Here is a 226921-nt window from a genome sequence, read left to right as displayed (position 1 = left end):
CGCCTTCGGCCTCGAAAAGACTTCCCGTCTCGGCTGCCAGATCGTCATGACCGACGCGCTGGACGGCCTCGTCGTGCGCTTGCCGCACACGGCCTGAGCGCGGAAAACCCGGTCTCCCATGCGTATCCTCGTCGCCATGTCCGGAGGGGTGGACAGTTCCGTCGTTGCCGGGCTGCTCAAGGACGAGGGGCATGAGGTCATCGGCGCGACCCTGCAACTTTACGATCACGGGCAGGCCACGAAGACAGGATCATGCTGCGCCGGGCGCGATATCATGGACGCGCGCGCCGTCGCGGATCGTCTGGGCATTCCGCATTATGTGATCGATGCGGAGGAGCGGTTTCGCCGCAGCGTCATCGACCGTTTCGCGGAAAGTTATGCCCGCGGGGAGACGCCCGTTCCCTGCGTCGCGTGCAATCAGGGTGTCAAGTTCTCCGACCTCCTCGGCATGGCGCGCGACCTGGGGTGCGAGGCGATGGCGACCGGGCATTATGTCCGGCGCCATGCGGGCGCGGAGGGGGTCGAAATGCATCGGCCGGTCGATCTCGACCGGGACCAGAGTTGGTTTCTCTTCGCCACCACGAGCGCGCAACTCGATTTCCTCCGTTTTCCGCTCGGCGAGATGCCTGACAAGGAGGCGGTGCGCGCGGTGGCGATGAAGATGGGGCTCCCTGTCGCGTCGAAGCCGGATAGTCAGGATATCTGCTTCGTCCCGCAAGGGTCCTATGTGGATCTGGTCGAAACATTGCGTCCCGAGACGCTTGAGGCCGGCGATATCGTCGATGCGACGGGGCGCGTGCTCGGGCGGCATGACGGGATTGCGCGCTATACGATCGGGCAGAGCAAACGTCTGGGCGATATCAATACGAAGTCTGCCGGCGGGGTGCGCCAGATGGTGACGCGGATCGACGCCCCGGCGCGGCGCATCGTGGTTGGACCGCGCGACGCATCGGGACGCACAGAATTTCGGCTGCGCGATATGAACTGGCTCGTAGGCAATGGGCAGGCGGGCGAAGCACGGCGGACTCTGCGCTGCGGCGTGCAGTTGCGTGCGCGGGAAGCCGTGAGACAGGCCTGGGTCATGGAAAGCGACGATGGTCAGGCCGTCGTCAGGCTCGATGAGCCCGCATGGCCCGCGCCGGGGCAGGCCTGCGTCTTGTACGCGGACACGCGCGTGCTCGGCGGGGGATTTATCCGTCTGGATGCCGCTTAGGCGGAGGCGGTTCAACGGGAGTGGGTCATGAGTGAGAGTCAGGCAAACCGTCTTGTGATCGGAACTCGACGCTATTCCTCCTGGTCTCTGCGAGGGTGGCTTGCCGTGCGGATCGCCGGGCTTGATGTCGTCGATGTCGTCATTCCGTTGCGCGGCGGCGGTCAGACAACGGAAATCCATGCCATCTCGCCCAATGGGCTTGTTCCCTATCTCGAACATGACGGCGCCAGAGTGTGGGAAAGTCTGGCCATCTGCGAATATTGCGCTGAATTCGCTCCGTCTCTCTGGCCGGCGGGACGGATCGAACGTGCTCATGCGCGAAGCATGGCGAGCGAGATGCATGGCGGCTTTCGCGCCTTGCGTCAGGCTTTGCCGATGAATCTGGGACGCATTGCGCGCGCGCGGGCGGCGCTGGACGATGAAACGCTGAAGGATATTCGCAGGGTTGACGATATGTGGCGGACAGCGCGTCAGGCATTCGGCGGGAGTGGCCCATACCTCTTTGGAGCTGAATTTACCGTGCCGGACATCATGTTCGCGCCGGTCGTGACCCGGTTTGACAGCTATGCCGTCTCATTGTCGCCGGAAGCGGCTGAATATGCGGCGGCTGTGCTCGACCATCCGCTCCTGCGCGAGTGGCAAAGTCTGGCGGCGGCCGAGCCGACGGCGTGGCGTCTTGCACATTATGAGTCTCTGGAATGACGATATCGGAATGGCTATTTCAGGACGTCATTTATGGATTGATAGGGCCACGGGTCGCGTCGTGGTGAGTGAAAGATAGGTGCCTGTCGGGCTGTAGGCGTTTTTCTCGCTCGGCGGCGGGGGGCGGGTCAAAAGCGCGAGAAAACTGTCCTGCGCCGCGATGGCCTGGCGCAAGAGCATGCCGTTGCGCCTTGTGAGGTCTGCAAGTCGTGCGAGCGCGTCCTTGCAGCCTATGTCGGGCTCCCAATCATTCGCTGCGATGTCTTCCAACCGCTTTGACGCTTCGCGCTTGGCGGGCAGGAGGGCGGCGACTTCCGCGAAATCCGCTTTTTCCAGCGCGGTATTTTCGCATGTCAGCACGGTGCATATCGCCTCGATCGCGGCAAGACTCTGTTTCATTTCTTCTCCTGCAGCGCGAGCATCTGGCGATAGATGGCCGGGGCGAGTCCCAGACCGCCGGTCTGTTCCATCGTCTTCGCCATTTCGTTGATCAGCATGGGACGAAACTGCTTTTCCCCGATGCCGCCTCCGAACAAGCCGTTGTCATCCGGTTCCGCGGCTGCGAACATCGGTTGAAGCATCTCGTTGATCGTCATTGCTTCGAAATCCTGTGCGGCTTTCCAGGTCTTGGCCTGGGTCTGTGGGTCAGGAGCGCTCGCGTTCGCCGGCGAAGCATGGGAGGCGACGGAAGGAATCGTGGTCATCAACGCATCTCCAGATCGGCTTGCAGGGCGCCGTCGGCCTTGATCGCCTGAAGGATACTGATCATGTCGCGCGGGCTGACGCCCAGCGAGTTGAGGCCGGCGACCAGATCGCGGAGCGTCGCGCCGCTCGGCATCATCGCCAGGTGATGGTCCTTGTCGATGCTGGCGTTGATGCTGGTGCGCGGAACGACCGCCGTCGTGCCGTTCGAGAAGGGGCCGGGCTGGGACACGAGCGGCGTTTCCGTCACCTGCACCGTCAGATTGCCCTGCGCGACCGCGACGGTGCTGATCCGGACATCCGCGCCCATGATGATGGTGCCGCTCGCCTCGTCCACGACGACTTTGGCGGGGCTATCCGGTTGCACCGTGAGATCGCCTATGCGGGAGAGCGTCGTCACGGGATCGCGCCCGACGAGATTGATCAGGATGGTGCGCGGGTCCAGGACGGTCGTGATGGGGCCGAAAACGTGATTGATCGCCGCCGCGATGCGGGACGCCGTCGTCAGGTCCGGATTGCGGAGACTCATATGGATGTGGGTTTTGGCGCCCAGATCATAGGGCACCTCCCGCTCGACGATCGCACCGTTGCCGATGTGGCCGCTGGTCGGAACGTTGCGCACCATCGTCGCCGCCGCGCCGCGCACGGAGAAGGCGTTGGTGGCGAGCGATCCCTGCGCCACGGCATAGACTTCGCCATCCGCAGCCATGAGCGGCGTGACGAGCAGCGTTCCTCCCGTGAGAGAGGAGGCGTCGCCCGTCGCCGAGACGGTCACGTCGATGCGGTTGCCGCCATGCGCGAAGGGCGGAAGATCGGCCGTGACCATCACGGCCGCCACGTCATGCGTCTGAAGCTGGGTCTCCCGATCACGGATGTTCACGCCGAGTCGGTTCAACATGCTGATAAGCGTCTCGCGCGTGAAGAGGGAGTTGGTCAGGCGGTCTCCCGTGCCGTTCAGCCCCACGACCAGCCCGTACCCGATCAGCTGATTGGCGCGCACGCCCTCCGTGTCGGTGATGTCCTTGATGCGGACGGTCGCGCCCCGCGCGGTTGCGCTCCACTCCACCGCGAAGCAGAGCAGCAGGAGGCAAGTCGCAAGGCGCGGAACAGGCAGCGAACGGATCATGATAGGCCCGGAGATCTCCATCAGGCGGCGGCATGGCGGAAAGATGCGCCTGAAAGAGTGAACAGAGTGCTAACGGTTCGCGATGTCGCGGAAAAAGATGACGGTCCGGCGAAATGCATCGCGCAAAGTCTTGGCGTTATGCGCGCCCGACGCTATAAGCCGCGCGTTCCGGTCGCGCCCGGGGCGTCACTGAATGCAGCCTTCGCTGTCGCATCATATGAGGACAGTCGTGTATGCTCACGCTTCCCCCCGATTACAAACCCTCTGAATCCGAAGAGTTCATGAATCCGCTGCAGGTGGAATATTTCCGCCAGAAGCTCCTTCGTTGGCGCGCGGATTTGCTCAAGGAAGCGGACGAGACGTTGGCCAGCCTGTCGGAAGGCGGCATTCACGAGGCTGATATCACCGACCGCGCCAGTGTGGAGACGGACCGGGCCCTTGAGCTACGTACTCGGGACCGGGCGCGCAAGTTGATCGTGAAGATCAATCTCGCGCTTCAGCGAGTCGAGAACGGCACCTACGGATTCTGCGAGGAGACGGGTGATCCGATCGGGCTCAAACGGCTCGAAGCGCGTCCCATCGCGACCTTGTCGATCGAAGCGCAGGAGCGTCACGAGCGGATGGAAAAGATTCATCGCGACGATTGACTGTCTGCGTGAATGAAGATCGGCGCCAAAAATATTTGGCGCTCGACTTGCATGGGAGGGCTTGCGGCTCCGCCCATGAAAAGCTAGGAAGCGCGCACCGCGTTGCTGCTGTAGCTCAGTGGTAGAGCACTCCCTTGGTAAGGGAGAGGTCGACAGTTCAATCCTGTCCAGCAGCACCAGGATTTTCCGGCAGGTTCTGTTAGAGTCCAGGAAAATTCCCCGGGCCTCAGGCCTTCGCCGCAAAACGCGTGGTTGTCGTTTATTTCAACCGATGGCCTGGAATTCAGCATCGATCTTCTTCAGGGCCTCTTCAGTAATGAGGCCGCCCGAATATTTGGCGACGGTCTTGAGTGACATGCTCTTCGCGAGGCCGAGCTGGGGATGCTTTGAAAAGCCGGGAAGAATCTTTTCGACGGCAGCCTTGGCCTGATCGTCAGCCAGAATATCGCGGATCTTCGACTCGATAGAAAACGACATGGACTCTTCCTCTGTCTGAGGCCATATGGGCCGGATTGAGACGGGCGCGCAGGGAGCGCGACCGCTGACGCAGCGTAGCAGAGATCGGGAAAATCACTCGAACAAATGTTTGAAAGAGTCGTCTGGAAACTGAGGCGCCCCGGTCAGGCCGAAGAAACCCTGGAGAAGATTTGATGAAATTTGCCCGGACGTTCGAAGCTCTCGTCCTTGCCGCCGCTCTGCACGCTTTGCCTGCGATGGCACAGACGGGGCTGCCCGCCCAGTGCGATAACGGGAAATTCCTGCGCGATCGGCTGGAGCTGCAACAGAGTGGCCCGACCGGCATCGACCTTCCCGAACATGTTTGTGGCATAGTCGCACATGTCACATGGCGTGCGCGTCACAGTCATAGCGGTGTTCATGGATATTTCGATCTGACGATCGGGCAGGGGCAAACCATTCGGATCGTCTCGGATCTCGATCGCATGAACGCTCCCGCCTGGCCGTGGGTTCAGGTGGGGGACAAGGTCGAGGTCGCCGGACGCTACTATTATGATTCCAACCGCAGCCAAGGCATCGACTGGACCCACCATGGCACTGGCCGCAAATGGGGGATGCCGGGTTACGTCATCGTCAATGGGGCTACATATCAGTGAAACGAACGGCAGGGGAATTGCTTCCCCTGCCTGAGCGTCGACTCACTTCCGTCTTTATTTACCGGTCGCTCGCTGCTTCCGGGCGGCGCTCGTCGCTGTCTTCATCGCCATTCTGGCTCTGCGCTCCCATTTCGATAAAATCGAAATCCAGCGCATTGTTCTTCAGCCCGATCTTTACCGCGCCGCCACTGGCGAGCCTGCCGAACAACAGCTCCTCCGCGAGCGGTTTCTTGATGTGCTCCTGAATGACGCGGCCCAGCGGGCGCGCGCCATAGAGCCGGTCATATCCTTTCTCCGCCAGCCATTCCTTCGCTGCCGAGGAAATCTCGATGGTGACGTGGCGGTCGGCCAGTTGCGCCTCGAGCTGGAGAATGAATTTCTCCACCACCTGACCGACGATTTCCGGCGTGAGATTGGCGAAGGGGATGATCGCGTCCAGCCGGTTGCGGAATTCCGGCGTGAAAAGACGCTTGATGGCGTCCTCGTCGTCTCCCGAACGCACCGTGCGCCCGAATCCGACCGCTTCCTTGCTCAGATCGGCGGCGCCGGCATTGGTCGTCATGATAAGAATGACGTTGCGGAAATCCACCGTCTTGCCGTTATGGTCCGTCAGACGTCCGTGATCCATGACCTGCAACAGGACATTATAAAGATCGGGATGCGCCTTCTCGACCTCGTCGAGCAGCAGGACCGCGTGCGGATGCTGGTCGATGGCGTCGGTCAGCAGACCGCCCTGGTCGAAGCCGACATAACCCGGCGGCGCGCCGATCAGCCGGGAGATGGAGTGGCGCTCCATATATTCGGACATGTCGAAGCGGATCAGCTCGATCCCCAGGGAGGCGGCGAGTTGCTTGGCGACTTCCGTCTTGCCGACGCCCGTCGGGCCGGAAAAGAGGTAGTTGCCGATCGGCTTCTCGGGATCGCGCAGACCCGCGCGGGCCAGCTTGATCGCCGCGGTGAGCGCCTCGATGGCCTGGTCCTGGCCGAACACCATGTTCCTGAGGTCGCGAGCGAGGGTCCTGAGGGTCTCCTTGTCGTCAGTGGAAACGCTCTTGGGCGGTATGCGCGCGATCTTGGCAACGATATCCTCGACGTCCTTCAACGTCACGGTCTTGCGTCGTCTGTTCTCCGGTTGCAGCATCCGCGACGCGCCGACCTCGTCGATGATGTCAATGGCCTTGTCCGGCAGCTTACGGTCGTGAATGTATTTGGCCGAAAGTTCGACCGCACCGCGCAGCGCCTCCTCCGTGTAGCGCACCTTGTGATGACGCTCGTAATTCACCTTGAGTCCGCGCAGAATCTTGATCGTGTCTTCCAGTGAAGGCTCCGGCACGTCGATCTTCTGGAAGCGGCGCACGAGCGCCCGATCCTTTTCGAAATGCTGCCGGAATTCCTTGTAGGTGGTCGAGCCAATGCAGCGAAGCGTTCCAGCGGCGAGGGCCGGCTTGAGGAGATTGGAGGCGTCCATCGCGCCGCCCGAGGTCGCGCCCGCGCCGATCACGGTGTGAATCTCGTCGATGAAGAGAATCCCGCCCGGCGTCTGGTCGAGCTCGGTGACGATCGCCTTGAGGCGTTCCTCGAAATCGCCCCGGTAGCGGGTTCCGGCCAGCAGGGACCCCATGTCGAGCGCATAGATCGTGCTCTTGAGCAGCACTTCCGGCACGTCGCCTTCGACGATCCGTTTCGCAAGCCCTTCCGCGATTGCCGTCTTGCCGACGCCCGGATCGCCGACATAGAGCGGATTGTTCTTGGTGCGGCGGCAGAGAATCTGGATGGTGCGTTCGATCTCGGCATCGCGGCCGATAAGGGGATCGATCTTCCCTTCCTCGGCGCGTGTGTTGAGATTGACGCAATACGTGGCCAGCGCTTCCTGGGTCTTGCCGCCCTTGCTCTTTTCCTCCCGTTCCGTATCGCCGCTTTCGCGCGAGGCGGCCGCCGTCGGACGGCGGCTGGTGCGGTCCGGCGCTTTCGCGATTCCGTGAGAAATGAAGTTCACAGCATCCAGCCGGGTCATGTCCTGGAGCTGGAGATAATAGACGGCGTGACTCTCGCGCTCGGCGAAGAGCGCCACAAGGACGTTCGCCCCCGTCACCTCGTCCCGACCGGTGGACTGGACATGGATGGCCGCGCGCTGAATCACGCGCTGGAAAGCGGCTGTCGGCTTCGGCTCGTTGGGACGATCGGCGGCGAGTCCCGCGAGATCCTTGTCGAGAAATTCGGTGAGATCCGCCCGGAGCTTGTCAAGATCGATGCCGCAGGCCTTGAAGACCGTGACGGTGTCGTTGTCCTCGGTCAGGGCCAGCAGGAGATGTTCGAGCGTCGCGTATTCGTGGCGGCGCTCACCTGCCAGTGTCAGAGCGCGGTGGAGCGTTTGTTCGAGCGTGCGAGACAACATGATATGCGCTCCTCTCAGGCCGCCCGGCCATTCCCGAAGGGAAAGAGACGGTAGGGGGCCAATTTCCCGATAGCGTCATCTTGTCGCGTGGCGCACGGATGCGCCAGCGCAAAAAAGTAAAAACGCAGAGGGAACAAGGTGGGGATGGATGAGGACGAATGAAAGAGGCTTGTGAAAGTGGCCGGGATGCGTGGCCGCTCAGGCTTTCTCGATCGTACACTGAAGCGGGTGCTGGTTCTGGCGCGCCAGATCCATCACCTGCGTGACCTTGCTTTCCGCCACCTCGTAGGTGAACACGCCGCAGACGCCGACGCCGCGCTTATGCACATGCAGCATGATGTTGGTCGCCTCCTCCCTTGACTTGTGGAAGAACCGCTCCAGCACATGGACGACGAATTCCATCGGCGTGTAATCGTCGTTGAGCATCAAAACCTTGTACATGGCGGGCCGCCGCGTGCGGGGGCGCGGCTTGACGACGACGTTGGTGTTGATCTGCCCGTCATTTCCGTCGTCGTCTCCCGCGGAGCCGGGAGGTATGGCCTGCGCAGCCCGAATGCCGTCCGCATCATGGCTGCGCATGGGCGAAACGGCGTCGATCTCTGGAAATCTGTGCGGAGTGACGAGCATGACGGGCATCATATAGGATGGGGAGGAGACGAAAAAAGGGGCTTCACGACTCGATTATGGGGCGCGCATACGATCTGTTAACATAGTTCTGCCATAACTCTATGGACGATATGAATTTCTCCTGTTTATGATGGCGGGACGAGAGTTGAAAGGTCATTGCACTGATGCATCGTCCGTTCCGTGAACGCGTCGCGTCCGGCCAGAGTGTGATCCCGGTTCGCCGCATCGCCTTTGTCATGGCGGCGGGAAGTCTGATAAGCGGGATGGTTGCGGCGACGTCGGCGCATGCCCAGTATGTCGGTCATCTCAGCAGTCTCGTGATGGACGTCAATTCCGGCGCGGTGCTTTCGCAGAACGATGCGGATCTTCAGCGCTATCCCGCGTCCCTGACGAAACTGATGACGCTCTATATCGCGTTCAAGGCCCTGCGCGCCGGGCAGATCACGATGGATTCGGTGGTTCCGGTGTCCATTCATGCGGCGACGATGGCCCCTTCCAAGCTCGGGCTCGTTCCCGGCACGCATTTCACGGTCGAGCAGGCCGTTCTCGCGCTGGTGACGAAGTCCGCCAACGATGCGGCGTGCGCGTTGGGGGAATTCCTCGGGGGCGGGGACGAGGTCCGTTTCGCCAATATCATGACGGCACAGGCCAGGGCGCTGGGGATGGCGAACACGACGTTCCGCAATGCGTCCGGCCTGCCCGATCCCGATCAGGTCACGACGGCGCGGGATCTCGCCGTGCTGGCCCGTCACCTGATCACGGAGTTTCCGGAATATTATCACTATTTCGGCGTGCCGTATTTCAGGTTTCATGGCCGGATGGTTCCGAATCATGATCCGATGCTCAAGACCTATGCCGGCGCGGACGGGCTGAAGACGGGCTATACCGACCTCGCGGGGCATAATCTCGTGACGTCGGCGATGCATGACAATGTGCGGCTGATTGGCGTGGTTCTGGGCGCCAGATCGAATCCCCAACGCAGCCAGGTCATGACGGCCTTGATGGATCAGGGCTTTTCCGATGAAGGTATCGCTCCGATGGCGCCGCTCATGGTCGCCGGCGGCAGTCGCCATCATCGGCACGGCGCCGGCGCGATCGTGCTTGCCCGCGTGAAGAGCAATGGTCGCCGTCATGCTCATGGCCGCACGGTTCTGGTTGCGTCATCCGGCAAAATATCGGCCAGCGCCCCGGTTGAGGTCGCCGAGGCTCCATCCGGGCCCCGGCGATATGCGGCGGTCGCCCATGGGACGCGGCATGTGATCCCGGTGGTGGCGCTTCATCGGACCAAGGCGCGGTTCCTCGCGGTCGGACACAGCTCCCGGAAAAAGACCTCGCGTCATCCCGGCTAAGTTCTTTGGCGGCGGATTGCAGGGATAAGAGACTTGCTCCCTGACGGGGGAGGGCTCATTTTCGCTTGCATATTCTTCCCCGCCGAGCGGGAGCGAGTGTGAGAAAGGTATGCGGTATGGATGCGGAGACGGGTGAGAACGGCATCGTTCTCTACACCCCAGAAGATTTTTCTGGTCTGAAATCGGCGGGACAGCTTGCGGCTGAAACGCTCGACATGATCACGCCTTATGTTCGGCCCGGCGTGACGACTGGGGAACTCGACCGTCTCATTCATGAATACACGCTCGGGAAAGGAGCCGTTCCGGCCCCGCTCGGGTATCGGGGATATCCGAAAGCCTGTTGTATTTCCGTCAATCATGTCGTTTGCCACGGTATTCCCGGCGATCGGAAGCTGGCCGAGGGCGACATCGTCAATATCGACGTCACCTCGATCCTCGATGGCTGGTATGGTGATACCTCCCGCATGTTTCTGGTGGGAGAGGTGGCGCGCAAGGCGCGGTTGCTGGTGGAGGCGACATACGAGTCGCTGATGATCGGGATCAACCAGGTCAAGCCCGGTCGCACCCTGGGCGATGTCGGCCATGCGATCGAGACGTTCGCCGAGTCGCGCCGCCTCTCCGTGGTGAGGGATTTCTGTGGTCACGGGATCGGACGCAGCTTCCATGCCGCGCCGAATGTCCTCCATTACGGTACGCCCGGCCATGGCGTGGTGCTGCGGGAAGGGATGGTGTTCACGATCGAGCCGATGCTGAATCTGGGACGTCCCGACGTGAAGATACTGGATGACGGCTGGACCGCGGTGACGCGCGATCGTTCACTTTCGGCGCAGTTCGAACATATGATCGGCGTGACGAAGGAAGGATGCGAGATTTTTACCTTGTCGCCCGCCGGATATGACCAGCCTCCCTATGGTGTTGTCTGAGATGCTCAAACCATGCCTCGTGGGGATTGTTCTTTCCGCCGCCGTTCTCGCTTTTCCGTCCGCCCATGCCGCTCCGGCGCTGAGCAGCGCCCATGATCCGCTGGCTTTCGGCGCGTCCGTTACGCATTTGCAGCCGCTGCCCCCAGCCATGGGTCGGCACGGCATGGTGGCGACGGCCCAGCATCTGGCGACGGATGTCGGGGTGCGCGTCATGCAGGAAGGCGGCAACGCCGTGGATGCCGCCGTCGCCGTCGCCTATGCGTTGGCGGTTGTCTACCCGGCGGCGGGCAATCTCGGGGGTGGGGGGTTCATGACCCTCCGCATGCCGAATGGCGAGAGCGCGTTCATCGATTTCCGCGAACATGCTCCGCTTGCCGCCACGCCAACCATGTACCAGGATGCGCAGGGCAATGTCATTCCCCGCCTCTCGATCAAGGGCTGGAAGGCGGTCGCGGTGCCGGGAACGGTCGCCGGGATGGAGTTGATTCATGCCCGCTGGGGCAAACTTTCGCGCGAGAAAGTCATGGCACCCGCGATCGCGTTGGCGCGCGACGGTTTCGTGGTGAACGAGGCGGATGTCGAACTGCTTCATACCAGCACCAGCGCGTTCGCTCAGGACCCGTATGCCCGGAAGATCTTTCTTCACCCTGATGGTACGCCGTTTCAGGCCGGCGAAAGGCTGGTGCAGACGGATCTCGCCCATACTCTGGAGCTGATTGCAGCGAACGGAGCAAGGGCTTTCTATGACGGGCCGATCGCCCGTGCCGTCGTCGCCGCAAGCCGGCAGGGGGGCGGGATTCTCCAGATGGCGGATTTCGCGGCATATAAGACGCGGCAGTTGAAGCCGCTTCAGTGCGTCTATCGCGGCTATCTGGTCGAAACGGCTCCTCCGCCCAGCGGAGGTGGTGTCGCATTGTGCGAGATGCTCAATATTCTCTCGGGGTATGATCTCGAACATCTCGGTCTGCGGAGCGTTGCGGGCGCGCATGACCAGATCGAGGCGATGCGTCATGCCTATTCGGACCGGCGGGGCCTGGGCGATCCCGCCTTCGTCCATGACCCGGTCGAGCTTCTGGTAAATCCAGGCTATGCGGCCGCGATCCGCGCCGCCATTCCTGCCGACAGGGCCATCCCTTCCGATGCGCTCGTCCTGGATCAGGCGGCGCCGCATTACGGGGATGCGCAGCCATCCGCCGGAGAGCCCGAGAAGCACGAGACGACACAGTTTTCCGTCATGGACGGAAAGGGCATGGCGGTTTCCGTCACCTATACGCTCAATGGCTGGTTCGGGGCGGGGGTCATGGGCGGTCCGACCGGCTTCTTCCTGAATGACGAGATGGATGATTTTTCCACCAAGCCGGGCGTGCCGAACATGTTCGGCATCGTGGGCTCGAAAGCCAACGCCGTCGCGCCGGGCAAGACGCCGCTTTCATCGATGACGCCGACCATTCTGTCCCGCGATGGCCGGACGGTGATGGTGATCGGCAGCCCGGGCGGATCGCGTATTCCGACCATCACACTGGCTGTGATTCTTGGCGTCGTCGACGGAGGCATGAATATTCAGCAGGCCATCGACCTGCCGCGAATCCATGAGCAATGGAAGCCCGCGCCGGTGGAAGCGGAACTCGGCGCGCTGGATGACACGGTGACTGCCGGCCTCCAGCGGGAAGGGTATCAGATCACGCTTCACAAGCCCTGGGGCAGTGCGGAAGGGATTTTCGCAGTGCGCCCCGATCGGCGCTCCAGCCCTTCCGCGCCTCTGACCGAGGTGTTGTATGGCGGGTTCGATCGGCGTCATGGCGGCGGTTCGGCGCGAGGGTTCTGAGCGGGAAAATGCATCTCCCCTCTTGCGTGAGGGCGGGGGAATGGTGTTAAGCATCCGGCGGGAGATCGGCCTTGGACGGGCGTCTTGCGAATCCGGTCAGGTCCGGAAGGAAGCAGCCGCAGTGAGTTTTGCCCGGGTCATGTGTTCGGTCTCCCACCTCCCGAAAATCTGCTTTTATCATCCCGTTAGATGAGCGGTCGGATGGATGATACGGAAGACGACCACGAGATGCCGCTCCCGCTCGCGGAGGGCGGCGGATTCTTCGACGAGGCTCCCGTCACGCCGGTGGTGGAGGCAAAGCCCTATCGCGTTCTTGCGCGCAAATATCGACCGACACGCCTGGATGATCTGATCGGCCAGGAGGCGACGGTCCGGATTTTGCGTCGTGCGTTCGAGCTTGGACGCGTGGCGCACGCATTCATGCTGACAGGCGTGCGCGGCGTGGGCAAGACGACCACGGCTCGAATCATCGCGCGCGCGCTCAACTGCGTCGGAGTGGACGGAAAAGGCGGCCCGACCGCCGATCCCTGTGGCGTCTGCCCGAACTGCGTGGCCATTCTCGCCGATCGTCATCCGGACGTGCTGGAAATGGACGCGGCCTCCCGCACCGGCGTTGACGACGTTCGGGAAATCATCGAAGCCACGCGTTTTCGCCCCATGCAGGCGCGGATGAAGGTCTTCATCATCGATGAAGTCCATATGTTGTCCCGCAACGCGTTCAACGCATTGCTCAAGACGCTGGAAGAGCCACCCGCTCAGGTGACGTTCATTTTCGCGACCACGGAACTTCGCAAGGTGCCGGTCACGGTCCTCTCGCGCTGCCAGCGGTTCGATCTGCGTCGGATCCCGCAGGATCTACTGGCCCGTCATTTCGGACGGATCGCGGAACAGGAAGGCGTGCGCTTCACCGAGGACGCGCTGACCCTGATCGCGCGGGCCGCGGACGGATCGGTGCGTGACGGGCTCTCTTTGCTGGATCAGGCCATTGCACAAGGGGAAGGCACGGAAAGCGTCGGGGCGGATCTTGTCTCCGACATGCTGGGGCTGGCCGATCGCGGCATGGTCTTCGACCTGTTCGAAGCGATAATGGGAGGTCAGCCGGGCCGAGCGCTGGAGATCAGCGGGGAGGCGCATGAGCGCGGCGCCGATCTCGGCCTGCTCCTGACGGACCTGCTGGAGTTGCTGCACACGGTGTCGCGCCTGAAGGCGTTGCCCGCGTTGCGGGAAAGTCGGGACTTGCCGGAATCCGAACGCAGGCGCGGCGCGCAGTTCGCGGACCGGCTGCCGGTGGCGGCTCTCGGGCGGGCCTGGCAGATATTGCTGAAAGGGGTCGGCGAAATCGAGAGCGCGCCCGACCGGCGCGGCGCGGCTGAAATGGTGCTGTTGCGCTTGTGTCATGCAAGCGTTCTGCCGACGCCGGACGAGATCATTCGCGAAATCCGTCAGGGCGGCGCGGGTGGCGGCGTGAGCGATGGAACCGCGCGCGGCGGCGAGGGGGCGCTCGTGTCCGCGCATCTTTCGCTGCCGACGGGGCATTCCGATTCCGATGACCGCCCGCGAGCGGCGCTGAAGCTCGTCGCCAATGGTGGAATGGTGCTTCCTGACGCCATTCCGCAGATCGCGCCCCTGCCGGAACTGGCGCCGCCTTTGCGCGCACCGGCCGGCGAAACCGATGAGACGCCAGTCCCGCCGCGTTCGTGGCGTGAAATGGTGGCGTTCGTGAAATCCGTGCGCGAACCCATGTTGCATGGGCATTTGCGGCATTCGGTGCATCTGGTCCGTTTCGCGCCGCCGGAGGTGGAAATCAGGGTCGGGCCCGGTGCGCCGCAGCGTCTGGAAATCCGGTTGCAGGCTCTGCTGGAGCGGCATTTTCCCGGCCATTTTCATATCACTCCCTCTCAGGCGGCGGGCGAGCCGACTCTGGACGAACAAGGGGCGGAAGTGATCGAGTTGCGGCGTGAGGAAATTCGCCGTCATCCGCTGGTTCGCGCCTTGCTCGCCGCGTTTCCCGACGCCAGGCTGGGAGAGATACAGGATCAGTCGCTGGACGATTATGGATTGCCGCCCGAAGCCTTGGTTCTTGCGCGGTCGGCGGAAGATGACGGTGTGACCCGTTTCGGCGGAGGCGACGAAGCCCCTGATCTGGAGTTTGCGCCGTTGGATGCGGATTTTGCCGACGAGTCGGATATGGAAGCTGACAAATTACATTAAGATATGTAATTATCTGCTTGATTGTGAAGGACTTTATATCATGAAAAATCTGGCTGGGCTCATGAAGCAGGCGTCGCAAATGCAGGCGCGCATGGAAGAGGTGCAACGCAAGCTCGAATCATTGACGGTCGAAGGCGTCTCCGGCGCCGGGCTGGTCAAGGTGACGTTGACGGGGAAAGGCGAGATGAAGGCCATCGTCATCGATCCCAAGCTGGCTGACCCGTCTGAAACAGAAATGCTGCAAGATCTGATCATTGCGGCATTTTCCGACGCCCGGATCAAGGCGGAGGCCGCAACGTCCGAGGAAATGCGCGCGGTGACGGGCGGGCTCGATCTGCCGCCGGGGCTCAAGCTTCCGTTCTGAGTGGAGCCACGGGGCGATGGGGGGCGGAGATGTCGAACGTCTGATCCAGATGCTGGCGCGATTGCCCGGCCTGGGACCACGCTCCGCGCGGCGCGCGGCGCTGGCCTTGCTGAGCCAGCCGGAAACGCGCCTGCTTCCTCTGGCCCGCGCCATGGAAACAGCGGCGCGCAACGTGCGGACCTGCTCGGTGTGCGGCACGTTGGACAGCAGCGATCCATGCGGCATTTGCAGCGATCCGGCGCGCGATCATGGCGTCGTCTGTGTCGTGGAGACGGTAGGCGATCTCTGGGCGCTGGAACGTTCCGGCGTGCATCGCGGCGTCTATCAGGTGCTTGGAGGTACGCTCTCCGCGCTTGCGGGACGAGGCCCGGAAGATCTCAATATCACCTCACTGCTGGATCGCGTGCGGGCGGGAACGGTGAGGGAGGTGATTCTCGCGCTCGGCGCGACGGTGGAAGGTGCGACGACCGCTCATTGGCTGCATGACAGGTTGGCGGAGGTGGGGCCAGTCATGGCCACCCGCGTCGGGCATGGCATGCCGATCGGCGGTTCGCTGGACATGCTGGATGACGGCACGTTGGTGGCTGCCTTGACGGCCCGGCGGCCCGCTTGAACATGGTGCCGTCAGCCCGCATGCCCCGCGTGGCGCTGGTCACGGGGGGCGGCAGGCGCATCGGTGCGGCGTTGGTGCGGATGCTGGCGGCGCAGGGCTTCGCCGTGGCGATTCATTGTCGCGGCAGCGTGGAAGATGCGGAAGCGCTCCTGACTGAAATCGGCGGTCATGGTTGCGTCCTTCAGGCGGATCTGGCGCGTGAGGACGAGGTGGCGCCGCTGATCGAGCAAGTGGTCGCCCGGCTGGGGCCCGTCGGGGTGCTGGTGAATAACGCCTCCGTCTTCGAGCGTGACGACTGGCATGACGCGACGCGCGAGTCATGGGATCGGCATCTCGAACCGAATCTGCGAGCGCCTTTCGTGCTGATGCAGTGCTTTGCCCGGCAGATGCCTGCGGATTCGGAAGGCATGGTGCTCAATCTGCTCGACCAGCGTGTCTGGAATCTCACGCCGTTTTTCACCAGCTACACGGTCTCCAAGGCCGCGCTCTGGACGCTCACCCAGACGATGGCGCTCGCTCTCGCCCCGCGGATCAGGGTCAATGCGATCGGTCCCGGCCCGGTTCTGCCCGCGACAGGGCAAAGTGAGGCGGAATTCGCGGCGATGTGCGCGCGGACGCCTCTTGGCATCGGCGCTTCGCCCGACGAGGTGGCGCGGGCGGCGCTTGCGCTGCTCCTCCTGCCGTCCGTCACCGGTCAGATGCTCGCATTGGACGGCGGTCAGCACCTCAACTGGCGTTCCGCCTGAATCCTCTCAGCGGAGCGCGGCGCGGAGGTAGTTTTCCTCGACCAGCGCGATCGGCTCCCCGTCAACGCTCCGCAGCAGCACCGCGCGGTTGCGGAGGACGATTCCGGGCGGAAGACCGGTGGTCTCGCTGGAGACCGTCTGCCGGTGGAAGTGCAGACTCGCGACGGCCTTGCCGAACGGTGTCCTCGTGCTGTCCAGCGCGGCGTTCATGGCCGGTGTGAGACGGGAGGGCACGTACCAGTTCCAGGCATCGGAGAGGATCGTGACGCCGCAGCGAAGGCTGACGTGACGCAGGGAGATGGCGGTCTCGTCCTGCAAATGGAGGATCGCGCGAATGTCGGGCGGAGTGGGCGCGTCGCTCGTGGACTGCGTCCAGGCGCGAATCGGCATGTCGCCGCCCGTGATCCGGTCGCAATGGTGCTGGAGCACGGCCGTGGCGCTGGGCTGTGCGGCAAGCTCCGTCTGAAGAGTCACCGGCGAGATCGCGCTGGCGCAGGCTGAAGGCGCCAGCAGCGCCAGGAATGAAAACGGCCGCCCCGAACGGAACGGGCGGAAGCGGCCGTTAGCGCCGGCTTCAGTTGTCGTGCTCGTCGCCATCCGTATCGACTTCGATGTCGCCCGCCAGATCGTCGTCATCGTCGTCGAGATCGGAGGTGTCCTCCAGCACGCCGTCATCGGTGTCGGCGTCCGCGTCGAGATCCACGTCATCGTCATTCTCGTCGGTCTGGGACGGCTTCGTCTGATCGACCGGAACGTCAACGCCGCGCTTCGGACGCGGCAGGTCGGAGGGCTGCTCGGCCCCGCATTTCGGACAGATCGCCGGGTTGTTGTTCAGATCATAGAAGCGCGCGCCGCAGGAGACGCAGATGCGTTTCAAGCCGAGTTCTGGTTGAGCCATGAATATCGCCTGTGATGTCGTCGTCCGGCGTGAACCGGGTCCGGCGTGAACCGGGAAGGGAAGGGAGGCGGTTGACAACGCCGCGAAGGACGCGCCCTTGCCAGCTTGCAGCCTCGCTGTCAAACGTCAAGATGCGCGGGCTATCAGGGAGAGAAGCCCCAGTCGCTCCCCAATCGCCATTGACAGCTTTGCCCGGGGGCGGAATGAACTGACCCACCATGGAACGACTCGCCGAAACCGCTGCCCGCCCCCTGACCGTCTCCGCCGCCGCCCGCCCGCTGGGCGGCGAAATCGCCGTGCCTGGAGACAAATCCATCAGCCACCGCGCCCTGATGTTCGCGGCGCTGGCCAGAGGCGTGACCCGGATTTCCGGCCTGCTGGAAGGGGAGGACGTGTTGCGCACCGCGGCTGCCATGCGGGCGCTGGGGGCGGATATTCGCCGTGAGGGCACGGAATGGGTGGTGGAGAGCGCCGGCGTGCAAGGTTTTTCCGAACCGTCGGATGTGCTCGACATGGGCAATTCCGGCACGGCGGCGCGGCTGCTTTCGGGAATCCTGTCCGGCCTGCCCTTCACCTGCTTCATGACGGGCGACGCCTCCCTGCGCGGCCGTCCGATGCGGCGCGTGACGACGCCTCTTTCCGCGAATGGCGCGGTGTTCGTCACGCGCGCGGACGAAAAACTGCCGATGGCGATCGTCGGCAACGGCTCGCCGGCGCCGATCGTCTATCGCATGCCTGTCGCGTCGGCGCAGGTGAAATCGGCGATCCTGCTGGCGGGGCTCAACGCGACGGGCGCCACGCGCGTCGAGGAGCCGGTCGCCACGCGCGATCATACGGAGAACATGCTGCGTCATTTCGGCGTGCCGGTGACGATCGAGGCGGATACGCGGGGCGGGAGGGTGATCACGCTGGATGGTCCGGCGCGGCTGACGGCGCGGGACGTGATCGTGCCGGGCGATCCGTCATCCGCCGCCTTTCCGATCGTCGCGGCCCTGCTCGTGCCGGGGTCGGAGATCGTCATTTCCAATGTCGGCCTGAATGCGCTTCGGACGGGGCTCTTCGTCACACTGCGAGAGATGGGAGCCGATCTGACGGTCGTCGGCGAGCGCGTGGAGGGAGGAGAGCCCGTCGGCGATCTGCGGGTGCGCGCGGGCGTCCTGCGCGGCGTCGACGTTCCGCCGGAGCGGGCGCCATCGATGATTGACGAATACCCTGTTCTGGCCGTGGCGTGCGCCTTTGCCGAAGGGCCGTCGCGCCTGCGCGGTCTCGCGGAATTGCGGGTCAAGGAGAGTGACCGTCTGGCGGCCACCGTGGCCCTGCTGACCGCCAATGGCGCGGCGGTGCATGTGGAAGGGGATGACATGATCGTCGAAGGTCGCCAATCGGGACGGCCTCTCGGAGGCGGAACGGTGGAAACGCGGATGGACCATCGTCTGGCGATGAGCGCCATCGTCATGGGGCTCGCGGCATCAAGGCCGGTGACCATCGACGATACGGCCTTCATCGAGACGAGCTTTCCGGGCTTCGTGACGCTGATGAACGCGCTCGGCGCGGGGATCGGCGCGTGAGCGTGCTGATCGTCGCCGTGGACGGGCCCGCCGCAGCGGGGAAGGGAACGTTGGCGAAGGCCTTGGCGGATGTTCTGGGGTTGCCGCATCTCGATACCGGCCTGCTCTATCGTGCGGTGGCGCGGCGGATGATTCTGGAGGGGCTCGATCCGCAGCGCGATGACGGTGAGGCGCTGGCCCGTCGGCTGGATCAGGCCGATCTCGCGCGGGCCGACCTGCGCGTGCCGGAGATCGACCGGGGGGCGAGCGGCGTTGCGACCCAGCCGGGCGTGCGGGCGGCGTTGCTGCAACGTCAGCGGGATTTCGCCCGGGCGTCCGGCGGGGTGATCGACGGTCGGGACATCGGAACGGTCGTCTTTCCGGATGCGTCGGTCAAGCTGTTCGTCACCGCCTCTCCCCGCACGCGCGCCCTGCGGCGCTTCCGCCAGTTGCATGGAGACGCGCCGTTATCGGATGCGGGATTGACGGCCCTGACCGATGACATCGCCGCGCGGGATCGTCAGGACGAGACTCGGCCGGTCTCGCCTCTGAAGCGCGCCGAGGATGCGGTTGTCATCGAGACGGATGCGCTCGACAGCGCCGCCGTTCTCGCCCGGGCGCTGGAGATCGTCCGCGCGTCGCAGGACGAGACGCGCTGAAAAGAGTCGAAAAACGGGCCGAACACGTGGCGGCGCGCGGTATTTAGTTGACAGCGGAGCGCGGCAGGTGTCTTTGCGCAACGGGCGCGAGGCAACTCGTCCGCGCGGCGTCTCTTGACGCCTCGACATCCCATGAAGGGCCGGGCGCGCAGCTCGGCAAGCCGTGCGGCAAGGGCATCTTGCCGGGCGCAAGCAATCGAGACCGGGGCGGCGCGATCGCCTCGGAACAGGATCACAGGACCACATGGCTTCAGCCACCATCACCGATACCCACGGCGTCGAAGATTTTGCCGCCCTCCTTGACGAAACCCTTGGCCAGGACAGCGGCTTCGAGGGTTCCGTCGTCACCGGCCGCGTCCTGCGCCTGACCGACGAGTTCGTGATCGTCGATGTCGGCCTGAAGAGCGAGGGCCGCGTTTCGCTCAAGGAGTTCGGCCCGCCGGGTGTGGCTCCGGACGTGAAGCCTGGCGATACGTTCGAGCTTTATGTCGAGCGGTATGAGGATCGCGACGGGCTGATCGTGCTGTCGCGCGAAAAGGCGCGGCGCGAAGAGGCCTGGACGGCGCTGGAGCGCGCGTTCGCCAACAACCAGCGCGTCAACGGCACGATCTACGGTCGCGTCAAAGGCGGTTTCACGGTCGATCTGGGCGGCGCCATGGCGTTCCTGCCGGGCAGTCAGGTGGATATCCGTCCGGTGCGCGACGTCGCTCCGCTGATGGGTCATCCGCAGCCCTTCCAGATCCTGAAGATGGATCGCGTGCGCGGCAACATCGTCGTCTCGCGCCGCGCCGTGCTGGAAGAGACCCGCGCCGAGCAGCGTTCGGAGCTGATCCAGGGCCTCAAGGAAGGCATGATCCTCGACGGCGTGGTGAAGAACATCACCGATTACGGCGCCTTCGTCGATCTGGGCGGCGTGGACGGCCTGCTGCATGTCACGGACATCGCCTGGAAGCGCATCAACCACCCGTCCGAGGCCTTGCAGATCGGGCAGCCGGTCCGCGTGCAGGTCATCCGCTTCAACTCCGACACGCAGCGCATCTCGCTGGGCATGAAGCAGCTCGAGGCCGACCCGTGGGAGAACGTGGCGATCAAGTATCCGCCGGGCGCGCGCTACACGGGACGCGTCACGAACATCACCGATTACGGCGCGTTCGTGGAACTGGAGCCGGGCGTCGAAGGCCTCGTCCACGTTTCCGAAATGTCCTGGACCAAGAAGAACGTCCATCCGGGCAAGATCGTCGCGACCTCGCAGGAGGTGGACGTCATGGTGCTCGATGTGGACAGTGCCAAGCGCCGTATCTCGCTCGGCATCAAGCAGGTCCAGCGCAATCCCTGGGAGCAGTTCGCCGAAGAGCACAAGGTCGGCTCCCTGATCGAGGGCGAGATCCGCAATATCACCGAATTCGGCCTGTTCATCGGCCTTTCGGCGGATATCGACGGCATGGTCCACATGTCCGACCTCTCCTGGGACGAGCCGGGCGAAGCTGCCATGGCGAAATACGAGAAGGGGCAGGTCGTTCAGGCCAAGGTGCTGGACGTCGATGCGGAGAAGGAGCGCATCTCGCTCGGCATCAAGCAGCTTCATGAAGATCCCGCGGCTGACACGCTCTCCAAGGTGCAGAAGGGCGCGATCGTGACCTGCGTGGTCACGGCGGTGCAGAGCAACGGCATCGAAGTGAAGGTCGACGAAGTGCTCAGCGGCTTCATCCGCCGCGCCGAGCTGGCGCGGGACAAGGCCGAGCAGCGTCCGGAGCGTTTCGCGGTCGGCGAGAAGGTGGACGCCAAGGTCGTGTCCGTCGATCGCGCCTCGCGCAAGCTGGCCCTGACGATTCGCGGCCGCGAGGTCGAGGAGGACAAGCAGGCGATCAGCGAATACGGCTCGTCCGACAGCGGCGCGTCGCTGGGCGATATCCTCGGGGCGGCGATTCGTCGCCGCAACACCGAGGTCTGATGGACCTCTGACCGTTGTCATCGGGGAAAGGGGCGCTTCGGCGCCCCTTTTTTTGTGCTTGCCCGGTCAGGATGGGCGCTCACCGCGTCCGGCGGTCTTTTTTTTAACTCGTTTTCTTGGGATAAACGTTTTCAGGCTCGTCGCTTTCCGTCTGGAACGGTGCCGGGAGGGTTGTCTCGGGGGATGGCATGGCGGTCATTTACAACACGAATTATACGCATAATCCGAATTCGTATCTGACACTGGGCATCGAACGGGCCGCTCGACGCATCTTCGGCGCCGACCAGATCGTGGTCGCCGATAATATGACGCTGGCGGCGATTGCCGCCTCCGGCGAACACAACACGTTGATCTGTATTGACGGGCAGAGACTCAAGACGCAGTTGATGCGGCGGATTCGACCTGCCTTCCGGACAATGATTCTCTGGACGTTCGAAGATCCGTTCATGCGGGATTTCAATGTCGACAACTCGTCCCTTTTCGATTTTGTCTTTACGAACGATCCATCCTGCGCCGAATACTACAAGGGGAAGGGCTTTTATCTTCCGCTCGCCGCCAGCCGTTCGATCCACGAGCGGAAGATCAAGGCGACGGACGATCTCGATTATGATATTTTCTTTGCGGGCACGATGTGGCCGAACCGTGTCCGGACGTTGCGGCATGTCATCGCCGCCTTTCCCGAGGCGCGCCTCAAACTGATCTGTCCCGGCAACGACTATCTTCCTCCGCTCCCGGCCGATCTCGCCGCGCTGGCGATCCAGCGCCCGGTAAGCCACGAAGCCTTCATCGATTTTGCAAATGCCAGCGCGGTCACGCTGACGATGTTCCGCGACTATGCGAGCCACGGCGATGTCAGCCAGGCGACCGCGCCCGGCCCGCGTTTCTACGAGCTTGCTCTCGCCGGGACCGCGCAGGTCGTGGAAGCGCCTGAAACCATGGCGGCGACGTTTTTCGAGGACGTGACCGGCGCCGTTCTCACCCGTGATATCGACGGCGTCGTGGAGGCGATCGGCCGCTTCCTCTCCGACAGGACGGCCCGACGCAAGGCCGCCCAGTCGGCGCAGAAAGCGGTGCTCGACCGGCATCTCTATGAAAATCGCCTGAAGCAGATGGCGGAGGTGACCGGCGCCGATTTCGGCCGTCACGTGCCCGGCACGGCGATCGCGCCGCGTCGGCGCCGGCTGCGGGTGCTCATGTGCACGCATTCCACGATTCATGAGCAGGCCTGGGGCGGGGTCGAAGTCTATCAGCAGACGTTATGTACGCTGCTTGGCCGCGACATCGAGTTTTTCTACTGGTTGCGTCGTGGCACGCATTGTCGCCTGACGACGGCCGGCGGGCAGGAGCTGGAACGGTACGATGTGCCGGAAATCGGCTGGATGGACGCCATGTGTGACGATGCGGAGGAGATGGCCTTTTCCAACGCCATTTCTCTGTATGCGATCGACATCGTTCATATTCAACATCTTGGCCATCACGCGCTGTCGCTGCCCATCATCGCCAAGGCCTGCGGAACGGGCGTGATGTTTTCCGCCCATGATTTCTGGCTCGTCTCCGCGCGCTACAACCTGCTCAACCATGAACTCCGCTATGTCGAGGAGGACGTGAAATGGGTGCTGAGTTCGGATGTCGTCCTGCGCGCGGCGGAGAATGCGGATTACGGCAGCGAGCAGACGCGACGCGCCTTTATCGCCAGGATGCTGCGTTCGGTCGATACGATCCTTTTCGGCACGCGACATTCACAGGCCCTGATTCATGAAATCTATCCGGGTCTTGAGTCCCGGCGCAGTCTCGTGCTCGGCATTCCCTCGCCGGAAAACACCGTGCCTGTCATTCCCAAACCCTATGTGCCTCTGGGAGAGCAGCCCTTGCGCGTGGCGATCGTGGGGAATTTCCTGCGGACCAAGGGCGCCGACACGGTTCTCAGCCTGATCGACCTTGCGCATCCCGATCATTTCGAGTTCCACATCTTCGGCTACGTGCATCCCGAATACGATCCGGTGCTCAGCGCGCAGCAACGGTCGAACGTGAAGGTTTATGGCCGCTATACCGCAGGGGACATCGAGACGCTCAAGATCGCCGATGTCGCGCTCAATCTGTCGATCTGGCCCGAGACCTATTGCATTTCCCTTTCCGAGGCCTGGCAGAACGGGCTGATTCCCATCGTCTCCGATATCGGGGCGCTGGGGGATCGAGTGACCGACGGCGTCGACGGGTTCAAGGTTCCGGTCGGATCGCCCGCCGCAGTGCTGGAGCGGCTGGAACTGCTGCGCGCGTCCGAAACCATGCGTGCGCGGATGATGGCGAATATCGGGCCGCATCTCTGGTGCGATGCAAAGATGTATGGAGCGGCGCTTCAGGACGCCTATCGCGCGATCGCGCCCGTCCGGGAGCTTGGCGTCGCGGAAATGTCCATCGATGCGGGTCAGGTGCATCTGCTTCCTCACGCGACATGGCGTCATCAGGCTCCGCCCAGACATATTTTCGATCCTCCCACGACCCGCGACCTGGCGGTGGAAATGCCTGAGCCGGTACAGAACTGGGTCTCGATCCAGGGAGGGGAATGCTACATCGACGAGGTCAGCGGCTTCGTCCTCAGCGCCGATTCCGTTGACAAGGATTTCGTGGCCAGCCCGTCGCTGCGGCTGCGCGGCTGGTTTTTCGTGCCCGGCGTCACGACGTCGGGCAGCTTGTATGTCGTGCTGATCGGAGCGGCGGAGGCGTCGCCGGTCTTCATCGAGGCGGTGCGGGAATCGCGTCCGGATATTTGCAGCATCTTCCCGGATGCGCCGCGGCGGGCCGGTTTCAGCGTGGAGGTGGCGCTGCGGGGCAAGTGGAGCGAGGGGGCGTATCGGATCGGCCTCGTGAACGTCGTCAATGCCGCCGGGGCCTTCACGCTGACGCCCGTGTCGATTTCCGTCGATGGCGGGCAGATCGTCGCCGTTGCGCGCAGAGGGGCGAGCAACGGTCAGATCCTGGCCGATTTCAATCGTATCGCGCATGAAGACGGCGTGTTGCGCGGTGTGAAACTCTCCGGCTTCCCGCAGGCGGAGAGCCTGAGACTGAAGGATGCGCAGGCCGCGGCGTATTTCATCGACGATCTGGGCAGGCCGGCAGGCGAGGACGAGGCGGGCGATCCGGGTGCTTTGTATATACGCGGATGGTTCTTTCTCCCCGGAGCCGATGCGGCGGGGACGATGTATGCCGTGCTGGTCAGCGAGACGGGTGAAGAGGCGGTCGTGTTCGGCCTCCACCGCGACATTCGCGAGGACGTGGCGAAGACGCAGGCGGGCGCGCCGCTGATGGGCGGATTCAGCGGCTGGCTGATGTTGCGACAGGGCTTTGCGCGCCCGCTCGACGGAGTTTATCGCATCTGCCTGGCGAATATCATCGGGCAGGACGTGGCGCTTCGGGCGCTGAACAACACGGTCGAGATCGCGGACGGGCTTCTGCGCGCCATCCATTTCTCCGACGACGCCGCTGCCTTGGGATGCGCGGAAGCGAACGCAGTCCGGCATCTCGTTCCCGAAATCGTGCCCGCATGAACGAGGAGGATCGTCCCGCGCCGGGAACGGATCTTGCCACGCCCGCGCCGCCCGCACGCGAGCCAATCTGGGCGCGTTTTGACTCGGAATGGTATCTTCGACGCTATCCCGACGTGGAAGCCCGTCTCGCCGGGGAGGGGTTTGACTCGGCGGAAGCGTTCTATCATGACATCGGGCAGCGTTACGGGCACTCGCCGAACCGATTTTTCGACGAGGAATGGTATCTCCGGGCTCATCCGGACGTCTATCGAGCGGTCTGCCTGGACGAATTTCCGTCCGGCTTCGCACATTATCGCCAACAGGGATATCGGTCGTACGCGCCGCACTGGCTGTTCGACGAGGCGTTCTATCGCCGCGCCTGTCCCGGCGGGCTCGCGCGGGAAGACGGCGGGCACGACTATCTCAACGGGTATGACCATTTCCTCGGAGAGGGCGACGCCGCGGGTTTCTCGGGTCATCCCTTCTACGATCCGGCGCTGGGAGCCGAAGTGCTGGCGGCGCTCGGCGTGGACATGCGCGAGGGAGGGGTGTTCGCGACATGGCTGGACCTTCCGGCTCCCTCCGCGGATTCCGGCCGCCTCTCCTGGTATTTCGATCCTGCCTGGTATCTCGCGCATTACCCTGCCGTGGCGAAGGAGATCGCCGAGGGACGTTACCAGTCCGCGCTCCATCATTATCTCGCCAATGAGACGCCGCGCCAGTTCGACCCCCAGCACTGGTTCAGTGAGGAGCAATATTGCGCGCTTCATCCCGATCTGCCGCCCAATATCGAGGCGGGGCTCTTTCGCAACGCGTATGACCATTTCGTAAAATTCGGCGCGAAGGAGGGCAGGGCGCCGCGAGCGGATATTTCCCTGGCGGCCTATATGCGCAAGCCTCTCGTCGCGGCGGATTTGCGCAGCGGCGTGTTTCCCGACCCCTACGCCCATTTTGTCGCGGCGGAATGTCGGGGTCGGCGGGACTGGTATGAGGCGGAGATGCCGGATGAGGGCCGGACGCGGGCGCTCTTCCGGCATGAGGCGGAGGTCGCCTTGCCGATGCTCCGCAGGCAGAAGCTGGATTTCAGCACTGACGGGGCGCCGGAATTCAGCGTCATCCTCGTCGCGCACGACCAGATCGCGATGACGATGCAGACGCTCGCCTCGCTGCGCGCGAATTATGCCGGGGCCATCGAACTCATCGTGGTCGATTCCGGGTCGCGCGACGATGTCAGTCGGATCGAGGCGTTCGTGACGGGCGCACGCATCCTGCATTTCAGGACCAATATCGGCTATCTGGACGCATGCAACAGCGCGCTCGCCGTCGTATCCGGCCCTGCCGTGCTGTATCTGAACAACGATGTCCGGCTTTATCCCAACGCGGTGAGGAATGCCCTGGCGCGGCTGTCAGCGGAACCCGATGTCGGGGCGGTCGGCGCGAAGATCGTGCGGACGAATTTCCGTTTGCAGGAAGCGGGCTCGGTCGTCTGGCGCGACGGCGCGACACATGGCTATCGCCGGGAGGACGACCCGAACATCGCGGAGGCGAATTTCGTCCGCGATGTGGATTTCTGCTCCGCCGCGTTTCTGATGCTGCGCGCCTCCCTGCTGAAATCCCTCGGCGGGTACGACGAGCGGTTCCGCCCGGCCTACTTCGAGGATGTGGATCTCTGCCTGCGGATCGCGGCGGCCGGTCGGCGCGTCGTCTACGATCCGGGCATCTGCATCGAGCATCTCGAATACGGTTCGTCCGGCCCGTCGCGTTCGAACGACATGATCCAGGCCAATCACCGGCTTTTCGCGCTCATCCATCAGGACAGGCTGCGCCAGCATCCGCCGCGTCATGTACGGAACGCGATCTTCGCGCGGGAGCAGTCGCGGGAGCGCAAACGGATTCTTTTCCTGGAAGATCGGCTGCCGCTGCCCGCGCTCGGCTCCGGCTATGTCCGTTCGAACCACATGGTCCATGCCCTGGTGGCGCTCGGCTATCATGTGACGGTCTTCGCCATCCTGCAACGCAGGACGGATGTGCTTTCCCTGGTCGAAGCCTTCCCCGAGACGGTCGAACTCATGTACGACGCCGATCTCGGCAGTTTCGCCGAGTTCATCGAGGAGCGCGCCGGGTATTACGATGCGCTCTGGATCGGCCGGACCCATAATCTCGCCCGGCTGCTGCCGATCCTGAGCGAATCCGCGCGCCATCTCGGCGCGGCGGGAACGATTCTGGATACAGAGGTCGTCGCCACGTCCCGCAGTTACGAGCGTGCCCGGGTGTTGGGCGCACCTCTGCCGGCGGCCGAATTCATCGCACGATTGACCGATGAACTGGATTGCGCCCATTTCTGCCAACGCATCGTGGCCGTGACCGAAGCCGATGCCCGCCTCATCCGCAGTGTCGGCTACGGGAATGTTTCCGTTCTCGGCCACGCGCTCGAGGTGCGTCCCACCATGACGCCGTTCGCGGAGCGGCGGGACATCCTGGCGCTCGGGGCGATTCATGACGAGGGCTCGCCCAACCATGACGGGCTGATGTGGCTGATCGAGAAAGTGGCGCCGTTTCTGGACGCGCTTCTGCCGGAAGAGGTGCGGATCACCGTGGCGGGCTATGTGGGCCCGGATGTCGATCTCTCGCCGATCCTCGCTTCGTCCCGCTTCCGCTGGATCGGGCCGTCCGACGATCTCGCGTCTCTCTATGAACGCCATCGCGTGTTCGTCGCGCCGACGCGCTTCGCGGGCGGTCTTCCCTACAAGGTGCATGAGGCCGCGTCCTTCGGCCTGCCCGTCGTCACCACGACGCTGATCGCCGGTCAGGTCGGCTGGAGGTCGGGCGAGGCGCTTCTGGCCGCGGAATCGGACGATCCGGAAGGGTTTGCCCGGGCGCTGGCCCGATTGTACCACGATGAGGCACTATGGCAGGCCGTGCGCGACAGCGCTCTGGAGCACGTGCGCGAGGAATGCGACCCGGCGACGTTCAATCGGACGCTGGACGGGATCGTGAAGGAGTGCATGGCATGAGCCGACGGACACGCGCGGGAAAGCCGTCCGGACGCAGCGCGGATTTTACCGGGGATGACGCGTCGGTGACACAGGAGGAGGCGGGTCTGCATATGTTGGATACTCTCGACGCGACGGCGGTCTCGCCCTCGGCGGAGGCCGCGCCCTTCGGCGCCCAGCGGGTGCTCGTCTGTAGCGGCGGCCGGTATGAATCCCAGGCCAACCGGCAGATTCGCGAAGCCATCATGGATGGCTGGGCGGAATGCCTCGGCGAGGAGAACGTCCATGCCGTGCATATCAGCGGCGCGGCCGCCTCGATCTCCCGACTGCGCCCGACCATCGTCTTCGCGATCGGGTCCTATCTGCCGGAAAGCACGTATTTCGGCGAGGTTTGTCGCGAGGCGAAGAAGATCGGCGCGGTGACGGCGTTCTGGGCGACGGAAGACCCTTACGAGCAGGACGCGAATTACCGGATCGCGGATGATTTCGACGTCATCTTCTCCTGCGATCGCTGGGGGCATAATTTCTATCAGCGCGACCAGGTCTTTCACCTCCCGCTCGCGGCCAGCCGGAAGCTGCATTACGCGGAGATCGACGAGACGGTCGAGAAGAGCATCGACGTGCTGTTCTGCGGCGTGGCCTTCACCAGCCGGAAGGACATCGTGCGCAATCTCATGCCGACCCTGCGTACGCTCAATATCCGGATCGTCGGGCCCGGCTGGGGGGAGATGGGGATCGGCTTCTCGGACGCGCGGATCGAGAAGGCGCAACTCATCGAGCTGTATCGCCGCGCCAAGCTGGTGCTGAATCTCGGACGATCGCTGCATTTCGAGAACAAGCGTTTCATGATCGCCCCATCCACGCCCGGCCCCCGGACGTTCGAGGCGGCGGCGGCCGGCGCGTTCCAGCTCTTTCATGAGGACACGTATGAGCTGCGTCGGTACTTCAAGGCCGACGAGATTCCGACCTTTTCCAACAAGAAGGATTTCGACCGGCTTGTCGAGCGCTTCCTGAACGCGCCGGAACTGCGGCTCGATCATGCGCGCCGCGCGCAGGCCCGCACGTTGCGGGACCACACCTATGGCGATCGCATTCGCGATGTCATGACGATTTTGCGGCGGGAGAAGCTGCTGGCGTGACGGTCGGGCGCGGGGTCAGAGGACGCGCGTGAGGAAGGCGGCGATCTCGTCATGGAGGCCGCGCAGGAAGGCCGGGCGGTCGAAACCGGGCGGGTCTTGCGAGGCCGGGATCTCAGGCGTGGTGCGGGAGGGCGGGAACGGGCTCATGAAGGAGAAATGTCCCGCTCCCGGCGCGACCGCGTCATCCAGCGGGCGTGGCGAGGAGACGCCCTGACGGATGACCTGCGAGGCGCTGTCGGGGGTGATGGCGTCATATTGGCCGGTGCGCAGGAAGATGGGGGCCGTAACGCCCGTCAGCCGGTCGGGCGTCGGGAACCAGAACGGGGCGGGGGCCAGCAGGACCAGCGCCTGCACGGCGCGGTGCGGCACGGGGAAGGGACGGAACGGGCCGTCCGGCGTCTCCCGTCGCGTCGTCACCGGCTCGCCGCCCGCGAGGGCTAGGGCGGTATACGCGCCGAGGGAGTGCCCTGCGAGGGCGATCCGCTCCGGTGTGAGGACAGGGCCGAGAAGGGGATCGGCGAGGAGTCCGTCGATCACCAGATCCATGTGGCGGGGACGCGCCTCGACGATGGCGAGCGTATTGGCGAGACCGTTATCCCCGGTGCTGTTGCCCGGATGCCGGATCAGGGCCGCGACCATGCCCGCCTCAGCCAGCCGCAGGGCCAGGTCACGATGCGCCTGCGGAAAGCCGCCATTGCCGTGGGAGACCACCACGAGAGGCAGGGTCTCGCCCCTGACCGGCGCATTGAGCGCGGCCGCTATGGGATAGGCGCCGAAGCGCAGTGCTTCCGCCGTTCCGGAAGCGGGATAAAAGAGCGCCGTTTCGATCGCGGCGTCCTGGACGGGGTCGGGGAAAGTGATCTGGCGAAATCCTGCCGTCACCTCGAAGCTCCTTTGCGTTTTTCCTTCCGCTCCTATGGCGGCTGAGTGCGTGGTGCAAGCAGGCGTGATGCAACGATCGCCGCCTAAAGATCGTTTTGCCCGTCTGTCGTCATGGAATGAGGATCGGCATGAATACCGTTACGCCCCTGTCTCAGGCAGCACCGTATGCGATCGGACCGGCGGCCGCCGTCACCCTGGTGATCGATGTCGGCGGCACGCATGTGAAAGCGCGGATCGGCCGGGAGGAGAACGAGGTCAAGTTCGTCTCGGGCGCGGCCATGACCCCGCAGGAGATGGTCGGAACGCTGAAGGAGCAACTCGCCGGCCGGAGTTTCCAGCGCGTGTCCATGGGGGTGCCGATGCCGGTCAGGGGCGGGCGTATCGTCGCCGAGCCGCATCATCTGGGCACCGGATGGCTGGGTTTCGACTTCGCCCAGGCGTTTGCCTGCCCGGTGCGGATCATCAATGACGCCGCCATGCAGGCGCTGGGCAGTTACCGGAGCGGGACGATGCTCTTTCTCGGCCTCGGCACCGGGCTGGGATCGGCGCTCATCACGGATGGGCGTGTCGTTCCGCTGGAACTCGGTCATTTGCCGTATCGCAAGAACAATTTCGAGTATTATGTCAGCGACGAGCGGCGGAAGAAAAACAAGAAGGCCTGGCCCGGGACGGTGCTGGAGGTCGTCGAGATGCTCAGGGCTGCTTTTCTGCCCGATTACATCGTGCTGGGCGGCGGCAATGCGAAAAAGATCGGCGCATTGCCCGCGGGTGTCGAACTCGGTGACAACAGCAACGCTTTGGAAGGGGGGCTGCGCCTCTGGGCGCTCTCCTGAGCGGGCGGTGAGGGGTGCGGCGGAGGGGTGCGGCGTGTCGCAGACATTCCGCGCCGATGCTTATCGGTCATGTCGATGACTGAGAGAGGATAATTCGGTTTAACCGAAATGATTGCCCTTCGCTATGGTGACTCCACGTTCCTGGAAACCGGCCGGCCTGCATCGGCTCGTCGGACACTCTCCAGGATGTTGTTTTGAGAGCATCTTCGCCGGCTCGAATGAGTCCGTTTGAACCGGAGAGGCTTTGATGGAGGATCAGCATGAGCACGACATTCATCACGACGACCGCCGGCGCTCCGTGGCCGAGCAATGAGGACAGCAAGAGCGCCGGACCGCGCGGGCCGCTGCTGCTGGAGAACTACCAGCTTCTCGAAAAACTGGCGCATCAGAACCGCGAGCGCATTCCCGAGCGCACGGTTCATGCCAAGGGCTCCGGCGCGTACGGCACGTTCACCGTGACCCGCGATATCACGGAATATAGCTGCGCCTCGGTCTTCGCTGAAATCGGCAAGGCGACCCCGATGCTGGCGCGCTTCTCCACCGTGGCGGGCGAGCGCGGCGCGGCGGATGCGGAACGCGACGTGCGCGGCTTCGCGCTGAAATTCTATACGGATGACGGCAACTGGGATCTCGTGGGTAACAACACGCCGGTCTTCTTCGTGCGAGATCCGATGAAATTTCCCGATTTCATCCATACGCAGAAGCGCCACCCGCGCACCAACATGCGCTCGGCCGCCGCGATGTGGGATTTCTGGTCCCTGAGTCCGGAAAGCCTTCATCAGGTGACGATCCTGTTCTCTGATCGCGGCCTGCCGCAAGGGTTCCGCTTCATGAACGGGTACGGTAGCCACACCTATTCGCTCTGGAATGCGCGGCGCGAGCGATTCTGGGTAAAGTTCCATTTCAAGACGCAGCAGGGCCACAGATTCTGGACGAATGACGAGGCGAAGGAGATCGTCGGCCGGAGCCGCGAAACCTCACAGGAAGATTTGTTCACCGCCATCGAGGGCGGCGATTTTCCGCGCTGGACGGTGTGCATCCAGGTGATGGCCGAGCATGAGGCCGAGCAGGTGGGTTTCAACCCGTTCGACGTCACGAAAGTCTGGCCGCACAAGGATTATCCGCTGATCGAAGTCGGTGTGATGGAACTGAACCACAATCCGGAGAATTACTTCGCCGAGATCGAGCAGGCCTCCTTCTCTCCGTCCAATATCGTTCCCGGCATCGGCTTCTCGCCCGACAAGATGTTGCAGGGGAGGATTTTCGCCTATGCGGATGCCCATCGCTATCGGGTCGGCACGCATTACGAGGCGTTGCCCGTGAATCGGCCGCGCGTCGCGGTGCGGAATTACCACATGGACGGACCGATGCGTTTCGACGCGCCGAAAGCGACGGACGCGTATTATGAGCCGAATTCGGTCCATGGCCCGGTGGATGCGCCTTTCGCGATCGAGCCGCCGCTGCGCGTCTCGGGCGAGGCGACCTATTACGAACACCGTGGCGACGGCGACGACTTCGCCCAGCCACGCGCGCTCTACGCCCTGTTCGACGATGCGCAGAAGGAGCGCTTCCACGGCAATGTGGCGGCGGCCATGGACGGGGTGCCGGAGCACATCATCGAGCGTCAGCTCGGGCTGTTCGCCAAGGTCGATCCCGCGATCGCAAAGGGCATCCGCGGGAAGCTGGCCATGCCCGAGCCGGTTGGACCGGCCACCGCGACAGCCGCCGGATAACGAACTGGCGGATGCGCGATCATTTCCCGACCGGGGAAACCGGCGCGGCGTGTCAGTTTTCCTCCTGCGCCGCCGGACGGTCCATCGGCGCGGCCAGCGCGGGAGCGTTTTGCCGGTTGTTGAGCGAGGTCGCGCAGAGATACCCTGCGGTGACGGCTCCCAGACCGAAGAGGAGGGACAGGGCCACGTTCATGAAGGCGCGGCCCGGCGCGCCGTTCCGGAGCAGGTCGAGCGTTTGCAGGCTGAAAGAGGAAAAGGTCGTATAGCCTCCGCAAATGCCGACCATGAAAATCAGACGCATCTCGTTTGAAACCGGAAAGCGCGCGCCGGTGACCGTCAGGATGCCGAAAAAGGCGATGGCGAAGGAGCCGGTCGTGTTGATGAAGATGGTCGCCCAGGGAAGCCTCTGGCTCCATCCCATCATCAGAAGCCCGGTATAATAACGGAGCAACGTTCCGATCGCGCCCCCCACGGCGATCGACAGGGGGGTCAGGAAGGTCATCTGCATGGTGCAACCTCTGGCAGTGCGAAAAGCGGATCGCAAAACAATAAATCAGGGCAATATCGGGGAACCGGCGGGGCGGATATGGCTCTAATGGTGCGTCAGGATGGGGAGCGTGGTGCGGGTGAACATATCCTGTGTCGGGGGACCGAACAGCCACTCGAGAAAATGCCGACGCGGATAGGAGCCCATGATCAGAAGATCGGCATTCGCGGCCAGGGCGTGCTCCCGGATCTGTTCGCCGAGCTGTCCGCTCTCGACCTGAAACCGCGTGACGGCGACGGCGACACCTTTCGCCTCCAGCGTCCGGGCGAAATCGGGAAGCGCCGTTTCCTCGTGGCTTTCGTCGCCGATGAGAAACGTCACATGGTCCGCCGTTTCCAGCAGCTTCATGGCCGCGGCGATCGTCTTGTCGAGGGCGGCGGACGGACGCCATCCGATGACGGGCCTGCGGCCGACGATCGGAAAATCCTGTAGCGGAGCGATCAAAAGCGTCGCTTCCGCATCGTAGAGAATGGCGCCGAACGCATCCGAGACATAATCCGGATCTTCCACGCGGGGCCTGCCATGCACCACGATGTCGGCAAGCATGGCCTCATGGGTGACGATCGTGCGGATGTCGCCTTCCACCTCCACCCACTGCCCGTCGACAGGGCTCGGCCCCGAGGAGGGGAGGTGGCTGATCCAGGCGGTCGCGATGCGCCGGAGCGCGTCGGCTCGCTGCACGACGTCCCGCACGAAATGCTGTGTTTCCTCGATACTCGGAAGACCCTCGTCGGGGGAGAGATAGGCGGGATCACGTGCCATGCGCGGGTGAAGAAGGCGGATCTCCTCGAAAGGCAGCCGGCTGGCCAGACCTTCCGCGGTCTTCAGGGTAAAGGGGGCGGTATCCGGACGATCCAGAACGACAAGAAGACGCATGATCCAGCCTCGCTTCAACACTGTGCGGCATTCTGGCGATGCGGAAGGGGCGATCTGGACGGACTCCTCCCCATGCCATGTTGCCGGGATAGGAATCATCAGCTTTTCCGGGAGGTCATCCCGAGGAAAGCGGTTCGGCCAATCGGAACCGGCCAGGCAGAGTCCATTGCCATCATGACTATGACATGCGAAGCGTCCATTCTGTCAAGCCGTTGTTCCGCCCGGTGCGGGATGGGATTCTTGACCGCCAGGGAGGCGGATGCGCCGTTCATGACTCTGCGGCAGTATCGAGATTGCAAATATGTTCTGGCTGAGTGTCTGCGCGCGCTGCCGTGGCGTGCGGAGACGGTCGTGCGGAACCGCCTGCTTTTCGAGCGGCTGGCCATGGATCGTTTCAACATCGCGGTCGTGGGCCGGTACAGCCGGGGAAAATCCACCCTGCTGAACGCGATGACGGGGCTGGACCGGCTGCCAATGGGCGCCGAGCCGCTCACATCCGTCATCACGAGCCTCGCTTATGGCAGCGAGGAAAAGGTCGTGCTGCATTTCAGGGGCACATCCCTGATAGAAGACGTCCCTCTGGCGCAACTGGCCGATTACGTGACGGAACGCGGGAATCCCGGCAATGTCCGCAGGGTGGAGGAGGCGGAAATCCTGCTGCCCTCCTCCATCCTTCGGGCGGGTTTCCGCTTTATCGATACGCCCGGCCTAGGGTCGATCATCCGGGCCAATACGGAGACCACACTGGCGTTTCTCGAACAGATCGACGCCTTCATTCTCGTTTCCGCCTTCGACGACCTTCTCGGCCCCGACGAGGAGGGCCTGCTGCGCGACATCGGCTCGACCGGCAAGCCGCTCTTTCCCGTCGTCAACAAAATCGATCTGGCAACGGATGACGAGGCGGTCCGCGCGACGGTGGAGCGCTTCCGCCACGGGCTGGTGGAGGCGGGCCTGCCGCCGGATGTCGTCATTTTTCCCCTGAGCGCGCGGAACGCCCTGTCGGCGCGGCTGGAACGCGGGGACGATGCGTTGCGTCGCTCCGGACTGCCCGCCCTGGAGACGGCTGTCACCGAGTTTCTCCTCTCACGACGCCAACAGGTTTTCCTGCGCGGCATGTGCGATCGCATCGCAGCGGCTCTGAAGGAGGACGGGCGGGAGACTCCTGCGTTGCTTGCGCGGCTCGATGCTGTCCGGTCCATCAGCGTGATCGGGGCATCCGACGCTGAAGACGGGGATATGACGGCGGCATGGTCGGGAGATATTCCCCCCTGTCCCGTCTGCGTCCGGGTCGAACGAGCGGTGTTCGACCATCTGACAGCCTTGCAACATGATCTGCGGTGCCGGGAAGAGGCGCGGAGGACGTTCCGGAGCGAAAATGGCCTTTGTTCCGGCCATTCCCGTCTCTTCGCGCGCCTTGCCGCGCCGTGCGAGATCGCCACAGCCTTTGCACCGCTGCTGCGCGACGAGTCGCGCCGCCTGAGCTTGCGCGCCATGGAAGCCGACCGGCGCGATCCGCCGGTTTCCGTTTCCGGGATGGCGGAAACGCGATGCGCCGCCTGTGCGGCGGCCGAGAGAGGCGCGGTGGAGGCGATCGGTCGTCTTGCCGCTGCGATGGAGCGCGATCCTGAAGCATCGGCTGGGGGAAAGTCCGATCAGGGGCTTGGGCTGTGCCGTCGCCATTTCGAACAGGTGCTGGACCGGGTCGGGACGAGCGCCGTTCGCGCGTTTCTGCTGAAGCGTCAGGCCGCCCTCTTCGAAAGGCGGGCCGACGATATGGCCCGCTTCGCGCTGAAGCAGGACGCGGCCCGGCGGGACGCCATGACCCCCGCGGAAAAGGTCGCGCCGCGCGCGGGTCTGACTCAGTGGGCCGGGCCGGAGCCGGGCGGGTTGTGACCGGATCGCGATCAGTGCGTTCCCGCCGTGGCGCTCCAGAGCGGAAACGGGTCCGGCAGTCGGGCAGTAACCATCCGGCGAGAGACGCGGGCGTGACCGCTCGATGAAGCGCGCGAAGGCCTCCGGACGGAAGGGGCGGCGGGCGCGATAGACGAAGCTGCCGATACCGTATTCCTGCGTTTCCGGAATGTGGTCGGCATGCCCGTGGAGTTCCTTGAACCAGAGCGGGTGCTCATGCACGCTTTCGAAATCGAAGCGGTTCGTGGCGAGCACGCGGGCGAGATCGACATGGCTTCGGCTGGTCTCGACGCGGTCAGCGTCCGGGTTGAGGGAGCGGATGATCTTGCTGGCCGCCGCGATCTGTTCGGGCGTGGCGGTGTCGATCTTGTTGAGAACCACCACATCGGCGAACTCGATCTGCTCCACAAGGAGATCGACGAGGGCGCGCTCGTCGCCATCGCCCGCCGTCTCGCCGCGATCGCGCAGGAAATCGGCGGAGGCGTAGTCCTTCAGCAGGCTCACCGCGTCCACCACCGTGACCATCGTGTCCAGCCGGGCAAGATCGCTCAGGCTCCGCCCTTCCTCGTCGCGGAACTCGACAGTCGCGGCGACGGGGAGAGGGTTCCGCGATGCCGGTGGATTCGATCAGCAGGTATCGACGAGGCGGCGACGGGCGATGTCGTCCTGCTGAAGGGAAAGCACGCGCCGGGCTGGCGAAAGGAGGGGGCTGTCCTGCATCGTTCTCCGCCGCTTTCCGCATGTCCTGAAGGCGAGCGGACGAGGCCGCCGACGCCTGCGGCATGTCGGCGGAAGCGCCGGTCGTGATCGCGGCCTGAATGCTGGCCATCGAGACATGGCCGGACCCTTCGCGGGGAAACGCGCCGCGTGTGCGCGCCGCCGCCGATCCCGCCATCCTGCTCGATCTGGCCGAGACTGCGCTCGACATGCTCGTCTGGGGGCGGCGCGTCCCGCTCGTCTGGCAGGAGGAGCTGGAGCGATGCGATCCTTTGCCCTGTGACGGGTTCAGCCTTGAGGGTACGCTCGACGCGGTGACGGCCGGGCTGCGCGACGCGGCGCGGACTCTCCACTATCCGGCCTTTCTGATGGAGGATGTCGAGCAGACCGTCGCGCTCGTGGCGGCTCTGGCCTTCTCGAACCGGCTAAGCCTGTGCGTGCGATCGGTTCCGCCGGAAGGGATGGAATTGCCGGGCGATGTGACGGCGCTGCGGCTTGCGTGCTGCTATGGCGGCGTGCTGGATTGGGTATCGGGCCGGGCGCTTCATGCGGCATGGCGAGCCCGCGAACGGATTGACGGTAGGCGCCGCCTGAAACCGGGGCGCCTGACGACGGCGTTGAGGTGTCCGCCGGTGTTCAGCAGGGCAGGGCGTCCGGCGCGGCCTGCCTGATCTTGCGCACGATCGACGTCGTCGAACGGCCGGAGACGAGATCGGCCAGGACGACCGCGCCGCCATAGGACTGCACGAACGCGCCGCCGACCACCTCGTCCTCCCGATAATCCGCGCCCTTGACGATCACGTCGGGGCGCAGGGCCATGATGGTTTCGAGCGGCGTGTCCTCATCGAAAATGACGACGAGATCGACGTCGCGGAGGGCGCCGATGACGGTGGCGCGCGCCTGCGCGTCCTGGAGCGGACGCTCCGCACCCTTGAGCCGCTTCACCGACGCATCGCTGTTGAGGGCGACGATCAGCTTGTCGCCCTGCCGCGCCGCCGCGCGGAGGAGAGCGATATGGCCGGGATGCAGCAGGTCGAAGCAGCCGTTGGTGAAGGCGATACGTGCGCCGTGCTGGCGCCAGTCATTGACGATGCTCCGGGCGCGGTCGAGCGGCACGGTCGTCGCGGTCTCCTTCATCTTCGACAGAAGCGCCGCGCCCAGCTCGTGGCGGGAGACGGTCGTGGTGCCGAGCTTGCCGACGACGATCGACGCCGCCGTGGTGGCGATGACGACGGCCGTTTCGAGATCCTGCCCGGCGGAAAGCATGGCCGCGACGGTCGCGACAACCGTATCGCCGGCTCCGGAGACGTCATAGACTTCGGATTTATGCGCGCGGGCATGCGTCACATGGCCGTCGCGCCGATACAGCGTCATGCCTTCTTCCGAGCGCGTGACGAGGACGTTGCCGCCGCATTGCTCCGACGCCGCGTGGGCGGCGGCCTCGGCCTCCGCGTCGTTGCGCACGGGAAGCCCGGTGGCGACGGCGATTTCGCTGCGATTGGGCGTGACGAGAAACGCGCCGCGATAGGCGGAGAATTCCGGCCGCTTGGGATCGACGATCACGGGAACGCCCCGGGCCCGCGCCGCGTCCATGATGGCGGCCAGGACATCGTCGGAGAGGACGCCCTTCGCGTAGTCCGAGCAGATGACGATGTCCGCGGCGTCGATCGCGGCGCGCGCGGCGGAGATCAGGTGGGCGCGCGTCGCCGCGGGTGGCGTCTCGATCCGTTCCTCGTCGATCCGGACGATCTGCTGGCGTCCGCTGAGCACGCGCGTCTTGGTGATGGTCGTCCAGGCCGGATCGGCGACGAGGCCGGAAAGCTCGATTCCCGGCGCGCGGGCGAGGGCGGTCTTCAACGTCGCGGCCGACTCGTCCTCGCCGACGAGCCCGACGAGCAGGACAGTCGCGCCGAGCGTTGCCGCGTTCATCGCCACATTGGCCGCTCCGCCGGGCACCGCGCTGTGATGGGCGCGCAGGAGCACCGGCACGGGCGCTTCCGGCGAGATGCGGCCGACCGAGCCGTTGATGTAGCAGTCGAGCAGCAAATCGCCGATGACGGCCACCCTGCCGAAGGTGAAATCGTCGATCATCGCGGCACTCCGTGGCCCGTCATCCTGATCGGGGCCCTTGACGTTCGGAAAGTAAAGCACCCCGCTCGCGTCCCGCAAGATGCGGGCGGGGCGAAGGCCCGTCAGGCCGAAACGAGGCCCTCGATGAACGCGGCGAGGGCATGCGGGTAGAGTCGGTGCTCCTCCTCCAGCACGCGCGCGGCGAGGATCTCCGGCGTGTCGCCGGGCAGGACCGGGACGCGCGCCTGACCCAGGATCGGGCCCTCATCGACTCCTTCCGTCACCAGATGCACGGTGCAGCCGTGCTCCGCGACGCCGGACTCGATGGCGCGGGCATGGGTGTGCAGGCCGGGAAAGGCGGGGAGGAGGCTCGGATGGATATTCAGCATCCGTCCGGACCATGCGCCCACGAGAAAGGGCGTCAGAACCCGCATATATCCCGCGAGGCAGACGATCTCGGTTCCCGCCGCGCGGAGGGCGTCATCGATCGCGCGTTCATGCGCCTCGCGGTCGCGGCCGAAGGGTTTCGACGGGATGCAGACCGTGTGCAGCCCGGCCTCTTCCGCTGTCCGCAGCCCAGGGGCGTCCTCGCGATTGCTGAGGACGGCGACGATCCGGGCAGGAAAGCGGGGATCGGCGCAGGCTGCGATCAGCGCGCGCATGTTGCTGCCGCGGCCGCTGATGAGGACGGCGATCGGGCGTTTCACGGGGGAGAGTCCGGCGGTCATGTCAGTTCGTGAAATCCGGCGTGCCGCTCAGGACGAATGGCTCCACGCCGCGCGCGACGTGCCCGATGCGATGGCCTGTCTCGCCGCGGGCCGAGAGCGCCGCCATCACGCGGTCCGGCTCGGGCGTGACCAGCACCATGCCGATCCCGCAATTGAACACCTTGAGCATTTCCTCGGGCGCGACGTTCCCGGTGCGCGCCAGCCAGGCGAAGACCGGCGGGACAGGCCACGATCCGGCGTCGACAATCGCCGTCAGCCCCTCCGGCAGGACGCGCGGCAGGTTGCCCGGCAGGCCGCCGCCGGTGATATGGGCGCATCCATGCAGCAATCCTTCGTGATGCAGGGCCAGTACGGTCCTGACATAAAGGCGGGTCGGGCGGAGCAGGGCCGTCGCCAGCGTCTCGCCCGGTGCGAAGGGCGCGGGCGCGTCCCAGCCGAGGCCGCTGCGTGCCGCGATGGCGCGGACGAGGGAATAGCCGTTGGAATGCACGCCGCTGGAGGGCAGGGCGATCAGCGTGTCGCCCTCGCTCACCTTCGCGGGCAGCAGGGCGGAGCGTTCCGCCGCCCCCACGCTGAACCCGGCGAGGTCGTAATGTCCCGGCGCATACATGCCCGGCATTTCCGCCGTCTCTCCGCCGACGAGCGCGCAGCCGCTTTCCCGGCAGGCGGCGGCGATGCCCCGGATCACGCGGGCGGCATCCTCCACCGCGAGCCTGCCGGTGGCGAGATAGTCGAGGAAGAAGAGCGGCTGCGCACCCTGCACGACGAGATCGTTGACGCACATGGCGACGAGATCGACGCCGACCGTATCGTGCTGGCCGGTTTCGATGGCCAGCATCAGCTTGGTGCCGACGCCGTCCGTGCAGCTCACGAGAACCGGATCGGTGAATCCCGCGGCTTTCAGGTCGAAGAGCGCGCCGAAGCCGCCGAGGCCGCCCATCGTGCCGGGACGGTCGGTCGCGCGGGCGGCGGGCTTGATGGCCTCGACCAGCGCGTCTCCGGCCTCGATATCGACTCCGGCCTCGCGATAGCTTGCTCCGGACAGGTCTGGGGAATCGGGCATGGTCATGCTGTCGTCTCGCTTGGCGTCGAATCGTCGTGTAATCGGCATTCTCTTAACGGGACGAGTCGTGCAAGGCAAAGCGTCCGGCGCGTCGGGAGCGGGAAATGGCGGGAAAAGACGAGGGGGGCGAAACGCGAAAGGACGGGCAGTTCGCCCTGCCGCTCGCCTTGCGCCGGGACTATGCGGCGTCACGCTTCGTCGCCTCGGCCAGCAATGCCGAGGCGCGTCTCTGGCTGGCGCAGGGCGAGTGGCCGGAGCGCCGCCTCTGGCTCTGGGGCGAGGCGGGATGCGGCAAGACGCATCTGCTGAGCATCTGGGCGGAGCGCCGGGGCGCGCTCCATGTCCAGGCCGGGCTTCTGTCGCCGGAGCTGTTCCTGACGGAACTCCCGCCCGGCGGCGTCGCGGTCGACGGACTCGACAGCCCGTTCCGCGAGGATGTCCTGCTCCATCTCCTGAATCATGCGCGCGAGCAGCGGCGGCCGCTGCTGCTGGCCGGGCGCGCGCCGCCCGCGCGCAGGGCGGTGAATCTGCCCGATCTCGCCAGCCGCCTGCGGGCCACGACCGCCATCGGGATTCGCGCCCCGGATGACGCGTTGCGGGCGAACCTGCTGCTGCGTCTGCTCGCGGAACGTCAGATCGTGGTTTCGCAACCCGTCATGGATTGGCTCCTGCGCCATCTTCCGCGCACGGCGGACGCCGTGCTCGACGCGGTGGAGCGGCTGGACGGCGCGGCCCTGGCGCGCGGGCAGGCCGTCACGCGCGCGCTGGCCCGCGAGGTTCTGGGCGACCGGCTTCATCCTGACGGCCGGGAAGAAATATGAGAGACTCTTTCGGAAGAGGGGTTTGACAGACAGAAGGGCGCCCAAGGATGGTGTGGCGTGATGTGCGCGCGGTGAAGTGAGGAGCGACAGAGAGAGTGACGAGAACGCCGGGAAAGAGGACGATCAGAGGCGCGGGCAGAAACGCGGAGAGCGCCGCGGCGCGTGCTGAAGAGGTGGTGGCGAAGCGAGATCCGACGCGCGCCCGGCGGCGTCAGGCGGCGAACTGGATCGGCCCGGCGGACGAGGTGATGCACTCCCCGCATCGATTCCTCAATCGCGAAATGTCATGGCTCGACTTCAACCGTCGCGTCATCGAGGAGGCGGAGAACCGCCGTAATCCTTTGCTCGAACGGCTGAGGTTCCTGTCCATCAGCGCGAGCAATCTCGACGAGTTCTATTCCGTCCGCGTCGCCGGTCTGGTCGGGCAGGTGCGCGAACGTCTGGTCGCGCCCGCCGCGGACGGGCTGACCCCCGCGCAGCAACTGGCGGAGGTCCGGGCCGGTCTGGCGCAAATCCTGCAGGAACAGCAGCGGATCTGGCGCGGCCTGCGGGCCGAGCTGGCCGAGGCGGGGCTCATGCTCCTCGCGCCGGGGACGCTGGACGAGTCGGACCGGCAGGAGATCGACCGGATTTTCGAGGAGCACATCTTTCCGGTCCTCACCCCGCTCGCCGTCGATCCGTCGCACCCGATGCCGTTCATTCCGAATCTCGGCCTCGCCCTGGCGTTGAGACTTGGCCGCCCCGGCATTCCTACCTTCAGCATGAACGCGTTGATTCTTCTGCCCAGCCAGATCAACCGCTTCGTCCGGCTCCGTCATCGTCCGGCGGACGCGCCGGGAACGACGCGCTTCGTCCTGCTGGAGGATATCATCCGCATGTCGGTCGGGCGTCTCTTCCCAGGCATGGAGGTGATCGAGGGCGGCGTGCTGCGCGTCATCCGGGATTCCGACGTCGAGTTCGAGGATGAGGCGGAAGATCTCGTCCGTTCCTATGAGACGGCCCTCAAGCAGCGCCGCAGGGGAGTCGGCATCCATCTCGCCATGGATGCGGCGCTGCCCGTCGCGCTGGGGCGCGATTTCGCGGAAGAGCTCGACGTGTCGGAGGAGGACATGTTCGTCCAGACCGACATGGTCGGGGTGGTCGATCTGCGGCAGATGATCGTCTCGGACCGTCCGGATCTCGTCTTCCCGCCCTATACGCCGCGCTTTCCCCAGCGGATTCTCGATTTCGACGGGGATTGCTTCGCCGCTATCCGCGCCAAGGACATCGTCGTTCACCATCCCTTCGAGAGTTTCGACGTGGTGGTGCAGTTTCTCAAACAGGCGGCGCAAGACCCGAATGTCGTGGCGATCAAGCAGACGCTCTACCGGACCTCGCGGGACAGCCCGATCGTCCGCGCGCTGATCGAGGCGGCGGAGGCGGGGAAATCCGTCACCGCGATGGTCGAATTGCGCGCGCGCTTCGACGAGGAGGCGAATATCCGCCTCGCCCGCGCCCTGGAGGCCGCCGGCGTGCAGGTTGTGTTCGGGTTCGTCAATCTCAAGACCCACGCCAAGATGAGCCTGGTGGTGCGGCGCGAAGGCGGCTCCATGCGCTCCTATGCGCATTTCGGCACGGGAAACTATCACCCGATCACCGCGCGGATCTACACGGATCTCTCCTTCTTCACCTGCGATCCGCGCCTGACGCGGGATTCGGCGCGGCTGTTCAACTACATGACCGGTTATGCCGCGCCGGAGACGATGGAGGGGCTGGCCTTCGCGCCGATCACCTTGCGCCCGACATTGCTGAAGCTGATCGCCGACGAGATCGACCATGTGAAAGCGGGGCGGCCGGGGCGGATCTGGCTCAAGATGAACAGTCTCGTCGATCCGGAACTGATCGACGCGCTGTACGCGGCCTCGCGCGCCGGGGTGAAGATCGTGGCGATCGTGCGCGGCATCTGCTGTCTGCGTCCCGGCGTGGCGGGGCTCTCGGAGAATATCGAGATACGGTCCATCGTCGGGCGTTTTCTCGAACATGCGCGCATCTTCGCCTTCGGCAACGGCCATCGCCTGCCGTCGCGCGAGGCGAAGCTCTTCATCGCCTCGGCGGACTGGATGGTCCGCAACATGGACTGGCGCGTGGAGTGCATGGTGCCGATCTACAACCCGACGGTTCACGCCCAGATTCTCGGCCAGATCATGACCATGAATCTCAAGGACACGCTCCAGAGCTGGACGCTTCATGCGGACGGCGCCTGGCGGCGCGTGCAGCCGGGGGCGAAACCGTTCTCGACGCATGAATATTTCATGAACAATCCCTCGCTTTCCGGTCGGGGATCGTCGGCTCGCGACAAAGGCGTCGGGCAGGCCATGACGCACAAGGTCCGGCAGGACCGTATCCTGGAGGACTGACGCGGGCATGGCTCCGAAAGACATCTCGAAGACCGCCGCGACGGCCGGCGAGCACCAGCGCGCGGCGATCGTCGATCTTGGCTCCAATTCGGTTCGCCTCGTCGTCTTCGAGGGAGTCACACGCAATCCGATTCCCATTTTCAACGAGAAGGCCATTCTCCGTCTCGGCAAAGGGCTTCAGAGCACTGGCCGCCTCAACGAGGAGGGGGTGGCGCTGGCCATGGACGTGATGAGCCGTTTCCATGCGATCGCCAGATCCATGCAGGCCGATCCGTTCGAGGTCATCGCCACGGCCGCCGTGCGGGATGCGGCGAACGGGCCGGATTTCGTGGCCGCCTTGCGGGAACGGATGCCGGACGTTCCGGTCCGCGTGATCTCCGGGGAGGAAGAGGCGGATTATTCCGCGACCGGCGTGCTGTGCAGCATTCCCGAAGCGGACGGCCTGGTGGCGGATATCGGCGGCGGCTCGCTCGAACTGATCCGGGTGCAGGGCGGGCGCTATCACGAGGCGTGCACGCTGAAGCTCGGGGTGATCCGCCTCGCCGATCGCGCGGAGGGCGACCAGACCACCGCCGCGAGGCTGGCGAGGGAGGATCTCGCCGGGGTGGAGTGGCTGTCCTCCGTGCGCGGCAAACCCCTCTATCTCGTCGGCGGGGCGTTCCGCGCCATGGCGCGCTTGCAGATCATGCGCACCCATTATCCGTTGAACATCGTTCACCTCTTTTCCATGACCGCGCCCGAGGCGTGGGAGATGACGAACTGGCTGCTGAAGAGCGGGCGGCGCACGCAGGAGCGATTGTCCGGCGTATCGCGCAAGCGGCTGGAGGACGTGCCGTATTCCGCGACCGTTCTCGAGGCCCTGCTGAAGAGCGCCGATCCGGGGCGCGTCGTCTTCAGCGTCGACGGGCTGCGCGAGGGTTGGTACATGCGGAAGATCGGCGCCTCCATCGCGGCGCAGGACCCGTGCACGGCGCTGGCCGAGGAGATGGCGGGACGGCTGAGCCGGAGTCAGCGCCTTCCGGCCGATCTGATCGCCTGGACCGCGCCGCTCTTCCATGGCGAGACGGCGGAGATGGAAAAGCTGCGCGTGCTGGCCTGTGTCATGTCGGATATCGGGGCGTACGACCACCCGGAATATCGCGCCGTGCAGACCTATCTGCGCGTCCTGCGCATGCATGGCGTCGGCTTCGACCATGTCGCCCGCGCCTTCATCGCGCTGACGCTCGCCATACGTTACGAGGCGGATGCCGACGACCCGCAATTCGAGCCCTCGCGCTATCTGCTGGACCGTTCGCTCCTCGTTTCGGCCTTGCGCCTCGGCCTCGCCCTGCGTCTGGCCTATACGTTGTGCGGCGGCACGACGGCGCTGCTGAAGGGCACAGGGCTGAAGATACAGGACGGCGTGCTCACCCTCGTCCTGACTCCGGAGGACCGGCGTGTCGCGGGCGGCGTGGTGCAGCGGCGGCTGGAGCGGGTGGGGGCTGCCTTTGGCATGCAGGTCGCGATGGTGGAGGCATGAGCCGCCGGCGGCGCTGGCCGCTCTTCGGCATGGGCGTTGCTCTTTGCGCCGCCGTGGTCGTGCTCAGCCTCGGTCTGGGATGGCGCACGCGCGGGCATGATCCCGATGCGTTGTGGAAGATCGTGCATGGGCGCTGCGCGTCCGGAGGGCGGCCCTGCGCTGTTTATGACGCGAAGGACGGCTACGCCCTTCTGCACAGCATTGAGGGGAAGGGACAATATCTGCTGATTCCGACGGCGAAGGTCACGGGCATCGAAAGTCCGGCCGTGCTGACGCCCGATGCGCCGAATTATTTCGCGGAGGCCTGGGCCGCGCGCGGGCTGGTTTCGAAAGCCTATGGCGCGGCGGTGCCGGATCGCGGCCTGTCGCTGGCGATCAATTCCGAAGAGGGGCGATCGCAGAACCAGCTTCACATCCATATCGATTGTCTGCGTCCGGGCGTGCGCGAGGCGCTCGACGCGATGGCGCCGTCGGTCGGCACTCATTGGTCGTCCTTGCCTCAGCCTCTGCTGGGACACGCCTATCGCGCGATCCTGCTGCCCGATCTGCACGACTCGCCCTTTCTCGTGCTGGCGGATGGCGCCAGCGAGACGCCGGCGGAGATGGGGCTGCACACGCTGGTCGTCGTCACCGTGCCGGGAGGGTTCCTGCTGCTTGACGACAAGGCGCAGGGGCTCGATCGGGCGTCCGGCGAGGAAGTGCAGGATCACACCTGTCGCGGCTTTCTCCCCAGGGCCGTCCAGCGCGAGAATTCGAGATAAAGCCCGGCCGCCACCGCCAGCCCGACGAACCAGGACAGATGGCCGATCCAGACGGCGCGCGGCCAGACCAGGCCGAGATTGGCGCAGAAGCCGCCGAGGAGGAAGGCTGCGATGGCGGCGGGATTCCAGCCGTTCGACGCCGCGTAGCATCCGTCGCGCCGATAGAGATCGGGCACGTCGAGATGCCGGGCGCGGAGGATAAAATAATCCGCGAGCATGATCCCGGTCACGGGGCCGAGCAGGCCGCTGATGATGTCCAGCACGCGGTAGATGCTTTCCGCCTCGCTGAACCAGAGCCACGGCGCGAAGAGCAGCCCGATGCCGAGCACCAGGAAGCTGGCGCGGTGGAAATTCAGCTTCTCCGGGGAGAGATTGATGAGGTCGTAACAGGCGGGCATGATGTTCGCCACGACATTGACCGAGAGCGTGGCCAGCACGATCACGCCGCCGCCCAGCACGGTCACGAGCGGTTTGTCGAGCGTCAGCAGCAGATCGACCGGATTCCAGATCGCCCGTCCGAAGAGCAGCACGGTGGCTGAGGTGGTGATGATCGCCATCGGGGTGAACACCAGCGCCGTCACCGGGAGGCCGATCGCCTGGCCGATGACCTGATCGCGCTGCGAACGCACGAAGCGCGAGAGATCGGGGATATTGACGGCGAAGGTGGCCCACATGCCGATCATGCCGGTCACGCCCCCGGCGAAGGCGAGGGCGAAGTTCCAGCCATGCAGCCGCCCCGGCACGGCGAAAAGCGGCCCCGGCCCGTGCCCGACCTTCAGTGCCCAGACCGTCGCGAGCGCGCCGATGACGATGACCAGCGGCCCGGCGATCAGTTCGAAATTGCGGATTCGGGTGACGCCGTGATTCATGATCCACGCATGGAGCAGCCAGACGACGACCAGCGCGCCCCACCGATGCAGCGGCATGCCGAGGACGCCCGCCGCCGCCGTCTTCCAGACGGGCCAGATCGTGCCGGCAATGGCGTCGACCGCCTGGGTGGCCGCGTAGGCCTGGACCGAGAACCAGAAAATCGCGCAGAATCCGCGTAATATGACCGGAAGCTGAGCCCCGGACGGGCCGAAGGCCGACCGGATCAGCACGCAGAACGGAATGCCGTACCGCGTGCCCGCCCGCGCGTTCAGCCCCATCGCGAGGAACAGCACGACATAGGCGACGGCCACGATTTCGAGACATTGCCATGCGGAGAAGCCGATGGCCATCAGCCCCGCCGCCGCCTCGTACACGACGATATTATGCACCATGCCCATCCAGACGGTGGCCATGTTCAGCCATGTCCAGTCGCGCTTTTCCTGAGGAATCGGCGCCAGATCCTCGTTATAAAGCGAGGGGTCGGGAAGGAAGGGCTGCGTCGTCATCCCCGCCAGACTGACATGATCTCGTTACGGGGTGAAGTCGAAACGATGGAGAAACGCGTTCATGAGGGCGGCTGCCTGTGCGGGCATGTCCGCTATCGGATAGAGGGAGAGGAGACTCTTGCCGGGAGCTACTGTCACTGCACCATGTGCCGCAGGGCGACCGGCGGGGAATACGAGGCATTCGTCGATGTGAAGAAGACCGATCTGGACTGGGTGGGGGTTGCTCCGCCCTCGGTCTATCGGTCGTCCGCCGCAGCGACGCGGGGCTTCTGCGGCCGGTGCGGGTCGCCGCTCTTTTTTGCCTATGATGCCGGGAAAGGCATTTCCCTCACCGTCGGCACGCTGGACGACCCGACGGTGTTCCGCCCCATCCGGCATGACGGGGTGGAAAGCCGCCTCCCATGGGTCCGTTGCGGGCCGGGACTGCCGGAAGAGGAGACGTGACCGCCGACCCGGCTGCGCTCTCGTCCCGACTGCGTTCGGAGCCGGGTTGCGTTCAGGGCACCTCGCGGATCAGTTCCGCCAGCGTCTCGACGATCCGGTCGATCTCCGCCTTTTCCACGATCAGCGGCGGGGAGAAGGCGATGGTGTCGCCGGTGTAGCGGACGAGAACGCCCTTGTGGAAGGCGCGGTCGAACACCTCATAGGCGCGGGAGGTCGGCGCGTTGCGGGGTTCGAGTTCGACGGCGGCGACGAGGCCCTCGTTGCGGATGTCCGTCACATGGGGCAGGCCACGCAGTCCGTGGACCGCCTCCTCCAGATAGGGGGCGAGAATGGCGGCGCGCTCGAAGAGATGCTCATCCGCATAGGTGTCCAGCGTCGCGATGGCGGCGGCGCAGGCGATCGGATGGGCGGAGTAGGTGTAGCCGTGCGGCAGGTCGATGGCTTCGGGCGGCCCCTGCATGAAGGCGTCGAATACCGTGTCCGAGACGATCGCGGCGCCCATCGGGACCGTGCCGTTGGTGATGCCCTTGGCGACGGTCATGATGTCCGGCACCACGCCATATTTCTCGGCGGCGAAGGAGGCGCCAAGGCGGCCGAACCCGGTGATGACCTCGTCGAAGATCAGCAGGATGCCATGGGCCGTGCAGATGTCGCGCAGGCGCTGGAGATAGCCCTTCGGCGCGGGCAGGACGCCGGTCGACCCCGCCAGCGGTTCGACGATGACGGCGGCGATGGTGGAGGCGTCGTGGAGCGCCACGATCCGTTCGAGCGCGTCGGCCAGTTCGGCGCCATGCTCCGGCTGGCCGCGCGAGAAGGCGTTGCGCGCGGGGTCATGCGTGTGCGGCAGGTGATCGACATTGCCCAGCAAGTTGCCGTAAAGTTTTCTGTTCCCGGCGATGCCGCCCACGGACATGCCGCCGAATCCGACGCCGTGATAGCCGCGTTCGCGGCCGATCAGCTTCGTGCGGGCGGCGTCGCCGCGCTGGCGATGATAGGCCAGCGCGATCTTCAGCGCTGAATCTCCGGCTTCGGAGCCGGAGTTGCAGAAGAACACATGGTTGAGGTTGCCGGGCGCGAGTCTCGCCACGCGGTTGGCGGCCTCGAAGGCCAGCGGATGCCCCATCTGGAAGGACGGGGCGAAATCGAGCGTCGCGACGGCCTTCTGCACGGCCTCGACGATTCTGGGCCGTGCATGGCCCGCATTGACGCACCAGAGACCGGCGCAGGCGTCCAGCACCTGATGGCCCTGATCGTCGGTATAATACATGCCTTTGGCGGAGACGAGCATGCGGGGCGCCGCGCGGAACTGCCGGTTGGCGGTGAAGGGCAGCCAGAGGGCATCGAGATTGGTAGGGGCGTCCATCGTGGTCTTTCGGCTCCGGGGTTGCGCGGATGTCGGGCGAAGTCTGGCATGGCGGCCGGGAGCAAAACAATCGCCATCGCGCGGGGAAAGGGTGAAAAGGGGTCAGGAATGAAAAAGAAGAATGTGCCGAACTGGGCGCTGCTTTCCCTCGCGGCAGGAGCCTTTGCGATCGGGGTGACGGAATTCGCCCCGATGGGGCTGCTCCCGGTCATCGCGTCCGGGCTGTCCGTCAGCGTGCCGGAGGCCGGCGGTCTCGTCAGCGCCTATGCGTTCGGCGTCATGGGCGGCGCGCCGGTCATCACGCTCCTGTTGGCATCGTGGCCGCGCAAGCGGGCGCTCGTGGCGCTGATGGGCGTGTTCCTTGCGGGAAATGTCGCCGCGGCGTTGTCGAATTCCTATCTGGAGCTTCTGATGGCGCGCGTGCTGACCAGCATGTGCCACGGAGCGTTCTTCGGCCTCGGCGCGGTCGAGGCGGCCGCACTCGTCCCGGCGCATCGCCGGGCCCGCGCGGTGGCGGCCATGCTCATGGGGCTGACCATAGCGAATGTTCTCGGCGTGCCGGCGGCGACATGGCTGGGCCATGCCATGGGCTGGCGGGAGGCGTTTCTGGCGACGGCGGTGCTGGGCCTCGTCGCGGCCGCAGCCATGCTGCTGGCCTTGCCGCGGGTGACGGAAGTCGGCCCGCCGCCGGACGCCGCTGCGGAGTTGCGCGTCCTGCTGCGCGGGAACGTGCTGATGGCGCTGGCCGCCACGGTCATCGGCGCTGCGGCGATGTTCGAACTCTATACCTATATCGCGCCCATGCTCGAACATATCACCCATGCCGGTCCCAGGATGGTGACGGTCGCGCTCATGCTGATCGGCGTCGGCTTCAGCATCGGGAACGCCCTGGGAGGCCGCGCGGCGGATCGTTCCCTCGACGGAACGCTGCTGGTGGGCTTCCCCATTCTCGGCCTCGTCATGCTTGCCTTTCCCTTCGTCGCCGTCACGCCCGCCGGCGCGCTGATCGGGGTGCTGCTCTGGGGAACGGCGAGTTTCTCCCTCATGCCCGCCCTTCAGATTCGCGCCATGCAGGCGGCGCATGAGGCGCCCGGGCTTGCCTCATCGGTCAATATCGGCGCGTTCAATCTCGGCAATGCGCTCGGCGCGGCACTCGGCGGCGGCGTTCTCGCCTCGGGCTACGGTTATCCGGTCGTTTCCGGGCTGGGATTGGGGATTGCGCTGATCGGCGTCGCGCTGGTGCTGCTGTCCCGCCGGATGCGCGATCGGACCCGTCTGGAGGAGGCGTGCTGCGGCGGCTGAGAGAAGGTGATAGGCTCGGGCCATGTCTCATGCCGATTTCATCCATCTTCGCAATCACTCCGCCTATTCGCTGAGCCAGGGGGCGATCCGGGTGCCGGATCTGGCGGCTCTCGCCGTCGAGCACGCCATGCCCGCCGTGGCGATCACCGATACCGGCAATCTCTTCGGGGCGCTCGAATTCTCGCAATATTGCTCGAACAAGGGCGTGCAGCCGATCATCGGATGCCAGATCGGGCTGCCCCCCCGCGGGGACAAGCCGGGTCTGCCGTCCGAGCCCCTCGCGCTTCTGGCGATGAATGACGCCGGTCTCGCCAATGTGCAGTTTCTCTCGTCGGAAGGCTTCCTGAGGAGCGATCCGGCCGATCCAATGGTGACGCTCGACTGTCTTTGCGCTCATGCGGAAGGGGTGTTCCTGATGACGGGCGGCACGCGTGGCCCGCTGTTCCGGATGCTCGCGGACGGGCAGGAGGACGAGGCGCGCGCCCTGCTTCGTTGCCTCCAGACGGCGTTCGGCGATCGGATGGCGGTCGAGCTGCACCGCCACGGTCTGCCTGAAGAGGACGCGATCGAGCCCGGCATGATCGCGCTTGCGGATCGCTTCGGCATCCCGCTGGTGGCGACGAACGAGTGTTTCTTTCCAATGCCCGCCATGTATGAGGCGCATGACGCGCTGCTCTGCATCGCGCAGGGCCGAACGATGGCGGAAGAGGAGCGCTGGCGTGTCACGCCGGAGCACTGGTTCAAGCCGCCGGCCCTGATGCGCGAGATCTTCGCCGATCTGCCGGAAGCCTGCGACAATACGCTGATGATCGCCCGCCGGTGCGCCGTGACGGTCTCGACCCGCAAGCCGCTTCTGCCCGTTTGCCCGAAAGTGCGCGAAGGGACGACGGAGGAAGAGACTCTCCGCGCCATGGCCCAGGAAGGGCTGGACGCGCGGCTGGCGAAGATGCGGCCCGACGCGGCGACGCGGACGCGCTATGCCGAGCGGCTGGAAATGGAGCTGGAGATCATCGTCCGGATGGGGTTCCCCGGCTATTTCCTCATCGTCGCCGACTTCATTCAATGGGCGAAGCAGCACGACATTCCGGTCGGGCCGGGACGCGGATCGGGCGCGGGTTCCCTGGTCGCCTGGGCGCTGACGATCACCGATATCGACCCGCTGCCGTTCAACCTGCTTTTCGAGCGCTTCCTGAATCCCGAGCGCGTCTCGATGCCGGATTTCGATATCGATTTCTGCCAGGACCGGCGTGACGAGGTGATCCAGTACGTGCGCCGCGAATATGGCGGCGATCGCGTGGCGCAGATCATCACCTTCGGCAAGTTGCAGGCGCGCGCGGCGGTGCGCGACGTGGGGCGCGTGCTGGGCCTGCCCTTCGGCCTGGTCAACCGTGTCGCCGAACTCATCCCGAACAATCCCGCCAAGCCGGTGACGCTCAAGCAGGCCATCGACGGTGAAACCCGGTTGCAGGAGATGCGCGACGGCGACGAGGCGGTGCGCCGCCTGCTGGAAATCGCGAACCAGCTCGAAGGCCTGTATCGTCACGCCTCGACCCATGCGGCCGGCGTCGTGATCGGCGACCGCAGGCTCGTCGAACTCGTACCGCTCTATCGCGACCCGAAGAGCGACATGCTGGTCACGCAATACAATATGAAGTTCGTCGAACAGGCCGGGCTGGTGAAGTTCGACTTTCTCGGCCTGACCACGCTCACCATCCTCAAGCGCGGCATAGATTTCATTCAACAGCAAGGCATTACGGCCGATCTCTCAGATCTTCCGCTGGATGACAAGGCCACGTATGACATGCTGGCGCGTGGCGATGCGGGCGGCGTCTTCCAGTTCGAAGGCGCGGGCATGCGCGATGTGCTCAAGCAGATGCGCGTCACACGGCTGGAAGATCTCATCGCAGCCGTGGCGCTCTACCGTCCCGGTCCGATGGCCAACATCCCGGATTATTGCCGCCGCAAGCACGGCGAGAAATGGGAGCCGCCGCACGAGGAGCTTCGTGACATCCTGGAAGAGACCTACGGTATCATGGTCTATCAGGAACAGGTCATGCAGATCGCCCAGAAGATGGCCGGGTATAGTCTCGGCGGAGCGGATCTGTTGCGGCGGGCCATGGGCAAGAAGATCCGCGCCGAGATGGACCAGCAGCGGGAACTGTTCGTCTCTGGGGCGACGAAGCGCGGCATCGATCCGGACAAGGCCATCGAAGTTTTTGATATTATGGCAAAATTTGCCGATTATGGGTTCAACAAATCCCATGCGGCGGCCTATGCTCTGGTCTCCTACCAGACGGCCTGGATGAAGGCCAATCATCCGGTTGCGTTCATTGCCGGGTGCATGTCGCTGGCCCGGGAAAAGACGGAGAAGCTGGCGGCGCTGTGCCAGGAGGCGCAGCGCATGGGGATTGCGGTCCTTCCGGTGGATATCAATCGTTCGGGCGCGGATTTCACATTGGAACGTCTTGAGGACGGGCGCTGGGCCATTCGCTACGCTCTGGCGGCGGTCAAGCGTGTCGGCTTTGGTGCCATGGAAGCGATCGTCGCGGCGCGCGGCGCGCGGCCTTTCCGCGATCTGACCGATTTCGCCGAACGCTGCGATGCGCGGCAACTCAACAAGATGCAGATTGAAAATCTTGCAAAAGCAGGCGCGTTCGACTCTCTTTTAACGGAGCGTCATAATGTTTTCGCCAGCGCGGAGGCGATCCTGCGTCGGGCGCACGCTCAGGCCGAGGAGGTGGCATCGGGTCAGATCGGGCTGTTTTCCGGCGGAGGAAGCGCAAGCGAGTCATTGCGTGTGCCGGAGACGACGCCGTGGCCTGCTTTCGATCGCCTCGCGTTCGAGGCCGAAGCCATCGGTTTTTATATGACCGAGCATCCCATCGACGCGTACAAGCCCGTGCTCAAGCGTCTGGGGGCGGTGACGTCGCTGCAATTGCAGGCGGCGGCGGACGCGGGAAGCATGCGGGTGAAGATCGCCGGTTGCGTGGTGGACAAGAAGGAGCGGCCGACGCGCAGCGGCAGCAAGATGGCGTGGGTGCGGCTGTCGGATGCGGGTGGAGGATGCGAGGTGACACTCTTCTCCGAGGTCTTGTCGCGGAGTCGCGATCTGCTGGTGGCGGGACGGGCGGTCCTCGTCCATGCCGAACTCAGGCAGGAGGGTGAGGCCTTGCGCATCACCGCGCAGGACGTGCTCGATCTGGAGGAGGCGGCCGCACGGGAGGAAGCTGAGCTGCGCGTCTGGGTCAGGCAGGCAGAGGCGGCCGAGGCCATTCGGGCGCTTCTGGCGGGGCAGCGGGGCGGCAAGGGCAAGATCGTGCTGGTCCCTGTGATCGATGACGATACGGCGGTGGAACTGACTCTTCCCGGTCGTTACGCCGTGACGCCCCGACTCGGCGAGAAATTGGGCGCTCTGGGCGGCGTGTCGCGGGTTCGGCAATTTTAACAAAGCATTAAGGTTGAAGCGTTATAGTCAGAGACTTGTCTGGTTCGTCGTGTTCCTTTCCAGAGCGGCGCGGCGGTCCGGCGGCGTCTTGAACGGAGAATCGGCAATGTCGCTTGTTGACGGGGTGAATACCGCATCGGTTGCTTTTGCTTCCGCAGCGAAGGGCGTCAGCACGTCCGGCACCGGCCCAGAGAGCGGGCGCGTTTCATCCGGCCCCTCCCGGGTTCTCGACACGGCTGCCGCCGGTGAGGAGAAGGCCAATCCGTATCGATACATCGATCCCGCGCTAAATATGGTGGTTACCCAGTTCCTTTCTCCCGGCGGAGTCGTCATGGCGCAGTTTCCGTCGGAAAAGGCGCTCGAGCAGTATCGTCTTTTCGGAGCGGCTTCCGCCGGTGCGTGATATCCGGCCCGTGGCACGCCTGTCCGCTGGGCGGCGTCTCGAACGGCTTGCTTTTTTGTGTGGAACGCGCGATATGCGCGCCTGCGTCTCCTGAAATTCAGGGGCGCATAATCCGCACGCATGGCTACAGTCACTCTGGTGTCCCGCACGGGGCAGCGTCATGCGGAGGTCCAACCAGATGAACAGGATTCTGCATCATGGCGATGCCTGATTTCACCATGCGCCAGCTTCTCGAAGCCGGTGTGCATTTCGGTCACAACACCCGTCGCTGGAATCCGGCGATGGCACCCTATCTCTTCGGCGTGCGCAATCAGGTCCATATCATCGACCTGCAACAGACCGTCCCGATGCTGGATCGCGCCCTGAAGGCTGTTCGAGACACCGTGGCGGGCGGCGGGCGCGTGCTCTTCGTCGGCACGAAGCGCGCCGCGGCCGAGCATGTCGCCGAGGCGGCGCAGCGCTGCGGCCAGTATTACGTCAATCATCGCTGGCTCGGCGGCATGCTGACGAACTGGAAGACCATCACAGGCTCGATCAAGCGTCTGCGCCAGATCGAGGATATGCTCTCGGGCGACACGCATGGTCTGACCAAGAAGGAAGTTCTCGATCTGACCCGCGACAGGGAAAAGCTCGAGCGGTCCCTGGGCGGCATCAAGGAGATGGGCGGGCTTCCGGACATTCTCTTCATCATCGACACCAACAAGGAGAAGCTGGCTGTCGAGGAAGCCAACAAGCTCGGCATTCCGGTGGTCGCGGTGCTCGACTCCAATTCCGATCCGGCGGGTGTGACCTATCCGATCCCGGGCAATGACGATGCGATCCGCGCGATCACCCTGTATTGCGACCTCGTCGCGGGCGCGGTGCTGGACGGCATCTCCACCCAGCTCGGCGCTTCGGGGATCGATATCGGCGCTTCGGAAGACCTTCCGGTTGAAGCCATCGCCGACGCCGTCGTCGAGGACGCCGCTCCGGTTGAAGCCGGGGCCTGAGGCTCGGCCCGCTCTTTTTCAGAGCGGGAAAGCCTCGTCAGGACACACGTCATGGCGTGCCGGGCCCGAAAGCCGGGCGCGCCGTTTTATTATCATAAGGAAGCTGCATATGGCAGAAATCACCGCCGCGCTCGTGCGGGAGCTTCGCGAGAAGACCGGCGCCGGGATGATGGATTGCAAGAAGGCCCTGACGGAAGCCGCGGGCGACATGGAAGCCGCCATCGACTGGCTGCGGACCAAAGGTCTGTCCCAGGCGGCCAAGAAGTCCGGCCGCGTGACGGCCGAGGGCCTGATCGCCGTGGCCTCCGCGCCGAACAAGGCCGCGATGGTCGAGGTGAACGCCGAGACCGATTTCGTGGGCCGCAACGAGCATTTCCAGGCTTTTGCCGAGGCCGTCGCTCATGTGGCGCTGGAGGTCGGCGAGAATCTGGACGCGATCAAGGCGGCGACGCTGGCCAGCGGTCGCACGGTCGAGGCGGAACTGACCCATCTGATCGCCACGATCGGGGAGAACATGTCGCTGCGCCGCGTGCGCGTGCTGACCGTGCCCTCCGGTACGGTCGCAAGCTATGTGCACTCCGCCCTGCGTCCGGGAATCGGCAAGATCGGCGTGCTGGTTGCGCTGGAAGCGCCGAACGAGACCGACGCCCTCGTGGGGCTGGGCCGTCAGATCGGGATGCATGTCGCCGCGACGCGCCCCGCGGCGTTGGAAGTCGCTAGCGTGGACCCGCAATCGCTCGAGCGCGAGCGGGCCGTGCTTGTCGAGCAGGCGCGTGAATCCGGCAAGCCGGAAGCGATCATCGACAAGATGGTCGAGGGCCGTATCCGCAAGTTCTATGAGGAAGTCGTCCTGCTCGAACAGATCTGGGTGCATGACGGCGAGAGCCGTGTCGCCAAGATCGTGGAGAAGGCAGGTGCGAAGCTTGTCGCCTTCGAGCGTTATCAGCTCGGCGAAGGCATCGAGAAGGAAGAGAACGACTTCGCCGCCGAAGTGGCCAAGGCTGCCGGCCAGTAACGCGGGTCCAATAACACGGCCGGGCGGAAGGGAGACGCGGAGGAGCTTGCCATGGAATGGGACGCTCCCGCCGTCGTGCTCTCCGTTCGCCCGTATGGAGAAGCGGATGCGATCATCCGCCTCTTCAGCGAGGAGCACGGCGTCGTGGCCGGCCTCGCGCGCGGCGGGGCCTCCCGCCGCCAGGTCGCCTTGTGGCAGCCGGGCAACATCGTGCTGGCCCGTCATCGGGCGCGTCTGCCGGGTCAACTCGGCAGCGTCACGGCGGAGCCTGTTCAGGACGTGGCGGTTCGCCTCCTTGACCATCCGCTTTCTCTGACGCTTCTCGCATCCATCGCCGAACTGGCCGACGGGGCGCTTCCCGATCACGAAGCGTATCCCGCCCTGTTCGCGGCGCTGGTGCGGCTGCTGATCGCGATCGCCGTGCTGCCGGACGACCCGCCGGTCGCCATGGCCGTGCGCTGGGAATGCATGCTTCTCGCGGCTTTGGGATATGGTTTGCGGCTGGACTCCTGTGCCGTGAGCGGTGTGACGGACGACCTCATCTATGTCTCGCCGCGCTCGGGTCATGCCGTGTCGCGCGCGGCGGCGGGTGAATGGGCGGAACGGCTCCTGCCTCTGCCGGCCTTCCTGCGCGATGCGGCGCAAGACGGCACGGCGGAGGAGTGGGTCGCCGGGCTGCGGATGACCGGCTATTTCCTCGGCCGCCATCTCTTCGGCGTCCGGCATCTGCCGCTGCCACAGGCGCGCGAACGTCTGGTGAGCCAGCTTCAGTTCCAGCCGGGCTCGCGCACATAGCCGGGCTCCAGATGGGTGATGGCGGCGGGGTCCGCGCTTCTGGCCCATACGCTCCAGTCCCACCCGGGATGCTGATTGTTGTCCGCGACCATGGCGTTCCGTGCGTCCCGCGTCTCGGGGCGATGGGCGAGATACTGGCGATAGGCTCTCTGGTCGCCGAAATAGACACATCCGCATGCCTTCGGATCGGCATAAAGCATGATCGGCCCGGCGGTGCTCGGCCGGTAGGTGAGCATTTCCGGCGGCAGAAGGTTCATCATCTCCTGCCGGGCCGTGGTGTCGGCCGGATGGGCGATGAAGCCCGCGAGCGCGAGATCGTTCCCGGCTTTCAACGGGGCGGAATAGGGATTGCAGGCGGCGAGTGACGCCAGCAGGACGAGACCGCAGGCGAGGCGACTGGACAGGAGGGCGGCGCGCGCCCTATCTCCGGGGGAATTGAGGGAGCGTTCATGAGCCGAGATCTCGCCGGACATATCGAAGACACCCGACTCGCCGATGCGCTGAGCGAGCGGTACCTCGCCTATGCGATGTCGACCATCATGTCGCGCTCCCTGCCTGACGTGCGGGATGGGTTGAAACCTGTTCATCGACGACTCCTCTATGCGATGCAGCAACTCCGCCTTGATCCCACATCGGGGTTTAAAAAGTGTGCACGTGTCGTCGGCGATGTGATCGGCAAGTTCCATCCGCATGGCGACACGGCGGTCTATGATGCGCTGGTGCGGCTGGCGCAGGATTTCGCCGTGCGATATCCGCTGGTCGAGGGGCAGGGAAATTTCGGCTCGATCGACGGCGATGGCGCGGCGGCGATGCGTTACACCGAGTCGCGCCTGACCGCCGTCGCCGTGGCGCTGATGGACGGGCTGGAGGATGACGCGGTCGATTTCCAGCCGACCTATGACAATCAGGAGGAGGAGCCGGTCGTCCTGCCCGGGGCTTTCCCCAACCTTCTGGCCAACGGCGCCACGGGAATCGCGGTGGGCATGGCCACCAGCATTCCCCCCCATAACGCGGCGGAAATCTGCCGTGCGGCGCGGCTGCTCGTGGACAGGCCGGAGGCCGCCACCGCCGAGCTGCTCGCCCTGATGCCGGGGCCGGATTTTCCGACCGGGGGCATACTGGTCGAGGATCGCGACGCCATCGAGACCGCCTACGAGACGGGGCGTGGAAGTTTTCGCATCCGCGCGAAATGGGCGGTCGAGCCGGGGCGCTTCGGCACCTGGACGGTCGTCGTGACGGAAATTCCCTATCAGGTGCAGAAATCGCGGCTGATCGAGCAGATCGCCGAGTTGATGGAGCAGAAGAAACTGCCGCTGCTCGCCGATATCCGCGACGAGAGCACGATGGATATCCGTCTGGTCCTGGAGCCGCGCAGCAAGGGCACCGAGCCAGAGGTGCTGATGGAGACGCTGTTCCGCGCCACGCCGCTGGAGAGCCGCTTCAGCCTGAACATGAATGTGCTGGACCGGGACCGCGTGCCGAGCGTCATGGGCCTGCGCGCGGTGCTCCGGGCCTGGCTGGATCATCGCCACGAGGTTCTGGTCCGGCGCACGACTCACCGCCTCGGGACGGTGGGAAAGCGGCTGGAGATCCTCGACGGTTTTCTGGCCGTCTATCTCAATCTCGACGAGGTCATCCGCATCATCCGCGAGAGCGACGAGCCGAAACCCGCCCTGATGGACGCTTTCGGGCTCACCGAGGTGCAGGCCGACGCGGTGCTGAACATGCGGCTGCGCTCCCTCCGAAGGCTGGAGGAAATCGAGATCCGCAAGGAGCGTGACGCGCTGATGGCGGAAAAGGAGTCGCTGGACGCTCTTCTGGCGAGCGACCGCAAACGCTGGGCGAAGATCGGCAGGGAACTGGAGTCGACGGCGAAGCAGTTCGGCACGGGTGCGCTCGGCGCTCGACGCACGGAGATCGCCGCGCCGCCGCGTCCGGTCGATCTCTCCACCGCGCTGGAGGTGGAGCGCGAACCGCTGACCGTGTTGCTGTCCCGCGAGGGCTGGATTCGCGGCGTGCGCGGGCATGGGGTGGAGATCGAGGCGCAGAAATTCAAGGAAGGGGATGCGCCCCTCTTCGCCACCGAATGCCAGAGCACGGATCGGCTGTGCCTGTTCACCAGCGGGGGCCGCGCGTTCACCTTGAAGGCCGGCGATCTGCCGCGCGGCCGCGGTTTCGGCCAGCCGGTGCGCGTGATGGTCGATCTGCCGCAGGATGAAACCGTCATCGCCCTGTTCACCGCCGATCCCGAGGGCAGGCGGCTGCTCGCAACCGCCAGGGGCAAGGGCCTGGTGGTGCGCGAGGCCGATCTCATGGCTGAAAAGCGCACCGGCAAGCAGGTGCTGACGCTGCGTGACGGCGATGTCGCGGCGGCCTGCGTCGTTGCGAAGGGGACGCATGTGCTCGCGCTGGGCGAGAACCGCAAGCTGGTCATCTTCCCGCTCGATCAGGTGCCGGACATGGCGCGCGGCATGGGCGTCACGTTGCAGAAATACGCCGACGGGCGGATGCGCGAGATCCGCGTCTTCGATCTTGCGGCGGGGCTGGAGTGGCAACCAGACGCCAAGTCGCGTTCGGCGGCCGAGCTGGAGCCGTGGCTGGGCAAGCGGGCGGATGCGGGCCGCACTGCGCCGCTCTGGATGACGCGCAAGGCGGGTTGAGGTCAGTCCGGGCTGGGGGCCGGGCTGGGCGGGAGCGCGCGCCATTCGCCGAGGCGCATGATTTCAGCGGGGCGGAAGCGCGATTTGTAGCTCATCTTCGGGCTCTCGCGGACCCAGTAGCCCAGATAGAGATAGGGGAGGCCACGGCGTCGCGCCTCGCCGATCAGCCGCAGGACGGAGGCCGTGCCCAACGAGGCGCGGGGATCTCGGGTGTCGAAGAAGGTATAGACCGCCGACAGCCCGTCGCCGAGCCGATCGACCAGCGAAACACAGAGGAGCGCGCCGGCCTCGTTGCGGAATTCGAACAGGCTGGTATCGACCGGGCTGTCCTCGACCATCGCGCGATAGTCCTGCTCCCCCATCTGCGCCATCTCGCCGCTGGCGTGTCGCCCGCGCTGATAGGCGCTGAAGAGGGCGAACTGCTCCTCGGTCGCGCGTGCGGGCCGCTCAGTCATTTCAAGGGCTGACGCGCGGCGGCCGATGCGGCGTTGCGTGCGATCGGGGACGAAGCGTTCGACCGGAATGCGAATGGGGATGCAGGAACTGCATCCGGCGCAGACTGGCGCATAGGCGATGCTGTGGCTGCGGCGGAACCCGGCGCGGGAGAGGCGGTCATGCAGCGCCGAAATATCCGGCCCGGCGAGCTCGGTGATGACCTTGCGCTCAAGGCGGCCGGGCAGATAGGGGCAGGGCGCGGGCGAGGTCGTGTAGAACAGGCGTGGCGTCGTCGCGGCTACCGTCATACGTGACCTCCTCCGTCCCTTACAGTGAACCTCACCCCAAATTACGCATTCCCGCGCCGGATTGCATCCTTTCATCTCAGGGCCAGATCGGTTCAGCCCTTCAAACGATAGCGAAACGGTCTCCTGTCATATCGGATCACGGCTTGTTGCGCTAACGTCGCGGATCATGCCGCTCCAGCTTTCCCTGTCGGACCTTCTTCTCGACGCGCTGCGTCTGGCGATCGTTCTTGCGGTCGTGGTGCATGTCCTGCGCACCAAGCGCGACACGGCGGCGGCGACCGGGTGGATCGGCATGATGATCCTCATGCCGTTTGCCGGTCTGGTGCTCTACCTGATGTTCGGCGTGAATCGCGTGCAGCGGCGCGCGCGGCGTCTCGCGCATAAACATGGCTGGAGCGGGCGCGGCGCGCTGACCGGCGAGCGCTTCAGGGTGGAGGGAGAGTTCGCACCGCTCGCGCGGATGGTCGGCCGGTTGACGGAATGGCCGCTTCTGCGCGGGAACGCCGTCGATGTGCTGCATGACGGTGACGAAGCCTATCCCGCCATGCTCGACGCCATCGCAGGCGCGGCTCATTCGGTGCTGCTCTGCTCCTATATCTTCCGCGCCGACGAGGTCGGCATGCGCTTCGTCACCGCGCTTGCGGCTGCGCGGCAACGGGGCGTCGAGGTGCGTGTGCTGGTGGATGGCATTGGCAGCGGCTATCTGTATTCCCCAGTCGCGCAGCAGTTGCGACGGCAGGGCGTGGCGTACGCGCGCTTCATGCATTCCGTCTGGCCATGGCGGATGCCGTTCATCAATCTTCGGAATCATCGCAAGATATTGACCGTCGACGGACGCATCGGCTTCGTCGGCGGCCTCAATATCGGCCAGGAGAATCTCCTGCGCCGAAGGTCGAGGCGGACGGTCGCGGACACGCATTTCCGGTTGCGTGGACCTGTCGTGCATCAGTTGAACGAGGCCTTCGCGCGGGACTGGTCCTTCACCTGCGGCGAGGAACTGGACGGGCCGCTCTATTTCCCGGCGCCGGACTCGGCGGGGGAGGTTCCCGCGCGCGTCGTCGCTTCGGGGCCGGATAACGATCTGGAAAAGATCGAATTCACCATGTTGCAGGCCGTGGCGCTCGCGCGCCGCCGCATCACCGTGATGACGCCCTATTTCCTGCCGGACGAGCGGCTCGTCAGCGCATTGTGTCTGGCGGCCATGCGCGGCGTGGAAATCGATATCGTGGCGCCGGAGACGAGCAATCACCGGCTGATCGACTGGGCGCGGGACGCGCATCTCCAGCCGTTTCTGGATGCCGGATGCCGGATCTGGCTGGGGCGGCGGCCGTTCAACCATTCCAAACTGCTCGTGGTGGACGGCGTGTGGTCCTTCATCGGCAGCGCGAATATCGACCTGCGCAGCCTGCGGCTGAATTTCGAGATCAATATGGAAATCTATGACACCGCTCTGGCGACGACGCTCGATACGCTCATCCGCTCGTGGCCGTCCACCCGGTTGACACATCACGCGCTGGACAAGCGGTCTCTTCCCATCAAACTGCGGAATGCGGCGATCAGGCTCTTTCTGCCCTATCTCTGACTGCCCTGTCCCCGGCGGCCTTCTCCCTGACGGCGAGGGCGAAGCGTTCGCGCCAGGACGGCGCGCGCAGCGTATTGGTGATGCGCAGGGTCACGGCGATCGGGTGATGATCCGAACTCTGGTTGGGCAGCACGGTGGCGTCCAGCGACGTCATGCCGCGCGTCAGGCACCGGTCGATGCGGATGGGAACCAGGTCCGCCATGCGATGCGTGGGCATGCGTGGGCCGACATCCTGAAATCCCGGCAGGAGCGGCGGCCCGACAAGGTTGAAATCGCCCATGATGAGACCTCTCCGCCGCAGAAGGCCGGCAACGGTGCGAAGCTGGCGGCGATTGAGCACCTGTCCATGGGAAAGATGGACATTCGCGACGGAAAATGTTCCAAAATCAATGATCTGGGCGGTTCTCTGCACGATCAGCCCGGAGGGGAGGGTGTGCGGCGTCGGGGGATGGGTAAAGGGAAAACGGCTCCAGCAGGCGGTCCCGTGGATGCGCCCCGGAAGCGGAAAGCGCGCGTAATGGCCCGGCAGGACCTCGGGGAGCCTGTCGATCTCCGCGGTCGCCTCCTGCATCAGGAAGATGTCCGGTTTGACGCGGTGGGCGAGTTCGAGAACCTCGTGCAGCGGCGCTCCGGTGCGACGAAGAAGATTCCAGCTCAATATATGGAAACTCTGACCGATTCTCGGCGCGGATGCCGGATGAAGGACGGTATCGTGCGACATTATTCTGGTGGTTCCCCCACGGGATCGCGGAAAATGGGCCGCGGCTGCGCGCCGGCGAATTCGACGGTTAGGGTATAGCCGACGCCGAGCAGGACCGGCCCGAGGAAAATCCCGAGTCCGCCCAGCGCGAGCACGCCGCCGAGCACGCCGAGCACGGTCAGCAGGTAGGGAAGCTGCGCGCCGCGCGCGATGAAGGCAGGCCGGATGATGTGGTCGGCTCCCGAAATGACGATGACGCCATACAGGCCGAGGAAGATTCCCGCGCCGAGCCGGTGCTCGATCACCAGCCAGAGGGCGGCGGGAATCCAGACGAGCGGCGCGCCGATGGGAAACACCGCGAAAAACGCGGCCAGGCCGCCGAACAGGACCGGGTCCGGCACGCCGGTCAGGGTCAGGCCGAGCGCGGTCAGCACGCCCTGAATGATGGCCGTTCCCAACACGCCATAGACCGTGCCCCGGATCACCCGCCCCGTGATTGTGACGAATCGCTGCGCGTGGACACCCGTGATGCGGACGAGCAGGGCATTGATGATGCGGCCCAGCGTATCGCCGTTGATCCAGAAGAACAGCGCGACGAACAGCGCCATCACGAGTTCGGCGATTCCGCTCGCCAGCAGCATGAGGGCCGAAAGCGCATAGCCCGCGATCTGCCCGGCATAAGGCTGCATCAGCCGCCCGACGGTGCTGAGATCATGCGTCCAGCCCATATAGGCGGCGGCGAGTTGCGGACCGACGCCTGGAAGATGCGTCATCCATGCGGGAGGGGGCCCGGAACTCGCCAGCCGCGCCATGAGGCGGTTCAGCGCGCCAACGACGCCGGGGATGTCGGAAATTCCCGTCGTCGTCAGGAGACCCAGCGGCAGGAGAATGACGACGGCGCTGCCGATCATCATCAGCACGGCGGCGATGGCGGGACGCATGCGACGGCGCAGGCGCACATAGAGCGGCCAGGTGGTGAAGGTCAGAATGGCCGCCCAGAGAATCGCCGAGAGGAAGGGCCAGAGAATGATCCCGCATCCATAGGCGAGGCCAAGGAGAAGCAGCGTCAGAATCGTCCGTTCGATCGTCACCTGAGTTGATCTTCTGCCCCGTTATCCGTCTTCCTCCGCCCAGGCTCTGACATGGCCGAAAAGCGGGGAGGGCCGGTGTGGTTGACCGCGGCGCGGAAACGCTCTGCAATTGCCGCACGCGCGATCCTGCGCGGGAGAAAATGATCATGCAAGGGCTCAACGCTTCCCTGTCCTCCCTGATCACGCCGGATGCCGCCCTTGCGGCGAAGACCGCGCGGTTTCTCGATGCGACCGCCCTGCTTCCGGGCCAGCCCGGCGATCCTGACGGCGATTTCGCCCGCGAGCGTCTGCCGGGCGCTGTACGCTTCGACATCGAGGCGTTTTCCGATCCGGCGAACGCGCTGCCGCATATGGTTCCCACGCAGGCTCAATTCGCGAGCGGCATGGCGGCCCTGGGCCTGACGCGGGACACGCCGCTCATCTTCTATGACCGCAAGGGAAGCATCGGCGCGTGCCGGGCGTGGTGGCTTGCGAAACTCTTCGGTCATGAAAGCGCCTTTGTGCTCGATGGGGGCTTGGAGGCATTCCGGCGCGCTGGCGGGGCCATCGAAACGGGAGACGCGGCGCAACTCGTCGTCAGCGAGGGGTATCGTCCGCGCCCGCGTTTCGACTTCCTCGCCGGGACCGGCGACGTGTTGGCCGCGCTCGGCGATCCCGCCGTCCTGATCCTCGATGCGCGCGCCGAGGCCCGTTTTCTCGCCGAGGCGCCCGAACCGCGCCCCGGCGTGCGAGGAGGCCACATGCCGGGCGCGGTCAGCCTGCCCTTCGGGAAGGTGATCGACGGGGAGGGGCGTTTTCTTTCGCCAGAGGCGTTGCGCGCGAATTTCGCGTCCTGCGGGCTGGAGGGGCAAACCGTCATCACCAGTTGCGGCTCCGGCCTGACCGCGGCCACGCTGACCGTGGCGCTGGTGGCGGCGGGGCTGCCGCAAGGCAGGCTCTATGATGGCTCTTGGGCCGAATGGGGGGCGGATCCATCGCTTCCAGTCGCGACGTTCTAGAGATCGTCCGGCTCGAAATGACGCGTTCGAGCCGGTGAAGATGCCCCGAAACAACGATGGGGAGACAGTCCGGCGCGCAAGCCTTCGCCGGTACGCCTCCAAGGGAGAATGCCGGTGAATCAGGATGAGGAGCGCGTCTCGGCGGGTTGGGCGAAGCTGGGCTCGCTGCTGGTGCAGGGCGGACGGCCGGAGGAGAGTCCGGAGGAGGGCGTGTTCGTCAACGCGCCCGTCACACGCGGTTCGACCGTGCTCTATCCCGATGTCGCGGCCCTGCGGAACAACGGGTCGCGCAGCTACGACCACGAACTCGTTTATGGCGCGATGGGGTCGCCGGTTCAGCACATGCTGGAGCGGCTTCTGGCGCGGATCGAGGGGGGAGGGGATTGCCAGGTCGTCTCCTCGGGGCTCGCCGCCTGCACCACGCCGCTGCTCGCCTTCATGGCGGCGGGAGAGCATCTGCTCCTGCCCGATTCGGTCTATTTTCCGACGCGCCGCTTCGCCGATACGATGCTGGCGCGCATGGGAATCAGCACGACCTATTATCCGCCCATGGCGGGCGAGGCGGACATCACGGCGCTGATGCGTCCGGAAACCAGCGTGCTCTTCGCCGAAAGTCCCGGTAGCCATACGTTCGAGGTGCAGGACGTGCCGATGCTCGCCCGGATCGCCCACGCTCACGGCACGCGGCTGATGCTTGACAATACCTGGGGGATCGGGGTGTTCCAGCCCTTCCTCCATGGCGTGGACGTGTCCATTCAGGCGCTCACGAAATATCCGGCGGGACATTCCGACGCGATTCTCGGCGCCGTGACGGTGGCGAACGGAGCGGACTGGAAAATCCTGCGTGACGCCGCCATTCAGCTCGGCCAGCTCGCCGGGCCCGACGAATGCTGGCTGACCCTGCGCGGGTTGCGGACCATGGGGGTCAGGCTGGAACGGCAGTCGCGCTCGGCGCTCGCCCTGGCGCACTGGCTGCGCGAGCGTCCCGAAGTGGCGCGCGTGCTCCATCCCGCGCTGGAAGACTGCCCCGGCCATCAGTTCTGGCGGCGGGATTTCACCGGAGCGAGCGCGTTGTTCGGCGTCGAGTTGCGGGCCGAATATCCGGTTTCCGCCATGGAGGACATGATCGACGCTCTGGCGCTGTTCGGGCGCGGCGCGTCCTGGGGCGGGTATGAAAGCCTCGTCCTGCCCACGACGGGCGGAATCCGGCGCGTCCACGCCGACGGGTATCCGCGCGGTCCCACCTTCCGCCTGCATATCGGCCTGGAGAACGTGGCGGATCTCAAGGCCGATCTGGCCGGCGGATTCGAGGTGTTGCGCGTTTCGACCGAAGGGTAGCGCCGCCTGCTCCGGCACGGTCATCGGCGGCGGAAGCTCAACGCCTCGGCCATGTGGAGGCGCGTGATCGAGTCGCCGGCGGCCATGTCCGCGATGGTGCGGGCCACGCGAAGCAGGCGTGTCAGCCCGCGCGCGGAGAGCCTCAGACGTGTCCCCGCTTGTTCCGCCATCTCGCGTGCCGTTTCGTCGATCGCGAAGCCGCTCGGATCAGCCCGCGCGTTGCTGTGTCCCTGTCGTCCGATCTGCCGCGCCCTTGCCGCCTCCACCCGCGCGCGGACGGCGGCGCTCGACTCGCCCGCCACCGCGCGACTGATGGCAATCGGTGAAACGGGCTGGATTTCAGCGAAGAGGTCGATGCGGTCGAGCATGGGGCCGGAGAGGCGCGCCGTATACTCCTCGCCGCAACGGGGGGCTTTGCGGCAGGCGCGTTCGAGATCGCCGAGATGGCCGCAGCGACAGGGGTTCATCGCGGCGACAAGCTGGAACTGTGCCGGATACTGGGTGATCTGCGCCGCCCGGGCGACGCTGATCTGTCCGGTTTCGATCGGCTGACGCAGCGCTTCGAGCGCCTGACGCGAGAATTCCGGGAATTCATCAAGAAACAGCACGCCATTATGCGCCAGGCTGACCTCTCCGGGTCGCGATTTCGGCCCGCCACCCACCAGCGCGGCGAGGCTCGCGGAGTGATGGGGATCGCGATAGGGCGGCCGGGTGATCGGGCGACCGCCGTGCAAGTGTCCGCAGGCGCCGTGAATGCGTGTGGTTTCGAGCATCTGCTCGCGCGTGAGGTCCGGGAGCACTCCGGGCAGACGCGCGGCGAGCATGGATTTTCCTGCACCCGGCGGGCCGGAGAAAAGCAGGTTATGGCCGCCCGCCGCGGCGATTTCCAACGCGCGCCGTCCCAGCGCCATCTCCCTGACATCTGACAGATCGAGCGATGCCTTCTCGAACGGCGGCTCCGTCTCCGGACCCTCATCGAGCGGCGCTTCCCCGCGCAGATGCGTGATCAGGCTTCTCAAATCCGGCGCGGCGAGCACCGAAAGGTCCGGACCCGCCCAGCGCGCCTCGCCGCCCTGCGCGCGCGGGCAGATCAGCCCGGTTTGCACCCTGAAAGCTCCGAGAGCCGCCGAGAGGACGCCCGCGACCGGGTTGAGCCGTCCATCCAGCGAAAGCTCGCCCATGGCCGCGTAGCGTTCGCCCGTCTCCGGCGGAATCAGCCCCATGCCGATCAGAATGGCAAGGGCGATCGGCAGGTCGAAATGTGAACCTTCTTTCGGAAGATCTGCAGGGACCAGATTGATGAGAATCCGCTTCGGGGGCAGGACGATTCCGAGCGCTCCCAGCGCGGCGCGCACGCGTTCCCGCGCCTCGGCCACCGCCTTGTCGGCCAGGCCGACGACGAGCAGCGCCGGAAGGCCGCTCGAAATCTGGACCTCGACCGTGACCGGCACGGCGTCGATCCCGGCGAAGGCGAAACTTTGGACGCGGGCGAGGGCCGGTCCGGAGGGGAGGGCATGCGACATGCCCCCATTAACCGCGCTTGAAGTTAAGGCGCGGTTAACGCCGGACGATCATGAACGGCGATAGAGCAGCCGGGCGCGCACGGTGCCGTCCAGCGTGCGCAACTCCTCCAGCAGGCGGGTGTCGAGATCATGGTCGGGAGCGGCGTCCGTCTCCACCACCACGTAACCGACCTCGCCGTCCGTCTGAAGAAACTGAGCCACGATGTTGCAGCCCTCGCGCGAGAAAATCTCGTTCACCTGCCGCAAGATACCGGGGCGATTGTGATGGACATGCATGAAGCGCGTCCCGTGCGGGCGCTCCGGCAACTGGACGGCGGGGAAATTCACCGCGCCGAGCGTCGATCCGACATCCGAATATTCGACCAGCTTGCGGGCCACCTCGACGCCGATGCGCTCCTGCGCCTCCATCGTCGATCCGCCGATATGCGGGGTGAGGATGACGTTCGGCAGCCCCTGAAGCGGCGATTCGAATCGGTCGCCATTGCCTTTGGGCTCGACGGGGAAGACGTCGATTCCCGCGCCCATCAGATGCCCGTCCTTCAGGGCGGCGGCGAGGGCGGCGAGATCCACCACCGATCCCCGCGCGTTGTTGAGGAGAATGGAATTCGGCTTCATGGCGCGGATTTCCGCCTCGCCGATCAGGCTGCGCGTCTGTTTCGTCTGCGGCACATGCAGGCTCACCACATCGGACTGCGCGAGCAGCGCCTGAAGACTGGCGACCGGGCGCGCATTGCCGTGCGGAAGCTTGTCCTGCACGTCGTAATAGAGCACCGTCATGCCCATGGCTTCGGCCAGCACGGAAAGCTGGGAGCCGATCGAGCCGTAGCCGACGATTCCGAGCGTCTTGCCGCGCACTTCCCAGGCATTGTCGGCGGATTTGTCCCAGCCGCCCTTGTGGCAGGCCTCGGAACGCGACGGAATCCGCCGCATCAGCATGACGATTTCGGCGATCGAGAGTTCGGCCACCGAGCGGGTATTGCTGAACGGAGCGTTGAACACGGGAATACCTGCGATGCGGGCCGCCTTCAGATCGACCTGATTCGTTCCGATGCAGAAACATCCGATCGCCATCAGCCGGTCGGCCGCCTCGATGACCGGCGCGGTGAGCTGCGTGCGCGACCGGATGCCGACCATATGGACGCCGTTGAGAGCTTCCCGCAACGCGTCGCCTTCCAGCGCGGTCTTGAGGCGCGTGATCTGCCCGTAGCCCTGCGCGTTGAGATAGGCCACGGCGCTTTCATGGATACCTTCGAGAAGAAGAATCCGGATCTTGTCCTTGGGAAGGGAAAGGGTCACGTCCATGGGGCGGAAACTCCGAAGCGACTCTGAAGACCAGAAGGGCGTTTGCCTAGCCGATTGTCTCGGTCGGGGAAAGAGCCCGGACAGCCGCGTGAAGCATGGCAGGGTCGCCGCAGGCAAGAACCGTCCCGTCGCTGTCGAGGCGCAGGGGGTCGCCCGCCCAGTCCGTGATGACTCCTCCCGCGCCCGTGACGACAGGCACCAGCGCCGCCCAGTCCCACGGCTTCATGGAACATTCCGCGATGAGGTCGATCTGTCCCAATGCCAGCAGGCCATATGCATAGGCGTCGCCACCCCAGCTCGTCCGCCGCGCGGCATGTTTCAGTCCGCTGAAGCGCCGGTCGCTGGGCGGGGCGAGCATGTCGGGCGAGGTGCAGGACAGCTCCGCCTCCGCGAGATCGGGGCAGGGGCGCGTGCGCACCACAGGGGCGGGAAGAGGCAGGCAGCCCGCTTCGTAGCGCGTGGCCTCGCCCTCCACGCCGATCCAGCGTTCGCCAGTGACGGGCTGGTCGATCACGCCGAGCACCGGGCGGCCCTCGTGCAGCAGGGCGATCAGCGTGGTGAAGCTGGGGCGGCCGGTGATGAACGACCGTGTGCCGTCGATCGGATCGACAACCCAGCACCATTCGCCCTCCGTCATCCCTGAACGACCGAATTCCTCCCCCAACACGCCGTGACGGGGATGGCGGGTGGAGAGAATGTCGCGAATGGCCTGTTCGGCGGACCGATCGGCGAGGGTGACGGGGCTCTCGTCGCTCTTGTCGTCCACCGTGACGCCGCGTCGGAAATGCGGCAGGACGGCGGCTCGCGCGACATCCGCGCAGGCGCGGGCGGTCGCAAGTGCATCGGGGGGAAGCGGCATCGGAACTCCTCGGAGGATCTGGTCCCCGACCATTGACGCGCCCTTGGGACTGGGGCAAGAGTCCCGACCCTTTCAGCCCCGGTCTAGCCGATTGTCCAGCCGAATTTTCTCATGAATCCGATCATCGTCATCCCGACCCGCATGGCATCGACCCGGCTTCCGGGCAAGCCGCTTGCCGGGATCGGCGGCGAGCCGATGATCCGCCGCGTCGTGCGCCGGGCGCTGGCGGCGGAACTCGGGCCGGTCGTCGTCGCCGCCGCCGAGACCGAGATCGCGGAGGCCGTGGCCCAGCCGGGGGTGCGGGTGGTGCTGACGGACCCGGCTTTGCCCAGCGGCTCGGACCGGGTGCATGCGGCGGTCGAGGCGGTCGACGCGGCGGGCCTTCACGATGTCGTCGTCAATCTTCAGGGCGATCTGCCGCTTTTCCCGCCGGACGATCTGCGGCGCGTGTTGCTGCCTCTGGAACGCGGGGAATACGATCTCGCTACACTGGTCGCGCGCGTCACGGAGGAGCGGGAAATCGCCGCCTCGTCCGTCGTCAAGGCGGCGTGCGCCTTCACGGAAGGCGACGACGTGGCGCGGGCGCTCTATTTCTCCCGCATCGCGGTGCCGTGGGGCGAGGGGCCGCTCTGGCATCATATCGGCGTCTATGGCTGGCGGCGGGCGGCGCTCCGGCGCTTCGTCTCGTTGCCGCCTTCGCCGCTGGAGCTGCGGGAATCGCTGGAGCAGTTGCGGGCGCTCGAAGCCGGCATGGCGGTGGGATGCGCGGCGATCGCCCGCGCGCCTCTGGGGGTCGATACGCCCGAGGATCTGGAGCGCGTGCGCGCTGTCGTCGCCCTGACGGAAAAGGACGTGCCGTAATGCCTGTCATCGCCTTTCAGGGGCGGCCCGGCGCCTATTCCGATCAGGCGTGCCGGGCGTCGCGTCCCGGCTGGACGACTTTGCCATGCACCACCTTCGCCGGGGCCATCGCGGCCGTGCATGACGGGCAGGCGGATGCCGCCATGCTGGCCTGCGAGAATTCGCTGGTCGGGCGCGTGCCGGAAATTCATCTGCTCCTCCCGCAGGCCGGGCTGCATATCGTCGGCGAGCATTTCCAGCGGGTCGAGCATTGCCTGATGGCGCTGCCCGGCACGAAGATCGAGACGATCCGCCGTGTCCATACCCATCCCGTCGCGCTCGGCCAGATCACGAAGCTTCTGGCGGAGCTGGACGTGCCGGGCGTCGCCGCTTTCGACACGGCGGGCGCGGCGGAGCTGGTGCGCGAATGGGGCAATCCGGAGGATGCGGCGGTGGCGTCCCGCCTGGCCGCCGAGTTGAACGGGCTCGAAATACTGCGCGCCAATGTCGAGGACGCCGCCCATAACACCACGCGTTTCTATATCGTCTCGCGCGAGGTCATCTGGGCGGAGCGGGATACGCCCGACGTGATGACGACGCTGCTCTTCCGCGTCAGGAACGCGCCGGGCACGTTGTATGAGGCGCTTGGTGGCTTCGCCCGGGCGGGCGTCAACATGACGCGGCTGGAGAGCTACATGCTCGGCGGTTCTTTCGCCGCGACGCAGTTTCTGCTCGATGTCGAAGGCCACCCCGCGGACGATCGCCTCGGCGCGGCGCTGGAAGTCCTGCCCGCTTCGTGTGATGAGTGGAGCATTCTCGGGGTTTATCCGGCCACCCGGCCGCACCATGTCAGACAGGCCGGGCAAGGGGCATTTGCGGGGCAAGGCAGCCATGACTGAACATGTTTTCTTCACGGGGTCGCTGACGGCGATCATCACGCCGATGCGGGAGGACGGAGAACTGGATCTTCCGGCGCTTTCCCGTTTCGTCGATTTCCAGATCGCCAATGGCACCTCCGCCCTCGTGCCGGCGGGGACGACGGGGGAGAGCCCGACGCTCTCGCATGACGAGCACGCGAAGGTCGTGGCCCATACGGTCGAGGCGGCGGCGGGGCGGGTCCGCGTCATGGCCGGGGCGGGGTCGAATTCGACACAGGAAGCCGTCGGCATGGCGCGGCATGCGAAATCGGTCGGCGCCGATGCGGTGCTGGTCGTCGCGCCCTATTACAACAGGCCGACTCAGGAAGGACTCTATCGCCATTACATGGCGGTCGCCGATGCGACGGACCTGCCGCTCTATATCTATAATGTGCCTGGCCGCTCCGCCGTCGAAGTCCTGCCCGAGACGATCGGCCGCCTGTCGCGTCATCCCAATATCGTCGGCGTGAAGGATGCGACCGCCAATCTGGTGCGGCCGCTTCAGGTGCGGCGCTGTGTCGAGAAGCCGTTCAACCAGCTTTCCGGCGAGGACGGCACTGCGGTGGCGTTTCTCGCGGCGGGTGGCGACGGCTGCATCAGCGTGACGGCGAACATCGCGCCCGCGCTTTGCGCCCAAGTCCAGGCGGCATGGCAGAATGGCGATGTTGGGGGAGCCATCGCGCTGCAAGACCAGTTGATGCCGCTGCACGACGCGATGTTCTGCGAGAGCAATCCCGGCCCGGTGAAATACGCCGCCGCCAGACTCGGCCTGTGCGCCGCCACGATCCGTCTGCCTCTCGTGCCGCCTCAACCCAATGCGTGCGCCGTTGTGGACGCGGCGCTGCGGGCGACGGGACTTCTGGACTGATCAGTGGCAGAAAAACGCAAGAGCGGCATGATCACGCATGGGATCGCCGCACAGAATCGCAAGGCGCGCTTCGACTACAAGATACTTGAAACCGCCGAAGCTGGACTCGTGCTCAAGGGGCCGGAGGTCAAGAGCCTCCGTCTCGGCCGCGCGACCATCACCGAGGCCTATGCCGCGGAGCGGGATGGCGAGCTCTGGCTGTTCAACGCCTATATTCCGGAATATCAGGGCGGCGTGCTCTCACGCTTCGAGCCGCGCGCGGCGCGCAAACTCCTGCTTCATCGCCGTCAGATCGCGCAATTTCTCGGCGCGGTGGCGCGCGACGGCGCGACGCTCGTCCCACTGGACATCCATTTCAATGCGCGCGGTGTCGCCAAGCTGACGCTTGGTCTCGCCGAAGGTCGCAAGAAGGCGGACAAGCGGCAGGCGATCGCGGAGCGGGATTGGCAGCGCGACAAGGCGCGCCTGCTTCGCAGCAAAGGCCGCGATTACTGAAAGAGTATTTCATGTGTTCCGCTGCCGACGACTGTCTTTCGCGGAACATCTGAAACAGTTTCCGACAAAAAACCGCCCGATTTTACCTGGGCGGCTTTTTATCTCGGACTTTTACAGTGTCAGGCGAGCGAAATGCCGGCGGCTTCCGGACCCTTCTGGCCCTGAACGACCTTCACATCCACCGACTGGCCCTCATTCAACGCGCTGAGGCCCGAACGCTCAAGCGCTGAGGCATGGATGAAGATATCCTTGCCACCGCTCTCCGGCGTGATGAAGCCGAAGCCCTTGGTGGCGTTGTACCACTTCACCGTGCCGCGCATGTCCTGCGCGCGGGAAAGGTCGGGAGCCGGACGGGACGGACGCGGGCTGCCGAAACCGCTCGGCGCGCGCGGCGCACCGAAGGCAGCGCGGGGACGGGGGGCTTCCGCCGTGCTCTCGTCAACCGAGACGACCTCGGCGACCTGACGGCCCTTCGGACCCTGGCCGATGCGGACGCCCAGCGTGGTGCCGGGGTTCACATTGGTATGGCCCGTCGGCGTCAGCGCGTTGACGTGCAGGAACACGTCACCTGACCCGTCGGCGAGTTCGACGAAGCCGAAGCCCTTCTCGCTGTTGAACCACTTGACGCTGGCGCTGATTTCAGGTCCGGAAGCGACCACTTGCGGGCCACTTGCGCTGCCGCCGGCGGGGCGGCGGAACGGAGCAGGCGCACGGTCGCCATAGGACGGAGGCGACATGAAGTCGTCGTCAAATCCGCCGCGGCGCGGGGAACGGGAGCTGCGGTCGGTTCTGTTGCTTCTCAACGGTTTAATCCCGGGATAAAAAATGCGGTCAATAGTCTTTGCGTTGAACCGCGATTGCAATATGTCGAAATGACACGGGCCGGTCTGGCGTCAATGAGACGGGACACCCCGTCCGTGCGATTTCTGCCGAACCTTAACATGGTTCTTCCTGCGCCTGCCACATCAAATCGACTTCAGCGTGAAAATCTCCCGTCGCGGCCCATTGTGTCCCGAACGCCACGCAACGTCGCCATGATGCCGAGGGAGCGAGCCATGGTTTTGCTTTTTGGTTGTGGCGATGACATACAGGGAGAAAGACAAAGCGCAACGGAATGCGGGAGAAGCTGCTGGTGACGAATGGAGCGTTCGGACGATGGTCCATTCTGGGGGCGGCCTTTGCCGTTGGTGCCGTTCTCTCTCCTTCCGCTCATGCGACGCCGCTACAGGACCCCTACGGCACCTGGACGCTTCAGGGAGAGAACGACGCGGTCTCCACACTCAAGGGCACGTCCGACCAGTATTACACCTCCGGCCTGCGGTTCAACTGGACGTCGGGAACGGACAACCTGCCGCAGCCGCTGCATGATCTGAACGCAGCGCTCCTCGGGCCGGGTGTGCAGAGGATCAGCCTGGGCATCGAGCAGCTTATCTACACCCCCGCGACCCAGCACACGCAGCTCGTCAATCCGCCGTCGAATGACCGGCCCTATGCCGGTGTGCTGCTGGGAACGGTGAATCTCATCAACGATACCGATCTTTCGCGCAGTGTCGTCGGCATTCAGGTCGGCGTCCTTGGGCCCGCGAGTCTGGGACGGCAGGTGCAGAACGGATTTCACAATCTGATCAGCGACACGCCGAACAAGGGATGGGCGCACCAACTCGCCAATCAGCCGGTCTTCCAGGTTCAGGCCGGGCGCATCTGGCGTCTGCCGGTGGTCAATGTCGGCAGCGTCGGCATGGACGTGCTGCCCGCCCTGTCCGGCGCCGCCGGCGATTACCGCACCTATGGCGACGTCGCGGCCACGGTGCGAATCGGGCAGGGCCTGCAAAGTGATTTCGGCACGGCGACGATCGGCCCGGGTCTCGACGGGACGGACGCGTTCGTGCAGGCGCGGCCGATCTCCTGGTATATGTTCGCCGGAGTTGAAGGACAGGCGGTCGCCTATGATTCGACGTTGCAGGGCAACACGGTGCGCAACAACTCGCCGCATGTCAGCAAGGTCTGGGATGTGGGCGAGATTCACGCGGGTCTCGCGGTGATGTGGCATGGCGTCCGCATGTCCTACAGCCAGGTCTGGCAGACGCCGACCTTCACGGCCTCGCGCAGCGGGTTGTTCAACTACGGCTCGGTCAAGCTGTCGGTGAAGTTCTGAACGAAGACGTGGGACGCGGGCGGGTCTTCAGAGACTCAGCGCGGTGAGGGAGGCGTATTCCGCCACGGGGCTGCCCAGCAGGTAGCCCTGGATTTCGTCGCAGCCATATGCTTCCAGGAAGGCGCGTTCCCGCTCCGTCTCGACGCCCTTGGCGCAGCAACTGACCGATAGGGTCAGGGCGAATTGCAGCAGGCTGCGCAAGACGTCCGCCATGCGTGGATTTTCGTTCAGCCGGCTCAGAAAGCAGCGGTCGAGCTTGATCTGGTCGATCGGCAGGGTGCCCAGCCGTTCCAGCGAGCCCATCCCGGCGCCGAAATCATCAAGCGCGACTCGGACGCCCAGCGCCCGGAGGCGGGAGATCTCCCGGAAGGCCAGCGTCCTGGCGCCGAAGGAGCGGCGGTCGGACAGTTCGATCTGAAGCCGGCCGGGCGCGAGTCCCGTCTCGGACAGAACCTCGGAAACCAGAGGCGCCAACTGACCGTTGGACAGCCAGAGCGGCGATATATTGACGGAGACGCGGAGCGGATCGCTCCAGCGCGCCGCGACCGCGCAGGCCTCCCGCAGCACCCAGCCGTCGATCTGTTCGATGATGCCCGCTTCTTCCGCGCAGAGAATCATCTCCTCGGCCGGAACCGGGCCATGTCCCGGCCGGTGCCAGCGCAGGAGCGCTTCAAGGCTGACCACGTTCTGGGATTCGACGCTGACGATGGGCATCCAGTGCAGCGTGAACGCGTCCTGCGCCAGCGCCTGAAGCAGATCCGTCTCCAGTCCCGCCGCGCTGCCGAACCGATCGACGATCTCGCGGGTCGCGCGTTCCGCGTGACCGTCGCCGTGCCGTTTCGCCTCGGCCAGCGCCGCCTGGGCCGCGAGATCGAGACGCGCGGCGTCATCGCCGTCCTGCGGATAGATGGCCCAGCCGATCGACACGGAAATGACCCGCTCGCCATCCGGCACGTTCATCGGGCGATGCATTGCCTCCAGAATCGTGGTGACGAGGGAGCGGGTGAAAACCTGGCTCGTTCCCGGAGCGGTCATCACGGCGATGGCGCCGCCCCCGCAATACGTCACCGTCGCCCCCTGGGGGAGGAGTTCGAGAACCCGCGTGATCATCTCGTCGATCAGCAGGTCCGTCAGATCCCAGCCATAGAGCGCGTTGAGCTGGACGACCGAGTCGAGCGCGACGCGCATGAAGCCGAAGCTGCGCGCCCGCCCTGTCTGGCCGATCGCCTGGATCGCCTCGGAGATCGAGGACAGCAGGCTGTTGCGCGCCCGCAGGCGCGACCGCGGGGACACGACGGGCACGGAGGGGGAGTCGACATTGGACGGCAGATGCGGGCGAACGAGCCGGGCGACGTCTTCCAGCGGCGCGAGATAGGCCGTCTCCAGTGGATCGCCCGGATCGCAGGCCACGAGGAGGAAGTCATGACAGACCGTTTTCGTCGCGCGCTCCTCGGGCAGGGCGAGGGACACGCCGCCGAGGGTCCAGCCCGAACGCGTCCTGTGCTCCATGGCGACGGGCTTGGGACTCGTGGCGATCCGCCGGAGATCGGCGGCCTGAAACTCATGCGTCGGCGCCTCGCCGATCACGGCGAGAACCTTTGTCGTGCCATCAGGATAAAGCCGCCCGAACGCCGCGAACCGGCAACTGCTGAGATGCTGGACGGTACGTAGCGCCGCAAGCAATGTCGCATGGGCATTCTTGACGACGGTCATTTCCTGCCTCGTCTCATTGGCTGCAACATGAAAGGCGAGGCTGCAACACTGGCGGGAACAGCATAAGCCATTTGACGAAAAATTAACGTAGTATATTGCAAAGAATTATGGTCTTGTAAAGGGTAAAGGCACGCGATGGTTCCGCCCTCATTCAGGATAGCCTTATCCTGACGCGATCACGCGTTCGATGGAACCCCGGTCGAACAGGGTCAGAAGAAGATCTTTCGCGTCAAATCGTGTTTTCAGGGGACCATCGGCGTTTTCGATCAGCCGTGTGGCATCCTGCATCATGGCGGTTAGGAAAAGTTCGGCGCGGCTGCCGTTCGCCATGCGGAATCCGGGCAGGCCGGATTGTCTGCTTCCCGCGATGTCGCCCCCGCCGCGCGTGCGGAAATCCTCATCGGCGATCAGAAACCCGTCCTCGGTTTCGCGCAGGAGCGTCAGCCGCCGCCGGGCGGTCGCCGAGGCATGGTCGTCATAGAGCAGCAGGCAGAAAGACCGCGCCGCGCCGCGTCCCACGCGCCCGCGCAACTGATGCAATTGCGCGAGCCCGAACCGCTCGGCATGTTCGACGACCATCACCGAGGCGGAGGGAATGTCCACGCCCACCTCGATCACCGTGGTCGCGACGAGAATGCGCGTCTCGCCCGCGCGGAAACGGTCGAGCGCCGCCTGACGGGCCGCGTGATCCTGCCGCCCGTGGGCCAGGCCGACGATCGGACCAAAGCGGGCGGCAAGGGCGGCGAAACGCGCCTCGGCGGCGGCGAGATCGCTCGCCTCGCTTTCCTCCACCAGCGGACAGACCCAGTAGACCTGCACACCGCGCCCCACGGTCCGGCCCACCCCGTCGATCACCGCCTCCAGCGTCGGGAGCGGGTGCAGGGAGGTCACGACCGGCAGGCGGCCCGGCGGCTTCTCGTCCAGCCGGCTGACCTGCATCTCGCCCCAGCGAGTCAACAGCAGCGTGCGCGGAATGGGAGTCGCGGTCATGACCAGAACGTCCGTGGCCTCGCCCTTCGCGCCCAGCTTCACGCGCTGCTCGACGCCGAAGCGATGTTGCTCGTCGATCACGGCGAGGCCCAGATCGTGAAACGTCACCTGCTCCTGAAACAGCGCGTGCGTGCCGATCACGATCGGCGCGGCGCCGTTCGCGATGGCCTCCAGTGCGGCCTTGCGCGCCCGGCCCTTGACCGAGCCGGAGAGGAAGACGCAGGGCACGGGGCAAAGCCGCTCCAGCACGGCCTGATGCTGCCGGGCCAGAAGCTCGGTCGGCGCCATCAGGGCCGCCTGAGCCCCGGATTCGGCCGCCCGCAACATCGCCAGCGCCGCGACGATGGTCTTTCCCGCGCCGACATCGCCTTGCAGCAGGCGGGTCATGGGACGTGGCGCGGCCAGATCGCCGTCGATTTCCTCAAGCGCGCGGCGCTGCGCCCCGGTGAGCGCGTGTCCGAAGCGCCGAAGGGCTTCCGCGCGCAGGACTCCGTCGCCCGTCAGCGCCCGGCCAGGCCGGGAGCGCGCGCTCTGCCTGGCGAGGGCGAGGCAGAGCTGATCCGCCAGCAGTTCGTCGCAGGCCAGGCGCGTCCGCGCCCGTTCCACCCGCGCCTCCCATTCCGCGCGATCGAGGTCGCCCGGGGCGTGCAGGGTCCGGAGCGCCTCGGTGAAACTCGGGAATTTCCGTTGCGCCACCAATGGCCCGTCGAGCCATTCCGGCAGATCGGGCGGCAACAGCGCCAGCGCCGCGCGCATGGCCTTGCGCATCGCCGACGGGAAAAGCCCGGCCGTCAACGGCCAGACAGGCTCGATCGCCGGAAGCTCCGACGCGCGCGAAAGGGGCAGGAGATAATCCGGGTGCGCCATGCTCAGGCGCAGGCCGAACTGGTCGAACCGCCCGGAAATAAGCACACGTTCTGATTGGGGCCCTGTCTGGGGCAGGGCGCGGAAAAACGGCGCGTGGAAGAAGACGAGATCGATCTCGTCCGTCCCGTCCCCCGCGCGGAGACGATAGGGCTGGCGCGGCCGGGCAGGGGGCTCGAGGCCGAGAATATCCACCTCGGCGGTCAGGATGCTCCCCGGCGAGAGGAGCCGCCGCGCCTCGGCGAGAGTCAGCCGCGCGCCGCGGTCGATGAAGCTTTCCGGGAGGGTGAAGAGCAGATCGATCACGCGCGGGCCGCCCGTCACCTTGCGCAGCAACGCCGCCTGCTTCGCCCCGATCCCCGGCAACGTCGCGAGCGGGGCGAGCAGCGGCGCGATGAGGCTCTCCTCCGTCATCGACAGGGGGGATTGCAGGGCTGACAGGACATGGCTCCGAGGCTATAGGACATCGCCGGCCGGGAACAAAACGAAACCATGAGCGCCCCGGCCGCATCTTGTCCATACTGTGTCCGCGTCAGGGCGGATGCGGCCATCCCGAGTCCCGGATCAAGCCATGAGCGACGCCGTCCACGCCCCTGCCGTCCACGCTTCCGTCATTCCCGGTCCCACCATCTGGGGCGTGCCCGAATCCTACATGGCGTTCCTGCTGCGGCGGCGTCTGGGCGAGCATGACGGCCCGCTCCTGCATGTGGCGCGGGATGACGCGGCGGTCGCCTCGCTGATCGACATGCTGGGCTACATGATGCCCGAGGTCGAGGTGCTGCGCTTTCCCGCCTGGGACTGCCTGCCCTATGACCGCGTCTCGCCCAATCCGGTGATCGTCGCCGAGCGGGCGGGGACGCTCGCAAGGCTGGTGGAGAAACCCGCTGCGCGGCGGATCATTCTGACGACCGTTCACGCATTGGTGCAGCGCGTGCCGCCGCGCGCCGCTTTCGCCGGACAATCGCTCTCCGTGCGGACCGGCGAGACGCTGGATTCCGCCATGCTGAGCGAAATGCTGGTGGCCAGCGGCTACACCCGCACGGATACGGTGCGCGAACCGGGCGAATTCGCCACGCGGGGCGGCATCTTCGATCTCTTTCCCGCCGCCGAATCCGAGCCGGTGCGGCTCGATCTCTTCGGCGACGAGGTGGAGAACATCCGCCGCTTCGATGTCGGATCGCAGCGTTCGACGGCGGCGCTGGAGCATTTCGAGCTGCGTCCCGTTTCGGAATACGCCCTCGCGCCCGAGGCCATCAGCCGCTTCCGCAGCGCGTGGCGCGACCAGTTCGGCCCCTCGGCGGCGGCGGACATGATCTATCAGAACGTCTCGGACGGGCGCCGCTATCCGGGGCTGGAGCATTATCTGCCGCTTTTCCATGAAACGATGGAAACGCTGATCGACTATCTTCCCGGCGTTTCGGCGAGTTTCGATCATCAGGCGGGCGATATTCTCGCCGCGCGGCTGGAGATGATCGCCGATCATTACGAGGCGCGGCGCGCTCCCGCGCGCGAGGGCGAGTCTCCCTATCGCGCGCTGCCGTCGCACCGGCTGTATCTCGATCTCGAAGGCTGGCGGGCGATGCTGTCCCGCGCTGCCTGCGCGACACTCAACCCGTTTCTCAAGCCGGATGTCGCAACGGGGATCGACGCGGGCGGCCGCCCCGGTCCGCTCTTCGCGCGCGGCAAGGACGGGAGCAGGGAGGGAGTGTTCGACGCCTTTCGCGCTCAGGTCGAAATCTGGCGCGGCGAGGGGCGGCGGAGCTACGTCACGGCGTGGTCGCGCGGCTCGCGCGAGAGGATCGCGGCCCTGCTGCGCGAACACGGGATCGCCGCCGAGCAGCATGAAAGCTGGGCCACGGCGGCGGGAATCGAACGCGGCGTGGTCGGGCTCATCACGCTCGGCGTCGAGCGTGGTTTCGTGGCGGACCGTCTGGCGCTGGTCTCCGAACAGGATCTGCTGGGCGAGCGCATCGCCCGGCCGCCGCGTCGCAAGCGCCGGGCCGAGCAGTTCATCTCCGAGGCGTCGGAACTGACGGCGGGCGATCTCGTCGTTCATGCCGATTACGGAATCGGGCGATATGACGGGCTGGAGACGGTCAGCGACGGCGTGGCGCCGCATGACTGTCTGCGCCTGATGTATGACGGCGAGCAGAAGCTGTTCCTGCCCGTCGAGAATATCGAGCTTCTCAGCCGCTTCGGCTCCGATCAGGCCGGAGTGGCGCTGGACAGGCTGGGCGGTCAGGCCTGGCAGGCGCGCAAGGCGAAGATGAAGTCGCGCATCCGCGACATGGCGGCCGAACTGATCCGGACCGCCGCCGCGCGCGAGATGAAGGAGGCGCCCAGCCTGGCGCCCGCGGAAGGACTCTGGGACGAGTTCTGCGCGCGTTTCCCCTTCGTGGAGACGGAGGATCAGTCCCGCGCCATCGCCGACGTGCTGGAGGACATGAGCGCAGGGCGCCCGATGGATCGTCTGGTCTGCGGGGATGTCGGCTTCGGCAAGACGGAGGTGGCGCTCCGGGCCGCCTTTGTCGCCGCCATGTCCGGCGTCCAGGTTGCCGTGGTGGTGCCGACGACGCTGCTGTCGCGCCAGCATTTCCGCAGTTTCTCGACGCGTTTCGAGGGGTTTCCGATCCGTGTGCGCCAGTTGTCCCGCCTCGTGACGGCGAAGGAAGCGGCGGAGACGCGGCAGGGCCTGACCGACGGGACGGTCGAGATCATCGTCGGCACCCATGCGCTACTGGCCAAGAGCATCGCATTCGCCAATCTCGGCCTGCTCATCATCGACGAGGAACAGCATTTCGGCGTCAAGCACAAGGAGCGACTCAAAGCCCTGCGCGAGGACGTGCATGTGCTCACCCTCTCCGCCACGCCGCTGCCGCGCACGCTGCAACTCTCGCTCTCCGGCGTGCGCGAGATGAGTCTGATCGCCACCCCGCCGACCGATCGTCTCGCCGTCCGGACGTTCATCACGCCTTTCGACAGCGTGATGATCCGCGAGGCCATCCAGCGCGAGCGGTTCCGGGGCGGGCAGATCTTCTGCGTCGTGCCGCGCATCGAGGATATGGACCGGATGGCGGAGCGTCTCCGCGAGATCGTGCCGGATGCGAAGACGGTGCAGGCGCATGGACGTCTGGCGCCCGCCGAGCTGGAGCGGGTCATGACCGAATTTTCGGACGGCAAATACGACATCCTGCTGTCGACCAACATCGTCGAAAGCGGTCTGGACATGCCCGCCGTCAACACGCTGATCATCCATCGCGCCGACATGTTCGGCCTGGGGCAGCTCTACCAGCTTCGCGGGCGCGTCGGGCGCGGGAAGCAGCGCGGCTATGCCTATCTGACCTGGCCGCAGACGCATCCGCTCTCCGCGTCCTCCCAGAAGCGGCTGGAGATCATGCAGACGCTGGACACGCTCGGCGCGGGCTTCACCCTCGCTTCGCACGATCTCGACCTGCGCGGCGCGGGCAATCTGCTGGGCGAGGAGCAGTCCGGCCACATCAAGGAGGTCGGCATCGAGCTTTACCAGCAGATGCTCGAGGACACGGTCGCGGATCTGCGCGCGGAGAAGGGGCGCAGCCGCCGCGAGGATGATAGCTGGACGCCGAACATCATCCTCGGCCTCCCCGTGCTGATCCCGGAAAAATACGTGCCCGATCTCCCCGTGCGACTCGGACTCTATCGCCGCATCGCCGGACTCGAGAACGAGGCCGAAATCGATGCGATGCGCGCGGAGCTGGTCGATCGCTTCGGCGCCATGCCGCCGGAAGTGGAAAACCTGCTGGATGTCGTCATGCTCAAGCGACTCTGCCGCGCCGCCGGGGTGGAGCGTCTGGAAGCCGGGCCCAAGGGCATGGTGCTTCAGTTCCGCAACCGGCAGTTCCGCAACCCGGCGGGTCTCATTGGCTGGGTCGAGCGCCATCGCGATCAGGGCGTCAAGCTGCGCCCCGACCACAAGCTGGCGGTGGTGCGCGAGATGACCAACGCCCAGCGCATCACCATGGCGCGCAAGGTCGCCGGCGCGCTGAAGAAACTGGCGGAGAAGGGAGAAAACGCCGCCTGAGGGCGGACGGCGCTACATCCCTGACGGGTAGTTCGGGCCGCCGCCGCCTTCGGGCGCGCACCAGTCGATATTCTGCGTCGGGTCCTTGATGTCGCAGGTCTTGCAGTGGACGCAGTTCTGCGCGTTGATCCGCAACGCCATGTCGTTGCCTTCTTCCACCGCCTCATAGACCCCTGCCGGGCAATAACGGCTCTCCGGGGCGCGGAACACGTCCCAGTTGACGGTCTTCCAGAGTGACGGATTGCGCAGGCGCAGATGCACCGGCTGGTCTTCCTCGTGATTCGTGTTCGAAAGAAAGACGGAGGAGGGGAGATCGAAGGTCAGAACGCCGTCGGGCTTCGGATAGTCGATCTTCGGGCTGACAGAGGCGGGTTCCAGCGTCTCGTTGTCGCCGTGCGAGAAATGCAGCGTCCAGGGCGCGCGGCCCTTGAGGACCATAGCGTCGAACCCGGCATAGAGCGCGCCGAGGCGATTGCCCCATTTCGCGAAGGCGGGGCGGATGTTACGCACGCCGCGCAACTCTTCGTACAGCCAGGAGGCGCGCACCATCTCCGTATAACGCGCGGCCTCCCGCGTGTTCTCGGACAGCGCCGCCGCCACCGCCTCGGCGGCGAGCATCCCGGATTTCATCGCCGTATGCGTGCCTTTGATCTTCGGCACGTTGAGAAATCCCGCCGAGTCGCCCGCCAGCACGCCGCCGGGGAAGGAGAGGCGCGGAATGGACTGGAACCCGCCTTCGGAGAGGGCGCGCGCGCCGTAGATCAGCCGCCGTCCGCCCTCGAAATGCGGCGCGAAAGCCGGGTGCGTCTTGACCCGCTGCATCTCCTGAAACGGCGAAAGCCAGGGATTGCGGTAATCGAGCCCGGTGACGAAACCGTAGGAGACGAGATTCCTGCCGAAATGATAGAGCCACGCCCCGCCATAGGTGTGATCGTCCAGCGGCCAGCCGAAGCTGTGCTGAACGAGGCCGGGACGATGATTTTCGGCCGGAATCTCCCAGACTTCCTTGATTCCCAGCCCGAAGCTCTGCGGATCGACGCCCTCGCGCAGGCCGAAGAGGGAGAAGAGCTTCTTCGTCAGCGAACCGCGCGCGCCTTCCGCGAAGATCGTCTGCCGTGCGCGCAGGATCATGCCGGGGGCGAAGTTCGGTCCGTGTTCGCCGGATTTCCCGACCCCCATGTCGCCGGTCACGATCCCGGCGACGCGGCCCTCCTCGATGAACGGATCCGCCCCCGCGAAGCCGGGATAGATGTCCACGCCCAGAGCCTCCGCCTGCGCGCCGAGCCAGCGGCAAAGCTCGCCCAGGGAAATCACGTAATTCCCGTGGTTGCGCATATGCGGCATCACGCGGTCGAGATAGGGAATGGTGAAGGACTTCGTCTCGGTGAGGAAGAGCATCGACTCCTCCGTCACGCCGGTCGTCAGCGGCGCGCCGCGCTCCTGCCAATCGGGCAGAAGCTCGGTGAGCGAGCGAGGCTCGATCACCGCGCCGGAGACGATATGCGCGCCGATCTCACTGCCTTTTTCGACGAGGCAGACCGTCGCGTCGGGCAGAAGCTGGCGCAGGCGGATCGCGGCGGCCAGCCCGGCCGGGCCGCCGCCGACCACCACCACGTCGAATTCCATCTCCTCACGCTCGATCGCGGTCATCTCGTCCTCATCAGTCGTTCTTCACGAATGTCCAGTAAAACGGTGTGCGCCCCTCACGCACCGCTTTCGCCTCATAACGCGTGGGCGACCAGCCCGGCGGGCGGATGCCGCGCGCCGGCTCGGCCGGGGCGAAGAGCGTCTGGGCGGCCATCACTTCCGTCACCCAGCCCTGGTAGGTCGGGTGATCGCTCGCGATCCGCCAGACGCCGCCGGGCCGCAGCACGCGCGCCACCTCGCGGATGTTCTCCGGATGGACGAAACGCCGCTTGGCATGGCGCGCCTTGGGCCACGGGTCCGGGAACATGAGATAGACGCGCCCGAGGCTGGAATCGGGCAGGGCTTTCAGCAGGAGCCGCGCGTCGTCCGGCCAGAGACGCAGGCGGGAGGGCGGTGCGACGGTCGCTTCCTCGCCTTCCGGCACGAGCCGCGTCAGCAGGGAGCACAAGCCGTTCTCGAACACTTCCGCGGCGATATAGCCGACCGAGGGGTTTTCCGCCGACTGCGCCAGGGCGTGCTCGCCGCCGCCGAAACCGATTTCCAGCCACACATCCTCGACCGGCGTCGAAAACGCCGCGCGCGGATCATGCGCCTGTTCCGGCTGGAGACGCAGCCGGGGCAGGGACTCGGTCAGCAGCTTCTGCTGACGGGCGCGGAGCGGATGGCCCCGCTGGCGGCCATAGAGTCGCTCCGGCTGCGGCTTGAGCGTCCCCGGGGCCCCTGTCTCCGGAGGGACGCCGGTCTCAGCGGTTGAAGGCGCCACGCAGGACGTCCACCAGATCCGTGTTCTCCCAGGTGAAATTGTCCTTCGCCGGGTCGGGCACGCGGCCGAAATGACCGTAGGAGGAGGTCGGCACGTAGATCGGGCGGTTCAGGCGCAGATGCTTGCGGATGCCGCGCGGGGAGAGATCCATGATTTCGTTGAGCATGCGGCCCAGCTTCCCCTCGTCGATATCCTTGCCGGTGCCGTCGAGGTCCACATAGACCGAGAGCGGCCGGGAGACGCCGATGGCATAGGAGAGCTGGATGGTGCAACGATCCGCGAGGCCGGAGGCGACGACGTTCTTGGCCAGATAGCGCGCCGCGTAGGCCGCCGAGCGGTCCACCTTGGTCGGGTCCTTGCCGGAGAACGCGCCGCCGCCATGCGGGGCCGCGCCGCCATAGGTGTCCACGATGATCTTGCGGCCGGTGAGACCGGCGTCGCCGTCCGGGCCGCCGATCACGAAGATGCCGGTGGGATTCACGTAGAACTCGTCTTCGGGGACCGTCCAGCCCGCGGGCAGGACGTCCGTCACGATGCCGCGCAACTGCTCGCGAATCCGCGCCTGGGTCAGATCCGCTTCATGCTGGGTGGAGATGACGACCGAGGTGACGCCAACGGGCTTGCCGTCGACATAACGCAGCGTCACCTGGCTCTTCGCGTCGGGCAGGAGCCCCGCGCCGCGCGGATCGCCGCTCTTGCGATAGTCGCGGACCTTTTCGAGGATCGTCTGCGCATAATAGAGCGGCGCGGGCATCAGGTTCTTCGTCTCGCGCGTGGCGAAGCCGAACATGATGCCCTGATCGCCCGCGCCCTCGTCCTTCTCGCCCGCGCTGTCGACGCCGACGGCGATATGGGCGGACTGAGCGTGGAGATAGGAGGTGATGTCCGCCGTCTTCCAGGAGAATCCCTCCTGATCGTAGCCGATATCCCTGATCGCCTCACGCGCGCGGTCGATCAGAAGCTCCGTGGTGACGGAAGCCGGGCCGCGCACCTCACCGGCGAGGATGACGCGATTCGTGGTGCAGAGGGTCTCGCACGCAACGCGCGATTCGGGATCGGCCTCCAGATAGGCGTCCAGCACCGTATCGCTGATGCGATCCGCGACCTTGTCCGGATGACCTTCGGAAACCGATTCTGATGTGAAAAGGAAATCGCCATTGTTACGCATTTGATCGTCCCGTGACCTCTCAGCATGCGGGGTAGCGGCGCGAAGGCCGCAGGGAGACCGGCGGGGGCTTTATCGCCCTGTGCCGTAAGGCGCCCCGCTTTGACGGAAGCGGCCCCCCGGGTCAAGTGAAATTCGGCGAACCGCTGATCGGGAGGGCCAATAGGAATAGCACGTAAAGGAGTGTAGCCTCAGGGAAGAGCAGCCTCAGGCGCCGCGGGTGAGGCCGAGCACGTCCCGCATGCCGTAGAGGCCGGGTTGTCGTCCCGCCAGCCAGCAGGCCGCCTGCACGGCGCCGTCAGCGAAGACTCTCCGGTCGAAGGCGCGATGGGACAGCGTGATCTGTTCCGTGGCGGAGGTGAGGATCAGACTATGCTCGCCGACGATCTGCCCCGCGCGGAGCGACGCGAAGCCGATTTCGCCGTCCTGACGCCGCCCCGTGCGATCCACGCGTTTCACGTCGGCCAGCGATACGCCGCGCCCTTCGCTCACGGCCGCGCCGATGGCCAGCGCCGTGCCGGAGGGCGCGTCCAGCTTCTGGCGATGATGCGTCTCGACGATCTCCGCGTCATAGGCGCCCGCCGGAAGGGCCGCGCCGAGCTGACGGGCGAGGTCGAGCAGCATCGTGAGCCCCGGCGCGAAATTGGCCGCCTGAAGCACCGGGATCGTCGTGGCGACCGCCAGCACCGCCGTCTGCGCCATGTCGTCCAGCCCGGTCGTGCCCAACACCCAGCCGCATCCGGCTTCGGCGAAGACACGCGCGTGATGCGCGATCGCGTCCGGATGGCTGACGTCGATCACCACGTCGCATCCGCGCGCCAGCGCCGCCGCATCGTCGGTGATCCGCCGCGCCGGGTCGGCGGTGCGAGACAATCCGCCGGTCAGGACCAGTCCCCGCGCCTCGATCTCTTCCGCGCAAAGCCGCCCCAGGCGACCGTTGATTCCGGCAATTCCGATACGCAGCGCAGTCATGGCTTTTCCAGCGTCAGGGATGAAGGAGACATGCTGGATAGCGCGGGCACAGGACGCGGAAAACCACCCTCGCGCCGCCATCCGGTCCGATCGGTTATCTTGAAGGGCGCGGGAGCCTTCCGGCCGGCCTCGGGATCGGGTAGAGTCTTCTTGCGAGACAAGGGCTTGTGCCGCCATTTCGCCAAATTTCCGCCACGGATAGGCAGTTGCCTTGAGGCGTTGTTTCGGGCAAGGCAGCATCTATGGATCAGACCGACCTCATTTTTGAAAGTCGTCAGCTTGGGCGTCCGACTCTCTTTCGCCGTCCGTCTCCCTTGATCGCGGCGTTGCGGCGGCGAGCGCCTTTTCTTGTCATCGTCATCCTGCCGACGTTGCTCGCCTCCCTCTATTATGCATTTTTCGCCACGCCCCAATATATTTCCGAGGCGCAATTCGTCGTGCGCGGGCAGAACAACCAGTCGAGTTCCGCGCTCGCGGGGCTGATGGCCATCACCGGCGGGGCCAACAGTTCGAGCGAAGACACCTATGCGGTCCAGGGCTTCATGATGTCGCGCGATGCGGCGCAGGACATGTTGAAGACTGAGAAGCTGGCGGCTGTCTACGATACGCCGGTCGCGGATTTTCTCGCGCGGTTCCCGAATTTCTACAGCGGGCGGACGTTCGAGGATTTCTTCGCGTACTACAAGCGGCATGTCATCGCCGAGCTTGACTCGACCACGGGGATTTCGACGCTCAGGGTGCGCAGTTTTTCCGCCGCTGATTCGCAGCGGGTGGCGCGCGCCCTCATCGTGGCGGCCGAGGCGCTCGTCAACAGGATGAACGAGCGGCAGCGCGAAAACATGATCGCGAGCGCGAAACGCGAGCGTCAGGAGGTTCTCGACCATCTCAACCAGTTGACCGCGCAGATCGACAGCTACCGCAACAAGGTCGCCATGATCGATCCGAACAAGCAGTCCCAGCCTTTGCTCAAGGACATCGCGAGCTTGCAGTCCATGGTGCTGACGACGCAACTGCAACTTGAGCAGCTTCGCGCGACGGCGCCCGGCAGCCCGCTCATCGTCGTCTACCAGCAGCGGATCGGCGCGCTGACGGATCAGATCGCCGCCGCGGCGAAGCACGTCACGGGCGATGACGCCTCTCTGGTGCCGAAGATCAGCGCCTATGACGACCTGCTGCTGAAGCGGGAACTCACGATCAAGGAACTCGTGGCCACGACGGAACGTCTGGACGCGGCCCGGGTGCAGGCCGACCGGCAGCAACTTTACCTCGATGAGGTCACTCAGCCCAATTTCGCGGATTATCCGGAATATCCGCGAAGCCTGCGCGATATCGTCATCATCTTCGTGACGATGCTGGGTCTGTACTGGATGGGCGGCCTGATCGTCGCGGGCGCGCGCGAACACAATCTCCACTGAGAGCGGTGCGCGCCAAGCGGAAAGGAGTTCACGCCCTGCTCGAATGCATCGACATCGTCAAGGACTACAAGGGCCATACCGGCACGCGCCGGGTCCTCAATCACGTGAATCTTCGTCTGGAACGGGGGCAGAAGCTCGGAATCCTCGGGCGTAACGGCGCCGGCAAGTCCACGCTCATGCGAATCATCGGCGGCGTTGAACCGATGACCGGCGGCCGGATCGAGCAGGACATGTCGATTTCATGGCCCATCGCCTTCGGAGGGGCGTTTCAGGGCAGCCTGAGCGGGCTGGACAATCTTCGCTTCATAGCGCGCATTTACGGGCTGGACTATACGACCACCCGCGCCTTTGTCGATGACTTCGCCGAGCTCGGCAAGCAACTCGCGGAGCCGGTCAAGACCTATTCGTCAGGGATGCGTGCCCGTCTGGCCTTCGCCTTGTCGATCGTGATCGAGTTCGACTGCTATCTCATCGATGAGGTGATCATGGTCGGCGACGCGCGGTTCCATCAGCGCTGCCATGATGAACTGTTCGGCAAGCGCTCCGACCGCGCGCTGATCATCGTCTCCCACAGCATGGACTTCGTGCGCGACGTGTGTGAGCGCGGCTCCGTCCTCCATAACGGGCATCTGCGTCATTATGATGATGTGAATGACGCAATCGCCGAATATGAGACGCTGTGACCGGAACGCGGGGTCAGAGACCGCTTCAGGCGTTCCGGAACACGTTCCTACCTTGCGATCCAGGCCGCCGAATAGGCATATCCCGAAAATGAACTGATCAACTGCGTGAACTTGTAGAAGCGGTTGGTCTTCGCATTGGCGATGTAGATGAGATCCTTGTTCTTCATCGGCAGTTTCTGCGCCAGGAAGTAACTGTTCGGGTTCATCATATCGAGCTTGTACAGCACCGGAACCCAGTCGCCGATGGCGGGGGTGGTGATGCCCATCTTCCGCGCGGCCGGAATGTCTTCGAAGCGGAACAGGAAGACGGCGTTGGGGTCCGCCCGCGAGTCCGCCGGGCCTCCGGCGCGGGCGACAGCCTCCGCCAGCGTCAGGTCGGGAGATTTGAAGGGCGTTTCCTGCACCTTTTCGCTCGCGCCGAACACCGTATAGCTGCGCGGCCGATAGATCACGTGAATCCGGTCGCCCGGCCGCGCCCGGATGTCCTGCGCCGGATGGGATTGGAGCGTGCCGAGATCGGTGCCGCCGGTCTGCTCGCCGCGGAGCAACTCTACATAGGTGTCCTCCGGCGGATAGATCGCGCCGCCCGCGATGGCGATCAGATCGGAGAGGCGTTCGCGTGCGCTCGACAGCAGTTCGCGGCCCGGCCTGTGAACCTCGCCGGAAACGATCACCGTGTTTCCGATATCCGTGGCGATGTGAACCATCACCTCGGGGTCCTGTGATTTTCCCTTGAGTTTCTGGCGAATGGTTTCCGCCAGCATTTCCGGCGTCAACCCGGCGGCCCGAATCCGGCCGACATACGGGATCAGGATCAGGCCATCCTGCTCGACCGCGGTGAGCGGAAGCGTCGTATTCGTGACGCCTGTGGAGGGGCCGGGCGCGCTGGCCGTGCCGCCGGTTGCCGTGCTCAGCGAACCCGGGGAGGCCGAGAACAGGCCGCTTCCCAGTTCGAAGATCGTGATCGCCAGCATGTCGCCCGCGCCGATGCGGTCATTGTTGCCTCCCGTCCCCTGGGCGGTGTCCAGCGAGGAAATCAACGGGGGATGCTCGCTCGAAAGCACCGCGATGACCTCCGGCGTGACCGGCATGATCTGATAGTGGAGCGGGTTGTCCTTGCGCGCGCTGTCCAGCACGTGCGATTCGCTCGGGCCGCTATCGGGCAACGCGCTGCATCCGGCAACGGACAGTACCCCCGGCAATGCGCCGCTGGCCAGGAGGGTCCAGGTCGCGGCCTTGCGGCCCGAAGAGGCGAGGAAAGTCATTATGAGCCTTCTTGTTGGCGGAGCTGAAGGGGTGAATCGGAAACGGGATGCCGGTTTTGCATAAGACGATGATACATATGAGCCAAGCGCTCCTGATAGCGCGCCATGCTGAAAAATTCCGCCCCGATGGCGCCTTCCCGGCGCAGACGCGCGGCCAGCGCGTCATCGCGGTCGAGTGTCTCCAGACCCTGCGTGATGCTGGAGACGTCATGGGCGTCGATGAGGATCGCGGCCTCTCCGGTGATATCCGGCAGGGATGCTTCCCGTGAGGTGATCACGGGCGTTCCCATTGCCATGGCCTCCAGAACCGGGAGCCCGGACCCTTCCATGACGAAGGGCAAGACCACGCCGCAGGCATGGCGGATGAGGGCGAACAGGCTCTGCTGCGGCAGGTATTCGGTAGCGACGATGCGCCCCGAAGCGAGGCCGGCTTTGAGGAGGCGGAGGTCCTCCCCGTTCGTCCAGCCGGTGGTTCCGACAAGCACGAGGCGCCGGGAAGTCTGCGCCGCCAGGAAAGCCTCGATGAGCCGGCCGATAGTTTTCCGGGGCCCGGGGGAGCCGAAGAACAGGAAATAGGAGTCCGGGCGGAGTCCGAAAGAGCCGTAAATCTCCTTCGCGCTGTCCTGCGGATTGCTGTTCGGCGCCACACCATCGGGCAGGACGGACTGCCAGGTGGTGACAAGACGCGGCGCGGCCCCGGGAAAGAAGGAGGTGATGGCGCGCGCCGAAGACTCGGAGAGCGTGCAAAGCCCGTCGGCCTGTTCGCACACGGCGCGGAGCAGGCGGAGTTGGGTATCCCTGTCCTCGGGCGTGGTGTCCGGAAAGTGGAGCGATGCGAGATCGTGGATGGTGTAGAGGTTCACCGCCCCGCGCGCACGGATCGGCAGCGGCGAGGTCCAATGCATGATGCGCGGCGTATCGGGAATCGTGATGGTCAGAAAGCGGCCCGTCCGGCGGAAATGGTGGTCCGCGCGCTGGAACAACCGGGGAATGTCGAGAATGCGGTCATAAGCGGGCATGCGCTCGGCGAAACCGCGTTGCTCGACCCTTCCGCCGATCGTCACCTCGAAGGCCGTGCGATCATGCCGGGACGTGGCTTTCTCCTTGAACCAGCGCGGGGAAAACGGTTTGAGGGGTCGGGCGATCTGGTCCTGATCCTCGTCCAGACTGTCGAAGAAGAGGACTTCCTGAAGCGCCGCGGGAGTCCGGCGCCCGATATCCATGCCATAGAGCACATCGACCGGATGGCCGAGGGCGTGGAGGGCGAAACTCAATATGCGTCCATAGGCTGCGACTCCGGTGCCGCGCGGCTGAGCGAGACTGAAACCATCGATGCCGATACGGTAGGCGGAACTATGGGTCACGAATATCCGATCCTGTCGCAGTGCCGGAGCATGTCGGCAAGGCGTGCGGGGAGTGGTATAGGCAGAGCCTCACGCAGGGTCAAAACCCGTCATGTTGCTCGGCTTTTGCCGACGACGTGGCGATAGAAGCGCTCAAGTCGATCAGCGAAGCCTTCCGGCGAAAATGCGGTCGCCCGCTCCAGGCCCGAGGCGCGGAGCGTGGCGCAGAGCGCGTCATCCGTATCGAGCCTTGCGAGGGACTCGGCCATTTCCGGCACGTCCAGCGGATCGACGAGCAGGGCCGCGCCGCCTGCGATTTCCTCGGTCGCTCCTCCCTTGCTCGTGAGAACGGGGGTGCCCAGCGCCATGCCTTCGATGATCGGCAGGCCGAATCCTTCCGCGAGAGACGGAAAGAGGACGGCGCGCGCCTCGATGATGCTTCGGAGAAGACGGGGGCGCTCGCACCAGGGATGCGCAATGACCCGCTCCGGATGCGGATGGGTTTCCAGCGCCCGCCACTCTCCCTCCGCGCCGAAGCCGTTTCCGCCGATGATGACGAGCGGGCGCACCGTGCGGCTGCGCGCGTGGGCCGCGATGATGCGGCCGATATTCTTGCGTCGCTCCACCGTGCCGAAGACCACGAAACTGCCGGCGGGTGCTACCGGGTCCGCCTCTTCGGCGGCCAGCCGATCGGTGGCCGAAATCATCATCGGCTGGGAAAGATTGGCGATCCGGTCGGCAGGAATGCCAAGCGTTGCGGCCATGTCCTGCCGGGTGGTCTCGCTGACCGTGACCCAGATCGCTCCCTGACGATCGAGCGCCTTGAGCAGCCGCCGCAGCCGGGTTCCGTCGATGCCGGTCAGTTCAGGCCGGTGGCATGGGATGACATCATGCACCGTGACGATATTCGGGCAGCCCTCGACGTGCAGGGGCAACGGGTAGGTCAGATGCATCGCGTCGAGGGGCGAGGGCGTGGCCACACGGGTCAGCGTACGGCCGAGGCCGAATCTGATATGAGCCGCGGCGTTGAGTTCCCTCGCGCTGAGACGATCGTCCTCCGTCGTCTCCAGTCTTCGCCGCATGCCAAGCGCATAGGCATGGCGGCGAAGCCAACGCGCCGGGCCCGGTTCCGACTGGGGCGAAAGAAGCGGCACGGGCCGGTTTCCCCGGGCGCGCAGGGCCGCTTCCACGGCGCTGACATAGATTGAGACGCCCGTCCCCCCCGCGAGGCGCAGGTTACGGCTGTCAAGACCTATACGCAACGAAACATCCGCCATGCGGGGATGTCAGCGGCGACGACGGGGGGCCTGCGTGCCGAAGACGCGATCCCAGAAGATCGCGGTAATGGCAAAATTCGCGTCCGGAACGCCGTAATGATGCCGCAGGTGATGGCGGCGCAACGCTTCCAGCATCTTGTTGCCCGAGCGCCATTGATGCGCAGCATAATGCGTCAGGTCGTAGAGGAAATATCCTAAGGCGAATCCAAGGAAAACGGCGTTTCCGTCGCGTCCCGCCAATGCCACGAATCCGCTCCAGATCATGGCGCTCAACGGGAGGGTCACGATCAGCGGCATCATGTTGCGCATCCGGTCACCGGGATCCGCATGGTGGTTGCCGTGAATCAGATAGACGAGGCGTCGTCCCATGCCGGAGCTGAGATGCAGATGGAAGAGATGTCGATGCGCCGCATATTCCGTGAGCGTCCACAGGGCCAGTCCGCCAAAAGCCAGCGTCGCGCAACGTGCGGGATGCAGACCGACGCAACGGCTCAGGACCATGCCCAGAACGATGATCCAGGCGAGCAGGAACCACCGCATCGGCATGAACGTCAGGCGTTCGAGAAACGCGCTCTGGAATAATCTGACGCTCAAATCCGACGTTCTCCCTCTCTCACTCATATGAGGACGTTCCGATAGTAGCGTGGCATGCGGATGGCAAATATGGCCGGCCGGGTCACATTGTGAAAAAAATCAGGAGGAGGACCCTGGCGACACAGTTCAATGAACGAGTTGCGCGCGCGCCTCGCCGTCCTTGTGTTCCGCGGTATGGAGATTCACATAGGTCTTGCCGTCGAGAACGTCCTTCACCTGATCCGGCGTCAGGGTGAGCGTTCCTTTGAGATGCCCGACATAGGGACCGGGAATGGGCACCAGAACGCCCGCGTCCTGCCCCTCATCGGCCGGACCGTGCAAATGTGCCACCATCACGGCGCCGCTGAGGCCGGAATAATGGATGCGGTATTTCAGCGTGTCCGAGGACGTGTCCAGCGTTGCCTTCACGCCGCCCTTGACGACCTCCGTGGCCCCGTGTTCAGCCACGAAACGACCATGGAGCCTGACGATTTCCGCATGTGCATCGACCGCCCCGGCCCCGAATGCGAGAACGGACAGGGACGCGAGAAGAGGAAAGCGGCGAAGCATGACGTGACTCCTGATCTGTCGTTGAGAAAGCGAACGCGACATTCCGCGTGACTGGTCCGCGAGAGCGGCCGGTCCGAACGGAACGTCGAATCGAACGAGAAGTTGCAGAAAGGTCATTTCGCCCATAAGCGGATGAAACGGCGCGAAAGGTGAGATGACGGAGCCTCCCGGCGGCCAGACGATGCTTAGCCGTGTTCGAGTTCAGTATCCCAGTACAGATAGTCGCGCCAGCTTTCATGCAGATAGTTCGGGGGGAAGGCCCGGCCGTTTTCCTGAAGCCGCCGAGTCGTCGGCTGAATCGGCCGTCTCCGGGGAAACATGCCGATCTCCGCAGGGAGTTTCGAGCCCTTGAGCAGGTTGCAGGGACTGCATGCCGTCACGACGTTTTCCCAGCTCGTCCGGCCGCCCCGCGCGCGGGGGATGACGTGATCGAAGGTCAGATCGTGGGTCGGAAGCCGGTCATTGCAATACTGGCAGGAGAAATTGTCCCGCAGGAACACGTTGAAGCGCGTGAAGGCGGGACGCCGCGTGGTCTGCACGAAATCCTTGAGGGCGATCACGCTGGGCAGATTCATGCTCAAGCTGGGAGAGCGGACCTGCACGTCCTCATATTCGCTCAGGACCGTCACACGATCGAGAAACACGGCCTTTACGGCTTCCTGCCAGGACCATAATGAAAGCGGGAAATAGGAAAGGGGACGAAAATCGGCATTCAACACAAGAGCGGGAAAGTGCCGGGACTCATCGAGCATCAAGAGGCTCCCCTCCTCATCGAAGGTTGCCCGTTAAACCGCCAGCAATCGCGCCGTTAAAACGAATGCCTGTCGGCCCCGTGCAATCCGTTCCTCGCCCAGACTATTTCAGGATTCCCACCAGGCTGCAAGCGGAGGAATGATGACAGATCCGCGCACCCGTTTCGCGCCGAGTCCGACCGGCTATCTCCATCTCGGGCATGTGGTCTCCGCCCTTCACGCGCGGGACATGGCCGGGCGAGACGGCTTTCTTTTGCGGATCGAGGATATCGATTCCCGACGCTGCCTGCCGCGCTATGACGCGGCGCTGATCGAGGATCTCGACTGGCTCGGACTGCGTCCGGAGGCGCCGCCCCGTCGGCAATCGGAGCATCTTCCGGCCTATCGCGCCGTTCTCGCCGGGCTGCGCGAGCGCGGACTCGTCTATCCCTGCACCTGCACGCGGCAGGAGATCGCCGCCGCGTCACCTGGCATCGCGCCCGATGGCGGGCTTCTTTACCCCGGCACCTGCCGGAATCGTTCGTTGCGGACGAGGGACACGCCGGCCTGGCGGCTGGACATGGCGCGCGCTCTGGACGTCATCGGCGGCGAGCCGGGCTGGACGGAAATCCGGCCGGACGGTTCGACACACCGGGTCGAACGTCGCGCGGCGGATTTCGGCGATGTGGTGCTGGGGCGGAAAGAGAGCGGCGTGTCCTATCACCTCTGTGTGGCACATGACGATGCGATCCAGAACATCGATATCGTCACGCGTGGCCGCGATCTGTTCGACGTCACCGCCGTCCATCGCGTTCTTCAGGCGCTTCTGGGGTATCGTGCGCCACTTTATGCCCATCACCCGCTCCTCATCGGAGTGGACGGCAAAAAACTCTCCAAAAGCGAAGGGGCTGCGTCCGTGCGCGACGCCCGTGCGCGGGGAGAGAGTGCGGCATCGGTGCTGGACCGCGCCCGGGCGGCTCTGGAGGCCGCGTCCTATTCCGAGGGATAGACGCGCGGATAGGTGATGGCGCTGGCCGGGCCGGGCGCATGGGGTGCACCCTTCTTGCCGCATCCGGCCAGGGAGAGACCCGCCAGAGTCAGGCAGAGAGTCAGGCTGAACGCCGCGCGCCACCGCATCACGCGATTCCCTCCAGCGCATGCAGCCAGAGCGTCGCCGCCCGGCGGACTGCCTCGGGCGCGGTGCCCCCTTCGCTCGTGCGGGAGGCCAGCGACGCCTCGACGGTCAGCACGTCGAACACGCTGGCGTCGATTCCCGGCTCGACGGACCGCATCTCCTCCAGCGTGAGTTCGCCGAGATCGCAGCCTTTCGCCTCTGCCATGCCCACCAGCCGTCCCGTCACATGATGCGCCGTGCGGAAGGGCAGGCGCAGCACGCGCACCAGCCAGTCGGCGAGGTCGGTTGCCGTGGCGAAACCGGCTCCCGCCATCTCCCGCATCCGCGCGGCGTGCGGCGTCAGGTCGCGCACCATGCCGTCCATCGCCGCGAGGGAGAGGGTGGCGGCCTCCGTGGCGTCGAAGACCGGCTCCTTGTCCTCCTGCGTGTCCTTCGCATAGGCCAGAGGCAGTCCCTTCATGACCATCAGCAATCCGATGAAATCGCCGCCGATGCGCCCGATCTTGGCCCGCACGAGTTCGGCGGCGTCCGGATTGCGCTTCTGCGGCATGATGGAGGAGCCGGTGGTGAAGGCGTCGGAAAGCCGGATGAAATTATAGGGCGAGGAACACCAGATGACGATTTCCTCGGACAGCCGCGAAAGATGCATCCCGAGCAGCGAGAGCGCCGAGAGATATTCCAGTGCGAAATCGCGGTCGGAGACCGCGTCGAGCGAATTGGCCGTCGGACGGTCGAAGCCGAGCTGCGCCGCGGTGAAGCGCCGGTCGATCGGGAAGGACGTACCCGCCAGCGCCGCCGAGCCGAGCGGGCATTCGTTCAGCCGCGCCCGCGCATCCGCGAGCCGCCCGCGATCACGGGCCAGCATCTCGACATAGGCGAGAAGGTGATGGCCGAACGTGACGGGCTGGGCGACCTGGAGATGGGTGAAGCCCGGCATGGGCAGGGCGTGGAACTCCAGCGCCCGCGTGGCGAGCGACGTCATCAGGGTTGCGATCTGCCCGTCCAGCCCGTCGATCGCGTCGCGTACCCAGAGGCGGAAATCCGTCGCCACCTGATCGTTGCGCGAGCGGGCGGTGTGCAGCCGCTTGCCCGCCTCGCCGATGCGTTCGGACAGCCGCGCTTCGATATTCATATGGATGTCTTCGAGAGCCGTCGAAAAGGCAAAGCTGCCCGCCTCGATCTCATCGGCGATCGTCAGCAGCCCCTCGCGGATTTGGGCCTCTTCCTCCGTCGTCAGCAGGCCGACCTTCGCCAGCATCGCCGCATGGGCGAGAGACCCTCGAATATCCTGCCGCCACAGGCGCTTGTCGAAACCGATGGAGGCGTTGATCTCCCCCATGACCGCCGCCGGGCCGGTGGCGAAGCGACCGCCCCATTGCGGATTGGCGAGGCGGGAATTAGTCTCGTTCACGTCTGGTTCCACGGAGATGCCTTGCATGACAAGTGCGCTGCTGAAACGTCGCCGGTTCCTCGCGGGCGCGACGGGTGCGAGCCTAGCGGCCGGGGCGGCACTACGCAATTCCGCGCTTGCGGAGCCGGGACCGGCGACCGGGAGCGACGGACATCCCCTGACCGCGCTCGGGGCGCTCGGCAAACCCTCCGACCATCATCCCCTCTTCGATTTCACCATGACAGACGGGAACGGCGCGGCGATTCCGCTTTCCCGTTTCCGGGGCAGGAAGGTGATCCTGCATTGCTGGGCGATTTGGTGCGGTCCCTGCCTGCGCGAACTGCCGGAACTCGATGCGTTTTATGCGCGGCACAAGGACGTTGTGACGATCCTCCCGGTTGCGCTGGCGAGCGGCACGCCCGCAAGCGTCGCCGCCTTTTACAAGGCGCACGGCATTGCGGCGCTGCCCGTTCTGACGGCGGAGGCGGGCGCGGTGCAGAAAGCCTATGGCGATGTGGAGATGGGCCTGCCCGACACGCTCCTGCTGGATGCGTCGGGGCGGCTCATAGGGGAGGCGAACGGCGCGATCGCCTGGAACGCGGCGGACGCATCCTCGACGCTGGCGGCGCTGGCGGCGCTGGCGCGGGGAACGTGACCATGGCGCTGCTGTCGGAGGACGATCCGCCGCCTTACATCGTCCATGCGGCGGTCCGTCCGTCGCCCTTTCTGCTGGTCGCCGACCATGCGGGACGGCAGAGTCCGAAGCGTCTGGGCGATCTGGGCGTCTCGCCCGAGGATTGGGAACGGCATATCGCATGGGATATCGGCATCCAGGGCGTCGGGCGCGCGCTGCATGAGCGGCTGGGCGCCACGCTGATCGAGCAGGTCTATTCCCGGCTGGTGATCGACTGTAATCGCTCGCCCGGCCATCCGACCTCGCTGACCCCCGTTTCGGACGGGACGGCCGTGCCCGCGAACCAGACGGCGAGCGTGCTGTGCAGGGCGTCGCGGGAGATGGAAATCCTGCATCCCTATCACGACAGGATCGCGGCGGAGCTGGCGCGGCGCAAGACGGACGGGCAGCCGACGGCGTTGATCGCGCTGCACAGCTTCACCCCGCGCATGGGCGGTGCGGACCGGCCGTGGCATGTCGGCGTGCTGCATCACCGTGACACCGTTTCGGCCCGGATCATGCTCGATCTGCTGCGCGCGGACGGCGATCTCTGCGTCGGCGACAACGAGCCCTATGTCCTGACCACGACCTCGGACTACACTGTTCCGCGCCATGCCGAGGCGGCGGGGCTACCGTATCTGGAACTCGAAATCCGGCAGGATCTGATCGCCGGCCGGGGAGGGCAGGACGCATGGGCGGTCCGTCTGGCCCGGCTGTTGCCGCTTTATTGGAAACGGCTGGAAGAGGAGACGCAACCGGCATGACGATCAGCGGCACGACCCGTCTCGCCGGGGTGATCGGCTGGCCCGTGACCCATTCGCGCTCGCCTCTCCTGCATAATCACTGGTGCGCCCGCCATGGGGTGAACGGGGCGTATGTGCCGCTTCCCGTCAGGCCGGGCGCGCTCGCGACCGCCCTGGCCGGGCTGGCGGCGGCCGGATTCGAAGGCGTCAACGTCACCATTCCGCACAAGGAGGATGCATTCGGGCTGGTCACGCGCCGCACGCATGTCGCCCAGCGCGCCGGAGCGGTGAACACGATCCGGTTCGAGCCCGATGGCTCGATGACGGGCGACTGCACGGATGGTACCGGCTTCATCGCGGATCTGCGCGCCCGTGGGATCGAAACGGTGCGGCGCGCCCTGGTGCTGGGGGCGGGCGGCGCGGCGCGCGCCATCGCGGCGGCTCTACTGGATGCGGGGGGCGAGGTCCTGATCGCCAACAGGACGGCCACTCGCGCCGAGGTGCTGACGCGCGCCTTGTGCGGCGGGGAGGCCGTCCGCTGGGACGCGTGGCCGGCGCGGCTGGAGGGCTGCGACCTGCTGGTGAACGCGACGTCGCTCGGGCTGAACGGCGCCGAGGGGCCGGACGAGGCCGGATATTGGGCGGAATGTCTGGAGCGCGCGCCGTCGGCGCTGGCCGTCGCCGATATCGTCTATAACCCGTTGCGCACGCCGCTGCTCGCGGCGGCTGAAACACGCGGCCTGACGACGGTCGACGGGCTGGGCATGCTGATCCAGCAGGCGCGGGCGGGATTCGCCTCCTGGTTCGGCGTCTGGCCCGAGGCGGATGCGGAAACCCGCGCGCTTCTGCTCGCGACGCCAGACTGAAGGGTCCGGGCTGAAAACGTGCGTATTCTTGGTCTCACGGGGGGCATGGGGGCGGGCAAGACCTATGTCGCAACCCTGTTCCGGGCGACGGGCTGGCCGGTCTTCGACGCCGATGCCTGCGTTCATCGCCTCCAGTCGCGCGGCGGCGCGGCGATCGCGCCGATCGCGCGGCTCTGGCCCGGCGTGGTCGTGGACGGGGCCGTGAATCGCGCGAAACTGCGCGCGGCGGTGATCCACGACCCGGAGGCGATGCGGACGCTGGAAGGAGTCATTCACCCGCTGGTGCGACAGGAGCGCGAGCACTTCGTGCGGCATGCTCGGGCGCGGGGGCATCGCTGGTGCGTGTTCGAGATTCCCCTCCTCTTCGAGACGGGGGCCGAGAGGGAATGCGACCGCGTGCTCGTCGTCACGGCACCAGAAAGCTTGCGCATCCGGCGCGTCATGCGTCGCCGTTCCGTCGATCTCGGTCAGGCGCGGGCCCTGCTCGCCCGGCAGATGGCGGAGAACGAACGCCGCCGCCGCGCCGATTTCGTTCTTCACACGGGCCTGTCCCGTGCCGAGACCTTCCGTCAGTTCATCCGCATCAAGACCGCGCTGGAGTCGTTGCCATGAAACGTTCGATCCTCTTCGACACCGAGACGACAGGCCTCGATCCCGCCTCGGGCGATCGCGTCATAGAGATCGCGGCCCTCGAACTGGTGGACGATCTGCCCACCGGGAATCATTATCACACGCTGGTCGACCCGGAGCGCGACGTGCCCGCGGAGGCAACGCGCGTGCATGGCTTCACGCGGGAGGATCTGCACGGCCAGCCGAAATTCGCCGAGGTCGCGCAAGGCTTCCTCGATTTCGTTCAGGGCGATCCGCTGATCGCGCATAATGCGCGCTTTGATTTCGGCTTTCTCAACGCCGAGCTGGCGGCATGCGGGTTGCCGCCCCTCGAATCGTCCCGCATGGTGGACACGCTCGAAATCGCCAAGAAGCGCTTTCCCGGCCTGCCCAACAGCCTCGACGCCTTGTGCCGCCGCTTCGAGATCGACCTATCGGCACGCACCACCCATAACGCCCTGCTGGACTGCAAGCTGCTGGCGGAGGTCTATGTGGAGTTGATGGGAGGGCGTCAGCGCGGTCTCGGTCTGATGCATCAGAGCGGCGGACGCGGCGGGGTGGCGACATATGTGCGCGATCCGAACCGCTCGCCGCGTCGCATGGCGCCTCCTTCCGCCGAAGAGGACGCCGCCCATGCGGCCTTCGTCGGCACGTTGAAGGAGCCGATCTGGCTCCGTTGAACGCCCTATGAACATTCTCTTCATCACGGCCAACCGCCTCGGCGACGCCGTGATTTCCACGGGGTTGCTGAACGCCCTCATCACCCGGTATCCGACGGCGCGCGTGACGGTCGTCTGCGGGCCGGTGGCGGCGAGCCTCTTCGAACCCTGCCCGCACGTGGAGCGCGTCATTCCGCTGGTCAAACAGCGGCATGACCGGCACTGGCTGGCGCTCTGGCGGGCCTGCATCGGCACGCGCTGGGATCTGGCGGTCGATTTGCGCGGATCGGGGGTGAGCCTGTTCCTCCGCGCGAAGCGGCGGCGCATCCTGCGCGGCGGTCGGCGGCCGGGAAGGCGTCTGGGACATATCGCCGGTTTGTTTGGCATCGCGCCATGGCCTCTGCCCGTCACCTGGTCCACGGTGGAGCAGCGACGCCGCGCCGTGGAACTGTTGCCCGCAGGATCGCGCTATCTCGCGCTCGCGCCGACCGCGAACTGGGACGGGAAAATCTGGCCGCCCGAGAGCTTCGCCGCGCTGGCGCAGGATCTGACGCGCGAGGGCTTCGTGCCCGTGCTGTTCTACGGCCCGGGAGAGGACGAACGTCGCCGGGCGGCGCAAGTCATCGCGTTGCTCCCGCTGGCGCATGATCTCGGGGGTGGGCGTCCAGTAGGCGAAGTCGCCGCGTTGCTCGGGCGATGCGCCTTGTTCGTCGGCAATGATTCGGGGCTGATGCATCTCGCGGCGGCGAGCGGCATCCCGACGCTCGGGCTGTTCGGCCCGTCGAAACCTTCGGAATATGCTCCGTCCGGGAGATGCGCGGCGTTCGTTCAGGCGCCCGGCGCGGAAGGTGAGGGGGCGATGGTGGATATTTCCGTCGCCGAGGTGCGCGATGCGGCGCTTGCCCTGCTTGCTTGCCAAGTCTCCGCGGGCGGCGGATAGAGGCGCATGGCCTTTCTTTCCGACAGCGGCACCCCGTTGCGCGTCGCTCACGTCATGGCGGGTGCGCCGACCGGAGGGGCGGAACTGTTCTTCGAGCGTCTGACCCGCGCGCAGCACGCGGGCGGGGTGGATGTCGCGGCCTTCATCCGCCGCGATGCGGGGCGGGTGGAGCGGTTGCGTGACGGAGGCGTGCCGGTGCGGACGTTCCGCTTCGGCGGCGCGCTGGATTGGAGGACGCGCCCGCGCCTCGCCCGCGCGTTGCGCGGCTTCGCACCGAACGTCGTCGTGGCCTGGATGAGCCGTGCGGCGCGGCATCTGCCCGAAGGGAACTGGACGGCCGTCGGGCGTCTGGGCGGGTATTACGATCTGTCGAATTATCGCGGCTGTCGTCATCTGGTCGGCAATACGCGCGGGCTTGTCGCCTGGATGATCGCGCAGGGCTGGTCCGCCGAGCAGGTGCATTACGTTCCGAATTTCGCCTCCGATTATGCGGATGTTTCCGCCTGCCGCCCTCCCTTTCTCCACGCGCGACGGCCCTTCGTGCTGGCACTCGGGCGGCTGCATCGCAACAAGGCGTTCGACACGGCGATCCATGCCGTCCGGACCCTGCCCGATCTGGATCTGGTGATCGCGGGGGACGGGCCGGAACGCGAGTCTCTTGCGGCACTGGCGCGCCGCCTCGGTGTCGCGGAACGGGTGCATTTCCCCGGCTGGGTGCAGAATGCCGCGCCGTGGCTCAAGGCGTGCGACGCGCTGATTTGCCCGTCGCGCATCGAGCCGCTGGGGAACGTGGTCATCGAGGCATTCTCAGCGGGACGTCCCGTCGTCGCCGCCGATCTGCAAGGCCCGCGCGAACTGATCGCGGGCACGGAGGACGGTCTCCTGTTTCCTGTCGAAGATCATGACGCGCTGGCTGCGGAACTGAGCCGGATTCTCGACGATCCGGCTTTGGCGGCGCGGCTGGGATCGAACGGCCGGGCGCGTTTCGAGCGCGAATTCGCTGCGCCGACCGTTCTGGCGCGCTGGGAGCATTTCCTGCGTGTGGAGGCGGTCTGAATGTGCGGCATCGCCGGCATCGCCTGCCGTCCCGGGCATCGGCCCGATCCGGAACGCCTGCGCCTGATGTCGTTGGCGCTGCGCCATCGGGGGCCGGACGGGGCAGGGGAATTCGACGGCGATCATGTCGCGTTGCGGCATCGGCGGCTGTCCATCATCGACATCGCGGGCGGCGCGCAGCCGCTTGCCCTCGGGCCGGTCGTGCTCGTCGCCAATGGCGAGATCTATAACGATCCCGCCCTGCGCGCCCGTTTCCCGGAATTGGTGTTCCGGACCGGCAGCGATTGCGAGACCCCGCTCGCCCTCTGGCCGCGCGAGGGGCTCCAATATGCCGATTCCCTGAGGGGCATGTATGCGATCGCGCTGACCGACCGGAACGATGAGGCGGGAACCGTGCTGCTGAGCCGCGATCCGTTCGGCATCAAGCCGCTTTATATCGCGGAGGATGATACCGGACTCGCCTTCGCCTCCGAGCCTCGAGCCTTGCTCGCGGGAGGGTATGGAACGCGGGCGGTCCGCCCGGCGGCGCGCGATGCGCTGCTGGCCCTGCAATTCACGCCCGGGAATGACACGATTTATCCCGGAATTCGCCGTCTGGCCCCGGGCGGGACGCTGCGGATCGAGAGGGGAGAAATCGTCGCCAGTTATCGGCGCGATGCGCTTCCGGCGCCGTCCGGGACCGTCCATGACGAGGTCCATGATGAGACAGAGGCGCTGGCCCTGCTCGACCGGGCGTTGCTGGACAGTGTCGCCGCGCATGAACGCGCCGACGTGCCGTTCGGGCTGTTCCTGTCGGGCGGTATCGACAGCAGCGTGATTCTCGCCGCCATGCGGAAGCTGGGTGCGCAGAATCCGCTGGCCTGGACGGCGCGTTTCGATGCGGGCGAGGCGGACGAATCGGCGGAGGCCGCGCGTCTGGCCCGTCTGGCGGGCGCGGAGCATCGCGTCCTGACGGTCCGGAGGGAAGAGGTGTTCCGCCATCTTCCGGAGATCGTCGCGGCGCTGGATGATCCCGTCGCGGATTACGCCGTCATCCCCACATGGTTTCTCGCCCGCGCGGCGCGGGGGAGCGTGAAGGTGATCCTCAGCGGCGAGGGCGGGGACGAACTTTTCGGCGGTTACGGACGGTATCGTCGCGTGACGAAGCCCTGGTGGCGCGGGGGGCGTGCGCCCTGGCGGAGCGGCGCGCTCGACGGGTGCGGAATGGCGATCGGCGGCGAGTGGCGCGCGGCCATGCGGCTTCCGCATTCCGGTGTAACGGCGTTGAGCCGGGCGCAGGCGCTCGACGTGGCGGAATGGCTGCCGAACGATCTCCTTCTCAAGCTGGATCGCTGCCTGATGGTTCATGCGATCGAGGGGCGGACCCCGTTTCTCGATCCCGCCGTCGCAGCCGTCGCGGCGGCCCTGCCGGACGCGCTCAAGCTGCGCAACGGTCAAGGCAAATATCTCCTGCGCCGCTGGCTCGACACCGAGATGCCCGAGGCGAGGGCGTTTGCGCCGAAGCAGGGGTTCACGGTGCCGGTCGGGACATGGCTGGGCGAAGAGGCGGCGCGGCTCGCACCGCTCGTGGCGGCGAGCGCGGGCATCGCGCCTGTTGCGGGCCGCAGGCAGGTGGAGCGGGTTTTCGCCAGAGCCGGGCATCGTGGCGGGCGCGCGGCATGGCATCTGCTTTTCTATGCGCTCTGGCATAAAATCCATATCGAGGGCGTTGCCTCGCACGGCGATCTCTTCGATACGCTGGCCGCCTGACGGAGCGGCGGCCGTTCGGTTACGGGAAGGGAACACGCCATGCAGTACGATCTCATCATCCGCCATGGACTCTGCCTGTTCCCCTGGGGGGCGGAAGAGACGGATATCGGCGTGCGGAACGGGCGTATCGCGACGCTGGACGCCAGGATGACGGATACGGCCGAGCGAGAGATCGATGCCCGGCATCTGCATGTGCTGCCGGGCATGATCGACGCCCATGTCCATTTCCGCGATCCGGGAGATGCGTCGATCGAGTCCATGGCCAGCGGCACGCGCGGCGCGGCGCTGGGCGGGATCACGACGATTTTCGACATGCCCAACACCACGCCGTCGATCACCTCCGCCGAAGCGATCGCCGACAAGGCGGCGCGCGTCGGGGCGAGTTGTCTGGTGGATATCGGTCTCTATGTCGGCGCGACCCGCGCGAATACGCCCGATCTGGCCGCGCTGGAACGTCTCCCCGGCGTGTGCGCCGTCAAGCTCTTCGCGGGCTCGTCCACCGGCGATCTCATGATCGAGGACGATGACGGCATCGAGGCGGTGATGAGGAGCGGCCATCGCCGCATCGCCTTTCATTCGGAGGACGAATATCGCCTTCAGGCGCGACGCAAGCTGTTCAAGACCGGGCAACCCTATGCGACCCACATGCTCTGGCGGGACGAGGAATGCGCCTTTCTCGGCACGCGCCGGATCGTGGCGCTCGCGCGCAGGACCAATCGCCCCGCGCATATCCTGCATGTCTCGACGGCGGAGGAACTCGATTATCTCGCGGACCATCGGGAGATCGCGTCCTGCGAGGTTCTGGTGAACCATCTCACGCAGGTGGCGCCAGACTGCTACGAGGCGTTGGGCGGCCTGGCCGTGATGAACCCGCCGATTCGCGACCGCCGGCATTATGACGCCAGTTGGGCGGCGATTCGCGACGGGCGGGTGGATGTCGTGTCCTCCGATCATGCGCCGCACGCGCTGGGGGCCAAGACCCGTCCCTGGCCGGACTGTCCCGCCGGGCTGACGGGCGTGCAGACCCTGCTGCCGGTCATGCTCGACCATGTGGCGCAGGGACGGCTGTCGCTGGGCCGTCTCGTCGATCTCATGGCCGCGGGTCCGGCGCGGATCTACGGGCTGCAAACGAAGGGGCGGCTGGCCGTCGGATTCGATGCGGATTTCACGCTCGTCGATCTCCGGGAACGCCGCACCATCCGCAATGAATGGATTGCAAGTCCCGTCGGCTGGACGCCGTTCGACGGACTCGACGTCACGGGCTGGCCGGTGGCGACCATCGTCCGGGGGCATGTCGTGATGCAGGATGACGAGATCACGTCGCCGCCGATCGGCCGGTTGGCCCGATTTGCGCCTTGACCCTCGCATATGGGTGGAATTTCCTTTCAGTCCGGCGATGACGACATGCCGATGAAACAAGTACGAGGCAAAATGATCCCGCGTGCCCGCCTTTCAATCCTCTCGCTTCTCTTCGCCTGCGCGCCGTCCGTGGCGTTTGCGGACCCGCTCGCCAATTGCGGGGCGGAGCCGGAAGCGCCGCCGGTCTCCACGAAGGATGTCGAGCATTACAACGCCAGCGTCGATCGCTTTCAGAGTTATGAAAAGGACGCGCGGGCCTATAATGCCTGCATCAGCGCCGCCGCCAGGAAAGAGGAAAGCGCAATCAGCGACGAGGCCGGGGCGCGGATCGCCAAAATCCATGCGCAGAGCGTTGCCGTCCAGCAGCGCATCGCGGACAACTTCCGGAAGATCGGCGCGGCTCTCGCGGCTGGGGCGAAGAAGCTCGAACATCACTGAGAACAACATTACTGGGAACTCGCGGTGGCAGTCCCGCTCCCACACGGTGTCGGAACGTCCGGGCCAGCCATTCGGACGCGCCGTCATTCGTTCATGCGCGTGCGGTTCTGCAACGGCGTGAGGGTGGTCGGGCCTTCCGCTGTCTGGCGCGCTACGTTGGGCATGAGATCCGGCCGCGCCCAGCAATCCGTACCTTCGAACCCGGTGGTGCAATAGGGCTGGGGAGGGGGTGGTCCCTTGGGCGCCGCGCAGAAATCTTCGTCGTCATAGAGATAGGCGGTGTTGCATTCCTTGCCGGTGAGAGCGGAGGCGATACGGTCCGGCGCACAGCCGCTCAGGCAGACGGCGAGACACAGGGCGAAGAGAAAAACAGGACGGGTCATCGGCGTCTCCGGAGCGTGCCGCGCTAGTTTGGAGGCGAAGGGTAAACGGCGCGTTAATCGCCGCGCGGAAACCTCCGGCTTCGGCGTCGCCCCGCGTTTTCGCCCGAGACGCCGGTTTGCGACCTTCGTCCGGCCCCTGTATGGTCAGCCCCCATGGACGCGCGCGGCATCGGGCCTGCCTCGCAAGACAAACAAGAGGATGACAGTGGCGGAGGATTTCATCAGCGAGGCGCGTGCCGAATATCGCGCGCAGCAGACACGGGCGCTGTTGCGGCGCTCCGCGCCATGGGCGGCGGGTGTTGCCGTCGTCGTGCTGGGTGCGGCGGGAGTCTGGCAATGGCGGGCTTATGAAAATCGCCAGGAGCGGCTGGCGGCGTCCGCACAGTATTTCGAAGCGGTTCAGGCGATCGAGGATGCCGGTGCGGCGGCGGGTTCCTCTGGCCTGACCGACGCCCAGCGGGCGGCGGAGAAGAGCCTCGCCCATCTCGTCAGCACCGCGCCCGCCGATATCCGGGATTTCGCGGCCATTCGTCTTGCCACGTTGCGTCTGGCCGATCATGACCGCCCGGGCGCGATGGCTGCGTGGAAGAGCGTCGTCGATGACACGAAGGCGAGCCCCGATCTCAGATCGCTGGCACGTTATCTTTCCTTGAACGCCTCGATGGCGGATGGCGATCCCGCCGCCCTGCGACGCGGCTTCGAGCAGCTCGCCTCCAGCGCCGGACCCTGGCGCGCTCTGGCGCAGGAAGGGCTGGTGGCGCTCGATCTGAGACCGGGGGCGGCGGCGGCGCAGCAGGAGGAGGCGCACCACCTTCTGCTGCGAATTTCCGAAGCGCCCGATGCGCCGGACGGCGTGCGGCAGCGGGCGGGCGCGCTTCTGCAGACATTCGGGCCTGTTCCTGCCGCGCCAGAGGCTCGAAAGGCCGGATGATGCGCCAGATCACGGAGGAACAGACGCAGACGATGCGACGCAGACGGTTTCTCGCCACCACCCTTGCCGCCGGCACGATGCTGGGGGGATGCAGTGTCTTCAAAGATGAGGAAAAGCCCCGGATCGCGGGCAAGCGCATCGACATCCTTTCCACGGGCGCGGGGCTGACGGTCGATCCCGACGATCACACGCCGATCACGCTGCCGGCGCCTCAGGCGATCACGGTCTGGCCGCAGGCCGGGCGTGTGCCCTCGCATATCGCCGTCGACACGCCCTGGAACGGTCCGTCCCTGCTCTGGCGTCGCTCCATCGGCGCCGGCGTGTCGGAGCCGAGTTTCCTCTCCTTCGCGGCGCTGGGATCGAACGGGCGGGGCGCGATCCAGTCGCCGCCGGTCATTGCCGACGGGCGTATCTTCACCCGCGACGCGCAGGGTGTGGTGCGGGCCTGGAGCTGGCCCGCCATGGGAGAACTCTGGCATTTCACGCCCAAGCCGAAGGATTCGCGTTCCACCGATATCGGCGGCGGCATGGCGGTCGAGAACGGCGTGCTCTACATCGTTGACGGCGTGGCGCAGACGCTTGCGGTGGACGCGGCTACGGGCGCGGTGAAATGGCGCGTCAATATCGGCACGCCCGGGCGCTCGGCACCGACGATCGCCGAGGGGAAGGTGTTCTTCGGCACGATCGACGAACGATTCTTCGCGCTGGATGCGGCGACCGGCAAGCAGGCCTGGAGTTATCAGGCGACGGTCGTCGACACGGTGATTTTCGGCCAGGCGGCCCCGGCCGTCGTGGACGGGGTGGTGCTGGCGGGGTTCGGCAGCGGCGACCTCGTCGCCCTGCGCGCGGCCTCGGGCGAAGTGGTGTGGAGCGACAGCCTCGGGGGTTCGAACGGTCGCGGCGCCATGCTCGATCTGGCCTGCGTGCGCGGCGCGCCGGTGATCTGCGACGGGACGGCCTATGCCGTCAGCATGTCCGCCGTGCTGGTCGCCATCGACATGCGTTCCGGTCGTCGCCTGTGGGAGCGCGAGGTCAGCAGTCTCAACGGGCCGGTGATTTGCGGCGACTGGCTCTATGTCATTTCCGACAATGAGGAACTGGCCTGTCTGGACCGCCTGTCGGGCCATGTGCGCTGGATCAAGCCGCTGCGGCGCTTCCGGCGCATCCGCAAGCAGAAGGACGCGGTGACGTGGTTCGGGCCGGTGCTGGCGGGCGGCAAGCTCGTCTGCGTCTCGACACTCACCGAAACGGGGATGCAGGTGGTCGATGCGGTGCACGGGCAGCCCAAGGGCAAAAAGGACGTGGTGATCAAGACCCAGGCGCCGACGATGGTGACGCCCATCATCTGCGACGGGAAGGTTCTGGTGCTTTCCACCGACGGCAAGTTGAGCGCCTATGGCTGAGTTGGATGTCATGCCGGAGGCATTGCCCGTCGTCGTGATCGCCGGCAGGCCGAATGTCGGCAAATCGACCCTGTTCAACCGGCTCGTCGGACGGCGGCAGGCCATCGTCTCCGATCAGCCGGGGGTGACGCGCGACCGCAAGGAGGGCGAGGCGCTTCTGCGCGGGCGGCTGGTCCGGCTGATCGACACGGCCGGGCTCGAGGAGGCCGCGCCGGACACGCTGTTCGGACGGATGCGCGCCTCCTCTGAACATGCCGTCGCCGCCGCCGATCTGGTGCTGTTCTGCATAGACGCCCGGGCGGGGGTAACGCCGGCGGACAAGCATTTCGCGGCGTGGCTGCGCCGGCAGAACAAGCCCGTCCTGCTGGTCGCCAACAAGGCGGAGGGTGCGGCGGCGACGGCCGAGGCGCTGGAAGCCTATGCGCTGGGTCTCGGCACGCCGCTGGCGCTTTCGGCGGAACATGGCGAGGGCGTCGCCCATCTCATGAGCGAGATCGCGGACCGGCTGCCGGATACGGCTCCTGCCCCGCGGCATGACGCGGAAGAGGACGAGCGCCCCGCCGGGCCGTTGCGGATTGCGATCATCGGTCGTCCCAATGCCGGGAAATCCACGCTGCTCAATCGTCTTCTGGGCGAGGAGCGGATGATCACCGGGCCCGAGCCGGGCCTCACGCGTGACGCCGTCGCGGTGACGTTCGACGACGGGCATGGTCCGATCCAGGTGGTGGACACGGCCGGGATGCGCAAGCGCGCGCGGGTCGAGGAATCTCTGGAGCGGATGTCCGTCTCCGCCTCGATCGAGGCGCTGAAGATGGCGGAGGTGGTCGTCCTGGCGCTGGACGCCACGCTGGGCGTGCATGAGCAGGATCTTCAGATCGCCCGGCTGATCGAGCGCGAGGGGCGGGCCTGCGTGCTGGCGTTGAACAAATGGGACGCGGTCGAGGACCGGGCGGCGACGCGCAGGGCGATCTCCGACCGCATCGAGACCTCGCTGGCGCAGATGCGCGGCATCGAGGTCGTCACCTTCTCCGCGCTGACGGGCGCCGGGGTGGACAAGCTGCTTCCCGCCATCCGCCGTGTTTACGGGATCTGGAACAGTCGCGTCACGACAGGCGAACTCAATCGCTGGTTCGAGGAGGCGCTGGAGCGTCACCCGCCGCCGCTCGTTGAGGGCAAGCGCCTCAAGCTGCGCTATATGACGCAGGTCAAGGCGCGGCCTCCGACATTTCTCCTCTTCGGCACGAGGGCCGAGCAGGTGCCGGAATCGTACAAGCGCTATCTCGTCAACGGGTTGCGGGAAACCTTTCATCTGCCGGGCATTCCCATTCGTCTTCAGCTTCGCGGAACCCGCAATCCATTCACCGAAGGAGAGTCCCGATGACGACCCGCATCACTCCGGAAGAAACCGCTCTTGTCCTGATCGAATATCAGAACGATTTCATCAGCCCCGGCGGCGCCCTGCATGACGGGGTGAAGGGGGAGATCGACCGCACGCAGATGCTTGCGCATACGCGGGACGTTGTGGCGAAGGCACGACAATCGGGAATGAAGATCGTCTGGTCGCCGATTCTTTTCGCGGCGGGACATCCCGAACTCGGCGATGCGCCCTATGGCGTGCTCGGCGTGGTGAAAGGCGCGAATGCGTTCCTTCAGGGCGCATGGGGCGGTGATCAGGCCGAGGGTTTTACGCCCCTGCCGGGCGATCTGGTGGTGTCCGGAAAGCGCGGGCTTTGCGCCTTCGCCAGTACCAATCTGGAATTTCTCCTCCGGCACAGCGGGATACGGCGCGTCGCGCTGGGCGGGTTTCTTACCGATTGTTGTGTGGAATCGACGATGCGGACGGCCTATGAGCACGGTTATGATGTCGTAACCCTGACGGATTGTGTCGCCACACTTTCCCGGACTCAGCATGACGCGGCGATAAGCTACACGTTTCCGATGTTCTCGCGGCCCATGACGCATCAGGAATTTATTCTGGAATCAGTCTCTTAAAGGAAAACTTGATGCTGATTCGCACGGATGAGACGGCGGATGTCGGAACGCCGACGGGCAAGATGCGGGTGTATCTTTCCCGTCCGACACGGGAGGGGCGATTTCCGGCCATTCTGCTGTTTTCTGAGATTTACCAGGTGACGCAGCCGATCCGCCGCCTGGCGGCGATGATCGCCGGGCAGGGCTATCTGGTCGTGATTCCTGAAGTCTATCACGAATATGAGCCGCCGGGCTGCGTGTTGTCTTATGACAATGCGGGTACGGACCGGGGCAATGACCTGAAATATCTCAAGCCGATCGCTTCGTTCGACAGTGACAATGTGGCGCTGATCGACTGGCTGGAGAAACATCCCGCCTGTAGCGGCGCGTTCGGCGCCTTCGGGGTGTGTCTCGGCGGGCATCTCTCCTATCGCGCGGCGCTTCATCCTCGTGTCCAGGCGGCGGCGTGTTTCTATGCGACCGACCTGCACGGCGCGACGCTCGGGGCGGGGCAGGCGGATGATTCTCTCGCGCGGGCCGATGAGATCAAGGGCGATCTCATGATGGTCTGGGGACAGTCGGACCCGCATGTGCCTTATGCCGGACGGCGGGTGATCCGCGACCGGCTCGAAGAGGCAGGCGTGAAGCTGGAGTGGCATGAGGTTGATGGGCAGCACGCGTTCCTGCGTGATGGCGCGCCGCGCTTCGACGCGGCACTTTTTCTTCAGGCGATGAGTTGGACCAACACGCTGTTTCAGCGCAATTTCCTGCCTCGACCCGCCTAGGCGTGTCGGAAACGATCTACGGGCTGCATGGCGCACACAGAACGCGCGCCATGGCGGCGGTCGCGCTTTCCGTTCTTCTCTCGGTTCTCGACTACGCCATCGCCAATGTCGCCCTGCCGACGATAGCGCGCGACATCCACACCTCGGCCTCGGACTCCATCTGGGTCATCAACGCCTATCAGTTGGCGTCCCTGTCGATGCTGTTGCCGCTCGCCTCGATCGGCGCGCGCATCGGGTTCGCGCGCGTCTGCCGGATCGGCATCGCGTTGTTCCTCGTGGCGTCGGCATGTTGCGCAGTTTCCCATACGCTGCTGGAACTCGCTCTCGCGCGCGCGTTGCAAGGGATTGGCGGCGCTTGCATCATGGGCGTGAATGTCGCGCTTCTGCGCTTTATCTATCCGTCGGAATCGCTCGGCAAGGGAATCGCCCTGAACGGGCTGGTCGTGGGATTCGGTGTCGCTCTGGGGCCGACGGTGGGCTCCATTGTGCTGTCCTTCGCGACCTGGCCCTGGATTTTCTGGATCAATATTCCCCTAGCCCTTGCGGCGTTGCTGCTGGCGACGGCGGCGCTGCCTGTCACGCCGCGCGGCGCGACGCCGGTCGATATCCGCGGCATCGTGCTGACGGCGACGGCGTTCTGCACGAGCGTGATCGGGGCGGATGACCTGGTGCATGGCGGGAGCGGCGCGGCGCTGCTCTTCCTGCTGCTCGGCGTGGCGAGCTGGGTCGGGTTGCTGGCGCATCAGCGGGGGCGGGAAAATCCGATCCTGCCATTGGATCTGCTGCGGCTGCCTGAATTTCTGGTTGCGTTCGGTGTGGGCGTTTCCGCTTTCGTCGCATCGAATTTCTTCATCATCGCAATGCCTTTCACCCTGGAGGAGACGTTCCATCGCCCTGAGACGATCACCGGCTTTCTCATCACTCCGTGGGCGGCCTGTGTGGGGATCGCTTCCTATGCGGTGGGGAAATTTGCCGACCGCGTTCCGGCGGCGATTCTGTCAAGCGTGGGGATGCTGGTGACGGCGAGCGGGTTTCTGGCGCTCTGGCTTCTGCCGACGGACGCCTCGAATTTCGATATCGTGTGGCGCACGGGCCTTGCCGGCACGGGGTTCGGGATCTTTCAGCCGCCGAATAATCGCGCGATGATGCTGGCCGCGCCGAAGGGACGGGAAGGCGGGGCAAGCGGGCTCGTCTCGGTCGCGCGGCTGGGCGGGCAGACGGCGGGCGCGCTGATGGTGGCGGGGGTGTTCGCCCATGCGGCTCATCCGTCGTCGCTTTGCCTCGCCCTGGCGGCGGTGGTCGCGCTCGGCGGTGCGGCCTTGAGCGCGTCGCGGCGTCTCGTCGGGCGCGTCTGAGGTGGTCAGCGCGCGGGCGAGAACAGTTCCGTCAGCTTCTGCATCATGGTGCCCCCGAGTTCCTCGGCGTTGTTGATCGTCACCGAGCTTCGATAATAGCGTGTCACGTCATGACCGATGCCGATCGCGACGAGTTCGGTATCGGCGGAGGACTCGATTCTGGCGATCACGCGGCGAAGGTGGTCTTCCAGATAGGAACTCGGATTGGCGGAGAAGGTGCTGTCATCCACCGGCGCGCCGTCGGAGATCACCATCAGGATGCGCCGGTGTTCGGCGCGGCGGCGCAGGCGTTTCCACGCCCAGAGGAGGGCCTCGCCGTCGATGTTCTCCTTGAGCAGCCCCTCGCGCAGCATCAGGCCGAGATTGCGGCGCGCGCGGCGCCATGGCGTGTCGGCGCTCTTGTAGATGATGTGGCGCAGATCGTTCAGGCGTCCGGGTTCGGGCGGGCGGCCCGCCGCGATCCAGCGCTCACGGCTCATGCCGCCTTTCCAGGCGCGGGTGGTGAAGCCCAGTACCTCGACCTTCACGGCGCAGCGTTCCAGCGTTCGGGCGAGGATGTCGCCGCACATGGCGGCCACGGTGATGGGACGGCCGCGCATGGAGCCGGAATTGTCGATCAGCAGCGTGACGACGGTATCGCGGAAATCGGCTTCGCGCTCGATCTTGTAAGAGAGGGTGAGGGTAGGATTGACCACGACGCGGGCGAGGCGGGCGGCGTCGAGGATGCCGTCCTCCTGATCGAATTCCCAGGCCCGCTGCTGCTGCGCCATGAGACGCCGCTGGAGCCGATGGGCGAGGCGGGAAATCAGGCCTTGCATGCTGGCCAGTTGCTGGTCGAGCTGCTGGCGCAGGCGGGTCAGTTCCTCGGGATCGCAAAGCGCCTCGGCCTCCGCTTCCTCGTCGAAGGCGGTGGTGAACGCCTTGTAGCCGCCGATCGCCTCGTCGGCGGCCTCGTTCTCGCGGCCGCGCGTCTCGCCGGCGGCTTCCTCCGCGCCGCCATCCTCCTGTTCCTCGCCCTCCTGTTCGCCCTCGACGCTGTCCGGTTCGTCGGATTGGGCGGAAGGAAAGCCGGGATTCTGCTCATCGGCGCTTTCCTGAGGTCTCTCCTCTTCTTCGCCGCCGGGCGTGTCCTCCGCGTCGTCTTCGGTTTCGGCGTCCTCGCCCTGGTCATCGGCCTCGCTATCGGGTTCGAGCGCTTCCGTGAGGTTGCAGGCGCCGAGAAGGCGCCGCGTGGCATGAGCGAACGCTTGCTGGTCGCCCTGATGCGCGGCAAGAGCAGCGAGCGCGGCTTTCGCTTCCGGGGTGAGCGCGTCGCGCCATGCGTCGAGCGCCTGTCCGGCTTGCCGGGGCGGCGGTTCGCCCGTCATCGCCTCGCGGGCGAGCAGGGAAAGGGCGAGCGGCGCGGGCATGTCGTCCCGCGTGGTCATGCGTCCGGCGCCGGCTTCCTGCAGATCCGTGACGAGCTTGCGCTCGAGATTGGCGCGCATGCCGAGCATGTGGCGCGACCCGTAAATCTCGCAGCGCGCCTGTTCGATGGCGTCATAGACCTGCCGGGCGAGCGGCTCGGCGGGCAGGATGGCGGCATGGACGCGCTCATCGTGGTGGCGGATGCGCAGGGCGGCGGCGTCCGCCGCGCCACGCACCCGGTTCCGCTCCGTATCCGGCAGGGCGCGGGAGACGTAGGGCAGGCGGATGCTGTCCGCTCCGGTGGCCGCAGTGCTGTTGCCGGGGCCGGTGGGATTGGCGAAGGCGACGTCAGTCTCCGCCTTGCCGCCGACCGCGCGCAGGGTGGCGACGGTCACGCGGCGAAAGGCTTCGCTCTTCTCTGAGCCTGCCGGGCTGGGCTGGCCGCCCGTGGGAGCGGATTTCCCTGAGGCCGTTTTCGGGGCCGTTCTCGGGGCGGTCTTTGGGCCAGCCATCGGTCGCCGCCCGTATCAGACCGTCAACGGAGGCTTGTCGAAGCAGCGCTGGTAGTATTCCGCCACGATGGGGCGCTCCGCCTCGTCACATTTATTGAGGAAGGTCAGCCTGAAGGCGAGGGCGAGATCGCCGAAGATCCGTTCGTTCTCGGCCCAGGCGATGACGGAGCGCGGGGACATGAGGGTGGACAGGTCGCCGCTCATGAAGCCCGTGCGGGTGAGATTGGCCAGGGCGACCATGTTCTCCAGCTTGCGGCGCGCGGCCCCGTCATCCGCCGGAACGCCGAGCTTGGCGGCGACGATGGCGACTTCCTGCTCCAGCGGAAGGTAGTTCAGAGACACGACGACGTTCCAGCGATCCATCTGGCCCTGATTGATCTGCTGGGTGCCGTGATAGAGGCCGGTCGTGTCGCCCAGCCCCACGGTGTTGGCCGTCGCGAAGATGCGGAAGGCCGGGTTCGGGCGGATGACGCGATTCTGGTCGAGAAGGGTCAGGTGGCCCTCGCCCTCCAGCACGCGCTGGATGACGAACATCACGTCCGGCCGTCCGGCGTCGTATTCGTCGAAGACCAGCGCGCAGGGATGTTGCAGACACCAGGGGAGCAGGCCCTCGCGGAATTCAGTGACCTGCTTGCCGTCGCGCAGGACGATGGCGTCCTTGCCGATCAGGTCGATCCGCGAGATGTGGCTGTCGAGATTGATGCGGACGGTGGGCCAGTTCAGGCGGGCGGCGACCTGCTCGATGTGAGACGACTTGCCGGTGCCGTGGAAGCCCTGGATCATGACGCGCCGGTTGAAGGCGAAGCCCGCGAGAATGGCCAGGGTAGTGTCGCGGTCGAACTGGTAGGTCGGATCGATATCGGGGACGTGTTCGCTGCGGAAGCTGAAGGCGGGCGTCTGCATGTCCGCGTCGATGCCGAAGACCTCGCGTGCCGAGACCATGCGGTCGGGCAGGCCGAGGGCGCTGGTGGGAACGGTGTTCGACTCGTTCGTCACGACGGTTTCGGGGGCATCGATGGACACGAAATCACTCATATTCGACAGGAATCCTGTGAGCGGCGGTTGGGGCTTGTCGATGTGAAGATAGGCCCGGAATTCTTCATCCGCCAGAGGAAGCGTGGCGGATGGCGCGATTATCCGGCTTTCGCCGTCGCAAATTCGGCCGTGGTCTCGCGCAGATGGGCGCGGATGACGGCATAGGCGATGTTGACGGCCTTGAAGCGTTCTTCCGCCGCCTTGTCGCCGCCGTTCGTGTCCGGATGATGCTGGCGGGCGAGGGATTTGTAGCGCGATTTCAGATCGTCCAGCGAAACCGGCCAGTCCAGCCCGAGCGTGGAGAGCGGCTGGCGGAGGGGAGGCGGCGGCTTCGGCGTGGCGGCGTGGTCGGCGGCGCGCGCCTTCGCCCGGCGGCTGAGGAGATCGAGCGGGTCGAGCACGTCCTCCTCGCTGAAGCTCTGCTGGGCGCGTGTGCCGAGCTTCCAGGACGGGCGCTGCCAGGCGGTGTCGGCCCGGATATGGGCTTCGATCTGGCCCGGGCTCATGCCTTTGTAGTAGTCCCAGCGGGCGTTGTAGTCGCGGACATGGTCGAGACAGAACCAGACATAGTCGTTCAGGGAGTCCCGGCTGCGCGGGGCCCGGTATCCTGCGCGCGCGGTGCACCCCGGCATCTCGCAGACCGTTTCGGGTGCGGCGGGATCCGGATCGAAGGCGCGGTGACGTGTGGATTTACGGTACATGATGGGGTTTTATGTGCTTTCGACGCGGCGGGTTGCAAGACCCGAAATGTTGGAGGAAGCGGAATGGTGAGCGAGACGCGGGCCGAGCGGATCGGGAGACGATTGAAGGCGGAGTTCGCGCCCGAGACGCTGGAAATACGGGATGAAAGCGCGCGCCATGCCCATCACGCCTCGGCGCGGGAACTGGGCGGCGCGGGCGAGACGCATTTCAACATCGCCATGGCGAGCGCGCGGTTCAAGGGACTGAGCCGGGTGCAACGGCATCGGCTGGTGCATGAGGCGCTGGCGGACGAATTCGCGGGCGGGTTGCATGCTCTGTCCCTCGTTCTGAGTGAACGGGCATGAGGCGTTTATGCGCGGCGCTGGTTTCGGCGGTGGCGCTGGCGGGTTGTGCGACGGGCGGTCTGTCCGGCCTGCCGCCGGAGCAGCAGGCGACCGCGCGGCATGTCGAAGCCTATCTCGACGGCGTGACGGGGTTGCAGGGGCGTTTTTTGCAGACGGGGCCGGAGGCAGGAGCGACGAGCGGCGGCCGCTTCGTCTTCACTCCCGGTCAGTTGCGACTCGCCTATGACACGCCGCATGTCATGCATCTGGTCGCCGGTGACGGGCGCATCGTCATGACGGATGAGGTCAGCGGCGCGGTGACGCGGCTCTCCCTCGCACGCAATCCTCTGGGACTGTTCCTGCGCGTGCCGTTCCACTTCAATAACGGGATTCAGGTGACGTCCGTGCAGGAGACGGCGGGCGTGGTGCAGCTTTCCGCCTCACAGGCGGACAATCCGTCCCAAGGGCGGCTGACGCTGCAATTCGCGAAGGACGGATCGGGGGGACTGCGGCTGATCGGGCTGGACGGGGTGGACGCCCGCGATCACCATGTGCAACTGCGCTTCTATGACGTGCAACCCGTTTCTTCCGGCTGAGGCGTTGCGAGAGGCGTTTGCCGGAAGATGTCTGCCCAGGCGGTTTCAAGGGCTGAATCGAGATCGGCCATGGTGAGGCCGGGCTGGAAGCGGGCGAGGCTGGTGACGCCGAACTCGCTGATGCCGCAGGGAACGATTCCCTCGAAATCCGTCAGGTCGGGGTCGAGATTGACGGAGACGCCGTGCCAGCTCGCCCAGCGGCTCACGCGGATACCCAGGGCCGCGATCTTGGCTTCCCGACGCGTCAGCGGGTCCGTGACCCAGACGCCAACGCGGCCGTCGCGCGTCTCGCCCCGGACGTCGAACGCGGCGAGGGCGGCGATGATCCAGCGCTCCAGGGCGGCGACGAAGGCCCGCAGGTCGCGCGGCGGGACGGCGCCGTGCGGCCGCGTGAGGTCAAGCATCACATAGACGAGCCGCTGGCCCGGGCCGTGATAGGTCCACTGGCCGCCGCGCCCGGCCTTGTGGGTGGGAAGGTTGCGCGGGTTCGTCAGATGCTCGGGACGGGCGGAGGTTCCGGCGGTGAAGAGGGCGGGATGTTCGAGCGACCAGAGGAGTTCGCCCGCCTTGCCCTCGCTGATGGCGCGGGCGCGATTCTCCATGAAATCCACAGCCTTTTCATAGGGAACCGGGGTGTCGCTGCGGGCCCAGGCGATTCTGGAAAAAATATCGTTTTCGGTCATTGCCCCTCTCTTGGGCTTCGGCTATAGCCCCTCTCACCCGAGCGGTCACGCCGAAAGGCGGGCAGCTTGTCACGATGCGGTCGTGGCGGAATGGTAGACGCGCAAGCTTGAGGTGCTTGTGGGGGAAACCCTGTGGAAGTTCGAGTCTTCTCGACCGCACCATGTTTCATGAAAAATTTGCAATGGAGCGGTGTCGTCAATGGCAGGTAGTATCTTGTCAGACGGCGCCGGTTGCCATTCTCTTGCCATGGAGGCGAGATAGTTTCGGCTGCCGTACCGGCCGGAACGAACGCGCGTCGTGTCGATGCGTTGACATGCGACATGGCGTAACAATCTGCTGGTGGGAGCGCCTTCCATCAGTGTCACCATATGCAAATTCGGGGTGAGCTTAACGTGGTCAAGCCTCTCAAGAAAGCGGTCCTCCCAGTCGCGGGCCTCGGAACACGATTTCTTCCGGCCACCAAGGCCATGCCCAAGGAAATGCTTCCCATCGTGGACCGACCGTTGATCCAGTATGCGATCGACGAGGCGCGCGAAGCGGGGATCGATCAGTTCTGCCTCATCACCGGGCGCGGCAAGGACAGCCTGATCGATTATTTCGATGTCGCCTTCGAACTCGAAACGACTCTGCGCGAGCGCGGCCGGCTCAGCACCCTGGACATTCTGAAGCCGAGCAGCATCGAGGCCGGGTCGCTCTCCGCCGTGCGCCAGCAGGAGCCTCTGGGGCTGGGTCATGCGATCTGGTGCGCGCGGACGTTCATCGGCGACGATCCGTTCGCCATCCTGCTGCCCGACGACGTCGTGAAGAGCGGCGGCCGGAGCTGCGTCGGCCAGCTCGTGGATGCGTATAACCAGACGGGCGGCAATGTGGTTGCCGTGTCCGAGGTTCCGAACGAGCATACGCATCGTTACGGGATTCTCGATATTGGCGCGGATGACGGAAAGCTGGTCGAGGTGAAGGGCCTGGTCGAAAAGCCCAAGCCTGAGGACGCGCCGTCCAATCTTTCCATCATCGGGCGTTATGTCCTGCTGCCGAACGTGCTGGAGCATCTCTCGAAGCTGGAAAAGGGCGCGGGCGGGGAAGTGCAACTGACCGACGCCATGGCGAAGATGATCGGGCATCATCCGTTCCACGGATTGCGCTATGACGGCACGCGCTATGACTGCGGCGACAAGATCGGTTTCCTCGAAGCGCAGATCGCCTTCTCGCTCGACCGCGAGGATCTCGCGCCGGCGGTGCACGAGTTCCTGAAGAAATACGTCTGACAGGATCAGCCCGAAAGGGAGCGGAGGGGCCATGGGCAGCGGACGAGTCTTCGACTCCTTCCTCGAACCCGGCCAGTTCGTCTCCCATCCGGATCATCCCGAATGGGGGCGCGGGCAGGTGCAGTCCGCGATCGGAACGCGGGTCACGGTCACGTTCGAAAACGCGGGCAAGCTTCTGATCGACGCCTCGCGGGTGGTTCTGACGCTTGAGGAGTGAGGACATGTCCGGCGCGCTGGTCGCGTTCTGGCCGCGTCGCCTTCTCGATTTCGTCCTTCCGCCACGATGCCCGGCATGTGACGCGATGCTCCCGGCGTCGTGGGATCGGATGCTTTGCGCGGCCTGCGCCGGACAGATCAGGCCCGCACCGCGCATCGATGCGCCCGTGCCGCTGCGGCGGCATCACGCGGCTTTCATTTATGGCCCGGTGGCGCGCGATCTGATCTTCGGGCTGAAATACGGCGATCGCACGGAGCTTGCGCGGTTTCTCGCCGGGGAGATGCGGAAGGCCGCGCCCGATCTGCTGGCGGCCAATGATCTTCTCGTGCCCGTGCCGCTGCATTTCAGCCGCATGTGGCGCAGAAGATACAATCAGAGCGCGCTTCTCGCCAGAGTCTTGTCGAAAGGCGGGGAAAGCCCGATCTATGCTCCCGGACTCCTCCGGCGTCTTCGTTCGACCACTCCCTTGGCGCGGCTGTCGGCGGAAGAGCGGAAAACGGTGGTGAGCGGAGCGATCGGCGTCCCTGCGAGGCAGGTGGAGCAGGTGCGTGGACGGTGTGTCTTGCTTGTCGACGATGTGTTGACCACCGGGGCCACGGCCGGGGATTGCGCGCGCGCCCTGCTGGCGGCCGGGGCGCGGTCGGTCGACCTGCTGACGGTCGCGCGGGCGGGCGGGGAGTCAGAGGAGTTTGAGGAGGGCATGCGTGTCTAAGGTCGAAATCTATACCCAGCCCGGTTGCCCCTACTGCCATCAGGCGGTGGCGTTGCTGCGGGACAAGAAGGTCGCTTTCACGGAGATCGACGCGCCGCGTGGGACGCCCGCGCGGGACGAGGCGGTCGCGCGCTCGGGGGGCGGCAGGACGGTGCCGCAGATTTTCATCGATGATCGGGCGATCGGCGGATGCACCGATCTCATGGCGCTGGAGCGGTCCGGGCAACTGGACGCGCTGCTCGGGGCCGCATGATCCGCTATCAGCTTCGCTGCGGACACGGGCATGGATTCGAAGGCTGGTTCCGGGATGGGGCGGCGTTCGAGGAGCAGGCGCGAAGAGCGCTGGTGATCTGCCCGGAATGTGGCGACGCGTCGGTCGAGAAAGCGCTGATGGCCCCCGCCATCGCAAGGCGTGCCGAGGCCGCGCCGGTTGCCGAGACGCAGCCGCAGTCGCCGGGGCCGGGGCCGGGGCCGGAGGCGATGCTGACGTTGTTGCGACGTTTGCGCAGGACGGTCGAAGCTCAATGTGAGAATGTGGGGGAAAGGTTCGCGGAGGAAGCCCTGCGGCGGCATACCCTTCAGGAACAGGGGGAAACGCTGCCTGAGCGCGGGATTTACGGCACCATGACCATGACGCAACGCGAGCGGCTGGAAGATGAAGGGGTGGAGTATGCGACCCTTCCCTGGGTGCGGTCGGCGGATGCGTAACGCGGGTCTCGCCGCCGTTCTGGCGCTGGCGGCCGCGCTCGCAACGTCTTGGTTGGCGCCTGACTGGCCGGTATATGCCCAGACGGTGGGCACACCTCCCCTGGCCGTCGAGGGCTACTGGCTCGCGCAGGACCGAGACGGGGTGTTCCTGATCGGGCATTGCGGCGGCGGGCAGCTTTGCGGGCGGCTCGTCGGGCTGGATTACGACGCCGAAATGCCGAAGGATGTCTGGGGGCGGCCGGAATGTGGGCTGGTGATGCTGACGGGCTTCACACGCCAGGATGACGGGCGGTGGCACGGCACCATTCTCGATCCGCAGACCGGGCGGCAATATGATTCGATGATCTGGTCTCCCCAACGCGGCGTGCTCAAGCTGCGGGGTTATATTCTCGGCATCCCCTTTCTGGGGGAGACGCAGAGCTGGACGCGTTATGCCGGGCCGCCGATGGGGGCGGCCTGCAAGATGCCGAAACCCTGATCCGGCGCGTCGGGCTCCCGCTCAGTCTCGGGTGAAGACGGCGATATAGTTGATCGACGTGTCGCGCGTCGCCTTCCATGACGGCGGCCAGGGGAGGGGGGCCCAGCTCATTCCGGCGATATCCGTCATGCGGAGACCGGCTGACCGCGCCATCCGGGCGAGTTCGTCGGGACGCAGGAACCGCGCCCAGTCATGCGTGCCGCGCGGCAGGAGGCGGGCGACGTATTCCGCGCCGATCTTCGCGACGGCGAGCGAGCGGATCGTGCGGTTGATGGTGGAGACCGCGACGGTGCCGCCGGGCTTGGTCAGCTCCGCGAGCAGGCGCAGGAACGCAGCCGGATCGGTCACGTGTTCGATCACTTCCAGCGCCGTCACCACGTCGAACCGCGCATGTTCCGCCGCGAGATCTTCCGCGCTGCCCGCGCGATAGGTCAGCGCGCCCGCGGAGGGCGGCAGGTCGTGGCCGGCGAGATGCGCGCGGGCGGCGGCGATCGCCTCCTCCGAGGCGTCGAGGCCGAGCACGTCATGGCCCAGCCGCGCGAAGGCCTCGCTGGCCAGTCCCGCTCCGCATCCGATATCGAGCAGGGAGAGGCGGCCCGCCCCGCCGCCCGCCCGCGCGGCGTGCAGCGCGCGCAGCCGGGCGTCCACCCATCCGGTGCGCAGCGGATTCATCTCATGAAGCGGGCGCATCGGGCCGACCGGGTCCCACCAGCGCTCGGCGAGTGCGCTGAAGCGGGCGATCTCGCCCGGCGAAACGGATGAGGTGGACATGGGATACCTTATCTGCGGCGCCTGAGACGCCCTGACGGAACGGCTCCGCACTGGACGTTCGGCACGGGAGTCTGTATGTGACGCGGCCTTTCCTGTCCCTGATCGCCAAGTCCGGTCACGCCTGCAAGGGGGTGAGCGGAAAGATGGGCAAGAGGGAAGGCCATGCCCGTTTCGTATCGGAGCCACGTGCACGATGTCCAGCCCTTCCTCAGCCCTTCGTATCGTGATGAAGTTCGGGGGCACCTCCGTCGCCGATCTCGATCGCATCCGCGCCGTGGCGGAGCGGGTCAGGATCGAGCGCGACAAGGGGCATCAGGTCGCGGTGGTCGTCTCGGCGATGGCGGGAGTCACGAACCGCATGGTGGGCTATTGCCACAGCCTCGATCCTGTCGCCGATCCGCGCGAATATGACGCGGTGGTGGCGAGCGGCGAGCAGGTGACGAGCGGGCTGACGGCGATCGCCCTGCAGAAGCTGGGCGTGGCCGCCCGCTCCTGGCAGGGCTGGCAGATTCCGCTCCGCACGGACGACGCGCACGGCAAGGCGCGGATCGACGCGGTGGAGGGCGCGGCGCTGATCGCGGCCATGGAGGCCGGCGAGGTGCCGGTGATCGCGGGGTTTCAGGGGATCGCGCCCGACGGGCGGATTTCCACGCTCGGGCGCGGCGGCTCGGATACGTCGGCCGTGGCCGTGGCGGCGGCGGTGCGCGCGGATCGCTGCGATATCTATACCGATGTGGACGGGATCTACACGACCGATCCGCGGATCGTGAAGAAGGCGCGCAAGCTGGAGCGGGTGGCTTTCGAGGAGATGCTGGAACTCGCCTCGGTGGGGGCGAAAGTGTTGCAGACGCGCAGCGTCGGGCTGGCGTTGAAGGAAAAGGTGCGTGTCCGGGTGCTGTCGAGCTTCGAGCCGGAGACGGAGCGGTGCGGCTCGCTTGTGGTGGATGAGGACGAGATCATGGAAAACGAGGTTGTCACGGGCATCGCCTACTCCACGGACGAGGCGAAAATCTCCATCCGTGACATTCCGGACCGGCCGGGCATCGCGGCGGCGATCTTCACGCCGCTGGCGCGCGCGCATGTGAATGTGGACATGATCGTGCAGAGCACCGGCGCGGACGGCATGACGAACCTGACCTTCACGGTGGGCAAGGCGGACCGCGCGCGCGCGCTCGACGTTCTGGAAGCCTGCCGCGAGGACATCTCCTACGGCGAGTTGCAGCCGGCCGATGACGTCGTGAAGATCAGCGTGGTCGGGATCGGGATGCGGTCGCATACCGGGATCGCCAGCACGATGTTCCAGACGCTCGCGGATCGCGGTATCAATGTGCAGGTGATTTCCACCAGCGAGATCAAGATTTCCGTGCTGATCGATTCGGAGTATACGGAGCTTGCCATGCGTGCGCTGCATACCGCTTATGGGCTGGATGCAGTCTGAAATGAGCGGGACGTCCATCATCGAGAGTTCCGATACGGCGCAGGCGCAGGCCCGGCGGACGCTTCAGGCGCTCTGGCAGCGCGGGTGCGATTTTCTGGGCAGCGAGGTCGCCATTCTGGGCGGCGCGATGTCCTGGGTCAGCGAACGGCATCTGGTGTCCGCCATTTCCAATGCCGGGGGGTTCGGCGTCATCGCCTGCGGCGCGATGGAGCCTGCCCGGCTGGCCGAGGAGATCGCGGCGACCAAGGCGCTGACGACGCGGCCTTTCGGCGTCAATCTGATCACCATGCACCCGCGATTGGAGGCGCTGGTCGATACCTGTCTGGAGCAGGGTGTCGGGCATATCGTGCTGGCGGGTGGGGTGCCGGGGGCGGCGACGATCCGGAAAGTGCGCGATGGCGGGGCACGGGTTGTGGCGTTCACGCCCGCGCTGGCGCTGGGCAAGCGTCTCGTGAAGCTCGGCATCGAGGCGCTGGTGATCGAGGGCTCCGAGGCGGGCGGCCATGTGGGGCCGGTTTCGCTCAATGTGCTGGCGCAGGAAATCCTGCCGCATATCCGCGATGTGCCGGTCTTCGTGGCGGGCGGTCTGGCGCGGGGCGATACGGTGCTGGGCTATCTCGAGCAGGGCGCGTCGGGCGCCCAGCTCGGCACGCTGTTCGCCGCTTCGACGGAGAGCATCGCCCATGAGAATTTCAAAACGGCTTTTCTGCGCGCCAATGCGCGGGACGCAGTGACATCCGTTCAGCTTGATGAACGTTTTCCTGTCATTCCCGTGCGTGGGTTGACCAATGGGGGCACTCGGCGCTTCATGGCGCATCAGGCAGAAACGGTGCGCCGGTTCCAGACCGGGGAGCTTTCGCGTGAGGACGCGCAGCTTGCGATCGAGCATTTCTGGGCAGGAGCCTTGCGGCGTGCCGTCATCGAGGGTGATGTGGAGGAGGGCTCGGTGATGGCGGGTCAGTCCGTGGGCATGGTGAAGGCGGTTCGCCCGGTTCGCGAGATCATCGACGAGCTGGTCGCGCAGGCTGTGGCTGCGCTGGCGCGGCGCGGCCAAGGGGTCGGGCGCTCGGTATGAACCGTCCGAACGCCGCGCCGGATGATGAAAGCGCACGCTCTCATCAGAGCGCGACGTTGGGAGACGAATTGCGCGCGCGGCGTGAATCGCTGGGATGGTCGCTGGCGGATGTGGCGGCTTGGCTGAGGATTCGCCAGTCCTATCTGGAAGCGCTGGAAGCCGGGCGCGTGCGGGATCTGCCCGGCGCGGCCTATGCCGTGGGCTTCCTGCGGAGTTATGCCGAGACGCTGGACATGGATGTGGATCGCGTGGTCCGGCGGTTCCGGCAGGATGCGCAGGGCGAGCTGGACCGCAAGCAGGAGCTTGTCTTCCCCCAGCCGGTCTCGGAGCGGGGAGCGCCTGTCGGGCTGTGGATCGGGGCCGGGCTGGCGGTGATCGTGCTGGCCTATGTCGGGTATTATCATTTTTCAGGCGGGCAGGAGATCGCTCCCGCGCGGCCCGTGCCGCCGGTCAGCGACGTCATGCCCGGCGTGACGACGAAGGGCAGCACCTCGCCGCAGGTGGCTTCGGTGATGCCGGACCCGGGGGCGACGCCGAGTCCCGCGCCCGCTCCCCCGTCTTCTCGTGCGCCGTCCTCTTCTGCGCCGTCTTCTTCTGGGGCGACATCCGGTGCGGCGGCGGGAAATGCAGCTACGGAGAGCGCCCAGGCGAATGCGTCGCCGCCGGCCATGCCGGCTCCCGCGCCGTCCACCGCGCCTTTCGTGTCGCAGCCCGAGACGCCGCCGCCCGCTCAGCCTCCTGTCTCTTCGCCGGACTCTCCCGTCGCCACGCCTGACGCAGCACCTGATGCAGAGGCGAAAGAGGCGGGCGGGATCGTTCTGCACGCCTCGGCGAATGCCTGGATTTCTGCGCGCGACCAGTCGGGGGCCGTGGTGCTCAACAAGGTGTTGAAGGCCGGGGAAAGCTGGGAGGCGCCCGCATCGGGCGCGCCCTACCGGATCACGGTGGGCAATGCGGGCGGAATCACGCTGAGCAGCGGCGGCGTGACGACCCCGCCATTGGGCAGGTCGGGCGCGGTGCTGCGCAATCTGCTGGTTTCCGCCGAGGCGATCCGCGACGGCTCCGTGACGGGCGGCGCGTCCGGCGTCAAGCCGCCTTCCGGCAAAATGGCACAACCGCAACTGGATCAAACGGACCAACCGCGCTAGAGCGTTGGAAGGTTTTCCACGCACCGGGAAACGTCGGCTCGCGAGGCCGGCGCGTAAAGGACACGGATCATGAGCAGCTATCGCCCGTATCAGCATATCGAACGTCGCAAGTCGCGCCAGATTCATGTCGGCAAGGTGGCGGTAGGCGGGGATGCGCCGATTTCCGTGCAGACCATGACCAACACGCTGACCTCGGACGCACAGGCGACGATCGAGCAGATCCGCCGGGCGGAGCTGGCGGGGGTGGATATCGTGCGCGTCTCCTGCCCTGACGAGGAGAGCACGGCGGCGCTCGCGGAGATCGTGCATGAGGTGAATGTGCCGATCGTCGCGGACATCCATTTCCACTACAGGCGCGCCATCGAGGCGGCGAAGGCCGGGGCGGCGTGCCTGCGCATCAATCCGGGCAATATCGGCAGTTCGGAGCGCGTGCGCGAGGTGGTGAACGCGGCGAAGGATCATGGCTGCTCGATCCGTATCGGCGTGAATGCGGGTTCGCTGGAGAAGCATCTGCTGGAGAAATACGGCGAGCCGAACCCCGAGGCGTTGGTGGAAAGCGCGCTGGAGCACGCGAAGATCCTCCAGGACCACGATTTTCACGAGTTCAAGATCAGCGTGAAGGCGTCGGACGTGTTCATGGCTGTCGCCGCCTATCAGCAGCTTGCCGAGGCGTGCGACCATCCGCTGCATATCGGCATCACCGAGGCGGGGTCGAAGCGCGCGGGAACGGTGAAATCGTCGATCGGACTGGGGAACCTGCTCTGGGCGGGGATCGGCGATACGATGCGCGTCTCGCTCTCCGCGCCACCGGAGGAGGAGGTGCTCGTCGGCTGGGATATTCTCAAGTCGCTGGGGCTGCGCCATCGCGGGGTGAAGATCATCTCCTGCCCGTCCTGCGCGCGTCAGGGGTTCAATGTGGTGGAGACGGTGCAGACGCTGGAAGACCGTCTCGCGCATATCAAGACGCCGCTGACGCTCTCCATCATCGGCTGCGTGGTGAACGGGCCGGGCGAGGCGCTGATGACCGATATCGGCGTGACGGGCGGCGGGTCCGGGCGGCACATGGTCTATGCGGCTGGCAAGCAGGACCACACCATGGACGGTGCGGACATGATCGAGCATATCGTCGATCTGGTGGAGAAGAAGATCGCCGCGATCGAGGCCGGGATGGTGGAGAACGCCACGGCGAAACAGATGGACCCCGTTGCCTGATTTGAAAATTTTTCGATGAGCCAGCTTCAGCCGCCGCGCGGCACCCATGACCTGATCGGCGAGGATGCGCGCCGCCACGCCCATGTCGTCGAGACCGCCCGCCGGGTCACGGCGAGCTACGGCTATGAGGAATGGGCGACACCCGTTTTCGAGGATACGCGGGTGTTCTCGCGCACGCTGGGCGACACCTCGGATGTGGTGACGAAGGAGATGTACACCTTCCCCGACCGGGGCGGGGAAAGTCTTACGCTGCGTCCGGAGGGAACGGCGTCGATCTGTCGCGCGCTGGTGACGAACGGGCTGACGCAGAGCCTGCCGCGGAAGGTTTTCTATAACGGTCCGATGTTCCGCTATGAGCGGCCGCAGAAGGGGCGTTACCGGCAGTTTCACCAGATCGGCGCTGAACTGCTCGGGTCCGCCGATCCTCTGATGGATGCCGAAACGATCGCCATGGGCTACGCCATTCTCAGGGCTCTGGGGCTGGGCGGGGATGTGACGCTGGAACTCAACACGCTGGGCGATCCGGAGAGCCGGGCGGCCTGGCGGGCGGCGCTGGTGGCGTATTTCCGGGAGCGCGCGGAGGCGCTGTCCGAAGAGAGCCGGGCGCGCCTGGAAGCCAATCCCCTGCGCATTCTGGACAGCAAATCGCCGCAGGACCGGGCGCTGCTGGATGACGCGCCGGCGTTGGAGGGGTTTCTGAACGAGGATTCGCGTCGGTTCTGGGACGGGGTGCGGCGGGGGCTGGACGCTTTTTCCGTGCCGTTCGTCGTCAATCCGCGAATCGTGCGGGGGCTGGATTACTACAGCCACACGGCGTTCGAGTTCACCACGACCAGGCTGGGCGCGCAGGGGACGGTTCTTGCGGGCGGGCGCTATGACGGTCTGGTGGCGGAAATGGGCGGCCCGCAGACGCCAGCGATCGGCTGGGCCGGAGGAATCGAGCGTCTGGCGCTTTTGCTGGACGCGGCGCCGGAGGCTCCCGCGACCATCGTCGTTCTGCCCATGGGAGACGACATGACGGCGACGGCCATCGCCGTCACGCAATCCCTGCGCGAAACAGGATTGCGGGCGGAACTGGATCTGCGCGGATCGGTGAAGAAGCGCATGGAGCGTGCCGTGAAGGCCAATGCCTCTCATGTCGTGCTGATGGGCGACGAGGAACTGGCCCGGGGAGAAGCGCAACTGCGCGATCTGCGTCTGCGCGCCCAACGCGCGGTGCCGCTCGCCGATCTTCCGGCCCTGCTCGCGGCGGAACGGTGAGTCCGTGACGCTGGAAGAACGGCTGGAGCGCATTGTCGCGCGCCATGAGGAGTTGCAGGCACTGATGGCGGCGGGAGTCGGGGGCGACGAGTTCGTCCAGGCCTCGCGTGAATTCGCCGATCTCGAACCCGTGGTGGCGTCGATTGCGGCCTGTCGCGCCGCGGAGCGGGATCTGGCGGCGGCGCGGAGTCTGCTGGCCGATTCCGAGATGCGGGATCTGGCCGAGGCGGAGATCGCCGTTCTCGAATCGCGCTTGCCTGCGCTGCGGCAGGCGCTTCGTTTCGCGCTCCTGCCGCGTGACGAGGCGGATGAGCGCAGCGCCATTCTCGAAATCCGCCCGGCCGCGGGCGGCGACGAGGCGGCGCTGTTCGCCGGCGAGTTGTTCGACGCCTATCGGCGGTTCGCGGATCTCAATTCCTGGCGCTTCGAGGTCATGGAATATGCCGAGAGCGATCTGGGCGGCTTGCGCGAGGGGATCGCCACGATCTCCGGCCGGGGTGTCTTCGCGCGGATGAAATACGAATCCGGGGTGCACCGCGTCCAGCGCGTTCCGGCGACGGAAAGTCAGGGGCGCATTCATACTTCGACCGTGACCGTGGCGGTCTTGCCGGAAGCGGAGGAGGTTGATGTCGCCATCGACGAGACGGAGTTGCGGATCGACGTGTATCGTGCCTCCGGCGCTGGGGGGCAGCACGTCAACAAGACGGAATCGGCCGTGCGGATCACGCATCTTCCCACAGGCATCGTCGTGGCGATGCAGGAAGAGAAGAGCCAGCACAAGAACCGGGCGAAGGCGATGAAGATCCTGCGCGCCCGGCTCTATGAGCGGGAGCGCGCGCTCGCCCATGCCTCGCGGGCGGCGGACCGCAAGTCCCAGGTCGGGACGGGCGACCGGTCCGAGCGGATTCGGACCTATAATTTTCCGCAAGGGCGGGTGACGGACCATCGGGTCAACCTGACGCTGCACAAGATCGACCGTGTGATGCTGGGAGAGTTCGACGAAATCGTCGATACCCTGGCACGGGACGAGCAGTCGGCCCTGCTCGCCGCGGAAGGGCTGTAAAAGACTGCTTCAGGGAACAGTCTCCCGGGTTGAGGTGGTCAGGTGATCGGCGCGGCGCAGACCCGGGCCTTGCCGGCATGGTGCTCGACGGTCGCGTCGTCCTCCAGATCGTGCAGATAGAAATCCGTGAAATTATCCGCGCCCAGCGCTTCGAACTGATGGCCGTCCGGATGGCGGAGAATGCCTTCGCTGCTGACCTGATGGGTTTCGTGCCGTCCGTCCTCGGTCAGGATCGTGATTTCTCCGCAAAGCGCATAGTCGTGGTTCACGCGCCCGGCCGGGGTTTCGATCCGCCGCGTCAGGGAGGAAATATCGGGGCCCAGCTTGAAGACGGCGGCCAGATTGCCGTCCACATAGAGGCGGGAGACTTCCGAGATTTCATCGGGCGCGCGCTGGTCGATCACCGTGAAACTGCCTGCGTGAGCGAGGGACGGGCAGGCGGACAAAATGGTCAGGAAGAGGAAAAGCCTGTTCATGGCGCTCAATATAACGGATGACGGCGCAGGATGAGTGAAAAAGCGACAGATGACGCGGATATTCCGCTGGCGACATTGCTGAACGAGGCGGCGGTGCTGCTGGCTGCGGCCGGGATCGACGATGCCCGCCGCGAGGCGCGCCTGCTGGCGGGGTGGGCTGCGGGAACGGACCTGACCGGGCTGCTCGGGCGGGTGAGCCTGAAAGCCGTGGCGGCGCGGCGCTTCCGGGAGGGGCTGAAACGCCGCGCGGCGCGGGAACCGCTGGCGTTCATCACCGGACGGGCGGGATTCTGGTCGCTGGATGTCCGCGTCTCGCCCGCGACCCTGATTCCGCGCGCGGATACGGAAACGCTGATCGAGGCGTTGCTGGAACTTCGTCCGGACCGGAGTGCCGTGCGTTCCGTTCTCGATCTGGGAACGGGAACGGGGGCGCTGCTCCTCGCGGCACTGGCGGAATATCCGCAGGCGCGGGGGGTGGGCATCGATCTTTCGCCTGATGCGGCGCTGCTGGCGCGCGACAATGCGCTGGAAAACGGGCTTGGAGACCGGGCGGTCTTTCTGTGCGGGAACTGGGCCGAGGCGCTCGATGCGCGTTTCGATGTGGTGTTGAGCAACCCGCCTTATATCGAAAGCACGGCGATTCCGGGTCTGATGCCGGAGGTGTCTCGCTATGAGCCGGAGCGGGCGCTGGATGGGGGAAGGGACGGGCTCGACGCCTATCGCGCACTGAGCCGCGCCTTGCCCGGGATGCTGACGCCGGGCGGGGTCGGACTTCTCGAACTGGGGCAGGGGCAGGATGACGCCGTCACGGCCCTCGGACGCGCGCAGGGCCTGAAAGTGGTCGCGCGGCGGAGCGATCTGGGCGGGATCGTGCGGGCGCTGGCGTTACAGACTGAATCGTGAGGAAATAGATATTGGCAGAGAGCGCGGTTCTTGGTAGAGACTTTTTGGCGGTTGTCTGGTCTGCGTGGGTTGTGTTCACGGGAACTGGTTTCCGCACGCCGCGCCCGGGAGAGGTCGTTCTTCTTTCGTGAGGCAGCGGACAGGCCCGGTGTGAAAGCCCGGCCGAGTTTTTACGGACCAAGGGTCGTTTACCCCGGCAGGCTTTTCATTTGTCCCGTGGGACGGTGAAGCTGCGAATACGAAAGTGCTTCGGCAGATCCATGAACATGAAACGTATGAGAAGCCGTCATCACCGTTCGGGCGGTGGCGGGGCTGTGCGCCATAATAATGGCCAGACTCCTCTCAACCGCAACCATGTGTTCGACAGTAACGGTCCGGACCTTCGCGTGCGCGGAACGGCCCAGCAGCTTTTCGAGAAATACCTCCAGCTGGGGCGCGATGCGACCGGTACGGGCGATCGTATTCTCGCCGAGGCGTATTTCCAGCACGCCGAACATTACTTCCGCATTCTCAATGCGATGAACCAGGCCGCGCAACAGAATCAGATCGAGCGGCAGGAGCGGCAGGCCCAGCGCCAGCGGAACTGGACCGAGCAGCCGGAAGAGCGCCGCGCCTCCGCCCGTGACGGCGAAGAGGGCGAGGGCGAGGAAGACGGCGAGGACGACGCGGAGGAAGAAACCGCCGTCGCCTCCGAGGCGTCCGCGGACTGAGTGTCAGAAACGCCCGAGAAAGCGCTCGGGCAGTTTCCAGAGTTCGTCACCGCTCAGGTGCAGATCCAGCCGGTAGCGTTCATGCTCCCGGCCGATCGCGCTTTGCTCGACGCGAGTCCGCCACTCCATGAGAGCCGGGTCATGCGGGGCGAGCGTGATCGTCTCGCGTTTCGGCAGCCCGGCCATTGCCCGCAGCATGCCCTCCCAGTTCGTATCCGCCATGCGTTGGTGCAGGCCGGCGTTTTCGCTGGCCCATGGCTGCTCCCGCGTGCGATTGAGACGTTTCAGCCCGCTCGCCAGATCGGCGTAGCGAAGGTGAAAGAGGAAGAGCGGCGCGTCGAGGACGGGCGGACGTCCCTCGATATTATGGAAACCCGGAACCCAGCGTTGTGCGCTCCGGATCAGCGCGGGTTTGCACATGGCGCTGGAGAAGCGCAGCCAGGGCCGCTGCCCGCTGATCACGTGCGACCAGTCGATGGACGGCTCCTCATCCGGGAGATGGATGACGTCGAAGCCGGTGGCCGACGCCACATCGCCGCGCCAGTTCCGCGCGAACTCGACCAGGCCGCTGCTGAACGCCGGGTCCGCGACCAGCAGTTCGTCCACATCGACGGAGATGACCGCGTCGTACCATGCGAGAAGCGAGGCGCAGTAATCCGAAATGGCGCGGGCGCGGCGGTCGTCATCCTGCGGGGAGCGCGGGATGCGAAGGACGTTGACGCCGGGCAATCCGGTGGTCGAGCCGTCCTCCGAGCCGTGGTCGATGACATGGCAGGCGCCGAGGCCGATCTGGGCGCCGTAATGGCGCAGCCACAGGGGCAGGAACTCCGCCTCATTGTAAACCATGGTCACGACGGCGAGGGGAGCTTTCATGCGGTGACGCTAGAGCAGATCGCGAGGGGGTGGAACACCTCATCGCACCGAGGCGCCTGCCGGAACAAAATGCCCCGATGCGAGAAAAGACTCTCGACGGCGCATGCCTGCTCTTTCATGATCGGACCGGACCGGATGGTAGCGGCGGACGGATTTGAACCGCCGACCAAGGGATTATGATTCCCCTGCTCTACCGCTGAGCTACGCCGCCATCGCGGCCGGTGGCAGGGAATTAGAGTCCCGCCTCTGTCCTGTCAACACCATGGCCGGGGAAATTTCCCGGCGTTTTTTCCGGAGTCTTTCGGGCAACCGTTGACCGGACCGAGGGGTTGACAGGGCTGGCACACAAAACAGGGAGTCGGGGTATCATTTGAGACAGCACTTCATCAATGCGCTTGACATGTTCCGTTCGTGGTTCGGCTGGCTACCCCCGCCGGTCGGATCGTTGCTGATGCTGGCGGTGGTCGGGATCGTGGCGTTCCTTGCCAGCAATTTCGCCTCCGATCTCATTCTCCGTATTCCCGATCAGGGAGGGACGGCGCTGATCCGCAAGGTGGTCGCGTCCCTGCGGAGGCCGGTGCGGCTGATGATCGTCATCGTCGCCGTGTTCTCGGCCCTTCCGGCGGCGTACGGCCTCTCCTACGACACCTTCTATGCGTTGCAGAAGACACTGATCTTCCTGTTCATTCTGACGCTGGGCGTGGCGGCGATCCTCGCCTTCCGGGTGGCGACGGAAGCCTATCTCGGCCGCATGATGAGCCGTGAGGTGGATGACGACATCCTGATGCGCGCGCAGCAGACGCAGATTCGCGTCCTTCGGCGCATGATGGAGATTCTCGGCGGGATCATCACCGTTTCCGCGGCGCTCATGTCCTTCGAGACGGTCCGGCAATATGGCGTCTCGCTCTTCGCCTCGGCGGGGGCGGCGTCGCTGATCGTGGGTCTCTCGGCGCGGGGCCTGCTGACGAATCTGATCGCCGGGGTGCAGATCGCCATCACCCAGCCGATCCGCATGGAGGATCTCATCATCATCAACGGCGACTGGGCCTGGGTGGAGGAAATCACCGCGACCTATGTCGTGCTGCGGGTGTGGGACTGGCGGCGGCACATCGTGCCGATTTCCTATTTCCTTGAAAACCAGTTCGAGAACTGGACGCACAACTCGGCGGCGATCATCGGGGTCGTGTTCCTCACCCTCGATTATCAGGCGCCGATGGATCGCATCCGTGCCTATCTCAGGGAGATCATCGCGACCTGTCCGCTGTGGGACGGGAAGGTGTTCGACGTGCAGGTGGCGGATTCCGACGCGCACGGCATCAGGGTGCGGATCATTGCGAGCGCGCGCACCGCGCTGCAAAGCTGGGATCTGCGCTGCGACATCCGCGAGAAGATCATCACGCGGCTGCGGGAGGAGTGTCCTGAGGCGCTGCCGCGCGGCCGCATCGCCATGGTGCCGCCCGCGCCCGGCGAAGCGGCCTGGCCCGGCGACGAGGCGATCTCTCCGCCGGTGGCGCGGCCGCCGCCCGGTTCCTATCTGGGGCCGCGGCCGGTCTGACGACTCTCAGGCGGCGCCGGATTATTGCGGATCGAGACGGGAGTGATGCCGTCCATAGAAAAGGTACGTCAGCACGCCGAGAATCGTATAGGCGATCAGCAGCAGGGCGGGAACGGGGTTGCCGCGGATCAGGGCATTCAGCATGTCGAGGAAGAGCGGCAGCGTCATGATCAGCGCGAACACGATTCCCAGCAGCGGCGCCCAGCCGATCCAGAAACCGCGAACGCGGAACGCGCCCATCGGCACCTGAAAGGGCCGGTGCATCGCCGGATGGGCGTTGCGCTGCCAGATGACGGTGAAACACACCATGCCGAACGCGGTGGCCGTGCCGAGGCTGACGAGATCGCTGATGATGTCGATCGGCAGCACGGCGGTGGCGAAGGCGACCATGCCGCCGACGAGCGCGGTGCCGATCACCGGTGTCTGGAATCGCGGATGGACACGGGCGAAGAGCGGCGACACCAGCCCGTCCCGCGCCATGGTGAAGAAGACGCGGATCTGGCCGTAGAGCAGACCCATCAGCACCGAGCACAGGCCGATCGTCGCTCCTATGTTGACCAGCAGGGCGAGCCAGGGTTGCCCCATGGCCTTGACCGCGACGGAGAGCGGATCGGCGACGTTGAGCTGCCCGTAGGGCACGACGCCGATCAGCACGGCGGCGACGCAGAGATAGACCAGCGTGCAGACGATCAGGCTGCCGATGACGCCGATCGGCACGTCGCGACGGGGATTGCGCGCTTCCGACGCGGCCGTGGAGACGGCCTCGAACCCCACATAGGCGAAGAAGATCACGGAAGCGGCCCGGAAGATGCCCGGCACGCCGAAGCGGAACGCGCCCTTCGACGGGGGAATGAACGGGTGGAAATAGGCCGGGTGCAGCGCGAACAGGCCGCAGCCGATGAAGATGAAGAGGACGCCGACCTTGATGCACACGATGACGGCGTTGACCTTCGCCGATTCCGACACGCCCTTGGCGAGCAGCGCCGAGACGAGCGCGATGGCGATGACGGCGACGAAATCCAGCCGCCATCCGGCGGTGATCGCCGTGCCGCCGCTGCCCGGGACGGTCTGCAGGGTCGCCTGGGTCAGGGCGGAAGGGATGTGGACGCCGAACTGCGCGAGCAGGCTGGTGGCGTAGCCCGAAAGGCCCGAGGCCACCGCGCCGCAGGAAATGCCGTATTCCAGCACCAGCAGCCAACCGACCGTCCAGGCGGCGACCTCGCCCATCGAGACATAGGCGTAGGAATAGGCCGAACCCGAGACAGGCATGGAGGAGGCGAGCTCGCCATAGGAAAAGGCCGTGAACAGGCAGGCGAGGGCGGCGATGACGAAGGAGAGCAGGATGGACGGCCCGGCATATTCAGCCGCCGCCGTGCCCGTCATGACATAGATGCCCGCGCCGATGGTCGAGCCGACGCCGAGCAGGACGAGCTGGCTCGCCGTCAACGTGCGCTTGAGGCCGTTGGTTTCGAATTCCGCCAGAATCTGGTCGAGCGGTTTGCGTCGAGAGAGCGATTGGGGGGTGGGCTCGGCCGTCATGCTCCCACCATGCCGCAGGGATCACACAAACAGCAACACTGCCGAAACGATTCCCGCGCCGATGCAGTAGAAGGCGAAAGGCGAGAGCGCCCAGTTGTCGTGATTGCGGAAGTAGCGCAGCAGGACCAGCGTGCTGATCAGCGCGGTGATGCCGGCGATGACGGCGGCGACGGCCGACTGCACCAGCACGGCATGCGAAATGGCGGTATGACGAAGCTGGAAGGCTTCATGTGTGGCTGCCGCGAGAATGGCGGGCTGGGCGAGAAGGAACGAGAAGCGGGCCGAGGTCTCGTGATCGAGGCCGCGCAGCAGGCCGCCATTGATCGTCGCGCCCGAACGGGAAATGCCCGGCAGGAAGGCAAGACATTGCCAGAGGCCGATCACCGCCGCATCCGCGACGGACATGTCCGCGATGGAGCGATGCGGTTGCCTGCCCCTGTGGTTGCGCAGCCACTCGGTCGCGATGAGCAGCACGCCGTTGAGGACGAGGAACCCCGCGACCATCAGCGGCGCGCCGAAGAAGGCGCGCAGGCGATGCTCGAACAGCCCTCCGACGAGCACGAGCGGCACTGTCGCGACCACGAGCAGGACGAGGATGCGAATCGCCTCTTCCTGTCGCGCGGGGCCGCGCCGTCCGAGCACGCCGGTCGCGATCGCCAGCCAGTCTCCCGCGAAGACCAGCAGCAGCGCCACGAAGGTTCCGAAATGCAACATGGTGAGGAACGGCAGGAACAGATCGCCGTGTTCATCGACGTTCCAGTGGAGCAGCGCGGGGACCAGAACGGCATGGCCGAGACTACTGATCGGAAAGAGTTCGGTGATGCCCTGGATGACGGCAAGCAGGATGGCCTGAAGAAAAGTCATGGCGCTCCGTTCGGTGACAGAAAGAATCTTCTTCGTCGTCCTGCCCTAGCCTGTGATGGGCCGCAAGTCCCGAGTCGGCCCATCCGTCATCTTATGTGTGACAGCTTCGCTGCTTGACCGGGACCGCGCGCCGGGCGAAGAGCGGAAAGCAGGGATGGAGCGAAGAGAGCATGGCGACACCGACACGCGGAGGATCGACGCTGGCGAGCGCGCTCGTGCTTGTCGTGGCGTTCGGATTCGGCCTGTATGCGCGGCACCAGCGTCACGGCATCGCGCCTGACGGCGTGCTGATGCATGCCCAGTTCCTTTCCGCCAACGGTCTGGTGGGCGGCGGGAAGGTCAATATCGCGGGTGTGACGGTCGGGCAGATCCAGAGCATCAGGCTCGACCCGAAAGCGGAGGTGGCGATCGTGGATTTCACCGTCAACCCGTCGCTGCGCTTGCCGCGTGATACGGTCGCCGGAATCGCCGCGCCGGACATGACGTCGGACGACACGCTCACGCTCACGCCCGGCAAGGCGCGCGAGATCCTGCCGCCGGGTGCAACGATCACCGATACGCGGGACGCGGTTTCGCTGGAGCAGCAGGTCAGCAACTATATTTTCGGCAGCGGTCTGGGCGGCGTGGGGGGCGGCTGACGCCTCGATCGCACCGCCGCCGAAGATCCGGCGCTCAGTCGTTCAGAGGATAGGCGCGCATCAGGCGCTTCTGTCGCCGCCAGGCCCGCAGGAGCGACCAGGCGCCGGCGCTTTTCCAGCCGCGCGCGCGATTGGCGGCGGCGATCCGGAACGCCGCGCCGTAATGTTCGAACTGAGCGCGATACGCCTCGTACAGGGTGGTATGCCCGTCCCAGATATGGGTCGCCTCGGAACCGACGCCGTTGATCTCGATGATGCGGAAGTCCTCGCCCTTGCGCAGGGCACTGACGGAGCGGGCCTTCAGGTCGATCCGGCCGAAATGGAATTCGGGCACGTCGCTCAGGATGTCGTCGAGCCGCCGGGAGAGGGCGTCCGTGACATCGCGGCGGCCGTCATGGAAGATCGAGCCCTTGCAGTGATTGCCCGCGAAGACGAGCGGCACGCGCTCGCCGGCGGCGGGACTCTCATGCAGACGACGTTTCAGACGCGGCAGATAGAGGTCCGGAATCCGGCCCGTGCGGCGGTCGCGGCGGACGAGATCCTCGATCGTCGCCACCCCGTCGCCGATCAGGGTCGGGACTTCCTTGTAGGTGATCGAGCTGATGCGTCCGCGCGGCTGACCTGGCTCCCGCATCCAGAAGATGCCGCCCTCGACGGGCATGTCGATCAGTTCCTGCACCAGAAGCCGCGTGTGCGACGGAAAGGATTCGACGACGGACCGCAGGGAGGTGGCGTCATCGACCTTCTTGACGCCCGTGCCGTTGCAGCCGATGTCCGGCTTGATCACGACGGGGAATGACAGCCCGGCCTCCGTCATGGCCGCGAACGCCGCTTCCGCGTTGCCGGACATGAAGGTCGCGTACGGCGCGATCCAGCGCCGGGCGAGCGGGCCGGCCATGTCGAGAATGCCGCTCTTGCTTTCGCCGCAGAGGCCGCCGGTCTCGATCCGCGGATTGGCGGCCGTCGGCAGGCTCAGGTCGCCGTGCCTGAGCCCCATGGCGATCCAGTACAGCACGATGGGCGTATAGAAGAGCCAGCCGGGCCAGAACTCGAAAAACGAGATCGGCGCCCCGGCGGGGGGCAGGCGGGACAGCAGATCGCCGGACAGGAAATCCTCGGACGCCATGTCGTGGGACGGTGCGGCCGGATCGAGGCGTTGCAGCAGCATGCTCAGTCGCTATAGGTCTGGAATCGCGCGATCACGCGCCCGACGAAAAGTATCGTTGCCATGAATCCGATCATCCCGACCCAGCGCCATTCGGCCAGGTGTGCGTTCATCCAGGTTCCGACATGCAGGGACACGCCGAAGAGGAGCGACGTCCAGACCAGCGTCGCACTTACCGCGCTCAACGCGAAAGCCTTGAACGGGGCGGCAAAAAAACCTGCCGCCGTATAGAGCGGCAGGCGTGCGCCGGGAATGAACCGGCTGACCACCACCACGCGCACCACGTTGCGGACGAACCACTTATGCCCGTGTTCGTGTTTCGGCAATGTAAGAAATCGCCGCCAAAAGTGCCAGTGCTTTCCGAGCGCCCCCATTGCGTAGAGCAGGCAGTCTCCGGCCGCGACACCGACATAGAGCGCGCCGAGAGCCAGGGGAACGGCGAGGCGGCCTTGCGCGCTGGCCATCGCGGCCAGGATGGTGGTGGCGTCCTCCAGGACGAAGGTGCCGAGAATGATCCAGAATGCCTTGAGCCACCACGCGGCGGAGGTCCACGAAGCTTCGATCGTAACGCGGATCGTCGTCCACAGGGCGCTCATGCGCTTGGAGAGCCTGAAAGGCATGAAAGGAAGGAGTCCTGCGAGGACGTCCGCGGGAAGGACAAAGTGAAAGCCATGACGGATGCCCTTTGCCATGACCGGCGGGAAACGCAAAACCGCAGCGCGGCGGCGACGAGGGCGTTCACTTTTTGTTTGCTTTTGGGCAGTATAGAGGTGGCCGGACGCAGTTCTTCGTCCGATACGATAATTTCCTCCGGAATTTCCTCCGGAATTCCCTCCGGAATTCCCTCCGGAATTCCCTCCGGCGAGCGGATACTCTAAAATCGGACCGGGCCCGATCGCGGGACAGGATACAGGATATTTGATGCTCACTCGCCGCACTCTGCTTGCTGCTCTTCCGGTCGCAGTCACGCCGTTATCCGGGGCTTCATTCGCCGCGGGAGGATATGCGTCGTTTCTTGCCTCCATCCGCGATGAGGCGCTCGCGCGGGGATTGTCGCCGCAGATCGTCTCGCAGGCGCTGGCGCTGACGCGGGAACCAAACGCGCATGTGCTGAAACTCGACCGGCACCAGCCGGAATTCACGCTGACCTGGGCGCAATACCGGGCGCGTGTCCTGCCGGCGAGCCGGATCGAGACCGGGCGGCAGGCGTTCGCCGCGCAGAGCACTCTGCTGGAGTCGGTAGAGACGCGTTACGGCGTCGATCCGCGCGTCATCGTCGGCATCTGGGGGCTTGAATCGGGGTTCGGCAAGACGACCGGGGGTTTTTCCGTCATCGACGCGCTGGCGACGCTCGCCTATGACGGCAGGCGGAGCGCCTTCTTCCGCAGCGAACTCCTCAAGGCGCTGGTCATTCTCGATCATCGCGACATCAGCCCGGAAGGGATGACGGGCTCCTACGCAGGGGCGATGGGGCAGCCGCAATTCATGCCCTCCGCCTATCTGCGCTTCGCCGTCGATGGGGACGGTGACGGCCGCCGGGACATCTGGACCAGCAAGGCGGATGTCTTCGCCTCGATCGCCAATTATCTCGCCCGAAGCGGCTGGCGGCAGGGCGAGCCCTGGGGTCAGCCCGTCCAGGTTCCCGTCTCGTTGCCGCAATCCCAGACGGGGCGCGACCATCGACGCACGCTGGGGCAATGGATGTCGGCCGGCGTACGACGGGCGGACGGGCAGCCTTTCTCGAGGCCGGATGTGAGTGGGGCGCTGATTCGTCCGGACGGGCCGGGAACGGACGCGTTCATGGTCTATCAGAACTTCAACGTCATCCGCCGCTACAACCCGTCGGATTTCTACGCGCTCGGCGTGGGGCTGCTTGGATACGCGGTGGCGTGATGCGGCGCGTTCTTCCCTATCTCGCGCCGCTGGCCCTGACGCCGCTCGCTTTGACATCGTGTCAGAAAAGCGCGCCGCCTTTGCCTCCGCCGCACCCGCATTACGTCATCGGCTCCGCGTGGCAGGGCAGCGACGGGTGGTTCTACCCGTCGGAATCGTTCAGCCTGCGCCAGACAGGTCTGGCGGTGCGCGAGAATCGCATGCGGCCGCATGTCACGACGGATGGAGAGATCTGGTCCGCCGAGTCGATGACCGGCGCGCATCAGACGCTTCAGCTTCCCGCGATCGTCACGCTGCGCAATCTGACGAATGGCCGGACCGTGCGAATCCGGCTCAATGACCGCGGGCCGTCCTCCAGGGGGCGGATCGTGGCCGTGACCCCCAAGGTCGCGGATCTGCTGGGAATCGGGGGCGACGCGCCCGCGCCGGTGGAACTCGTCGTGGACGAGGCGGCCAGCCGCGCGATTGCCGAATCGAGCCCCGATGCGCCGAAGCTCGATGTCGCGGCCGCGCCGCGGGGCGACGTGACGGCCGAGTCGCTCGACGCGCCTCCCGGACGCGACAGGCACCTCGTCGGCGGCCGGCAGGAAACGGCGCAGGCGGCGCGGAGCGGGATGAGGCTTGAACCGCTGCCCGCGAATGTCACTCAAGGCTTCAGTCAGCCGGTCTCTTATGCCATCACGCTGGGAAGCTTCGCGGGCCACGGAGCGGCCTCTCAGGTGGCGTTGCGGTGCGGCGGCAGGGTCTCGCCCGTGACGGATTCGGGGACGGGATTGAACTGGCAGGTTCGTCTCGGCCCCTTCGCAACCGTACCGGAGGCCGATATGGAGTTGGCGCGCGCGCGAGGCTGTGGCATCGCCGGGGCGCGGATCGTGGTGGAATAGGGACTTTATGTGAACGATCATCGGCAACACTTCTGTCAGACCCGGCGCGCGCTCCTCTGCGGCGCCGCAGGTTTCGCCGCCTTACCGGCCCATGCCGCCCATCCCCGCAAGGCGCATCACCATGGCGCGCACAAAACCGACGGGGATGAGGACGGAGAGTCGGACGACAAGGCTGCGGTCACGCCGTCGGCGGGACCGGCGACCACGCCGGTCGGGCCGCTCGACACCGTGGCGCGCTGGGCGTGCATCGTGGATTTCAACACCGGCGCCACGCTGCTGGAAAAAGCGGCGGATGAGCGCATGACGCCCTCGTCGCTGACCAAGCTGATGACGGCCTATATCGTCTTCACCATGCTGAAAGTCGGGCGGCTGAGCCTGACGCAGAGCCTGCCGGTCAGCGAGAAGGCCTGGCGGATGCAGGGGTCGAAGATGTTCGTGCCGCTGGGCCAGAGCGTTCCGGTCGATCAGTTGATCGAAGGGATGCTGATCCAGTCCGGCAACGACGCCTGCATCGTGCTGGCGGAGGGGATCGCGGGGTCCGAGGATCAGTTCGCCGCGCTCATGAATCAGGAGGCCACGCGCCTCGGCCTGACCAACTCGCATTTCGTCAACTGCACGGGTTGGCCTGCGGATAACCACTACATGAGCGCGCGGGACGTCACGACGCTGGCCGTCCACCTGATCCGCGATTTTCCCGAATATTATCATTTCTTCGGGGCGAAGGATTACACCTTCAGCAAGATTCACCAGGGCAACCGCAACGTGCTGGTGGACAAGGGCCTCGCCGACGGCCTCAAGACCGGCCATACCGAAGCGGGCGGGTACGGGCTGTGTGCGAGTTCGGACCGCAACGGCAATCGGATCGTCATGACGATCAACGGCACCGCGTCGAGCAATGAGCGCGCCCATGAAGGCGAGCGGCTGCTGGGCTGGGCGTTCATGAATTTCGACAATGTCACCGTGTTCCGCAAGGGACAGGAGGTGGATCGCGTGCCCGTCTGGATGGGAGAGGTGCGGGATGTGCCTCTGGTGGCGGCGCGGGACGTGGTTCTCACCCTGCCGCATGGCTGGCAGCAGCGCAGTCATTTCGGGGTGGATTGCCAGTCTCCGGCGATCGCACCGGTGCGGGCCGGGCAGAGTCTGGGCTCGCTGGTGCTGAGCAATCCGGGCATGCCGGATATCCGGGTCGCCCTCGTCGCCGGGCGGAACGTGGCGAAGCTCGGCCTTGTGGGGCGGGCCTTGGCGCGGCTCGGTCATCCGCCGGCGGCTCATGGCTGAGATGTGATGGCGCCCGGTGTCTTCATGCCCGGAGTCTTCATTACGCTCGAAGGCGGGGAAGGGGCCGGGAAATCCACTCAGGCCCGGCTTCTCGCCGAGGCCCTGCGTCTCGAAGGGCATGAGGTGGAACTGACGCGCGAACCGGGCGGCACGCCAGGAGCGGAAGCGTTGCGCGACGTTCTCCTGTTCGGCGCGGCGCCCTTGTCGCGCCGGGCGCAGGTTCTGGGACACATGGCCGCGCGCGCGGACCATCTGGACGGGCTGATCCGCCCGGCGCTTGCCCGGGGGGCGATCGTGGTCTGCGACCGATTTCACGACTCGACGGTCGCGTATCAGGGCTATGGGCTGGGCATGGGTGATCCGGCGCTTCTGGCCTTCATCGCCGCCATTCGCGAAGAAGTGGGAGGCGAGCCGGATTTGACCCTGCTTCTGACCGTTCCGCCCGAGCTGGGTGCGGCCCGTATCGCGGAACGCGGTGGTCGGCCGGACCGGTATGAGGCCGAAGCGCGAGCCTTTCACGAGCGCGTGGCGGATGGTTTTGCGGCGTTGGCGCAGGGGCAGCCCGAGCGGTTTCGGGTGATCGACGCCTCGCCGCCGCAGGATCAGGTGGCTGCGACGATCCTCACCGTCGTGCATAAGCGTCTCGCGAGTCGATGAGCGCGAGTCCGGTGCCCTCGCCGCGTGAAACGGCGGTCGTTCTCGGACATGAGGAGGCGGAGGCGCGGTTCCGCGCGGCGAGGGAGTCGGGGCGTCTGCACCACGCATGGCTGCTGACGGGACCGCCGGGAATCGGCAAGGCGACTCTGGCCTTTCATCTGGCGCGCCTGCTGCTGGATGCGACGGAGGGCGCGGCGGCGCGGCGGGTCAGCGCCGGAACGCATGGCGATCTGCTGGTGATCGCCCGGAGTTTTGATGAAAAACGACAGCGAGCGCGGGCGGAAATCGTGCTTGACGACGTCCGGCCGCTGCAATCCTTTCTCCATCACACGGCGGCGGAGGGCGGCTGGCGTGTCGTCATTCTGGATGGCGCGGAATATCTGAATCGCAGCGCCGCCAACGCCGTGCTGAAACTTCTGGAGGAACCGCCCGAACGCACGGTGATCTTTCTTGTCACCTCCGCGCCGGGCGCGTTGCTGCCGACCATTCGCAGCCGCTGCCGGAAGCTGGCGCTCGCGCCGCTCGATGAGAAGACTATGGAACAGGCTCTTGTTTCCATGGGATATGACAGGCAGGAGATCGACCGGCTGCTTCCGGCCTCGCATGGCGCGCCGGGGCGGGCGGTCTATCTCGGGCAGGATCATGACGGCAAAGCCGCCGCACTGGCGGGACGCTGGCTGAATGGGGGGGCGACGCAGGCGACGCCCGAGGAGGCGGAGCGCATCCTGCGTCAGGATGACGGTTTTGCGTTGCTCTGTGATTTGCTAGGGGAGGGTCTGATCGAGCGCGGGCGTCTTCGGGCGGCGCGCGACGACATCACCGGGGCGGCGCGGGCCGGGGCGGCTTATGCCGCGCTGATGGAACTGCGCCGGGAGACCGAACGCTTCAATCTGGACAAGGCGCAGGCCACGCTTCAGGCCGCCGCCATCGTGAGTGAGTCATGACCGCGCGTTTCTACGTCACTACACCGATCTATTACGTCAACGGCGCGCCGCATATCGGTCATGCCTATACCTCGATCGCCGCCGATGTGATCGCCCGCTTCCACCGGCTGGACGGACAGGAGGTGCTGTTCCTGACCGGAACGGACGAGCACGGTCAGAAGGTCGAGCAGGCGGCGCAGGCCGCCGGGATGGAGACGCAGGCGTTCACCGACCGGATCGCCGCGGATTTCCGGTCGATGGCCGATGCGATGAATATCTCTTACGATGATTTCATCCGCACCACCGAGCCGCGCCACAAGAGGGCCGCGCAGGCGCTCTGGGAGCAGGTCGCGGCGAATGGCTATATCTATCTCGACGCCTATGAAGGCTGGTACGCCCTGCGCGACGAGAGTTTCTACGGCGAGGAGGAGCTCGTCATCCGCCCGGACGGGACGAAGGTGGCCCCGACCGGCGCGCCGGTGGAATGGGTGCGCGAGCCGTCCTATTTCTTCCGTCTCTCGGCCCTTGAGGAGCGGCTGCTGGCGTTCTACGAGGCGCATCCGCATTTCATCGGGCCGGAAGCGCGGCGGCGGGAGATCACCAGCTTCGTGAAGGGCGGGTTGCGCGATCTGTCCATCAGCCGGACGAGCTTCAAATGGGGCATCCCGGTGCCGAACGATCCCGGCCATGTCATGTATGTCTGGTTCGACGCGCTGACGAATTATCTGTCCGCGCTGGGCTATCCGGACATGACGGCGCCGAAAATGGCGTTCTGGCCGGCCAATGTGCATGTCGTCGGCAAGGACATCATCCGGTTTCACGCGGTATACTGGCCGGCCTTCCTGATGGCCGCCGGGATCGAGCCGCCTGTCTCGGTCATGTCGAACGGCTGGTGGACGATCGAAGGCGAGAAGATGAGCAAGTCGCTCGGCAATGTCATCGATCCCCGCGATCTCGTCGGTGCGTTCGGGCTGGACCCGGTGCGGTTCTTCCTGTTGCGGGAGGTGCCGTTCGGCGGGGATTCCGATCTCAACCGTCGGTCGCTCGTCAACCGCCTGAACGGCGAACTGGCGAATGATCTCGGGAATCTCGCCCAGCGCACGCTGACCCTGATCGCGCGGAATTGCGACGGGACGTTGCCGGACCGGGCGGCGGCGACGGAGGACGATGCCGCGTTGCTGGCGCAGGCGAGCCTGCTGCCCGATCTTCTGCGCGGGCAGATCGGGCGCTTCGCGCTGACGGACGGGCTCGAAGAGGTGTGGAAACTCGTCCGCGCCTGCAATGCCTATATCGACCGGCAGGCGCCCTGGACACTGCGCAAGACCGATCAGGCGCGTATGGCGGCGGTTCTGCGCGTGTTGCACGACGCCTTGCGCGTCATCGGCACCGTGCTGCAACCCTATATGCCGGAGACGATGGGGCGCATGCTCGACCAACTGGGCGTGCAGGCGGGGGAGCGGGATTTCGCGGCGCTCGCCACGGCGTTGCCGGGCGGCCGGGCGCTTCCCGCCCCGCAAGGGGTGTTTCCGCGTTATGTGGCGCCTGAGGCGGCGACGTCTTGACCGCCGGGTTGATCGACTCCCATTGCCATCTCGACAGGCTCGACGATGTGCCCGCGGCGCTGGAGCTGGCGCGGGAGCAGGGGCTGGCGGGCATGGTCACGATCGGCACGCGGCTGTCGCATGCGCAGACGCAGATCGGCCTGACGCGGTTCGACCGCCCGGAGCTGCGGGTCTGGTGCGCGGTGGGGACGCATCCCGATCACGCGCATGAGGCGGGCGAATCGCATTCTTCTGACGAGATCGCCGGGCTGGCGGAACCGTCCTGCGTGGTGGGGATCGGCGAGTCCGGGCTGGATTACCTCCATGGCGGGGCGGAGGTGCGCGAGGCGCAGAAGGCGGGATTTCGCGCGCATATCGGCGCGGCGCGGCTGACGGGGCTGCCGCTGGTGATTCACGCGCGGGAGGCCGATGAGGACGTGGCCGCCATTCTGCGCGACGAAGTCGAGCGCAACGGCGCGTTTCCGTTCCTGCTGCATTGTTTCGCCTCGGGACCGGAGCTGGCGCAAGTGGCGATCGCTCTGGGCGGTTATGTGAGTTTCTCGGGTCTGCTGACCTTTCCGAAATGTGAGACGATCCGCGAGGTGGCGCGGGCGCTGCCGGAGGATCGGATTCTGGTGGAAACGGACAGTCCGTTCCTCGCGCCGGTCCCCCGGCGCGGCAAGCCGAACACGCCGGGCTTCGTCGTCCATACGGCCGCGCGTCTCGCGGCGGAGCGCGGCCTTGCGGCGGAGCGGCTGGCCGAGGTGACGACGGCGAATTTCCACCGATTGTTCCGGCGCGCCGTATGAAGATCACGATTCTCGGCTGTGGCGGCTCGGCGGGTGTGCCGATGATCGGCGGTCAGGACGGCGCGGGCCTCTGGGGCCGGTGCGATCCCCGCGAGCCCAGGAACACGCGGACGCGCTCCTCGATCGTCATCGAAGGACCGGGCGGCGAATCGCTGCTGGTGGATTCGGGGCCGGATCTACGCACGCAGTTCCTTGCCGCGCGAATCCCGGCTGTTCATGCGGTCGTGTACACCCACCCGCATAGCGATCATGTGGCCGGGCTGGACGAATTGCGCGCCGTCAATCGCGTCATCGACGCGCCGCTGCCGCTTTATGCGGCCGAGGACGTGCTGGAGGAGTTGCGCGCGCGCTTCGCCTATGCGTTTCGTCCGTGGCAGGGGAGCGGGTTCTTCCGCCCGGTTCTGGAGACGCATCTCGTGGCGGCGGGGCAGAGCATACGGGCGGCGGGGCTGGAGGTCGCGCTGTTCGAGCAGCGCCACGGGCGCACGACGTCGCTGGGATTGCGGTGTGGCGCCTTCGCCTATTGCACGGACGTCGAATTCATGACGGACGCGGTGCTGGACGGGCTGACGGGGCTGGATACCTGGGTCGTGGGGTGTTTCCAGCACGAACCGCATGTGGCGCATGCATGGGTGGGTCTCGTGCTGGAATGGCGCGAGCGGCTCAAGCCGCGACGGACGATTCTGACGCATATGGGGCCGGACATGGATTACGCGTCGCTCCTGCGTGACCTGCCGGCCGGCGTGGAGCCGGCATATGATGGGATGGTCATCACCGTTTCCTGAAACATCCGTGTCATCGACTCGTCATGATGTTTTCTTGTTGAAACGCGGCTCTTTAAGAGAATAGCCTTATGGGACCGGGTCGGTTGCCCGGACATGGCGGTGCCCCGCGGGGGCCGGCTTGGATGTTCTTCCCGGGAGGAAGACAGGGCTGCGCCGCCTGTTTTCTTCCGCATGCAGGCAGGGGAGTTCACCGACCCGTGCCGCCCTTGTCCGACAATGATCGTCACGCCGGGAATACGGCGTAAGCGGATGAGTGTTCAAGAAAATATGCCTGCGTGAGAACCGTTGCGGATCTCGTCCGCCGCGGAGTTCACCAGGGCTCACGCTGGGGCGCCCTTCGGGCGACCCATACACGGAGAGTTCTGTTCATGGGTTCATTTTCTAACGTTTTTTCGTTGGCCGCCACGATGCGCGACGAGCGCCGGGAGACGGAAATGTCCCTGGCCTCCTTCCTCGAACTCTGTCGCGAAGACCCCTCGTGCTATGCCGGGGCGGCGGAACGGATGCTCAAGGCGATCGGCGAGCCCGTGATGCTCGACACGGCGCGCGATCCGCGGCTGGGGCGGATCTTCATGAACCGGACGGTGCGGACCTATCCGGCCTTCTCCGATTTCTACGGAATGGAGGACGCCGTCGAGCAGATCGTCGGCTTCTTCCGCCATGCCGCGCAGGGGTTGGAGGAACGCAAGCAGATCCTCTATCTGCTCGGCCCTGTGGGCGGGGGCAAGTCGTCGCTCGGCGAACGGCTCAAGACGCTGATGGAGCGCGAGCCGATCTACGTGCTCAAGGCGGGAAAGCAGATCAGTCCGGTGTTTGAAAGTCCGCTGGGGATTTTCGATCCCGAGCGGATGGGCCCTACGCTCGAAGCGCAATATGGCATTCCGCGCCGGGTGTTGAACGGCATTGCGAGTCCCTGGGCGCTGAAGCGGCTGGAGGAATTCGACGGCGATATCGCGCGCTTCAGCGTGGTGAAGCTGCATCCGTCCAAGCTGCGGCAACTGGCCGTCGCCAAGACGGAGCCGGGAGACGACAACAACCAGGACGTTTCCGCGCTCGTCGGCAAGGTGGATATCCGCCAGCTCGAACATTTCAGCCAGAACGACCCCGACGCCTACAGCTTCTCCGGAGGGTTGAACCGCGCGAATCAGGGCATTCTCGAATTCGTCGAGATGTTCAAGGCGCCGATCAAGATGCTGCATCCGCTGCTGACGGCCACGCAGGAGGGCAATTACGTCGGCACGGAGAATATCGGGTCGATCCCGTTCACCGGCGTGATCCTGGCGCATTCGAACGAGGCGGAATGGCAGAGTTTCCGCAACAACCGCACGAACGAGGCGTTTCTCGACCGTGTCTGCGTCATCAAGGTGCCCTATTGCCTCCGCGTGACGGAGGAGGCGAAGATCTATGAGAAGCTGATCCACTCCTCGGCGCTGGGGGATGCGCCCTGCGCGCCGAACACCCTCAACATGCTGGCGCAGTTCGCCGTCCTGTCACGGCTCAAGCCGCATCCGAATTCCACGCAATTCGCCAAGATGCGTGTCTATGACGGCGAGAATATCCGCGAGACCGATCCCAAGGCCCGTGCGATGCAGGAATACAAGGACGCGGCGGGGGTGGATGAAGGCATGGAGGGCATCTCCACGCGTTTCGCGTACAAGGTGCTTTCCGCGACGTTCAACCATGACCCGAATGAGGTCTCGGCCGATCCCGTGCATCTGATGTATGTGCTGGAGCAGGCCGTTCGGCGTGAACAATTCCCCTCCGAGATCGAGGCGGGCTATCTTGCGGTACTGAAATCCGAACTGGCGCGGCGTTACGCGGATTTTCTTGGACATGAGATCCAGAAGGCCTATCTGGAGAGCTATAACGATTATGGCCAGAACCTCTTCGACCGCTATCTGGACTATGCGGATGCCTGGATAGAGGATCAGGATTTCAAGGACCCCGATACGGGCCAGTTGATGAATCGGGATCTACTCAATGCGGAGCTGACCAAGATCGAGAAGCCCGCCGGGATCGCCAATCCCAAGGATTTCCGCAACGAGGTCGTCAAGTTCTCACTTCGGGCGCGGGCGAATAATGGCGGCCGCAATCCGTCCTGGACCAGCTACGAGAAGATCCGCGACGTGATCGAGAAGCGGATGTTCAGCCAGGTCGAGGAATTGCTGCCCGTCATCAGCTTCGGCTCGAAGAAGGACAGCGACAGCGAACGCAAACATGACGAGTTCGTCGCCCGCATGGTTGCGCGTGGTTATACGGAACGTCAGGTGAGGCGGCTGATCGAATGGTATATGCGTGTGAAACAATCCGCCTGAGTGGTGCGGCGTTTTCATTTGCAAGACGTCCAGCCGATGACGGAGCATAGGTTTCATGGAAATCATCGACCGTCGCCCCAACCCGCACGGCAAGAACACGGAGAACCGGCGCCGTGTTCTGGTGCGGGCGCGCAACGCGGTTCAGACCGCCGTGCGCGAGGCCGTGAGTCAGGGGCGTATCCGGGATAACGCGCAGAGCAACACCGTCGACATTCCGGCCGATGTGTTGCACGAACCCAGTTTTCATCGCGTGTTCACGCAGGGCGTGCGCCAGTTCGTGCTGCCGGGGAACAGGGAGTTCGTGCCCGGCGACAGACTGCGCAGGCCGCCCGGCGGGGCAGGGGGCGAGGGCGGAAACGGGGATGGCGAGGCCAGCGCGGAAGGGGGCGGGGAGGATTCCTATCGCTTCGTCCTTTCGCGGGACGAGTTCCTCGACCTGTTTTTCGACGATCTGGAACTGCCGGATCTGGTGAAGCGCGAGATCGCCACGACCACATCATTGGCCACGAGCCGGGCCGGGTTGAGTTCGGACGGGTCGCCATCGCAACTCGATCTGGGGCGGACGATGCGTCATTCCGTGGCGCGGCGTATCGGACTCAAGCGGCCCAAGCCCGCGCGGTTGCAGGAGATCGAGGCGGAGATCGCCGCGCTCGAGGAAAAGATGCCGCTTGAGGAGGCGGATTACGAGCGGCTTCAGACGTTGCGCGAGGAGAGGGAGATGCAGTCGCGGCGGCTGATTCGGATTCCATGGGTCGATCCGGTCGATCTGCGGTATCGGCGCTTCACGCCCGTCCCGAAGCCGACGACGCAGGCCGTGATGTTCTGTATCATGGATGTTTCGGGTTCCATGACGGAGAAGATGAAGGAACTCGGCAAGCAGTTCTTTCTGCTGCTGCATGTCTTTCTGGAGCGGCGCTACGAGAAGCTGGACATCGTCTTCATCCGCCATGCGGAGACGGCCGAGGAGGTCGATGAGGAAACCTTCTTCACCGATCCGCGGACGGGAGGAACGGTCGTGTCAACGGCGCTCGAAGTCATGCTTTCGGCGCAGAAGGCGCGGTATCCCGTTGACCGGTGGAATATCTATGTCGCGCAGGCATCGGACGGGGACAATATTTCTTCCGACAAAGCGAGAGTCATGGAGCTGATGACGGAGAATATTCTCCCGATCGTGCAGTATTTCGCCTATATCGAGGTTGTGGGCTCCGGCGCGATCATTCGCAACGACAGCGATTTGTGGCGTTGTTACCGCGAACTTTCCGAAGCCTCTCCCCATCTCGCCATCCGGCAGGTGCGTGACCGCAAGGAGATCTTCCCGGTGTTCCGGGAGCTTTTTGCCCGTCGTAAAACTGCGAAATAAGGAGGGGACACCCTCATGCTTTATACGGGAACCGACTGGAATTTCAGCATTCTCTGGAAATGCTATGACGAGATTGAGCGGATCGCCGAGGAGGAGCTGGGGCTTGAGACCTATCCCAACCGCATCGAGATCATCACCTCCGAGCAGATGCTGGATGTGTATACATCCCACGGCATGCCCGTCAGCTACCCGCACTGGTCGGCGGGAAAGCGTTTCGTCACGCATGAAAACGCCTATAAGCGGGGGTTGATGGGGCTCGCCTATGAGGTGGTCATCAATTCGAGCCCCTGTATCTCCTATCTGATGGAGGAGAACAGCGCCACGATGCAGGCGCTGGTGATTGCCCATGCGGCGTTCGGGCATAATCATTTTTTCCGCACGAACAGACTCTTCCGGGAATGGACGGACCCGACGCAGATTCTCGATTATCTCGAATTCGCCCGCGGCTATGTGGCGCGGTGCGAGGAGCGTTACGGGATAAGGGCGGTCGAGCGGATTCTCGATGCGGCTCACGCGTTGCAGGGGCAGGGGGTCAACCGCCATACCGGCGCCAAACGCATCGATCTCCGCGCCGAGGCGCAGCGCGCGCGGGAACGACGGGAATACGAGCACAGCCAGTACAACGACCTCTGGCGAACCATCCCGACCGGGCTGGGCGCAAAGGGCGACGAAGCGGCGGACGGCCCCAGTCAACTGGGCCTGCCCGAAGAGAATATTCTCTATTTCCTCGAAAAACACGCTCCGAAGCTGGAAACCTGGGAGCGGGAGATCATCCGCATCGTGCGGCTCACGGCGCAGTATTTCTATCCCCAGCCGCAGGTCAAGGTCATGAATGAGGGGTGCGCCACCTGGGTGCATGACTTCATCATGCGGCGGCTGCACGAAAAAGGGCTGATCGACGATTCAGCGATGCTGGAAGCCATTCATTCGACCACCAACGTCATCATGCAGCCGGGCTTCGAACAAGGCGGCGGCCCGAACTTCAATCCCTACGCGCTCGGGCTCGCGATGATGTCCGACATCGTGCGCATCTGCACCACGCCGACGGAGGAAGATCGACGCTGGTTCCGCGACATCGCGGGAAATGGCGATCCGGTCGGGACGCTGAAATATGGCTGGGCGGATTATCGGGACGAGAGCTTCATCCAGCAGTTCCTCTCGCCGAAAGTCATTCGCGACCTGCGGCTCTTCCGTCTGACCGACGACCAGGCCCAGCCTTATCTGCTGGTGGACGCGATTCACAATGAGGAAGGATATCACGAGATCCGCCGCTCGGTCGCCGCGTCCTACGATCCGGGAATGCTGGCGGAGGAGATCGAAATCGTCGGCGCCGATCTTCAGGGCGATCGCATATTGAAGCTGGAACATCGCACGCGGCCGGGCCAGTTGTTGCAGCCGACGGATGCGCGGCTGACGCTGGCGCATCTGAAGGATCTCTGGGGGTATGGCGTGGAGATGCGGGAGATTGACAGCCAGACCGGGCGCGAACTCGGCGGCTACACGCTGCAATGAGTCGCAAGGCGTCGCTTTGCGGCGCTCCAGTGGTATGAGTTGGCATAATATATCTTATCGGGCAATTGGAGCCGAGCACTTCAATCCTGCGTTTTCTGCGTGACGGTGAGATCGGAGTCCGGCGCAAGCTGCGCCTCGGCGCGGCTCGGCGTTGCATGGCTGGCGGCATTGCCCTCCTGGGTCAGCATGAGCGGCGTGTTGAACATGCCTTGCCTGTCCTGCCCCTGCCGCCGCTCCGCCGCGCGCTGCTCGATATTGCGGCGGACGATGGGATAGTCATGCAGGAATTTCAGAAATATGGGCGCGGGAATGGCCAGAAGGTGCCCGAACTGGAGGGTGCGCACGACGCCGTCCAGCCTCTCGCCGCGCAGGAGCTGCATCGCGCCGATCAGATCGCCCGTGCCGAGCTGGATGTCCTGCTCGGCCACATGCAGTTCCACCAGTCCCGCGACGATCGCATAGACGGTCCGGATTTTCTTGCCGCGGCGGACCAGAACCTCACCCGGCGAAGCGAAGTGCAGCGAGATTTCGGAGGCGAGATCATGCAGCACCGCGTCCGGCACGCCGCGGAAGGCGGGAAAGACCCGCAGGCGGTTCTCGATGCCGTGCCGGAGGCTGAAATGCAGCGGCGAGCTGATCCGCTCCGCCCGGCGCTCCACATCGCGACGCAATTCCTCATGGATCTCATCCGTGATGAGATCCTCGGTCATGAGTTGATCGTACTCCTCCCCTTCCAGCCGCAAGGCGATCTGGGTGAGGATGCGGGTTTCCAGAGCCTCGAAATAACCCTGATAATGCAGGCGGAGGGTCTCGACGGCGTCGTCCAGCATGCGCCGCTGGCGGCCGAGCACCTCCGACACGATTTCGCTGATGCGATGGCCCAGCGTGGGCTCCAGCCGTTCGCGCATGAAGCGCATCAGCGAGAGCGAGACGAGATGGGCGATCATCAGCATCTCGAACCGTTCCGCCATGGCGCGCATCAGGGGCGGGTCGATATGCAGCCGGTGATGCAGCATCTGCGCCACACGGAAACGGAGGGACGGCTTGAGGCGTCGCCTCAGGGCGCGCGCATAGCCGAAGCGCCCCTCCAGCCGCGCGCCGTCCACCACGGCTTCCGCCGAGCGGAGCAGCGTCTCCATGACGCGGCGGTTGAGGCCCTGGATGCGGAAAATATCGAGCAGCAGGGAGCGTTCGCGATTGGCGATGATGATGAGGGCGAGCGTCACGCGCTGCCGGTCGCCCAGCGCCGTGTCGAAGGTGTTGGCCGCCCTCTCCTCATCCGCCCGCCGCTCGATCTGCTCCGTCACGATCTTGCGGATGCTCGGCTTGAAGGCCAGTTCCTCGGCCAGTTCCTCGGTGCGTTCGGCGATATGGGTCAGGCCCGAACTCAGCACCTGATGGCGCAACGCCTGATCGATCGGCGAAAGCTGGTCCAGCTTCAGGAAGATCACGAGATAGCGCAGCGACGTGCCGTTGAGCAGAAGCGTCACCAGCACGAAGCCCGTGGCGATGATGCCGATGAAATGCGCGACGCTCGTGGAGACGCGCTGGTTCTCGGTCACGGCCAGGGCCAGGGCCAGGGTGATCGCGCCGCGCAGGCCGCCCCAGACCATCGTCACCTTGAAGGGCGTGGGCACGGGCGGGGACAATCGCGCCGATGCCAGCAGCGGCAGCAGCCCGAACACGACCGAGGCCCGCGCCGCGAGGCCCGCCACGCTGGCAATGGCGATCAGGACGCAATCCCAGCGCGTCATGCCGATCATCAGGCGCGGAATGAGCAGGGCAGCCAGCAGGAAGAGCAGCGAGCCGCTCCAATAGACGAGCTGCTCCCACAATTCGTTGAGAAAGCGCCAGACCTGCGGGCGGAAGGTGGATGGTCCGTATGCGGAGATGGTCAACCCCGCCGACGCCGTGGCGACCACGCCCGAAAAGCCGAGAAACTGCTCGCAGACGATATAGACGACATAGGGGAGCGCGAGGGTCAGCGTGATTTCGGCGGCGGGCAGGCCGCTGAGCGCCGCCACGCCGTACAGGGTCAGCCGCCCCGCCAGGATTCCGACGATCAGGGCTCCGCCGAAGGAGACCACGAAATCCAGCGCCGCTTCGCCGAGCTGGATGTGATGATGCTGCGTCACCGACGCGAGCAGGATAGTGAAGATCGCGATGGCGGCTGCGTCATTCAGGAGCGCCTCCCCCTCCACCAGCCGGGTCAGGCGGGTGGCGGCGCCGATCTCGCGGAAGATCCCGGCCACGGCGGACGGGTCGGTCGTCGCGACGATCGAGCCCAGAAGCAGACAGACGATCAGCGGCTGCCCGGCGACAGGCAACAGGGCGAGGCCGATCAGGGCCGTGGAAACGACCACAGCCACCACGGCCAGCAGCAGCACCGTGGCCGCCTCGTGCGCCAGACGCCGCACGTCGATGGCCAGCGCGCCCTGAAACACGAGAATGGGCAGGAAGATCAGCAGGAAGGATTCGCTGTTGACCGGGAAATCCAGCAGCGTTTCCGCCGCTCCGTCAAAAGCGTCCGTCGTGGAGGAATGTAGCGTCAAAGCCGCCAGCGCGCCGAGAAAGATGCCGGCGAGAGCAAGCAGCACCGTCTCCGAGATTTCCAGCTTGCGGGCCACCGGCTGAATGAGACTGACGAGAACCAGCAGCAGCGCAAGGGCGAGCATGATCGCTGCGAGTCCCGTGATCGTCATTCCGTCAACACCCTCCCTCGTTGCGCTCGGCCTCGCCGCTCACGAGAAACATAGCGCCAAATCATGACGTTGACGACGTAATACCATCGCGTTGATAATAATTTTGCCACGCTTGCGGCATGGATGTCGCCTCAGGCCGCCCCTTGCCTCGCCGCCGCGAGCCAGCGCGCGACCTGACGTTCGGGGTCGGGCGCGCGGATGAAGTCCGAGACCGCCGCGACAGAGTCCGCTCCGGCATCGAGGCAGGATTTCAGCCGGTCGCGCGTGATGCCGCCGATGGCCACCAATGGCGTCTCCCCGCAGAGACGCCGCCATTCGCGCAGACGCCCGAGACCTTGCGGCGCCCAGACCATTTTCTTCAGCGTCGTCTCCCAGATCGGGCCGAGAGCGACATAGTCCGGCGCGAAGGACAGTGCGCGGTCCAGTTCCTCGTGGGAATGGGTCGAAATGCCGAGCCGGATGCCCGTGGCCCTGATCTGCGCCACATCGGCCGTGTCGAGATCCTCCTGGCCAAGATGGAGATAATCGACGCCGAGTTCGATGCCGAGTTGCCAGTAATCGTTCAGCACGAGGCAGACATTGTGGCGCGCCGCGGCTTCCTGCGCTTCCACGACCTGCGCGCGCAACGTCTCGGGCGGCAGATCCTTGAGGCGAAGCTGAATGAAGCGCGCGCCGGCTCCGCCGAGACGCTCGACCCAGCGGGGATGATCCACGACGGGATAAATGGGGGAGATCAGACGTGTCATGCGTCCAGCATGGCCCGGCCAAGCGTCGGCGTCGAGGGGACAGCCATGTCCCGCTCCGGCATGGGGCCGGCCTCGAATCCGAGGCGCCCGACCTCGCAGGCGAGGCGGAAGGCGCGCGCCATGGCGACGGGATCGCCCGCCTTCGCCACCGCCGTGTTCAGCAGCACGGCGTCGAACCCCATTTCGAACGCCGCCGCGACATGGGACGGGCGGCCGATCCCGGCGTCGATCACCATGGGAATTTCGGGGAAATGGGCACGCAGCGCGCGAAGGCCGAAAAGGTTGTTGAGCCCCCTCCCCGAGCCGATCGGCGCGCCCCATGGCATCAGCACCTCGCACCCGGCGCGCAGCAGGCGCTCGGCGGCCACGAGATCTTCCGTGGTGTAGGGAAAGACCTGGAATCCGTCCTCGGTGAGAAGGCGCGCGGCTTCGACGAGCCCGAACAGATCCGGCTGCAACAGGTCGCCGCTGCCGATGACCTCGAGCTTGATCCAGTTGGTGCCGAACACCTCCCGCGCCATCTGCGCCGTCGTGACCGCCTCGCGCACGCCGTGGCAGCCTGCCGTGTTCGGCAGCACCGGCACGCCGAGGTCCCGCACCAGCGTCCAGAACGCCTGCCCGGCCAGTTGACCCGCCGATTCCCGCCGCAGCGAAACCGTCACGGCGCCGGGCTGGCCCGCGCGCACGGAGTCGGCCAGCACGGCCGGGCTGTCGTAGAGCGCCGTGCCAAGAAGAAGCGGCGAGGCGAAGTCATGCCCATAGGCGCGCATCGTTGCTAACCTCCCTGCATGGGCGCGACGATTTCCAGCCGGCAACCGGGTTCGAGACGGAAATTCTCCCGGGCCGAGGCGGGGACGAACGCGCCGTCCACCGCCGTCGCGATACGCGCCGAGCCGAAGCCAAGCTCGGCCAGCACGTCGGCGAGAACGCCGGAGCGTACGTCGCGCCGCTCGTCATTGACCAGAATTTCCATATGGACCTCCGTTACTCAGCGCCGAACACCATGGCGGCGACCTCCATTCCGCGCGCGGGGGAGAGAAGGAAACCATGGCGATACATGCCGTTCACATGGATCGTCCACCCGTCCCGGATCACTTTCGGGATGTTATCGGGAAAGGACGGGCGCAGACCGGCATTGGCCTCGATGATTTCCGCCTCGGCGAAGGCGGGATGGAGAGCATACGCCGCATTGAGCAGGTCCGTCATTGAACGGACCGTGATCCCACGCGAATCTTCCGCCTCGATCATCGTTGCGCCGACCATGAAGACGCTCTCCGCGCGCGGGACGATGTAGACCGGGATGCGGGGATGCAGCAGGCGGACGGGCCTCCGGAAATGAAGCTCCGGGCAGCGCAGGAGAAGCATCTCGCCGCGCATGCCGCGCAATCCCCTGAGCGAGTCGCGGGCGGCGATCCCCGTGCAGTCGATGTGCCAGTCGAACGCCTCCGGCGCGGGACGATCCTCGCCGTGGAAGATTTTTCCGCCCAGTGCGATCAGCCGTTCGCGCAGGGCGACAAGCGCGGCGCGGGGATCGAGATGGGCTTCCTCGGGAAAGAAGAGCCCCTTGTCGAAGCGATCCGCCAGATCGGGTTCGAGAGCGGCGATGCGCCGACCGTCGAGCGTCTCGAAATGGCTGGTCCTGCGCGCGAAACGGGCGAGTTCCGGCAGATCGCGGGGGGGAGCGACGACAAGCGTGCCGTTGGCGGCGCATTCCGGCACGTGCGCGCGCCACCAGCCGACCGCGTCCAGCGAGTCCCGCGTGATCTCCTCCGGCGCGCTCTCCGCCTCGCACCACGGGGCCAGCATGCCCCCCGCCATCCAGGACGCGCCGCTGCCGATCCGCGCGCCGGCCTCGTGCAGGCAGACGGCGCCGCCGCGCTCGGCCAGTATGACGGCGGTGACGAGACCCGCCACCCCTGCCCCGCTGACCAGAATCTCAGGCTTCATCCTGCCGCTCATTGCTTGCGTGCCTTTTCGCCATGGCGTGCAAAGACGACGCTTCCGCCGGAGCGGATGGTCGCGCCGCGCATCGTCCGGCAAGGAGATACACCTCTGACGGAGGGGAAGATCAAGCGCATGAGCGACCGACCGATCTTTTTCCTGCCGAATGGCGGCGGCAGCGGGACAGGATTTTACTCCACCGTCACCGATTTGGCGAGGTTGCGCGGCTGGTCCACGTCCGTCCCCTTGAGAAGCGCAACCTCATAGGCGAGGATCTGCACCGGGATGGTATAGAGGATCGGCGTGACAAAGGCGTCCACGTCCGGCACCACCACCACGATCTCCGCCAGGTCGCGCAGGCGCGCCGCGCCTTTAGCGTCCGTGAACACCAGGATGCGGCCGCCGCGGGCCTTGGCCTCCTGAAGATTCGACAGGGTCTTGTCGAAGAGAATGGTCGAGGGCGCGATGGCGACGATGGGGACGGTGCGGTCGATCAGCGAGATCGGGCCGTGCTTCATTTCGCCAGCCGCATAGGCCTCGGCATGGATGTAAGAGATTTCCTTGAGCTTGAGCGCGCCTTCCAGCGCCACGGGGAAGCAGATGCCGCGCCCGAGATAGAGCACGTCCCGCGCCTCCGCGATGACCTGCGCCATGGCGCGGATGGCCTCGTCCTGGCCGAACACCTCCGCCGCCCGGGAGGGAAGATCGAGCAGGCACGCGATGAGATGCTGCTGGCGGGCCGGGCCGATGGCGCCGCGCGCCTGGCCGATGGCGATGGTGAGCGCGGCGAGAACGGAGAGCTGCGCTGTGAAGGCCTTGGTGCTGGCGACCGAGATTTCCGGCCCGGCCACCATGCCGAGCGTCACGTCGCTCTCCCGCGCCATGGTGCTGGTCTCGACATTCAGCACGGAGAGGATGTGCTGCTTCGCCGCCCGCAAGCCGCGCAGGGCCGCCAGCGTGTCCGCCGTCTCGCCGGATTGCGAGATGAGCAGGCCGAGGCCGCCCTCGCTCAGCGGCGGATTGCGGTAGCGCATCTCGGACGCGACATCGATATCCACCGGCAAACGCGCTTCCGCTTCCAGCCAGTACCGTCCCACCAGCCCCGCATAGAACGCGGAGCCGCAGGCGGTGATGACGGCGCGCGGAATTTCCTCCAGGGCGAAGGGCAGGTCCGGCAGCGTGATCTGCCGCGTCACGGGGTCGATGATGCGCTGAAGCGTCTGGCCGATGACGACCGGATGCTCGTGCAGTTCCTTCTCCATGTAATGGCGATATCCGTCCTTGCCGACCGCGCCGCCGATCAGGGCGACGGTCTGGATCGGGCGCTCGACCGCCTCGCCCCGCGCGTCGTGGAAAACGACTCCTCCCGGGCGCAGGACGCACCAGTCGCCGTCTTCGAGATAGGCGATCTTCCGCGCCAGCGGCGCGAGGGCGAGACTGTCCGAACCAAGGAACATCTCCCCTTCTCCGATCCCCACCGCCAGCGGCGCGCCATGGCGCGCGCCGATCATCAACCCTTCATGCCCGGTGAAGATCATCGCCAGCGCATAGGCGCCTTCGAGACGCCGCAGGGCGCGGAAGGCGGCTTCTTCCGGAGCAAGCCCCTGTTCCAGCAGGGAATCGACAAGCTGGGCGACGGTTTCCGTATCCGTCTCGGTAGTGAAGACGCGGCCCGCCGCGCTCAGCTCCTCGCGCAGGGTCTCGTAATTCTCGATGATGCCGTTATGCACGACGGCCACCCCGCCCACCGCATGGGGATGGGCGTTCGTCTCGTTCGGGCTGCCATGGGTGGCCCAGCGCGTGTGGCCGATACCCGTCGTGCCGTCCAGCGGCGCGGCGTGCAGGACGCGTTCCAGATTGTCGAGCTTGCCCGCCGCGCGCCGCCGGTCGATCCCCTGCGGGCCGAGCGTGGCGATTCCGGCGGAATCATAGCCGCGATATTCGAGCCGCCGCAGCGCCTCGAAGATGAGCGGGGCCGCAGGGCGCGTCCCGACCACGCCACAGATCCCGCACATCAGCGTTTCTCCTTCCGCGCCAGCAGGGAGTCGCGCAGGATTTTCGCACGCCCTTCCTTGTTGACCTGCCGTCCACGCCCGAAAGCGGCCGCCTCTGCCGGAACCGCCTCGGTGATGACACTTCCGGCGGCGACCAGAGCGCCGTCCCCGACCGTCACCGGCGCGACGAAGATGGAATCCGAGCCGATGAACGCATCGGCGCCGATCGTCGTGCGATGTTTGAACACGCCGTCATAATTGCAGGTGATGGTCCCCGCGCCGACATTGGTGCGCGGGCCGATCGCCGCGTCGCCGAGATAGGTGAGATGATTGGCCTTCGCCCCCTCGCCCAGCGTGACGGCCTTGAGTTCGACGAAATTGCCGACATGCGTGTTCTCTGCGCAGAGTGTGCCGGGGCGCAGCCGGGCATAGGGTCCGATGATCGCGCCGCCGCGCACCTCGCACCCTTCCAGATGGCTGAAGGCGCGGATGGTGACATGGCTGCGGAGGGTGACGCCGGGGCCGAACACGACGTTGGGTTCGATCACCACATCCGGCTCGATCACCGTGTCGGCGCAGAGGAACACCGTTTCGGGCGCGACGAGCGTGACGCCCGCTTCCATCGCCTCGCCGCGCAGGCGGTCCTGAAGCGCCGCCTCGGCGCGCGCCAGCTCCGCGCGGGAATTGATCCCCGCCAGTTCGGCTTCCGGCGCCTCGACGAAGCGCACCGTTCCTTTGGCCGCGGCGAGCGCCACGACATCGGTGAGATAATATTCCCCCTGGACGTTCTCCGCGCGCACGTCGCCGAGCCAGCCGCGCAGGGCGTCGGCCCCGGCGCAGATGACCCCCGCATTGCACAGGTCGATCGCGCGTTCCTCGGACGTGGCGTCCTTCCATTCGACCACCCGCAGGACGCGGTCGCCCTCGGTGACGACGCGGCCGTAGCGTCCGGGATCGGCCGGGCGCATGGCGACGAGCGCCAGTTCGGCTCCCTGCCGTGCATCGAGCAGCGCGCGCATGGTGACGGCGGTGATGAGCGGATTATCCGCATAGAGCACGGCGACGTCGCCCTCGCCGAACAGATCCTGCGCCATGCGGGCCGCGTGGCCGGTGCCGAGACGCTCCTGCTGGACGACCGTCGCATGCGGCGCGCACAAGGCGGCCAGCGCCTCCATGCCGGGGCCGACGACCACGACGATGCGGTCGAACACCGTTTCCGCCGTCGCGATCAGATGGGCGATCATGGGGCGTCCGCCGAGCCGGTGCATGGCCTTGGGCAGGGTCGAGCGCATCCGCGTGCCGAGCCCGGCGGCGAGGATCACGGCGGTGGTCGGACGGGGGGCTGGCACGGAGTGGAAACCTCGGAACAAAAGACAGTGACTGAGTCACGCCGTAGCCAAAGCGCCGGAGAACTGTCAAACCGCTTGCGAGTCACTTCAGGTTGCCGTTTGTTGCCTGCTCCCTCGTGACCGCCCCGGAGCCGACATGACGCGTACACATATTCCCGCCGTCACCCTCGCCGTTTTCGACCTCGATGGCACGCTCGTGGACAGCCTTCCCGATCTTGCCGACGCCGCGCGCGAAATGATGGCCCGCTACGGACTGCCGCGTCCGGATGACGACGTCATTCGCGGCATGATCGGCGATGGAGCGGGCGTGCTCGTGGAGCGGCTTCTCGCCTTCGGGGGCGCGTCTCCGGAGATCGCGCCGGAAAAGGCGATAGCGGAGTTCGTGGCGCTCTACACGCCCCGTTCCTCGCGCCTGACCCGTCCCTTTCCCGGTACGCGCGAGGCTCTCGACACGCTGCGCGGGAGAGGAATCGCCTGCGCCGTGTGCACGAACAAGCCCGAGGCTCCTGCGCGGGATATTCTCCAGGCGCTGGGACTGTCCGACGCCTTCGTCGCTCTGGCGGGCGGCAACACCTTTCCCTGGCGCAAACCGGACCCGCGCCATCTGCTCGGCGTGATCGAACTGGCCGGGCACGCGCCGGAAAACGCGGTCATGATCGGCGATCATCACAATGACCTGCTCGCCGCGCATGGCGCGCATGTGCGGGGAATTTTCGCGGAATGGGGCTACGGGACACCCGGCAACGTCTCGGAGCCGGTCATCATGGCGGAATCGATCTCCCGCATTCCCGCCATCATCGCTGAGATTCCCGTTTAGAAAGCCTCTCCAATATGTTGAATTTACATCTTTTGTGGAATGCGGCTCAGGACCGCTATCATATGTCCTATCTTGGGGTGATCGAATTCGATCCGTACCGCGACGAGACCAAGACCCGGCATTGACTGGAACCAGGCCGATCCCTTACGCGGCGCCTTCATCTCGGCGAGATGAGAACTGTCCTTGATGAATCCCGCGATCTGCTGACCGACGAAGTCGCAGCGGAGGGACTTGCCAAGAAACACCTCGCCCGACCCTTCCGGCACTTTGGCGTCGATCGGTCCGTGAACGGTCATCGAGGTGAGACGGAGACCGTCGAAAATACGGGAGGCGCCGTCGCAGTGGCCGGTCTGTTCGATCGTGTTCAGCAACAGCGCCATGGCGGACAGCGTGTCGATGGCATTGCGCTTTTCATCGTCCGGCACGGGCAGACGATCGTTTTCCGGCGGCGTGAGCTGAGTCACGACCGGGGCGCCGTTCTGATAGGTTACTTCAACGTGGCGCGTCTTGCCGCGAGAATAGCCGCCGCTCCCGAAATTCATGGGCGCGACCCAGCCGTTCTCGAAACGGCCCTCGGCATGGCTCGTGACATCCATGCTGATCAAGATGCTCAGCAAACCGCCCGCGACGAGATGGGTGGTGATGCCGTAACCCCAAGGGGTGAGCTTGTAGCTCGCCGAAGCGTCCGCCACATGGAAGCCATGCGCGAAAACGCGATACTGGGCGTTGACCTGCGGATCGTCGGCCTGAGCGAAACCCGGGGCGGCGGCGGCGAAGAGAGTTCCGGCCGCCAGCAGCGCGGCGCGCCTATACATCCAGATTTGCGACCTTCCGGGCGTTGCCGATGATGAAATCGCGGCGCGGCTCCACAACGTCGCCCATGAGCGTGGAGAAGACCTGCGCCGCATCTTCCACATCGCCGACCTTCACCTGCAGGAGAATGCGCATGGCCGGATCGAGCGTGGTGTTCCACAATTGCTCATTGTTCATCTCGCCCAGCCCTTTGAAGCGGTTGATGGCGAGCCCCTTGCGGCCCTGGGCCAGAATACGGTCGAACAGCGCGGCGGGGCCATTCACTTCAACGGCATGCCCATCCAGAACCAGCGTCGCCGGCCGGGCGAAATCGCGCTCCAGCCTGTCTTCCTCGCCGGTCAGCCAGCGCGCCTCGGCGGAACGAAGCAGGGCGGAATCGAGCGTATAGACCTCGCCGACGCCGCGCACGCTGCGGGCGAGACGGAGTTCGCCCAGATCGGTCGGCGCCACCATCCAGCCGCGTTCATTGGCGGGAGACGCCGCGTCCAGCCGACTCTGGAGCACCGCCGCGCGAGCCTGCGCGACCTCCGCATCAAGGTGCAGGGCGCGGGAAATCACCGCCTGTTCGAGAACCCAGACCGGCACCTTGGTCGAGATACGACGCAGGGTCTGCGCCACCCGCCCGATCGACCGGACCGCGCTCGTCAAGGCCTCGCCACTTAATTCCCGCCCGTCATGGAAACGAAGCGACGTGTTGGCCAGCGCCTTGTCGAGCAGATAGTCCTCAAGTGCTGCGTCGTCCTTCAGATAGCGTTCCTCATTGCCGCGCTTGGCACGGTAAAGCGGCGGCTGGGCGATATAAAGATATCCATTTTCAATGAGTTCCGGCATCTGCCTAAAGAAGAATGTCAGCAGAAGCGTGCGGATATGCGAGCCGTCCACATCGGCGTCCGTCATGATGACGATCTTGTGGTAACGCAGTTTCTCGAGGCTGAATCCGCCCTGATCCGCCTCGCCGCGCCCGATGCCGGTTCCCAGCGCGGTAATGAGCGTGCCCACTTCCGCCGAACTCAACATCCGGTCGAACCGCGCGCGCTCCACGTTCAGGATCTTGCCTTTGAGCGGCAGAATCGCCTGAAAGCGCCGGTCGCGCCCCTGCTTGGCCGTGCCGCCCGCCGAATCGCCCTCCACGATGAAGAGTTCCGACTTCGCGGGGTCCCGCTCCTGGCAATCGGCCAGCTTGCCTGGCAGAGACGACACGTCCAGCACGCCCTTGCGGCGGGTCAACTCCCGCGCGCGGCGCGCGGCGTCACGCGCGGCGGCGGCCTCGATCACCTTGGCGACCACCGCCTTCGCTTCCTTGGGATGCGTCTCGAACCAGTGGGCGATCGCATCGGCGGCGGCGGCCTGCACCACGGGCTGGACCTCGGAAGAAACCAGCTTGTCCTTGGTTTGCGAGGAGAATTTCGGGTCGGGCACCTTGACCGACAGCACGGCCGTCATGCCCTCGCGCATGTCCTCACCCGTCAGCGACGCGGCCTCGCGCTTGCTGTTCATCTCCGCATATTTGCCGACGACGCGCGTCAGCGCCTGCCGGAATCCCGCGAGATGCGTGCCGCCGTCGCGCTGCGGGATATTGTTGGTGAAGCAGAGCATGGTCTCATGGAAGCTGTCATTCCATGTCAGCGCGAATTCGACGCGCATGCCGCTTTCCGGATGATCGACCGAGGCGGCGATGGGCGGCTTGATGACCGGGATCTTGGACGCATCGAGCCACTCGGCGAAGGCGACCAGACCGCCGTCATAGCGGAAGCAGACTTCGCGCGGCTCGGCATGGCGCTCGTCGCGCAGGATGATTTCCATGCCGGAATTGAGAAAGGCGAGTTCGCGCATCCGGCGTTCCAGCACGGCGAAGTCGAATTCCAGCTTCGTAAAGGTCCGCGCACTCGGCTTGAAGGTGACGAGCGTGCCGCGCGGTTCGTCGCTGGGACCGAGGACGGCGAGCGGCGCGTCGCGCTCGCCATGCTGGAAGCGGATGAAGTGCTCCTGGCCCTGCCGCCAGATCCGCACTTCCATCCATTCGGAGAGGGCATTCACCACCGCCGCGCCGACGCCATGCAGACCGCCGGACACCTTGTAGGAATTCTGGTTGAACTTGCCGCCGGCATGAAGCTTCGTCAGCACCACCTCGGCCGCGCTGACCCCTTCCTCTTCATGCAGATCGGTCGGGATGCCGCGCCCGTCATCCCGGACGCTGACCGAGCCGTCGCCATTCAGGGTCAGGACGCAACGTGTCGCATGGCCCGCCTGGGCCTCGTCCACCGCGTTGTCAATGATCTCGAATACCATGTGATGCAGGCCCGACCCGTCATCCGTGTCGCCGATATACATGCCAGGTCGCTTGCGCACCGCGTCGAGGCCACGGAGAACCGAGATGGAGGACGCGCCGTAATCGCTTCCGTCGTCAGGGCTCCGGGAGTCAGATGTCTGGGACGAGGCGACGTGATTGGTATCGGACATACGAGAGGACAGCTCCTGAACGGCTCAAAGGAGTCAGTATAGCGGGAACAGCGCCTGCAAACCATATCCGGCGCGAAAACGCGGGCAGGAATCGCCGCTTGACGACACTTGATACAACGTCTCGGCGTGAGAATATATCATTCTGATTTTAAAAAATTTCCGTGGCGGACATGGACAAATTCCGCCGCGTCGCCCAATGGGGCGAATTCAGCGGCGTCGGTTCCGCTCAGCAGGACGGGCGCATCGATTCCGGCAAGGGCTTGCAGCAGCGCCGTCCGGCGGGTGGCGTCGAGATGCACCAGAGGTTCGTCGAGCAGGAGCGCGGGCGGCTGGCCGCGTCGTTCGGCGATCACCCGCGCATGGGCCAGAACGACGCCGAGCAGCATGGCCTTTTGCTGGCCGCTGCTGGACAGGGCCGCGCTACGCCCGGTGATGCGATCGCTCAGAAGGAGATCGGCTTTCTGCGCGCCATGTTCCGCGCTCCCTCGACTCCGGTCTCCGCCGCGCGCGGCGGCGAGTCTGGCGCGGAGATCGTCCTCGACGGCGAGGGCCGGGCTTGCCGCGAGCGCGGCGGCGATCGGACAGTCCAGCGCCAGATCGCTGCGCGGAAAGCCATGCAGCTCCAGTTCGATCCCGTTCATCGCGTCGATCAGCGCCAGCCGCGCGGCCGTCACGGCGACGGCGTGGCGCGCGACGGATTCTTCCAGCGCGTTCAGCCAGCCGGTCTCTCCGGGACGTTCGATCAGAACCCGGTTGCGCTGGGCCATCGCGCGATCATGCGCGGCCGTTTCCCGCGCATGATGCGGGTCGAGCGCCACGACGAGGCGATCGAGAAAGCGCCGCCGACCGGAATTCGCCTCGGTAAACAGCCGGTCCATCTGCGGCGTGATCCAGACGCAGGCGAAATGCGCGGCGATCTCCGACTGGGCGCGGATGGGCGCGTCATCCAGCAGGAAGAGGCGCCTCGCCCCGCCGGCGGGAGCCCGGCCCGTTCCGATCTTGATCCTTTCCGCGTCATGCGCGAGCCATGCCGCGATTCCCCAGCCGCTCTCCGCGCCGAGGCGCTGCACCTGGCCGAACGGGGCGGCCCGCAGGCCGCGACCGGGCGCGAGAAGCGAGACGGCCTCGAGAAGATTGGTCTTGCCCGCGCCGTTCTCGCCGCTCAGCACCGCGATCCGCCTGCGCGGCGTCCAGTCCAGACGGGCGTAATTGCGGAAATCGGCGAGGACGAGACGGTCTATTCTCACCTTGCGGGGACTATTCTGGCAGAGGCGACTCTGGTCCCGAGGCGGGAACTCAGACCCGCATCGGCATCAGGACATAGAGCGCGGACGGCGAATTGGTGTCGCGCACGAGCGTCGGCGCGGCGCTGTCGGCGAAGGCGAACTCGACCTCCGTCTCGATCTGGTCGGTGATATCGTTGAGATAACGTGCCTGAAAGCCGATCTCGATCGGCTCGGACTCATAGGCGACGCTGGTTTCGTCCAGCTCTTCCTTCGCCATGCCCTGATCCGGACTCACCGCGGAAAGCGTCAGCAGGTTGGGAGCCACGGAGAGCTTCACCGGGCGCGACCGTTCCTGGCTGATCGCGGCGACGCGGCCGACCGCATCGGCGAAATCGCGCTTGCCGACGCGCAGGATGCGATCGTTTCCCTTGGGGATCACGCGTTCATATTCCGGGAAGGTGCCGTCGATCAGCTTGGAGGTCAGCAGAACCGGGCCGGCCCTGAACTGGATGCGCGTATCGGACACGAAAATCTCGATATCCGCCGCGCCCTCGTCCAGCAGCTTGCGGAGTTCGTTGATCGTCTTGCGCGGGACGATGACGCCGGGGATAGCTTCTGCGCCCGACGGCAGCTCCGTCTCCACCCGCGCGAGGCGATGTCCGTCCGTGGCCACCGCGCGCAGCATGGGGCCGGTCTGGCCTTCGGCGACGTGGAGATAGATGCCGTTCAGGTAATAGCGCGTCTCCTCCGTGGAGATGGCGAAGCGCGTGCGGTCGATCAGCCCGCGCAGCGTGGCGGCCGACAAGGCGAAGCTGTGCGGCAGGTCGCCTGCGACCATGGAGGGGAAATCATCCACCGGCAGGACGTTCAGACTGGTGGCGTATTTCGCCGCGCGCAGGCTCAGCGGGGCCTCGCTGCCGGAATGGTCGAGTTCGACGACCGATCCGTCCGGGAGCTTGCGGACGATGTCATACAGCACGGCGGCGGGAGCCGTCGTCACGCCGGGGCGAAGCACCTCCGCGGCGATTTCCTCGACGACGGCGATTTCCATATCCGTGGCCGTGAGACGAAGCAAACCATCCTCCGCCGACATCAGCACATTGGCGAGAATGGGGATGGTGTTGCGCTTCTCCGCCACGCTCTGGATGTGGGCGAGAGCCCGTAACAGCGTGGCGCGGTCAGCCTTGAATTTCATGGAAGTGATGGTCCTCAGCACCGGAAAGGCGAAACGAACGCCGGATGGCCAATGCTATCAGACTGAAGCTCAGCCTTCCAGCATTCGGCGCAGCAATTCCACATCTTCGGCGAAAGCGGCGTCGGTCGTCATGAGTTCGGCCACGCGGCTGACGGCGTGCATGACGGTGGTGTGATCCCGATTGCCGAATTTTCGTCCGATTTCCGGCAGGGAGCGGCTGGTGAGCTGCTTGGCGAGATACATCGCGACCTGACGCGGGCGCGCCACCGCCCTGGCGCGACGGGCGGAGGACATGTCCGTCAGGCGGATATTCCAGTGTTCGGCCACTTTCCGCTGGATTTCCTCGATCGTGACACGACGGTCATGCGCCTTGAGGATGTCGTGAAGCACCTCCTGGGTGCTTTCCAGCGTGACCGGACGACCGAAGAGATTGGCATGGGCGATGAGGCGGTTCAGCGCGCCTTCCAGTTCGCGGACGTTCGACGTGATCTTGTGGGCAAGGAATTCCATCACCTTGGTCGGCACGGCGACGCCGGATGCCTGCGCCTTCGCTTCCAGAATGGAGATGCGCAACTCGAAGGTGGTGGCGTGGATATCGGCGACCATGCCGCAGCCCAGACGGGTGCGGAGACGATCCTCCAGCCCGGAGAGATCCGAGGGCGACTTGTCCGCACTGACGACGATCTGGCGGCCCGCATCCACGAGAGCATTGAATGTATGGAAGAATTCTTCCTGCGTATTATCCTTGCCGATCAGGAATTGCAGATCGTCGATCATCAGCACGTCGACGGAACGCAGATGCTCCTTGAACTCCATCGTCGATTGCGAACGGATCGCGGCAATGAAGCGGTACATGAATTTCTCGGCGGACATGTAGGCGACCGAGACGCGACCGCCGCGCAGAAGCTCCGAGCCGATGGCGTGCATCAGATGCGTCTTGCCAAGTCCCACGCCGCCATAGAGGAACAGCGGGTTGAATCCGGGGCTGGACGGTTTTTCCGCCACGCGCCGGGCGCAGGCATAGGCGAATTCGTTCGGCTTGCCGACGACGAAGCTGTCGAAAGTAAAGCGCGGGTCAAGCGGCGCGGCGAGGTCCGACCGCACTTCCGGCGCGGGCGCAGGCGCTTCGGCCACGACCGCCGGCTCTTCCGCCCGCGAGGACTCGACGACCGGCGAAGCCCCGCCGGGTTGACGTTGGACCTGAAGCTCGACGCGCCGGACGGCCGCGCATTCCACCATCCAGAGTTGCTGCAATCGGTCGCCATATTGGCCGCGGACCCAGTCGCGCAGGAACCGCGTGGGCAGCAGAAGGGTGATTTCGTCTTCCTCGAGGGGGCCGAGAACGATCTGCTTCAGCCAGGTGGCGTATTCGACCTCGCCGACCTCGAGCTTGAGGCGATCGCGGATGCGACTCCAGTGGACAGCCAGACCGGCATCGGCGGGGCTCATGTCGGACGCGGCGATATCGGCTCCGAAATGCGACGCGCTGTCTGCCATATGCCCTTCTCCCAGCGATGTTCCATCGAAAGCTATGACAAAAGACGTGACAGAACCGGGCCCGGCCGAACGCCCAGCCTTACATTCCGTTCATCCAGTCAGAATACGGGGCGGCCATGCCCGGCGCAAGTACAAGATGGCGACGATCAAAAAACCGCCACCTTAATGTGAAGAAGCTCGCATACTACAGCAAAGAAAAGGCACCGCTCATTAGTTGAGCGATGCCCAATCTACTCCACATGTGATCAGAGAAATACCAATCACACGAGCGAGACAACCTGTCCTGAAACTGCTTGCTGTCTCAGGCCGTGGCCAGAGCCTTGATGCGGGCGGAAAGACGCGAAATCTTGCGCGCAACTGTATTGCGGGCCACGACGCCCTTGCCGGCGGCGCGCTGCATCTCCGGCTGCGCCGCGCGGAGCGCCTCGGCCGCGGCACCCTTGTCACCCGACAGGATCGCCGCTTCGACCTTCTTGATGAAGGTGCGCATGCGCGACACGCGGGCCACGTTGCGTTCGCGACGACGTTCGTTCTGACGGATGCGCTTGCGCGCGGAAGCGTTGTTGGCCATGACGATTTTTAGACCTGTTCTACCATTCGGCTCGTTGGAGTCGCTTGCGCGACGACATTCTCAAGCGGTCTCAACCGCCCGAAAAGAGCAGCCCGACCGGCGAAGCGTGGGCTTTAGTCCAGCGCGGCCCGTGCCGTCAAGCGTTTGATGCGGACTCTCGCCCGGGTTTGACGTTGGCGGGAGCCTGCGCGGCGCCGTTCAGCGCCCGTCAGGGGACGGTCGCTCCTTGGCGTGACATCCGGGCGCTTGACCATCATGACGCGGAGCGTTGGCGCAGCGGGCAGAAGAAGCTCGATCGCCCCGACTGGACGATCCGCCGCACGCCGCCGCAAGCGGGCGGGCCGGGACAGTCGGGGCACGGTTCGCCCTCGCGGCCATAGACCCGATGCAGTTCCTGAAATCCGCCCTTCTCGCCGTCCGGCCGCACGTAATCGCGAAGCGTCGAGCCTCCCGCCGCGATGGCTTCCTCCAGCACGGCGGGAATCGCCTCGGCCAGCCGCGCGATTCCGGAGGGAGACAGCGTGTGCGCCTGAATTTCGGGATGAATCCCCGCGCGGAACAGCGCCTCGCAGACATAGATATTGCCCAGCCCGGCGATGAGTTTCTGGTCGAGCAGGACCGTCTTGATCGGACTGCGCCGCCCCGCCAGACATCCGGCAAGCCGGGCTGCGCCAAAATCCGGGCCAAGCGGTTCGACGCCGAGTCCCGCCAGAAGCGGGTGCGCGTCCTCCTCCTCCGTCCGCATCGACAGCACCGCGCCGAAACGGCGGGGATCGACGAGTCCGGCGCGGATTCCGTCCTTCGTCTCGATCACGACATGCTCATGCTTGCGCGCAGAGTTCGTGCCGCGCCGCTCGACGTGAATGCGGCCGGACATGCCGAGATGGAGCAGGACGCTGGTCCCGCCGTCGAGACGCATGAGGATGTATTTGCCGCGCCGCCGGAAGGAGAGAATCCGGCGCCCGCGCGCCAGCTTCGGCAGATCGGCGGGAACGGGCCAGCGGAGATCGGCACGGTTGAGGACGATGCGGGCGATCACCTGCCCGTCCAGCGCCCCGCGCAGGGTCCGCATCACGGTTTCGACTTCGGGAAGCTCTGGCATCTCGGGCGGGGAGCCTATATCGAGAGGGCATGACCGACAACGCCGCTTCCCCTTCGTCTTCCCATCACTCCGATACGTCCGAGTCCGGCACGACGGATTTCGGCTATCGCACCGTCGGCCGGGACGAGAAGAAGCCGCTCGTCCGCGCGGTGTTCGACAGTGTGGCCAATCGCTACGACGTGATGAACGACGTGATGTCGCTCGGCATCCATCGTGTCTGGAAGCGGCTCTTCATCACCACGCTCGGGCCGCGTCCGGGACTTTCCCTGCTGGATCTGGCGGGCGGGACGGGCGATATCAGCTTCGGCTGGCTGAAGGCCGGGGGCGGTCCCGCCCTGCTGACCGACATCAACAGTTCGATGCTCTCGGTGGGGCGCGACCGCGCCGCCGCGCGCGGCTTCGTGGCGGATCTGGATTTCTGCGTGGTCGATGCCGAGGCGATTCCCCTCCCCGACGCAAGCGTGGATCGCGTGGCGATCGCGTTTGGCCTGCGGAACTGCACGGACAAGCCCGCCGTGCTCCGCGAGGCGCGGCGCGTGCTGCGGCCCGGCGGGCGGTTCTGCTGCCTCGAATTCTCCCAGGTGCAGGTGGCGGCGCTCGCGCCGGTCTATGACGCATGGTCGTTCGGCGTCCTGCCGCGCATGGGCGCGCTGATCGCCAAGGATGCCGAGAGCTATCGCTATCTGGCGGAGAGCATCCGCACCTTCCCCGACCAGGAGACGCTGGCCGCGATGATGCGCGAGGCCGGGCTCTCCCATGTCACCTATCGCAATCTTTCCGGCGGGATCGCGGCGATCCATTCGGGCTGGCGCGTGTAGGCGGCGATGCCTGGGGCAGCGACAGGCGGAACGGCGCGTCGGGGGCGGGTTCTCCTCATCATCGGCGGCGGAATCGCGGCCTATAAGAGCCTGGAGCTGATCCGCCTGTTGCGCGGGCGGGACCTCGCCGTGACGCCGGTCCTGACGGCGGCGGGGCGGGAATTCGTCACGCCGCTGTCAGTGCAGACCCTCGCGGGCGAACCGGTGCGCGAAGAGCTGTTCTCGCTGACGGAAGACAGCGCGATCGGGCATATCGAGCTGTCGCGCAGCGCCGATCTGGTGGTGGTCTGCCCGGCGACGGCGAATCTCATGGCGCGCATGCGGGCCGGGCTGGCGGACGATCTCGCCACGACCCTTCTTCTGGCGACCGATACGCCCGTGCTGCTCGCTCCGGCGATGAACGTGCGGATGTGGCAACATCCCGCGACCCGCGAGAGTCTGGCCGTCCTGCGCGAACGGGGCGTGGCGTTCGTCGGCCCCGAAGAGGGCGATATGGCCTGCGGCGAGTTCGGGCCGGGACGGCTGGCCGAGCCGCCCGCGATTCTGGCGGCCATTGAGGGGATGCTCTTTCCCGAGCGCCCTCTGGAGGGATGCCATGCCCTGGTGACGGCGGGGCCGACTCACGAGCCGATCGATCCCGTGCGCGTCATCGCCAATCGCTCCTCCGGGAAACAGGGCTTCGCGATCGCGGCGGCGCTGGCGCGGCTCGGCGCGCGCGTGACTCTGGTCAGCGGACCGGTCAGCCTCGCGACTCCGCCCGGCGTGGCGCGTGTCGATGTCGAGACCGCGCGGGAGATGCTCGACGCCTGTCTCGCGGCGCTTCCGGCCGAGATCGCCGTCTGCGTGGCGGCGGTGGCGGACTGGCGGGTCGAGAGCGAAGCGGCGGGCAAGATCAAAAAGGACGCGGACGGACCGCCGGTGCTCAGACTGGTCGAAAATCCCGATATTCTCGCGACCCTCGCCCGACCCGGCCCGCAACGGCCGCGTCTGGTGATCGGCTTCGCCGCCGAAACCGATCACCTGCTCGAACACGCCGCCGCCAAGCGCGTACGGAAGGGCGCCGACTGGCTGGTCGCCAACAGCGTCGGCGCGGGAAGCGGCGTATTCGGCGGCGACACGAACGCCGTCACCCTGCTGACGGCGACGGGGACCGACTCCTGGCCCGCCCTGCCCAAGGACGAAGTCGCCGGGCGACTGGCGGCGCGGATCGCCAGCGCGTTGTCAGGCGCATTGTCATAAGTCCGCACTTGCGGGCAGCCCTCCCCTTCGGCTCAAATCAGTTCCATGACAGTTCATGATTCGCCCGACTCCATCCCGGTCGAGGTGGTGCGCCTTCCTCATGCGGAAGGGCTCGATCTGCCCGCCTATGCGACGGACGGCGCCGCCGGGCTCGACCTCCTCGCGGCAATCACGGAGGATGTTGTGCTCGCGCCGGGCGGGCGGGCGCTGATTCCGACGGGGCTGAAACTGGCCCTGCCGCAAGGCTACGAGGTGCAGGTGCGTCCCCGCTCCGGCCTCGCCCTGCGTCACGGCATCATGCTGCCCAACGCGCCGGGAACGATCGACGAGGATTACCGCGGCGAACTCGGTGTCATCGTCCTCAATGGCGGAAGCGACTCCTTCACCATCACGCGCGGCATGAGGATCGCGCAGGCCGTGCTGGCTCCGGTGGTGCGGCTGCGCTGGGTGGAGGTGGAGATGCTGGACGCGACGACGAGGGGCGAGGGCGGGTTCGGGAGCACCGGCTTCCATCGGGGCGCATCCGGGAAGGGATGAACGCCATGTCGCGCGGTGACAGGTCATGCATCGGATGAATGACCGTCGAACGGACCGGCTGGCCCTGGCGGCGCTGGGCGCGGTGGCGCTGGCGGTGAGCGTATATGGATCGGGCGGCGCACATCCCGCCGGAATGGCGCGGGCCGCCCTGTCCGCCCTTCCGGAGAGCATGGCCGTCACGGCGCTGCGTTTCGTGCTCGCGCTCGGATGCGGCATGATCCTGACGACGCTTCTCGGCATCGCCTGTGTGCCGCTGCGGCGCTTCGGATTTCTCGGGCTGGCGGGCGTGCGGGTGATGGAGATCGCGCCGCCCATCGGGGTGCTGGCGCTACTCCTGACTCTGGTAACGACTCGCACGGCGCATGAAACCGTCCTGCTGCTCGCGGCGGCGGCTCCGGCGATCTGGGGGGCGGGGCGCGCCATCGGCGAGGCGATCGCCACCGTTCCCGCGGATCTGCACGCCGCGACGCTCGGCATGGGCATGACGGGCTGGCAACGGCTGTGGCGGCTGGAGGTGCCTTTTTCGATTCCGGCGGGGATGCGCGCCCTGCGCGTCGCCTTGCCGGTCTGCTGGATGACCCTGCTTGCCGGCGAGATGCTGGGGGCGGAAAAGCTCTTCGCGCCGGGGCTGGGGGGCATGGCGATTGCCGCCGCCCAGTCGGGGGCCGTGGGGCTGATCCTGCTCGACGCGCTTGCCTGCGCCGTGCTCGTGACGGCGTTCGACCGGATGATGATGGCCCCTGCCCTCGCCTGGGCCGCGCGCTTCGACGGCGGAGGCACCGCCGGGATGCGGCTCGTCTGGCTGCTGGCTATCTGGCGGCGCTGGAAGATATTGAACCGGCTCTCCACGATCGGCCACGCGGTCGTCATTCAGTTGGGAATGATCCGGTTCGGACGGCCGCCGCGCGGTCGCGAGGCGGATAGCGACGCCTGCCCGACGGCCGGGCGCGACGCGGAACTGTTCTGGTGGGTGGTGCTGGCGGCGGCGGTCGCGATGCTGGCCGTCTTTCCGCCTTCCGGGCTGAGGCTGCTGGATCTGGGGCTCGTGATCGAGAACGCCCTGTTCACCACCTTGCGGGTTCTGCTCACCTGTGGCCTGGCCGGGGTGACGGCCTTGCTCCTGGCCAGCCACATCGGCGCGCGGTCCCGGCTGGAGGGTCCGATCCGGCTGCTGGCGCTCTATCCTCCCGTGCTGCTCTATCCCCTCATGGCGGCGTTCGTGCTGGACTGGGGCCTGCATCCGGGAGTCTGGCTCACGGCGCTGGTCTTTCCCGGCACCTTCCTGCTGATGCTGCTCGCCCTGATGGGTGGGATGCGGGCCATGCCGCCCGATCTCATGCGGGCGGCGCGGAGTCTCGACCTGCGCGGCGCCCTGCTCTGGCGGCGGCTGCTTCTGCCGGGTCTCGCCGTGCCTCTGGCGGATGGCGCTTTCGCCGCGTTCATGTGGTGCTGGAACGCCACCCTGATGGCGGACGCGCTCTCCTGGAAAGGCATTCCGGTTCATACGCCGGGTCTCGGCAGCCTGATGAACCGCGCCCTGGCGACGGATGATGCGCAACATGCGGCGCTGACCCTCGTGGCGGCCACGGTGGTGGTGCTCATGCTGAGCCAGCTCGCCTGGTCGAAGCTGCGCGCGCAGCTTGCTCTTCGTTTCACCCTGTCCCCGCGCGTGCCGAGCGGCCGGGCGTACTGAGGCGCGTCCATGCCCCATCCCCTCCTTTCCATTCGCGGTTGCAGCCAGATCTACACCAAGGACAGCAGCGCGGAACTCGCAGTGCTGGATGATGTCAGCTTCAGCATCGAGCCGGGGGAGATCGTCGGCCTCGTCGGGCGGGCGGGCTCGGGAAAATCGACGCTGCTGCGGATCGCCTCCGGATTGCTGAAACCCACCGGCGGCGAGGTGATCTGGCAGGGACGTCCCCTGCACGCGCCGACGCCGGAGATCGGGCTCGTCTTCCAGTCCTTCGCGCTCTTTCCCTGGCTGACGGTCGAGCAGAACATCTCGCTCGGGCTGGAGGCGCAGCGTCTGCCGCGCGGGGTCCGTCAGGAGCGGACGGATTGGATCGTCGATCTGATCGGCCTGTCCGGCTACGAGAACGCCTACCCCAAGGAGCTCTCGGGCGCGATGCAGCAGCGCACCGGACTCGCCCGGGCGCTCGCGCTCAAGCCGAATCTGTTGCTGATGGACGAGCCCTTTGCCGAACTCGATCACCTGACGGCGGAGAATTTGCGGACGGATCTGATCGAACTCTGGTCGGAACATAAATTGCCGATCCAGTCGATGATGCTGGTCACGCATAATATCGAGGAAGCGGTGCTGATGTGCGACCGCATCCTGCTCTTTTCCTCCAATCCCGGCCGGATCTCCTATGAATTGCGCGTGCCGTTCGACCATCCGCGCAACCGCGACGACGCCGAGTTCCGCGCTTTCGTGGACCAGATCTACACGCTGATGACGCGCCGGGCGCCGCTGGTGTCCGAGGCGGACGAGGAGGCCGGGCTCTCGGCGCCCGCGCCCAATCCGCTCGCCATCGTGCTGCCGCCCTTGCAGATCAACGTGATGGTCGGGCTGATGGAGACGCTGGCCGCCGCGCCGCTGGACGGGCGGGCAGACCTGCCGATGCTGGCGGAGCGTCTGCAAATGGCGCTGGACGATCTGTTTCCCATCGGGGAATCGCTGCAACTGCTCGGTTTCGCCGAGCTGGAGGATGGCGACATCCTGCTGACGGAGGATGGCGGCCATTTCGTCGAGGCGGAGCATGAGCAACGGCGCGAATCCATGCGGACCGCGCTGCTCCACGCCATTCCGCTGATCCGCATGATCCGCACCGTGCTGGACGAACGGCCGACTCACGCGGTGAGCACGGACCGCTTCCGGAAGGAGCTCGAAGCCTGCATGTCGCCTGCCTACGCCCAGCAGACGCTCCAGACGGCGGTCAACTGGGCGCGTTATGCGGAACTCTTCGATTTCGACGAGGAGGCCGATCAGTTCCTGCTCGACGAGGACGAGATCGGGTAGAAGCGGGCGAAGGCGTCAAAGCGCGATGACGACCCCGTCGCGCAGCGTGACGCGCCGGTCCATCCGGGCGGCGAGCGCCTCGTTATGGGTCGCGATCAGCGCGGCGACGCCGTCTTCGCGCACGACGCGCAGCAATTCCTCGAACACGATTCCGGATGTGTGCATGTCGAGATTGCCCGTGGGTTCGTCCGCAAGCAGGACATGGGGGCGATTGGCGAGCGCGCGCGCGATGGCGGCGCGCTGCTTCTCCCCGCCGGACATCTTGCCCGGCAGCGCGTTCAGGCGGTGCCCGAGGCCGAAGCGCCGGAGAAGTCCGTCGGCCCGTTCGGCCGCCTCCCTGCGTCCGACGCCCGCGATCAGCTGCGGCATCATGACGTTCTCCCGCGCGGTGAATTCCGCGAGGAGGTGATGGAACTGATAGACGAACCCCACCTCGTCACGGCGGATTTCCGTCCGGCCCCTGTCGCCCATCCGGCCCGCGGACCGGCCGCCGACGAGAATTTCGCCGCTCTCCGGCGCTTCGAGCAGCCCCGCGAGATGCAGCAGGGTCGATTTTCCGGTCCCGCTGGGCGCGACCAGCGCCACGATCTCCCCGGCGCGCAGTTCGAGCCCCGCACCGTCGAGAATGGTCACGATCTCGTCGCCCGACCGGAAACGGCGGACCAACCTCCTGAGGGAGAGAACGGCTTCATCATTCATGGCGCAACGCCTCGATCGGGTCCGTCCGCGCCGCGCGCCAGGAGGGGTAGAGCGTGGCGAGCAAAGAGAGGACGAGCGCCATCAGCACCACCTCCAGAACCTGCGACCAGACGAGCCTGTAGGGCAGGCGTTCGAGATAATAGACCGTGGGATCGAAGGGATTCACCCCGGTCACGCGCTGGATGATCTGCCGGATACGTTCGAGATTGAGGCAGAACACGACGCCGATCACCGTCCCCGTCACCGTGCCGACCACGCCGACGAAGGAGCCGCACATCAGGAAGATCCGCATGATCGACCCCCGGCTCGCGCCCAGCGTGCGCAACACGGCGATGTCGGCGGCCTTGTCCTTTACCATCATGATGAGGGAGGAAATGACGTTGAAGGCCGCCACGAGGATGATGAGGGAAAGGATGAGGAAGAGCACGTTCTGCTCCACCGTCACCGCGCCGAGGAAGGCGTTGTTGCTCTGCGCCCAGTCCATGACCCGCAGGCGCGGATCGTCGAGCCGCTCCGCGATCGCACGGGTGACGGGACGCACGCTCATCGGGTCGGTCGTCGTCACCTGGATCAGCGAGACCGCCCCGGGCATCATCAGGAATTTCTGCGCCGCGCCCAGGGGCATCAGCACGACGGAACTGTCATAATCGTTCACCCCGGCGTCGAAGATTCCGCCGACGCGATAGGCGCGGATGCGCGGCATGGTGCCGAAAGGCGTGGCGCGCCCGTTGGGCGACATCAGCGTGATCCGATCTCCCACCGAGAGCCCGGCCCTCGCGGCCATGGTCGAACCGATGGCCACCGTGTCGTCGCCCTCGAAGGCGGCGACGCTGCCCGCGATGAAATGATCGGACACGGCGCTGAACCGTTTCAGATCCTCCGTGCTGAGACCGCGCAGCAGCCCGCCGGTGGAATAGGGCCCCGCGCTGATCAGCACCGTGCCCTCGGCCATCGCCATCGCCCTGGTGACGCCCTTGACCTGGCGGATGGCGACGAGATCATCCTGATAATTCGTGATCAGGCTGCCCGAGCCGAAGATGGTCAGGTCACCGTTCAGCCCGAGGATGCGGCTCATCAGATCGGCCTTGAAGCCGTTCATCACCGCCATGACGATGATGAGAGTCGCCACGCCCAGCGCGATGCCGACGAGCGAGAAAAGCGCGATGATGGAAGCGAAACGTTCGCCCTTGCGCGCGCGCAGGTAGCGCGCGGCGACCATGCGTTCGAAGCGGCCGAACATCAGGCGCCGAGCACTTTCGCCAGCGCGTCCTCGACGGAGAGTTCGAAGCGCTCGCCGGTAGCGCGGCGCTTGAGCTCGACCGTGCCGTCCTTCGCGCCGCGCGGGCCGACGATCATCTGCCAGGGATGCCCCATCAGATCCGCGTCGTTGAACTTCACGCCGGCCCGCTCGGCCCGGTCGTCATACAGGAAAATCTCCGCACCCGCTGCGTACAGCCGCTCGCAGACCGCATCCGTCGCGGAATCGCCCGGCTTGAGATTGAGGATCGCCGCCTTGTACGGCGCGACGGCGTCCGGCCAGATCAATCCGGCCTCGTCATGGCTCGCCTCGATGATCGCGCCCACGAGGCGCGACACGCCGATGCCGTACGAGCCCATTTCCGGATAGAGCGGCGCGCCGTCGGGTCCGCTGACCGAAATGCCCATGGATTCGGAGTATTTCGTGCCGAAATAGAAAATATGACCGACCTCGATGCCGCGCCCCTCGCGGCGACGACCCTCGGGCACCTCGGCCCAGGCCGCCTCGTCGTGCTTCTCGTCGGTCGCGGCGTAGAAGTGCGTCACCTTGTCGAAAAAAGCCGCGAGACTTGCGCTGTCGTCAATGTCCACCGGCTCGGACAGCCAGTCCTGTTCCTCGAGGGCGGCGTCGTAGAACACGCCGCTTTCCCCCGTCGGGGCAAGGATGAGGAATTCATGGCTGAGATTGCCGCCGATCGGCCCGGTATCCGCCACCATCGGCACGGCGCGCACGCCGAGACGCTGGAAGGTGCGGAGATAGGCGAGCATCATGCGGCGGTAGGATTTGACCGCGCCCTCGTAATCCGCATCGAAAGTGTAGGCGTCCTTCATGAAGAATTCCCGCCCGCGCATCACGCCGAACCGGGGACGCACCTCGTCGCGGAATTTCCATTGGATCTGGTAGAGCACCTGCGGCAATTCCCGATAGGACTTGACCGCGCCGCCGAACAGATCGGTGATCATCTCCTCGTTGGTCGGCCCGTAGAGCAACTCGCGCTCATGCCGGTCCTTCAGGCGCAGCATCTCTGGGCCGTAGGCGTCGTAGCGGCCCGAGCGGCGCCAGAGATCGGCGGACTGGATGGTCGGCATCAGCACTTCCTGCGCGCCGATCGCGTCCTGCTCCTCGCGCACGATGCGCGCGATGTTCCGCAGCACGCGCAAACCCGCGGGCAGCCAGGCATAGATCCCCGCCGCGGTCTGGCGGATCAGCCCGGCGCGCAGCATCAGCCGGTGCGAGGCGATCTGTGCCTCCGAGGGCACTTCCTTCAGGGTCGGTTGGAAAGCGCGGGACAGGCGCATGAAATTTCAGCCTCTTCTGACCGGCCGCCGGGACGGAGGCGGCCGTTGGGACAGGTATACGACAACAGGTACGATTACGGGAGGCGGGCCGTCAGACCCGGAGAACATGCACATCCACGAGCGGGCGCTTCTGCAACTTGCGTCCCAGCGCCCGGCGGAGCGCCGTCTTGGCGGCGTCGCGGAACAGGGCGTCCTCCTGGCGCAACTCGTCGGGGATCGCGTCGATCGCATCGGCGAATTCCTCCGAGATGCGGATGCTCTCCGGATCATCCGTTTCCAGCAGCCCGGGCGCGCTGATCTTCGGCTCGCCGATGATGAAGCCCTCCTCATCCACCGCGAAGCTCGCCAGCACCATGCCGTTGAACAGCATCTTGCGCCGCGCCGCCAGAACGCCGCCGGTCATCGGCAGCAGGCGGCCGCCATCGAGCGCCAGACGCCCGGTCGGCGCCGTGTCCACCACCTCCAGCCCGCCGGGCGCGATGTTGAGCAGATCGCCATCCTCGAGCAGAACCGATTCGACGCCCAGTTCCTTCGCCAGCGCGGCGTGAGCGGTCAGATGCCGCCATTCGCCATGGGTCGGGATGGAGTATTTCGGCTTCACCAGCCCGTAAAGCGTGCGCAGATCGTCGCTCGTGGCGTGACCGGAGACATGGACGAGATGGTCCTTGTCCGTCAGCACCGTCACGCCCCGGCGGGTCAGATTGTCCTGCACCGCCATGATGGCCTGCTCGTTGCCGGGGATCATGCGGGACGAATAGATCACCGTGTCGCCCTCGCCGAGCGAGATGTTCGGATGCGCGTCCGAGGCGATGCGGGAGAGCGCCGAGCGCGGCTCGCCCTGGCTGCCCGTGATGATCATCAGGACGCGGTCGTCGGAGACCGAATTGGCGTCCTGCTCGGTCAGGAACGGCGGAATATCGGCGAGATAGCCGCATTCCCGCGCCGCGACCTCGAGATTCCGCAAGGAACGCCCGACGATCATCACCTCGCGCCCCGCGCCACGCGCGGCGCGGGCGATCGAGTCCACGCGCGCCACGTTGCTGGCGAAGCAGGTGATGGCGACGCGCCCGTGCAGCGAACGGATCAACGTCGCCAGACTGTCGCGCACCGAGCCTTCCGTGCCGGATTCGCCGCCCTTCAGCACGTTCGTGCTGTCGCACACCATGGCGAGCACGCCTTCCTCACCCAGGGCGCGGAAGGTCTCCAGATCGGTCAGCGGGCCGACGACGGGCTCGCGGTCGAGCTTCCAGTCGCCCGTGTGCACGACCGTTCCGTACGGCGTGCGCAGGACGAGCGCCTTCGCCTCCGGCACGGAATGGGTCACGGGAACGAACCGCAGATCGAACACGCCGACCCGGAACGGCTCGTCGCCGTGAATGGTATGGATCGGCACCTGGCTCAGCAGATGCGCCTCCCCCAGCTTGCGCCGCAACACGGCGGCGGCGAAGGGCGAGGCGTAGATCGGGCAACGCAGCTGGGGCCAGAGATGGGCGACCGCGCCGAGATGATCCTCATGCGCATGGGTGATGACCAGCCCGCAGAGCGATTTCGCATGCTCGACGATGAAGGCCGGGTCCGGCATCAGCACTTCGGCCTCGGGCGTGTCGTTACCGGAGAATCCGATGCCGCAATCCACGGCGAGCCAGGTGCCGTCCAGACAGTAGAGGTTGAGATTCATGCCGATCTCGCCCGTTCCGCCCAAAGGCAGAAAGGCCAGACCGCCCCTTTTTTCCGTCATTTTCTTTCCTTTTTTGTAATGACCATTATGTGGTGTTGAACCGTGCATCGGCCGTGGCCGACGCGGAATCCGGCAGGCAGGCCGCGTTGCGGTCCGCGAGAAGGCGTAATCCGTCGAGCGTGAGTTCCGGCACGACGTGATCGAAGAGATCCGTCCCTTCGGAGAACAGGGGCGCGAGCCCGCCCGTGGCGATGATTTTCAGAGGGATGCCCATCTCAAGCGCGATGCGCGAGACGATGCCCTCGATCAGTCCGACATAGCCCCAGAACAGGCCGGAGCGCATGGCTTCGGGCGTGTTGCGCCCGATCGCGGCGAAAGGACGGCCGACGCTGATCCGCGGCAGACGCGCGGCCGCCCGGTGAAGCGCTTCCAGCGAAAGATTGATCCCCGGCGCGATGGCGCCGCCGCAATAGGCGCCCTCCTCGTCCACCACGTCGAACGTGGTGGCGGTGCCGAAATCGACGATAACCAGCGGGCCGCCATAGAAAAGCTGGGCGGCCAGGGCGTTCAGCCGCCGGTCCACGCCGATCTCCGAGGGCGGCGTCTCGACCCGTACGGGATGGCCCCAGTCCAGGCTCGCATTCGCGATCAGCGGTTCGAGCTTGAGCCATTCGCGGCAGAACCTGCGCAGATCGTACAGCGCAGCCGGAACGACGGTCCCGATGATGACGCGGGAGATGGCGGCGTGATCGACGCCGCTGCGCTCCATCAGACCCAGCAGCCAGGAGGCATATTCGTCGGACGTGCGTTCGACGACGGTCGAAATGCGCCACATTCCACGCCAGACCGTGCCGTCATGGACGGCAAACACGATATTGGTGTTGCCAGCATCAACGACGAGAAGCACGAACCGTCCCTTACCCTGTAAGCAGCACGTCTCCCGTCATCAGACGGAGATCCTTGCCGCCGGCAGTCCTCAGGAGCAGCCTTCCGTCCCCATCCAGACCGTTGAACAAACCCTCATGATAGTGATCGAGCCCCCTCACCGCAAGGGGGGTGCCAAGCGGATGGGCCCGCTCCAGCCAGAGCGCGCGGACAGGATCGAATCCGCCGGCCTCGAACACCGCGCGAAGCCGCGCGACCTCGGCGAGCACGTCCTGCGCGAGCGTGACGACATCCGGCGGCGTGTCGCTTCCCTCGGCGAGGCAGGTGGTCCTGCGTCCCGGAATTTCCGGCGCGCGACGGATGTTCACGCCCAGCCCGACGACGATCCATGGCTGCGCGCCGCCGCCGCTCTCGATGAGAATACCCGCTGTCTTGGCGCCGTTGAGCAGCAGATCGTTCGGCCATTTGATGCTCAGCGCGCGGGAATCGCGCAGAGCGGGCGAAATGGCGTCGAACGCCGCGACGGCCACGAGAAAGGGCAGCGCGGTCAGCAGCGGCAGGAGGGAGTCGGGACGCAGCAGAAAGGACAGCGCCAGATTGCCGCCGGGATCGTCCCAGTTGCGGCCGCGCGTGCCGCGGCCTTTCGTCTGTCGTCGGGCCAGAACGGCCAGACCGTCCTCTTCTCCCTGCTCGGCGCGCGCGCGACAGAAATCGGAGGTCGATTCCAGCGTATCATGAAGTTCGAGCCGCCAGGGCGTCATGACAGGTCGATCATATGCATGGTGGGCGATGACGGGATCGAACCGCCGACCCTCTCGGTGTAAACGAGACGCTCTACCGCTGAGCTAATCGCCCCTGTAACGGATAACAGCTGGAGGATGACAGGGACATCATCCCCGCCATCCCGCCGGTTCAGGACACCGCGTCTTTCAGGCTCTTGCCGGGCTTGAAACGGACGGAGGTGGAAGCCGGAATCTTGATCTCCTCGCCCGTGCGGGGATTGCGGCCCGTCGTGGCCTTGCGGGTTGCGATCGCGAAGGTGCCGAAGCCGATGAGGCGCACTTCCTGCTTGCCGGCCAGCGTCTTCTCGATCGTGCTGAACACGGCGTCCACCGCCTCGCCCGCCTGGGTCTTGGTCAGATCCGCCGCGTCGGCCACAGCCGCGACGAGTTCCTGTTTGTTGAGGGGCTTTTCCATCGTTCGCCTTTCAGATTTCAGCGGGAGCCGACCTGGATTGGAGTCTGCGACCCTGAGTGGGCGGTAATATCCGAGCGTAACGCAATCGCGTCAACTCCCGGAGATGCGCGCGAACGGCACTTCTCCGGGAACACCCCTCAATGTGGGAGTTGAGCGCCTTTTTCGAGGGTGGACGGCGTGGCGATGGGGGCGTCGTCATCCTCCCAGGCGATGGCCTCCGGCGGGCGGATCAATGCCCCGGCCAGCACCTGATCCACATGCGAGACCGGCACGATCTTCAACGCCGAGCGGACATTTTCCGGCACTTCGGGCAAGTCCTTCTCATTGTCCTTCGGAATGAAGACAGTCGCGATTCCGGCCCGCGTCGCCGCCAGCAGTTTCTCTTTCAGCCCGCCGATCTCCAGCACGCGCCCACGCAGGGTGATCTCCCCCGTCATGGCGATGTCACGCCGGATCGGAATGCCGGTCATGACGCTGACGATGCTCGTCGCCATCGCCACCCCCGCGGACGGTCCGTCCTTGGGCGTCGCGCCCTCGGGAACGTGAACATGGATGTCGCGCTTCTCGAAGAGCGACGGCTTGATGCCGAAGGTGATCGCCCGCGAGCGCACATAGGACAGCGCCGCCGAGACGCTCTCCTGCATCACGTCGCCGAGCTTGCCCGTATGCTTGATGCCGCCCTTGCCGGGCACCATCACGCTCTCGATCGTCAGCAATTCGCCGCCGACCTCGGTCCATGCGAGCCCGTTGACCACGCCCACCATGTCTTCCGTCTCGGTCTCGCCATGACGGAAGCGGCGGATTCCCGCGTATTTTTCAAGATTCTCCGCCGTCACCGCCACGGTTTCCAGCGAGGAGGTCACGAGTTCCTTCACGACCTTGCGCGCCACCTTGGCGATCTCGCGTTCGAGATTACGGACGCCCGCCTCGCGCGTGTAATAGCGGATCAGGTCGCGCAACGCGTCCTCGGCGATCGACCATTCATGCGGCTTGAGGTTGTGCGCCTCGGCCTGCTTGCCCACGAGGTGACGCCGGGCGATCTCCACCTTCTCGTCCTCGGTATAGCCCGAGAGACGGATGACCTCCATGCGGTCCAGCAAGGGCTGGGGCATGTTGAGGCTGTTCGCCGTCGTGACGAACATCACGTCCGACAGATCGTAATCCACCTCGAGATAATGATCGACGAAGGATGCGTTCTGCTCCGGGTCGAGAACCTCCAGCAGGGCGGAGGACGGATCTCCGCGCCAGTCCGAGCCGACCTTGTCGACCTCGTCCAGCAGAATCAGCGGGTTGGAGGTCTTCGCCTTCTTCATTGCCTGCACGATCTTGCCCGGCATGGAGCCGATATAGGTGCGGCGATGGCCCCGGATCTCGGATTCGTCATGCACCCCGCCCAGCGAGATGCGGACGTAATTCCGCCCCGTCGCCTTGGCGATGGAGCGCGCCAGCGAGGTCTTGCCGACACCCGGCGGCCCGACGAGGCAGAGGATTGGCCCCTTGACCTTCTGCGCGCGCGTCTGGACGGCGAGATATTCCAGGATGCGTTCCTTGACCTTGTCCAGCCCGTAATGCTCGGATTCGAGGACTTGCTCCGCGGCGTTGAAATCGCGGGAAATCTTCGACCGCTTCTTCCAGGGAATCGACAGCAGCCAGTCGAGATAATTGCGGACCACCGTGGATTCCGCGGACATCGGGCTCATGCCGCGCAGCTTGCGCAACTCGGCGGTCGCCTTCTCGCGCGCTTCCCGGCTCAGCTTGGTGGACTTGATCTTGTCCTCGATCTCGGCGGTCTCGTCGCGCCCGTCCTCACCCTCGCCGAGTTCCTTCTGAATCGCCTTGAGCTGCTCGTTGAGGTAGTATTCGCGCTGGGTCTTCTCCATCTGCCGCTTCACGCGGTTGCGGATGCGCTTCTCGACCTGAAGAACGCCGATCTCCTGCTCCATATGGGCGAAGACCTTCTCGATCCGCTTCGGCACCGACGCCGTTTCGAGCAGCGCCTGCTTCTCGGAGATCTTCATGTTGAGATGGCTGGCGATCGTATCGGCGAGCTTCGAAGGCTCCTCGATCTGGTTCAGCGAGACCATCACCTCGGGCGCGATCTTCTTGTTCAGCTTGATATAATGCTCGAACTGCGAGATCGCGGTGCGCCCGAGCGCCTCCGCTTCGTTATCCGCGGCGCCCTCGTCGGCCACGTCCTCGATCTCGGCCTCGAAATGGCCGTCAACATCGTGGAAGGCCAGAATCCGCGCGCGGCGGGACCCTTCGACCAGCACCTTGACCGTGCCGTCCGGCAGCTTCAGCAACTGCAAAATGGTGGACACCGTCCCGTAGCGATAGATATCGTCGGGCGAGGGGTCATCCTGCGAGGCGTTCTTCTGCGCGACGAGCAGGATCTGCTTGTCCTCCCGCGTGACCGCTTCCAGCGCGCGGACGGATTTCTCGCGCCCGACGAAAAGCGGCACGATCATATGCGGGAAAACGACGATATCCCGCAGCGGAAGAACCGCAATGCGGTCGACCGGCATGGCGGGCGGGCTCGCCGTCTTCCGCCGACCCGTGCCGCTCTTGTTGTTCGATTCACTCATTCTCTGCGATCTCCCCAAGGACGATCAAGGAAACGAAACCCGATCCGGCGTTTCGCTTCCCGCGACCCCGTTGTTCGTACGAGGTTTCTTCAATCCCGATGTGATGCCGGCAAGCGCCAATCACAAGAGCGGTTCAGGCCGATTGTTCCGCGGGCTGGGTGTTGCCCTGGCCATAGACATAGACCGGATTCGCCTTGTTCTCCGCGACGTCCCTGTTGATCACGACTTCCTCGACGCCGTCGAGGCCGGGAAGCTCGAACATGGTCCCGAGCAGAATGTTCTCCATGATCGAGCGCAGGCCGCGCGCGCCCGTCTTGCGGGCGATGGCGCGCTGCGCGATCTGCACCAGCGCGTCGTCGGTGAAGTTGAGCTGGACGCCCTCCATCTGGAACAGCCGCTGATACTGCTTGACCAGCGCGTTCTTGGGCTTGGTCAGTATCTCGATCAGCGCCGCCTCGTCCAGATCGCCGAGGGTGGCGATGACGGGAAGACGGCCGATGAACTCGGGAATCAGCCCGAATTTCAGCAGATCCTCCGGCTCGACGCCCTGGAGCACCGCGCCGAGGCGCCGCGCCTCCGGATCGCGCACATCCGCCCCGAAGCCAATGCCGGAGCCCTTGCCGCGCGAACTGATGATCTTGTCCAGCCCGGCGAAGGCGCCGCCGCAGATGAACAGCATGTTGGTCGTATCGACCTGCAGGAACTCCTGCTGCGGATGCTTCCGACCGCCCTGGGGCGGAACGGAAGCGACCGTGCCTTCCATCAGCTTGAGCAGGGCCTGCTGCACGCCCTCGCCGCTGACGTCGCGCGTGATCGAGGGATTGTCCGACTTGCGCGAAATCTTGTCGATCTCGTCGATATAGACGATGCCGCGCTGTGCCCGCTCGACATTGTAGTCGGCGGCCTGGAGCAGCTTGAGGATGATGTTCTCCACATCCTCGCCGACATAGCCCGCCTCGGTCAGCGTGGTCGCGTCCGCCATGGTGAACGGCACGTCCAGAATCCGCGCAAGCGTCTGGGCCAGCAGCGTCTTGCCCGAGCCGGTCGGCCCGATCAGCAGGATGTTCGACTTGGCGATCTCGACGTCGTTGTTCTTCTGCGCGTGGGCCAGACGCTTGTAATGGTTGTGCACGGCGACCGAGAGGGCCTTCTTCGCCTCGAACTGGCCGATCACATAATCGTCCAGCACCTTGCAGATTTCCCGCGGAGTCGGCACGCCGTCGCGGGATTTCACGAGATGGGTCTTGTGCTCCTCACGGATGATGTCCATGCAGAGTTCGACGCATTCGTCGCAGATGAAAACGGTGGGGCCGGCGATGAGCTTGCGCACCTCGTGCTGGGACTTGCCGCAGAACGAGCAGTACAAGGTGTTCTTGGGGTCGCCGGATTTGCTGTTCATCACCACTCCTCCTCCCCTGAGGGAGACCCCGCCCGGCAAACGCGCCCATAGGACGGGGGATTCAAAACACTAAGCCGAGGGCGGAAGCCTCGGCAAGCCCAGAATGGCGTTCCCGAGTGGCTTCGATCCCCCGTCCGCCGCCTCAGACCTGTTCCGAGGGGTTGACGGAGCGGCGGGCGACGACCTCGTCGATCAGACCGAAGGCCAGCGCTTCCTCCGCCGAAAGATAGCTGTCGCGCTCCAGCTTGCGCTCGATCTCCTCCAGGCTCTGGCCGGTATGCTCGCGATAGATCTCGTTCAGGCGCTGACGAACCAGCAGGATCTCGCGGGCCTGAATCTCGATGTCGGACGCCTGACCCTGCGCGCCGCCGGAGGGCTGATGCACCATGATGCGCGCGTTCGGCAGGCTGTAGCGCCGCCCCTTCTCGCCGCCGGCGAGCAGGAGCGAACCCATGGACGCCGCCTGACCGATGCAGACCGTACTGACGGGGCTGCGGATATACTGCATCGTGTCGTAGATCGCGAGACCCGCGGAAACGACGCCGCCGGGGCTGTTGATGTAGAAGGAGATTTCCTTCGACGGATTGACGCTCTCCAGATAGAGAAGCTGGGCCGAGAGCAGAGCCGCGACCTGATCGTAGACCGGGCCGGTCAGGAAGATGATCCGCTCCTGCAACAGACGCGAATAGATGTCGAAAGCGCGCTCGCCGCGGGAAGTCTGCTCGACCACCATCGGCACCAGCGCGTTGTCGAAAATCTCAACGGGATCGCGATCCCTCATGGCCGTTTCCGTCCTTCAAAAGACCCGGGCGAGTGATCCGCCCGGGCATAACCCAGCTTGGCATGGCCAGCATGAACGTCCGCGCGGCAATCGTCAAAACTGCCGCGCGGGAATTCGTCTCTTCAGCGGCCGATCAGAGATCGGCGGGCGGAATCTCGGCCAGTTCCTCGGGCGTCACGTCCTTCTCGGTCACGTCCGCCAGTTCAATGAGGTAATCCACCACCTTGTTTTCAAGGATCGGCCCGCGCAACGTCTCCGCCGCCTGCGGATTTTTCGTGAAGAACTCGAACACCGCGCGCTCCTGCCCCGGATAGCGCAGGGCCTCCTGACGCATGGCCTGCATCATGTCCTCCCTGGACACGGCGATCTCCTTGACGCGGCCGATCTCGGCGAGGAGCAGGCCCAGCTTCACGCGCCGCTCGGCGATCTTGCGATAATCCGCCTTCAGCGTGTCCTCGTCCTTGCCGGCGTCCTCCTCGTCGATCTCGCCATTGGCGCGGTCCTGCTCGACGCGCGCCCAAATCTGGCCGAATTCCGCCTCGACCATGCTCGGCGGCGCGTCGAAATCGGTCCGGTCCGCCAGGATGTCCAGCAGATCGCGCTTGATGCGCAGGCGGGAAAGCTGGGCATATTCGCCCTCGACCTGCTTCGTGATCAGGTCGCGCACCTGTTCGATCCCCTCGAAGCCGATCGTCTTCGCCAACTCGTCGTCGAGGGCGGGCTCAACAGCCTTCTTCAGGGCGTTCGCCTTGATGTCGAAGGTCACGTCCTTGCCCGCCAGTTCCTTCGCGCCGTAATCCTCGGGAAAGGTCACGGCGATGATTTTTTCCTCACCGGGCTTCATGCCTTCGAGCTGCTCGGCGAAACCGGGGATGAAGCCGTCGCCGCCGATCTCGACATTCACGTCCTGCGCCGTGCCGCCGTCGAACGGAACACCGTCCAGCTTGCCGACGAAATCGACATTCAGCACATCTCCCGTCGCCGCGGGACGCTCCTCCGCGACATCCTCGAAGGTGCGCTGGCGCTTGGCCAGCTCGCCGAGGGATTTCTCGATCGTCGCCTCTTCCGGCTTCGCGGTCAGGCGGGTCAGCTTGAGGCCAGTCAGGTCCGGCAGGGTGATTTCCGGCAGGATTTCGAGATCGACCTTGAATTCCAGATCACCCTTGCCTTCCGCGCCGGAGACGAGCTCGACGCGCGGCTGGGTGGCCGGGCGCAGCTTCTGCTCCTCGAGCAGCCTGCTGGTCGATTCATTGACCGTCTGCTCCATCACCTCGCCCTCGACGGCCGCGCCGTAGCGCTGCCTGACGACCGACACCGGCACCTTGCCGGGACGGAAGCCGGGCAGGTTGACGGTCCGCCCCAGCTCGGCGAGACGGGCGGCGCGCCGCGCCTCGAGGTCGCCAGCCGGCACGGTGACGGTGAAGCCGCGCTTGAGACCTTCGGAATGGGTTTGCTGAACCTGCATCTGCCAGGCGATCCTCTTTGATCGGGTTGTGTCCGGGTGTCGTTTCCCCGGCCTTCGCGTTCATATGCGGGGAGGGACCTGGGCCCGGACAGGTGGTAAAGACTGAAGCCCCCCGTCCGCTCCCTTGAGGACCGTTCAGGGAAGGCCCGGACAGGGAGCGGCGACGCGTGGTACGGGCGGAGGGACTTGAACCCCCACGACTTGCGCCACCAGAACCTAAATCTGGCGTGTCTACCAGTTCCACCACGCCCGCGCGCCGCGTCTGCCCCATGTGACCGGGCCATCAAGCGGGCGGCTTTACATGAACTCGCTTCGGTTAACAAGCCGTGTCGGCACGCCGTCACGCAGCGGCCTCCGGCAGCGCCGGACGGCCTCCGCGCGGGCCGCGCCCAGATGGCGGTCGAAATCCTCGGCAATCGGCCAGTCGCCGGCGCGCAGCCCGGCCTCGCCATGAATCCACACGCCCCCGCAGCACGCCTCCCAGACCGGCATCCCGGCCGCCAGCAGGGTGGCGATCACGCCGGCCAGCGTATCGCCGGACCCCGCCGTCGCGAGCGCCGGGCCGGCATGGGTATTGATGGCGGCACGTCCGTCCGGCGCGGCGATGATGGTGTCCGGTCCCTTGAGCACCACGACGGCCTCGATCCGCGCCGCCGCCTCCCGCGCCGCCGCGACGCGATCCCTCCCCGGCGCACCGAAGAGGCGAGTAAATTCTCCGAGATGCGGCGTGACGGCCGCGACGCCACGCAGGCGGCTGAGATCCGCCGCTCCCCATGTCAGCGCGCCCGCATCGGCCAGCACCGTCCTGTTCGCCCCCAGCAGCACGGGAAGGGCAGCGGCGACCTCGTCGGGTTCGAGCCCCGGCCCGCAGACCCAGACCTTGCGTCGCTCGTCCTCCATCAGCGCCGCCAGCGGCTCCGAATCCACCACCAGCCCGGGCGCGCCGAGGCGATAGAGCGCCGCCGAGTCGCCCGCGTTGATCCGCACCAGCCCCGCCCCCGACGCCCGTGCGCCCGCCGCGGCCAGACGCGCCGCGCCAGGCATCGCGGCGCCTCCGCACAGGCTGACCACGCCCCGGCTGTATTTATGGCTCTCCACGGTCATGCCGGGGACGGTCCAGAGACCGGGCGCGTTGTGCCAGAGGCGGCTCCCGACGGCGGCGACGAGCGGGTCCGGCATGCCGATATCCGCGCAGACCAGTTCTCCGAGATGCTCATGGCCGGGAAGAAGGAAGTGCCCCGGCTTGAAGCGCACGAAGGTCACGGTCAATGCCGCCACGGGCAGTTCGGCCAGCACCGCGCCTGTCGCGCCGTCGATGCCGGTCAGCATGTCGATCGCAACGAGGTCCCGCGCCGCATTCAGCATGGCGACGATCCGCTCGTCCGGCGCCCGGTCCAGCCCCGCGCCGAACAACCCGTCGATCACCAGATCGGCCCGGCGCACCTCGTCCGGCGTGAAGGGCGCGAGCGGCCCGCGCCATTCCCGCGCGGCCCATGCGGCGTCACTTCCCTCCCGTGGCGGGGCGAGCGGCGCGACCCGCACGGCGAAGCCGAAGGCCGCGAGATGGCGCGCGGCGACATAGCCGTCTCCCCCGTTATTGCCGGGGCCGCAGAGCACCAGCGCCCGGCAGGGCCGCCACCGACGCCGTACCGCCCGGGCCACGCTCCAGCCCGCCCGCTCCATCAGATCGCGGACGGAAATTTCGGCCGAAGCCCGACGATCGAGCGCGCCGCACTCCTTGGGAGTCAGCAGGAGCAGGGACTCGGCGGTCATGGTCATTTCTCCTGAAGGCGCGTCCAGGAAATCGCGCCGCCAACATGGAACCCTATTGCGTTGACGATGGGAACGACGGAGAAACGCATCCGTTCATGCCGACCAGCCTCGCCGGGAGCTTTTCGTGATCCAGCCGATTCTATGGAGCCTCTTGCTTGCACTGCATCTTCTCTGCATGGCCTATTGGGTCGGCGGCGGATTGAATGCCGTGCTCGTGGCGCGCTCCGGCACGGCGCTGCTGGACGGCGCTCAACGCCAGACCGTTCTGCTCCAGATCTATTCGCGCTATTGCCGGGCGCTCATGCATATCGTTCCGGTGTCGCTCCTCAGCGGCTGGGGGCTCGTCCTGCATCTTGGCGGATTCGCCCATCTCGCCTGGCCGATCAATGCGATGCAGGCGCTCGGCGTGATCATGGCGGCGCTTTTCGTCAGCATCGTGCGCGGACCGCTGCGCACGGCGCGGCGCGCCATCCGCCCGCAGGCCGCGACCTTCGCCACGATCCGCACGCGCATCGTCTATATGGTCGCGCTCGGAATCCTCACGACGCTCTGCGCGTCGCTCGCGGGTGCCTGACGCAGCATCGGAACCGGCAGGATTCTGTCGTAAAACTTGCTTTATTGGCGGGATGAGGATAACGCACGGCGGAGCCCGGCGCGTGCATGATCCTGCATGGCATGTGTCGGTTTTGATTTGACAACGAGTCGTCCTGACCAGAATAGCCGAGAGCAGTTTGAATCCCAAGACATCCGAAGCCGCGCGCCCTTCCCGTCTCCCGCGCGTGCGCAAGACGACTGCAAAACCGCCCGTGTCCCGACGTCGCAAGGCGGCTGTCGAGGATGTCGCACCGTCCGAGGCGGTCGCCAAGCCCCCCCGGCGTGGCCGTCAGGCGGCCGCAACCGCTCCTGTCGCCGTCGCCAAAGCGAAACCCGCCGCCAAGGCGCGGGAGGCCAAGGTGCAGAAAAGCGTGTCCGTCGAGGCTCCGGAGCCGGTCAAGCGTGGCAGGGGACGCCCGCGCAAGGTCGTCGCCGCGCCGTCGCCCGTGACTGCGGAGACGGTGAGCACGGAGACGACGGCGAAGACGGAGACCGGGCCCGCGCGCCGCGGCAGGCCGTCGAAAGCCTCGGCGAAGCCGTCGGTCGAAACCGTCGAGACGCCGGTCCGCCGCGGCCGGCCACGCAAGACGGAGAGCACGGCGGTTGCCCCCGTCGAGACGCCGCAGGTCGAAGATCAGCCCAAGCCCGTCGTCGCGCGCCGCCGGACACGTTCGCGCCGGTCCGATCCGGTGCCGGAGACTGTGACGCACGCGGTGCAAGAGCCCCCCGAAACCACCGTGACGCCGTCAGAGGAGGCGTTCCTTCCGCCGGTCGAGGCATCCGTCACGGACGATCAGCCGCTTTTCGCGCAGCTCGGCCTGTCCGAGCCGGTCATGCGCGCCATCGACGAGAAAGGGTATCTTCACCCGACGCCGATTCAGGCCGCGGCGATCCCCGTCGTGCTGCAAGGACGCGACGTGCTGGGCGTGGCGCAGACCGGAACGGGCAAGACCGCGTCCTTCACCCTGCCCATGCTCGAGCGTCTGGCCGGATCGCGCGCCCGCGCGCGGATGCCGCGCTCGCTGATTCTCGAACCGACCCGCGAACTCGCGCTTCAGGTGGCCGAGAATTTCACCGCCTACGGCAAATACCTGCGCCTCAACCATGCCCTGCTGATCGGCGGCGAGAGCATGGCCGATCAGCGCGCCGTGCTGAATCAGGGCGTCGACGTGCTGATCGCCACGCCGGGACGCCTTATCGATCTCTTCGATCGCGGCGGCCTTCTGCTGAACCAGACGCGGCTTCTGGTGATCGACGAAGCGGACCGGATGCTCGACATGGGCTTCATCCCGGATATTGAACGGATCGTCAGCCTGCTGCCGCGCGAGCGCCAGACGCTGTTCTTCTCCGCGACCATGGCGCCGGAGATCCGGCGACTTGCGGATCGCTTCCTGTCCGAACCGGAAGAAATCACCGTCACCCGTTCCGCCTCCGTCGCGACGACCATCGAATCGGGGCTGCTCGTCGTCGACGAGGACGACAAGCGGCGCGCCTTGCGAAAATTGCTGCGCCATGAGGACGTGCAGAACGCCATCGTGTTCTGCAACCGCAAGCGTGACGTGGACGTGCTCTACAAATCGCTGCACAAGCATCACTTCGCCGCCGGACATCTCCATGGCGACCTGCCGCAATCGGTCCGCACGAAGACGCTGGAGCGCTTCAAGGCGGGCGAACTGAAGATTCTCGTCTGTTCCGATGTTGCCGCGCGAGGAATCGACATCAGCGGATTGTCGCATGTCTTCAATTTCGATCTGCCCTTCCATGCCGAGGATTATGTCCATCGCATCGGACGCACGGGCCGCGCGGGAAAGACGGGCCATGCCTACAGCCTGGCGACGCCTTACCAGAAGCCCCTGCTGGACGCGATCGAGACACTGATCGGCAAGCCGATCCCGCAGCCTGTGATCGACGGCATCGAGACCCTGCCTTGGGCCGACCCGGATGCCGCGCCGCCGCGTCGGGACCACAAACGGGGCGAGCGGCGTGGAGCGGGCCGGCCCCGTGACGCGCGGGAGTCTGATCGCCGGGACTCTGGTCGCCGCGAACCGGATCGCCGGGAAAACGGTCGCGCGGACGCGCGGCGGCGCGACGAACCGCAGCGGAATCACGCACGCGGCGAAACCGGCAAGGCCACGGCCTCCGTCACGCCCGTTGTCGAATTCGATCCGCACACCCCCCCGACAGGTTTCGGCAGCGAGACGCCCGCCTTCATGCTCCTGCCCCGCCGCTCCCCCGTCCGGCAGGCGGACGGCGAGCGTCAGGGGCCGGTGCAACATCGTGGCGAGGCCTGACCAGCCGGACGTGGCGCTTTTCCAGCAGGAGCGGCACGTTTGTGACGTGACGATCACCGGACTCGGAACGAGCGGCGATGGCATTGCCCTGTTGGATGGGCGGAGCGTTTTCGTCCCCGGCGCTTTGCCGGGTGAAACGGTGCGTGTTGCCCTCACCCCGAACGGCTCGCCCGAGATTGTCGACATTCTCGCGGCGTCGCCCGCCCGCGTCGCGCCTCCCTGCCCGCTCTTCGGCCCGTGCGGCGGTTGTTCGTTGCAGATGATGCGTCTCGACACCATGCTCGACTGGAAGACCGCCCGGATTCAGGCTGCATTGCGGAATGCGGGCTTCATCGTCCAGCCTGAGCCGACAGCCGTGCAGACGCCTCCCATGACGCGCCGCCGCCTCGATCTTGCCGTCGCGCGGGTGCCGGGCGGCATGGTGATCGGGCTGCATCGGCGCAACGGGCCGCCAGTGGACATGACCCTTTGCCACGTCGCCGACCCCACATTGACGGCGCTGCTTGAGCCGTTGCGGCGCGTTCTGGGCAGTCTGGGGGCGGTGACGGGAGAAGCGACGCTCCAGATCAATCTGCTTGACAGCGGAGCGGATATCGTTCTGGGCACCGGGCAGGATCTGACGGCCAGCGACCGCGCCAAGCTGGCGGATTTCGCCGCCGCGCATGACGTTCCACGCATCTCCTGGCAAAAATCCGGCCAGCCCGGAATCGTCGAGACGGTCGCGCAACTGAAGCCCGTGCGGCAGAGTTTCGGGCCGCTGACCGTAGCGCCGCCGCCGGGTATTTTTCTTCAGGCGACGCGCCAGGGCGAAAGCGCCATCGTCGATGCGGTCCTAAGCGCCCTGCCGCCGCTCAACCGCAAGGACATGATCGTCGAGCTTTATGCGGGATGTGGCACGCTGACCGGCCCGCTGAGCACATGCGGGCGCGTTTCCGCCTATGAAGGCGTGTCGGAAGCGGTCGCCGCGCTCCAGCGCGCGCGGACGGGACATCGGCTCGAAGCGGAGCGGCGCGATCTCGTCCGCCAGCCGCTTCTGGCAGGTGGACTCACCGCCGCCCGCGTCGTGGTGCTGGACCCCCCTCATGCGGGCGCGCCGCGCCAGATCGAAGAGATCGCCCGTTCCGGCGTGCGGGATGTGGTCTATGTGAGTTGTAATCCCCGTGCGCTCGAAAAAGACGCCACCCGGCTGCGCGAGGCGGGATATGCGCTCGTCGCCGTCACCGTGGTCGACCAGTTTCTCTGGTCGGCCGAAGTCGAAGCGGTGATTGCCCTTACGAAGGACCCGAAGCGACTCCGCAAGCACGCCGCGTAGAGGGGACGTCTGATCGGGGGAAGTCCTCGTTCTTTTTTGAAAAAAAGAACCAAAAAACTTTTTCGACTTGGCGATGATCAGACGTGAAAACTCTCGCCGCAGCCGCAGCGGCCTTTTTCGTTCGGGTTGCTGAAGGTGAAGCCCGATTCGAGTTCCTTCACCTCGTAATCCATCACGGTGCCGATCAGGAACAGCGTCGCCTTGCGGTCCACGAGCAGGGTCAGCCCGTGATCCTCGACGCGCTCATCCGTGGCCACCGCGTCGTCCACGAAGCTCATGTCGTAGGACATGCCCGAGCATCCACGGGAGGACAGCGCGATACGCAGCAACTGACCCTTGTTCGCGCCGTCGTAAAGCCGCTTGAGCCGTTCGGCCGCGCGGTCCGTCAGCGTCATCAGCGGCGGCAGGTTCCGCGCCGGGGCTGGTTTTTCGATAGTTTCCGACATGGATCGTTCCTTCAGAACATATTCAGGGCCAGACGCGCCTCATCGCTCATCCGGCTCATATCCCAGGGCGGGTCCCAGACGACCTCGACCGTCGCGTCCGTCACGCCGTCGACCCTGGCCACGGCTTCCCGCACCTGTTCCGGCAGTTCCTGTGCGCTCGGGCAGTTCGGAGCGGTCAGCGTCATCTCGATGCTGACTCGCCCGTCCTCATGCAGGTCGATGGCGTAGATCAGCCCGAGTTCGTAGATATTCACCGGAATTTCGGGATCATAGACGGTCGCGATCGCGGCGATCACCGCGTCCTGATCCGGCACGCCGGCCGGCTGGGCGCTTCCGACGAGTGAGCCCAGCGGCGATTCAGATTTCGTGGCATCATCCGCCAAAACATCCGCTCCCATTTTCATGCTCACACCAGCATCTCGCGCGCGCGCTTCAGCCCGCGCACCAGCGCGTCGATCTCCTCCGTCGTCGTATAGACGCCGAAGCTCGCGCGGGTGGTGGCGGTCAGGCCGAGACGGCGCAGGAGGGGTTCGGCGCAATGCTGCCCCGCGCGCACGGCGATGCCCTGCTGATCGAGCAAGGTGGCCAGATCATGCGGATGCGCGCCGTCACAAAGGAAGGAAATCACCCCGCCGCGATGAAGCGGAGCCCCGACGATCCGCAGGAAGTCGAGATCGCCGAGCGCCGTCAGGGCATGGCGCGTCAGCGCCGCCTCATGCGCCGCGATCGCCTCGAAGCCGAGTTCCTCGATAAAGGACAGCGCCGCGCCGAGACCCAGCACCTCGATGATGGCCGGAGTGCCCGCCTCGAATTTATGCGGCACGTCGGCCCAGGTGCTCCGCTCGAAGCTGACCGTGCCGATCATCTCGCCACCGCCCTGAAAAGGCGGCATGGCGTTCAGCAGATCGTACCGCGCCCAGAGCAGACCGATTCCGGTCGGCCCGTACAGCTTGTGCCCCGTGCAGACGAAGAAATCGCAGTCCAGGGCCTGAACGTCGATGCGGCTGTGAACGGCCGATTGCGAACCGTCGATCAGGATGCGCGCACCATGGCGATGCGCGATGGCCGCGAGATCGCGCGCCGGCGTCACCGTGCCCAGCACGTTGGACATGTGCGTCACCGCGACGAGCGCGACCTTGCCGTCGGCGAGCAGCGCCTCATAGCGCTCGAGGTCGATATCCCCCGCATCCGTGATCGGCGCGACGCGCAGCTCGATCCCGGCGCGGTCGCGCAACATCTGCCACGGCACAATATTGGCGTGATGCTCCAGCTCGGAGATCAGCACCGCCTGCCCCGGCTTCAACAATGCGCCGAAACTATAGGCGACGAGATTGATCGCCTCGGTGCTGTTGCGGGTGAAGACGATCTCCCGCCGGTCCGCGGCGCCGAGAAACCGCGCGGCCTGACTCCGCACCGTCTCATACGCTTCCGTCGTGCGCTCGCTCATCCAGTAGAGCCCGCGATGGATGTTGGCGTAGCAATGCCGCATCGCGTCGCTCATGGCCTCGATCACCTGCTCCGGCTTCTGGGCCGAGGCGGCGCTGTCGAGAAACACGAGCGGACGGCCATGCACGCGCTCGGCCAGAATGGGAAAGCGCGCGCGGACGGAAGCCACATCCAGCAGGGGCGTCACCATGTCCATCATGCGTCCCGCCTCGCCCACCACCGCGCGACGCGGCTGTCGAGCCAGTCGCGAAGGGCGTCATCCGTCACCAGTTCGATCGCGTCCTGCAGAAAGGCGCGCACCAGAATCGCCCTGGCCTGATCCACCGGAATGCCGCGGGAGCGAAGATAGAAAAGCTGATCCTCGTCCAGCGCGCCGACCGTCGCGCCATGGCTGCATTTCACGTCGTCGGCATAGATCTCCAACTCCGGCTTGCTGTCGATCTGCGCCCGCTCGGAGAGCAGCAGCGCCTGATTCATCTGATAGCCGTCGGTCTTCTGCGCCACACGATCGACGCAGATCTTCCCCTGAAACACCGCATGGGCCGCATCGGTGACGACATTCTTCACCGTCTGACGAGAGTCGCAATGCGGGGCGGCATGGGTGATGAGCGAGGTCAGATCGGCATGACGCGTGCCGCCGAGAAGCTGGGCCGCATTGACATGGACAGCCGCGTGTTCGCCGTCGAGGGACGCGCAGACTTCGTGACGCGCCAGCCGCGCGCCCAGAGTCAGCGTGAATCCATCATACGCGCCGCCCGCCGCGACCTGCGCGGTGACCAGCGCGAGGTGAAAGGCGGTGTCATCTTCCTCCTGGAGCTTCACATGGGTCAGCGCGCCGCCGGAGGCGACGGAAACCGACATCCAGGGATTGGAAAGATAGACGCCGCGCCCGGCTGAAATCTCGCGCAGCACGAGGCGGGACTGTTCGCCCAGCACGATCTCATGATGCAGATGGGTGGAGAACGCGCCCGTCTCGGTTTCCGCGCCGAGATTGATGAGGGAAATCACCCCCGCATCCACCCCGTCCGGCACATGGATCGTCACCCCCTCGCGCCGCAGGGCGGCGTTGAGCACGGTGAGCGGATGGGCGAGGCTGTCCCCCGACGGCGCGCGGCCGATGGTGACGATGCTCGTCCCGGGGTCGCTCGTCCCGTTGTCTGTCACGGGCAGTTCCGACAAGGCGGCGCTATACACGCCGTTGACGAAAACGATGCGCGGCCCGTCGCAGGCGGCAAGCTCGTCGAACAGCGCCCGCGCTGCGGTCTCGTCCAGCGCCGGCGCATCGCCGAACGCAATCTCGTCCAGCGCGCGCAGGGAAGTGTAGCGCCATGCCTCCATCCGCCGGTGCGGCAGCCCCTCGCTGCGCAGAATGGCGGCGCTGCCCGTATCGGAGGCGCGGGTGAGAAAGGAGGTGAGCGCGTTCATGCCGCCGCCTCGGCCGTGAGATATTTCGCGTATCCCTGCGCCTCGAGCTGCCGCGCCACCTCGGGGCCGCCGCTATGGATGATCCGGCCCTTCGCCATGACATGCACACGATCGGGGCTGATATAATCGAGCAGCCTCTGATGATGGGTGATGATGAGCGCGGAGAAATCCGGACCGCGCAGGCTGTTGACCCCGTCCGCCACGACACGCAGCGCGTCGATGTCCAGCCCGCTGTCGGTTTCGTCGAGGATGGCCAGGCGGGGCTGAAGCATGCGCATCTGCAACACCTCGTTGCGCTTCTTCTCGCCGCCGGAGAACCCGACATTCACGTTGCGCTTGAGCATCTCGTCGGACATATGCAGCCGCTTCGTCTCCGCGCGGACGGCCTTGAGGAAAGCGACGGCGTCGAGCTCCTCCTCGCCCCGCGCGCGGCGCACGGCGTTGACGGCGGTGCGCAGGAACGTGGCGTTGTTCACCCCCGGCAATTCGACCGGCGTCTGGAATGCGAGGAACACTCCGGCGGCGGCGCGCTCGTCCGGCTCCATGGCGAGGAGGTCGGCGCCGTCCAGCGTCACCTCGCCGACCGTGACCTCGTAATCCTCACGTCCCGCGAGGACATAGGACAGGGTGGACTTGCCGGAGCCGTTCGGCCCCATGATGGCATGCACCTCGCCTTTGGGGAGGACGAGATCGAGCCCACGGAGGATCTCCTTCGGCGTGCCGTTGTCGTCGATACGGGCGCTGAGGCCGGAAATTTTCAGAAAATCGTTCATTATCAGAATCTTCTTAACCAACGCTGCCTTCAAGACTGATCTGGAGGAGTTTTTGCGCCTCCACCGCGAATTCCATCGGAAGTTCCTTGAGAACATCCTTGCAGAACCCGTTGACAATCAAGCCGACTGCGTCCTCTTCCGACAGGCCGCGCGAACGGCAATAGAAGAGTTGATCCTCGGAAATCTTCGACGTGGTCGCCTCATGCTCCACGCGGGCCGTCATGTTGCGGCTTTCGATATAGGGCACCGTGTGCGCGCCGCAATGGTTGCCGATCAACAGGCTGTCGCACTGGGTGAAATTCCGCGCGTCACGGGCGCGCGGCATCATCCGCACGAGGCCGCGATAGGTGCTGTCGGATTGCCCGGCCGAAATCGTCTTGGCGATGATGGTCGAGCGGGTGTTCGGCGCGAGATGGATCATCTTCGTGCCGGTATCGGCCTGCTGGCGGTTATTCGTCACCGCGACGGAGTAGAACTCGCCGACCGAGCCTTCCCCCGCGAGGATGCAGGACGGATATTTCCAGGTGATCGCCGAACCGGTCTCGACCTGGGTCCATGAAATCTTGGAATTGCGTCCCCGGCACGCACCGCGCTTGGTGACGAAATTATAGATGCCGCCGCGTCCGTTCTCGTCGCCCGGATACCAGTTCTGCACCGTGGAGTATTTGATGCTGGCCTCCTCCATGGCGACCAGCTCGACCACCGCCGCATGCAACTGGTTTTCGTCGCGCATCGGGGCGGTGCATCCCTCGAGATAGGATACCGAGGCTCCGTCCTCGCAGATGATGAGCGTGCGCTCGAACTGGCCGGTATTGCGCGCATTGATGCGGAAATAGGTGGAAAGCTCCATCGGGCAGCGCACCCCCTTGGGCACGAAGACGAAGGAGCCGTCGGTGAAGACCGCCGAGTTCAGCGCGGCGAAGAAATTGTCCCCGGCCGGCACCACACTGCCCAGATAACGCTGCACCAGTTCCGGGTGCTCGCGGATGGCGTCCGAGATCGGGCAGAAGATGACGCCGGATTCGGCCAGCGTCTTGCGGAAGGTCGTCACCACCGAGACGCTGTCGAAAACCGCGTCCACGGCCACCGGCATGCGGGCTTCCTCCCCTTCCGGCGACTCGACCCCGGCCAGCAGCGCCTGCTCATGCAGCGGGATGCCCAGCTTCTCGTAGGTCCGCAGCAGTTCGGGATCGACCTCATCAAGGCTTTTCGGACCCGGCTTCTTCTTCGGCTGCGCGAAGTAATGCGCGTCCTGATAGTCGATCCTGGGGAATTTCGGCTTCTGCCAGTCCGGCTCCTCCATCTGCTGCCAGGCGCGGAAGGCCTTCAGCCGCCAGTCCAGCATCCAGCCCGGCTCGTCCTTGCGCTCGGAGATGAGGCGGATCGTGTCCTCGCTCAACCCCTTGGGCGCGATTTCCATCTCGATCTCGGTCTCGAAACCCCATTTGTAGGACGTGCTGCCGAGACTTTCGACCGTTTCCCTGGTTTCAGTCACTGCGGGCATTACAAATTTCCTTCTGCGATGGCGGGCGCGTGGGCCCTGGCGGAGATCATGCCCCGCCCCTGCCCCATGCGAGCCAGCGAGATTCCGTTCAGCGTCTCGAAGATCGCCTCGTTCACGGCGTCCCATTGACCGGACAACACACAGAGCGAACTCGCGTCGCAGGACTTGCCTTCGACGCAGGTCGTGATGGCGATGGGACCGTCCACGGATTCGATCACGGCGGCCACCGAAATTTCCGTCAGGGGACGCCCCAGCCGGTAGCCGCCCCGCGCCCCGCGATGGGACATCACCAACCCGTCGGCCGCCAGCCCTTTCAGGAGCTTGGCGACGGTCGGCTCGGGCACGCCGGTCTCCGCCGAGAGTGTCGTCGCCGTGGCGAGGCCCTCATGCCGCCCGAGTTGCACGAGCAGCACCGTCGCATAATCCGCCAACCTCGATAATCTGAGCATCGCTCTCTCCCGACGACATCGCCTCACCCTTCAGTCACCAGGCGACGGGCATACAAGACCCAAGCAGTCCTCTTTGCCCTGAAATGCGCCCTTGGCTCTTCTCCGTCAAGGCAAACTTCCAAAAAACAATCGCGCCGCGCCGTCCAGCGCCGTGCCGATCAGGAATCCGACCAGCGTGCCGTTCACGCGGATATATTGCAGGTCGCGGCCCACACGCTGCTCAAGGCGATCCGCCAGTTCCACCTCGTCCCATCGGTCGACGACGGCGGCGATATAATGGGAGAGCATCTCGCGGACGGTGGGCAGAAGGCGCAGCGCCGCGATTTGCGTGCCCTGCTCGATACGCCGCCGCATGGTCTCGTCTGTGGCGAATTCCTCGGCCAGTCCCTCGATGGCGGCGTCGATCACCGCGGCGCTCCATCCCTGCGGCTCCCCGAGATCGGCGATCAGCAGATCGCGCACGCGGAGCCAGAGTTCGCCGAGCCAGGCCTGAAGACTGGCATGGGTGAAAACGCCCGAGACCGCCTCGACGAGACGGCTGCGGTAGGAGGGCTGGTCTTCGATCCGGTCGATTTCCTGCCGCGCCCAGTTGGTGAAACCTTCGCGCAGGGAGGAATCGCTCGGATCGATCCGTTCGAGCTCCATGTTCAGCGCCGTCAGGACCCGGCTGGCCACGCCCGCGCCGATCGCCCAGCCGAGCACGCGGCCGCCCTGCTCCCGCACGCGATCCTCGATGAACTGGCGCAACAGCGGTTCCCGCGCATGAATGCCGTGCTTGATCCGGGCGAGCAGGAAGGTCAGCACCTCCTGGTGCAGTTCACTATCGACGAGCGCGCGCAGGGAGCGGGCGACGAGCCGGGCCGCATCCTCTCCCTGAAGCAGAACGGGCAACGCTCTCCGGATGGCGCAGGTGGCGCGGCCGCTCTCCATCAGCACCACGATGGGCGGCAGGGCGCGCTGAACCGTCGCGATCAGGGCGGCGCGGTTTTCCGGATTGCGCAACGCCTCCGCCAGCATGTCCGGCACGCCGACCCGCGCGATGGCCCGCGTGACGTCGTCCTCGGTGAAGAACTGCCCGGCGACGAAGCGGCCGAGCCCCTGCCCCAGCCGCGCCTTCTGACGCGGGAGGATGGCCGTATGCGGAATGGGCAGACCCAGCGGATGGCGGAACAGCGCCGTGACGGCGAACCAGTCCGCGATGCCGCCCACCACTCCCGCCTGGAACCCGGCGCGCAGGAGGCGCAGCAGGCCGGACTCCCGCACCACATGACAGGCCGGAAGCGCCGTGACGAGGACGAGTCCGCCCGTCATGCCCAGCAGAAGGCCGCCTGCCAGGCGACGGGCGGAACGAAAGGCGAGCGAGGCGTCGGCGGAAGACGCGGCGTGCGGCGTCATGCGTGCGGCGTTCATGAGGAGAAGCGATAGCATCCCGCGTCCTGCCTGTCGCGTCCGGGACAACGCCTCATCCCTGCGTGATTATATGGATAAGGGGCTGGGCGCGACGCTTCGCGCGAGGGTATGTTTCTTTCACTCGCAAAACGCTCATGTGACAGGACGACGCTCAAGTGACCAGCGCCACCCCCCTTTCGACTTCATCCGCCTCCTGCACGATCGCCCTGCAGGAGCGGATGCGGGAACTGGACCGCCTCGCGGCCGAGGGACGCGGCGCGGCGGATTCCGTCCAGGCGATGTATGCCGAGATCGCCGATTCGCTTGCCGACGGCTCGTTATCCGTCGATGCGCTCGAAGACGTCGTCCGCACCTTGCGCGACGACGCCGCGCGGAAGCGGGCGGCGCGCTTGCGGGCCTATCTCGCGCTCAATTCCGGCCTCTCCCCCGAGGAACGGCTGAGGAACGCCGCGGCGCGCCTCGTCGCGGCCCATTCCGATCCCCTCGCCCTGGCGGCGGCGGTCTCGCGCCCCGCCTTCGCGGCGGTGTTCACCGCCCATCCGACCTTCGCCCTCGCGTCGCACGTCTATGAGGCGCTGGAAGGGCTGGCCGACACGCCGGACGGCACGCTTCCGACGCTGAAAACGCATCGCCGCTCCGGACCGCCGACCCTCGCCGACGAGCTTTCGGCCGCCACAGCAGCGATCCTGCGGGGGCGGAACGCTCTCGATTTCTACGCCGGCGCGATCCTGCGCGAGGCGGCGAAGCGATGGCCGGACGCCCTGCTCGCCCCTGCGCCGATCATCCTGTCCAGCTGGGTCGGCTTCGACACGGACGGGCGCAGCGACATCAAATGGTGGGACACGCTCCGCATCCGCCTCGCGCTCAAGCGGCGGCAATTCGAGCGTCTTTCCGCGCAGATCCGCCCCCTGCTTCCCAAGAACACGCCGCTGGCGCGGAAGATCGAGCGCGCCATCGAGATCGTGCGGATGCAGGAGGCCGCCTGTCCGCATGCCCATCGTCACGACCCGCAGGATATCGCGACCTTCGCCAAGGCGCTCGTCTCGCATCACGGCGATGCTCTGACATCCGCCGCCGAAACGCTGCCGCTCTTCGAGGACGCTCTGGCCAAGCTGGACGCGCCCGCGCGCCATGACCTGCTCGTCGCCCGCGCCGGATTCCTCGCCCACGGCCTCAGCCTGGCCCATATCCATACGCGCCTGAACGCGACGCAGATCTATAACGCCGCACGCACGCGGCTCGGCATCGAGGACGATCCCGCGATTCCGTCGCGCCGCCGCGTGGTGCTGACGCAGATCAACGAGGCGCTCGATACCCTGACGCCGCTGCCCGTCGATTTTGGCGCGCTGATGACCGAGCAGTCCTCGGCGGCCCAGTTGATGATGACGATGGCGCAGACGCTGAAGCATATCGATTCGGAAACGCCGATCCGTTTTCTCGTCGCCGAGACGGAAAGCGGCTTCACGCTTCTGGCCACGCTCTGGCTGGCCCGCCTGTTCGGCATCCAGGACCGGCAGATCGAGATTTCACCGCTCTTCGAAACGCAGGACGCGCTCGAACATGGCGAGGTCCTGCTGGAGGAGGCCTTCCGCTCGCCGCATTGGCATAGCTATCTCCGCGCCAATGGCCGCATCTGCCTGCAATTCGGCTATTCGGATTCGGGGCGTTACGTCGGTCAGATCGCCGCCACCAATCTCGTGGAGCGCATGCGGCTGCGGACTCTGGCCCTGATGAAGAAGCACGGGCTCGACGATCTCGAACTCGTGCTGTTCGACACGCATGGGGAGAGCATCGGCCGCGGCGCGCATCCGTTCAGCTTCGCCGATCGCCTGGCCTATTTCTCTCCGCCGCACACCGCCACGCTGTTCGAACAGGCCCAGATTCGCGTGCGGGAGGAATGTGCGTTCCAGGGCGGAGACGGCTACATGCTCTTCGGCACCAACCATATCGCCGAAGCGACCATCGCCGCCATCGCCGAGCACAGCCTGCGCGACCTGCACCATGTGCCGCCCGATCCGATCTATGACGAGCCGGATTTCTCGTCCGATTTCTTTTCCACCATCGCCCTGTCCATGACGGGGCTGGTGGCCGATCCGGGCTATTCCGCCCTGCTCGGCGCGTTCGGCCCGGCGCTGATCGACAAGACGGGATCGCGCCCTTCAGCCCGGCAGGGAGACGGCGTGACCGTCGCCCGCATCACCCATCCCAGCCAGCTTCGCGCCATCCCGAACAATGCGATTCTCCAGCAACTCGGCTGGTACGCCAACACGCTGCAAGGCCTGGGCGAGGCGATCTCGCGCCATAACGAGGAATTCGAGATCTACAGCCAGAACAGCGCGCGGTTCAGCGTGGCGCTGGATTTCGCCCGTCAGGCACTCGCCCATTCCGACCTCGGCGTCCTGCGCGCCACGCTGCGTCTGTTCGATCCCGGCACATGGCTCGACCGCGCGGCCCAGGCCCGCGACGACGAGACGATGCGCCGGTTCATGGATCTCTCGAAGGGTCTCGAAGATCAGGAGTTCTGGCGCCGCCTGCCCGCCATGTTCCGCCGTCTCCAGGCCGATCATCTCAAGCTGCGCATGGTCTGGCGGGACGCGCCGCGCATGGAGAGCGACGAGAAATTGCTGCACGCCATCCGCACGGCCATCATCCAGACGATCTGGATGATTTCCACACGCATCCCCTATTTCAGCCCGCGCAACAATATCTCGCGCGAGGCGATCACGGCGATGATCGTCCGGCTGGACATCGAGACCGCCGTACAGCGCGTGGCGCAGATCTTTCCGCTCGGCGGCGACGACATCGACGGGATCGATTTCCACGAGCCCGCCGCGCCGCGCGAGAGTTCGACCTTCCGACGGGAGCATGAGGACATCATCCAGCCGATGCTGCGGCTTTTCGCCCTGTTGCGCGAGGTCGGCGTCGCCATCATGCACAGGTCAGGCGCGTTCGGCTAAGAGACGGCCTCATCCGTCCCGCCGCCTCTTCGCGCGGCGATCTCGATGAGCGCGGCCAGCAGGGCGTCGATGGTCGCGCGGGTGGTGCGGTGATTGACGATGGCGGCGCGGATCGCCAGCCTGCCGCCGATGCGGGTGGTGGACGGCGCCGCCACGCCGCTTTCCTGCACGTCCTTCACGAGTTCGGCGGTCAGAGCGTCACTTATGCCCCGCAAGGCGAAGCAGACGATATTGAGCGCGACGGGCGCGAGGAGTTCGAAACGGGAATCGGCCCTGACACGCTCCGCCAGATAGCCCGCCACCGCGCAGCATTCCTCGACCATGGCCCCCATGCGCGCCGATCCGTAATGGGACAGGGTCATCCAGACTTTCAGTGCCCGGAAGCCGCGAGAAAGATCGGGGCCAAAATCGCAGAACCATGGCGCGTTTCCCGCCAGGCCGCGATCCTCCCGTTGCAGATAGTCGAGGCTCTGCGCGAAGGCCCGCGCGTGCAAGGCCGCGTCCCGCACGACGATGCAGCCCGCGTCGTAAGGGACCTGCCCCCATTTATGGAAATCCAGCGCGACGCTGTCCGCCCGCTCCATGCCGGCGAAGAGCGCGGAATGGGTCGGGCTGAGCCGTCCGAACGCACCGAACGCGCCGTCCACATGCAGCCAGAGATTTTCGCGCGCACAAAGATCGGCGATCGCCGCGAGATCGTCCACCGCGCCGCAATCCACGCTTCCGGCCGTGCCGATCACCATGAACGGCGTGAAGCCAGAGGCGCGGTCCGCGGCGATCTGGTCCGCCAGAACGTCGAGGCGGAGACGATAGGCGCCATCGACCGGAACGCTGCGCAGCGCGCCCGTACCGAGCCCGGCGAGATCGAAGGCGCGCGGGATGCAGCCATGCGCGGTCGACGCCGCATATCCCACCAGCCCGGCGCCCCCGACGCCGGTTTGACGAAACGCGGGATCGCGCGCACGGCTGGCCGTGATGACGGCGATGAAATTCGCGAGTGACGACCCCGTGACCAGCACGCCGGAACTCGTCTCCGGCAGCCCGACGATCTCCGCCGCCCAGCGGATGACCTGACGCTCCACCTCGATCGCGGCATGGTCGCGGCCGCCGCAATTGTCATTCAGGCTGGCGGCCAGCAGTTCCGCCAGAATGCCGACCGGCGTGCCCGCTCCCTGCACCCACCCCATGAAACCGGGATGGGTATTGCCGTTGTGATAGGGGACGATCGCCTGACGGCAGAGATCATAGAGCTTCTCCGCGCCCGTCCCGCTCGTCGGCAACGCGCCCCGGAACCGCGCCCGTTCCTCCGGCGGCATGGGACGCCAGACCGGCCCGTCTCCCATGCGTTCGGCCCGGTCGAAGATATTGTCGAGCATGAGATGCCCCAGCGCGCGCAGGGACGAAAAATCCTCCGGATCGAGACCCGCCATCCATTGCTCCTGTCGTACGGACGGCGCGAATACTGCGTCAGAAGAGTCGTGAGAACAATGAGGTGTCCGCAGAGCCGCTGTCGCCGAACAGGCCGAGAATCCCGTCGCCCTGTCCCGATGCGCCGTAGAGACTCAACATGCTCGCTGGTGTGGTGGTGGCCTGAGGATGGATCTGGAGCAGGGTCAGATACTGCTCCGCGTAACGCTGGATTTTCGCGGGCGAGGAAAAATCCGAGAGATCGACCTTTCCCGTCAGAAGCCGCACCTGCTCGTCGTAATCGAGCGCGCCGAACTGCGAGGGGTCGAAGCCGGATACGGTCTCCACCACATTCAGCAGCCGGGCGTCGCCCATGATATCCGTCACCGTCATCGACCCCGTCATGGCGCGGGTGAAATACAGCGCATTGCCTAGACCGGGCGCGGCGCCGTTTTCGCTCGTCTCGAACTGCGAGGTCATATAGTCCTGCGCGATCTGCGCCACGCCCGAGCTGCTGGACAGGGGGGATTTCGACCAGTCGGCGAACGCCTTGGCGAATTTCTGCCAGGCCGGATTGCCGGACGTGGCCGCCAGGGATTTGGGATCGGAAACGCTCTGCGTCAGCAGGTCCTTCACCACGGCGTTCTGGCCGATGAGAGATGAAAGACCATAGGCGCCGAGCACGACCGTCAGCGCCTGATAGTTCTTCATCAGCGCGGCGGCGGAGGTGATGGCCGAGGCCGATCGGGTAAACGCCGCCGCAGCGGCCTGGGCGGTCGGCGTTTCCTTTTCATAACTCGCCACGGCCGCGTTCTCGTCCTTCTCCACGGACAGGTAGAGCGGTACGGCCGCCATTCCGATAGTGGTCATGTCCTGTGCCTCCTGCGTTCATCCTGCCGCCGGAAAGCTTAATGCCGCGTTAAGACCGAAAACGCGGTTGACGACCGCCCCCGGCGGCTCCAGAATTCGTTTCATTATCACAATGTGCGCCATCGCGATGGCGACGCACCGCCGGGAGAAGGACACCGAATGGCGAAAGACTCCTCCCCCTCCCCCGCCTCATTGTTCGAGGGATATCAGACCGGAGGATTCTATTGCGAGCTGACGAACCGGGGCGGACAGGCGGACCCGGCCATCGACCTCGTGCTGCAACGCCTGTCGCGCATGACGACGCGCGACCTGCGCGAGCGCGCCCATGCCGCGGAAATCGAACTCTATAATCTCGGCATCACCTTCACCGTCTATACCGAACGCACGGCGATCGATCGCATCCTGCCGTTCGATCTCATTCCCCGCGTGATCGCCCATGCGGAATGGCAGCGACTGGAGCGCGGCATCCGCCAGCGCGTCGCCGCGCTGAACCTCTTCCTGTGGGATATCTATCACGATCAGAAGGCGCTGGCGGACGGGGTGATCCCGCGCGATCTCGTGCTGGGGAATCCCAATTTCCGCCAGGAAATGATCGGCTTCGATCCGCCTTGCGGCACCTATGTCCATATTGCCGGGACGGATGTGGTGCGCGACGAAACGGGCAATTTCCTCGTGCTGGAGGATAATGTGCGCACGCCGTCCGGCGTGAGCTACGTCATCGAGAACCGCCGCATGATGCGGCGCGTCATGCCCGATCTCATCGACGATCTCGACCTCGCGCCCGTCGAGGAATACGGCATGGCGCTGCGCCGGATTCTGGGCGAAGTGGCGCCGGAGGGGATAAACGACCCCGAAATCGTGCTGCTTTCTCCCGGCACGTATAATTCCGCCTATTTCGAACATGTCTTCCTGGCCCGCGAGATGGGAGCGACGCTGGTCGAGGGGCGCGATCTCGTCGTGTCCGATGATCGCGTCTTCATGCGGACCATCGCCGGGCTGAAGCCGGTGCACACGATCTATCGCCGCATCGACGATGCGTTCCTCGACCCGGAAGCGTTCCGGCCGGACAGCATGCTTGGCGTGCCGGGGCTGTTCCGCGCCTATCGGGCGGGCAACGTGACGCTGGCCAACGCGGTCGGAACCGGCGTGGCCGACGACAAGGCGGTCTATGCCTATGTGCCGCGGCTGATCCGCTATTACCTCGGCGAGGACCCCGTTCTCGACACGATCGAGACCCATATCTGCGCCGAGCCGGAGGCGCTGGCCTACACGCTCGACAATATCGAGAACCTCGTGGTCAAGCCGGTGGGCGAGTCCGGCGGGTACGGCATGATCATCGGCCCGCACGCCACGCCGGCCGAGCGCGAGGCCTTCCGCGAGAAGCTGAGGAACGACCCGTCCAACTATATCAGCCAGCCGGTACTGAAGCTCTCGACCACGCCCATCCTGTGCGGCGACACGATCAGCCCGCGTCATGTCGATCTGCGCCCCTTCACCCTGACGGGCGAATCCTCGTGGACGCTCCCCGGCGCGCTCTCGCGCGTGGCCATCCGCGCGGGGTCGCTGGTCGTCAACTCATCGCAGGGCGGCGGGTCCAAGGATACATGGGTGATGGCGTCATGACCCCGGCCGACGGGCGTTTCGCGGTCACGCCGCTGCTCTCGCGCTATGCGGAAAACATGGTGTGGCTGGCGCGCTACATGGAGCGCATCGAGAACCTCGCCCGGCTGATCGACGTCAACGAAACCTTCGTGCGGCTTCGGACGGTCGTCAACGGCTGGCGCTGCATCATCGACATCAACACGGACGCCGAGAACTACCTTGCGCGGCATGCGGAGATCGAGGGCGCGGAAGTCGCCAGCTTCTACATTCTCGAACGCGACAATCCCAACTCCATCCTCAGCATGGCCCTGGCGGCGCGGGAGAACGCGCGCGCGTTGCGCCCTCTCATTCCCATGGAAATGTGGACGCAACTCAACGTCTTCACGAATTTCATCCGGAGCCTGACGTCATCGGATATTTCCGCCAATCAGATTTCCCTGCTCTGCGCGCGCATCAAGGAGGCGTGCCAGACCCATGCCGGCATCACGGAAGGCACGCTTTACCGCGACCAGGCATGGCTCTTCCATCAGATCGGCAAACATCTCGAACGCGGCGATCAGGTCACACGGCTCATCGACATCAAATATCAGGCCCTGCTGCCCAACCCCGAGGCGATCGGGACGGAAATCGACCTCAGCCAGTGGACGGCGGTGCTGCGTTCGGCCGCGGGCTATCACGCCTTTCGCCGCCTCGTGCCGAATGACATTTCGCCCGCCGCCGTCATCGGCTTCCTGCTCAAGAGCCGGGGCTTTCCCCGGTCCCTCGCGACTTCCCTGCGGCAGGCGCATCATGCCGCCCATCTGCTGCGCAGCGATTACCGCCTGCGCGGGGCGGGACGGGTGCTGGAGCGGATCGAGAATCTTCAGGCGGTGCTGAACGGCATCACCACGGATGAAATCATCATCACGGGGCTGCATGAATTCCTCGACGGCATTCAGGGCGAACTCGCCGCGGCCCACAACGTGCTGGCCGAGGTCTTCTGGCCGGCCGCATGAGTTGCACATGACGGATTGCCGTCGCGCCGATCCGGCGGCATCATCAGCGGCCCATGACACGTTTGCGCCCGCTTCTGCCGTTGTTCGGCCTCTGCACGCTCCTTTGTGGCGCGCCCGCGCGCGCCGAGGCGATCCCCGCCGCCTGCCTGACGACGCATTTCGCCCATGAACGGGTCGCGGCGCGCGAAGTCCTGCTGGACGGATTTTCGGCGCGCCTGATGGAGACGGGAGCGACTCTCGGTGTCGCCGAAGCGCGGATCACCGATCCGACCCATCACCTGACCGATGCGATGCTGCGGGACGCGAATACGTTGGGCGCTCTCGGCGCGCTGCTGCTGGACAATGGCCGCACGCCGCGAAGCTGCGACACGCCAGACGCGCACGCGGCCATGCGGAGCATCGTGCACGCCGTTGTCGCAGGCGGCGCGCCGGAGCTCAGATGGGATCGCGCCGTGCTGGTCCGCGGCGCACATCGCACGACGATCCGCTCGGTCATCCTGCGCTTTCATCCGCTCCCCGGCGCACCCGCCCGGATCGGACTCGCGATCGAGGCGGACGGCATCGCCAGATCGGATGGCGGCCTGACGCCGTCCTCCGTCTCGATGTCCGTGGACCTCCCCGCGCGCGCCCTGTCCCAGGCCGATGAGGGCGCGAAGAGCGTTCCCCTTGTCGCGCCCGGCGAGACGCTGACGATTCATTCCCTTCATGTGGAATATGGTTCAAGCCATCTCGACGGCCAAGGCTTCGTGCGGCCCGGGCAGAGCTGGCGAAACTCGTCAGGACAATTGCATCTCGAAATCTCCGGAATGCACGATCTGCTGAACGGACTCCACGGCAACAGCCCCAGCGGGGTGACGACGGCCCTCGCCGTGGCCCAGCTGATGGGCCATCGCGACGGCGACCGGACAGGCTGGGACGTTGCCTTGCTGGACGGCGTGCTGTCCGTCAATCACATTCCGCTGCCGCTTCCGCTGCACTGAGTCCTCATCCGGGCGCCGGACAGTCTTCGGACGGTCAGCGCACATCCACGCGAATCGCGGGGTTGGCCGCCTGCCCTTCGGCCCGTCCCTGCATCTCGACCTGCCAGGCCGGCGCGCCCGCCGCGACGATCGCGCGCGCGACGGACAGTTCCTCCCCTTTCGAGAGCGCGGCCAGTTCGTCCGCCTCTCTGGCCGGCGAGGTCGTGCGCGGCACGATGGCCGTCAGGATGAAGAGCACGTTGGGCTTGCGGGCCAGCGCCAGCCGCGTCGCCTTCGTCACGACGGGACGCCATTCCGTGTCCGGCGTGCCGCTGACGATCTGGAGGAAGGGCGGCGCGGGCGGCGGCGCCGAAGGAACGGGTTTGCGCGGCGGCGCCGGCGGCAGACCGGCCGATGCGTCGAAACTCCTCTGGTCGATGGGTTCGCACGCCGTCAGCGCGAGGCCGCAGAAGGCCAGACCCGCGGCGGCCCATCGGAAAAGGGAGAGATCGGGACAGGCGTCGCGCTTGGAATGTCGCATGATGGAACGAGAATCGCAGGAAAACCCTTTTCCGGCAAGCATGCGACCCGACAGTCCGTGTCGCGATAAAATCCGCTTTGCCCCTCTCGCCTTATGGGCCGCTCCCGCATAGACTTGCGGCCCTGACCAGGAAAGCGACGCCTTCGCCGGGACGTTACCGGGCGAAAGCATGGATAACGGAGTGACGCAAAGTGGCTGTAAAGATCGCAATCAACGGATTCGGGCGTATCGGTCGTCTTGTGCTGCGCGGCATCATCGAGAGCGGCCGAACCGATGTCGTGCCCGTGGCGATCAACGATCTCGGCTCCGTCGAGGCCAATGCCCATCTCATGTCTTATGACAGCGTCCATGGCCGGCTGAACGGCACCGTCCGCGTGGACGGCAACAAGATGATCATCGAGGCCAACGGTCGGGTCTACGATCCGATCACCGTCTCGGCCGAGCGCGATCCGACCGCCGTGCCCTTCCAGGGGATCGACGTCGCCATGGAGTGCACCGGCCTCTTCACCTCCAAGGAGAAGGCGTCGGCCCTGCTCAAGGCGGGCGCGCGCAAGGTCATCATCTCCGCGCCGGGCACGGATGTCGACGCGACCATCGTCTACGGCGTGAACAACGCGATGCTGACGAAAGACATGACCGTCATCTCCAACGCCTCCTGCACGACGAACTGCCTGGCCCCGGTGGCCAAGGTTCTGGACGATGCCTTCGGGATCAAATGCGGCTATATGCTGACGGTCCACTCCTTCACCGGCGACCAGCGTTCGGTGGACACGCTGCACAAGGACATGCGCCGCGCCCGGGCCGCCTCGCTGAACATGATCCCCACCTCGACCGGCGCCGCCCGGGCGATCGGGCTCGTCCTGCCGCATCTCAAGGGGCGCCTCGACGGCACCTCGATTCGCGTCCCCACGCCGAACGTCTCGGTCGTCTCGCTGGATTTCATTCCCGAGCGCCCGGTGACGTCGGTGAAGGAGGTCAACGCGGCCGTGGCGAAGGCCGCCGCCGAAGGGCCGCTGAAGGGCATCCTCGACTACACCGAGGTCGAGCTGGTCAGCTCCGACTTCAACCACCACATCGCCTCGTCCACCTTCGACGCGACGCAGACCGCCCTTGTCAACGGCGGCGAGATGGTGCGCGTCTGCGCCTGGTACGATAATGAGTGGGGCTTCTCCAACCGCATGTCCGACACCGCTGCCCTCTTCGGCAGCCTCTGAGCAGGACAGGAGCACGTCATGGCCGCCTTTCGCACGCTCAATGACCTCTCGCCGGCCGGTAAGCGCATCCTTCTGCGGGCCGACCTCAACGTCCCGGTCCGGGAGGGGCGCATCACGGATACGACGCGCATCGACCGCGTCCTGCCGACAGTAGAGGAACTCGTGGAAAAGGGCGGCCGCGTCATCGTGCTCAGCCATTTCGACCGTCCGAAAGGCAGGGTCGTGGCGGAAATGTCGCTCGCGCCCATCGCGGCGGCGATGGCGGAGAAGACCCGGCACACGGTCCGCTTCGTGTCCGACTGCATCGGGCCGGAAGTGGAGCACGCCATCGCGGCGATGAAGGATGGAGACATCCTGATTCTCGAAAACACGCGCTTCCATGCGGGTGAGGAAAAGAACGACCCCGAATTCGTCGCATCGCTGGCGAAGAGCGGCGAAATCTACGTCAACGACGCCTTCTCCGCCGCGCATCGCGCTCATGCCTCGACGGAAGGCCTCGCGCGCCACCTGCCCGCCTTCGCCGGGCGGCTGATGGAGGCGGAGCTGAATGCACTCTCCGCAGCGCTGGAGAAGCCCGATCATCCGGTCGGCGCGCTGATCGGCGGGGCGAAGATCTCCACCAAGCTCGATCTGATCGGCAACGTCGTCAACAAGGTGGACATCCTGTTCATCGGCGGGGCGATGGCGAACACGTTCCTCGCCGCCGAAGGTGTTCCGGTCGGCAAATCCTTGCAGGAGGCCGAGATGCATGAGACGGCGCGCGAGATCGTCGCCCGCGCGCAGCAGGCCGGCTGCAAGATCATCCTGCCCGTGGATGCGGTGATCGCCCGCGAATTCCGTGAGGGCGCGCCGTCTGAAATCTGCCCGATCGACGCGGTGCCCGCCGACGCCATGATCCTCGACGCCGGTCCGCGCACCGTCGCGCTCATCAACGAGCAACTGGCCGGACTCAAGACGCTGGTCTGGAACGGTCCGCTCGGGGCGTTCGAGATCAAGCCGTTTGACGCGGCGACCGTCGCCGTGGCGCGGGAAGCGGCCCGTCTGACGAAAGAAGGCAAGCTCAAGACCATCGCGGGTGGCGGAGACACCGTCTCCGCCCTGCGTCATGCGGGTGTGGCCGATCAGATGAGCTATGTCTCCACGGCGGGCGGGGCCTTCATGGAGTGGCTGGAGGGCAAATTGCTGCCGGGCATCGCCGTGCTGACGGACGCCGCCCAGCATGTGGTGCCGCTCTGAGGTTGCAATCACGTTTTGCAACCGACTGAAACATTCGGAGTGAAAGATTTGCATTTCATGTCCTGAAGGCGCAACACTGCCGGGAGTTGGTTTCTCGGAGAGGTTCCCCATGGTACGGCGGAAAGTGATCCGGCTCTCTGCTGCCGTTGTGGTGATATTCGCGCCCGCCTGCGCGCATGCGGGGGGCTCGTCTTCGGTCGCGCAGGGGCGAAAGCTTCTCCATCCGAATACTGTCGGGTTCGGCAAGATGACGGATCTGTCGTTCAACAAGAGCGACACCGCTTCGCCGCTGCTCAAACGATCCGCGACCCATGGCCATGTCGAAGTCATGGAGGTTCACGGGCAGCCGCAATTTTCCGCGGCACCTCTGCCTGATGACGATATTGAGGCCCCGGCGGAAGGGGAAAGCGAGGAAGCCGGCTTGCGTCCGGATTTCTTCCATCGCGACGCACATCAGGTGGGAGAGGCGCTCGCCAACGGCGCGGGCGTGAACGCGCAGCGGGCCGGTCACGGGAGCGTCTCGGCGGGCGTGGCGCTCGCTGTTCCCATGGAGTGATTTTCCGGAAAACTTCTAAACCCGGTTGCAAAAGTTTTTTGCTTCACGCCACCTAAAAAGCGATCTGGATCTTCGTCGCTCCGCGATGAGTCGTCGCATGTTCGAATGCCGTGCGGGTATCGCGCATGGGGTAATGACGTTCGATCAGCGTATCGAGCTGCACATGACGGCTGTCGATCAGGCTGACCGCCTCGCGAAACGCTTTTGACTGGCCGTCTGACTGAGGCGCGTCACGAAGAATGATGCCTCGCGCGGCGAAGAGTTTCTGCGTCTTGATCGAAAGCCGGGCCGCGTTGGCCAGGACGACAATACCGCCAGGCGCGACGGCATCCACAAGCATCGCCTCCCGCAGGGCGGCCCGCTCCGGCGACGCGCCGAAGAACAGCGTGACGTCCGCCCGGTTTTCCGGCCGCGCAAGGGCGCCCGGACGTCTCTCGATATCGACCGTATGGTCCGCGCCGAGACGCGCGGCCACGGCGAGACTTTGCGGCTCCGTCGACGCCGCGGCGACGGAGGTGACACCATGGAGCCGGGAGGCCGCCACCGCCAGCGCGGCCGGCGTGCTGTCCCCCATGACCAGCAACCGGCGTCCCTCCAGTTCACCCGCTCCGGACAGAGCACGCAGCGCGGTGGCCATGGGGTTCGAGAGCGCAAGGGCCGAAGCGTCCATGAAAGCGGCCGGCACGCATTGCAGCGCCGCGCACAGAAATTCGTCACGGAACGCGCCCTGAACAGGCGTGCGGCGCGCCATCAATGTCCCGAGAATGCGCGGGGAGAGGCACAGATCCGGCGAGCCGCTCCGGCAGCACCGGCACGCGCCACAGGGCACACGCGGATCGACGGCGACCAGATCGCCTACGCGAAGTCCCGTGACCCCCGGCCCTATCCGCGCGATGCGCCCGGCCACCTCATGGCCGGGAATGAGTGACTCCATGCGGACACATCCCGAAGGCCCCGAGATGCCGTTCTGGTAAAGAAATGATTCAGTGCCGCCGATCCCGCCCGCCTCGACACGCACGACGACCTGACCCCAGTCGGGATCGCCCGTCTCCTGCCCCTCGATCGCCAGATCTCCTGCACCGCGTATGACGACAGCCAGCATCCATTGGCCCTTCTCCGTTCCGAGCCAATAAAGCTCGCCCCTGAAGATGACCCTATTTCATAAAGATCACTTTATTCTTTTCACGTGGCCGTGGAACACGCAGAATTGCACTGCGCCGGAGCGACTCTATCTCGCGGAGGCCCATTCCTGGGTCAGGCGGGAGAATTCCGGTCCATCAGCACCCCCGTGACGAAGCGTTTGAACGGGGCGAGCTGATCGGCGATGCCGAGACCCGCCCGACGCAGCGCGAGCATGGGCAGGGCATCATGCGAATAAATCACGCCGATCCCATTGGTGGCGGCGAAGAGCGGTGCCGTGGCCATCCGGTGCCGCCGCTGGAAACTGCGGAGCGCCGCCGGATCGCCCGCGTCGCCCTCCCCCTCGGCGATCGCGCGGGCCAGACTCTCCTGTCCGCGCAGGCCGAGATTGAAGCCATGCGCGGTGATCGGATGCATGCCGACAGCCGCGTCTCCCAGCAGGGCGAAGCGCGTGGTCTGGAAGCGATGCGCATAGACGGCCTTGAGCGGATAGACGCAACGCGCGCTTTCCAACGTCATCTGGCCGAAACGCTCCTGGGTGCGCGCGGTGATGTCGGCGTTGAAAGAGACCTCGTCCATGGTGCGCAGGGCCTCGATTTCGTCCGCCGGGAGGGTGAGGACGAGCGAGGAGACGCTTCCGGGACGATCATCGGCGGCGACCGGCAGGAGCGCGATGGTCTGGCCCTCGTCGAACCATTGCAGCGCGGTGGCGTCATGCGGCATCGGATGGCGGAGGCGGCAGACGAGAATGCTGGCGTGGAAATCATGCACGATCGCGCCGATCCCCATCATCTGGCGCAGGCGCGAAAAACGTCCGTCCGCGCCGATCAGCAGGGACGAGTCGTAGCGCACACCATTTTCCAGCGTGACGCGCGCCTGCCGTCGGCTGGTGGCGGCTTCCGTGATTCCGAGGCCACAAACGATCCGTACGCGCGGCTCCACCTTCGCCACGGCGAAGAGCGCCGTACGGATCAGGTGATTGGCGACGAGATGACCCAGCGCGTCCGGCCCGTCCTGAGGCGCGCGAAACAGCAGCGCCCTGCCCTTCCGCGGTGTGTGTCCGCTCTCGATCCGCGCCGTCTGAAGCGGGGAAATCGCGTGAGCGGGAAGATGCGCCCATGCGCCAACGGATTTCAGCCAGTTCGATGCGTGATGGGTCAGCGCGATCTCGCGCCCGTCAAAGGCGGGGCGCGCGAGGATCGGTTCCGGCGCCCGCTCGATGACCGTCACCTCGCGGCCGTCCCGCGCCAAGGAGATGGCGGCGGCGAGCCCGACCGGGCCGCCGCCCGCGACGACGATCTCGGTCTCGCGAATCATGTGTCGGCCCGGAAGCTGACCGGCTCGCCCGTCCAGAAGGCCATGTAATCCTCGATCTCGGGACGCCGGGGCATGTGCGGCGTCTTGGTTGGCGTTCCGACGAAAATGAAGCCGGCGATACGGTCGGAGTCGCCGAGACCCAGCGCCGAGCGGAATTCCGGCTCGTTCATATAGTCGCCGGACACCCACATGCCGCCGAACCCCTCGGCATGAAGCGCGTTGAGCACGTTCATCGCCCCGGCGGCGACGGAGGCTTCCTGCTCGGATACGGGGATCTTGCCGCTTTCCTCCAGATGCATGCCCAGCACGACGGTCATGGGCATCTCGGAGAAGCGATGGAACCGTTTCTCGATCTTCTTCTCCGAAATGTCGGGCTCAACCGCCCGCATGGCCCTGACAACCAGCTCGGCGAATTGCGCGCGCCGCTTCCCCTTGATGACGACATAGCGCCAGGGACGCAACTTCCCGTGATCCGGGGCGCGCAGCCCGGCGGAGAGGATCGCGGCGATCTGATGCTTGTCCGGCGCGGGTTCGGCCAGCGCATCGCAGGAGACGCGCGAGAGCAGGAAGGAGAGCGTCGGCGAATGAGGCGTGGCGGAATCTGTCATGATGCCTTTATAGATGGCAAGAGCCGGAAGCATCGCCAAGCGAAAACATTCGAAAGTGACGCCGGGCGCGACGCGAACGCCGCCTCCGGGTCGGCCAGCCTGTATCGCTCGCCCGGCGGATAGGGTATGGAGACCGCCATGAACGCGCCACGCATCGCCCGCATTCATCGGGTCACAAGTGAGACGGACATCACACTCGCCCTGGGGCTGGACGGCCATGGCCGCGCGGAGCTGGACAGCGGCATAGGTTTCTTCGACCACATGCTCGCCGCGCTGGCGAAGCATGGCGGGCTGGATCTCGACCTGCGCTGCAACGGCGACCTGCATATCGACGGCCATCATACGGTCGAGGATATCGGCATCGCCCTGGGTCAGGCTTTTCGTGACGCGATCGGCGACAAGCGGGGAATCACGCGATTCGGCCATGCGCTGGTCCCGCTCGACGAGGCGCTGTGCGAGGCGGTGGTGGATATTTCCGGCCGCCCCTATCTCGCCTGGTCGATCGAATTTCCCCGCGAGCGGATCGGCGAGATGGATACCGAGCTTTTCGAGGAATTCTTCCGTGCCTTCGCCATGTCCGCGCATGTTACGCTGCATCTCGCCTGCAAGACGGGGCGCAATGCGCATCATATCGCGGAGAGCTGCTTCAAGGCGTTCGCCCGCGCGCTCCGCATGGCCGTCGCCCATGATCCGCGCGCCGCGGGCGCGATCCCTTCGACAAAGGGGGTGCTGTGACCGCCGCGCCCATCGTCATCATCGACTATAACGGCGGCAATCTCGCCTCCGCTGCCCAGGCGGCGCGGCGCGCGGCGGCCGATCTGGGCCTGCCGCACGATGTCGTCATCAGCGGCGATCCGTCCACGGTGCGCGCGGCCTCCCGCATCATTCTTCCCGGCCAGGGCGCGTTCGACCATTGCGCGCAGGAGCTTGGCGCGGGACTGCGTGACGCCATCGAGGAAGCGACGCGGGAGGGAACGCCCTTTCTGGGCATCTGCGTCGGAATGCAGTTGATGGCCGAGCGGGGGCTGGAACATGGCGTCACGCCCGGCCTCGGCTGGATCAGGGGCGAGATCGCCCCCATGGACGACGCGACGGAACTCGGCCTGCGGTTGCCGCATATGGGCTGGAACCGGCTCGACCACACCCGGGACTCGCATCCGCTGACCGAAGGGCTCGCCGCCGACGCGCATGGCTATTTCGTCCATTCCTACGCTCTGCGCGGCTATGATGAGGCCGATCTGGTCGCCACCGCGGAATATGGCGGCCGGGTTCCGGCCATCGTCGCGCGCGGCAACCGCTGCGGCACGCAGTTCCATGTCGAGAAGAGCCAGCGTACGGGACTGCGGATCATGGCGAATTTCCTGCTCTGGCAGCCGGTTCCCGCCACATGAGCGGTCACGCGTCCATCTCCGCCGAGCGTGTGTCCCGCTTCAGCGAGGACGACCTTGCCGCGCTGTGCGAGGCGACCATCGCCGCGATCCTCGATGGCGGCGGGTTCGGCTGGCTGTCCCCGCCCGCCCCGTCCCTGCTGGCGCGCTACTTCCAGGGCCTGCTGCTCGTGCCCGAGACGGGGCTGTTCGTCGTGCGGGAGAACGGGATGATCCAGGGCGCCGCCGTTCTGAGCCGCCCGGCGCGCAATAACGAGGCGCAGGCCATGAGCGCCCATCTCTCCGGCATCCACGTCGCGCCCTATGCGCGCGGTCGCGGTCTCGGACGCGCCCTGGCGCGCGCCGTCATCCGTTCCGCCCGCGCCATGGGCTGCCGCGTGCTGAATTGCGATGTGCGGGAGACGCAGATCGCCGCCATTGCCCTCTGCCGCTCGCTCGGCTTCGAGCATTGGGGCACGCACCCTTATTACGCGCGCAGCGGCGGCGCGCTGGTGAAGGGGCTCTATCTGGTCAAGCTGCTCGACGACGAGGACGAGACGGCGCCTTCGATAAAGGACGACAACACGTGACGGAAACTTCCCGCCGTCCTCTGACCCTCTATCCCGCCATCGACCTGAAGGACGGCGCCTGCGTGCGCCTGCGTCGCGGCGAGATGGAGGACGCGACCCGCTATTCCGACGATCCCGCCGCCCAGGCGCGGCGCTTCGTCGCGGCGGGCTGCGCGCATCTGCATGTGGTCGATCTCAACGGCGCGTTCGAGGGACGCTCCGCCAACGCTCCGGCAATCGCGGCGATTCTGGATGCCGCCACGGTGCCGGTGCAACTCGGCGGCGGCATTCGCGACATGGCGGCGATCGAGCACTGGCTGGACAGGGGCGTCGCGCGCGTCATTCTTGGCTCGATCGCGGTGAAGGCTCCTGCCCTCGTGCGCGAGGCCGCCACCCGCTTTCCGGGCCGGATCGTCGCGGGAATCGACGCGCGCCAGGGCCGCGTCGCGACGGAGGGATGGGCCGAGATCTCGGACATGACGGCGGGCGATCTCGCCTTGCGGATGCAGGATGCGGGGGTGGCGGCGGTGATCTTCACCGAGATCACGCGCGACGGCATGCTGGAGGGGCTCGATCTCGACCAGACGGCGGCACTCGCGAACAGCCTCTCCATCCCCGTGATCGCCAGTGGCGGCGTGGGCGAGATCGCCCATCTCGCGGCGCTGCGGGAGGTCGCGCGGGATGCCCCCGGTATTTCCGGCGTGATCGTCGGGCGCGCGCTCTATGACGGCCGGATCACGCTGGCGGAGGCGCTCGAAGTGCTGGGAGCGGTGTGATGCTCAAGCTTCGCGTCATTCCCTGTCTCGATGTGAAGGATGGACGCGTCGTCAAGGGCGTCAATTTCGTCTCCCTGCGCGATGCGGGCGATCCGGTGGAGCAGGCTGCGGTCTATGATGCGGCGGGGGCGGACGAGCTGACCTTCCTCGACATCACCGCGAGCGTGGAAAACCGGGACACTCTCCTCGATGTCGTCAGCCGCACGGCGCAGAAGATTTTCCTGCCGCTGACCGTCGGCGGCGGGGTGCGCGGCCCGGAGGACATGCGCCGGCTTCTGCTTGCCGGTGCGGATAAATGTGCCGTCAACTCGGCGGCCGTCCGCACGCCCGGACTGATCAACGATTGCGCCGAACGCTTCGGCAGCCAGTGCGTGGTCGTCGCGATCGACGCGCGCGCGAACGGGCGTGGCGGGTGGGAAGTGTATGTGAAGGGCGGCCGGGAACCGACGGGAATCGACGCGATCGCCTGGGCGCAGCAGATGCAGGCACGCGGCGCGGGCGAAATTCTCCTTACCAGCATGGATCGCGACGGAACGCGCGCAGGCTTCGATCTCGATCTGCTGCGCGCCGTGTGCGGCGCCGTCCACCTGCCGGTCGTCGCATCGGGCGGCGTGGGAACGGTTGAGCATTTCGTGGACGGCGCACGGGCCGGAGCGAGCGGATTGCTGGCGGCCAGCGTGTTCCATTTCGGCACATTCGGGATCGACACCGTGAAGGCGGCGATGAAGGATGCGGGGCTTCCCGTCCGGATGGGTGATTGAGGACGCGCGTCGGTTTGACTATCGACGTCGCCACGCCGAACTCCGGCCCGCATCCGACAAAAGGCGCGCGCCCTCTCGAAAATCAGGCCGAGGCGCTATCGCCATTGAGGCTTCCTTGCGCCCGGGACGGATTTGAGCCAACAAGGTTGGCACCTGCTGACCAGAACTTGAGGAAGAGGACTTGGCCAAGGCGACGCCTAAATCCGACAAGAAATCCACCGGGCGCAAGAGTGCCGTTCCCGTGCCGCCGGAAATTGACGCGAGTGTGCTGGACACGCTCTATCAGACCATCACCGCCCGGCGTGGAACCGATCCCGCGTTGAGTCACTCGGCGCGCCTCCTGTCGCGCGGCACACGGAAGATCGCGCAGAAATTCGGCGAAGAAGCCGTCGAATGCCTGATCGAAGCCGTCGCGGGAAACAAGCGTGAATTGATCGGCGAAAGCGCGGATGTCCTGTATCACCTGCTGGTCATGTGGGTGGATGCGGGCGTGCAGCCGGAGGATGTCTGGTCTGAATTGCGGCGGCGCGAAGCCATGAGTGGCGTGGCCGAGAAAGCATCCCGTCCGAAGGAGAATGTCTGATGTCCGATCCTTATGACGACCTGAACATCTTTGCCCGTATTCTGCGGGGCGAAATTCCCGTTCAGGCCGTTTACGAGGACGAATACGCCCTCGCCTTTCCCGATATCGCGCCCAAGGCCCCTGTCCATGTGCTGGTGATTCCGCGCGGACGGTATATGTCCCATGCCGATTTCAGCGCCCGCGCATCGGATGCAGAAATCACCGGCTTCACCCGGGCCGTCGGCGAGGTCGCCCGCAAGCTCGATGTCGAGCAAAGCGGCTATCGCCTGCTGAGCAATACCGGCCCGAACGCCGGTCAGGAAGTGCCCCACTACCACGTTCACCTGCTCGCGGGCGAACGGCTCGGACCGCTCCGGACCGCCTGACAAAAAATGCGGCAATCGGGAGAAAATATGCTCTTTCTCCCTTGCCTCCTTTTTCGTCATCCCTTATCAACCCCCTCGCCTCGTCCCATTCGTCTAGAGGCCTAGGACACCGCCCTCTCACGGCGGCAACAGGGGTTCGAATCCCCTATGGGACGCCATTGATTTTGCTGGATAATTTTACTTATCCACAGGTGGCTTACTGGTCCACATGGACCACTAAAGTTCAAAAGCATCTGCAATGGTCCTGAGGTACGACGGATCGAACTTCCTATAGACTCGCCGGAGGGTGACGGGATCAGTGGCCAACCAGTCTGCTGCCTGGTCAATTGGAATTCGGTCCATCGCAAACCAGCTTGCCAAAGAGTGCTTGAGATGATGTGGCGTCGGCTTCCAGTCCAACCCGGCGCGCTCACAAGCCTTCCCAAAAGACCAACGTAATCCGTTCGGTACCGGCTTGTCGTGCCATTGGACCACAAAGTCACCTCTTCGCGCTTTGCAAGCACTCTCAAGTTCCCTGCGGAGCGCTGTGGTCATCGGAACCACAGCACGCCTCTTGGTTGTCAGCACACGGCCGGGCTCCTGAAAATCGATCATGCCCGTCTGAAAATTGACCCGATCCCACGTTAAAGCAAGTATTGAACCCTTACGACCACCCGTGTAGATCGCCAGCGCTACAAACAAGCGCACATGAGGCGTTTCACAAGCGTCGAGCAAACGCTTTGCCTCAATTTTGGTCAGATATCTATCCCGTGGCGCGGAGTCCCGTGGCGGCTCGATTGTCGGCGGCCGGATAAGGAAGCCGTCCTTCCAGACGCGGCGCATAGTGGCGCGCAGGACGTTGAATTCCCGCCGAAGCGTGCCGTTTGATACAGGTACGGGGACATCCTCACTCTTTCTCCGCTTCCGAGTGCGCGTTGCTGCATACTGATCCCATATGCGCTGCTCAATCTGGTCAACTCTCAGATGACCCATAGCCCTGTCGAGCGCCACGATTGCTTCCTGCAATCGTTTCAGTGCCGATACCTTGCCGCGCCGTGATTCAATATATCGCTCGAAGGCGTCGGACATGAGCATATTAAGCGGGTGTTTTTCCAACGCCCGCTCAAAATCGACTAACGCTTGTCGAGCGCGCTCCTCATCCGCTGAGCCAGTCGAAAGTCGACGTCGTTTTCCCGCTTCCCACCAGACGATGTGATGCTTGCCGCGCCGGAATTCGAGGTGGGGGTTTTCATTTTTTGGGCGGGGCACAGGAAGCCCTCCATATAAGCCATAAGGTCTGCAACCGACACGAGCGTGCATCCGCGCTGCCGCCAGGCAGCCAGACGCCCCTCGCGAATGGCGCGACGCAGGGTCTCGGGATGACGCCTCACGGCCATAGCCGCCTCTGGTACAGTCATGAAAACAGGCAGCTTTATTATGCCGTCCACCTCGGATGGGGGATCTGCGAGCATCACACCAATCCTTCCCGGGAGAGGCCGCCAACAAGCCCACGACGTATCGCAAGGCAAAGGGGCGATGGATGTAGCCTCAAAACGGCAGCGACCGCTTGTTCGATCAAAAGTTGCGCATGGTCCCGCATGGCCCAAATCCTTCCCGAGAGCGCCAGAATTGGCGTAACGCTGAGAAGGTGGGCTCGAAATAAGCTCATGTCAAGCTTAATAAGCTTATATGGCTTATTTTATGGAATCGATCAGGGTATCGAGTCTGGCCACGCGTCGCCCGGCAAGTTCCTGGAGTTGTTCAGCTATCCTGCTGATATCCTGATTGCCGCTCCCGCGGGCCAGTTCCGCAAGCTCCTGCGTAAGACGCTGCTCGTCTTCGGCCATCATCCGGAAAAACCCGCGAAGCTCGCCAAGAATCAAAAACAGATCCCGCCGGTCATCCTCCTGACTACTGGTATCAGTCGTATTCTGATCTGCCGTATCTGCAAGAAGATCTCGTTTTGACGCGACAACACGGGACTTTCCATCCACAACAATCCGATCAAGTCTCAGCTTATCATTCTTTGTGAGTTTTTCGACATGACCGATGTCAGGGCACAGCTCGTCAATATTGATATTGAGAGCCTGGGCAATCTCATCGCGCCGGTCGAGAGAAGGAAGCTTCTTGCCCAGTTCCCACTCACTGATGGTTGTCACGCTGACCTGGAGTGCCTTTGCCAACTCAGGCTGGCGCATGCCAGCTTCCGTCCGCGCCTGCCTGATCGCATCCCCAACCTGATTTCTGATCGCACTCTGATGCGCCTTTGCCAACGAACCTGACACACTGACCCTCCTCATTTTCGGTTAGCGTACACAGGGTTGAGAGTGAAAAATAGGCTCAATTCAGAGAAATGAGCTCAGATCTTGTTTGGTGTCTGAGCCGCATGCCTGCTTCCAATGCCGGATTAGCGGGAGAAAGAGTGACCGCTCGATCAATGACCCGTCACAGCCTCATCAGGAGACCAAGCCGCAACATCAAAAGATGCGAAATGCTTCAGATTGCGCGTGACGACCTGGAGATCGTGCGCCTTTGCCGTGCCAGCGATCAGCGCATCGGCCATTCCGGGATTATGTCCAGCCGCAAGGGCATCTGCTTCCAGTCGCCCGGCGACTGTCGCAACCGAAGCATCGATTCCAACAATTCGGTCCTCATAGGTCGCCGTCAGACCGGTAAGCCAGATCTTCAGGCCAGCCGCCCGAACGGTTGCGCCCTTATACTCAAGCAGACTGATCCCCTTTTCGATTTCATGAACTGTCACGACCGACAGGTAGAGCTGGCCCTGCCCGTCAATCCGCTCCAGCCATTCGAGAAATGCCTCCGATGCCTCGTTCCTGGAGGGTGACAGCACCGAGATGACATTGGTGTCGAGCAGGTATCCTCTCACAGGTCGACATCTCGCGAGGACGACGCATTCCGCGTCAGAACCTCGTCAGGAAAGCTCCGGAGATAGGATGCCAGACTGGGACGCTTCCGTCCCATGGCCCTGCGTCCGGCATCTGCGGCTTCGATGGAGACCAGAGCGGCCACAGGCTTGCCATGGCGGGTAATCGTCACGAACTCACCCTTGAGCGCCTTGTCGACCAGGGAAGAAAAACCGGCCTTCGCCTCTCTCAGTGTGATCGTCAGCATGGGAGCTGTCCTCGGCACTGTGGTCTTATTGACCTTGCCCCCTGAAATGCCCTCGAATTGAAGTAAGGTCTGTCCACTGGAGACAGACGATGAAGAAAGCACGATTTACGCAGGACCAGATTATCGGGCTCCTGAAAGAGCATCAGGCGGGCGCGACGGCGGCGGATCTGTGCCGCAAGCACGGGATCAGCGATGCGACGTTCTA

At 65.5% G+C, this 226921-nt stretch carries 207 protein-coding genes, 6 tRNA genes, 1 other RNA gene and 4 pseudogenes (1 of these 218 cut by a window edge); 119 read left to right on the top strand and 99 right to left on the bottom strand.

Annotation, left to right across the window (positions count from 1 at the left end):
- From EDC31_RS01085 to EDC31_RS01075, 3 genes and pseudogenes are all read left to right on the top strand, one after another.
- Positions 1–97, top strand: the 3' end of a protein-coding gene (locus EDC31_RS01085; RefSeq protein WP_042055272.1) for a ferredoxin family 2Fe-2S iron-sulfur cluster binding protein. 218 nt of this gene lie to the left of the window's left edge; the window shows 97 of its 315 coding nt (coding positions 219–315); its start codon lies beyond the left edge, outside the window; it ends in the stop codon at positions 95–97.
- A 6-nt stretch (positions 98–103) separates the two neighbouring features.
- A pseudogene (gene mnmA / locus EDC31_RS01080) lies at positions 104–1213 on the top strand (tRNA 2-thiouridine(34) synthase MnmA); the annotation flags it as partial.
- A 27-nt stretch (positions 1214–1240) separates the two neighbouring features.
- Positions 1241–1915, top strand: coding sequence for a glutathione S-transferase family protein (locus tag EDC31_RS01075; RefSeq protein ID WP_042055268.1), 675 nt, complete (start codon positions 1241–1243; stop codon positions 1913–1915).
- A 27-nt stretch (positions 1916–1942) separates the two neighbouring features.
- Here the strand turns inward: EDC31_RS01075 and EDC31_RS01070 are convergent, their stop codons facing one another.
- From EDC31_RS01070 to EDC31_RS01060, 3 genes are read right to left on the bottom strand one after another with little or no spacing between them, the layout of a single operon-like run.
- A complete protein-coding gene (locus EDC31_RS01070; RefSeq protein WP_042055266.1) occupies positions 1943–2314 on the bottom strand; it encodes a flagellar protein FlgN in 372 nt (123 codons plus the stop codon).
- The gene (locus EDC31_RS01065; protein WP_042055264.1) at positions 2311–2619 is read right to left on the bottom strand and encodes a rod-binding protein; all 309 of its coding nucleotides are present in this window, start codon (positions 2617–2619) and stop codon (positions 2311–2313) included. Before EDC31_RS01065 ends, EDC31_RS01070 begins: the two co-directional genes overlap by 4 nt.
- The gene (locus tag EDC31_RS01060; RefSeq protein WP_081797355.1) at positions 2619–3743 is read right to left on the bottom strand and encodes a flagellar basal body P-ring protein FlgI; all 1125 of its coding nucleotides are present in this window, start codon (positions 3741–3743) and stop codon (positions 2619–2621) included. The genes EDC31_RS01065 and EDC31_RS01060 overlap by 1 nt, the downstream gene beginning before the upstream one ends.
- Before the next feature lie 233 nt (positions 3744–3976).
- Here EDC31_RS01060 and dksA point away from each other — a divergent pair, with 233 nt between their 5' ends.
- Positions 3977–4390 (top strand): RNA polymerase-binding protein DksA, encoded by a 414-nt coding sequence (gene dksA / locus EDC31_RS01055; RefSeq protein WP_042055259.1) that lies wholly within the window; start codon positions 3977–3979, stop codon positions 4388–4390.
- Between the two features lie 104 nt (positions 4391–4494).
- Positions 4495–4569, top strand: a tRNA-Thr gene (locus tag EDC31_RS01050).
- An 85-nt stretch (positions 4570–4654) separates the two neighbouring features.
- Here the strand turns inward: EDC31_RS01050 and EDC31_RS01045 are convergent.
- Entirely contained in the window at positions 4655–4867 is a 213-nt protein-coding gene (locus EDC31_RS01045) for a hypothetical protein (RefSeq protein WP_052511522.1), read from the bottom strand.
- A 173-nt stretch (positions 4868–5040) separates the two neighbouring features.
- Here EDC31_RS01045 and EDC31_RS01040 point away from each other — a divergent pair, with 173 nt between their 5' ends.
- Positions 5041–5502 carry a DUF3465 domain-containing protein gene (locus EDC31_RS01040; protein ID WP_042055257.1) on the top strand — a complete coding sequence of 154 codons (462 nt, stop codon included), beginning with the start codon at positions 5041–5043 and terminating at the stop codon, positions 5500–5502.
- Positions 5503–5560: 58 nt separating this feature from the next.
- Here the strand turns inward: EDC31_RS01040 and clpA are convergent, their stop codons facing one another.
- Together clpA and clpS are read right to left on the bottom strand one after the other, a co-directional pair.
- Positions 5561–7897 carry an ATP-dependent Clp protease ATP-binding subunit ClpA gene (gene clpA / locus EDC31_RS01035; protein WP_042055254.1) on the bottom strand — a complete coding sequence of 779 codons (2337 nt, stop codon included), beginning with the start codon at positions 7895–7897 and terminating at the stop codon, positions 5561–5563.
- A 198-nt stretch (positions 7898–8095) separates the two neighbouring features.
- Positions 8096–8476, bottom strand: coding sequence for an ATP-dependent Clp protease adapter ClpS (gene clpS / locus EDC31_RS01030; protein ID WP_081797374.1), 381 nt, complete (start codon positions 8474–8476; stop codon positions 8096–8098).
- 284 nt (positions 8477–8760) lie between these two features.
- Between clpS and EDC31_RS01025 the strand changes: the two genes are divergently transcribed.
- From EDC31_RS01025 to EDC31_RS00990, 8 genes are all read left to right on the top strand, one after another.
- Positions 8761–9873: a D-alanyl-D-alanine carboxypeptidase family protein gene (locus EDC31_RS01025; RefSeq protein WP_042055518.1), complete on the top strand. Its 1113-nt coding sequence runs from the start codon at positions 8761–8763 to the stop codon at positions 9871–9873.
- A 116-nt stretch (positions 9874–9989) separates the two neighbouring features.
- On the top strand, positions 9990–10796 hold the full coding sequence (gene map, locus EDC31_RS01020) for a type I methionyl aminopeptidase (protein ID WP_042055252.1): 807 nt from the start codon (positions 9990–9992) through the stop codon (positions 10794–10796).
- The gene (gene ggt, locus EDC31_RS01015) at positions 10783–12621 is read left to right on the top strand and encodes a gamma-glutamyltransferase (protein ID WP_042055250.1); all 1839 of its coding nucleotides are present in this window, start codon (positions 10783–10785) and stop codon (positions 12619–12621) included. The genes map and ggt overlap by 14 nt, the downstream gene beginning before the upstream one ends.
- Before the next feature lie 60 nt (positions 12622–12681).
- Positions 12682–12778: signal recognition particle sRNA small type (ffs, locus tag EDC31_RS01010), an RNA gene on the top strand.
- 44 nt (positions 12779–12822) lie between these two features.
- Positions 12823–14832, top strand: coding sequence for a DNA polymerase III subunit gamma/tau (locus EDC31_RS01005; protein WP_239641513.1), 2010 nt, complete (start codon positions 12823–12825; stop codon positions 14830–14832).
- Positions 14833–14872: 40 nt separating this feature from the next.
- On the top strand, positions 14873–15196 hold the full coding sequence (locus tag EDC31_RS01000; RefSeq protein ID WP_042055246.1) for a YbaB/EbfC family nucleoid-associated protein: 324 nt from the start codon (positions 14873–14875) through the stop codon (positions 15194–15196).
- Positions 15197–15212: 16 nt separating this feature from the next.
- On the top strand, positions 15213–15809 hold the full coding sequence (gene recR, locus EDC31_RS00995) for a recombination mediator RecR (protein ID WP_042055242.1): 597 nt from the start codon (positions 15213–15215) through the stop codon (positions 15807–15809).
- A 2-nt stretch (positions 15810–15811) separates the two neighbouring features.
- Positions 15812–16555, top strand: a complete 744-nt coding sequence (locus tag EDC31_RS00990) for an SDR family oxidoreductase (protein WP_186819972.1) — start codon at positions 15812–15814, stop codon at positions 16553–16555.
- 6 nt (positions 16556–16561) lie between these two features.
- On the opposite strand, the gene EDC31_RS17590 is transcribed toward EDC31_RS00990, so the two are convergent.
- A complete protein-coding gene (locus tag EDC31_RS17590; protein WP_158310288.1) occupies positions 16562–17152 on the bottom strand; it encodes a hypothetical protein in 591 nt (196 codons plus the stop codon).
- The gene (locus tag EDC31_RS00975; protein ID WP_042055239.1) at positions 17130–17453 is read right to left on the bottom strand and encodes a TIGR02300 family protein; all 324 of its coding nucleotides are present in this window, start codon (positions 17451–17453) and stop codon (positions 17130–17132) included. The genes EDC31_RS17590 and EDC31_RS00975 overlap by 23 nt, the downstream gene beginning before the upstream one ends.
- A 218-nt stretch (positions 17454–17671) precedes the next feature.
- On the opposite strand from EDC31_RS00975, the gene aroA reads away from it, so the two are divergent.
- The 6 genes from aroA to EDC31_RS00945 all read left to right on the top strand — a co-directional run bounded on the left by aroA (position 17672) and on the right by EDC31_RS00945 (position 29266).
- Entirely contained in the window at positions 17672–19021 is a 1350-nt protein-coding gene (gene aroA / locus EDC31_RS00970) for a 3-phosphoshikimate 1-carboxyvinyltransferase (RefSeq protein ID WP_042055236.1), read from the top strand.
- Complete coding sequence (cmk, locus tag EDC31_RS00965; protein ID WP_042055233.1) at positions 19018–19659, top strand: (d)CMP kinase; 642 nt, start codon at positions 19018–19020, stop codon at positions 19657–19659. The genes aroA and cmk overlap by 4 nt, the downstream gene beginning before the upstream one ends.
- Before the next feature lie 244 nt (positions 19660–19903).
- Positions 19904–21610, top strand: a complete 1707-nt coding sequence (gene rpsA, locus EDC31_RS00960; protein WP_042055231.1) for a 30S ribosomal protein S1 — start codon at positions 19904–19906, stop codon at positions 21608–21610.
- A 188-nt stretch (positions 21611–21798) separates the two neighbouring features.
- Entirely contained in the window at positions 21799–25155 is a 3357-nt protein-coding gene (locus EDC31_RS00955; protein ID WP_042055229.1) for a glycosyltransferase family protein, read from the top strand.
- A complete protein-coding gene (locus EDC31_RS00950; protein ID WP_081797354.1) occupies positions 25152–28148 on the top strand; it encodes a glycosyltransferase in 2997 nt (998 codons plus the stop codon). Before EDC31_RS00955 ends, EDC31_RS00950 begins: the two co-directional genes overlap by 4 nt.
- Positions 28145–29266 carry a CgeB family protein gene (locus EDC31_RS00945; RefSeq protein WP_239641512.1) on the top strand — a complete coding sequence of 374 codons (1122 nt, stop codon included), beginning with the start codon at positions 28145–28147 and terminating at the stop codon, positions 29264–29266. The genes EDC31_RS00950 and EDC31_RS00945 overlap by 4 nt, the downstream gene beginning before the upstream one ends.
- 15 nt (positions 29267–29281) lie before the next feature.
- Here EDC31_RS00945 and EDC31_RS00940 read toward each other — a convergent pair whose 3' ends face one another.
- A complete protein-coding gene (locus EDC31_RS00940; RefSeq protein WP_052511516.1) occupies positions 29282–30148 on the bottom strand; it encodes an alpha/beta hydrolase family protein in 867 nt (288 codons plus the stop codon).
- A gap of 128 nt (positions 30149–30276) precedes the next feature.
- Between EDC31_RS00940 and EDC31_RS00935 the strand changes: the two genes are divergently transcribed.
- Both EDC31_RS00935 and EDC31_RS00930 read left to right on the top strand, forming a co-directional pair.
- Positions 30277–30981, top strand: coding sequence for an ROK family protein (locus tag EDC31_RS00935; protein WP_052511514.1), 705 nt, complete (start codon positions 30277–30279; stop codon positions 30979–30981).
- A 260-nt stretch (positions 30982–31241) separates the two neighbouring features.
- Positions 31242–32714, top strand: a complete 1473-nt coding sequence (locus EDC31_RS00930; RefSeq protein WP_042055227.1) for a catalase — start codon at positions 31242–31244, stop codon at positions 32712–32714.
- Between the two features lie 52 nt (positions 32715–32766).
- Here the strand turns inward: EDC31_RS00930 and crcB are convergent, their stop codons facing one another.
- Complete coding sequence (gene crcB / locus EDC31_RS00925; RefSeq protein ID WP_204366634.1) at positions 32767–33216, bottom strand: fluoride efflux transporter CrcB; 450 nt, start codon at positions 33214–33216, stop codon at positions 32767–32769.
- Between the two features lie 90 nt (positions 33217–33306).
- Positions 33307–34137, bottom strand: coding sequence for a universal stress protein (locus tag EDC31_RS00920; RefSeq protein ID WP_042055500.1), 831 nt, complete (start codon positions 34135–34137; stop codon positions 33307–33309).
- Positions 34138–34377: 240 nt separating this feature from the next.
- Between EDC31_RS00920 and EDC31_RS18020 the strand changes: the two genes are divergently transcribed.
- On the top strand, positions 34378–36030 hold the full coding sequence (locus EDC31_RS18020) for a dynamin family protein (protein ID WP_052511512.1): 1653 nt from the start codon (positions 34378–34380) through the stop codon (positions 36028–36030).
- Between the two features lie 93 nt (positions 36031–36123).
- On the opposite strand, the pseudogene EDC31_RS18015 reads toward EDC31_RS18020, so the two are convergent.
- Positions 36124–36685 (bottom strand): annotated as a pseudogene (locus EDC31_RS18015) (CobW family GTP-binding protein); the annotation flags it as partial.
- Between EDC31_RS18015 and EDC31_RS18010 the strand changes: the two are divergent.
- On the top strand, positions 36670–36855 hold the full coding sequence (locus EDC31_RS18010) for a DUF1826 domain-containing protein (RefSeq protein ID WP_239641517.1): 186 nt from the start codon (positions 36670–36672) through the stop codon (positions 36853–36855). The pseudogene EDC31_RS18015 and the gene EDC31_RS18010 sit on opposite strands and share 16 nt — an antisense overlap.
- An 11-nt stretch (positions 36856–36866) precedes the next feature.
- Positions 36867–37436, top strand: coding sequence for a hypothetical protein (locus tag EDC31_RS00905; protein WP_052511510.1), 570 nt, complete (start codon positions 36867–36869; stop codon positions 37434–37436).
- Here the strand turns inward: EDC31_RS00905 and rfaE1 are convergent.
- The 3 genes from rfaE1 to purM form a co-directional block, all read right to left on the bottom strand.
- The gene (rfaE1, locus tag EDC31_RS00900) at positions 37402–38856 is read right to left on the bottom strand and encodes a D-glycero-beta-D-manno-heptose-7-phosphate kinase (RefSeq protein ID WP_042055217.1); all 1455 of its coding nucleotides are present in this window, start codon (positions 38854–38856) and stop codon (positions 37402–37404) included. The genes EDC31_RS00905 and rfaE1 overlap by 35 nt on opposite strands.
- A gap of 101 nt (positions 38857–38957) precedes the next feature.
- Positions 38958–39563, bottom strand: a complete 606-nt coding sequence (gene purN, locus EDC31_RS00895) for a phosphoribosylglycinamide formyltransferase (protein ID WP_042055215.1) — start codon at positions 39561–39563, stop codon at positions 38958–38960.
- 1 nt (position 39564) lies between these two features.
- Entirely contained in the window at positions 39565–40632 is a 1068-nt protein-coding gene (gene purM, locus EDC31_RS00890) for a phosphoribosylformylglycinamidine cyclo-ligase (RefSeq protein ID WP_042055213.1), read from the bottom strand.
- 98 nt (positions 40633–40730) lie between these two features.
- On the opposite strand from purM, the gene EDC31_RS00885 reads away from it, so the two are divergent.
- The 4 genes from EDC31_RS00885 (at position 40731) to EDC31_RS00870 (ending at position 46123) form a co-directional block, all read left to right on the top strand.
- Positions 40731–41447, top strand: a complete 717-nt coding sequence (locus tag EDC31_RS00885; RefSeq protein ID WP_132126868.1) for an HdaA/DnaA family protein — start codon at positions 40731–40733, stop codon at positions 41445–41447.
- A 248-nt stretch (positions 41448–41695) separates the two neighbouring features.
- Positions 41696–43843 (top strand): RNA degradosome polyphosphate kinase, encoded by a 2148-nt coding sequence (locus EDC31_RS00880; protein ID WP_052511876.1) that lies wholly within the window; start codon positions 41696–41698, stop codon positions 43841–43843.
- Positions 43844–43850: 7 nt separating this feature from the next.
- On the top strand, positions 43851–45362 hold the full coding sequence (locus EDC31_RS00875) for a Ppx/GppA family phosphatase (protein ID WP_042058350.1): 1512 nt from the start codon (positions 43851–43853) through the stop codon (positions 45360–45362).
- Positions 45359–46123, top strand: a complete 765-nt coding sequence (locus EDC31_RS00870; protein WP_042058349.1) for a CDP-diacylglycerol diphosphatase — start codon at positions 45359–45361, stop codon at positions 46121–46123. The genes EDC31_RS00875 and EDC31_RS00870 overlap by 4 nt, the downstream gene beginning before the upstream one ends.
- Here the strand turns inward: EDC31_RS00870 and EDC31_RS00865 are convergent.
- The gene (locus EDC31_RS00865; protein WP_042058345.1) at positions 46069–47499 is read right to left on the bottom strand and encodes an NCS1 family nucleobase:cation symporter-1; all 1431 of its coding nucleotides are present in this window, start codon (positions 47497–47499) and stop codon (positions 46069–46071) included. The two genes, EDC31_RS00870 and EDC31_RS00865, sit on opposite strands and share 55 nt — an antisense overlap.
- A gap of 45 nt (positions 47500–47544) precedes the next feature.
- On the opposite strand from EDC31_RS00865, the gene EDC31_RS00860 reads away from it, so the two are divergent.
- Positions 47545–47943 (top strand): GFA family protein, encoded by a 399-nt coding sequence (locus EDC31_RS00860; RefSeq protein ID WP_042058369.1) that lies wholly within the window; start codon positions 47545–47547, stop codon positions 47941–47943.
- Between the two features lie 52 nt (positions 47944–47995).
- Here the strand turns inward: EDC31_RS00860 and EDC31_RS00855 are convergent, their stop codons facing one another.
- Entirely contained in the window at positions 47996–49306 is a 1311-nt protein-coding gene (locus EDC31_RS00855; RefSeq protein ID WP_042058343.1) for an aspartate aminotransferase family protein, read from the bottom strand.
- A gap of 108 nt (positions 49307–49414) precedes the next feature.
- Between EDC31_RS00855 and EDC31_RS00850 the strand changes: the two genes are divergently transcribed.
- The 6 genes from EDC31_RS00850 to recO all read left to right on the top strand — a co-directional run bounded on the left by EDC31_RS00850 (position 49415) and on the right by recO (position 57255).
- Positions 49415–50608, top strand: a complete 1194-nt coding sequence (locus tag EDC31_RS00850; protein WP_042058341.1) for an MFS transporter — start codon at positions 49415–49417, stop codon at positions 50606–50608.
- 22 nt (positions 50609–50630) lie between these two features.
- Positions 50631–54053, top strand: a complete 3423-nt coding sequence (gene dnaE, locus EDC31_RS00845; protein ID WP_042058338.1) for a DNA polymerase III subunit alpha — start codon at positions 50631–50633, stop codon at positions 54051–54053.
- A 106-nt stretch (positions 54054–54159) separates the two neighbouring features.
- A complete protein-coding gene (locus tag EDC31_RS00840) occupies positions 54160–54456 on the top strand; it encodes a hypothetical protein (protein WP_042058334.1) in 297 nt (98 codons plus the stop codon).
- A 197-nt stretch (positions 54457–54653) separates the two neighbouring features.
- Entirely contained in the window at positions 54654–55445 is a 792-nt protein-coding gene (gene rpsB, locus EDC31_RS00835; protein WP_042058331.1) for a 30S ribosomal protein S2, read from the top strand.
- 109 nt (positions 55446–55554) lie between these two features.
- Positions 55555–56460: a translation elongation factor Ts gene (gene tsf / locus EDC31_RS00830; protein WP_042058330.1), complete on the top strand. Its 906-nt coding sequence runs from the start codon at positions 55555–55557 to the stop codon at positions 56458–56460.
- Between the two features lie 51 nt (positions 56461–56511).
- Complete coding sequence (recO, locus tag EDC31_RS00825; protein WP_042058328.1) at positions 56512–57255, top strand: DNA repair protein RecO; 744 nt, start codon at positions 56512–56514, stop codon at positions 57253–57255.
- Here the strand turns inward: recO and EDC31_RS00820 are convergent.
- Complete coding sequence (locus EDC31_RS00820; RefSeq protein WP_042058326.1) at positions 57228–57728, bottom strand: hypothetical protein; 501 nt, start codon at positions 57726–57728, stop codon at positions 57228–57230. The genes recO and EDC31_RS00820 overlap by 28 nt on opposite strands.
- Here EDC31_RS00820 and parC point away from each other — a divergent pair.
- Positions 57705–59915 (top strand): DNA topoisomerase IV subunit A, encoded by a 2211-nt coding sequence (parC, locus tag EDC31_RS00815; protein WP_042058325.1) that lies wholly within the window; start codon positions 57705–57707, stop codon positions 59913–59915. The two genes, EDC31_RS00820 and parC, sit on opposite strands and share 24 nt — an antisense overlap.
- Positions 59916–59917: 2 nt before the next feature.
- Here parC and EDC31_RS00810 read toward each other — a convergent pair whose 3' ends face one another.
- Positions 59918–60658 (bottom strand): arginyltransferase, encoded by a 741-nt coding sequence (locus tag EDC31_RS00810; RefSeq protein WP_042058323.1) that lies wholly within the window; start codon positions 60656–60658, stop codon positions 59918–59920.
- A 166-nt stretch (positions 60659–60824) separates the two neighbouring features.
- Here EDC31_RS00810 and cls point away from each other — a divergent pair, with 166 nt between their 5' ends.
- Complete coding sequence (gene cls, locus EDC31_RS00805) at positions 60825–62240, top strand: cardiolipin synthase (protein WP_042058321.1); 1416 nt, start codon at positions 60825–60827, stop codon at positions 62238–62240.
- Here cls and EDC31_RS00800 read toward each other — a convergent pair.
- Complete coding sequence (locus tag EDC31_RS00800) at positions 62215–62961, bottom strand: endonuclease/exonuclease/phosphatase family protein (protein WP_081797552.1); 747 nt, start codon at positions 62959–62961, stop codon at positions 62215–62217. The genes cls and EDC31_RS00800 overlap by 26 nt on opposite strands.
- Positions 62961–64031, bottom strand: coding sequence for an AI-2E family transporter (locus tag EDC31_RS00795; protein ID WP_042058319.1), 1071 nt, complete (start codon positions 64029–64031; stop codon positions 62961–62963). Before EDC31_RS00795 ends, EDC31_RS00800 begins: the two co-directional genes overlap by 1 nt.
- Positions 64032–64108: 77 nt before the next feature.
- Here EDC31_RS00795 and EDC31_RS00790 point away from each other — a divergent pair, with 77 nt between their 5' ends.
- Positions 64109–65029: a sulfurtransferase gene (locus tag EDC31_RS00790; protein WP_239641636.1), complete on the top strand. Its 921-nt coding sequence runs from the start codon at positions 64109–64111 to the stop codon at positions 65027–65029.
- Positions 65030–65143: 114 nt separating this feature from the next.
- Positions 65144–66367 (top strand): cystathionine beta-lyase, encoded by a 1224-nt coding sequence (gene metC, locus EDC31_RS00785; protein ID WP_408735059.1) that lies wholly within the window; start codon positions 65144–65146, stop codon positions 66365–66367.
- A gap of 20 nt (positions 66368–66387) precedes the next feature.
- Here metC and EDC31_RS00780 read toward each other — a convergent pair whose 3' ends face one another.
- From EDC31_RS00780 to EDC31_RS00770, 3 genes are read right to left on the bottom strand one after another with little or no spacing between them, the layout of a single operon-like run.
- A complete protein-coding gene (locus tag EDC31_RS00780; protein ID WP_042058314.1) occupies positions 66388–67890 on the bottom strand; it encodes a YifB family Mg chelatase-like AAA ATPase in 1503 nt (500 codons plus the stop codon).
- A gap of 48 nt (positions 67891–67938) precedes the next feature.
- On the bottom strand, positions 67939–69192 hold the full coding sequence (gene serA / locus EDC31_RS00775) for a phosphoglycerate dehydrogenase (protein WP_042058311.1): 1254 nt from the start codon (positions 69190–69192) through the stop codon (positions 67939–67941).
- A gap of 46 nt (positions 69193–69238) precedes the next feature.
- Positions 69239–70051, bottom strand: a complete 813-nt coding sequence (locus EDC31_RS00770; protein ID WP_042058309.1) for an inositol monophosphatase family protein — start codon at positions 70049–70051, stop codon at positions 69239–69241.
- 111 nt (positions 70052–70162) lie between these two features.
- Between EDC31_RS00770 and EDC31_RS00765 the strand changes: the two genes are divergently transcribed.
- From EDC31_RS00765 to smpB, 4 genes are read left to right on the top strand one after another with little or no spacing between them, the layout of a single operon-like run.
- The gene (locus tag EDC31_RS00765; RefSeq protein WP_042058306.1) at positions 70163–70912 is read left to right on the top strand and encodes a 3-deoxy-manno-octulosonate cytidylyltransferase; all 750 of its coding nucleotides are present in this window, start codon (positions 70163–70165) and stop codon (positions 70910–70912) included.
- Complete coding sequence (locus EDC31_RS00760; RefSeq protein WP_042058304.1) at positions 70912–71790, top strand: prephenate dehydratase; 879 nt, start codon at positions 70912–70914, stop codon at positions 71788–71790. Before EDC31_RS00765 ends, EDC31_RS00760 begins: the two co-directional genes overlap by 1 nt.
- Complete coding sequence (gene dapA / locus EDC31_RS00755) at positions 71783–72676, top strand: 4-hydroxy-tetrahydrodipicolinate synthase (RefSeq protein ID WP_042058302.1); 894 nt, start codon at positions 71783–71785, stop codon at positions 72674–72676. The genes EDC31_RS00760 and dapA overlap by 8 nt, the downstream gene beginning before the upstream one ends.
- Before the next feature lie 27 nt (positions 72677–72703).
- On the top strand, positions 72704–73171 hold the full coding sequence (gene smpB / locus EDC31_RS00750) for an SsrA-binding protein SmpB (RefSeq protein ID WP_042058299.1): 468 nt from the start codon (positions 72704–72706) through the stop codon (positions 73169–73171).
- A 119-nt stretch (positions 73172–73290) separates the two neighbouring features.
- Here the strand turns inward: smpB and EDC31_RS18325 are convergent, their stop codons facing one another.
- Complete coding sequence (locus tag EDC31_RS18325; protein ID WP_081797548.1) at positions 73291–73974, bottom strand: cold-shock protein; 684 nt, start codon at positions 73972–73974, stop codon at positions 73291–73293.
- Between the two features lie 359 nt (positions 73975–74333).
- Here EDC31_RS18325 and EDC31_RS00740 point away from each other — a divergent pair, with 359 nt between their 5' ends.
- Positions 74334–75326 carry a lipid A deacylase LpxR family protein gene (locus tag EDC31_RS00740; protein WP_239641637.1) on the top strand — a complete coding sequence of 331 codons (993 nt, stop codon included), beginning with the start codon at positions 74334–74336 and terminating at the stop codon, positions 75324–75326.
- Positions 75327–75353: 27 nt separating this feature from the next.
- On the opposite strand, the gene EDC31_RS00735 is transcribed toward EDC31_RS00740, so the two are convergent.
- Together EDC31_RS00735 and recG are read right to left on the bottom strand one after the other, a co-directional pair.
- Entirely contained in the window at positions 75354–77039 is a 1686-nt protein-coding gene (locus EDC31_RS00735; RefSeq protein WP_052511868.1) for a bifunctional diguanylate cyclase/phosphodiesterase, read from the bottom strand.
- Positions 77040–77201: 162 nt separating this feature from the next.
- A complete protein-coding gene (gene recG / locus EDC31_RS00730; RefSeq protein WP_042058292.1) occupies positions 77202–79307 on the bottom strand; it encodes an ATP-dependent DNA helicase RecG in 2106 nt (701 codons plus the stop codon).
- 157 nt (positions 79308–79464) lie between these two features.
- Here recG and mfd point away from each other — a divergent pair, with 157 nt between their 5' ends.
- Positions 79465–82953: a transcription-repair coupling factor gene (gene mfd / locus EDC31_RS00725; protein ID WP_042058290.1), complete on the top strand. Its 3489-nt coding sequence runs from the start codon at positions 79465–79467 to the stop codon at positions 82951–82953.
- Between the two features lie 12 nt (positions 82954–82965).
- Here mfd and EDC31_RS00720 read toward each other — a convergent pair whose 3' ends face one another.
- The 4 genes from EDC31_RS00720 to dapB all read right to left on the bottom strand — a co-directional run bounded on the left by EDC31_RS00720 (position 82966) and on the right by dapB (position 87500).
- The gene (locus EDC31_RS00720; protein ID WP_042058288.1) at positions 82966–84603 is read right to left on the bottom strand and encodes an electron transfer flavoprotein-ubiquinone oxidoreductase; all 1638 of its coding nucleotides are present in this window, start codon (positions 84601–84603) and stop codon (positions 82966–82968) included.
- A 10-nt stretch (positions 84604–84613) separates the two neighbouring features.
- Positions 84614–85363 carry a tRNA (guanine(46)-N(7))-methyltransferase TrmB gene (gene trmB / locus EDC31_RS00715; protein ID WP_042058286.1) on the bottom strand — a complete coding sequence of 250 codons (750 nt, stop codon included), beginning with the start codon at positions 85361–85363 and terminating at the stop codon, positions 84614–84616.
- Positions 85344–86531 carry a methionine adenosyltransferase gene (gene metK / locus EDC31_RS00710; RefSeq protein WP_042058284.1) on the bottom strand — a complete coding sequence of 396 codons (1188 nt, stop codon included), beginning with the start codon at positions 86529–86531 and terminating at the stop codon, positions 85344–85346. Before metK ends, trmB begins: the two co-directional genes overlap by 20 nt.
- Before the next feature lie 204 nt (positions 86532–86735).
- Positions 86736–87500: a 4-hydroxy-tetrahydrodipicolinate reductase gene (dapB, locus tag EDC31_RS00705; protein ID WP_042058282.1), complete on the bottom strand. Its 765-nt coding sequence runs from the start codon at positions 87498–87500 to the stop codon at positions 86736–86738.
- Positions 87501–87742: 242 nt separating this feature from the next.
- Here dapB and EDC31_RS00700 point away from each other — a divergent pair, with 242 nt between their 5' ends.
- A complete protein-coding gene (locus EDC31_RS00700; RefSeq protein ID WP_052511866.1) occupies positions 87743–88915 on the top strand; it encodes a Wzz/FepE/Etk N-terminal domain-containing protein in 1173 nt (390 codons plus the stop codon).
- 35 nt (positions 88916–88950) lie between these two features.
- The gene (locus EDC31_RS00695; RefSeq protein ID WP_042058357.1) at positions 88951–89598 is read left to right on the top strand and encodes an ABC transporter ATP-binding protein; all 648 of its coding nucleotides are present in this window, start codon (positions 88951–88953) and stop codon (positions 89596–89598) included.
- 47 nt (positions 89599–89645) lie between these two features.
- On the opposite strand, the gene EDC31_RS00690 is transcribed toward EDC31_RS00695, so the two are convergent.
- The 6 genes from EDC31_RS00690 to EDC31_RS00665 form a co-directional block, all read right to left on the bottom strand.
- On the bottom strand, positions 89646–90863 hold the full coding sequence (locus EDC31_RS00690; protein WP_042058280.1) for a polysaccharide biosynthesis/export family protein: 1218 nt from the start codon (positions 90861–90863) through the stop codon (positions 89646–89648).
- Complete coding sequence (locus tag EDC31_RS00685; protein ID WP_042058278.1) at positions 90863–92227, bottom strand: glycosyltransferase family 4 protein; 1365 nt, start codon at positions 92225–92227, stop codon at positions 90863–90865. Before EDC31_RS00685 ends, EDC31_RS00690 begins: the two co-directional genes overlap by 1 nt.
- Positions 92228–92316: 89 nt before the next feature.
- The gene (locus EDC31_RS00680) at positions 92317–93468 is read right to left on the bottom strand and encodes a glycosyltransferase family 4 protein (RefSeq protein WP_158310323.1); all 1152 of its coding nucleotides are present in this window, start codon (positions 93466–93468) and stop codon (positions 92317–92319) included.
- 24 nt (positions 93469–93492) lie between these two features.
- Positions 93493–94077 carry a sterol desaturase family protein gene (locus tag EDC31_RS00675; RefSeq protein ID WP_052511864.1) on the bottom strand — a complete coding sequence of 195 codons (585 nt, stop codon included), beginning with the start codon at positions 94075–94077 and terminating at the stop codon, positions 93493–93495.
- 126 nt (positions 94078–94203) lie between these two features.
- Positions 94204–94626 (bottom strand): CHRD domain-containing protein, encoded by a 423-nt coding sequence (locus EDC31_RS00670; RefSeq protein ID WP_042058273.1) that lies wholly within the window; start codon positions 94624–94626, stop codon positions 94204–94206.
- Between the two features lie 185 nt (positions 94627–94811).
- Positions 94812–95378, bottom strand: coding sequence for an HNH endonuclease (locus EDC31_RS00665; protein WP_042058271.1), 567 nt, complete (start codon positions 95376–95378; stop codon positions 94812–94814).
- Positions 95379–95517: 139 nt separating this feature from the next.
- Here EDC31_RS00665 and gluQRS point away from each other — a divergent pair, with 139 nt between their 5' ends.
- A complete protein-coding gene (gluQRS, locus tag EDC31_RS00660) occupies positions 95518–96366 on the top strand; it encodes a tRNA glutamyl-Q(34) synthetase GluQRS (RefSeq protein ID WP_042058270.1) in 849 nt (282 codons plus the stop codon).
- On the opposite strand, the gene EDC31_RS17585 is transcribed toward gluQRS, so the two are convergent.
- Both EDC31_RS17585 and argH read right to left on the bottom strand, forming a co-directional pair.
- Positions 96351–96497 carry a hypothetical protein gene (locus tag EDC31_RS17585; RefSeq protein WP_158310322.1) on the bottom strand — a complete coding sequence of 49 codons (147 nt, stop codon included), beginning with the start codon at positions 96495–96497 and terminating at the stop codon, positions 96351–96353. The two genes, gluQRS and EDC31_RS17585, sit on opposite strands and share 16 nt — an antisense overlap.
- Positions 96494–97930: an argininosuccinate lyase gene (gene argH, locus EDC31_RS00655; RefSeq protein WP_042058268.1), complete on the bottom strand. Its 1437-nt coding sequence runs from the start codon at positions 97928–97930 to the stop codon at positions 96494–96496. Before argH ends, EDC31_RS17585 begins: the two co-directional genes overlap by 4 nt.
- Here argH and EDC31_RS00650 point away from each other — a divergent pair.
- From EDC31_RS00650 to EDC31_RS00605, 10 genes are all read left to right on the top strand, one after another.
- Entirely contained in the window at positions 97929–98537 is a 609-nt protein-coding gene (locus EDC31_RS00650; protein ID WP_052511862.1) for a TlpA disulfide reductase family protein, read from the top strand. The two genes, argH and EDC31_RS00650, sit on opposite strands and share 2 nt — an antisense overlap.
- A gap of 2 nt (positions 98538–98539) precedes the next feature.
- Entirely contained in the window at positions 98540–99319 is a 780-nt protein-coding gene (locus EDC31_RS00645) for an N-formylglutamate amidohydrolase (RefSeq protein WP_042058266.1), read from the top strand.
- A complete protein-coding gene (gene aroE / locus EDC31_RS00640; protein WP_042058264.1) occupies positions 99316–100164 on the top strand; it encodes a shikimate dehydrogenase in 849 nt (282 codons plus the stop codon). Before EDC31_RS00645 ends, aroE begins: the two co-directional genes overlap by 4 nt.
- A gap of 18 nt (positions 100165–100182) precedes the next feature.
- A complete protein-coding gene (gene coaE / locus EDC31_RS00635) occupies positions 100183–100776 on the top strand; it encodes a dephospho-CoA kinase (RefSeq protein WP_042058262.1) in 594 nt (197 codons plus the stop codon).
- On the top strand, positions 100773–101453 hold the full coding sequence (dnaQ, locus tag EDC31_RS00630) for a DNA polymerase III subunit epsilon (protein WP_042058260.1): 681 nt from the start codon (positions 100773–100775) through the stop codon (positions 101451–101453). The genes coaE and dnaQ overlap by 4 nt, the downstream gene beginning before the upstream one ends.
- Positions 101454–101460: 7 nt before the next feature.
- Entirely contained in the window at positions 101461–102372 is a 912-nt protein-coding gene (locus EDC31_RS00625) for a glycosyltransferase family 9 protein (RefSeq protein ID WP_042058257.1), read from the top strand.
- 6 nt (positions 102373–102378) lie between these two features.
- Entirely contained in the window at positions 102379–103428 is a 1050-nt protein-coding gene (locus EDC31_RS00620) for a glycosyltransferase (RefSeq protein ID WP_042058254.1), read from the top strand.
- Positions 103429–105177, top strand: a complete 1749-nt coding sequence (gene asnB / locus EDC31_RS00615; protein ID WP_042058252.1) for an asparagine synthase (glutamine-hydrolyzing) — start codon at positions 103429–103431, stop codon at positions 105175–105177.
- A gap of 39 nt (positions 105178–105216) precedes the next feature.
- Positions 105217–106536: a dihydroorotase gene (locus EDC31_RS00610; protein WP_042058250.1), complete on the top strand. Its 1320-nt coding sequence runs from the start codon at positions 105217–105219 to the stop codon at positions 106534–106536.
- Between the two features lie 72 nt (positions 106537–106608).
- Positions 106609–106974 (top strand): hypothetical protein, encoded by a 366-nt coding sequence (locus EDC31_RS00605; protein ID WP_042058246.1) that lies wholly within the window; start codon positions 106609–106611, stop codon positions 106972–106974.
- Between the two features lie 83 nt (positions 106975–107057).
- On the opposite strand, the gene EDC31_RS00600 is transcribed toward EDC31_RS00605, so the two are convergent.
- Complete coding sequence (locus EDC31_RS00600) at positions 107058–107357, bottom strand: hypothetical protein (RefSeq protein ID WP_042058245.1); 300 nt, start codon at positions 107355–107357, stop codon at positions 107058–107060.
- Between the two features lie 199 nt (positions 107358–107556).
- On the opposite strand from EDC31_RS00600, the gene EDC31_RS00595 reads away from it, so the two are divergent.
- Genes EDC31_RS00595 through EDC31_RS00570 form a run of 6 tightly spaced genes read left to right on the top strand, consistent with a single transcriptional unit; the run spans position 107557 to position 113802 of the window.
- On the top strand, positions 107557–108288 hold the full coding sequence (locus tag EDC31_RS00595) for a hypothetical protein (protein WP_042058243.1): 732 nt from the start codon (positions 107557–107559) through the stop codon (positions 108286–108288).
- Positions 108285–109691, top strand: a complete 1407-nt coding sequence (locus EDC31_RS00590) for a PQQ-like beta-propeller repeat protein (protein WP_408735058.1) — start codon at positions 108285–108287, stop codon at positions 109689–109691. The genes EDC31_RS00595 and EDC31_RS00590 overlap by 4 nt, the downstream gene beginning before the upstream one ends.
- Positions 109684–111072 (top strand): ribosome biogenesis GTPase Der, encoded by a 1389-nt coding sequence (gene der, locus EDC31_RS00585; protein ID WP_042058241.1) that lies wholly within the window; start codon positions 109684–109686, stop codon positions 111070–111072. Before EDC31_RS00590 ends, der begins: the two co-directional genes overlap by 8 nt.
- Positions 111069–111683 (top strand): cysteine hydrolase, encoded by a 615-nt coding sequence (locus EDC31_RS00580; RefSeq protein ID WP_042058239.1) that lies wholly within the window; start codon positions 111069–111071, stop codon positions 111681–111683. Before der ends, EDC31_RS00580 begins: the two co-directional genes overlap by 4 nt.
- A gap of 11 nt (positions 111684–111694) precedes the next feature.
- Complete coding sequence (locus EDC31_RS00575; RefSeq protein WP_042058238.1) at positions 111695–112447, top strand: dienelactone hydrolase family protein; 753 nt, start codon at positions 111695–111697, stop codon at positions 112445–112447.
- A 50-nt stretch (positions 112448–112497) separates the two neighbouring features.
- A complete protein-coding gene (locus tag EDC31_RS00570) occupies positions 112498–113802 on the top strand; it encodes an MFS transporter (RefSeq protein ID WP_081797547.1) in 1305 nt (434 codons plus the stop codon).
- A gap of 5 nt (positions 113803–113807) precedes the next feature.
- On the opposite strand, the gene EDC31_RS00565 is transcribed toward EDC31_RS00570, so the two are convergent.
- The 3 genes from EDC31_RS00565 to EDC31_RS00555 all read right to left on the bottom strand — a co-directional run bounded on the left by EDC31_RS00565 (position 113808) and on the right by EDC31_RS00555 (position 117457).
- Entirely contained in the window at positions 113808–115721 is a 1914-nt protein-coding gene (locus tag EDC31_RS00565) for a cobaltochelatase CobT-related protein (RefSeq protein WP_042058234.1), read from the bottom strand.
- A 15-nt stretch (positions 115722–115736) separates the two neighbouring features.
- On the bottom strand, positions 115737–116756 hold the full coding sequence (locus EDC31_RS00560; RefSeq protein WP_042058232.1) for an AAA family ATPase: 1020 nt from the start codon (positions 116754–116756) through the stop codon (positions 115737–115739).
- A gap of 98 nt (positions 116757–116854) precedes the next feature.
- The gene (locus tag EDC31_RS00555) at positions 116855–117457 is read right to left on the bottom strand and encodes a J domain-containing protein (protein WP_042058231.1); all 603 of its coding nucleotides are present in this window, start codon (positions 117455–117457) and stop codon (positions 116855–116857) included.
- Positions 117458–117520: 63 nt separating this feature from the next.
- On the opposite strand from EDC31_RS00555, the gene EDC31_RS00550 reads away from it, so the two are divergent.
- Together EDC31_RS00550 and EDC31_RS00545 are read left to right on the top strand one after the other, a co-directional pair.
- Positions 117521–117802, top strand: coding sequence for a BolA family protein (locus EDC31_RS00550; RefSeq protein ID WP_042058230.1), 282 nt, complete (start codon positions 117521–117523; stop codon positions 117800–117802).
- Positions 117799–118377 (top strand): LolA family protein, encoded by a 579-nt coding sequence (locus EDC31_RS00545; protein ID WP_042058229.1) that lies wholly within the window; start codon positions 117799–117801, stop codon positions 118375–118377. The genes EDC31_RS00550 and EDC31_RS00545 overlap by 4 nt, the downstream gene beginning before the upstream one ends.
- Here EDC31_RS00545 and lipB read toward each other — a convergent pair.
- Positions 118347–119060: a lipoyl(octanoyl) transferase LipB gene (gene lipB, locus EDC31_RS00540; RefSeq protein ID WP_042058228.1), complete on the bottom strand. Its 714-nt coding sequence runs from the start codon at positions 119058–119060 to the stop codon at positions 118347–118349. The two genes, EDC31_RS00545 and lipB, sit on opposite strands and share 31 nt — an antisense overlap.
- Before the next feature lie 76 nt (positions 119061–119136).
- Here lipB and EDC31_RS00535 point away from each other — a divergent pair.
- From EDC31_RS00535 to EDC31_RS00505, 7 genes are all read left to right on the top strand, one after another.
- Positions 119137–119222: transfer RNA gene (locus EDC31_RS00535), tRNA-Leu, on the top strand.
- Between the two features lie 207 nt (positions 119223–119429).
- Complete coding sequence (galU, locus tag EDC31_RS00530; protein ID WP_186819971.1) at positions 119430–120326, top strand: UTP--glucose-1-phosphate uridylyltransferase GalU; 897 nt, start codon at positions 119430–119432, stop codon at positions 120324–120326.
- Positions 120327–120357: 31 nt separating this feature from the next.
- Positions 120358–120543, top strand: coding sequence for a DUF3553 domain-containing protein (locus EDC31_RS00525; RefSeq protein ID WP_042058224.1), 186 nt, complete (start codon positions 120358–120360; stop codon positions 120541–120543).
- 4 nt (positions 120544–120547) lie between these two features.
- Entirely contained in the window at positions 120548–121255 is a 708-nt protein-coding gene (locus tag EDC31_RS00520) for a ComF family protein (protein ID WP_052511858.1), read from the top strand.
- Positions 121248–121508 carry a glutaredoxin 3 gene (gene grxC, locus EDC31_RS00515; protein ID WP_042058222.1) on the top strand — a complete coding sequence of 87 codons (261 nt, stop codon included), beginning with the start codon at positions 121248–121250 and terminating at the stop codon, positions 121506–121508. Before EDC31_RS00520 ends, grxC begins: the two co-directional genes overlap by 8 nt.
- Positions 121505–121963, top strand: coding sequence for a DUF1178 family protein (locus EDC31_RS00510; protein WP_042058220.1), 459 nt, complete (start codon positions 121505–121507; stop codon positions 121961–121963). The genes grxC and EDC31_RS00510 overlap by 4 nt, the downstream gene beginning before the upstream one ends.
- Entirely contained in the window at positions 121956–122441 is a 486-nt protein-coding gene (locus tag EDC31_RS00505; protein WP_052511857.1) for a DUF2147 domain-containing protein, read from the top strand. Before EDC31_RS00510 ends, EDC31_RS00505 begins: the two co-directional genes overlap by 8 nt.
- A gap of 21 nt (positions 122442–122462) precedes the next feature.
- Here the strand turns inward: EDC31_RS00505 and ubiG are convergent, their stop codons facing one another.
- Positions 122463–123212 (bottom strand): bifunctional 2-polyprenyl-6-hydroxyphenol methylase/3-demethylubiquinol 3-O-methyltransferase UbiG, encoded by a 750-nt coding sequence (ubiG, locus tag EDC31_RS00500; protein ID WP_132126867.1) that lies wholly within the window; start codon positions 123210–123212, stop codon positions 122463–122465.
- Between the two features lie 193 nt (positions 123213–123405).
- Here ubiG and EDC31_RS00495 point away from each other — a divergent pair, with 193 nt between their 5' ends.
- From EDC31_RS00495 to prfA, 6 genes are all read left to right on the top strand, one after another.
- Positions 123406–124650, top strand: coding sequence for an aspartate kinase (locus tag EDC31_RS00495; protein ID WP_243697785.1), 1245 nt, complete (start codon positions 123406–123408; stop codon positions 124648–124650).
- 1 nt (position 124651) lies between these two features.
- Positions 124652–125725 carry an NAD(P)H-dependent flavin oxidoreductase gene (locus tag EDC31_RS00490; RefSeq protein ID WP_042061421.1) on the top strand — a complete coding sequence of 358 codons (1074 nt, stop codon included), beginning with the start codon at positions 124652–124654 and terminating at the stop codon, positions 125723–125725.
- Entirely contained in the window at positions 125722–126873 is a 1152-nt protein-coding gene (locus EDC31_RS00485) for a helix-turn-helix domain-containing protein (protein ID WP_052512177.1), read from the top strand. Before EDC31_RS00490 ends, EDC31_RS00485 begins: the two co-directional genes overlap by 4 nt.
- Before the next feature lie 69 nt (positions 126874–126942).
- A complete protein-coding gene (gene ispG, locus EDC31_RS00480) occupies positions 126943–128085 on the top strand; it encodes a flavodoxin-dependent (E)-4-hydroxy-3-methylbut-2-enyl-diphosphate synthase (RefSeq protein WP_042061423.1) in 1143 nt (380 codons plus the stop codon).
- Positions 128086–128100: 15 nt separating this feature from the next.
- Complete coding sequence (gene hisS / locus EDC31_RS00475) at positions 128101–129345, top strand: histidine--tRNA ligase (RefSeq protein WP_042061425.1); 1245 nt, start codon at positions 128101–128103, stop codon at positions 129343–129345.
- A gap of 4 nt (positions 129346–129349) precedes the next feature.
- Positions 129350–130408, top strand: coding sequence for a peptide chain release factor 1 (gene prfA / locus EDC31_RS00470; RefSeq protein WP_042061427.1), 1059 nt, complete (start codon positions 129350–129352; stop codon positions 130406–130408).
- 38 nt (positions 130409–130446) lie between these two features.
- Here the strand turns inward: prfA and EDC31_RS00465 are convergent, their stop codons facing one another.
- Positions 130447–130884 carry a hypothetical protein gene (locus EDC31_RS00465; RefSeq protein ID WP_042061429.1) on the bottom strand — a complete coding sequence of 146 codons (438 nt, stop codon included), beginning with the start codon at positions 130882–130884 and terminating at the stop codon, positions 130447–130449.
- 30 nt (positions 130885–130914) lie between these two features.
- Between EDC31_RS00465 and prmC the strand changes: the two genes are divergently transcribed.
- Positions 130915–131787 (top strand): peptide chain release factor N(5)-glutamine methyltransferase, encoded by an 873-nt coding sequence (gene prmC / locus EDC31_RS00460; protein WP_132126866.1) that lies wholly within the window; start codon positions 130915–130917, stop codon positions 131785–131787.
- Between the two features lie 260 nt (positions 131788–132047).
- Positions 132048–132497 carry a DUF4167 domain-containing protein gene (locus EDC31_RS00455; RefSeq protein ID WP_042059140.1) on the top strand — a complete coding sequence of 150 codons (450 nt, stop codon included), beginning with the start codon at positions 132048–132050 and terminating at the stop codon, positions 132495–132497.
- A 3-nt stretch (positions 132498–132500) separates the two neighbouring features.
- On the opposite strand, the gene EDC31_RS00450 is transcribed toward EDC31_RS00455, so the two are convergent.
- On the bottom strand, positions 132501–133370 hold the full coding sequence (locus EDC31_RS00450; RefSeq protein WP_042059143.1) for a glycosyltransferase family 2 protein: 870 nt from the start codon (positions 133368–133370) through the stop codon (positions 132501–132503).
- 136 nt (positions 133371–133506) lie between these two features.
- Positions 133507–133581 (bottom strand) — tRNA-Met (locus EDC31_RS00445).
- A 159-nt stretch (positions 133582–133740) separates the two neighbouring features.
- Here EDC31_RS00445 and EDC31_RS00440 point away from each other — a divergent pair.
- Positions 133741–134925: a mechanosensitive ion channel family protein gene (locus tag EDC31_RS00440; RefSeq protein WP_042059145.1), complete on the top strand. Its 1185-nt coding sequence runs from the start codon at positions 133741–133743 to the stop codon at positions 134923–134925.
- Positions 134926–134946: 21 nt separating this feature from the next.
- On the opposite strand, the gene EDC31_RS00435 is transcribed toward EDC31_RS00440, so the two are convergent.
- Both EDC31_RS00435 and EDC31_RS00430 read right to left on the bottom strand, forming a co-directional pair.
- Positions 134947–136464, bottom strand: a complete 1518-nt coding sequence (locus tag EDC31_RS00435; protein ID WP_042059149.1) for an amino acid permease — start codon at positions 136462–136464, stop codon at positions 134947–134949.
- A 21-nt stretch (positions 136465–136485) separates the two neighbouring features.
- On the bottom strand, positions 136486–137328 hold the full coding sequence (locus EDC31_RS00430; RefSeq protein ID WP_042059151.1) for an undecaprenyl-diphosphate phosphatase: 843 nt from the start codon (positions 137326–137328) through the stop codon (positions 136486–136488).
- Between the two features lie 170 nt (positions 137329–137498).
- Between EDC31_RS00430 and EDC31_RS00425 the strand changes: the two genes are divergently transcribed.
- Entirely contained in the window at positions 137499–137966 is a 468-nt protein-coding gene (locus EDC31_RS00425) for an MlaD family protein (RefSeq protein WP_042059153.1), read from the top strand.
- A gap of 34 nt (positions 137967–138000) precedes the next feature.
- Here the strand turns inward: EDC31_RS00425 and EDC31_RS00420 are convergent, their stop codons facing one another.
- A complete protein-coding gene (locus EDC31_RS00420) occupies positions 138001–139059 on the bottom strand; it encodes an ATP-grasp domain-containing protein (protein ID WP_408735061.1) in 1059 nt (352 codons plus the stop codon).
- A gap of 77 nt (positions 139060–139136) precedes the next feature.
- Entirely contained in the window at positions 139137–139727 is a 591-nt protein-coding gene (locus EDC31_RS00415; protein ID WP_081797625.1) for a DedA family protein, read from the bottom strand.
- 325 nt (positions 139728–140052) lie between these two features.
- Between EDC31_RS00415 and EDC31_RS00410 the strand changes: the two genes are divergently transcribed.
- The 11 genes from EDC31_RS00410 to EDC31_RS00360 all read left to right on the top strand — a co-directional run bounded on the left by EDC31_RS00410 (position 140053) and on the right by EDC31_RS00360 (position 153088).
- Positions 140053–141024 (top strand): lytic murein transglycosylase, encoded by a 972-nt coding sequence (locus EDC31_RS00410; protein WP_042059155.1) that lies wholly within the window; start codon positions 140053–140055, stop codon positions 141022–141024.
- Positions 141024–141908, top strand: coding sequence for a hypothetical protein (locus tag EDC31_RS00405; RefSeq protein WP_042059156.1), 885 nt, complete (start codon positions 141024–141026; stop codon positions 141906–141908). Before EDC31_RS00410 ends, EDC31_RS00405 begins: the two co-directional genes overlap by 1 nt.
- A gap of 9 nt (positions 141909–141917) precedes the next feature.
- Complete coding sequence (locus EDC31_RS00400; RefSeq protein WP_042059157.1) at positions 141918–143186, top strand: D-alanyl-D-alanine carboxypeptidase family protein; 1269 nt, start codon at positions 141918–141920, stop codon at positions 143184–143186.
- Between the two features lie 24 nt (positions 143187–143210).
- On the top strand, positions 143211–143843 hold the full coding sequence (tmk, locus tag EDC31_RS00395) for a dTMP kinase (RefSeq protein WP_042059292.1): 633 nt from the start codon (positions 143211–143213) through the stop codon (positions 143841–143843).
- A gap of 11 nt (positions 143844–143854) precedes the next feature.
- Positions 143855–144787, top strand: coding sequence for a DNA polymerase III subunit delta' (locus EDC31_RS00390; RefSeq protein WP_239641679.1), 933 nt, complete (start codon positions 143855–143857; stop codon positions 144785–144787).
- Positions 144784–146328, top strand: coding sequence for a methionine--tRNA ligase (gene metG / locus EDC31_RS00385; RefSeq protein WP_042059164.1), 1545 nt, complete (start codon positions 144784–144786; stop codon positions 146326–146328). The genes EDC31_RS00390 and metG overlap by 4 nt, the downstream gene beginning before the upstream one ends.
- Complete coding sequence (locus EDC31_RS00380; protein WP_042059166.1) at positions 146325–147116, top strand: TatD family hydrolase; 792 nt, start codon at positions 146325–146327, stop codon at positions 147114–147116. The genes metG and EDC31_RS00380 overlap by 4 nt, the downstream gene beginning before the upstream one ends.
- Positions 147113–147901 (top strand): MBL fold metallo-hydrolase, encoded by a 789-nt coding sequence (locus EDC31_RS00375; protein ID WP_042059169.1) that lies wholly within the window; start codon positions 147113–147115, stop codon positions 147899–147901. Before EDC31_RS00380 ends, EDC31_RS00375 begins: the two co-directional genes overlap by 4 nt.
- A gap of 368 nt (positions 147902–148269) precedes the next feature.
- Complete coding sequence (locus EDC31_RS00370) at positions 148270–150216, top strand: PrkA family serine protein kinase (RefSeq protein WP_042059172.1); 1947 nt, start codon at positions 148270–148272, stop codon at positions 150214–150216.
- A 55-nt stretch (positions 150217–150271) separates the two neighbouring features.
- Positions 150272–151576 (top strand): YeaH/YhbH family protein, encoded by a 1305-nt coding sequence (locus EDC31_RS00365; protein ID WP_042059174.1) that lies wholly within the window; start codon positions 150272–150274, stop codon positions 151574–151576.
- A 15-nt stretch (positions 151577–151591) separates the two neighbouring features.
- The gene (locus EDC31_RS00360) at positions 151592–153088 is read left to right on the top strand and encodes a SpoVR family protein (RefSeq protein ID WP_042059177.1); all 1497 of its coding nucleotides are present in this window, start codon (positions 151592–151594) and stop codon (positions 153086–153088) included.
- A gap of 80 nt (positions 153089–153168) precedes the next feature.
- On the opposite strand, the gene EDC31_RS00355 is transcribed toward EDC31_RS00360, so the two are convergent.
- The 7 genes from EDC31_RS00355 to glmU form a co-directional block, all read right to left on the bottom strand.
- A complete protein-coding gene (locus tag EDC31_RS00355; protein WP_081797615.1) occupies positions 153169–155790 on the bottom strand; it encodes a cation:proton antiporter domain-containing protein in 2622 nt (873 codons plus the stop codon).
- Between the two features lie 131 nt (positions 155791–155921).
- Positions 155922–156536, bottom strand: a complete 615-nt coding sequence (locus EDC31_RS00350; protein WP_042059178.1) for a thiamine phosphate synthase — start codon at positions 156534–156536, stop codon at positions 155922–155924.
- Complete coding sequence (locus EDC31_RS00345) at positions 156533–157306, bottom strand: thiazole synthase (protein ID WP_042059181.1); 774 nt, start codon at positions 157304–157306, stop codon at positions 156533–156535. The genes EDC31_RS00350 and EDC31_RS00345 overlap by 4 nt, the downstream gene beginning before the upstream one ends.
- A gap of 5 nt (positions 157307–157311) precedes the next feature.
- A complete protein-coding gene (gene thiS / locus EDC31_RS00340; protein ID WP_042059183.1) occupies positions 157312–157509 on the bottom strand; it encodes a sulfur carrier protein ThiS in 198 nt (65 codons plus the stop codon).
- A gap of 11 nt (positions 157510–157520) precedes the next feature.
- Positions 157521–158483, bottom strand: a complete 963-nt coding sequence (thiO, locus tag EDC31_RS00335) for a glycine oxidase ThiO (RefSeq protein ID WP_408735060.1) — start codon at positions 158481–158483, stop codon at positions 157521–157523.
- A gap of 185 nt (positions 158484–158668) precedes the next feature.
- On the bottom strand, positions 158669–160492 hold the full coding sequence (gene glmS, locus EDC31_RS00330; RefSeq protein ID WP_042059187.1) for a glutamine--fructose-6-phosphate transaminase (isomerizing): 1824 nt from the start codon (positions 160490–160492) through the stop codon (positions 158669–158671).
- A complete protein-coding gene (gene glmU, locus EDC31_RS00325; protein WP_042059189.1) occupies positions 160492–161841 on the bottom strand; it encodes a bifunctional UDP-N-acetylglucosamine diphosphorylase/glucosamine-1-phosphate N-acetyltransferase GlmU in 1350 nt (449 codons plus the stop codon). Before glmU ends, glmS begins: the two co-directional genes overlap by 1 nt.
- Positions 161842–161956: 115 nt before the next feature.
- Between glmU and EDC31_RS00320 the strand changes: the two genes are divergently transcribed.
- Complete coding sequence (locus EDC31_RS00320) at positions 161957–162637, top strand: HAD hydrolase-like protein (protein WP_042059192.1); 681 nt, start codon at positions 161957–161959, stop codon at positions 162635–162637.
- Between the two features lie 23 nt (positions 162638–162660).
- Here EDC31_RS00320 and EDC31_RS00315 read toward each other — a convergent pair whose 3' ends face one another.
- The 7 genes from EDC31_RS00315 to mutM form a co-directional block, all read right to left on the bottom strand.
- Complete coding sequence (locus EDC31_RS00315) at positions 162661–163452, bottom strand: DUF3108 domain-containing protein (RefSeq protein WP_042059193.1); 792 nt, start codon at positions 163450–163452, stop codon at positions 162661–162663.
- Positions 163445–165910: a DNA topoisomerase (ATP-hydrolyzing) subunit B gene (gene gyrB / locus EDC31_RS00310; RefSeq protein ID WP_042059195.1), complete on the bottom strand. Its 2466-nt coding sequence runs from the start codon at positions 165908–165910 to the stop codon at positions 163445–163447. Before gyrB ends, EDC31_RS00315 begins: the two co-directional genes overlap by 8 nt.
- Positions 165911–166047: 137 nt before the next feature.
- Positions 166048–167157 (bottom strand): DNA replication/repair protein RecF, encoded by a 1110-nt coding sequence (gene recF, locus EDC31_RS00305; protein ID WP_042059197.1) that lies wholly within the window; start codon positions 167155–167157, stop codon positions 166048–166050.
- A 49-nt stretch (positions 167158–167206) separates the two neighbouring features.
- Positions 167207–168331 (bottom strand): DNA polymerase III subunit beta, encoded by a 1125-nt coding sequence (gene dnaN, locus EDC31_RS00300; protein WP_042059200.1) that lies wholly within the window; start codon positions 168329–168331, stop codon positions 167207–167209.
- Positions 168332–168400: 69 nt separating this feature from the next.
- The gene (gene dnaA / locus EDC31_RS00295; protein ID WP_042059296.1) at positions 168401–169780 is read right to left on the bottom strand and encodes a chromosomal replication initiator protein DnaA; all 1380 of its coding nucleotides are present in this window, start codon (positions 169778–169780) and stop codon (positions 168401–168403) included.
- 349 nt (positions 169781–170129) lie between these two features.
- The gene (gene rpsT, locus EDC31_RS00290) at positions 170130–170399 is read right to left on the bottom strand and encodes a 30S ribosomal protein S20 (RefSeq protein ID WP_042059202.1); all 270 of its coding nucleotides are present in this window, start codon (positions 170397–170399) and stop codon (positions 170130–170132) included.
- A 253-nt stretch (positions 170400–170652) separates the two neighbouring features.
- On the bottom strand, positions 170653–171501 hold the full coding sequence (gene mutM, locus EDC31_RS00285; protein ID WP_042059205.1) for a bifunctional DNA-formamidopyrimidine glycosylase/DNA-(apurinic or apyrimidinic site) lyase: 849 nt from the start codon (positions 171499–171501) through the stop codon (positions 170653–170655).
- Between the two features lie 29 nt (positions 171502–171530).
- On the opposite strand from mutM, the gene EDC31_RS00280 reads away from it, so the two are divergent.
- Genes EDC31_RS00280 through EDC31_RS00260 form a run of 5 tightly spaced genes read left to right on the top strand, consistent with a single transcriptional unit; the run spans position 171531 to position 177114 of the window.
- On the top strand, positions 171531–172319 hold the full coding sequence (locus EDC31_RS00280) for a class I SAM-dependent methyltransferase (RefSeq protein WP_042059207.1): 789 nt from the start codon (positions 171531–171533) through the stop codon (positions 172317–172319).
- Between the two features lie 6 nt (positions 172320–172325).
- Positions 172326–173558 (top strand): bifunctional phosphopantothenoylcysteine decarboxylase/phosphopantothenate--cysteine ligase CoaBC, encoded by a 1233-nt coding sequence (coaBC, locus tag EDC31_RS00275; RefSeq protein WP_042059210.1) that lies wholly within the window; start codon positions 172326–172328, stop codon positions 173556–173558.
- A 45-nt stretch (positions 173559–173603) separates the two neighbouring features.
- Positions 173604–174095, top strand: coding sequence for a dUTP diphosphatase (gene dut, locus EDC31_RS00270; RefSeq protein WP_042059213.1), 492 nt, complete (start codon positions 173604–173606; stop codon positions 174093–174095).
- 34 nt (positions 174096–174129) lie between these two features.
- A complete protein-coding gene (locus tag EDC31_RS00265; protein ID WP_158310326.1) occupies positions 174130–175788 on the top strand; it encodes an ABC transporter permease subunit in 1659 nt (552 codons plus the stop codon).
- Positions 175789–175797: 9 nt separating this feature from the next.
- Complete coding sequence (locus tag EDC31_RS00260) at positions 175798–177114, top strand: ABC transporter ATP-binding protein (protein WP_042059219.1); 1317 nt, start codon at positions 175798–175800, stop codon at positions 177112–177114.
- A gap of 15 nt (positions 177115–177129) precedes the next feature.
- Here the strand turns inward: EDC31_RS00260 and EDC31_RS00255 are convergent, their stop codons facing one another.
- The 14 genes from EDC31_RS00255 to EDC31_RS00190 all read right to left on the bottom strand — a co-directional run bounded on the left by EDC31_RS00255 (position 177130) and on the right by EDC31_RS00190 (position 192138).
- A complete protein-coding gene (locus EDC31_RS00255) occupies positions 177130–177813 on the bottom strand; it encodes an ABC transporter ATP-binding protein (protein WP_042059222.1) in 684 nt (227 codons plus the stop codon).
- Positions 177806–179053: a lipoprotein-releasing ABC transporter permease subunit gene (locus EDC31_RS00250; protein ID WP_042059224.1), complete on the bottom strand. Its 1248-nt coding sequence runs from the start codon at positions 179051–179053 to the stop codon at positions 177806–177808. The genes EDC31_RS00255 and EDC31_RS00250 overlap by 8 nt, the downstream gene beginning before the upstream one ends.
- Positions 179053–180369, bottom strand: coding sequence for a proline--tRNA ligase (gene proS / locus EDC31_RS00245; RefSeq protein ID WP_042059226.1), 1317 nt, complete (start codon positions 180367–180369; stop codon positions 179053–179055). The genes EDC31_RS00250 and proS overlap by 1 nt, the downstream gene beginning before the upstream one ends.
- Positions 180370–180460: 91 nt before the next feature.
- Positions 180461–182107 (bottom strand): ribonuclease J, encoded by a 1647-nt coding sequence (locus tag EDC31_RS00240; protein ID WP_042059229.1) that lies wholly within the window; start codon positions 182105–182107, stop codon positions 180461–180463.
- 25 nt (positions 182108–182132) lie between these two features.
- Positions 182133–182954 carry a type III pantothenate kinase gene (locus tag EDC31_RS00235; RefSeq protein ID WP_042059231.1) on the bottom strand — a complete coding sequence of 274 codons (822 nt, stop codon included), beginning with the start codon at positions 182952–182954 and terminating at the stop codon, positions 182133–182135.
- A gap of 10 nt (positions 182955–182964) precedes the next feature.
- Entirely contained in the window at positions 182965–183693 is a 729-nt protein-coding gene (locus EDC31_RS00230; RefSeq protein WP_042059234.1) for a biotin--[acetyl-CoA-carboxylase] ligase, read from the bottom strand.
- A 19-nt stretch (positions 183694–183712) separates the two neighbouring features.
- A tRNA-Val gene (locus tag EDC31_RS00225) sits at positions 183713–183787 on the bottom strand.
- A gap of 57 nt (positions 183788–183844) precedes the next feature.
- On the bottom strand, positions 183845–184129 hold the full coding sequence (locus EDC31_RS00220) for an HU family DNA-binding protein (RefSeq protein ID WP_042059235.1): 285 nt from the start codon (positions 184127–184129) through the stop codon (positions 183845–183847).
- Positions 184130–184266: 137 nt separating this feature from the next.
- Entirely contained in the window at positions 184267–186654 is a 2388-nt protein-coding gene (gene lon, locus EDC31_RS00215) for an endopeptidase La (RefSeq protein ID WP_239641680.1), read from the bottom strand.
- A gap of 193 nt (positions 186655–186847) precedes the next feature.
- Positions 186848–188113 (bottom strand): ATP-dependent Clp protease ATP-binding subunit ClpX, encoded by a 1266-nt coding sequence (gene clpX, locus EDC31_RS00210; RefSeq protein ID WP_042059240.1) that lies wholly within the window; start codon positions 188111–188113, stop codon positions 186848–186850.
- 142 nt (positions 188114–188255) lie between these two features.
- Complete coding sequence (locus tag EDC31_RS00205; protein ID WP_042059242.1) at positions 188256–188894, bottom strand: ATP-dependent Clp protease proteolytic subunit; 639 nt, start codon at positions 188892–188894, stop codon at positions 188256–188258.
- 133 nt (positions 188895–189027) lie between these two features.
- A complete protein-coding gene (gene tig, locus EDC31_RS00200; protein ID WP_042059245.1) occupies positions 189028–190359 on the bottom strand; it encodes a trigger factor in 1332 nt (443 codons plus the stop codon).
- 168 nt (positions 190360–190527) lie between these two features.
- Positions 190528–190612, bottom strand: a tRNA-Leu gene (locus tag EDC31_RS00195).
- A gap of 44 nt (positions 190613–190656) precedes the next feature.
- Complete coding sequence (locus EDC31_RS00190; protein ID WP_042059248.1) at positions 190657–192138, bottom strand: bifunctional ADP-dependent NAD(P)H-hydrate dehydratase/NAD(P)H-hydrate epimerase; 1482 nt, start codon at positions 192136–192138, stop codon at positions 190657–190659.
- Positions 192139–192256: 118 nt separating this feature from the next.
- On the opposite strand from EDC31_RS00190, the gene EDC31_RS00185 reads away from it, so the two are divergent.
- From EDC31_RS00185 to EDC31_RS00175, 3 genes are all read left to right on the top strand, one after another.
- Positions 192257–192706 (top strand): hypothetical protein, encoded by a 450-nt coding sequence (locus EDC31_RS00185; protein ID WP_132126864.1) that lies wholly within the window; start codon positions 192257–192259, stop codon positions 192704–192706.
- A 391-nt stretch (positions 192707–193097) separates the two neighbouring features.
- A complete protein-coding gene (locus tag EDC31_RS00180; RefSeq protein ID WP_042059299.1) occupies positions 193098–195017 on the top strand; it encodes a DEAD/DEAH box helicase in 1920 nt (639 codons plus the stop codon).
- Positions 195004–196329 carry a class I SAM-dependent RNA methyltransferase gene (locus tag EDC31_RS00175; protein WP_239641675.1) on the top strand — a complete coding sequence of 442 codons (1326 nt, stop codon included), beginning with the start codon at positions 195004–195006 and terminating at the stop codon, positions 196327–196329. Before EDC31_RS00180 ends, EDC31_RS00175 begins: the two co-directional genes overlap by 14 nt.
- A 77-nt stretch (positions 196330–196406) precedes the next feature.
- On the opposite strand, the gene EDC31_RS00170 is transcribed toward EDC31_RS00175, so the two are convergent.
- The 8 genes from EDC31_RS00170 to EDC31_RS00135 all read right to left on the bottom strand — a co-directional run bounded on the left by EDC31_RS00170 (position 196407) and on the right by EDC31_RS00135 (position 203800).
- Positions 196407–196775 carry a HesB/IscA family protein gene (locus EDC31_RS00170; protein WP_042059251.1) on the bottom strand — a complete coding sequence of 123 codons (369 nt, stop codon included), beginning with the start codon at positions 196773–196775 and terminating at the stop codon, positions 196407–196409.
- 11 nt (positions 196776–196786) lie between these two features.
- A complete protein-coding gene (locus tag EDC31_RS00165) occupies positions 196787–197179 on the bottom strand; it encodes an SUF system Fe-S cluster assembly protein (RefSeq protein ID WP_081797619.1) in 393 nt (130 codons plus the stop codon).
- A gap of 2 nt (positions 197180–197181) precedes the next feature.
- Positions 197182–198420: an aminotransferase class V-fold PLP-dependent enzyme gene (locus tag EDC31_RS00160; RefSeq protein ID WP_042059304.1), complete on the bottom strand. Its 1239-nt coding sequence runs from the start codon at positions 198418–198420 to the stop codon at positions 197182–197184.
- A complete protein-coding gene (sufD, locus tag EDC31_RS00155) occupies positions 198417–199646 on the bottom strand; it encodes a Fe-S cluster assembly protein SufD (RefSeq protein WP_042059253.1) in 1230 nt (409 codons plus the stop codon). The genes EDC31_RS00160 and sufD overlap by 4 nt, the downstream gene beginning before the upstream one ends.
- Positions 199643–200419 carry a Fe-S cluster assembly ATPase SufC gene (gene sufC, locus EDC31_RS00150; RefSeq protein ID WP_042059255.1) on the bottom strand — a complete coding sequence of 259 codons (777 nt, stop codon included), beginning with the start codon at positions 200417–200419 and terminating at the stop codon, positions 199643–199645. The genes sufD and sufC overlap by 4 nt, the downstream gene beginning before the upstream one ends.
- A 13-nt stretch (positions 200420–200432) precedes the next feature.
- On the bottom strand, positions 200433–201923 hold the full coding sequence (gene sufB / locus EDC31_RS00145; protein WP_042059257.1) for a Fe-S cluster assembly protein SufB: 1491 nt from the start codon (positions 201921–201923) through the stop codon (positions 200433–200435).
- Positions 201923–202372 carry an SUF system Fe-S cluster assembly regulator gene (locus tag EDC31_RS00140; RefSeq protein WP_042059258.1) on the bottom strand — a complete coding sequence of 150 codons (450 nt, stop codon included), beginning with the start codon at positions 202370–202372 and terminating at the stop codon, positions 201923–201925. The genes sufB and EDC31_RS00140 overlap by 1 nt, the downstream gene beginning before the upstream one ends.
- Before the next feature lie 105 nt (positions 202373–202477).
- Entirely contained in the window at positions 202478–203800 is a 1323-nt protein-coding gene (locus EDC31_RS00135) for a DUF445 domain-containing protein (RefSeq protein ID WP_239641676.1), read from the bottom strand.
- Between the two features lie 200 nt (positions 203801–204000).
- Here EDC31_RS00135 and EDC31_RS00130 point away from each other — a divergent pair, with 200 nt between their 5' ends.
- A complete protein-coding gene (locus EDC31_RS00130) occupies positions 204001–206739 on the top strand; it encodes a phosphoenolpyruvate carboxylase (RefSeq protein ID WP_042059308.1) in 2739 nt (912 codons plus the stop codon).
- Here the strand turns inward: EDC31_RS00130 and EDC31_RS00125 are convergent.
- On the bottom strand, positions 206736–208169 hold the full coding sequence (locus EDC31_RS00125) for a pyridoxal phosphate-dependent decarboxylase family protein (RefSeq protein WP_042059260.1): 1434 nt from the start codon (positions 208167–208169) through the stop codon (positions 206736–206738). The two genes, EDC31_RS00130 and EDC31_RS00125, sit on opposite strands and share 4 nt — an antisense overlap.
- Before the next feature lie 37 nt (positions 208170–208206).
- The gene (locus tag EDC31_RS00120) at positions 208207–209016 is read right to left on the bottom strand and encodes a DUF1217 domain-containing protein (RefSeq protein WP_042059262.1); all 810 of its coding nucleotides are present in this window, start codon (positions 209014–209016) and stop codon (positions 208207–208209) included.
- Between the two features lie 159 nt (positions 209017–209175).
- Here EDC31_RS00120 and EDC31_RS00115 point away from each other — a divergent pair, with 159 nt between their 5' ends.
- From EDC31_RS00115 to EDC31_RS00105, 3 genes are read left to right on the top strand one after another with little or no spacing between them, the layout of a single operon-like run.
- On the top strand, positions 209176–210639 hold the full coding sequence (locus EDC31_RS00115) for a circularly permuted type 2 ATP-grasp protein (RefSeq protein WP_042059264.1): 1464 nt from the start codon (positions 209176–209178) through the stop codon (positions 210637–210639).
- Positions 210621–211613, top strand: coding sequence for an alpha-E domain-containing protein (locus EDC31_RS00110; RefSeq protein ID WP_042059267.1), 993 nt, complete (start codon positions 210621–210623; stop codon positions 211611–211613). Before EDC31_RS00115 ends, EDC31_RS00110 begins: the two co-directional genes overlap by 19 nt.
- Before the next feature lie 53 nt (positions 211614–211666).
- The gene (locus tag EDC31_RS00105; protein WP_132126863.1) at positions 211667–212593 is read left to right on the top strand and encodes a hypothetical protein; all 927 of its coding nucleotides are present in this window, start codon (positions 211667–211669) and stop codon (positions 212591–212593) included.
- A 34-nt stretch (positions 212594–212627) separates the two neighbouring features.
- Here EDC31_RS00105 and EDC31_RS00100 read toward each other — a convergent pair whose 3' ends face one another.
- On the bottom strand, positions 212628–213113 hold the full coding sequence (locus EDC31_RS00100; protein ID WP_052511948.1) for a hypothetical protein: 486 nt from the start codon (positions 213111–213113) through the stop codon (positions 212628–212630).
- Between the two features lie 191 nt (positions 213114–213304).
- Here EDC31_RS00100 and gap point away from each other — a divergent pair, with 191 nt between their 5' ends.
- The 3 genes from gap to EDC31_RS00085 all read left to right on the top strand — a co-directional run bounded on the left by gap (position 213305) and on the right by EDC31_RS00085 (position 216119).
- Positions 213305–214327, top strand: a complete 1023-nt coding sequence (gap, locus tag EDC31_RS00095; RefSeq protein ID WP_042059272.1) for a type I glyceraldehyde-3-phosphate dehydrogenase — start codon at positions 213305–213307, stop codon at positions 214325–214327.
- Between the two features lie 18 nt (positions 214328–214345).
- The gene (locus tag EDC31_RS00090; RefSeq protein WP_042059274.1) at positions 214346–215563 is read left to right on the top strand and encodes a phosphoglycerate kinase; all 1218 of its coding nucleotides are present in this window, start codon (positions 214346–214348) and stop codon (positions 215561–215563) included.
- 109 nt (positions 215564–215672) lie between these two features.
- Positions 215673–216119 (top strand): hypothetical protein, encoded by a 447-nt coding sequence (locus EDC31_RS00085; protein ID WP_132126862.1) that lies wholly within the window; start codon positions 215673–215675, stop codon positions 216117–216119.
- 52 nt (positions 216120–216171) lie between these two features.
- On the opposite strand, the gene EDC31_RS00080 is transcribed toward EDC31_RS00085, so the two are convergent.
- From EDC31_RS00080 to EDC31_RS00070, 3 genes are all read right to left on the bottom strand, one after another.
- Positions 216172–217221, bottom strand: coding sequence for an alcohol dehydrogenase catalytic domain-containing protein (locus tag EDC31_RS00080; RefSeq protein WP_042059277.1), 1050 nt, complete (start codon positions 217219–217221; stop codon positions 216172–216174).
- 152 nt (positions 217222–217373) lie between these two features.
- The gene (gene ubiM / locus EDC31_RS00075) at positions 217374–218576 is read right to left on the bottom strand and encodes a 5-demethoxyubiquinol-8 5-hydroxylase UbiM (RefSeq protein WP_042059279.1); all 1203 of its coding nucleotides are present in this window, start codon (positions 218574–218576) and stop codon (positions 217374–217376) included.
- Positions 218573–219184, bottom strand: a complete 612-nt coding sequence (locus EDC31_RS00070) for a nitroreductase family protein (RefSeq protein ID WP_042059318.1) — start codon at positions 219182–219184, stop codon at positions 218573–218575. The genes ubiM and EDC31_RS00070 overlap by 4 nt, the downstream gene beginning before the upstream one ends.
- Positions 219185–219322: 138 nt before the next feature.
- Here EDC31_RS00070 and hisB point away from each other — a divergent pair, with 138 nt between their 5' ends.
- The 7 genes and pseudogenes from hisB (at position 219323) to EDC31_RS00035 (ending at position 223763) form a co-directional block, all read left to right on the top strand.
- Positions 219323–219919 carry an imidazoleglycerol-phosphate dehydratase HisB gene (gene hisB / locus EDC31_RS00065; protein WP_042059321.1) on the top strand — a complete coding sequence of 199 codons (597 nt, stop codon included), beginning with the start codon at positions 219323–219325 and terminating at the stop codon, positions 219917–219919.
- A complete protein-coding gene (gene hisH / locus EDC31_RS00060) occupies positions 219916–220575 on the top strand; it encodes an imidazole glycerol phosphate synthase subunit HisH (RefSeq protein ID WP_042059281.1) in 660 nt (219 codons plus the stop codon). Before hisB ends, hisH begins: the two co-directional genes overlap by 4 nt.
- A pseudogene (gene hisA, locus EDC31_RS00055) lies at positions 220572–221896 on the top strand (1-(5-phosphoribosyl)-5-[(5-phosphoribosylamino)methylideneamino]imidazole-4-carboxamide isomerase). The gene hisH and the pseudogene hisA overlap by 4 nt, the downstream one beginning before the upstream one ends.
- Positions 221896–222657 carry an imidazole glycerol phosphate synthase subunit HisF gene (gene hisF / locus EDC31_RS00050; RefSeq protein ID WP_042059284.1) on the top strand — a complete coding sequence of 254 codons (762 nt, stop codon included), beginning with the start codon at positions 221896–221898 and terminating at the stop codon, positions 222655–222657. Before hisA ends, hisF begins: the two are co-directional and overlap by 1 nt.
- A gap of 181 nt (positions 222658–222838) precedes the next feature.
- Positions 222839–223240 carry a phosphoribosyl-ATP diphosphatase gene (locus tag EDC31_RS00045; protein WP_081797621.1) on the top strand — a complete coding sequence of 134 codons (402 nt, stop codon included), beginning with the start codon at positions 222839–222841 and terminating at the stop codon, positions 223238–223240.
- A complete protein-coding gene (locus EDC31_RS00040) occupies positions 223240–223605 on the top strand; it encodes a histidine triad nucleotide-binding protein (RefSeq protein WP_042059285.1) in 366 nt (121 codons plus the stop codon). The genes EDC31_RS00045 and EDC31_RS00040 overlap by 1 nt, the downstream gene beginning before the upstream one ends.
- 82 nt (positions 223606–223687) lie before the next feature.
- A tRNA-Glu gene (locus EDC31_RS00035) sits at positions 223688–223763 on the top strand.
- Positions 223764–223821: 58 nt separating this feature from the next.
- On the opposite strand, the gene EDC31_RS00030 is transcribed toward EDC31_RS00035, so the two are convergent.
- The 5 genes and pseudogenes from EDC31_RS00030 to EDC31_RS00010 all read right to left on the bottom strand — a co-directional run bounded on the left by EDC31_RS00030 (position 223822) and on the right by EDC31_RS00010 (position 226716).
- Positions 223822–224853 carry a tyrosine-type recombinase/integrase gene (locus tag EDC31_RS00030; RefSeq protein WP_222592970.1) on the bottom strand — a complete coding sequence of 344 codons (1032 nt, stop codon included), beginning with the start codon at positions 224851–224853 and terminating at the stop codon, positions 223822–223824.
- Positions 224854–224873: 20 nt separating this feature from the next.
- Positions 224874–225002, bottom strand: a pseudogene (locus EDC31_RS18470) (helix-turn-helix domain-containing protein); the annotation flags it as partial.
- Positions 225003–225278: 276 nt separating this feature from the next.
- Complete coding sequence (locus EDC31_RS00020) at positions 225279–225869, bottom strand: helix-turn-helix domain-containing protein (protein ID WP_158310366.1); 591 nt, start codon at positions 225867–225869, stop codon at positions 225279–225281.
- Positions 225870–226018: 149 nt separating this feature from the next.
- Positions 226019–226471 (bottom strand): type II toxin-antitoxin system VapC family toxin, encoded by a 453-nt coding sequence (locus tag EDC31_RS00015; protein WP_042061908.1) that lies wholly within the window; start codon positions 226469–226471, stop codon positions 226019–226021.
- Positions 226468–226716, bottom strand: coding sequence for a type II toxin-antitoxin system Phd/YefM family antitoxin (locus EDC31_RS00010; RefSeq protein WP_042061906.1), 249 nt, complete (start codon positions 226714–226716; stop codon positions 226468–226470). Before EDC31_RS00010 ends, EDC31_RS00015 begins: the two co-directional genes overlap by 4 nt.
- Positions 226717–226805: 89 nt before the next feature.
- On the opposite strand from EDC31_RS00010, the gene EDC31_RS00005 reads away from it, so the two are divergent.
- On the top strand, positions 226806–226921 hold a 116-nt coding region (locus EDC31_RS00005), incomplete at its 3' end, for a transposase (RefSeq protein WP_165920193.1).

The organism is Acidomonas methanolica, assembly GCF_004346035.1.
Classification (GTDB): Bacteria; Pseudomonadota; Alphaproteobacteria; order Acetobacterales; family Acetobacteraceae; genus Acidomonas; species Acidomonas methanolica.
Note: the sequence above shows the minus strand (reverse complement) of the source record. Positions and strands in the feature narration are given on the sequence as shown.

Bases quoted from the DNA above. Each gene is read 5' to 3' on its own strand.
- EDC31_RS01075 (WP_042055268.1), top strand. From the start codon at position 1,241: ATGAGTGAGAGTCAGGCAAACCGTCTTGTGATCGGAACTCGACGCTAT.
- EDC31_RS01070 (WP_042055266.1), bottom strand. From the start codon at position 2,314: ATGAAACAGAGTCTTGCCGCGATCGAGGCGATATGCACCGTGCTGACA.
- EDC31_RS01065 (WP_042055264.1), bottom strand. From the start codon at position 2,619: ATGACCACGATTCCTTCCGTCGCCTCCCATGCTTCGCCGGCGAACGCG.
- EDC31_RS01060 (WP_081797355.1), bottom strand. From the start codon at position 3,743: ATGATCCGTTCGCTGCCTGTTCCGCGCCTTGCGACTTGCCTCCTGCTG.
- dksA (WP_042055259.1), top strand. From the start codon at position 3,977: ATGCTCACGCTTCCCCCCGATTACAAACCCTCTGAATCCGAAGAGTTC.
- EDC31_RS01045 (WP_052511522.1), bottom strand. From the start codon at position 4,867: ATGTCGTTTTCTATCGAGTCGAAGATCCGCGATATTCTGGCTGACGAT.
- EDC31_RS01040 (WP_042055257.1), top strand. From the start codon at position 5,041: ATGAAATTTGCCCGGACGTTCGAAGCTCTCGTCCTTGCCGCCGCTCTG.
- clpA (WP_042055254.1), bottom strand. From the start codon at position 7,897: ATGTTGTCTCGCACGCTCGAACAAACGCTCCACCGCGCTCTGACACTG.
- clpS (WP_081797374.1), bottom strand. From the start codon at position 8,476: ATGCGCAGCCATGATGCGGACGGCATTCGGGCTGCGCAGGCCATACCT.
- EDC31_RS01025 (WP_042055518.1), top strand. From the start codon at position 8,761: ATGGCGGCGGGAAGTCTGATAAGCGGGATGGTTGCGGCGACGTCGGCG.
- map (WP_042055252.1), top strand. From the start codon at position 9,990: ATGGATGCGGAGACGGGTGAGAACGGCATCGTTCTCTACACCCCAGAA.
- ggt (WP_042055250.1), top strand. From the start codon at position 10,783: ATGGTGTTGTCTGAGATGCTCAAACCATGCCTCGTGGGGATTGTTCTT.
- EDC31_RS01005 (WP_239641513.1), top strand. From the start codon at position 12,823: ATGGATGATACGGAAGACGACCACGAGATGCCGCTCCCGCTCGCGGAG.
- EDC31_RS01000 (WP_042055246.1), top strand. From the start codon at position 14,873: ATGAAAAATCTGGCTGGGCTCATGAAGCAGGCGTCGCAAATGCAGGCG.
- recR (WP_042055242.1), top strand. From the start codon at position 15,213: ATGGGGGGCGGAGATGTCGAACGTCTGATCCAGATGCTGGCGCGATTG.
- EDC31_RS00990 (WP_186819972.1), top strand. From the start codon at position 15,812: ATGGTGCCGTCAGCCCGCATGCCCCGCGTGGCGCTGGTCACGGGGGGC.
- EDC31_RS17590 (WP_158310288.1), bottom strand. From the start codon at position 17,152: ATGGCGACGAGCACGACAACTGAAGCCGGCGCTAACGGCCGCTTCCGC.
- EDC31_RS00975 (WP_042055239.1), bottom strand. From the start codon at position 17,453: ATGGCTCAACCAGAACTCGGCTTGAAACGCATCTGCGTCTCCTGCGGC.
- aroA (WP_042055236.1), top strand. From the start codon at position 17,672: ATGGAACGACTCGCCGAAACCGCTGCCCGCCCCCTGACCGTCTCCGCC.
- rpsA (WP_042055231.1), top strand. From the start codon at position 19,904: ATGGCTTCAGCCACCATCACCGATACCCACGGCGTCGAAGATTTTGCC.
- EDC31_RS00955 (WP_042055229.1), top strand. From the start codon at position 21,799: ATGGCGGTCATTTACAACACGAATTATACGCATAATCCGAATTCGTAT.
- EDC31_RS00950 (WP_081797354.1), top strand. From the start codon at position 25,152: ATGAACGAGGAGGATCGTCCCGCGCCGGGAACGGATCTTGCCACGCCC.
- EDC31_RS00945 (WP_239641512.1), top strand. From the start codon at position 28,145: ATGAGCCGACGGACACGCGCGGGAAAGCCGTCCGGACGCAGCGCGGAT.
- EDC31_RS00935 (WP_052511514.1), top strand. From the start codon at position 30,277: ATGAATACCGTTACGCCCCTGTCTCAGGCAGCACCGTATGCGATCGGA.
- EDC31_RS00930 (WP_042055227.1), top strand. From the start codon at position 31,242: ATGAGCACGACATTCATCACGACGACCGCCGGCGCTCCGTGGCCGAGC.
- crcB (WP_204366634.1), bottom strand. From the start codon at position 33,216: ATGACCTTCCTGACCCCCCTGTCGATCGCCGTGGGGGGCGCGATCGGA.
- EDC31_RS00920 (WP_042055500.1), bottom strand. From the start codon at position 34,137: ATGCGTCTTCTTGTCGTTCTGGATCGTCCGGATACCGCCCCCTTTACC.
- EDC31_RS00905 (WP_052511510.1), top strand. From the start codon at position 36,867: ATGCTGGCCATCGAGACATGGCCGGACCCTTCGCGGGGAAACGCGCCG.
- rfaE1 (WP_042055217.1), bottom strand. From the start codon at position 38,856: ATGATCGACGATTTCACCTTCGGCAGGGTGGCCGTCATCGGCGATTTG.
- purN (WP_042055215.1), bottom strand. From the start codon at position 39,563: ATGACCGCCGGACTCTCCCCCGTGAAACGCCCGATCGCCGTCCTCATC.
- purM (WP_042055213.1), bottom strand. From the start codon at position 40,632: ATGACCATGCCCGATTCCCCAGACCTGTCCGGAGCAAGCTATCGCGAG.
- EDC31_RS00885 (WP_132126868.1), top strand. From the start codon at position 40,731: ATGGCGGGAAAAGACGAGGGGGGCGAAACGCGAAAGGACGGGCAGTTC.
- EDC31_RS00880 (WP_052511876.1), top strand. From the start codon at position 41,696: ATGCACTCCCCGCATCGATTCCTCAATCGCGAAATGTCATGGCTCGAC.
- EDC31_RS00875 (WP_042058350.1), top strand. From the start codon at position 43,851: ATGGCTCCGAAAGACATCTCGAAGACCGCCGCGACGGCCGGCGAGCAC.
- EDC31_RS00870 (WP_042058349.1), top strand. From the start codon at position 45,359: ATGAGCCGCCGGCGGCGCTGGCCGCTCTTCGGCATGGGCGTTGCTCTT.
- EDC31_RS00865 (WP_042058345.1), bottom strand. From the start codon at position 47,499: ATGACGACGCAGCCCTTCCTTCCCGACCCCTCGCTTTATAACGAGGAT.
- EDC31_RS00860 (WP_042058369.1), top strand. From the start codon at position 47,545: ATGGAGAAACGCGTTCATGAGGGCGGCTGCCTGTGCGGGCATGTCCGC.
- EDC31_RS00855 (WP_042058343.1), bottom strand. From the start codon at position 49,306: ATGGACGCCCCTACCAATCTCGATGCCCTCTGGCTGCCCTTCACCGCC.
- EDC31_RS00850 (WP_042058341.1), top strand. From the start codon at position 49,415: ATGAAAAAGAAGAATGTGCCGAACTGGGCGCTGCTTTCCCTCGCGGCA.
- dnaE (WP_042058338.1), top strand. From the start codon at position 50,631: ATGTCTCATGCCGATTTCATCCATCTTCGCAATCACTCCGCCTATTCG.
- EDC31_RS00840 (WP_042058334.1), top strand. From the start codon at position 54,160: ATGTCGCTTGTTGACGGGGTGAATACCGCATCGGTTGCTTTTGCTTCC.
- rpsB (WP_042058331.1), top strand. From the start codon at position 54,654: ATGGCGATGCCTGATTTCACCATGCGCCAGCTTCTCGAAGCCGGTGTG.
- tsf (WP_042058330.1), top strand. From the start codon at position 55,555: ATGGCAGAAATCACCGCCGCGCTCGTGCGGGAGCTTCGCGAGAAGACC.
- recO (WP_042058328.1), top strand. From the start codon at position 56,512: ATGGAATGGGACGCTCCCGCCGTCGTGCTCTCCGTTCGCCCGTATGGA.
- parC (WP_042058325.1), top strand. From the start codon at position 57,705: ATGAGCCGAGATCTCGCCGGACATATCGAAGACACCCGACTCGCCGAT.
- EDC31_RS00820 (WP_042058326.1), bottom strand. From the start codon at position 57,728: ATGTCCGGCGAGATCTCGGCTCATGAACGCTCCCTCAATTCCCCCGGA.
- EDC31_RS00810 (WP_042058323.1), bottom strand. From the start codon at position 60,658: ATGACGGTAGCCGCGACGACGCCACGCCTGTTCTACACGACCTCGCCC.
- cls (WP_042058321.1), top strand. From the start codon at position 60,825: ATGCCGCTCCAGCTTTCCCTGTCGGACCTTCTTCTCGACGCGCTGCGT.
- EDC31_RS00800 (WP_081797552.1), bottom strand. From the start codon at position 62,961: ATGTCGCACGATACCGTCCTTCATCCGGCATCCGCGCCGAGAATCGGT.
- EDC31_RS00780 (WP_042058314.1), bottom strand. From the start codon at position 67,890: ATGTCGCATGCCCTCCCCTCCGGACCGGCCCTCGCCCGCGTCCAAAGT.
- serA (WP_042058311.1), bottom strand. From the start codon at position 69,192: ATGGACGTGACCCTTTCCCTTCCCAAGGACAAGATCCGGATTCTTCTT.
- EDC31_RS00770 (WP_042058309.1), bottom strand. From the start codon at position 70,051: ATGCCGCTTCCCCCCGATGCACTTGCGACCGCCCGCGCCTGCGCGGAT.
- EDC31_RS00765 (WP_042058306.1), top strand. From the start codon at position 70,163: ATGAATCCGATCATCGTCATCCCGACCCGCATGGCATCGACCCGGCTT.
- EDC31_RS00760 (WP_042058304.1), top strand. From the start codon at position 70,912: ATGCCTGTCATCGCCTTTCAGGGGCGGCCCGGCGCCTATTCCGATCAG.
- dapA (WP_042058302.1), top strand. From the start codon at position 71,783: ATGACTGAACATGTTTTCTTCACGGGGTCGCTGACGGCGATCATCACG.
- smpB (WP_042058299.1), top strand. From the start codon at position 72,704: ATGATCACGCATGGGATCGCCGCACAGAATCGCAAGGCGCGCTTCGAC.
- EDC31_RS00735 (WP_052511868.1), bottom strand. From the start codon at position 77,039: ATGACCGTCGTCAAGAATGCCCATGCGACATTGCTTGCGGCGCTACGT.
- recG (WP_042058292.1), bottom strand. From the start codon at position 79,307: ATGACGGAGGAGAGCCTCATCGCGCCGCTGCTCGCCCCGCTCGCGACG.
- mfd (WP_042058290.1), top strand. From the start codon at position 79,465: ATGAGCGACGCCGTCCACGCCCCTGCCGTCCACGCTTCCGTCATTCCC.
- EDC31_RS00720 (WP_042058288.1), bottom strand. From the start codon at position 84,603: ATGACCGCGATCGAGCGTGAGGAGATGGAATTCGACGTGGTGGTGGTC.
- metK (WP_042058284.1), bottom strand. From the start codon at position 86,531: ATGCGTAACAATGGCGATTTCCTTTTCACATCAGAATCGGTTTCCGAA.
- dapB (WP_042058282.1), bottom strand. From the start codon at position 87,500: ATGACTGCGCTGCGTATCGGAATTGCCGGAATCAACGGTCGCCTGGGG.
- EDC31_RS00700 (WP_052511866.1), top strand. From the start codon at position 87,743: ATGGATCAGACCGACCTCATTTTTGAAAGTCGTCAGCTTGGGCGTCCG.
- EDC31_RS00690 (WP_042058280.1), bottom strand. From the start codon at position 90,863: ATGACTTTCCTCGCCTCTTCGGGCCGCAAGGCCGCGACCTGGACCCTC.
- EDC31_RS00670 (WP_042058273.1), bottom strand. From the start codon at position 94,626: ATGCTTCGCCGCTTTCCTCTTCTCGCGTCCCTGTCCGTTCTCGCATTC.
- EDC31_RS00665 (WP_042058271.1), bottom strand. From the start codon at position 95,378: ATGCTCGATGAGTCCCGGCACTTTCCCGCTCTTGTGTTGAATGCCGAT.
- gluQRS (WP_042058270.1), top strand. From the start codon at position 95,518: ATGATGACAGATCCGCGCACCCGTTTCGCGCCGAGTCCGACCGGCTAT.
- EDC31_RS00650 (WP_052511862.1), top strand. From the start codon at position 97,929: ATGACAAGTGCGCTGCTGAAACGTCGCCGGTTCCTCGCGGGCGCGACG.
- argH (WP_042058268.1), bottom strand. From the start codon at position 97,930: ATGCAAGGCATCTCCGTGGAACCAGACGTGAACGAGACTAATTCCCGC.
- EDC31_RS00645 (WP_042058266.1), top strand. From the start codon at position 98,540: ATGGCGCTGCTGTCGGAGGACGATCCGCCGCCTTACATCGTCCATGCG.
- aroE (WP_042058264.1), top strand. From the start codon at position 99,316: ATGACGATCAGCGGCACGACCCGTCTCGCCGGGGTGATCGGCTGGCCC.
- dnaQ (WP_042058260.1), top strand. From the start codon at position 100,773: ATGAAACGTTCGATCCTCTTCGACACCGAGACGACAGGCCTCGATCCC.
- EDC31_RS00625 (WP_042058257.1), top strand. From the start codon at position 101,461: ATGAACATTCTCTTCATCACGGCCAACCGCCTCGGCGACGCCGTGATT.
- EDC31_RS00620 (WP_042058254.1), top strand. From the start codon at position 102,379: ATGGCCTTTCTTTCCGACAGCGGCACCCCGTTGCGCGTCGCTCACGTC.
- asnB (WP_042058252.1), top strand. From the start codon at position 103,429: ATGTGCGGCATCGCCGGCATCGCCTGCCGTCCCGGGCATCGGCCCGAT.
- EDC31_RS00610 (WP_042058250.1), top strand. From the start codon at position 105,217: ATGCAGTACGATCTCATCATCCGCCATGGACTCTGCCTGTTCCCCTGG.
- EDC31_RS00605 (WP_042058246.1), top strand. From the start codon at position 106,609: ATGATCCCGCGTGCCCGCCTTTCAATCCTCTCGCTTCTCTTCGCCTGC.
- EDC31_RS00600 (WP_042058245.1), bottom strand. From the start codon at position 107,357: ATGACCCGTCCTGTTTTTCTCTTCGCCCTGTGTCTCGCCGTCTGCCTG.
- EDC31_RS00595 (WP_042058243.1), top strand. From the start codon at position 107,557: ATGACAGTGGCGGAGGATTTCATCAGCGAGGCGCGTGCCGAATATCGC.
- EDC31_RS00590 (WP_408735058.1), top strand. From the start codon at position 108,285: ATGATGCGCCAGATCACGGAGGAACAGACGCAGACGATGCGACGCAGA.
- der (WP_042058241.1), top strand. From the start codon at position 109,684: ATGGCTGAGTTGGATGTCATGCCGGAGGCATTGCCCGTCGTCGTGATC.
- EDC31_RS00580 (WP_042058239.1), top strand. From the start codon at position 111,069: ATGACGACCCGCATCACTCCGGAAGAAACCGCTCTTGTCCTGATCGAA.
- EDC31_RS00575 (WP_042058238.1), top strand. From the start codon at position 111,695: ATGCTGATTCGCACGGATGAGACGGCGGATGTCGGAACGCCGACGGGC.
- EDC31_RS00570 (WP_081797547.1), top strand. From the start codon at position 112,498: ATGGCGGCGGTCGCGCTTTCCGTTCTTCTCTCGGTTCTCGACTACGCC.
- EDC31_RS00565 (WP_042058234.1), bottom strand. From the start codon at position 115,721: ATGGCTGGCCCAAAGACCGCCCCGAGAACGGCCCCGAAAACGGCCTCA.
- EDC31_RS00560 (WP_042058232.1), bottom strand. From the start codon at position 116,756: ATGAGTGATTTCGTGTCCATCGATGCCCCCGAAACCGTCGTGACGAAC.
- EDC31_RS00555 (WP_042058231.1), bottom strand. From the start codon at position 117,457: ATGTACCGTAAATCCACACGTCACCGCGCCTTCGATCCGGATCCCGCC.
- EDC31_RS00550 (WP_042058230.1), top strand. From the start codon at position 117,521: ATGGTGAGCGAGACGCGGGCCGAGCGGATCGGGAGACGATTGAAGGCG.
- EDC31_RS00545 (WP_042058229.1), top strand. From the start codon at position 117,799: ATGAGGCGTTTATGCGCGGCGCTGGTTTCGGCGGTGGCGCTGGCGGGT.
- lipB (WP_042058228.1), bottom strand. From the start codon at position 119,060: ATGACCGAAAACGATATTTTTTCCAGAATCGCCTGGGCCCGCAGCGAC.
- galU (WP_186819971.1), top strand. From the start codon at position 119,430: ATGCAAATTCGGGGTGAGCTTAACGTGGTCAAGCCTCTCAAGAAAGCG.
- EDC31_RS00525 (WP_042058224.1), top strand. From the start codon at position 120,358: ATGGGCAGCGGACGAGTCTTCGACTCCTTCCTCGAACCCGGCCAGTTC.
- EDC31_RS00520 (WP_052511858.1), top strand. From the start codon at position 120,548: ATGTCCGGCGCGCTGGTCGCGTTCTGGCCGCGTCGCCTTCTCGATTTC.
- EDC31_RS00510 (WP_042058220.1), top strand. From the start codon at position 121,505: ATGATCCGCTATCAGCTTCGCTGCGGACACGGGCATGGATTCGAAGGC.
- EDC31_RS00505 (WP_052511857.1), top strand. From the start codon at position 121,956: ATGCGTAACGCGGGTCTCGCCGCCGTTCTGGCGCTGGCGGCCGCGCTC.
- ubiG (WP_132126867.1), bottom strand. From the start codon at position 123,212: ATGTCCACCTCATCCGTTTCGCCGGGCGAGATCGCCCGCTTCAGCGCA.
- EDC31_RS00495 (WP_243697785.1), top strand. From the start codon at position 123,406: ATGTCCAGCCCTTCCTCAGCCCTTCGTATCGTGATGAAGTTCGGGGGC.
- EDC31_RS00490 (WP_042061421.1), top strand. From the start codon at position 124,652: ATGAGCGGGACGTCCATCATCGAGAGTTCCGATACGGCGCAGGCGCAG.
- EDC31_RS00485 (WP_052512177.1), top strand. From the start codon at position 125,722: ATGAACCGTCCGAACGCCGCGCCGGATGATGAAAGCGCACGCTCTCAT.
- ispG (WP_042061423.1), top strand. From the start codon at position 126,943: ATGAGCAGCTATCGCCCGTATCAGCATATCGAACGTCGCAAGTCGCGC.
- hisS (WP_042061425.1), top strand. From the start codon at position 128,101: ATGAGCCAGCTTCAGCCGCCGCGCGGCACCCATGACCTGATCGGCGAG.
- EDC31_RS00465 (WP_042061429.1), bottom strand. From the start codon at position 130,884: ATGAACAGGCTTTTCCTCTTCCTGACCATTTTGTCCGCCTGCCCGTCC.
- prmC (WP_132126866.1), top strand. From the start codon at position 130,915: ATGAGTGAAAAAGCGACAGATGACGCGGATATTCCGCTGGCGACATTG.
- EDC31_RS00455 (WP_042059140.1), top strand. From the start codon at position 132,048: ATGAACATGAAACGTATGAGAAGCCGTCATCACCGTTCGGGCGGTGGC.
- EDC31_RS00450 (WP_042059143.1), bottom strand. From the start codon at position 133,370: ATGAAAGCTCCCCTCGCCGTCGTGACCATGGTTTACAATGAGGCGGAG.
- EDC31_RS00435 (WP_042059149.1), bottom strand. From the start codon at position 136,464: ATGACGGCCGAGCCCACCCCCCAATCGCTCTCTCGACGCAAACCGCTC.
- EDC31_RS00430 (WP_042059151.1), bottom strand. From the start codon at position 137,328: ATGACTTTTCTTCAGGCCATCCTGCTTGCCGTCATCCAGGGCATCACC.
- EDC31_RS00425 (WP_042059153.1), top strand. From the start codon at position 137,499: ATGGCGACACCGACACGCGGAGGATCGACGCTGGCGAGCGCGCTCGTG.
- EDC31_RS00415 (WP_081797625.1), bottom strand. From the start codon at position 139,727: ATGAGCGCCCTGTGGACGACGATCCGCGTTACGATCGAAGCTTCGTGG.
- EDC31_RS00410 (WP_042059155.1), top strand. From the start codon at position 140,053: ATGCTCACTCGCCGCACTCTGCTTGCTGCTCTTCCGGTCGCAGTCACG.
- EDC31_RS00405 (WP_042059156.1), top strand. From the start codon at position 141,024: ATGCGGCGCGTTCTTCCCTATCTCGCGCCGCTGGCCCTGACGCCGCTC.
- tmk (WP_042059292.1), top strand. From the start codon at position 143,211: ATGCCCGGAGTCTTCATTACGCTCGAAGGCGGGGAAGGGGCCGGGAAA.
- metG (WP_042059164.1), top strand. From the start codon at position 144,784: ATGACCGCGCGTTTCTACGTCACTACACCGATCTATTACGTCAACGGC.
- EDC31_RS00375 (WP_042059169.1), top strand. From the start codon at position 147,113: ATGAAGATCACGATTCTCGGCTGTGGCGGCTCGGCGGGTGTGCCGATG.
- EDC31_RS00370 (WP_042059172.1), top strand. From the start codon at position 148,270: ATGGGTTCATTTTCTAACGTTTTTTCGTTGGCCGCCACGATGCGCGAC.
- EDC31_RS00365 (WP_042059174.1), top strand. From the start codon at position 150,272: ATGGAAATCATCGACCGTCGCCCCAACCCGCACGGCAAGAACACGGAG.
- EDC31_RS00360 (WP_042059177.1), top strand. From the start codon at position 151,592: ATGCTTTATACGGGAACCGACTGGAATTTCAGCATTCTCTGGAAATGC.
- EDC31_RS00355 (WP_081797615.1), bottom strand. From the start codon at position 155,790: ATGACGATCACGGGACTCGCAGCGATCATGCTCGCCCTTGCGCTGCTG.
- EDC31_RS00350 (WP_042059178.1), bottom strand. From the start codon at position 156,536: ATGACACGTCTGATCTCCCCCATTTATCCCGTCGTGGATCATCCCCGC.
- EDC31_RS00345 (WP_042059181.1), bottom strand. From the start codon at position 157,306: ATGCGCGCCTATGGGCATGACTTCGCCTCGCCGCTTCTTCTTGGCACG.
- thiS (WP_042059183.1), bottom strand. From the start codon at position 157,509: ATGGAAATTCTGGTCAATGACGAGCGGCGCGACGTACGCTCCGGCGTT.
- thiO (WP_408735060.1), bottom strand. From the start codon at position 158,483: ATGAAGCCTGAGATTCTGGTCAGCGGGGCAGGGGTGGCGGGTCTCGTC.
- glmS (WP_042059187.1), bottom strand. From the start codon at position 160,492: ATGTGCGGGATCTGTGGCGTGGTCGGGACGCGCCCTGCGGCCCCGCTC.
- EDC31_RS00320 (WP_042059192.1), top strand. From the start codon at position 161,957: ATGACGCGTACACATATTCCCGCCGTCACCCTCGCCGTTTTCGACCTC.
- EDC31_RS00315 (WP_042059193.1), bottom strand. From the start codon at position 163,452: ATGTATAGGCGCGCCGCGCTGCTGGCGGCCGGAACTCTCTTCGCCGCC.
- gyrB (WP_042059195.1), bottom strand. From the start codon at position 165,910: ATGTCCGATACCAATCACGTCGCCTCGTCCCAGACATCTGACTCCCGG.
- dnaN (WP_042059200.1), bottom strand. From the start codon at position 168,331: ATGAAATTCAAGGCTGACCGCGCCACGCTGTTACGGGCTCTCGCCCAC.
- dnaA (WP_042059296.1), bottom strand. From the start codon at position 169,780: ATGAGCCCCGCCGATGCCGGTCTGGCTGTCCACTGGAGTCGCATCCGC.
- rpsT (WP_042059202.1), bottom strand. From the start codon at position 170,399: ATGGCCAACAACGCTTCCGCGCGCAAGCGCATCCGTCAGAACGAACGT.
- mutM (WP_042059205.1), bottom strand. From the start codon at position 171,501: ATGCCAGAGCTTCCCGAAGTCGAAACCGTGATGCGGACCCTGCGCGGG.
- EDC31_RS00280 (WP_042059207.1), top strand. From the start codon at position 171,531: ATGACCGACAACGCCGCTTCCCCTTCGTCTTCCCATCACTCCGATACG.
- coaBC (WP_042059210.1), top strand. From the start codon at position 172,326: ATGCCTGGGGCAGCGACAGGCGGAACGGCGCGTCGGGGGCGGGTTCTC.
- dut (WP_042059213.1), top strand. From the start codon at position 173,604: ATGACAGTTCATGATTCGCCCGACTCCATCCCGGTCGAGGTGGTGCGC.
- EDC31_RS00265 (WP_158310326.1), top strand. From the start codon at position 174,130: ATGAATGACCGTCGAACGGACCGGCTGGCCCTGGCGGCGCTGGGCGCG.
- EDC31_RS00260 (WP_042059219.1), top strand. From the start codon at position 175,798: ATGCCCCATCCCCTCCTTTCCATTCGCGGTTGCAGCCAGATCTACACC.
- EDC31_RS00255 (WP_042059222.1), bottom strand. From the start codon at position 177,813: ATGAATGATGAAGCCGTTCTCTCCCTCAGGAGGTTGGTCCGCCGTTTC.
- EDC31_RS00250 (WP_042059224.1), bottom strand. From the start codon at position 179,053: ATGTTCGGCCGCTTCGAACGCATGGTCGCCGCGCGCTACCTGCGCGCG.
- proS (WP_042059226.1), bottom strand. From the start codon at position 180,369: ATGCGCCTGTCCCGCGCTTTCCAACCGACCCTGAAGGAAGTGCCCTCG.
- EDC31_RS00240 (WP_042059229.1), bottom strand. From the start codon at position 182,107: ATGACGGAAAAAAGGGGCGGTCTGGCCTTTCTGCCTTTGGGCGGAACG.
- EDC31_RS00230 (WP_042059234.1), bottom strand. From the start codon at position 183,693: ATGACGCCCTGGCGGCTCGAACTTCATGATACGCTGGAATCGACCTCC.
- EDC31_RS00220 (WP_042059235.1), bottom strand. From the start codon at position 184,129: ATGGAAAAGCCCCTCAACAAACAGGAACTCGTCGCGGCTGTGGCCGAC.
- lon (WP_239641680.1), bottom strand. From the start codon at position 186,654: ATGCCGGTCGACCGCATTGCGGTTCTTCCGCTGCGGGATATCGTCGTT.
- clpX (WP_042059240.1), bottom strand. From the start codon at position 188,113: ATGAACAGCAAATCCGGCGACCCCAAGAACACCTTGTACTGCTCGTTC.
- EDC31_RS00205 (WP_042059242.1), bottom strand. From the start codon at position 188,894: ATGAGGGATCGCGATCCCGTTGAGATTTTCGACAACGCGCTGGTGCCG.
- tig (WP_042059245.1), bottom strand. From the start codon at position 190,359: ATGCAGGTTCAGCAAACCCATTCCGAAGGTCTCAAGCGCGGCTTCACC.
- EDC31_RS00190 (WP_042059248.1), bottom strand. From the start codon at position 192,138: ATGACCATGACCGCCGAGTCCCTGCTCCTGCTGACTCCCAAGGAGTGC.
- EDC31_RS00170 (WP_042059251.1), bottom strand. From the start codon at position 196,775: ATGTCGGAAACTATCGAAAAACCAGCCCCGGCGCGGAACCTGCCGCCG.
- EDC31_RS00165 (WP_081797619.1), bottom strand. From the start codon at position 197,179: ATGAAAATGGGAGCGGATGTTTTGGCGGATGATGCCACGAAATCTGAA.
- EDC31_RS00160 (WP_042059304.1), bottom strand. From the start codon at position 198,420: ATGATGGACATGGTGACGCCCCTGCTGGATGTGGCTTCCGTCCGCGCG.
- sufD (WP_042059253.1), bottom strand. From the start codon at position 199,646: ATGAACGCGCTCACCTCCTTTCTCACCCGCGCCTCCGATACGGGCAGC.
- sufC (WP_042059255.1), bottom strand. From the start codon at position 200,419: ATGAACGATTTTCTGAAAATTTCCGGCCTCAGCGCCCGTATCGACGAC.
- sufB (WP_042059257.1), bottom strand. From the start codon at position 201,923: ATGCCCGCAGTGACTGAAACCAGGGAAACGGTCGAAAGTCTCGGCAGC.
- EDC31_RS00140 (WP_042059258.1), bottom strand. From the start codon at position 202,372: ATGCTCAGATTATCGAGGTTGGCGGATTATGCGACGGTGCTGCTCGTG.
- EDC31_RS00135 (WP_239641676.1), bottom strand. From the start codon at position 203,800: ATGCTATCGCTTCTCCTCATGAACGCCGCACGCATGACGCCGCACGCC.
- EDC31_RS00130 (WP_042059308.1), top strand. From the start codon at position 204,001: ATGCGGGAACTGGACCGCCTCGCGGCCGAGGGACGCGGCGCGGCGGAT.
- EDC31_RS00125 (WP_042059260.1), bottom strand. From the start codon at position 208,169: ATGGCGGGTCTCGATCCGGAGGATTTTTCGTCCCTGCGCGCGCTGGGG.
- EDC31_RS00120 (WP_042059262.1), bottom strand. From the start codon at position 209,016: ATGACCACTATCGGAATGGCGGCCGTACCGCTCTACCTGTCCGTGGAG.
- EDC31_RS00115 (WP_042059264.1), top strand. From the start codon at position 209,176: ATGGCGAAAGACTCCTCCCCCTCCCCCGCCTCATTGTTCGAGGGATAT.
- EDC31_RS00110 (WP_042059267.1), top strand. From the start codon at position 210,621: ATGGGTGATGGCGTCATGACCCCGGCCGACGGGCGTTTCGCGGTCACG.
- EDC31_RS00105 (WP_132126863.1), top strand. From the start codon at position 211,667: ATGACACGTTTGCGCCCGCTTCTGCCGTTGTTCGGCCTCTGCACGCTC.
- EDC31_RS00100 (WP_052511948.1), bottom strand. From the start codon at position 213,113: ATGCGACATTCCAAGCGCGACGCCTGTCCCGATCTCTCCCTTTTCCGA.
- EDC31_RS00090 (WP_042059274.1), top strand. From the start codon at position 214,346: ATGGCCGCCTTTCGCACGCTCAATGACCTCTCGCCGGCCGGTAAGCGC.
- EDC31_RS00085 (WP_132126862.1), top strand. From the start codon at position 215,673: ATGGTACGGCGGAAAGTGATCCGGCTCTCTGCTGCCGTTGTGGTGATA.
- EDC31_RS00080 (WP_042059277.1), bottom strand. From the start codon at position 217,221: ATGCTGGCTGTCGTCATACGCGGTGCAGGAGATCTGGCGATCGAGGGG.
- ubiM (WP_042059279.1), bottom strand. From the start codon at position 218,576: ATGATTCGCGAGACCGAGATCGTCGTCGCGGGCGGCGGCCCGGTCGGG.
- EDC31_RS00070 (WP_042059318.1), bottom strand. From the start codon at position 219,184: ATGACAGATTCCGCCACGCCTCATTCGCCGACGCTCTCCTTCCTGCTC.
- hisB (WP_042059321.1), top strand. From the start codon at position 219,323: ATGAACGCGCCACGCATCGCCCGCATTCATCGGGTCACAAGTGAGACG.
- hisF (WP_042059284.1), top strand. From the start codon at position 221,896: ATGCTCAAGCTTCGCGTCATTCCCTGTCTCGATGTGAAGGATGGACGC.
- EDC31_RS00040 (WP_042059285.1), top strand. From the start codon at position 223,240: ATGTCCGATCCTTATGACGACCTGAACATCTTTGCCCGTATTCTGCGG.
- EDC31_RS00010 (WP_042061906.1), bottom strand. From the start codon at position 226,716: ATGCTGACGATCACACTGAGAGAGGCGAAGGCCGGTTTTTCTTCCCTG.